Annotated in this window: 209 protein-coding genes, 1 pseudogene and 4 riboswitches (1 of these 214 running past the window's edge); of the genes and pseudogenes, 169 read left to right on the forward strand and 41 right to left on the reverse strand. The window is 40.6% G+C overall.

Annotated features, from left to right (window positions below; translation table 11 throughout):
- Positions 1 to 402 carry the 3' portion of an IclR family transcriptional regulator gene (locus QNH43_RS11890; RefSeq protein ID WP_283917988.1) on the forward strand. 354 nt of this gene lie to the left of the window's left edge, so the window shows 402 of its 756 coding nt (coding positions 355-756); its start codon lies beyond the left edge, outside the window; it ends in the stop codon at positions 400 to 402.
- Between the two features lie 224 nt (positions 403 to 626).
- On the opposite strand, the gene QNH43_RS11895 is transcribed toward QNH43_RS11890, so the two are convergent.
- Entirely contained in the window at positions 627 to 1,649 is a 1,023-nt protein-coding gene (locus tag QNH43_RS11895; RefSeq protein WP_283917989.1) for an NAD(P)H-dependent amine dehydrogenase family protein, read from the reverse strand.
- A 706-nt stretch (positions 1,650 to 2,355) separates the two neighbouring features.
- Between QNH43_RS11895 and QNH43_RS11900 the strand changes: the two genes are divergently transcribed.
- The 6 genes from QNH43_RS11900 to QNH43_RS11925 all read left to right on the forward strand — a co-directional run bounded on the left by QNH43_RS11900 (position 2,356) and on the right by QNH43_RS11925 (position 7,608).
- The gene (locus QNH43_RS11900; protein WP_283917990.1) at positions 2,356 to 3,636 is read left to right on the forward strand and encodes an MFS transporter; all 1,281 of its coding nucleotides are present in this window, start codon (positions 2,356 to 2,358) and stop codon (positions 3,634 to 3,636) included.
- 368 nt (positions 3,637 to 4,004) lie between these two features.
- Positions 4,005 to 4,793: an SDR family NAD(P)-dependent oxidoreductase gene (locus QNH43_RS11905; RefSeq protein ID WP_283917991.1), complete on the forward strand. Its 789-nt coding sequence runs from the start codon at positions 4,005 to 4,007 to the stop codon at positions 4,791 to 4,793.
- Between the two features lie 246 nt (positions 4,794 to 5,039).
- Positions 5,040 to 5,834, forward strand: a complete 795-nt coding sequence (locus QNH43_RS11910) for an alpha/beta fold hydrolase (protein WP_283917992.1) — start codon at positions 5,040 to 5,042, stop codon at positions 5,832 to 5,834.
- An 85-nt stretch (positions 5,835 to 5,919) separates the two neighbouring features.
- Positions 5,920 to 6,168 carry a ferredoxin gene (locus QNH43_RS11915; protein ID WP_133345650.1) on the forward strand — a complete coding sequence of 83 codons (249 nt, stop codon included), beginning with the start codon at positions 5,920 to 5,922 and terminating at the stop codon, positions 6,166 to 6,168.
- Positions 6,169 to 6,401: 233 nt separating this feature from the next.
- Positions 6,402 to 7,394, forward strand: a complete 993-nt coding sequence (locus QNH43_RS11920; protein WP_283917993.1) for an NAD(P)/FAD-dependent oxidoreductase — start codon at positions 6,402 to 6,404, stop codon at positions 7,392 to 7,394.
- A gap of 34 nt (positions 7,395 to 7,428) precedes the next feature.
- Positions 7,429 to 7,608, forward strand: a complete 180-nt coding sequence (locus QNH43_RS11925; RefSeq protein ID WP_283917994.1) for a hypothetical protein — start codon at positions 7,429 to 7,431, stop codon at positions 7,606 to 7,608.
- Positions 7,609 to 8,040: 432 nt separating this feature from the next.
- Here QNH43_RS11925 and iadA read toward each other — a convergent pair whose 3' ends face one another.
- Both iadA and QNH43_RS11935 read right to left on the reverse strand, forming a co-directional pair.
- A complete protein-coding gene (iadA, locus tag QNH43_RS11930; protein ID WP_283917995.1) occupies positions 8,041 to 9,213 on the reverse strand; it encodes a beta-aspartyl-peptidase in 1,173 nt (390 codons plus the stop codon).
- A gap of 36 nt (positions 9,214 to 9,249) precedes the next feature.
- A complete protein-coding gene (locus QNH43_RS11935) occupies positions 9,250 to 10,671 on the reverse strand; it encodes a YfcC family protein (protein ID WP_283917996.1) in 1,422 nt (473 codons plus the stop codon).
- Positions 10,672 to 10,960: 289 nt separating this feature from the next.
- Here QNH43_RS11935 and QNH43_RS11940 point away from each other — a divergent pair, with 289 nt between their 5' ends.
- The 8 genes from QNH43_RS11940 (at position 10,961) to QNH43_RS11975 (ending at position 21,825) form a co-directional block, all read left to right on the forward strand.
- Positions 10,961 to 13,012: a sigma-54 interaction domain-containing protein gene (locus QNH43_RS11940; RefSeq protein WP_283917997.1), complete on the forward strand. Its 2,052-nt coding sequence runs from the start codon at positions 10,961 to 10,963 to the stop codon at positions 13,010 to 13,012.
- Entirely contained in the window at positions 12,999 to 13,220 is a 222-nt protein-coding gene (locus tag QNH43_RS11945; RefSeq protein WP_283917998.1) for a hypothetical protein, read from the forward strand. The genes QNH43_RS11940 and QNH43_RS11945 overlap by 14 nt, the downstream gene beginning before the upstream one ends.
- A gap of 74 nt (positions 13,221 to 13,294) precedes the next feature.
- Positions 13,295 to 13,459, forward strand: a complete 165-nt coding sequence (locus tag QNH43_RS11950; RefSeq protein WP_434060170.1) for an NlpC/P60 family protein — start codon at positions 13,295 to 13,297, stop codon at positions 13,457 to 13,459.
- Positions 13,460 to 13,476: 17 nt separating this feature from the next.
- Positions 13,477 to 14,049 (forward strand): hypothetical protein, encoded by a 573-nt coding sequence (locus tag QNH43_RS11955; protein ID WP_283917999.1) that lies wholly within the window; start codon positions 13,477 to 13,479, stop codon positions 14,047 to 14,049.
- A 353-nt stretch (positions 14,050 to 14,402) separates the two neighbouring features.
- On the forward strand, positions 14,403 to 14,600 hold the full coding sequence (locus tag QNH43_RS11960) for an IDEAL domain-containing protein (protein WP_061466470.1): 198 nt from the start codon (positions 14,403 to 14,405) through the stop codon (positions 14,598 to 14,600).
- A gap of 476 nt (positions 14,601 to 15,076) precedes the next feature.
- A complete protein-coding gene (locus QNH43_RS11965) occupies positions 15,077 to 15,538 on the forward strand; it encodes a DUF3574 domain-containing protein (protein ID WP_283918000.1) in 462 nt (153 codons plus the stop codon).
- A 644-nt stretch (positions 15,539 to 16,182) separates the two neighbouring features.
- On the forward strand, positions 16,183 to 20,262 hold the full coding sequence (locus QNH43_RS11970; RefSeq protein ID WP_283918001.1) for a S8 family serine peptidase: 4,080 nt from the start codon (positions 16,183 to 16,185) through the stop codon (positions 20,260 to 20,262).
- Positions 20,263 to 20,577: 315 nt separating this feature from the next.
- On the forward strand, positions 20,578 to 21,825 hold the full coding sequence (locus QNH43_RS11975) for a helix-turn-helix domain-containing protein (RefSeq protein WP_283918002.1): 1,248 nt from the start codon (positions 20,578 to 20,580) through the stop codon (positions 21,823 to 21,825).
- A 726-nt stretch (positions 21,826 to 22,551) separates the two neighbouring features.
- On the opposite strand, the gene QNH43_RS11980 is transcribed toward QNH43_RS11975, so the two are convergent.
- Complete coding sequence (locus QNH43_RS11980; protein WP_283918003.1) at positions 22,552 to 22,791, reverse strand: hypothetical protein; 240 nt, start codon at positions 22,789 to 22,791, stop codon at positions 22,552 to 22,554.
- Positions 22,792 to 23,000: 209 nt separating this feature from the next.
- Here QNH43_RS11980 and QNH43_RS11985 point away from each other — a divergent pair, with 209 nt between their 5' ends.
- From QNH43_RS11985 to QNH43_RS12020, 8 genes are all read left to right on the forward strand, one after another.
- Complete coding sequence (locus QNH43_RS11985; RefSeq protein WP_283918004.1) at positions 23,001 to 23,534, forward strand: hypothetical protein; 534 nt, start codon at positions 23,001 to 23,003, stop codon at positions 23,532 to 23,534.
- 258 nt (positions 23,535 to 23,792) lie between these two features.
- Positions 23,793 to 24,710: a DoxX-like family protein gene (locus QNH43_RS11990; RefSeq protein WP_283918005.1), complete on the forward strand. Its 918-nt coding sequence runs from the start codon at positions 23,793 to 23,795 to the stop codon at positions 24,708 to 24,710.
- Positions 24,707 to 25,318 (forward strand): DUF4166 domain-containing protein, encoded by a 612-nt coding sequence (locus QNH43_RS11995; RefSeq protein WP_283918006.1) that lies wholly within the window; start codon positions 24,707 to 24,709, stop codon positions 25,316 to 25,318. The genes QNH43_RS11990 and QNH43_RS11995 overlap by 4 nt, the downstream gene beginning before the upstream one ends.
- Positions 25,287 to 26,840 (forward strand): YndJ family protein, encoded by a 1,554-nt coding sequence (locus QNH43_RS12000; protein ID WP_283918007.1) that lies wholly within the window; start codon positions 25,287 to 25,289, stop codon positions 26,838 to 26,840. The genes QNH43_RS11995 and QNH43_RS12000 overlap by 32 nt, the downstream gene beginning before the upstream one ends.
- Positions 26,841 to 27,623: 783 nt before the next feature.
- Positions 27,624 to 28,883 carry a group II intron reverse transcriptase/maturase gene (gene ltrA, locus QNH43_RS12005; RefSeq protein ID WP_283918008.1) on the forward strand — a complete coding sequence of 420 codons (1,260 nt, stop codon included), beginning with the start codon at positions 27,624 to 27,626 and terminating at the stop codon, positions 28,881 to 28,883.
- Between the two features lie 146 nt (positions 28,884 to 29,029).
- Positions 29,030 to 29,269, forward strand: coding sequence for a hypothetical protein (locus tag QNH43_RS12010; protein ID WP_283918009.1), 240 nt, complete (start codon positions 29,030 to 29,032; stop codon positions 29,267 to 29,269).
- A 232-nt stretch (positions 29,270 to 29,501) separates the two neighbouring features.
- Complete coding sequence (locus tag QNH43_RS12015) at positions 29,502 to 30,704, forward strand: IS110 family RNA-guided transposase (RefSeq protein ID WP_283914941.1); 1,203 nt, start codon at positions 29,502 to 29,504, stop codon at positions 30,702 to 30,704.
- A 550-nt stretch (positions 30,705 to 31,254) separates the two neighbouring features.
- Positions 31,255 to 31,761 (forward strand): hypothetical protein, encoded by a 507-nt coding sequence (locus QNH43_RS12020; RefSeq protein WP_283918010.1) that lies wholly within the window; start codon positions 31,255 to 31,257, stop codon positions 31,759 to 31,761.
- Between the two features lie 585 nt (positions 31,762 to 32,346).
- On the opposite strand, the gene QNH43_RS12025 is transcribed toward QNH43_RS12020, so the two are convergent.
- The 3 genes from QNH43_RS12025 to QNH43_RS12035 all read right to left on the reverse strand — a co-directional run bounded on the left by QNH43_RS12025 (position 32,347) and on the right by QNH43_RS12035 (position 35,815).
- Complete coding sequence (locus QNH43_RS12025; RefSeq protein ID WP_283915879.1) at positions 32,347 to 33,621, reverse strand: IS110 family RNA-guided transposase; 1,275 nt, start codon at positions 33,619 to 33,621, stop codon at positions 32,347 to 32,349.
- 616 nt (positions 33,622 to 34,237) lie between these two features.
- Positions 34,238 to 35,365, reverse strand: coding sequence for an IS110 family RNA-guided transposase (locus tag QNH43_RS12030; RefSeq protein ID WP_089364306.1), 1,128 nt, complete (start codon positions 35,363 to 35,365; stop codon positions 34,238 to 34,240).
- A gap of 222 nt (positions 35,366 to 35,587) precedes the next feature.
- Entirely contained in the window at positions 35,588 to 35,815 is a 228-nt protein-coding gene (locus QNH43_RS12035; protein WP_076371552.1) for a hypothetical protein, read from the reverse strand.
- Between the two features lie 501 nt (positions 35,816 to 36,316).
- Here QNH43_RS12035 and QNH43_RS12040 point away from each other — a divergent pair.
- Both QNH43_RS12040 and QNH43_RS12045 read left to right on the forward strand, forming a co-directional pair.
- Positions 36,317 to 37,477, forward strand: a complete 1,161-nt coding sequence (locus tag QNH43_RS12040) for a CapA family protein (protein ID WP_283918011.1) — start codon at positions 36,317 to 36,319, stop codon at positions 37,475 to 37,477.
- A 201-nt stretch (positions 37,478 to 37,678) separates the two neighbouring features.
- Positions 37,679 to 37,942, forward strand: a complete 264-nt coding sequence (locus QNH43_RS12045; protein WP_283918012.1) for a hypothetical protein — start codon at positions 37,679 to 37,681, stop codon at positions 37,940 to 37,942.
- 556 nt (positions 37,943 to 38,498) lie between these two features.
- Here QNH43_RS12045 and QNH43_RS12050 read toward each other — a convergent pair.
- Positions 38,499 to 38,666 (reverse strand): hypothetical protein, encoded by a 168-nt coding sequence (locus tag QNH43_RS12050; RefSeq protein WP_283918013.1) that lies wholly within the window; start codon positions 38,664 to 38,666, stop codon positions 38,499 to 38,501.
- A 45-nt stretch (positions 38,667 to 38,711) separates the two neighbouring features.
- Between QNH43_RS12050 and QNH43_RS27635 the strand changes: the two are divergent.
- A pseudogene (locus tag QNH43_RS27635) lies at positions 38,712 to 38,822 on the forward strand (recombinase family protein); the annotation flags it as partial.
- Between the two features lie 244 nt (positions 38,823 to 39,066).
- Here the strand turns inward: QNH43_RS27635 and QNH43_RS12055 are convergent.
- Positions 39,067 to 39,978 carry a LysR family transcriptional regulator gene (locus tag QNH43_RS12055; protein WP_076371538.1) on the reverse strand — a complete coding sequence of 304 codons (912 nt, stop codon included), beginning with the start codon at positions 39,976 to 39,978 and terminating at the stop codon, positions 39,067 to 39,069.
- Between the two features lie 683 nt (positions 39,979 to 40,661).
- Here QNH43_RS12055 and ggt point away from each other — a divergent pair.
- A complete protein-coding gene (ggt, locus tag QNH43_RS12060) occupies positions 40,662 to 42,737 on the forward strand; it encodes a gamma-glutamyltransferase (protein WP_283918014.1) in 2,076 nt (691 codons plus the stop codon).
- Between the two features lie 140 nt (positions 42,738 to 42,877).
- On the opposite strand, the gene QNH43_RS12065 is transcribed toward ggt, so the two are convergent.
- Positions 42,878 to 43,780: a LysR family transcriptional regulator gene (locus QNH43_RS12065; protein WP_283918015.1), complete on the reverse strand. Its 903-nt coding sequence runs from the start codon at positions 43,778 to 43,780 to the stop codon at positions 42,878 to 42,880.
- Positions 43,781 to 43,903: 123 nt separating this feature from the next.
- Between QNH43_RS12065 and hutG the strand changes: the two genes are divergently transcribed.
- The 4 genes from hutG to QNH43_RS12085 all read left to right on the forward strand — a co-directional run bounded on the left by hutG (position 43,904) and on the right by QNH43_RS12085 (position 48,192).
- On the forward strand, positions 43,904 to 44,860 hold the full coding sequence (gene hutG / locus QNH43_RS12070) for a formimidoylglutamase (protein ID WP_283918016.1): 957 nt from the start codon (positions 43,904 to 43,906) through the stop codon (positions 44,858 to 44,860).
- Positions 44,861 to 45,431: 571 nt separating this feature from the next.
- Positions 45,432 to 45,587: a hypothetical protein gene (locus tag QNH43_RS12075; RefSeq protein WP_153246094.1), complete on the forward strand. Its 156-nt coding sequence runs from the start codon at positions 45,432 to 45,434 to the stop codon at positions 45,585 to 45,587.
- Between the two features lie 60 nt (positions 45,588 to 45,647).
- Positions 45,648 to 46,319, forward strand: coding sequence for an SOS response-associated peptidase (locus QNH43_RS12080; protein ID WP_283918017.1), 672 nt, complete (start codon positions 45,648 to 45,650; stop codon positions 46,317 to 46,319).
- Positions 46,320 to 46,578: 259 nt separating this feature from the next.
- Positions 46,579 to 46,686: riboswitch (SAM riboswitch) on the forward strand.
- Between the two features lie 189 nt (positions 46,687 to 46,875).
- Positions 46,876 to 48,192 (forward strand): Na+/H+ antiporter NhaC family protein, encoded by a 1,317-nt coding sequence (locus QNH43_RS12085; RefSeq protein WP_283918018.1) that lies wholly within the window; start codon positions 46,876 to 46,878, stop codon positions 48,190 to 48,192.
- 220 nt (positions 48,193 to 48,412) lie between these two features.
- On the opposite strand, the gene QNH43_RS12090 is transcribed toward QNH43_RS12085, so the two are convergent.
- Entirely contained in the window at positions 48,413 to 48,958 is a 546-nt protein-coding gene (locus tag QNH43_RS12090) for a chromate transporter (RefSeq protein ID WP_283918019.1), read from the reverse strand.
- A 47-nt stretch (positions 48,959 to 49,005) separates the two neighbouring features.
- Positions 49,006 to 49,635, reverse strand: coding sequence for a chromate transporter (locus QNH43_RS12095; RefSeq protein WP_283918020.1), 630 nt, complete (start codon positions 49,633 to 49,635; stop codon positions 49,006 to 49,008).
- A 254-nt stretch (positions 49,636 to 49,889) separates the two neighbouring features.
- On the opposite strand from QNH43_RS12095, the gene QNH43_RS12100 reads away from it, so the two are divergent.
- The 9 genes from QNH43_RS12100 to QNH43_RS12140 all read left to right on the forward strand — a co-directional run bounded on the left by QNH43_RS12100 (position 49,890) and on the right by QNH43_RS12140 (position 60,907).
- Positions 49,890 to 50,768 carry a LysR family transcriptional regulator gene (locus QNH43_RS12100; RefSeq protein ID WP_283918021.1) on the forward strand — a complete coding sequence of 293 codons (879 nt, stop codon included), beginning with the start codon at positions 49,890 to 49,892 and terminating at the stop codon, positions 50,766 to 50,768.
- A 388-nt stretch (positions 50,769 to 51,156) separates the two neighbouring features.
- Entirely contained in the window at positions 51,157 to 53,148 is a 1,992-nt protein-coding gene (locus tag QNH43_RS12105) for an alkyl/aryl-sulfatase (RefSeq protein ID WP_283918022.1), read from the forward strand.
- 294 nt (positions 53,149 to 53,442) lie between these two features.
- Entirely contained in the window at positions 53,443 to 53,967 is a 525-nt protein-coding gene (locus tag QNH43_RS12110) for an MFS transporter (RefSeq protein ID WP_283918023.1), read from the forward strand.
- Entirely contained in the window at positions 53,934 to 54,680 is a 747-nt protein-coding gene (locus QNH43_RS12115) for an MFS transporter (protein ID WP_283918024.1), read from the forward strand. The genes QNH43_RS12110 and QNH43_RS12115 overlap by 34 nt, the downstream gene beginning before the upstream one ends.
- Before the next feature lie 117 nt (positions 54,681 to 54,797).
- Positions 54,798 to 55,703 carry a LysR family transcriptional regulator gene (locus QNH43_RS12120; RefSeq protein WP_076371510.1) on the forward strand — a complete coding sequence of 302 codons (906 nt, stop codon included), beginning with the start codon at positions 54,798 to 54,800 and terminating at the stop codon, positions 55,701 to 55,703.
- Positions 55,704 to 55,872: 169 nt separating this feature from the next.
- The gene (locus tag QNH43_RS12125) at positions 55,873 to 57,045 is read left to right on the forward strand and encodes an acyl-CoA dehydrogenase family protein (RefSeq protein ID WP_283918025.1); all 1,173 of its coding nucleotides are present in this window, start codon (positions 55,873 to 55,875) and stop codon (positions 57,043 to 57,045) included.
- Positions 57,046 to 57,072: 27 nt separating this feature from the next.
- Positions 57,073 to 58,647, forward strand: coding sequence for a class I adenylate-forming enzyme family protein (locus tag QNH43_RS12130; RefSeq protein WP_283918026.1), 1,575 nt, complete (start codon positions 57,073 to 57,075; stop codon positions 58,645 to 58,647).
- A gap of 429 nt (positions 58,648 to 59,076) precedes the next feature.
- On the forward strand, positions 59,077 to 60,504 hold the full coding sequence (locus QNH43_RS12135) for an alanine/glycine:cation symporter family protein (RefSeq protein ID WP_283918027.1): 1,428 nt from the start codon (positions 59,077 to 59,079) through the stop codon (positions 60,502 to 60,504).
- Between the two features lie 184 nt (positions 60,505 to 60,688).
- Complete coding sequence (locus QNH43_RS12140) at positions 60,689 to 60,907, forward strand: YozQ family protein (RefSeq protein ID WP_283918028.1); 219 nt, start codon at positions 60,689 to 60,691, stop codon at positions 60,905 to 60,907.
- Positions 60,908 to 61,025: 118 nt separating this feature from the next.
- On the opposite strand, the gene QNH43_RS12145 is transcribed toward QNH43_RS12140, so the two are convergent.
- From QNH43_RS12145 to QNH43_RS12165, 5 genes are all read right to left on the reverse strand, one after another.
- The gene (locus QNH43_RS12145; RefSeq protein ID WP_283918029.1) at positions 61,026 to 61,871 is read right to left on the reverse strand and encodes an energy-coupling factor ABC transporter ATP-binding protein; all 846 of its coding nucleotides are present in this window, start codon (positions 61,869 to 61,871) and stop codon (positions 61,026 to 61,028) included.
- A gap of 18 nt (positions 61,872 to 61,889) precedes the next feature.
- On the reverse strand, positions 61,890 to 62,666 hold the full coding sequence (gene cbiQ, locus QNH43_RS12150; protein ID WP_283918030.1) for a cobalt ECF transporter T component CbiQ: 777 nt from the start codon (positions 62,664 to 62,666) through the stop codon (positions 61,890 to 61,892).
- Positions 62,653 to 62,964, reverse strand: a complete 312-nt coding sequence (locus tag QNH43_RS12155; protein WP_076371496.1) for an energy-coupling factor ABC transporter substrate-binding protein — start codon at positions 62,962 to 62,964, stop codon at positions 62,653 to 62,655. Before QNH43_RS12155 ends, cbiQ begins: the two co-directional genes overlap by 14 nt.
- A 1-nt stretch (position 62,965) precedes the next feature.
- Positions 62,966 to 63,709: an energy-coupling factor ABC transporter permease gene (locus QNH43_RS12160; protein WP_283918031.1), complete on the reverse strand. Its 744-nt coding sequence runs from the start codon at positions 63,707 to 63,709 to the stop codon at positions 62,966 to 62,968.
- A gap of 20 nt (positions 63,710 to 63,729) precedes the next feature.
- A complete protein-coding gene (locus QNH43_RS12165; RefSeq protein ID WP_179086154.1) occupies positions 63,730 to 63,900 on the reverse strand; it encodes a hypothetical protein in 171 nt (56 codons plus the stop codon).
- A riboswitch (cobalamin riboswitch) is annotated at positions 63,884 to 64,079 on the reverse strand. Its footprint overlaps the gene before it by 17 nt.
- A gap of 201 nt (positions 64,080 to 64,280) precedes the next feature.
- Positions 64,281 to 64,471: riboswitch (cobalamin riboswitch) on the forward strand.
- A gap of 149 nt (positions 64,472 to 64,620) precedes the next feature.
- On the opposite strand from QNH43_RS12165, the gene QNH43_RS12170 reads away from it, so the two are divergent.
- The 17 genes from QNH43_RS12170 to QNH43_RS12250 all read left to right on the forward strand — a co-directional run bounded on the left by QNH43_RS12170 (position 64,621) and on the right by QNH43_RS12250 (position 79,690).
- Entirely contained in the window at positions 64,621 to 64,989 is a 369-nt protein-coding gene (locus tag QNH43_RS12170; protein ID WP_283918032.1) for a (2Fe-2S) ferredoxin domain-containing protein, read from the forward strand.
- 14 nt (positions 64,990 to 65,003) lie between these two features.
- Complete coding sequence (gene cobJ / locus QNH43_RS12175; protein WP_283918033.1) at positions 65,004 to 66,659, forward strand: precorrin-3B C(17)-methyltransferase; 1,656 nt, start codon at positions 65,004 to 65,006, stop codon at positions 66,657 to 66,659.
- An 18-nt stretch (positions 66,660 to 66,677) separates the two neighbouring features.
- Positions 66,678 to 67,586 (forward strand): sirohydrochlorin chelatase, encoded by a 909-nt coding sequence (locus QNH43_RS12180; protein ID WP_283918034.1) that lies wholly within the window; start codon positions 66,678 to 66,680, stop codon positions 67,584 to 67,586.
- Positions 67,583 to 68,353, forward strand: a complete 771-nt coding sequence (gene cobK, locus QNH43_RS12185) for a precorrin-6A reductase (RefSeq protein ID WP_283918035.1) — start codon at positions 67,583 to 67,585, stop codon at positions 68,351 to 68,353. The genes QNH43_RS12180 and cobK overlap by 4 nt, the downstream gene beginning before the upstream one ends.
- A 12-nt stretch (positions 68,354 to 68,365) precedes the next feature.
- Positions 68,366 to 69,013, forward strand: coding sequence for a precorrin-8X methylmutase (locus QNH43_RS12190; protein WP_034312499.1), 648 nt, complete (start codon positions 68,366 to 68,368; stop codon positions 69,011 to 69,013).
- Between the two features lie 5 nt (positions 69,014 to 69,018).
- Positions 69,019 to 70,152, forward strand: a complete 1,134-nt coding sequence (locus QNH43_RS12195) for a cobalt-precorrin-5B (C(1))-methyltransferase (protein ID WP_283918036.1) — start codon at positions 69,019 to 69,021, stop codon at positions 70,150 to 70,152.
- The gene (gene cbiE / locus QNH43_RS12200; protein WP_434060196.1) at positions 70,127 to 71,329 is read left to right on the forward strand and encodes a precorrin-6y C5,15-methyltransferase (decarboxylating) subunit CbiE; all 1,203 of its coding nucleotides are present in this window, start codon (positions 70,127 to 70,129) and stop codon (positions 71,327 to 71,329) included. The genes QNH43_RS12195 and cbiE overlap by 26 nt, the downstream gene beginning before the upstream one ends.
- Positions 71,322 to 72,029, forward strand: a complete 708-nt coding sequence (cobI, locus tag QNH43_RS12205) for a precorrin-2 C(20)-methyltransferase (RefSeq protein WP_098371853.1) — start codon at positions 71,322 to 71,324, stop codon at positions 72,027 to 72,029. Before cbiE ends, cobI begins: the two co-directional genes overlap by 8 nt.
- The gene (cobM, locus tag QNH43_RS12210) at positions 72,026 to 72,802 is read left to right on the forward strand and encodes a precorrin-4 C(11)-methyltransferase (RefSeq protein WP_076371480.1); all 777 of its coding nucleotides are present in this window, start codon (positions 72,026 to 72,028) and stop codon (positions 72,800 to 72,802) included. The genes cobI and cobM overlap by 4 nt, the downstream gene beginning before the upstream one ends.
- The gene (locus tag QNH43_RS12215; protein WP_283918037.1) at positions 72,799 to 73,923 is read left to right on the forward strand and encodes a cobalt-precorrin 5A hydrolase; all 1,125 of its coding nucleotides are present in this window, start codon (positions 72,799 to 72,801) and stop codon (positions 73,921 to 73,923) included. Before cobM ends, QNH43_RS12215 begins: the two co-directional genes overlap by 4 nt.
- Before the next feature lie 16 nt (positions 73,924 to 73,939).
- Positions 73,940 to 75,334 carry a cobyrinic acid a,c-diamide synthase CobB gene (locus QNH43_RS12220; protein ID WP_283918038.1) on the forward strand — a complete coding sequence of 465 codons (1,395 nt, stop codon included), beginning with the start codon at positions 73,940 to 73,942 and terminating at the stop codon, positions 75,332 to 75,334.
- A gap of 35 nt (positions 75,335 to 75,369) precedes the next feature.
- Complete coding sequence (gene cobA, locus QNH43_RS12225; RefSeq protein ID WP_076371474.1) at positions 75,370 to 76,179, forward strand: uroporphyrinogen-III C-methyltransferase; 810 nt, start codon at positions 75,370 to 75,372, stop codon at positions 76,177 to 76,179.
- On the forward strand, positions 76,158 to 76,721 hold the full coding sequence (locus QNH43_RS12230; protein ID WP_076371472.1) for a nitroreductase family protein: 564 nt from the start codon (positions 76,158 to 76,160) through the stop codon (positions 76,719 to 76,721). The genes cobA and QNH43_RS12230 overlap by 22 nt, the downstream gene beginning before the upstream one ends.
- A 14-nt stretch (positions 76,722 to 76,735) precedes the next feature.
- Positions 76,736 to 77,272, forward strand: a complete 537-nt coding sequence (locus QNH43_RS12235) for a cob(I)yrinic acid a,c-diamide adenosyltransferase (RefSeq protein WP_283918039.1) — start codon at positions 76,736 to 76,738, stop codon at positions 77,270 to 77,272.
- 13 nt (positions 77,273 to 77,285) lie between these two features.
- Complete coding sequence (locus tag QNH43_RS12240; RefSeq protein WP_283918040.1) at positions 77,286 to 78,803, forward strand: cobyric acid synthase; 1,518 nt, start codon at positions 77,286 to 77,288, stop codon at positions 78,801 to 78,803.
- A 149-nt stretch (positions 78,804 to 78,952) separates the two neighbouring features.
- Entirely contained in the window at positions 78,953 to 79,225 is a 273-nt protein-coding gene (locus tag QNH43_RS12245; RefSeq protein ID WP_076371466.1) for an HU family DNA-binding protein, read from the forward strand.
- Positions 79,226 to 79,528: 303 nt separating this feature from the next.
- A complete protein-coding gene (locus QNH43_RS12250) occupies positions 79,529 to 79,690 on the forward strand; it encodes a hypothetical protein (protein WP_283918041.1) in 162 nt (53 codons plus the stop codon).
- On the opposite strand, the gene QNH43_RS12255 is transcribed toward QNH43_RS12250, so the two are convergent.
- Positions 79,687 to 80,649, reverse strand: a complete 963-nt coding sequence (locus QNH43_RS12255; protein ID WP_283918042.1) for a protein kinase domain-containing protein — start codon at positions 80,647 to 80,649, stop codon at positions 79,687 to 79,689. The genes QNH43_RS12250 and QNH43_RS12255 overlap by 4 nt on opposite strands.
- A 77-nt stretch (positions 80,650 to 80,726) precedes the next feature.
- On the opposite strand from QNH43_RS12255, the gene QNH43_RS12260 reads away from it, so the two are divergent.
- The 27 genes from QNH43_RS12260 to QNH43_RS12390 all read left to right on the forward strand — a co-directional run bounded on the left by QNH43_RS12260 (position 80,727) and on the right by QNH43_RS12390 (position 106,902).
- A complete protein-coding gene (locus QNH43_RS12260) occupies positions 80,727 to 81,194 on the forward strand; it encodes a flavin reductase family protein (protein ID WP_283918043.1) in 468 nt (155 codons plus the stop codon).
- An 11-nt stretch (positions 81,195 to 81,205) separates the two neighbouring features.
- On the forward strand, positions 81,206 to 82,687 hold the full coding sequence (locus QNH43_RS12265) for a 4-hydroxyphenylacetate 3-hydroxylase family protein (protein WP_283918044.1): 1,482 nt from the start codon (positions 81,206 to 81,208) through the stop codon (positions 82,685 to 82,687).
- 32 nt (positions 82,688 to 82,719) lie between these two features.
- Complete coding sequence (locus QNH43_RS12270; protein WP_283918045.1) at positions 82,720 to 83,469, forward strand: IclR family transcriptional regulator; 750 nt, start codon at positions 82,720 to 82,722, stop codon at positions 83,467 to 83,469.
- A gap of 44 nt (positions 83,470 to 83,513) precedes the next feature.
- The gene (locus QNH43_RS12275) at positions 83,514 to 84,074 is read left to right on the forward strand and encodes a 3-hydroxyanthranilate 3,4-dioxygenase (protein WP_283918046.1); all 561 of its coding nucleotides are present in this window, start codon (positions 83,514 to 83,516) and stop codon (positions 84,072 to 84,074) included.
- Positions 84,059 to 85,105: an amidohydrolase family protein gene (locus tag QNH43_RS12280; protein WP_283918047.1), complete on the forward strand. Its 1,047-nt coding sequence runs from the start codon at positions 84,059 to 84,061 to the stop codon at positions 85,103 to 85,105. Before QNH43_RS12275 ends, QNH43_RS12280 begins: the two co-directional genes overlap by 16 nt.
- Complete coding sequence (locus QNH43_RS12285) at positions 85,068 to 85,529, forward strand: RidA family protein (RefSeq protein WP_283918048.1); 462 nt, start codon at positions 85,068 to 85,070, stop codon at positions 85,527 to 85,529. The genes QNH43_RS12280 and QNH43_RS12285 overlap by 38 nt, the downstream gene beginning before the upstream one ends.
- A 47-nt stretch (positions 85,530 to 85,576) precedes the next feature.
- A complete protein-coding gene (locus tag QNH43_RS12290) occupies positions 85,577 to 87,052 on the forward strand; it encodes an aldehyde dehydrogenase (RefSeq protein ID WP_283918049.1) in 1,476 nt (491 codons plus the stop codon).
- A 246-nt stretch (positions 87,053 to 87,298) separates the two neighbouring features.
- Entirely contained in the window at positions 87,299 to 88,081 is a 783-nt protein-coding gene (locus tag QNH43_RS12295; protein ID WP_283918050.1) for a 2-keto-4-pentenoate hydratase, read from the forward strand.
- A 16-nt stretch (positions 88,082 to 88,097) separates the two neighbouring features.
- Complete coding sequence (locus QNH43_RS12300) at positions 88,098 to 88,979, forward strand: acetaldehyde dehydrogenase (acetylating) (protein WP_283918051.1); 882 nt, start codon at positions 88,098 to 88,100, stop codon at positions 88,977 to 88,979.
- A 34-nt stretch (positions 88,980 to 89,013) separates the two neighbouring features.
- Positions 89,014 to 90,033 (forward strand): 4-hydroxy-2-oxovalerate aldolase, encoded by a 1,020-nt coding sequence (gene dmpG, locus QNH43_RS12305; RefSeq protein WP_283918052.1) that lies wholly within the window; start codon positions 89,014 to 89,016, stop codon positions 90,031 to 90,033.
- Positions 90,030 to 90,803 (forward strand): 2-keto-4-pentenoate hydratase, encoded by a 774-nt coding sequence (locus QNH43_RS12310; protein WP_283918053.1) that lies wholly within the window; start codon positions 90,030 to 90,032, stop codon positions 90,801 to 90,803. Before dmpG ends, QNH43_RS12310 begins: the two co-directional genes overlap by 4 nt.
- 25 nt (positions 90,804 to 90,828) lie before the next feature.
- Positions 90,829 to 92,190 carry an MFS transporter gene (locus tag QNH43_RS12315; protein ID WP_283918054.1) on the forward strand — a complete coding sequence of 454 codons (1,362 nt, stop codon included), beginning with the start codon at positions 90,829 to 90,831 and terminating at the stop codon, positions 92,188 to 92,190.
- Positions 92,191 to 92,603: 413 nt separating this feature from the next.
- Positions 92,604 to 93,032: a MaoC/PaaZ C-terminal domain-containing protein gene (locus QNH43_RS12320; protein WP_283918055.1), complete on the forward strand. Its 429-nt coding sequence runs from the start codon at positions 92,604 to 92,606 to the stop codon at positions 93,030 to 93,032.
- Positions 93,033 to 93,037: 5 nt separating this feature from the next.
- Positions 93,038 to 94,360 carry a sigma-54 interaction domain-containing protein gene (locus QNH43_RS12325; protein WP_283918056.1) on the forward strand — a complete coding sequence of 441 codons (1,323 nt, stop codon included), beginning with the start codon at positions 93,038 to 93,040 and terminating at the stop codon, positions 94,358 to 94,360.
- A 270-nt stretch (positions 94,361 to 94,630) separates the two neighbouring features.
- Positions 94,631 to 95,785 carry an acyl-CoA dehydrogenase family protein gene (locus tag QNH43_RS12330; RefSeq protein WP_283918057.1) on the forward strand — a complete coding sequence of 385 codons (1,155 nt, stop codon included), beginning with the start codon at positions 94,631 to 94,633 and terminating at the stop codon, positions 95,783 to 95,785.
- A gap of 158 nt (positions 95,786 to 95,943) precedes the next feature.
- Positions 95,944 to 96,744, forward strand: a complete 801-nt coding sequence (gene menB / locus QNH43_RS12335; protein ID WP_283918058.1) for a 1,4-dihydroxy-2-naphthoyl-CoA synthase — start codon at positions 95,944 to 95,946, stop codon at positions 96,742 to 96,744.
- 18 nt (positions 96,745 to 96,762) lie between these two features.
- On the forward strand, positions 96,763 to 98,400 hold the full coding sequence (locus QNH43_RS12340) for an AMP-binding protein (RefSeq protein ID WP_283918059.1): 1,638 nt from the start codon (positions 96,763 to 96,765) through the stop codon (positions 98,398 to 98,400).
- Between the two features lie 53 nt (positions 98,401 to 98,453).
- Positions 98,454 to 99,200 (forward strand): SDR family NAD(P)-dependent oxidoreductase, encoded by a 747-nt coding sequence (locus QNH43_RS12345; RefSeq protein ID WP_283918060.1) that lies wholly within the window; start codon positions 98,454 to 98,456, stop codon positions 99,198 to 99,200.
- Positions 99,201 to 99,324: 124 nt separating this feature from the next.
- A riboswitch (TPP riboswitch) is annotated at positions 99,325 to 99,453 on the forward strand.
- Positions 99,454 to 99,587: 134 nt separating this feature from the next.
- Entirely contained in the window at positions 99,588 to 100,271 is a 684-nt protein-coding gene (tenA, locus tag QNH43_RS12350; RefSeq protein ID WP_283918061.1) for a thiaminase II, read from the forward strand.
- Between the two features lie 14 nt (positions 100,272 to 100,285).
- Complete coding sequence (locus tag QNH43_RS12355) at positions 100,286 to 100,870, forward strand: ECF transporter S component (RefSeq protein WP_283918062.1); 585 nt, start codon at positions 100,286 to 100,288, stop codon at positions 100,868 to 100,870.
- A gap of 10 nt (positions 100,871 to 100,880) precedes the next feature.
- Positions 100,881 to 102,344: an ABC transporter ATP-binding protein gene (locus QNH43_RS12360; protein WP_283918063.1), complete on the forward strand. Its 1,464-nt coding sequence runs from the start codon at positions 100,881 to 100,883 to the stop codon at positions 102,342 to 102,344.
- Positions 102,345 to 103,121, forward strand: a complete 777-nt coding sequence (locus QNH43_RS12365; RefSeq protein ID WP_283918064.1) for an energy-coupling factor transporter transmembrane component T family protein — start codon at positions 102,345 to 102,347, stop codon at positions 103,119 to 103,121.
- A gap of 40 nt (positions 103,122 to 103,161) precedes the next feature.
- Positions 103,162 to 103,773: a thiazole tautomerase TenI gene (tenI, locus tag QNH43_RS12370; protein WP_076371430.1), complete on the forward strand. Its 612-nt coding sequence runs from the start codon at positions 103,162 to 103,164 to the stop codon at positions 103,771 to 103,773.
- A 1-nt stretch (position 103,774) separates the two neighbouring features.
- Positions 103,775 to 104,899: a glycine oxidase ThiO gene (thiO, locus tag QNH43_RS12375; protein WP_283918065.1), complete on the forward strand. Its 1,125-nt coding sequence runs from the start codon at positions 103,775 to 103,777 to the stop codon at positions 104,897 to 104,899.
- Positions 104,900 to 104,913: 14 nt separating this feature from the next.
- Positions 104,914 to 105,117, forward strand: a complete 204-nt coding sequence (thiS, locus tag QNH43_RS12380) for a sulfur carrier protein ThiS (RefSeq protein ID WP_076371426.1) — start codon at positions 104,914 to 104,916, stop codon at positions 105,115 to 105,117.
- Position 105,118: 1 nt separating this feature from the next.
- Positions 105,119 to 105,886: a thiazole synthase gene (locus QNH43_RS12385; RefSeq protein ID WP_283918066.1), complete on the forward strand. Its 768-nt coding sequence runs from the start codon at positions 105,119 to 105,121 to the stop codon at positions 105,884 to 105,886.
- Complete coding sequence (locus QNH43_RS12390; RefSeq protein WP_283918067.1) at positions 105,883 to 106,902, forward strand: thiazole biosynthesis adenylyltransferase ThiF; 1,020 nt, start codon at positions 105,883 to 105,885, stop codon at positions 106,900 to 106,902. Before QNH43_RS12385 ends, QNH43_RS12390 begins: the two co-directional genes overlap by 4 nt.
- 171 nt (positions 106,903 to 107,073) lie before the next feature.
- Here QNH43_RS12390 and QNH43_RS12395 read toward each other — a convergent pair whose 3' ends face one another.
- Complete coding sequence (locus QNH43_RS12395) at positions 107,074 to 107,217, reverse strand: small acid-soluble spore protein P (RefSeq protein ID WP_083450736.1); 144 nt, start codon at positions 107,215 to 107,217, stop codon at positions 107,074 to 107,076.
- 113 nt (positions 107,218 to 107,330) lie between these two features.
- Here QNH43_RS12395 and QNH43_RS12400 point away from each other — a divergent pair, with 113 nt between their 5' ends.
- Positions 107,331 to 107,594, forward strand: coding sequence for a hypothetical protein (locus QNH43_RS12400; protein WP_063593346.1), 264 nt, complete (start codon positions 107,331 to 107,333; stop codon positions 107,592 to 107,594).
- Positions 107,595 to 107,735: 141 nt separating this feature from the next.
- Here the strand turns inward: QNH43_RS12400 and sspO are convergent, their stop codons facing one another.
- Positions 107,736 to 107,888 carry a small acid-soluble spore protein SspO gene (gene sspO / locus QNH43_RS12405; RefSeq protein ID WP_034312428.1) on the reverse strand — a complete coding sequence of 51 codons (153 nt, stop codon included), beginning with the start codon at positions 107,886 to 107,888 and terminating at the stop codon, positions 107,736 to 107,738.
- Between the two features lie 385 nt (positions 107,889 to 108,273).
- On the opposite strand from sspO, the gene acnA reads away from it, so the two are divergent.
- From acnA to QNH43_RS12440, 7 genes are all read left to right on the forward strand, one after another.
- Positions 108,274 to 110,985 (forward strand): aconitate hydratase AcnA, encoded by a 2,712-nt coding sequence (gene acnA, locus QNH43_RS12410; protein ID WP_283918068.1) that lies wholly within the window; start codon positions 108,274 to 108,276, stop codon positions 110,983 to 110,985.
- 206 nt (positions 110,986 to 111,191) lie between these two features.
- Positions 111,192 to 111,725, forward strand: a complete 534-nt coding sequence (locus QNH43_RS12415) for a TlpA disulfide reductase family protein (protein WP_076371418.1) — start codon at positions 111,192 to 111,194, stop codon at positions 111,723 to 111,725.
- Between the two features lie 417 nt (positions 111,726 to 112,142).
- Positions 112,143 to 112,271 (forward strand): FbpB family small basic protein, encoded by a 129-nt coding sequence (locus QNH43_RS12420; protein ID WP_072272906.1) that lies wholly within the window; start codon positions 112,143 to 112,145, stop codon positions 112,269 to 112,271.
- 140 nt (positions 112,272 to 112,411) lie between these two features.
- Positions 112,412 to 112,555, forward strand: coding sequence for an acid-soluble spore protein N (locus tag QNH43_RS12425; RefSeq protein ID WP_057275900.1), 144 nt, complete (start codon positions 112,412 to 112,414; stop codon positions 112,553 to 112,555).
- 63 nt (positions 112,556 to 112,618) lie between these two features.
- Entirely contained in the window at positions 112,619 to 112,864 is a 246-nt protein-coding gene (gene tlp, locus QNH43_RS12430; protein WP_076371414.1) for a small acid-soluble spore protein Tlp, read from the forward strand.
- Positions 112,865 to 113,022: 158 nt separating this feature from the next.
- Positions 113,023 to 113,454 (forward strand): acyl-CoA thioesterase, encoded by a 432-nt coding sequence (locus tag QNH43_RS12435; RefSeq protein WP_283918069.1) that lies wholly within the window; start codon positions 113,023 to 113,025, stop codon positions 113,452 to 113,454.
- A 25-nt stretch (positions 113,455 to 113,479) separates the two neighbouring features.
- On the forward strand, positions 113,480 to 113,773 hold the full coding sequence (locus QNH43_RS12440; RefSeq protein WP_283918070.1) for a hypothetical protein: 294 nt from the start codon (positions 113,480 to 113,482) through the stop codon (positions 113,771 to 113,773).
- A 38-nt stretch (positions 113,774 to 113,811) separates the two neighbouring features.
- Here the strand turns inward: QNH43_RS12440 and QNH43_RS12445 are convergent, their stop codons facing one another.
- Positions 113,812 to 114,108, reverse strand: coding sequence for a HesB/YadR/YfhF family protein (locus QNH43_RS12445; RefSeq protein WP_283918071.1), 297 nt, complete (start codon positions 114,106 to 114,108; stop codon positions 113,812 to 113,814).
- Between the two features lie 90 nt (positions 114,109 to 114,198).
- Here QNH43_RS12445 and QNH43_RS12450 point away from each other — a divergent pair, with 90 nt between their 5' ends.
- Positions 114,199 to 114,684, forward strand: coding sequence for an NUDIX hydrolase (locus QNH43_RS12450; protein ID WP_283918072.1), 486 nt, complete (start codon positions 114,199 to 114,201; stop codon positions 114,682 to 114,684).
- Between the two features lie 373 nt (positions 114,685 to 115,057).
- Here QNH43_RS12450 and QNH43_RS12455 read toward each other — a convergent pair whose 3' ends face one another.
- Positions 115,058 to 115,201, reverse strand: a complete 144-nt coding sequence (locus tag QNH43_RS12455; RefSeq protein ID WP_098371894.1) for a YycC family protein — start codon at positions 115,199 to 115,201, stop codon at positions 115,058 to 115,060.
- A gap of 551 nt (positions 115,202 to 115,752) precedes the next feature.
- Positions 115,753 to 116,340, reverse strand: a complete 588-nt coding sequence (gene plsY, locus QNH43_RS12460; RefSeq protein ID WP_283918073.1) for a glycerol-3-phosphate 1-O-acyltransferase PlsY — start codon at positions 116,338 to 116,340, stop codon at positions 115,753 to 115,755.
- A gap of 492 nt (positions 116,341 to 116,832) precedes the next feature.
- Here plsY and QNH43_RS12465 point away from each other — a divergent pair, with 492 nt between their 5' ends.
- The 24 genes from QNH43_RS12465 (at position 116,833) to QNH43_RS12580 (ending at position 146,712) form a co-directional block, all read left to right on the forward strand.
- On the forward strand, positions 116,833 to 117,243 hold the full coding sequence (locus tag QNH43_RS12465) for a CoA-binding protein (RefSeq protein WP_076371402.1): 411 nt from the start codon (positions 116,833 to 116,835) through the stop codon (positions 117,241 to 117,243).
- A 384-nt stretch (positions 117,244 to 117,627) separates the two neighbouring features.
- The gene (gene parE, locus QNH43_RS12470) at positions 117,628 to 119,613 is read left to right on the forward strand and encodes a DNA topoisomerase IV subunit B (RefSeq protein ID WP_283918074.1); all 1,986 of its coding nucleotides are present in this window, start codon (positions 117,628 to 117,630) and stop codon (positions 119,611 to 119,613) included.
- Positions 119,603 to 122,047, forward strand: a complete 2,445-nt coding sequence (gene parC / locus QNH43_RS12475) for a DNA topoisomerase IV subunit A (RefSeq protein WP_283918075.1) — start codon at positions 119,603 to 119,605, stop codon at positions 122,045 to 122,047. Before parE ends, parC begins: the two co-directional genes overlap by 11 nt.
- A gap of 338 nt (positions 122,048 to 122,385) precedes the next feature.
- Positions 122,386 to 123,987 (forward strand): long-chain-fatty-acid--CoA ligase, encoded by a 1,602-nt coding sequence (locus QNH43_RS12480; protein ID WP_283918076.1) that lies wholly within the window; start codon positions 122,386 to 122,388, stop codon positions 123,985 to 123,987.
- 38 nt (positions 123,988 to 124,025) lie between these two features.
- Entirely contained in the window at positions 124,026 to 125,177 is a 1,152-nt protein-coding gene (locus QNH43_RS12485) for an acyl-CoA dehydrogenase family protein (RefSeq protein WP_283918077.1), read from the forward strand.
- Between the two features lie 26 nt (positions 125,178 to 125,203).
- Positions 125,204 to 126,379: an acyl-CoA dehydrogenase family protein gene (locus QNH43_RS12490; RefSeq protein WP_283918078.1), complete on the forward strand. Its 1,176-nt coding sequence runs from the start codon at positions 125,204 to 125,206 to the stop codon at positions 126,377 to 126,379.
- Positions 126,380 to 126,399: 20 nt separating this feature from the next.
- Entirely contained in the window at positions 126,400 to 127,164 is a 765-nt protein-coding gene (locus tag QNH43_RS12495) for an SDR family oxidoreductase (protein WP_283918079.1), read from the forward strand.
- A gap of 18 nt (positions 127,165 to 127,182) precedes the next feature.
- Positions 127,183 to 127,635: a MaoC family dehydratase N-terminal domain-containing protein gene (locus QNH43_RS12500; protein WP_283918080.1), complete on the forward strand. Its 453-nt coding sequence runs from the start codon at positions 127,183 to 127,185 to the stop codon at positions 127,633 to 127,635.
- Positions 127,632 to 128,033: a MaoC/PaaZ C-terminal domain-containing protein gene (locus QNH43_RS12505; protein ID WP_283918081.1), complete on the forward strand. Its 402-nt coding sequence runs from the start codon at positions 127,632 to 127,634 to the stop codon at positions 128,031 to 128,033. The genes QNH43_RS12500 and QNH43_RS12505 overlap by 4 nt, the downstream gene beginning before the upstream one ends.
- A 138-nt stretch (positions 128,034 to 128,171) precedes the next feature.
- Entirely contained in the window at positions 128,172 to 129,860 is a 1,689-nt protein-coding gene (locus QNH43_RS12510) for a sigma-54 interaction domain-containing protein (protein WP_283918345.1), read from the forward strand.
- 825 nt (positions 129,861 to 130,685) lie between these two features.
- The gene (locus QNH43_RS12515) at positions 130,686 to 131,549 is read left to right on the forward strand and encodes a branched-chain amino acid ABC transporter permease (protein ID WP_076371380.1); all 864 of its coding nucleotides are present in this window, start codon (positions 130,686 to 130,688) and stop codon (positions 131,547 to 131,549) included.
- A 1-nt stretch (position 131,550) separates the two neighbouring features.
- Positions 131,551 to 132,546 (forward strand): branched-chain amino acid ABC transporter permease, encoded by a 996-nt coding sequence (locus QNH43_RS12520; protein ID WP_434060171.1) that lies wholly within the window; start codon positions 131,551 to 131,553, stop codon positions 132,544 to 132,546.
- Positions 132,543 to 133,313: an ABC transporter ATP-binding protein gene (locus QNH43_RS12525; RefSeq protein ID WP_434060172.1), complete on the forward strand. Its 771-nt coding sequence runs from the start codon at positions 132,543 to 132,545 to the stop codon at positions 133,311 to 133,313. Before QNH43_RS12520 ends, QNH43_RS12525 begins: the two co-directional genes overlap by 4 nt.
- Entirely contained in the window at positions 133,306 to 134,013 is a 708-nt protein-coding gene (locus tag QNH43_RS12530) for an ABC transporter ATP-binding protein (protein WP_283918083.1), read from the forward strand. The genes QNH43_RS12525 and QNH43_RS12530 overlap by 8 nt, the downstream gene beginning before the upstream one ends.
- Before the next feature lie 22 nt (positions 134,014 to 134,035).
- Positions 134,036 to 135,217, forward strand: a complete 1,182-nt coding sequence (locus QNH43_RS12535) for an ABC transporter substrate-binding protein (RefSeq protein WP_283918084.1) — start codon at positions 134,036 to 134,038, stop codon at positions 135,215 to 135,217.
- Positions 135,218 to 135,570: 353 nt separating this feature from the next.
- Entirely contained in the window at positions 135,571 to 136,479 is a 909-nt protein-coding gene (murQ, locus tag QNH43_RS12540; RefSeq protein ID WP_283918347.1) for an N-acetylmuramic acid 6-phosphate etherase, read from the forward strand.
- An 11-nt stretch (positions 136,480 to 136,490) separates the two neighbouring features.
- Positions 136,491 to 137,348: a MurR/RpiR family transcriptional regulator gene (locus QNH43_RS12545; protein WP_076371370.1), complete on the forward strand. Its 858-nt coding sequence runs from the start codon at positions 136,491 to 136,493 to the stop codon at positions 137,346 to 137,348.
- A gap of 32 nt (positions 137,349 to 137,380) precedes the next feature.
- Positions 137,381 to 138,751: a PTS transporter subunit EIIC gene (locus QNH43_RS12550; RefSeq protein ID WP_283918085.1), complete on the forward strand. Its 1,371-nt coding sequence runs from the start codon at positions 137,381 to 137,383 to the stop codon at positions 138,749 to 138,751.
- On the forward strand, positions 138,748 to 139,758 hold the full coding sequence (locus QNH43_RS12555; RefSeq protein ID WP_283918086.1) for a MupG family TIM beta-alpha barrel fold protein: 1,011 nt from the start codon (positions 138,748 to 138,750) through the stop codon (positions 139,756 to 139,758). Before QNH43_RS12550 ends, QNH43_RS12555 begins: the two co-directional genes overlap by 4 nt.
- 203 nt (positions 139,759 to 139,961) lie before the next feature.
- Positions 139,962 to 141,902 (forward strand): glycoside hydrolase family 3 protein, encoded by a 1,941-nt coding sequence (locus tag QNH43_RS12560; RefSeq protein ID WP_283918087.1) that lies wholly within the window; start codon positions 139,962 to 139,964, stop codon positions 141,900 to 141,902.
- Positions 141,903 to 141,915: 13 nt separating this feature from the next.
- Complete coding sequence (locus tag QNH43_RS12565) at positions 141,916 to 143,154, forward strand: exo-beta-N-acetylmuramidase NamZ family protein (protein WP_283918088.1); 1,239 nt, start codon at positions 141,916 to 141,918, stop codon at positions 143,152 to 143,154.
- 190 nt (positions 143,155 to 143,344) lie between these two features.
- On the forward strand, positions 143,345 to 144,820 hold the full coding sequence (gene nagE / locus QNH43_RS12570) for an N-acetylglucosamine-specific PTS transporter subunit IIBC (protein ID WP_283918089.1): 1,476 nt from the start codon (positions 143,345 to 143,347) through the stop codon (positions 144,818 to 144,820).
- A gap of 359 nt (positions 144,821 to 145,179) precedes the next feature.
- Positions 145,180 to 145,608 carry a DUF1801 domain-containing protein gene (locus QNH43_RS12575; protein WP_283918090.1) on the forward strand — a complete coding sequence of 143 codons (429 nt, stop codon included), beginning with the start codon at positions 145,180 to 145,182 and terminating at the stop codon, positions 145,606 to 145,608.
- A gap of 60 nt (positions 145,609 to 145,668) precedes the next feature.
- On the forward strand, positions 145,669 to 146,712 hold the full coding sequence (locus tag QNH43_RS12580; protein WP_283918091.1) for an oxidoreductase: 1,044 nt from the start codon (positions 145,669 to 145,671) through the stop codon (positions 146,710 to 146,712).
- Between the two features lie 479 nt (positions 146,713 to 147,191).
- Here QNH43_RS12580 and QNH43_RS12585 read toward each other — a convergent pair whose 3' ends face one another.
- Entirely contained in the window at positions 147,192 to 148,379 is a 1,188-nt protein-coding gene (locus tag QNH43_RS12585; protein WP_076371358.1) for an MFS transporter, read from the reverse strand.
- A gap of 121 nt (positions 148,380 to 148,500) precedes the next feature.
- Here QNH43_RS12585 and QNH43_RS12590 point away from each other — a divergent pair, with 121 nt between their 5' ends.
- The 8 genes from QNH43_RS12590 (at position 148,501) to QNH43_RS12625 (ending at position 157,860) form a co-directional block, all read left to right on the forward strand.
- The gene (locus QNH43_RS12590; protein WP_283918092.1) at positions 148,501 to 148,947 is read left to right on the forward strand and encodes a MarR family winged helix-turn-helix transcriptional regulator; all 447 of its coding nucleotides are present in this window, start codon (positions 148,501 to 148,503) and stop codon (positions 148,945 to 148,947) included.
- 306 nt (positions 148,948 to 149,253) lie between these two features.
- The gene (locus QNH43_RS12595; RefSeq protein ID WP_283918093.1) at positions 149,254 to 150,843 is read left to right on the forward strand and encodes a long-chain-fatty-acid--CoA ligase; all 1,590 of its coding nucleotides are present in this window, start codon (positions 149,254 to 149,256) and stop codon (positions 150,841 to 150,843) included.
- A 947-nt stretch (positions 150,844 to 151,790) separates the two neighbouring features.
- A complete protein-coding gene (locus tag QNH43_RS12600; protein ID WP_283918094.1) occupies positions 151,791 to 152,894 on the forward strand; it encodes an amidohydrolase/deacetylase family metallohydrolase in 1,104 nt (367 codons plus the stop codon).
- Complete coding sequence (locus QNH43_RS12605; RefSeq protein ID WP_283918095.1) at positions 152,872 to 153,981, forward strand: DgaE family pyridoxal phosphate-dependent ammonia lyase; 1,110 nt, start codon at positions 152,872 to 152,874, stop codon at positions 153,979 to 153,981. Before QNH43_RS12600 ends, QNH43_RS12605 begins: the two co-directional genes overlap by 23 nt.
- Positions 153,978 to 154,733 carry a 2-dehydro-3-deoxy-phosphogluconate aldolase gene (gene dagF, locus QNH43_RS12610; RefSeq protein ID WP_283918096.1) on the forward strand — a complete coding sequence of 252 codons (756 nt, stop codon included), beginning with the start codon at positions 153,978 to 153,980 and terminating at the stop codon, positions 154,731 to 154,733. Before QNH43_RS12605 ends, dagF begins: the two co-directional genes overlap by 4 nt.
- Positions 154,726 to 155,739: a sugar kinase gene (locus tag QNH43_RS12615; protein ID WP_283918097.1), complete on the forward strand. Its 1,014-nt coding sequence runs from the start codon at positions 154,726 to 154,728 to the stop codon at positions 155,737 to 155,739. Before dagF ends, QNH43_RS12615 begins: the two co-directional genes overlap by 8 nt.
- Positions 155,740 to 155,756: 17 nt before the next feature.
- A complete protein-coding gene (locus tag QNH43_RS12620) occupies positions 155,757 to 156,479 on the forward strand; it encodes a GntR family transcriptional regulator (RefSeq protein ID WP_283918098.1) in 723 nt (240 codons plus the stop codon).
- Between the two features lie 55 nt (positions 156,480 to 156,534).
- Positions 156,535 to 157,860 carry a GntT/GntP/DsdX family permease gene (locus QNH43_RS12625; protein WP_283918099.1) on the forward strand — a complete coding sequence of 442 codons (1,326 nt, stop codon included), beginning with the start codon at positions 156,535 to 156,537 and terminating at the stop codon, positions 157,858 to 157,860.
- A gap of 193 nt (positions 157,861 to 158,053) precedes the next feature.
- On the opposite strand, the gene yppF is transcribed toward QNH43_RS12625, so the two are convergent.
- From yppF to QNH43_RS12640, 3 genes are all read right to left on the reverse strand, one after another.
- Positions 158,054 to 158,236 (reverse strand): YppF family protein, encoded by a 183-nt coding sequence (yppF, locus tag QNH43_RS12630; protein ID WP_076371344.1) that lies wholly within the window; start codon positions 158,234 to 158,236, stop codon positions 158,054 to 158,056.
- 266 nt (positions 158,237 to 158,502) lie between these two features.
- Positions 158,503 to 159,792, reverse strand: a complete 1,290-nt coding sequence (locus QNH43_RS12635; protein WP_283918100.1) for an MFS transporter — start codon at positions 159,790 to 159,792, stop codon at positions 158,503 to 158,505.
- 872 nt (positions 159,793 to 160,664) lie between these two features.
- Positions 160,665 to 160,847: a hypothetical protein gene (locus QNH43_RS12640; protein ID WP_283918101.1), complete on the reverse strand. Its 183-nt coding sequence runs from the start codon at positions 160,845 to 160,847 to the stop codon at positions 160,665 to 160,667.
- A 359-nt stretch (positions 160,848 to 161,206) separates the two neighbouring features.
- Between QNH43_RS12640 and QNH43_RS12645 the strand changes: the two genes are divergently transcribed.
- The 18 genes from QNH43_RS12645 to QNH43_RS12730 all read left to right on the forward strand — a co-directional run bounded on the left by QNH43_RS12645 (position 161,207) and on the right by QNH43_RS12730 (position 180,314).
- The gene (locus QNH43_RS12645; protein WP_076371338.1) at positions 161,207 to 162,022 is read left to right on the forward strand and encodes an IclR family transcriptional regulator; all 816 of its coding nucleotides are present in this window, start codon (positions 161,207 to 161,209) and stop codon (positions 162,020 to 162,022) included.
- A 268-nt stretch (positions 162,023 to 162,290) separates the two neighbouring features.
- Positions 162,291 to 162,824 carry a cupin domain-containing protein gene (locus tag QNH43_RS12650; RefSeq protein ID WP_076371336.1) on the forward strand — a complete coding sequence of 178 codons (534 nt, stop codon included), beginning with the start codon at positions 162,291 to 162,293 and terminating at the stop codon, positions 162,822 to 162,824.
- 123 nt (positions 162,825 to 162,947) lie between these two features.
- Positions 162,948 to 163,886 carry a VOC family protein gene (locus QNH43_RS12655; protein ID WP_076371334.1) on the forward strand — a complete coding sequence of 313 codons (939 nt, stop codon included), beginning with the start codon at positions 162,948 to 162,950 and terminating at the stop codon, positions 163,884 to 163,886.
- Positions 163,887 to 163,987: 101 nt separating this feature from the next.
- The gene (locus tag QNH43_RS12660) at positions 163,988 to 164,779 is read left to right on the forward strand and encodes an SDR family oxidoreductase (protein WP_283918102.1); all 792 of its coding nucleotides are present in this window, start codon (positions 163,988 to 163,990) and stop codon (positions 164,777 to 164,779) included.
- Between the two features lie 25 nt (positions 164,780 to 164,804).
- Entirely contained in the window at positions 164,805 to 166,493 is a 1,689-nt protein-coding gene (locus QNH43_RS12665) for a thiamine pyrophosphate-binding protein (protein WP_283918103.1), read from the forward strand.
- Positions 166,494 to 166,506: 13 nt separating this feature from the next.
- Complete coding sequence (locus tag QNH43_RS12670) at positions 166,507 to 167,952, forward strand: aldehyde dehydrogenase family protein (RefSeq protein WP_283918104.1); 1,446 nt, start codon at positions 166,507 to 166,509, stop codon at positions 167,950 to 167,952.
- Positions 167,953 to 167,968: 16 nt separating this feature from the next.
- Positions 167,969 to 168,754, forward strand: a complete 786-nt coding sequence (nadX, locus tag QNH43_RS12675) for an aspartate dehydrogenase (protein WP_283918105.1) — start codon at positions 167,969 to 167,971, stop codon at positions 168,752 to 168,754.
- Between the two features lie 38 nt (positions 168,755 to 168,792).
- Positions 168,793 to 170,094 (forward strand): aromatic ring-hydroxylating oxygenase subunit alpha, encoded by a 1,302-nt coding sequence (locus QNH43_RS12680; protein WP_283918106.1) that lies wholly within the window; start codon positions 168,793 to 168,795, stop codon positions 170,092 to 170,094.
- A 21-nt stretch (positions 170,095 to 170,115) separates the two neighbouring features.
- Complete coding sequence (locus QNH43_RS12685; RefSeq protein ID WP_076371322.1) at positions 170,116 to 170,625, forward strand: aromatic-ring-hydroxylating dioxygenase subunit beta; 510 nt, start codon at positions 170,116 to 170,118, stop codon at positions 170,623 to 170,625.
- 42 nt (positions 170,626 to 170,667) lie between these two features.
- Positions 170,668 to 171,456: an SDR family NAD(P)-dependent oxidoreductase gene (locus QNH43_RS12690; protein ID WP_241588720.1), complete on the forward strand. Its 789-nt coding sequence runs from the start codon at positions 170,668 to 170,670 to the stop codon at positions 171,454 to 171,456.
- Between the two features lie 40 nt (positions 171,457 to 171,496).
- Positions 171,497 to 172,456, forward strand: coding sequence for a VOC family protein (locus QNH43_RS12695; RefSeq protein ID WP_283918107.1), 960 nt, complete (start codon positions 171,497 to 171,499; stop codon positions 172,454 to 172,456).
- 412 nt (positions 172,457 to 172,868) lie between these two features.
- The gene (locus QNH43_RS12700) at positions 172,869 to 173,318 is read left to right on the forward strand and encodes an SRPBCC family protein (RefSeq protein WP_283918108.1); all 450 of its coding nucleotides are present in this window, start codon (positions 172,869 to 172,871) and stop codon (positions 173,316 to 173,318) included.
- 51 nt (positions 173,319 to 173,369) lie between these two features.
- Positions 173,370 to 174,251 (forward strand): FAD binding domain-containing protein, encoded by an 882-nt coding sequence (locus tag QNH43_RS12705; protein WP_283918348.1) that lies wholly within the window; start codon positions 173,370 to 173,372, stop codon positions 174,249 to 174,251.
- On the forward strand, positions 174,251 to 174,727 hold the full coding sequence (locus tag QNH43_RS12710) for a (2Fe-2S)-binding protein (RefSeq protein WP_283918349.1): 477 nt from the start codon (positions 174,251 to 174,253) through the stop codon (positions 174,725 to 174,727). The genes QNH43_RS12705 and QNH43_RS12710 overlap by 1 nt, the downstream gene beginning before the upstream one ends.
- A 13-nt stretch (positions 174,728 to 174,740) precedes the next feature.
- Positions 174,741 to 177,119 carry a xanthine dehydrogenase family protein molybdopterin-binding subunit gene (locus tag QNH43_RS12715; protein WP_283918109.1) on the forward strand — a complete coding sequence of 793 codons (2,379 nt, stop codon included), beginning with the start codon at positions 174,741 to 174,743 and terminating at the stop codon, positions 177,117 to 177,119.
- Positions 177,120 to 177,266: 147 nt separating this feature from the next.
- A complete protein-coding gene (locus QNH43_RS12720) occupies positions 177,267 to 178,541 on the forward strand; it encodes an MFS transporter (RefSeq protein ID WP_283918110.1) in 1,275 nt (424 codons plus the stop codon).
- 122 nt (positions 178,542 to 178,663) lie between these two features.
- Positions 178,664 to 179,713: an XdhC family protein gene (locus tag QNH43_RS12725; RefSeq protein WP_283918111.1), complete on the forward strand. Its 1,050-nt coding sequence runs from the start codon at positions 178,664 to 178,666 to the stop codon at positions 179,711 to 179,713.
- Positions 179,706 to 180,314 (forward strand): nucleotidyltransferase family protein, encoded by a 609-nt coding sequence (locus QNH43_RS12730; protein WP_283918112.1) that lies wholly within the window; start codon positions 179,706 to 179,708, stop codon positions 180,312 to 180,314. The genes QNH43_RS12725 and QNH43_RS12730 overlap by 8 nt, the downstream gene beginning before the upstream one ends.
- Before the next feature lie 217 nt (positions 180,315 to 180,531).
- Here the strand turns inward: QNH43_RS12730 and QNH43_RS12735 are convergent, their stop codons facing one another.
- Positions 180,532 to 181,245 (reverse strand): GntR family transcriptional regulator, encoded by a 714-nt coding sequence (locus QNH43_RS12735; protein ID WP_283918113.1) that lies wholly within the window; start codon positions 181,243 to 181,245, stop codon positions 180,532 to 180,534.
- 340 nt (positions 181,246 to 181,585) lie between these two features.
- Here QNH43_RS12735 and QNH43_RS12740 point away from each other — a divergent pair, with 340 nt between their 5' ends.
- Positions 181,586 to 182,578, forward strand: coding sequence for a D-cysteate sulfo-lyase (locus QNH43_RS12740; RefSeq protein ID WP_283918114.1), 993 nt, complete (start codon positions 181,586 to 181,588; stop codon positions 182,576 to 182,578).
- Between the two features lie 186 nt (positions 182,579 to 182,764).
- On the opposite strand, the gene QNH43_RS12745 is transcribed toward QNH43_RS12740, so the two are convergent.
- The 5 genes from QNH43_RS12745 to QNH43_RS12765 all read right to left on the reverse strand — a co-directional run bounded on the left by QNH43_RS12745 (position 182,765) and on the right by QNH43_RS12765 (position 190,251).
- On the reverse strand, positions 182,765 to 184,396 hold the full coding sequence (locus QNH43_RS12745; protein ID WP_283918115.1) for an amidohydrolase: 1,632 nt from the start codon (positions 184,394 to 184,396) through the stop codon (positions 182,765 to 182,767).
- A gap of 43 nt (positions 184,397 to 184,439) precedes the next feature.
- Positions 184,440 to 185,783: an APC family permease gene (locus tag QNH43_RS12750; RefSeq protein WP_283918116.1), complete on the reverse strand. Its 1,344-nt coding sequence runs from the start codon at positions 185,781 to 185,783 to the stop codon at positions 184,440 to 184,442.
- Positions 185,784 to 185,870: 87 nt separating this feature from the next.
- The gene (locus tag QNH43_RS12755; protein WP_283918350.1) at positions 185,871 to 187,481 is read right to left on the reverse strand and encodes an amidohydrolase; all 1,611 of its coding nucleotides are present in this window, start codon (positions 187,479 to 187,481) and stop codon (positions 185,871 to 185,873) included.
- A gap of 32 nt (positions 187,482 to 187,513) precedes the next feature.
- The gene (locus tag QNH43_RS12760; protein ID WP_283918117.1) at positions 187,514 to 188,857 is read right to left on the reverse strand and encodes an APC family permease; all 1,344 of its coding nucleotides are present in this window, start codon (positions 188,855 to 188,857) and stop codon (positions 187,514 to 187,516) included.
- A 512-nt stretch (positions 188,858 to 189,369) separates the two neighbouring features.
- Positions 189,370 to 190,251 (reverse strand): MerR family transcriptional regulator, encoded by an 882-nt coding sequence (locus tag QNH43_RS12765; RefSeq protein ID WP_283918118.1) that lies wholly within the window; start codon positions 190,249 to 190,251, stop codon positions 189,370 to 189,372.
- A 340-nt stretch (positions 190,252 to 190,591) separates the two neighbouring features.
- Here QNH43_RS12765 and QNH43_RS12770 point away from each other — a divergent pair, with 340 nt between their 5' ends.
- Both QNH43_RS12770 and sigH read left to right on the forward strand, forming a co-directional pair.
- The gene (locus QNH43_RS12770) at positions 190,592 to 191,095 is read left to right on the forward strand and encodes a DinB family protein (RefSeq protein WP_283918119.1); all 504 of its coding nucleotides are present in this window, start codon (positions 190,592 to 190,594) and stop codon (positions 191,093 to 191,095) included.
- A 470-nt stretch (positions 191,096 to 191,565) separates the two neighbouring features.
- Complete coding sequence (sigH, locus tag QNH43_RS12775; protein WP_283918120.1) at positions 191,566 to 192,216, forward strand: RNA polymerase sporulation sigma factor SigH; 651 nt, start codon at positions 191,566 to 191,568, stop codon at positions 192,214 to 192,216.
- A 234-nt stretch (positions 192,217 to 192,450) separates the two neighbouring features.
- On the opposite strand, the gene QNH43_RS12780 is transcribed toward sigH, so the two are convergent.
- Both QNH43_RS12780 and QNH43_RS12785 read right to left on the reverse strand, forming a co-directional pair.
- Complete coding sequence (locus tag QNH43_RS12780) at positions 192,451 to 192,765, reverse strand: iron-sulfur cluster biosynthesis family protein (RefSeq protein WP_283918121.1); 315 nt, start codon at positions 192,763 to 192,765, stop codon at positions 192,451 to 192,453.
- Positions 192,766 to 193,056: 291 nt separating this feature from the next.
- The gene (locus QNH43_RS12785) at positions 193,057 to 193,965 is read right to left on the reverse strand and encodes a LysR family transcriptional regulator (RefSeq protein ID WP_283918122.1); all 909 of its coding nucleotides are present in this window, start codon (positions 193,963 to 193,965) and stop codon (positions 193,057 to 193,059) included.
- A gap of 335 nt (positions 193,966 to 194,300) precedes the next feature.
- Here QNH43_RS12785 and QNH43_RS12790 point away from each other — a divergent pair, with 335 nt between their 5' ends.
- Positions 194,301 to 196,115, forward strand: a complete 1,815-nt coding sequence (locus QNH43_RS12790) for an assimilatory sulfite reductase (NADPH) flavoprotein subunit (RefSeq protein ID WP_283918123.1) — start codon at positions 194,301 to 194,303, stop codon at positions 196,113 to 196,115.
- 27 nt (positions 196,116 to 196,142) lie between these two features.
- Positions 196,143 to 197,873: an assimilatory sulfite reductase (NADPH) hemoprotein subunit gene (gene cysI, locus QNH43_RS12795; RefSeq protein ID WP_283918124.1), complete on the forward strand. Its 1,731-nt coding sequence runs from the start codon at positions 196,143 to 196,145 to the stop codon at positions 197,871 to 197,873.
- Between the two features lie 131 nt (positions 197,874 to 198,004).
- On the opposite strand, the gene QNH43_RS12800 is transcribed toward cysI, so the two are convergent.
- The 4 genes from QNH43_RS12800 to QNH43_RS12815 are packed head-to-tail and all read right to left on the reverse strand — an operon-like array spanning position 198,005 to position 202,311.
- On the reverse strand, positions 198,005 to 198,556 hold the full coding sequence (locus QNH43_RS12800; protein WP_283918125.1) for a Rid family hydrolase: 552 nt from the start codon (positions 198,554 to 198,556) through the stop codon (positions 198,005 to 198,007).
- Between the two features lie 36 nt (positions 198,557 to 198,592).
- A complete protein-coding gene (locus QNH43_RS12805; protein WP_283918126.1) occupies positions 198,593 to 199,678 on the reverse strand; it encodes a Ger(x)C family spore germination protein in 1,086 nt (361 codons plus the stop codon).
- Positions 199,675 to 200,766: a GerAB/ArcD/ProY family transporter gene (locus QNH43_RS12810; protein WP_283918127.1), complete on the reverse strand. Its 1,092-nt coding sequence runs from the start codon at positions 200,764 to 200,766 to the stop codon at positions 199,675 to 199,677. The genes QNH43_RS12805 and QNH43_RS12810 overlap by 4 nt, the downstream gene beginning before the upstream one ends.
- Positions 200,767 to 200,784: 18 nt before the next feature.
- Positions 200,785 to 202,311 (reverse strand): spore germination protein, encoded by a 1,527-nt coding sequence (locus QNH43_RS12815; RefSeq protein WP_283918128.1) that lies wholly within the window; start codon positions 202,309 to 202,311, stop codon positions 200,785 to 200,787.
- A 211-nt stretch (positions 202,312 to 202,522) separates the two neighbouring features.
- Between QNH43_RS12815 and QNH43_RS12820 the strand changes: the two genes are divergently transcribed.
- From QNH43_RS12820 to QNH43_RS12830, 3 genes are read left to right on the forward strand one after another with little or no spacing between them, the layout of a single operon-like run.
- Entirely contained in the window at positions 202,523 to 203,953 is a 1,431-nt protein-coding gene (locus tag QNH43_RS12820) for a spore germination protein (protein ID WP_283918129.1), read from the forward strand.
- Entirely contained in the window at positions 203,950 to 205,044 is a 1,095-nt protein-coding gene (locus QNH43_RS12825; protein WP_283918130.1) for a GerAB/ArcD/ProY family transporter, read from the forward strand. Before QNH43_RS12820 ends, QNH43_RS12825 begins: the two co-directional genes overlap by 4 nt.
- Entirely contained in the window at positions 205,041 to 206,153 is a 1,113-nt protein-coding gene (locus QNH43_RS12830) for a Ger(x)C family spore germination protein (protein ID WP_283918131.1), read from the forward strand. Before QNH43_RS12825 ends, QNH43_RS12830 begins: the two co-directional genes overlap by 4 nt.
- Before the next feature lie 96 nt (positions 206,154 to 206,249).
- On the opposite strand, the gene QNH43_RS12835 is transcribed toward QNH43_RS12830, so the two are convergent.
- Positions 206,250 to 207,698, reverse strand: a complete 1,449-nt coding sequence (locus QNH43_RS12835) for a flavin monoamine oxidase family protein (RefSeq protein WP_283918351.1) — start codon at positions 207,696 to 207,698, stop codon at positions 206,250 to 206,252.
- An 882-nt stretch (positions 207,699 to 208,580) separates the two neighbouring features.
- Here QNH43_RS12835 and QNH43_RS12840 point away from each other — a divergent pair.
- Positions 208,581 to 210,278, forward strand: a complete 1,698-nt coding sequence (locus QNH43_RS12840) for a sigma-54 interaction domain-containing protein (protein ID WP_283918132.1) — start codon at positions 208,581 to 208,583, stop codon at positions 210,276 to 210,278.
- 766 nt (positions 210,279 to 211,044) lie between these two features.
- On the opposite strand, the gene QNH43_RS12845 is transcribed toward QNH43_RS12840, so the two are convergent.
- Positions 211,045 to 212,439 carry an amino acid permease gene (locus QNH43_RS12845; protein WP_283918133.1) on the reverse strand — a complete coding sequence of 465 codons (1,395 nt, stop codon included), beginning with the start codon at positions 212,437 to 212,439 and terminating at the stop codon, positions 211,045 to 211,047.
- A gap of 794 nt (positions 212,440 to 213,233) precedes the next feature.
- Between QNH43_RS12845 and pruA the strand changes: the two genes are divergently transcribed.
- The 17 genes from pruA (at position 213,234) to QNH43_RS12930 (ending at position 230,640) form a co-directional block, all read left to right on the forward strand.
- Positions 213,234 to 214,802 (forward strand): L-glutamate gamma-semialdehyde dehydrogenase, encoded by a 1,569-nt coding sequence (gene pruA, locus QNH43_RS12850; RefSeq protein ID WP_283918134.1) that lies wholly within the window; start codon positions 213,234 to 213,236, stop codon positions 214,800 to 214,802.
- A gap of 72 nt (positions 214,803 to 214,874) precedes the next feature.
- On the forward strand, positions 214,875 to 215,789 hold the full coding sequence (locus QNH43_RS12855) for a proline dehydrogenase family protein (protein WP_076371258.1): 915 nt from the start codon (positions 214,875 to 214,877) through the stop codon (positions 215,787 to 215,789).
- 476 nt (positions 215,790 to 216,265) lie between these two features.
- Positions 216,266 to 216,772, forward strand: a complete 507-nt coding sequence (locus QNH43_RS12860) for an acyl-CoA thioesterase (protein ID WP_076371256.1) — start codon at positions 216,266 to 216,268, stop codon at positions 216,770 to 216,772.
- 158 nt (positions 216,773 to 216,930) lie between these two features.
- Positions 216,931 to 217,188 carry a hypothetical protein gene (locus QNH43_RS12865; RefSeq protein WP_283918135.1) on the forward strand — a complete coding sequence of 86 codons (258 nt, stop codon included), beginning with the start codon at positions 216,931 to 216,933 and terminating at the stop codon, positions 217,186 to 217,188.
- A 28-nt stretch (positions 217,189 to 217,216) separates the two neighbouring features.
- Entirely contained in the window at positions 217,217 to 217,381 is a 165-nt protein-coding gene (locus QNH43_RS12870; RefSeq protein ID WP_283918136.1) for a hypothetical protein, read from the forward strand.
- Between the two features lie 110 nt (positions 217,382 to 217,491).
- The gene (locus QNH43_RS12875) at positions 217,492 to 217,746 is read left to right on the forward strand and encodes a biotin/lipoyl-containing protein (RefSeq protein ID WP_076371251.1); all 255 of its coding nucleotides are present in this window, start codon (positions 217,492 to 217,494) and stop codon (positions 217,744 to 217,746) included.
- A 1,001-nt stretch (positions 217,747 to 218,747) separates the two neighbouring features.
- Positions 218,748 to 220,109, forward strand: coding sequence for a cytochrome ubiquinol oxidase subunit I (locus tag QNH43_RS12880; protein WP_283918137.1), 1,362 nt, complete (start codon positions 218,748 to 218,750; stop codon positions 220,107 to 220,109).
- Positions 220,110 to 220,124: 15 nt separating this feature from the next.
- On the forward strand, positions 220,125 to 221,171 hold the full coding sequence (locus QNH43_RS12885) for a cytochrome d ubiquinol oxidase subunit II (RefSeq protein WP_283918138.1): 1,047 nt from the start codon (positions 220,125 to 220,127) through the stop codon (positions 221,169 to 221,171).
- Positions 221,172 to 221,199: 28 nt separating this feature from the next.
- Complete coding sequence (locus tag QNH43_RS12890) at positions 221,200 to 221,955, forward strand: YybI family spore inner coat protein (RefSeq protein ID WP_283918139.1); 756 nt, start codon at positions 221,200 to 221,202, stop codon at positions 221,953 to 221,955.
- 223 nt (positions 221,956 to 222,178) lie between these two features.
- Positions 222,179 to 222,790 (forward strand): TetR/AcrR family transcriptional regulator, encoded by a 612-nt coding sequence (locus QNH43_RS12895; RefSeq protein ID WP_283918352.1) that lies wholly within the window; start codon positions 222,179 to 222,181, stop codon positions 222,788 to 222,790.
- A gap of 60 nt (positions 222,791 to 222,850) precedes the next feature.
- Complete coding sequence (locus tag QNH43_RS12900) at positions 222,851 to 223,993, forward strand: acyl-CoA dehydrogenase (protein WP_076371241.1); 1,143 nt, start codon at positions 222,851 to 222,853, stop codon at positions 223,991 to 223,993.
- A gap of 124 nt (positions 223,994 to 224,117) precedes the next feature.
- Positions 224,118 to 225,755, forward strand: coding sequence for an AMP-binding protein (locus QNH43_RS12905; RefSeq protein WP_283918353.1), 1,638 nt, complete (start codon positions 224,118 to 224,120; stop codon positions 225,753 to 225,755).
- 12 nt (positions 225,756 to 225,767) lie between these two features.
- A complete protein-coding gene (locus QNH43_RS12910) occupies positions 225,768 to 227,117 on the forward strand; it encodes an acetyl-CoA carboxylase biotin carboxylase subunit (RefSeq protein ID WP_283918140.1) in 1,350 nt (449 codons plus the stop codon).
- A 38-nt stretch (positions 227,118 to 227,155) separates the two neighbouring features.
- Positions 227,156 to 227,368, forward strand: a complete 213-nt coding sequence (locus QNH43_RS12915; protein ID WP_076371237.1) for an acetyl-CoA carboxylase biotin carboxyl carrier protein subunit — start codon at positions 227,156 to 227,158, stop codon at positions 227,366 to 227,368.
- A gap of 17 nt (positions 227,369 to 227,385) precedes the next feature.
- Positions 227,386 to 228,285, forward strand: a complete 900-nt coding sequence (locus tag QNH43_RS12920; RefSeq protein WP_076371235.1) for a hydroxymethylglutaryl-CoA lyase — start codon at positions 227,386 to 227,388, stop codon at positions 228,283 to 228,285.
- Between the two features lie 19 nt (positions 228,286 to 228,304).
- Positions 228,305 to 229,087 carry an enoyl-CoA hydratase gene (locus QNH43_RS12925; protein WP_283918141.1) on the forward strand — a complete coding sequence of 261 codons (783 nt, stop codon included), beginning with the start codon at positions 228,305 to 228,307 and terminating at the stop codon, positions 229,085 to 229,087.
- Between the two features lie 23 nt (positions 229,088 to 229,110).
- On the forward strand, positions 229,111 to 230,640 hold the full coding sequence (locus QNH43_RS12930; RefSeq protein WP_283918142.1) for an acyl-CoA carboxylase subunit beta: 1,530 nt from the start codon (positions 229,111 to 229,113) through the stop codon (positions 230,638 to 230,640).
- Positions 230,641 to 230,686: the final 46 nt, after the last annotated feature.

Genomic DNA, 230,686 nt, shown 5'->3' on the forward strand with positions numbered 1-230,686 from the left:
CATCCTGTTCGCCTATATACATCTATTGGAAGACGTTCGCCATTGTACGCTGGCGATTCTCGAATCATCTTAGCATATTTGCCAGAAGAAGAGCGGGAAAATTATTTGGGAGGCGTTCAATTAAACCAAATCGCCATTGGAACGATAACGGATAAAACTAAACTCCGTCATGCTTTGGATGAAGCGAGATTGGATGGTTACACGATAACTTCATCTGAACTTGAGGATTATACAAAAGCGGTGAGTGCACCGATACTCAATGGTAAAGGTCAAATAGTAGCCGGTATTAGTGTGGCTGGGATTGAAGCAAGATTTCAGGAAGATCGCTTGCCTGAATTGATTGACAAAGTAACGAAAGCCGCCAAGGCCATTTCCGTGAAACTGGGTTCTCAAACACATTAATGAAAATGGAAAAATCATGTCATTTTCGGAATATATTTTCCTGAAATAAGATAATGTACAGAAGATAGTGGATTCTATATGTAGGAAACAGAACCGCCGCATATGGTGGTTTTTTGGCATGTTGGCATGCAATGCAATACTATCTGGCCAGGACGAAAAGGTGAACCATATGGGGTTCACCTTTTCTAATAAAGTAAGACTTACGCAAGATTTTTGGTTAGCCATTAAATATGCACAAAGTCAGATTGATTTATATTTCTCGGCACCCCGATGTCAGCCATTGTAAGTAAACCTGGTTTACGGAGGGCATCAATTTGCTTAGCGGTATTGATAATCATCGCAGCGGTTGCGGTATCTCCAAAAATTCCGTTGGGAACAATCAACCTTTGGGTTTCGTTCCCATCAATAACGATTTCATCTTCTTGTTTAATACCTGCAGACATCGTTAAATCCAAGGAAATTTCCTTTCCGTCCACGGTCTTGCCCGTTGAGATTTGATGAAGCCCATTAACATCCCCTGGTTTTATGGTAGTTAGCGGAACGGTCATATTTTCGCTTGCAATCGTTGGTTCAATGGTATTGATAACACTTGAAAGTTCCCAATTCAGCCCATAAGCGATTAACCTAACAGACTCCTCAAGTCCTACATGCCCAATTTTATTCCGTTCAGCTAAAAATTCAAACTCTTCTCTGGTCATCCCGATTCCGACCTTTTTTTGTAAGGGGAGGCGCCTTTTCGAAACATCAACTTTGCGATTGACCCTGATTTGGTTAACCGTGGTCAATACTGTTGTAAAAGAAATGGCCATAGTATCCATGATGTAACCTGGATTGATTCCGGTCCCAATGACACTAAGGCCTTTTGCTTTGGCATAATCATCTATTTCCTTTGAAAGTAAAGGGTAGCGATGCCAAGGGAAGGAAAGCTGTTCACAGGTGGAAACCACTGAAAAGCCGTGATCTAGAAGCTCCTTGATCTGGGGCCAAACTTGTTGTGCGTTGGAACCGGTTGCATGTAGGGCGATAGGGTGGTCAGCTTCATTATTTACTTCCTGTATATGGGAGACTACATACTTGTTCGTTACCTTTTCATTTATTAGTAAGCCAATATCCTTTCCTGCCTTTTCGGGATCAATATCGACAACACCGATAATCGATTGAGGATTCGTTTGATAAGCACTGCGTAGAATTTCAATTCCGATGGGACCCAGCCCGAATACTGCGAATTCAGAAATTTGCATAGTCATTCATCTCTCATCCTTTCAAATAACTTATAACAAAATGCTAACATCGAGTGATAAATAATAAAAATAGTTAATTTTTATATATGTATAAAGAATCGTTATAAAAGGATATACGGCAATGAATGAGGTGATATTGTGGAGAATCATACTTCAATTTTGAGGATACCCATTGCAGGGGTTGTGAAATTGCGGTTGACGAATCATATGCTTTATTCACCTCGAGCGGCAGCAGCATATGCTGTGGTGTTGGACAGGAATCCAAGGTTACCCCTTTGGAGAAAAAGCCATACTGTTCCCGGTTAAAACCTTTTGCTTAAACGGACAACTAGGTAGATCTTCAGTCCGTAGCATCCCAGGATTTTGGGCATGATGAACATTTTCTCGCTTCGGTTAATGAAGTTTTAAAAAAATTTTTTTGAGTTGCTTACCTAAGGATCGGTTAAGTTGTTGTTTCGATGAAAACAACACCTCATTTAGTTTTTGTATATAAAACTACTTTTTTCTGCAGAAAAATATTAATCTGAATATTATTGACTATTATGAAAATTCAATATAACATTAAATCGGTAACATTGTTTTTTATATAAAACAATAGTTGCTGTTATTTTTTGAAAGGGGGAGTTGATGAAGGTTGATAGGATGATAGACATTTTCTTTATCGAAATCATGAAAGCGCATTCAAAAGAGCCTATTATTAGGGGGAAATAACATGTTACAAGGTCAAAAAAGATGGTTGTACATTGCGATTCCTATTTTTTTCTTCTGGTTTTTCGGCCAGATTGATAAAGTAGGTATCTCTGTTATCCAAACCGATCCCGGATTCTTAAGTGATCTTGGTTTAATTGGCCCGGATAAAAATGCGAAAATTGGCTTGATCTCCTTTATATTCATGATTTCATACTCCTGTTCGAACATTTTTTGGGGAGTTATTATCGACAAGTTAGGGGCAAGGAAAACAGCAGTTTTAGGTTTACTGGTATGGACAGCGACAATGGTCATGGGAGGGCTGTCCACTTCATACGAAATGTTCTTAATTAGTAGGGTCATCCTCGGAATTGGGGAAGGTATGATGATCCCGATATCGGGTAAATTCATCTCGAATTGGTTTAATAAACGAGAGCTTGGAAGGGCACAGTCATTCTGGATTACTGGAAACTACCTTGGCCCGGCAATTGGTACCGTTATGCTCATTCTAATTATTTCAACGTTTCATTGGCAGGCCGCGTTCTTTGCTCTCGCCGCCTTTAACTTGTTTATAAATATTCCAATGTTCCTGTTTTTGACTCGTAATACGCCAGAAGAACATCCACGCATGAGTAAAGAAGAAGTCTCCTATATTCGCCAAAAAGACGAAGCGGATGTTGTTCAGTCGAAGCAATTCTTCGCAAAGGATTATCGTTATTGGATTGTTTGGTTCGGCAATTTGATGTCGTCCTTTCTTTTCTTTGGAATCAGTATTTGGCTGCCTACATATCTTGTTGAGGCCAAAGGCTTTGAAAGGGAAGCAATGACTGGCATTACTTCATTATCGTGGCTATTCGCGCTTGGATTTGTCCTGGCTGGCGGATTTCTGGCGGACAAAACGAAGCGCCCGAGTTTGCTTGCGACGATTCTGTTCATACTGACAGCTGTATTTTTGACAATCGCTGTCATTGCACCAAATCCTATTTTTGCCGGCGTTTCCATGGGGCTCGCAATGGGAACTCAGGGTGGAATGTTCCATCTAACCAATTTCTTCATCATCAAATTTTCAACACCTGAAACAGCGGGCCGCGCAGCCGGTTTAATGGGGTTCACAAATATTATGGGTGGATTTTCAAGCTATATTATGGGGTGGAGCCGCGATTTGTCCGGCGGTGATTTTGGTCCCTCCATTGCCATGCTGATCGTAGCAGCCACTCTCGGGTTTGTGGCGTACTTGTTTATGATTAAACAAGAAGTTACCGAATATCACCTAAGTAATGCTACAGGAAACAAACTAACTTTATAAAGAGCAAAATGTTAATATAATACTTTTTTTTAGTAGGTTTCTCAGTAAGAAGGGGAGCTAGATTCTTACTGAGAAACCACAAAAAAATCTTGAATGCTCATTGACGAGTACATAGGAATAGGAATAACCACGGATTGATAGAGAACAAGCAACATTTTCCCGAACGATGGCTTCAGTTTTTTTACAGCTTACATTGACAATAAAGCGATTACATTTTAGAATTGTTTATATATAAAAACGATGTTTTGTATATAAAACAGAATATAGTCATTATGAAAAATATGTACTTGCTTACATGACCGTATGCTTGAATGGATCTTAGGATAACCGTTCATCACGGTTGAAAGATAACAGAAGGGGTGGAGACAATGGGCATGGCCTTAAAAGATAAAGTCGTATTGATTACAGGGGGAGCTTCTGGAATAGGGGAAGCTGTCACACGCCGTTTTCTACAAGAAGGAGCAAAAGTGAGCATTATCGGCCGCTCCATAGACACGTTAGCGAAAATGAAAGAAGAATTTGGTGAAAATATCCTTACTTATCAGGGAGATGTAAGCAAATACGAAGACAATGAGCAAGCGGTCCAAGCTACTGTTGAGCAATTCGGAAAGTTAGATGTTTTCGTTGCGAATGCAGGCGTGTTCGATGGATTTGCCAAATTTGCCGATGTGACTCCTGAGGCGCTTTCCGAAGCGTATGATTTCCTTCTTGACATTAACGTAAAAGGCTCTTTTTTCGGGGCTAAAGCCGCTCTTGAAGAACTGAAAAAAACAAATGGTAATATTATTTTTACCGTATCCGGTGCAAGTTTTTATCCAGATGGCGGCGGTGTTTGGTACACAGCGAGCAAACACGCCCAAATTGGATTGATGCGCCAGCTTGCGTTCGAACTATCTCCTTCCATCCGGGTAAATGCGGTAGCCCCAGGGGGGACATTGACAGCACTCACGGTGATTCCACCGCTGCGCCCATTTGTGAAAATCGTCGATAATGATACGAAAGCAAGCAGCATTAAAAAACGGAATATTCTTCAACTTGCCCAGATGCCGGAAGATCACGTAGCGGCGTATGTACTGTTAGCTTCTGACGAATCACGCGCGATCACCGGTGAAATCATTTCCAGCGACGGCGGATTGTCAGTTCGAGGACTTGGCTAAGCTGGCACAATTTTTGAATACTGTTTAAGTTAAGTTGTAAGACGGGAACGGATGTCGATTTTCCTGCTTATCTTCAGGAAGGGAAGCACTTTCTTAATCAAGTCAAAACGAAAGCTTTTTTCAGGCGAAATATTAATTTAGTAAATCATTTGCTAGTTTAAGAAAATATATTTCAAGACATTACAGCTTTCCTGAACTGTATTGTTCAAAGTTATGCCAAAAACAAATAAGGGGGGGACTGATATTATGCCATACGTAAAAGTAGAAGATTTAAGTATACATTATGAAATAGAAGGTAATGGAGAACCTTTAGTTTTATTACATGGTATGAGCAATAATTCACAGTCATGGAAGGAACAGATCCAGGGATTAAAGGAGCATTATACAGTAATTGCATGGGATGCCCCGGGTTATGGGGAAAGTTCAGATCCAGCAGAAGAATTTAGAAATTTTAAAGAGTTTGCGCGTATTCTGAATGGCATGATGGATCAGCTAAAGTTGGAAAAAATCCATCTGCTCGGCCATTCAATGGGAGCGGCAATTGCGATAGAGTACTGTTGCCTGTACCCTGATAAGATTAATAAATTAATATTGGCCGATTCGACAAGAGGGGCTGCTGCTCTAACCCCGGAAGAGAACGAGACGAAATTGAAAAATCGATTATTTTCAATTGGAAACCTTTCTACTGAGGAGATAGCGGAAAAGAGGATACAAGCACTACTTTCCCCCCATGCTTCAGAAAAAGTCCATAAACGAGTAAAAGAGATTATGACACAGATAAGACCAGCAGGATATCGTTCGGTAGCATATTCACTTTATCATCTAAATCAAATGGAATCGTTATCTCATATAGATGTTCCTGTTCTTGTAATTTGTGGCGAGTTGGATACTGTAACTCCTATAAAGGAGTCGGAAGCAATTCATGAAGAGTTAATAAACTCCCGTCTAGTGATAATTCCAGAAGGCGGTCATCTTTGTTATCAGGAAAATCCTAGAAAGTTTAATTCGAGCATTTTGGAATTTTTGAACGATATCGAGTAAGGAAAAACGAATTCAATTGCTTAAGGCTTCTATAAATGCCTTAGTAAAAACAGGGTTTAGATTATAGAGAGGAAGAGATAGAAAAATGGCTAATTATACAATCGTGGATAAAGAAACTTGTATTGCTTGCGGAGCTTGTGGTGCTTCAGCTCCGGATATTTATGATTACGATGAAGAAGGTATTGCGTTTGTCATATTGGATAATAATGTTGGGGCAGCGATCATACCTGAAGAACTCGAGGAAGATATGATAGATGCTTCAGAAGGATGTCCAACCGATTCTATAAAAGTGGCTCAAGTATCCTTTGATGGTAACCCTAATAAATTTGAATAATATTTATAGATAAAATCAATGAGCGCGTTTGTATAGATTTATAGATTTTAAAACTAGGGAAATTGACGTCACTAGTTTGTCTTATGGAAAGGTGGATAGTTATCCGATCTTATCCATCATTAGGAGGGGAAAAGGAAGAATTACTTGTGGAAACATGACAAGTCAATCCCTTACCACCTGTAGATCACGTTCAGTATGAACAACCAACCTAGAAAAATCAAGGAGTGATTACATTGACAGAAGATAAGAAGGTCTATGACATAACAATTATTGGCGGCGGCCCAGTTGGCTTGTTTACAGCGTTCTATGGCGGAATGAGGCAAGCAAAGGTAAAAATCCTTGAAAGTCTTCCTCAATTGGGAGGACAGCTTTCGGCTCTTTATCCCGAAAAATTCATTTATGATATAGCTGGATTTCCAAAAGTAAGGGCGCAGGAATTGATAGAGAATTTAAAAGAACAAATGAAAGTATTCGAACCAACCATTTGTCTTGAAGAAGCGGTTGAACAGATGGAAAAGCAAGCAGACGGAACATTTAAGATCACCACAAACCTCGATACTCATTTTTCTAAATCAGTTATCATTACTGCTGGAAATGGAGCCTTTCAACCCCGTAAACTGGAATTGGAAGATTCGGCACAGTTCGAAAATAAGAATTTGCATTATTTCGTGAATGATATGAACCGATTTAAAGGAAGAAAAGTGGCGATTCTAGGCGGTGGGGATTCTGCTGTTGATTGGGCCCTTATGTTAGAGCCGATTGCAAAAAAGGTAACATTGATACACAGAAGGGATAAATTCCGTGCCCATGAACATAGTGTAGAAAAATTAGTGAATTCCTCTGTTGAGGTCAAAACACCTTATATTCCCTCCGAATTGGTTGGAGCAGATCAAATTACTCAAATTGTTTTAGAACATACAAAGACTCAACAAAAAGAAGTGGTTGACGTAGATGACTTAATTATTAATTACGGCTTTGTCTCTTCTCTTGGAGCGATTAAAGAATGGGGTCTAAACATCAATAAAAATGCAATTATCGTTAATTCCAAACAAGAAACGAACATTTCAGGCATTTACGCGGCCGGGGATATTTGTACGTATGATGGAAAGGTTAAATTAATTGCTTCCGGATTTGGAGAGGGTCCTACGGCAGTTAATAATGCCAAAGCCTATATTGATCCCATGGCGAAAGTTCAGCCGTTGCATAGTACTTCCTTATTTGGTTGATATATTTGCCAACAAGACTTTTCTGAAGAAATGAATGAAAAAGCACGTAGCGAGACTCCAAAATAAAAAGGGATGGATAGGGGTCTCGATAGTCCTGATTTTAATGGAGATGAAACTTAAAGCAGATATCGAGGCTTTACAGGTTTTGTTGCCTAATGAACTAACAGGTTTGATAGTTCAGCAAAGGAGACAGGATAAGATGACTGAAAAATGAAAGTCGAATTCCTTCACGGTGAGGAATTCGACTTTTTAGTTAGTTTAAGTAACGCCCCTATAGCGATTCTTCACAATATGAATCTATGTAAGTTAAAGATTGAAATGAGCGTGCTTGTTTATGGTGAATAATAGTTTGCTTTTTAACAAAATCCCCGGTTATTCTGCCACGACATGTGGCCTGTTCGGCTTTACCTTTGGTGAAATAAGATCCCATTGCCCCTATGATGGCAAGAATAATTGATTGCTGAATCGATCGGAACAACAAAATGTTCAAAATGGCAAGTAGTATGCTTTTTACCATTGCAATGGATATGATTAAACTAGAATGGACTTCTGGGAAATACCGACCAATTAAAGTTAGGTGATACCTAATACGAAATCTTAAACAATACGGTTCGTAATTTTTCGATAACGGGTATCTAATCTAAACTCATTCAAATGTTCCTTTTATCAACGGAACACCCTTTTCTACCATAACTTGTCCTCTTGCCATTACAGTGCTAATTGCCAAAGTTTCCTTTTGCAATAGTACGATATCTGCATCCTTCCCGGTTTGGATACTGCCCTTGTTTGATAGTTTCAGCACTTGTGCGGGATTCGTGGTGATGACCTTCAGTGCCGTTTCAAGGGGGATTCCTTCTTCTAAAACAGAATCACGCACTTCCTGATATAGCGAAGATACTTTTCCCACTTGAAGGCCTGCATACTCCCCATGTGTGTTGAAAAACGGAAGGCTGGCCTGTCCGTCAGAAGAGAAGGTTATGTGTCCGACTGGTATCCCTTCTTCAAGCATCATCCGCAAGGCAATGCTGCACTTCACTTCGCCATCATCCAGAAACTGAGGGATGGTGCTTGTTGTAAAGTCTACGTAACCGCCGCGCTTAGCGTAATCAATCCCCGCCTTGAATAATTCTTCATTTCGGTTGATATGTGTCGGATGGAGCTGCCGAATCGGAATGTTGGTTTTATCAGCAATAGCATGTAACAACGAGAGCTCGCCACCCCCATCTCCTACATGAACTTCTAAAATACCTGCTTTTCCTGACAGAATACCGCCGTTGCGTGCCGCTGCGGCGATTTTGGTCAATTCTTCAAAAGTGGGTTCAGATGATCTATGGTCGGAGATGGCAATCTCCCCGACACCGATGATTTTGTCGATGAAAATTAGGTCATCTTCGATTTTTCCTGTCAATGTTTTTACTGGCACTTGGTAGGAACCTGTATGAATGAAGCAGGAAATACCCTCTTCTTCAAGCGCCCGGGCCTTGGCAAGCAGGCTTTCCATTCTACGCGTAGTTCCGTCCGTACCGAGCAAGCCGACCAGGGTTGTAATACCGGAAGTCGTAATATCCGTAAGCATCAGCTCGGGGGTGCGGGTTTTGAATCCGCCCTCACCGCCTCCGCCAATAATATGAACATGTGAATCTATGAAACCTGGAACAACTAGAAGGTTGGTCGCATCAATGATATGAATAGGAGCAAAGTTGTCAGGAATCTCGATTCTGTCATCGATGAATGCAATTTTATCATTTGTGATCAAAACGTCTTTCCGTCCTAAGTAATTGGGTGAGTATATCTCGCCATTTTTGATTAAAGTAAGCAATGCGTTTCTCCTCCTGTAATTAATTCGTGATTTTTATCAGAATGGACCATATCCGATGAAGTGAGCCATGATTACGGCTATTAATCCGATGAGATATTGAATGAGTACCAGGGGCAGGATCCACTTCGCCCATTTTGTCCAAGGTATGCCTGCAATTGCCAAGCCCGCCATCAAGGTGGTTGCGGTCGGGAAAATCATATTTCCAATTCCGTCCGCAAAAGAGAAAGACAACACCGCAGTTTGACGTGTAATATCCAATAAGTCTGCGAGAGGGACCATAATTGGCATAGTCAACATCGCATGACCGGTGCCGGAAGCTAGTATAAAATGAATGAGAGTTTGGAAGCTGTACATGCCGGCAACGCTTAAATAGGCCGGAATATGCTGAATAGCTTCAGATATTTGATGGAGCATGGGGTCAACGATATGTCCCTCATTCAATACAACAAGAATGGCGCGTGATACGCCAATAATCAAAGCACCGCCCAGCAAGGCTGCAGATCCATTGGTAAAGGAGCTGACGATGTGATCCGCAGACAATTTTCCGATGATTCCAATGACAATTGTCAATATAATGAATAAGGCAGCGATTTCTGTCATGTACCATTGGAACTTGATGACCCCAAACGCCAAGACGACATAGTTAATTAAGAAACTGCCTAAGATGAACTTATGTCTCGCCGTTAACTTCACGCTTGATTGCAGCAGTTTTTTCGATTCTTCTTTTGTATATTTTCCATAGATTCCGATGGAAGGATTTTTCTTTACCTTCATTGCGTAACGATGGATATAAAAAACTGAAACAAGGTAGACGATAATAAATAAAATAAGGCGCAACCCTATTCCTGAGAACATCGGCAATTCTGCAATTCCTTGCGCAAGCCCTACTGTGAATGGATTCATGATGGCAGTCGTGAACCCGGACAATGCCCCAACAATGACGATGGCGGTTCCTGTAATTGTATCGAATCCTAGAGCCAATGCCAGCGGAATGATAAGAGGAAGATATGCTAGTGTTTCTTCCGCCATTCCCATTAAGGAACCGCCTACAGCAAAAAACAACATCACGACAGGAATTAATAGCTTTTCACGTGTCGCCAACTTCCTAGCCATTGTGGCGATAAGCACATCAACCGTCCCTGTTGCTCTTAAAACACCGAAAAACCCTCCAATAATCAACAAGAAAAAGATGATATTACCAGCTTCAACCATTCCTGTGTGAATAGCTTTTATCATATCGAACAATTCCACTGGTGCAGATTCTATCCATTTAAAAGAAGTGGCGTCAACAGTTGTCCGTCCATCTGCTTCGATCCGGGTATATTCCCCGGCCGGCAAAATGTAAGTAAATAGGGTTGCTATTGCGAGAATGCAGAGCAGCAATACAAAAACATTGATTTTTCTCTCTTTTTCCCCCGCTGTTTCCAGCAAAACAGCTTTCTCTTCTAATCGGCTCATAAGTGTCTCTCCTTTGTATTTAAAATGAATGCATGGAACTAATATGCTTACAACATATTGCCGGCCTATCGCCTATCTTCCGTTTTTCTAGTATTCTGCTGTTTCCCTCCTTTTCAAAACCTTTGACACGTCAACGGATGTCAATGTCAATGCAATAGATATGCAAAATCTGTGCCAATATGGAGTGATTGATTTTTAAGAAAACTTAAAGGTTGGATTGAAGTTTTAGGTCTTTATTGGTTCTTTTTGGTGATATAATAGTACCAATTAAAGACAGGCAGGTGTTTTTATGTCAAAATCCTCACTTACACTTATAGCGGGAAGCTCAAAAACAAAGGAAGCCTTACAGGAGCAACTGGAACAATTGCTTGGAGACTACGTGTATGTCAAAAGCCATTCTACCGATGAGGGAATACCTCGTTCTCTGGGAGATGGAATTATCTTGTATTCATCAGATGCCGCTTATGATAAGAAAGAGGGAATGTATAGTGTAAATCCTGAGAGAATAATAGTTGGAAAGAGAACGGTTAATCATGAATACATTGTCAAGCTATTAAGAATACCAGCGGGTTCGGCCGTTCTTTTAGTGAATGATGATGACGATGCAACTATAAACCTTATTGAATCCTTATATCAGCTTGGTGTCGATCATGTTCAATTTATCCCTTTCAAGAAGGGGATGTTATATTATGAGAATGTCCAAATAGCCGTTTCACCAGGAGAAACTCACCTATGTCCCTCTTACATAAAAGAAGTAATCGATATAGGCGTGCGCCTTTTCGATATAACAACAATTTTGGAAGTTGTAGAATGCTGTGGTTTACACAAGGATATATCCTCGAAGATTTCAGAAAGGTATATTAGCAATATCATCGAATTACAACGTAAGCTGTTATATGCAGAGCGTGATGCCAAGCAGATGAGCGATCATATCCAAAATGTGTTGGGGACTGTGGATGACGGCATATTGGTCGTTAACGAGGAAGGGCTGATAACGGTATTCAATAACCAGCTTGAAGCATTATTCCATCTTGATGCAAAAGATGTGGTCAATCAGTATCTGGAGCATGTATTGAATCGCCGGGATATTATCGATTTCATCATGGGAAGTAATGATGAAAGCAAGTTCTTCAACATAGACGGAGTGGATGTCGTGATTTTTCGATTGCAAATGATGAAAGAAAATACAATCGTCGCAACTTTCAAAAGCGTACATCAAGCCTTCGAAATAGAAAAGGCTGCTCAAAGAGAAATGCGAAATCAAGGCTTTTATTCAAAATACCGCTTTGAAGATATTATCGGTGAGAATGAAGTAATGAAAGAGCGTAAGCAGATTGCGAAGAAACTTGCCCTGTCTGAGCATCCAATTTTGATTCAGGGAGAGACAGGAACAGGAAAAGAGCTGTTTGCTCATGCGATTCATGAGCATTCATTGCGAAAAAACGGGCCGTTTCTAGCGGTCAACTGCAGTGCTTTAACAGAAACTTTACTTGAAAGTGAATTGTTTGGTTACGAAGAAGGGGCATTTACAGGGGCACAAAGGGGAGGCAGGAAAGGACTGTTTGAAATGGCGGATAACGGGACTATCTTTTTGGATGAAATTGGTGACATAAGTCTCACTGTTCAATCCCATCTGCTTCGCGTTCTTCAGGAGGGTGAAATCCGCAGAATTGGCGGCAAGAGAATCATTCCCATTAATGTTAGGGTGATTACCGCGACGAATAAAAACCTTCATGATAAGATGCGGGACGGTTCATTCAGAACAGACTTGTTTTACCGTCTGAATGTACTCAATCTTTACATACCGTCACTTAAAGAGAGAAGAGCGGATATTCCACTTTTGATAAAGCATCTCATCACAAAAAGCGGGAAGTGGGTAAAAGTAGAGCAAGACGTTCTGGAGTATTTCATGCAATACGAATGGCCCGGCAACATAAGGGAACTTAAAAGCACGATTGATTATATGCTGACGGTTTGTGAGGGGAATGTCGTGACGAAGAGTGACCTTCCGTTCATGCACGGGCATGCGGAAGACGGTGTTACGGCAGATTATCCCGTCTGTGAAAGTATGCTGGAAATTCAGGAGCGCACTTTCATCTTGGAAGTAATCAAGCGATGCAACGATAAAGGAAAAGCGGCAAGCAGAGAACTGATTTCTGGTCAGAGTCAAGAATCGGGCTTTGTCTTGTCCCCTCAGCAAATCCGCCGCCGCTTGGATATTTTGGAAATCGAAGGATTTGTCGTCAAAGGAAGAGGAAGGGCCGGCACCAAGATCACCGCTGAGGGAATGGAGTATTTATATTTTCTTAAGTCAAAGCATGCTATGCATGGATATAATTAGTCACTATGCGGACCATGTCATGCAATATTACAACAGTGAAAATGGCAGCGTTGTTGTCATGGGGGACGGTTCGCAACCTTTTGATGTAGAGGAAGTCCGTAACATCATGAAACAGTACCTCAGCCGACCCTATGTATGGGGAGGCAGGACACCAGCAGCAGGAGGATTTGACTGCAGTGGCTGCTGGAATGTGCTTTTGCACAGGTAGGCATGGATATGTACGGGACAGCTCAATCGCAGTACAACAAACAAAGCCGGTGTCTGAAGACCAAATAAAACTGGGTGACCTCGTATTTTTCTCCACCTATAAGCCAGGGGGCTTCGCACGTTGGCATGTATGTGGGGAACGGTCAATTTATCAATGCCAATAGCAGTGGTGGTACTTCTTATTCGTCCGTTGAAGAATGGAAAAACTTATATCCCTTCCTAGGTTTTAGACGGATCTAGAAATGAGGGTGCAGGGCATGGAGCCAACCCAAAAGAAAAATCTATTATGCTTAATGATGGTATTGGTCGCTGCTGCTTTGGTTATTATGTACATTTTTAGTTTGCGGTCACAGCTGCAAGAAGTTAGAGCCAACCAGGGGAACTATGAAGAACAGATTCAATCCCTATTCTCTATTCAAAACACGGATGCCTTAAAGATGAATCGTGAGTTTCTCGAAAGCTTTTCCACCTATCAAACCACTGCCGTACGATATAAAAAGGTTGAACCATTCATGACTGATCAAGGGTTCAAAGCGACCCACCCTTCCGGAACAGAACTTCCGGATTCGGAAGAATCTGTGAAGTCGTCCATGATGGGCCTGAGGCCATTTGAATATCAGACCTCTAAAACGGAAGCTGAATTTTTAAATGAATCTAAACTTACGACTGAATTTGATCATGTGGCTGCAACCGACATGGTTATCGTTAAAACCTCGCTTATTTTTGTGAAAGAGCAAGGCTGGAAGGTTGATGAATGTGAGAAAATCTATACTCAAAAATATATTTTATTAATTTATATGTATAAAAGAATAATAGCTTGGGAATCATAAAGATAAAGAAGTTTGATAAAGGGGTAAGTGTTAAGAGAAAGCAAATTAACGTTTCCTGATCGGTTTGAACTAAACTCTTATCTTACCTATTTGATCCATCAATTTTATGATAATGATCTTAATCAGTCTAAAGCTAGAATGGTATAGATTAACGATTAAATAAACTGAAAGAATAATTATTTGAGATGAATTAAAAAATTCTTGTTTAGAGGCCATAACTGAAGGTTTTAATAAGTTTACGCTTTAAGATGTGATTTCATTGGCTAAAAATACCATGAAACTACTGAATAAAATATTTGAATAGTCTGAAAACTTTTGGTATAATAGAAAAAAGGTCAAGGAGTTGGTTTCCTATGGAAAGGAATTTGGTTAATACACCACCACAACCTGAAGTAAACGTCATGGATTCTGAATTTGCTGAAATGGTGTTAAACAAAGCCCTTCGTAATTTCAGAAAAGAGCAAATCCGAAAAGAGATTGACCAGTCTTTACAGGATCAAAACAAAGAAGAATTCCTACGATTAACTGAGGAATTAAAAAACATTTCTTAAAGCGTTGTATTATATATCGAGATGATTTTGAAATGAACTTAACATAATCGTAATTTTAAGAAGGACGCCAAAACGCCAATCCCATATCTATCAAGGGATTGGCGTTTATTTGATTTTTATCGATTAAGCACAATTTTAAACATTGTTGATTTATCAACATTTTGGGCTTCTGAAGAAGCCTAGCTGCTGTATAAAATAGGGTTTTATGCAATCTCTTCTTTCACTAAAGTGCCCGATTACGGAATAAGGATAACATATTTCTTTGTCTACCTATTTTACATAATGTGATGTTTTAGGTACTGAAAAAGGATTTTCAATCGAAGATCCTTTTATGTTGGTTATTGAATTAATGCACTCGTTAGTCACTCACTATAGAAAATGTAAGTAAATATTTCCCATAATTCTGATTATTTCATGTATAATGAACATAGAAAATTCACCATTGTTTTGTCAGCAATACTGTTGAATATGAAGGAGTGGCAATATTGGAAAGGAAAAAAATCTTCTATTGGATAATCCCGATTTTGTTAATTGTCTTTATAGGTAATGCTGTGTACGCTGCAGAACAACAAGAAACTAAAGATAAACAATCTTCTGCATTAAAGGGGCAATTCTACCTTGAAGACGTAGTGAAAATTTATGTACCATCTACATATAATGTTGATCAACCAATTGATAATACTCCATATGTTAACAAGTCGTTGGAGGAATTCTCGAAAATGTTTGGAGGAGCAACAGCCGTCGATGGAACAGGATCATGGCTATCTGATGATAATCAGCTGATTAAAGAGAAAGTAACGATTGTCTATAGCTTTGCAGAAGATTTGGACAAGAAAAAAATTAATAAAGTAGTTAACTATGCTAAATCTCTAAAGGAAGAGATGAAACAATCATCAGTGTCTCTTGAAGTGAATGGGAAGATGTACTTTATTGAATAAATGATGTAAAAAGCCTAGAGATAAAATCTCTAGGCTTCGTCTCTTTGCTTCCTGCGTGCCCAGCAAGCCGTTAATAGCTAGTTGGCGAAAGTCCAACCCAGTAAGTGCCAAGACGCTCGGTAGCTGAAACGCAGCTGGTGAAGAAATCCTAAGGTTGAAGCCCTGTGACAAAGTAACTCTCTTTAAGGGGGGAATACTAGCTAATACAAAGTTATGTGCTTATTCAAGAAAAGGGAGTTGCGTTGGCAGCTCTTAAGGAGCTAACGGGGCAGGTTTGATGAAGAAGATGCTAACGTGGTTTGGCTTTCCTAAATCCTTTGCATCATATTCTGCCGTTCCCGATAGAATTCGATGATGTTTCTCCCTAGCATCGTGAACTCCTCTTTTTAACTCTCTCAATGGAATCTTATTTGATAATGAAAACCCCAATTTATAAAAATGTATTTAAGTCTTTTTTACTAAAATTCGCATGGAGAATGCATTTTTTAGAACATTCAAAAGAAAGATAGGTAGAAAGAAATGTGAAATAACCCCAATAGCAATCCAATAGAAAGGCAATTAATATTATTATATGAATCTTTTGAATTTTTAGAAAGGGGTATTTTTTTCGTGAATCTTCTATTAACTAAGAAAGTAGGGAACTTATGAAAATTCATTCATTCATTAAACGAACAGCGGCGATTACGCTGTCAGCTGGCTTGCTGCTATCATCAGCAAACACGCCTTTCATTCCTTATGCAAATGCAGCGAACATAAAGGCAGAAGATGTCTTGGCTTCGTTGACAAGTGAACAACGAAAAGCGTTAAATAAACTTGAAATGACAGATAATGTCGGATTGCAGGGATTTAAAATGGAAGAGTTAAAAAAGGATAAAGAAATCTCGGTCATCGTCCAGTTTAAATCAAAGCCGGGAAAAGTTGCAGTCTTGGATGCGAATGTAAAAGGAAAGGAGCTTTCTAAAAAACAAGCGGATGATCAAGTAGAAAAGGAACATGCTCAGTTTAATAAAGACATTCAATCGATTCTTCCATCTACTAATCTTAGAAGTAAGAAAACAGGCCATAAAATCACTTCTACCTTTAAAACTGTTTATAACGGGGTAGCTATGAAGCTGCCAGCTAATCAGGTAGAGCAGCTTTTACAATCCGAAGTCGTAAAAGCAGTATATAAAGATGTAGAATTTAAGGTCGATCCGATCGCCATGGGAGAGCAATCAGCCCCTGGTACATCCGTTGAAAGTATTCCATATTTAAAAATTGATCAGTTGCACAATGAAGGTATTACAGGAAAAGGAATCAAAGTTGGGGTTCTTGATACAGGGATTGACTACAACCACCCTGATTTGAAGGATGCCTATAAGGGCGGTTACGATTTAGTTGATCAAGATAATGATCCAATGGAGGCAACGTACAAGGAATGGCAAGCGTCGGGGCAACCAGAATTTAGCTGGTCCGGTTCTTCGTATTATACTTCCCATGGAACACATGTCGCAGGTACCATTGCTGGACAAGGAACGAATGCAGAGGTTTCCGTGAAAGGTGTGGCTCCTGATGTGGATTTATATGCGTATCGTGTTCTTGGACCATATGGCTCAGGATCATCCGAAGGGGTCATTGCAGGTATAGAAAAAGCTGTAAACGATGGCATGGATGTTATCAACCTTTCCCTCGGATCGGACATCAATGATCCTTATGATCCAACCAGTACTGCCATTAACTATGCTGTCCTTAATGATGTAACAGCAGTTGTAGCAGCTGGAAATGCAGGGTCAGATGATTATACATTAGGTTCACCTGGCTCAGCAGCACTTGCTTTGACAGTCGGGGCGAGTGATGTGCCGATGGCGGTTTCTACTTTCAATGGAAAAATCGGAAATAAAGGTTCGATCGAACTTGTTAGTTTGGCACGCCACTATTCAGACCAATTTAAGGAATGGGAAGGAAAATCCTATGAGGTAGTGAATGTCGGTTTAGGAAAGGGCTCTGATTATTCCGGCAAGGATGTAAAAGGGAAAATTGCACTTGTGGAACGCGGAGAATTCGCCTTAGCGGAAAAGGTCAGCAATGCGAAACAAAATGGAGCAGCCGCCGTTCTTCTTTATAACAATGTGGAAGGGCAGATTAATGCAAATCTTGGTGAGTCCGTTGACTTTGTGCCGTCATTTTCTTTAACAAACGAAGCGGGAGAAAGCATTAAAGCACAGATACAAGCAGGTGAAGCGAATTTTACGTTCTCCAAATACGCGGATAAACAGACAGAAGGTGACCACTTAGCGGACTTTAGCTCAAGAGGCCCGGCAAGAGAAACATACGATATGAAGCCAGAAGTGACAGCACCGGGAGTAAGTGTTCTCTCAACAATCCCTTCTTATATGGTGGACGCTGAACATCAAGAAAACTATCAATATGCATATTCAAGATATTCCGGAACATCTATGGCTACTCCTCATACAGCGGGGATTGCAGCACTCATGCTTCAAGCGAATCCGCAATTAGAGCCGGAAGATATTAAAGCCGTTCTAATGAATACGGCAGATCCTCTCAACGGAGACTACAGTGTATTTGAAGTTGGAGCAGGAAGAGTTGATCCATACCAAGCTGTGTATAGTGGAACAAGCTTCAAAATTAACGATAAAACATTTGTGCCAGGTGCTGAGGAATTAATCAAGGTAAAAGAATTGACGGGCGGACTCAGCTTTGATGTTCACTATGCAGATAAAAAGCTAAATCTAAAAAAATCAATCACTATTGAAAATAATGATAAAGTAAACAAGACATTCAGTGTCACTGTAACTGAAACGAATGGTTCAAATAGTTTGAAGGAAAACGGAGTGGAGCTGGATATTCCAAGCAAAATTTCCGTAAATAGTGAAGACTTCAAAAAAGTAACGGCACGTTTGCTTATTCCTAAGAAAGCAAAGGATGGAATGTACGAAGGCAATATTACATTAACAAACAATACGAATTCATCAGAGCAGTATCGTATTCCTTTCAGCTTCCGAACAATGAAAGATGGGTTTAATAAGGTTGGACTACTAAATCCTGCCTATTCCCCAAGTTATTTAAACCAAGTAGGATGGGATCCTATGCGTACTCCATTTGTATTTGCTGATTTTAACCTTCGTGCACCAATGGAAAAAATGGATGTCGTTCTTCAAGATGGCAAAACAGGAAAGGACCTCGGGTTGGTCGGAACAATAAATTTAGAAAACGCTTATGACAATGTAGATTATGGATTAAATGCATTTAATGGAACTTATTATGAGTTTACAGGAAACTCAAAACAGCCCATTTCGGAAGAAGGAAGTTATGTGCAACCGGGACATTACAAGTTGAAATTCATTGGTACAGGTACTTCCGGTAAGGTTACAACTGAAACGCAGCATTTGTTCATCGATCTCGATGCACCGAGCTTCAAAAGTTCACTTGATGGAAAATCTCCATTTATTGAATATAAGCCAGGTCAAGAAACATATCCATTCGAAATTCAAATCACAGATCCAACCGTTGACGAACTAAAGAAATTGGGCGTAAATATCAATCAATCATCGAACTCAATGGTGTTTTACTGGGGTCAATCGGGTTTCCCATCTACGCCAATTCCAATGGATAAAGAAGGAAAGTTTGTTGAAGAAATCGCCATGGATAAATCCATTCCAGCACTTCAATTCCGCATGAATGGACATGATATGGCAGGAAACAAACCAGCTACAAAGCAATATTACTTTGTAAAAGAAGGTACACCTGTCGCGTATGCTATTGGAGAAAAATATGAGGTGAAAACAGGCGATACGGTAAAAGCAACGCTATCATTAGATAACCTTAACGCAGTGTCAAAGGCGGAATGGAATTTCAATGGTGATGGAGGCCATGACGGTGGTTTAGTTAGTATAGAGTTAGTTGATGCCAAGCTTCACAGTGAGTTTTCGGACAAAGCCTCTTTAACGATTAAAGACAATATCGTTACTGTCCAATTTAATGAAGAAAGTAAAGCATTAGAACATGCAAAAGTAGTTGAGGTTACCTTAAAGGTGCAGGATGATCAATATACCCTTGGAGCAGCCATTAATCCGATTGTGAGCGTAACTGATGCTAATAATCAGACAAGCAGTGTGTTAAACTCTGATTTAAGTTGGAAGGTTAACCCTCAATTCTCAATGGCTAGAGGTTATGTCACTCCGCAAGGATTTAAAAATGAAGATGGTACTGTTACAGAGAAAAGGGATTGGAGCAAGGTTGGCGGTACAGTGAAAATCTTTGATTCACAAGGAAATGAGTTCGATGCGACATCAACGGTAGAAGAAAATGGACAATATGTATTCAACAAGCTGCCGTTAAGCACAAATGCCTTCACGATTGAAATGAAAGTCCCAGGCCACTTTGTCACGAAAGAAAAACTAAATTCTGGTATAGGTTTTGAGCACGATGGTGAGTTATACGGTCAAAATCGCTGGATACCTGCCCTTGATATTACAGCAGGTGATGTTAACCAGGACAATGTCATTGATGTTCTAGATGCGATCGAAATTCAAAATGCTTGGAAAACAAAGAAGCGTGCAGCCGATATCACCTTTGATGGAATGGTTGATGCCAAAGATATGAAATATGTTCAAACAAACTATCTCAAGCAAAATGAGCATGTTGAGGATGCCCCAAAACCAAAGAAGAAGTATAAAGGTAAGACATTAGAATCAATTTTAGTTGAGTTGGGAATACAGCCATAAATATTAAAAAACACGATGAAAGCTTAATTTCATCGTGTTTTAACTTTTAAAGAAAGAGATACAATTTTTCTGAAAATATTTTTAAAGAAAGAGAGTATTCCAATAAGGTTGCGTTATTTGGATTTTCTTCAGAATAAAATATTAGATTGAGAATTCGTAAAAAAGGGATACAAGAGTGAATATTGAAAAAGCTAATAAATAGAGGGAGGGTATTAAAGTAGTCTTGCGCTTTTCTTAATTTTACTAGAATATATAGATTATATATTCATTTTTTTCTATATATACTAGATAAAATTACAACCTAGAGGTGAAGCTATGATTGAGGGGAAACTTATCAAGTTTTATCGTGAAAAAGCGGGGTTGACTCAGGGGCAGCTTTGTGAAGGAATTTGTTCGGTTACACATCTTAGTAAGATAGAACGAGAGATAACAGAATACTCAGGGGAAATTACTCACTTATTATCACAAAGATTGAATATTTGTCTTGATGATGAATTTGTGCGGTATCATAATCTTCAACAGAAACTAAAGTTATGGCACAACACGTTCGTTATGCAACAAAGCAAAGAATCAGAAATTTTAAAAGATGAAATCGAAAAAGAAACACTGATTCAATTGCCAGATTTTCAAGTTTTCTATCAATTACTCTCTGCAAGGTATTATTTATCTAATTATCAATTAGAAACAGCATTATTAATTATTCAAAACCTGCAAAAAAATGAATCATCTTTTTCTCCGCAAGACCGCAATATGTTAAAACATGTTCTAGGTATGTATTATTTTTACAACGGACAGTATCGAGATTGTATTCAAATTTTAACATCAATTGATCAAAGTCAATATAATCAATTTGAATATTATTACCATTTGGCACTAGCCTATCATCTTATTCATTCTAATATAATATCGTATTATTATGCAGAGAAAGTTCTTGACTATTTTCAAAAAACGTTAAATGTCATCCGAATAATTGATACAGAGACGATCATGTTATTACAATTAAATGCAAAGGAGCTTCATGATTTTGAAGAGACGAAAGAACGTTACGAACAATTAATACGTACCTGTGATACCATTAATGAAATAGACCGTAAATCAAAGCTCCTTAATAATCTTGCATTTGAACTTTACAGAAGAAAAAAATACAAAGAAGCATCCGAACTGTACAAAGAAGCCATGAAACTAATGGATGAAAAGGTTCCTCATTATTTAACTGCATTAGATGGTTATATTAATACTTGTTATAAAGGAAAACTACTTTCTTTCGAGATTTTACTGGAATTAGCACATAAAGGCCTAAGAATAGCAAAATCTACAAAATCGTATAACTGGATTTTTTTTGAATTACACCTTTATCAGCTTAATCATGAAGAAGACGATTACTATCATTTTATTGAGACTACAGCCCTTCCTTTTTTCAAAAATATGGGTTTCACCATGTTTATTGAACACTACGAAAAAAAACTCTTCCACTTCTATAACCGAATTGGTGCCGTTCAAAAAGCATTGGACCTTGCCACCTCTTACATACAAGGCAGAAAGAGCTACTATGATCATGAATAAGTCTTAATAATAAAAGATAATCTATGCAGATGTTAATGCTGCATAGATTGGATTGAAGCTGATAGTCAGCGTGAAAAAATAGTCAATCAAAGAAGAATAAAAATAGGAAAAGTAATTAAAAGTTTACTTGAAAACCCACCTATCCAATCCAAAATTTTTTCGAAATTTGAAAAAGAAGAAATTCAGTCTCTATGAACGAAAACATTACTGGATAAAGATGCAGAAGTCTACAAAATAACTATAACAGGTGAAGAAACACTTGAGCTTTGGTTTGATAAAGCCACTGATGTGTTAGTATGAGAGATACAGATTATTGATGGTAAAACTTACGAAGAAGGGAAAACTAATTTAACTAAAAACAATAGATAAGAAATCTAATTTGGAACTGTTTAAAATCGAAGCGCCTAAAGAGGCAAATATAATTGATCATACAAAAAAGTAAGCTAGGAAAAATCCTAGCTTACTTTTTAATTTATTTTACTGCAAATGTTAGATAATGCTTTCTTATTATGCTTTTCTACCTATAACGAGACATTCTGGGATTATCATAAGTTAAAAGTAATCGGAACTCCAAATTTTAAAATACTATGATGGGCAAAGATATAATGCTATTGGTGAATTAAATAGTTTAGAAAATTACACATGCCATCCAACCGATTGTTTTAACAGATAGCTTTTACATTTCTGAGGATTACCAGAAAGTGATTGGACTTCTTATTCTACGATTTAGTGTTGCATGATTGGTTCTCTTAGTAGTTTCTCAGCTTCAATAATACGCGAACCCTTGTCATAGAGGTAGACAAGTGAGATACCCCTTCTTAATGCTGTTTGTTCCATTAATCTAATTTCATGATACATAGCATCAGACAAGATTCCTTTTTCTATGTTCTTATTTATTTCAAAATAAAACCCCGCCAACAATTCTAACGGTAATTTATCGTAAAGGGAACTTTTTTCTTTCTCCATAAAGTACCTCCTCATTCAACTTACAAAGAATTAACATACATTGAAAGATTTTTTTTGTAATAAAGACATAATGATGGAGCTTGAGAAAAGCTTTCAAGCTAGGAAAACCCTGAATATGACTGATTTGGCCGAATACAGGGTTTTGTATTTGAAAAAAGTAGCAACGAACCACTTAACATTGATTTTTCTTCTATGTACTGTTCCCGGTATTGGCCCCACCAACGCCAGATACTATGACGGCCACGCATGCCATCCAACCTATTATCATCATAAAAGAAAGCGCTTACATTGTCAAGGGTTATATTGGGAAATATACTGAAGGCATAAATGATTTTTGGATGTACAGAGAAAGAAATAACAGTGTAATCGATAGTATTGTTATACATGATAATTTGATTCAATACATTATGGACTCATTGGAATGGATTCCAAGTAAAAACCCATCATTGCAAGGAACTCCAAGTGGCAGGGGTATTAACTATCATGGAGAAACCCTTTTTGATATTCACTCTTCTGAAACTTTAATAAGTATTTTTTCGTCATGGAAGAGTCTAATTAAAAATGCACCTGATAAATTTGAACTCACTGGAGAATTCGTTTACAGCGAAGCTGACAATCAGGAGGGGGACTATAAAAAATCAGTCTTCAACCGAGATGAAGTAATTACACAATTTGAAAAAATAATTTTAATGTCAGAAGCTTTAGCTAAAGGTGAATTTTATCTGTACCATTTTGGAATATGATTGGTATAAAAAACTATTCAACTAACAGGTGCTTTACTGTAATGCAGAGGTTGCTACGGCAGCCTTTTTCTAATGGAACTAAAGGGGCAGGATAGTTGAAGAGTGCTGTTTGACCTTTGTTCTACAATTGGGCCAGATAATTGCGCAATAAAATAAGTTATTAGAGTGTCTTTAAACTCTATCATTCTTACAGCGATTTCATAAATTCTAACTTTGTGTATTGAAACTTATGTTACTTTATTAATGGAGGTGACATTTATGAAAAACAAACCAATCTATGTGGAAATTCCAATTCAGGCAACTATAGACGAAGTATGGAGTATGACCCAAAAGCCTGAACTACATGAACAATGGGATTTGCGTTTTTCTTCTATTACCTATTTACCGAAAAAATCAGAAGATGATCCGCAATCCTTTTTATATGAAACGAAATTGGGACGTTGTGTTAAAGTCGCTGGCTGGGGTAAAAGTATCGGTACGCATAATAAGAAGGATGGTTCAAAAACATCTTCTCTTCACTTTGGTACCGATCAAAAAATTTCGCCAATTTGTGAAGGGAAAGGATATTGGCAATATATAACGACAGATAACGGAACCACATTTCTTACCCAATATGATTATGATGTACGTTATGGTTTATTTGGACGGCTTTTAGACCTCTTTTTTCGGCCAATCATGGGGTGGGCAACAGCTCTAAGTTTTGATGTGCTAAAACGCTGGATTGAAAAGGGGGAATCGCCACGATCACAGTATATACGTTTCATTATTAACGCTATAGTAACAATGCTCTTTTTCTTTGTTTGGTTTTATCACGGGCTAATACCGAAGATGATTGCCAAACATCCTGAGGAAGTATCGATGCTATCTAGTTTAACTTCCTTGGAGAGGACTGCTGCAGTAAAGGGTGTAGGAATAATAGGCGTTCTCGAGATTTTATTTGCAGTGGTTTGGCTTCTTTATCGTAAAAAAAGACATTTACTTATTCTGCAGATTATTGTTTTTCCAGTATTAACTATCAGTGCCTTAATCGCTAGTCCTTCATTCTCATCGCATCCGTTTAACCCTATTACATTTAATGCTAGTCTGTGGGTCCTTTCCATTATTAGCTTCTTACTAGCATCTGATTTGCCATCGGCAACAAGTTGCAAGCGTACGAGAAAGGATGAATCATATTGACAATCTACCAAGACCTCTTAGGTGAGGATTTTCGAAGACTTCATCCCAAGCTACAAGAGCGTTATGCCCTACCAATTGGTAAACCGTTTAATGGGGTCGGAACGATGTCAAAGATTGAAACGGGGGCTTGCTGGCTAAAACCCTTTTTAAAATTAGCAACACGCTGGAAATTTCTTTTTCCCGAAAACGGGAAGGATGTGCCGTTTTCAATCAAAAATACCTGTAGATCAATGCCGACAGGTGAGGCAGAAATACATTGGGAGCGTACTTTTTATTTTGAAGGGATTACTCGGCATTTTAATGCGTTTATGACGGTTGATACGAAACGTAGAGTTGTGAAGGATTATTTAGGGGAGCCGAGCTTATTTTATTCGGATTTAAAATTTGCGGTGACATCTGAAGGGCGCATTCACATTCGCTCTGGTCCTCAACGTATCGTTATAGGTAACCTAGAGTTTCCAATTCTTCGGTTATTAGAAGGAGTTGTGACCGTTGAGGAAGGGTACGATGATGCCCGAGAAGTATTTACGATTCAAGTCGATATACGAAACCGAATCCTAGGAAGGTTGATGGCTTATGAAGGCGAATTTAAGGTGCAGACTCTTTAGTTCAATCACCATTGCAGGTGTGTTCTTTTTCATAGCAAGCAGCATTTTGACATCTGAACCCTATTTGTTAATGCTGACAGCTGCACAGTTGATTTTTGTGCCACTTATGCTCCAGCTACTATTTGAAATAAAGAGGAAACATATTATTTTCAATTGGATTGCTATGCTCTCCATCTTTTTATTGCAAGTTGTCCCATCAAGTACAGGACAGATGGTACTCGCTTTTATTTATGTGATTTTAACCTTTTTTGTGGCGTGTTATGGGCTAAAGCGATTTTTACAGCGTGGTTTTACAAACTGGGCAGAAATATCAATTGATATCGGGATGATGTATTTATTTGTAGGCGGACTATGGTTCTTCGCTTATATTACGGGAATTGATACTGGTTTTAGTCCACTAATCACTTGGTTAACAGCTATTCATTTTCATTACTCTGCCTTTTTATTGCCCATATCTCTAGGGTTTTTTGGACGCTTACAAGTTTCAATATGGTATCGACTAATTGTGCCAATTATTTTAGCAGGTCCCATGCTCGTCGCCATTGGCATTTCATTTTCGCCGTTACTAGAATTCATCTCTGTGTTACTGTACATATTTGCCATTTACACCTTAATCGTACTGGCATACCTAACACGTTTCCTTTCACACTTGCAGACGATATTGATAAGACTATCATTCAGTGCACTAGGCATCACAATATTATTTTCATTGCTTTATGCGACAAATAATTCGTTTGGGCTTTGGTTTGTTAGTATTGATTTTATGCTAAAATTTCATGGCTTATTTAACTGTTTAATTTTTGGCATGTTAGGCGTACTCGGTTGGGTACTTGTGCCTCCTAAAACGAAGCAAGATGTCTGGAATTTCCCAGTGAGCCAAATTCGAGGTACGTTAAAAGGAGCAGGCAAGCAACATCCAGGACTAGTGGATGAACTAAGTGATTTTGTTGATATTAAAACTTTACCAAAAACAATCGTCCATTTTTATGAGAATACAGATCAGTATCGGTTATTTGCTTCTGTAAAATGGGCAACTTGGTTTAAACCGTTTGCGGTGTGCTATAAATTGATAAGTACAAAACTACAGCAATTGAACTTGCCCATCTCAAGTAAACGTACTGAAATGACATATAAAATACGTACTGTTGATCAAACGCTTGATGGGAGGAAAAATCCACGCGCATGGATTCGCCAGGTGAAGGAAAATACCGTATTTGTGGCCATTTATTCTCAGCATGAAACGGAGGGCAGGACGTATATGAATATAGCACTACCTCTTCCCTATTCGTCAATGATTGGTATTTTACAGCTTGACGCTATCGATGGCACTCTTATTCTTTCGAGCGAGGGAGAAAGTGACTCTGGTATTTATTTAGCAGCAGGCAAAACGCTGTTCAAGCTTCCATTATCCGAGCACTTTTTTATTAATGAAACAATTGCAGGATTACTCACAGCACATCACAAAATGCGAATCTTTGGCATTCATTTCTTACATATTGATTACACCATTAATCAAAAATGATGGTGTAGGTTATTGAAGGGTATTAATGCTTATTTGGAGGGATTTAAGGAAGGGAAATTCATAATTAGATAAATTGGAGGATAATAGTTTTTTCTAATTATTTATACAAGAATTGATACGACAATAATAGTGATTCCATTTAAGGGAGCGTTTCTTTAATAGGAATCGTATTTCTTAATGAACTAGCGGGTGCGTTATCTGAAGGTCGGGGCTGTCTTTAAGGCAGCTTTTTCGTGCGCCCGGCATGGGTGCAATCTATAGGGTGAAAGTCCCGAACCATGAAGGCAGTAGTAGTGGTTAGCTTAATGCAAGGGTGTCCACGGTGACGTGGAATCTGAAGGAAGCAAGCGGCAAACCTCCGGTCTGAGGAACACGAACTTCATATTAGGCTAGGTATCATTGGATGAGTTTGCGAAACAAAACAAAGTCCTTACTGCCGAAGGTGGTACAGAGTAAATGAAGCAGATAGATGGAGGGAAAGATTGCACTCTTACCCGGGGAGGTCTGATGACAGCCAAGTACACTTGGTAACCTGTCCAGTGATGGACAGCTGAATCATCAGAAGTCAGCAGAGGTCATAGTACTTGTCTACTCGAGAAGATAAGGAAGGACCGAACAGATTAAGGAGGATGAATACTGGGCGTTCGTTATCTGCGAAGAAGCAAACAATTCCTAACGGAACTTATTTGAGGGAAGAAGTGGTGAATACACGGGGAACTTCAAAAGGGCGGAGCAGATAAAGGCACAAATAGACCATTTATCCACGTAGAAAGGATATCAACGATGTTAATGGAACAGATACTAGAGAGGGAAAACTTAATACAGGCATTGAAGCGTGTAGAAAGAAATAAGGGAAGCCATGGTGTAGATGGAATGCCGGTTCAAAACCTGAGACCGCACCTCGCAACCGAATGGTACAACATGAAAACTGCCCTTTTACAGGGTACCTATCAACCGCAGCCCGTCCGTCGTATCGAAATCCCGAAACCAAACGGCGGAGTTCGGCTATTGGGTATTCCAACCGTTCTAGACCGTTTCATTCAACAAGCCATTGCCCAAATATTGACCAAGATATATGACTCAACCTTTTCGGAGAATAGCTATGGGTTTCGCCCTAACAAACAAGGGCACCAGGCGGTTCGAAAGGCAAAGTCCTATATAACCGAAGGTTATACATGGGTAGTGGATATGGACTTGGAGAAGTTCTTCGATAAAGTGAATCATGACAAGCTCATGGGAATGTTAGAGCGGAAAATTGAAGATAAACGAGTTCTCAAACTGATTCGTAAATTCCTTCAAGCAGGCATTATGATAGGCGGACTTTTTCATAAAAGTGAGGAGGGAACTCCGCAAGGAGGTCCGTTAAGTCCTATATTATCTAATATCATGTTAGACGATTTAGATAAAGAACTAGAGAAACGTAATCTTCGATTCGTAAGGTATGCGGATGACAGTACTATCTTTGTGAAGACACGAAAAGCCGCTAAACGTGCAATGGGAAATATCTCAAACTTCATTGAAAATAATCTGAAGCTAAAGGTCAACTACGAGAAGTCGAAGTATGATCGCCCTTGGAACAGAACGTTTCTCGGTTTTAGTTTCACGAAGTCAAAGAACCCGAAGGTTCTACTGGCTAAACAAACGGTGAAGAGAGTAAAGAAACGAATCAGGGAAATGACCTCGAGGAAATCACCGATACCCATGAAACTCCGAATAAATAAGTTAAAGCAATACCTTAGAGGTTGGATGGGGTATTTCGCCCTCATTGATACTCCGAACGTATTGAAGAATTTAGATTCATGGATTCGAAGAAGACTCAGGATGTGCCTATGGAAACAATGGAAATTACCAAGAACGAGGGTGAGGAAACTCAAAGGATTAGGCGTCCCACTTGGAAAAGCATATGAATGGGGAAATAGCAGAAAGGGTTATTGGCGCATAGCGCATAGTCCTATTCTAGACAAAATCCTTAATAATGTTTATTGGCTCCACCAAGGGTTAGTAAATCTATATGAACGATATACAAAACTAAGTCAGACTTAAACTGAACCGCCGTATACCGAACGGTACGTACGGTGGTGTGAGAGGTCGGAGGCTAGGCGCCTCCTCCTACTCGATTAATGCAACTATAGGGGCAGAATAGTTAAATAAGATATTAAAAAAATTATTTAATAACCTAGGGAGAATTTATGAAAATAATGACTATTGGCATAATATTGGTTGTTGTTGGATGTAGTATTTTAGGGTGGCTAATTAAAGAAGCCTACAAAAATAATAAGGATGAAAGTACAAAAAATAAGATTCTCTATTTATTTTGGGTAATATTAGGTGTCTTACTAGATACAAGTGGATTAATCATTATCTATGGTCTTATTTTATTAGGAGTTCTTTTAATAGTCTATCAACTAACGGGTGCGTTCGTATTATAAGGTTAGCCAGTTTTTACTGGTTGACCTTTTTTAAATAGAATCTATTATATCAGTAGCCAGGGTAGGACGTACGGGTGCGTGGGACTTGATCCCGTGAACTAAACTGTCCGGCCCCCTACTTGTAGAAACATGTTTGAGGCTGGTTGGGACGTAGATCTCGTATAACAAGCGAAGCTATGACACTGCATGGAGGACTAGGGGTACTGGTTAGTAAGTAGAGGAGGAAAAAACAATGAATCCAGTTGTTGGTCTGGATGTGGCAAAAGGAGAGAGCCAAGTACAGGCATTTTTAGACCAATCTAAACCGTATGGGAAGAGCTTTTCAATGAAGCATACCAAGGAGGAATTGGATCAATTTTTAGACTTTCTAAAAGAAGTTGAAGAGGTGGCAGGGCAGATGCCTATGGTCATTTTAGAATCTACAGGGCATTACCATTCTCCCGTTATTCAATACTTGGAGGAACAAGGGATTCTATATATCTTACTAAATCCGATTATTTCTTATCAGGCAAAGAAGTCCAGTTTACGGAAGGTAAAAACAGACGCTATCGATGCGTACCAGTTGTGTGTGCTGTATTACAAGGAGGATTTTGAACCTCATAAAATTAGAGGAATTCAGCTTTTAGACCTTCGTAATTTGTCCAGACAACAGGAAATCGTAACGAATATGTATGTGGAGGCTAAACTTCAGTTTCACACCATTTTAGATCAAGTGTTTCCTGAATACCGGAAGGTTTTTGGGGATCTATATTCGAAGGTTTCTTTATTGATGTTAAAGGAATATCCTACTTCAGAGGCGGTATTAACGGCCGGAGAAAGTAGACTAGCAGAGAGTGTAATAGAGTTCTGTCCTAGCAGATCGGGTGAATGGGCGTGGGAAAAAGCAAAAAAAATAATGAATTCCGCATCTCGAAATCCATTTCAAAAAAACGTGTATGAAAGTCACGTAATCAATCTTCGTATGTATATTGAGTTGCTTTTTCATTACCAGGGACACCTTTCTGATTTGGAAGATCGTATAGTGGCCCTGGCAAATGAAATGGAAGAATATAAGATCATCCAATCGATTCCCGGTATCGGAGAAAAAATCGCAGCCACGATTATCTCAGAAATTGGTGAAATCGATCGGTTTAATCATCCGAAAAAACTGGTTGCCTTCGCTGGAGTGGATCCAAGTGTTCACTCATCGGGTAAGTTTACGGCAACCATTAATCGTATTACCAAAAGGGGTTCGAGCAGACTACGTCACTCTCTGTATCTTGCCGTACTATGCGGCATAAGAAGTTCAAGGAACAAAAAGCTTAAAGCCTTCTATGATAAGAAAAAATCAGAAGGAAAACCTGCCAAAGTGTCAATCGTTGCCTGTATAAATAAGTTACTTCATTGGATTTATGCTATATTAAGCAGAAAAGAAACGTTCCTAGATTTAGCCTAATTAACGGTTTTGTGAAACAGAGAAAAATCCTTCCAAAAGGGTTTTGGAGGGCTATTTGGCATGGCCAAAAATAGTATATCATAAGGGAAATGAAAATATTAGAGAAAGATATTGACATCCTATTAGCTGGTTTAGTTCATTAAGGATAACCAAAACTAATCAAACTATATTATAAAAACTGGATACTAATCACAAGAAAAGAATAAGGGCTGTTAGGTATTTTTTTATCAAACTTATTTTCAAAGCTACACAGGCGGCTATTTCTAACGAACATTAAAGAACCGTCAATAGACCTGTTTTTTTGTGCGAAAGAAGGATAGTCACCAAGTTTCGACGAATATATCAATATACTTTTTGGAGGTGTTGATATGGCGATTTGTTGTGGAGAGTGTCACGTTGAATTAAAGAGTGATGATTATGTCACATTAGATGAATTTAGCACGATGAGGCACACATATTGCGGTTATGATCTTATTGCCGATCTGATCAAAGACATTGGGACTTACCGAAATATCAAAACAAAGTATTGGTTTTCCCGTGAGCGCACTAAATGAAAATCGGGGAAATCTTGGAGTTAATTAAAACTGATACACCAGCGAATATTGACAAAAAGGCTGATGTTCATCTTTCAGAAAAATTACTAAGAAAAGCATTGAAAAAAGCTGGTTATGAGTATAGAAATTCAGGAGAAAAAGGCTGGTATTTCGTTGGTGAAGGTGACGAGGAAACGGTACAAGAGCAGCTTATTTATGACTTTGCAACAGCAGGAAAAGCAAAGGCGAACGTTTCAACTAATGTAAATAAAGAACCTATTAACGATACCAACCAACGTTCTAACGTTGGCATAAAACGTGGTAAAGAACAGGTCAAACAAGCGAACGAACAATCAGCACCAACCATAGAACGAACCAACATTATAAGAAAACGTTCTTCATTCGATATGGATGTTGAACTTATGAAGGAACTAAAAATACAAGCAATCATTCATGATAGGACGGTTTATGAACTAGTTGAAAGTGCCGTAAGGCACTATTTAGCTGAATTAAAGGGAAAATGATATGGCTGTGAAATAAAGTCACGATGTTTATAATAAAGTTACACCGTATTACCCCTTTGGATAATATCCTCTAAAGGGGTGTTTTTATGTCTAAAAGATAAAGTACATCTGAAATTTAAAAATGGATCAAGGGTAATAGAGTTGTTCCGTTAAAGGGCGCGATTCTTTAATAAGAATTACTTTTCTTAATGAACTCCCTCAGTTTAATAGATAATGCTCACGAATACTCGCTTATTCGCAGGATTTCAAACCACATGGTATAGGTTGCTTCAGATGAACGAAAGAGATAGGACCGTTTTGATAAGATGAGGGCAGATTGAAATAGGGGATCTGTTGAAAATCCCATATTATTACATATACTGCACGTATTCTCCACGCTGCCCCTGGAGGCTTTCCCTCCCATGTCTCAACGGGTCATAATCCTATGCCCTTTCATTCCTTCGTCATGCCTATCCAAGGGGTGAAGGCCGGTTTTGCTAACAGAACGGGTCATTGCCCTTTTGTTCATTACATCCAGTACTTCGTGCTTTCTTTGAAATCCTACGGATAAGCCAACTTTCGTTATATAACAATGTGAATGTAAATTTACGCTGCTAGTTGTTCAATTGAGAAGATCATTTCCGGTTTATAGGCAGAGCCATTACGAGCTATCCCTACTAGGACACGGGCGAGTTTTCCACAAAGTTTCATGATGGATTTCATTTTCTTAATCTTCTTCACTTTAACATTATTCGAGTGTAGGGCTTTAAACTCAGGGTTATTCATCACCAGACTCATGGTCGCAAGGAAGATGTAACGCCGCAGGCGTGATCTTCCACGTTTGGAAAGAACAATTTGGCCTTTCCACTTCCCAGAGCTTGCTTCAGCGAGATGCAATCCTGCATGACGAAGGAGCGCATTCCCGTGAGCGAACCCACTCAAATCTCCAGCTTCTCCTAAGATTCCCGCTAGTGAAATCTCGCTGATTCCTTTAATGGCAAGTATTTGCTTAACGAATGGAATCTGTTCCAAGACGTTTGTGACTTCTTGCGTCACTCTTTCGAGTTGGGATGAAGCGAGATCATATTCCTCTAATAACTGTCCCAAATGAAGTTTATACGCATCAAGGGCTTGTTTCGTACCAATTGAACGCTTGGCCAATACAAGCAGGGAACGGGCTTTTTTATGCCCGGAATGTCGCTTCATACATGATTTCCATCCGGTTACGATATCTTGAGGCTGTAAGGAACATAATTCAGCTGGGGTAGGAAAGAGGCGTAGGGTTGCGATTGCCCCTTTACATGATACGTCTTTAAACACTTGCCGGAGCTCGGGAAAGACAACATCCACCCAGCGATTAATTTGGTTGATGGAGCTAACAAGACGCTTAACGATCACATCTCGGTTAGCCATAAGGACACGAAGTTTTTCAAATGATTCTGAAGTGGAACGAACGAAGGCATAGTAGCCATTCTTCACCATATCAGCGATGACAAGGGCATCTTTTTTATCACTTTTGGATTGCGTATTATCACGATTTTCTTTGTTTCTTTTGACATGGTGAGGATTGACGGTGACGACATCCATGTTTTGTTTGACTAGCCACTTTGAAAGGTTTATCCAATAATGGCCGGTAGGTTCCATTCCGACTATCGTTGTGTCTAGATTTTTCATTTGTTTTAGTTCCTGGATCCAGTTTAGTAAGCTAGTAAAACCCTCCTCGTTATTTTCAAAAGAAAGGGGTTTCCCGACCACAATGCCCCGAAAGTTTACAGCACGGGCCACGTGTACGTGTTGGGCAATATCCACACCAACAACTAGATGTTGATCCGTAATTCTCTCAATTAGTTGATTTTGTTTGTTTTGCATTTTAAAATTCATAGTAGGGCTTCCTCCTTAAGATTTTGAGTTAGATTGGTCTCTATACTCGTATCTTACTGAGGGGCTCTATTTTTTTCAAACCTGATATTTAACGATCTACAGGAATGCTAACGGGTGCTTTACTTCAATGAGGGAGGTTGGTGAAGCAACCCTTTTGTTATGCAACTGATATGAACGAAACTGTCAACCCACCACACCCAAATGTTTTTAAATGGTGTTTCATGCAGCTATGAATAGAGTTATTCCTTGTTCAACTTATAAACCAAATATCCTTTCGGATTTAGCTTGTCAAGGGCGCACTTTCCCTTGATAAGCTAAATCGAAATGGATACAATTCTAAAAGTTGAACAAGGATAACCTTAAAAACTTGGCACGAAGGCAAAAACGTTGACGGTGGTATACAAACTGATATGCGTGGGTTGGTTACCACATTTCACTCCATCCGTCACGGAGCTGCCTCGGACTAACGGCGCACGTTCAGTCCCTAGACCTAGTGCATAGTTGCACATGAGGGTTCTCCTTCCGGGGGGGTGCCTTCGAGCCAAATCTTCAATTCTAAATCACAAAATTATGATTCGATAAAATCATTTATTACATAATCTTACTTTCGATCTACTTAAGCAACATTCGATACACTTACTTGCTTATCCTCAATGGCACAACCGATAGCCCAAATAAAACCAAGTAATTCTCTGGCTACTGCAACAACAGCTACTTTTCCACCTTTTCCTTTAGCAGAGATGCGATGATATTTCATATGAAGACGGTGTTGAGCTTTCCAAGCAATACGTTTTGCCTCTGGATCTTGACCTTCTTGACGTTTAAGCAATTCACCTTTAAGAGATGGTCGATGGCGATAAGACCAACAAACTTCTACTATGGAACGACGAATTTGGGAGTTTCCGGTTTTCGTAATGGAACCTTGCCAACGACTAGACCCACTCGAGTATTCCTTTGGAACAAGTCCAGCATAGGACATCAGTTGTCTTGGGTTTGAAAAGCGAGAAAACTGTCCAATTTCAGCTACCAAAGTAACAGCTGTGACTTCTGCGACTCCTCTTAATGTTTGAAGAGCTTGAATTACCGGAGCATGTTCACATTGAATAGCTTCTTCATGGATCTGAGCTTCGATACGTTTCATACGATCTTCAACTTCATTGATTGCATGAAGATATTCTTGAAAAACAATACGTTGAGAAGCTCTTTCAAATGTTAATCGTTTTAACCATTCACGATGTTTTACGGACCAATTTCTAACTCCTTGCGGAGGACGTATTCCATGGCGAAGTAAGAAGTGAACAAGTCTCTGGCGAGAACTTTGTAAATCCTCACGAGCATCATGACGAGCACGAATTAAGTCTCTCAATGCTTCATGATCTTCATCTGGAACCCATACAGAAGTAAGCTCTCCAGCGCGAAGTAGCTGAGCTAATCTAATAGAATCTCTTTTATCTGTTTTCACACGATCGCCCGATCGCTTTGGAATAAGGGAGGGTGCGACAACCATACAATCAATGTCCATAGATAGAAGAAATCGATAAATTCCATACCCAGAAGATCCTGCTTCATAACATACTAATAGGCTTTCAGGCTTCCCTAACTTTTTCATCAATTTGCGAATATCCTCTGGTTTATTTTGAATAGTTCCATGAAATCTAGGTTCACCACGACCAGAATCAGCAATCGCAACAGCAATTGAATCTTTAGATACGTCTAAACCAACAAATTTTTGAACATCCTTCATAATATCGGCTCCTTTTCGTGTGTAGCTCTACACTTGGTTTTTTATTTTTGGTAGTAACATTATGACCAAGTGCAATCTACGTTAAGCGATGGGAGCCGTTTTCGTTCATTATGACTAACGGTGCAGTTTAGTTTAATAAGGATTCTTTTAATATGGTGAATTTTTTATCTAAAAAGGAAAGAAGCTTACTAATCTAAAAGACGATAATAACACTATTCCAATTTAAAAATAGCCTTCGTGTATATATTTAAAGTTCAATGTTCCTATAACTTCAAAATCATCTTGATGAATTTTCATTAATATTTCTTCAACACCATTTTGTTCATAACCTCTTCTAAATTGTACATTCCACCATTCTTCTTTGGAATTAGATATAACTACACCTATCTGTCCGATTAGTTCTTTTGAGGTAAATCTACAACTTTTCACTACAACTATACTATTTATCATATCTTACTTCCCTCCAATGATATTTCACAGTCCAATAGAAATGATTTAACACTTTTTCTAAATCATTCGTACCTTTTATAATAATATTTTTATAATATTCTTTATACTATGTGAAATCAATTTTTTTAACAAAGCAGATAAGAGAAAACTTCCCATGGAGTATGTTATTGAAAATGGTTGATATCAACGGTCAGGGGTGCTGAGGCAGCCTTTTTCTTATGTTTCTTTGAAATAAAGTTTGATCAAATTGCTACTTATAACCTTGATCAACCAACAAAAAGAAAATGCGTGTTTTGAAGTGACAGACAAGTGCTTTCAGATACTGTAGGCATATCAGAGATAGCAAGCACATCTGACATAGTAACCCATGATATGTCTAACTTTTTCCTATTTCGGACTCTGTTTCAAACAAATGATGTGTTCATTTTAAATATCAAAAAGATATTTTTGTTGTTATTTCCTAAAAACACCCTACTATAATAGTAGGAGGTAGCATTTGCCATGAAAAGAATACTAGTGTTTCTAGCTACATTTATGTGTTTGTTATGGATTCTTGCACCATTTGTAAAAGGTCAATTTCAAGAGGAACCAAAAGTCTCGGAAACAAAGGCAGAAAGTAAAAAAAATCTTAAACCCGAGAACGCTTCATCTCACACTCATACACCTGTTCCGAAACAAAAAGTAACTGCAGCAACCATAGGCGCAGTGGGAGATATTTTAATTCACGATAGGGTGTATATACCCGCTCGCAAGTCAAACGGTTCGTATGACTTTAATCCGATGTTCCGATTTGTGAAGCCTTATCTGGGGAAAACGGATATTACGGTGGCTAATCAGGAAACGATGATTGGCGGGAAAGAAATAGGGCTTTCCTCATATCCTTCCTTTAATTCACCAGTAGAGGTGGGAGATGCTCTAAAGGCAAACGGGGTTGATCTTGTGACAATCGCCAATAACCATACGCTTGACCGAGGAGAAAAGGCGATTTTGAATGCGCTTGATCACTGGAACAGTATTGGGATGCCTTATACAGGAGCTTATAAATCTCCTGAAGACCAGAAGATCATTCGGATATTAAAAAGAAACGATATTACCTTTTCGTTTCTCAGCTATACGTATGGAACGAACGGGATTCCTGTTCCTGAGGGGAAGCCGCATCTTGTGAATTTAATTGATACCACGAGAATCCAGACGGAAGTTAAAGAAGCAGAGAAAGTTTCAGATGTCGTTGTGGTCAGTCTGCATTTCGGCAAAGAGTATGAACGGTTGCCTAATGATGAACAAAAGCTGCTTGCTCAAACGACAGCTAATGCAGGTGCTGATATTATTATTGGTCACCACCCACATGTTTTGCAGCCTGTTTCATGGCTTACAAAACCAAATGGCGAACGGGCATTTGTTGCTTATTCGCTTGGGAATTTCTTATCCGGCCAGCAGGGAGATTACAAAGACATCGGCGGTATTATGCAAATTGGCGTAAAGAAAATCCAAACCGGGGATGATGTGAAAATCGAACTGCAAAATCCCAAATTCCTGCCAACCTGGGTCAACCGGCCATATGAGATCATTCCAATGAAAGCCTTGAGTGATCAGTCTGACAAATATAACGAAATCCAAACACATATGAATCAATTCATGCCTGAACTGTCATTTGATTTTTAAGGAAGGTACAGTCTTTGGCATTGGAAAAAACTAATTGTTTTACATAATGAAAAAGCCACCGGCTTTGTAGCCGGTGGACCGCATATTCCTCCTAATAAGGTAAACACTATTCACCATGTTCCAGCTAAACGGCTTGAACCAACAGACGAACACGAAACTAAAACTATTAATAAACTATAAAAATAGTAGGATGTGTAAAATATGATTGAATATAAAGGTGGTAAAGAATATTGGAACGGAAGTGAGTGTGATTATAATTTTGTATCTCGTACATTAGCAGATAGTTACCCTCAAGATTATGAGCGATATATAAATGAATCAATGGAATTCATAAAAAAACATACAGTTCTACTCTGCTCGACTTGCCATTATAAGTGGGTACATAATGAAACTCATATATCTACCGCACAATGTCCTTCCTGTAAATCATTGGAGTTAAAAATTATAAGCCTTAATAAGAGTTGAATACGTACGTTTGTAATCGTGCAAGAGTCACAAATCAAGCTGTCATTTTGGCAGCTTGATTTGTTTCACTAACGGGGCAGGTTAGTGAAATAAGGTATAATGGAATAATAAGGTAATATATCTTCATTAATTTAAGGGAAGGATGATAAAAATTTGAGAAAAATAGTATTAATTTTATTCACATCAATCTTCGGGAAAATCGTTTTGACCATTCCACAAGATTAACGAATTATCCAGAATATAGATTTGGTATTAGTGAAATATAAACCAAGTGACAAACAAATTATTCTTTAAGAGAGATAATAAAATGAAAACATTAGTTCTTATTTTTCACCCAGACTTAACTGCTTCCCGTGCAATAGACCTTTGACGGTAGAAATGGAGAAGCAAGCCAATGTTACTGTTCACCGTGTTTATGAGGCTTACACAGATGAGAAGATTAATGTCGTAGCCTAGCGGAGTTTATTAGAGCAACACAATCGTAACATTTTGCAATTTCCTTTCTACTGGTAAAGTGCACCCCCATTGTTAAAAAATGGCAGGGATAAGTCGTTACCTACTGCTGGGCTTTTGGAAGTAATGGAGACAAGCTGCATGGAAAAGCATTGCTTATTGCCGTTACAACTGGTGTAGCTAAAGAAGGATATTCACCAGAAGGGGATGTTAAATACACCATCTCAGAGTTGCTGTGACTTCTCCAAGCATCCAATAACTTGATTGGCACATGCTATTTGACACCTTATGTACTATACGGTATGGCTCAGACGAGGTACAAATCCTTTCCTGGATGGCGGAAGTGGAGAGGGACCGTATACGAAAACGGCAGCGTGAAGGAATTGATGTGGCTTTGCAAAATGGTGTGCCCTTCGGTCGGCCGAAGCTGCTGGATTTATGGAAATCTCTGCTAGTATGGAGAGTTTGCTCATTTAAGGTTTTAATAAGTTAAGGAAGCTTCCCGCCCATCTCAAATAAGAAGTTTAAGAGTTGGAATTATCCAATATTAAAAGCCCCGTTTCTCAGTGCCACAAGAGAAATGGGGCTTTTTTAATACCGATTAGCAAGTTTCTTATTCTAATCGACCTTTTTTCACCCTGGGTCGCTTCCGGTTTTTTGAAACAAGATACTCATATATCGCTAAAAGCATGATCATTTTTTAACGTATTCAAAATATACTTAGTCAGATTTGATGCATCCGTGTTTTTCCAAACAGCCGATATGGAACTTGATAATTCCGAGTTATCGATGTTCAAGGCTTTGACTTGGCGTTTTCCCAACAAACTCACCATATCTTCCGGCATGAGGGCTACGCCTAAGTTATTGGATATTAGATTGGCGATCGTCAGTAATTCAGAGCCTTTACATAACTCTTTAGGTGAAAATCCAGCAGTCAGACAAGCCTTTTCCAAAAGGAATTGAAGGGAGTGTGCCTGGACGGCATCATAATGGATAAAAGGTTCGTCTTTTGCTTCGTATAAATGTATAGCATCTTTTTGGGCTAGCGGATGATCAATGGAGACGACTAATTGTAAAGGGAACCTCATGAATTCAATCATGCTTAATCCTTCATTGGCAATGATGTTACTGTGAATGGGCGTCCGGATGAAACCGATGTGATAATTTTGTTGGTTTAAGAGTTTCACTGCCCTTGAAGATGTTGTTTCATGCACGTAAAATTCTGTCTCCGGGTATTCCCCCACTATCTTTTTCAATAACTTCGGGATATATATACTGGCTGCAGAAGGGACGGTAGCAATCTTCAGTTTAGGCTTGGGGATGGCTTTATTTTCAACTATGTAATTCACTGTTTTCTCAATATCTTCAAAGGAAGGAGCTAGTTTTTTATAGATGTATTCTCCTTCGTCCGTCAATGTAATTTTTCTTGTCGTTCGATTCAATAGTTTAAAGCCTAATTGTTTTTCGAGGGATAAAATCTGTTGGCTAAGCCCGGGCTGGGAAATATGCAGGGTTTTGGAAGCCTCACTGAAACTAAGATGGTTAGAAACCTCTATGAAATAGCGGAGGGATAGGAAATTCAAACAATCACCCACTTCAGTTGGATTTGAAAATACAAGGCTAAAACCGGCTGGTAAAAGAAAGGGTGGACTTTTAATTCCCTCTCTAACAAAAGCTGGAAATAACGATTAAAGGATGGAAATGCTAGCATGTTGATTTTATAACATAGTCTTATAAGTTTATAACAATAATATATTTCTAAATTGGAAGAGTCAATATTATCCTTAAAGAAAGGAAGAAAAGGTAATAAAAGATAAAATATCCCTATTAAATAGCTGATTTTTCTTGTTTTTAATAGGTGTTATTACACATTTATGCTTGTTGTTTTGATTTATATAAAACTTTTTTATGTATTACTAGTGCCTTTGGAGGGTGTTCCTAATTCTGTTAAAAAAGGGAAAGTGAGGTGGTAGGCAGAATAATAACATTATAATTTTTTGCAGTTGATGAAAACACATGAGGTGGAGTTTTTTCAACAAATTCATAAGTGTTTTTAATTGATTATGATTTTGAGGTTAACCGGTATTATCTCGGCAATCGGGGGGGATTTTTGATGTGAAATATCAAAGAGAGCAGGGAATGTGCTGACTGCTATTATAGCGATCGACCAGCATATTCCCACTTGCAAAAGTAGAGTCATTTGCTCGTATATCCAATTGGCTTATGGTAAAACCCAATTTGTTTTATTTTGAAAGGAGACTAATTCATGAAATTTTTAAAAAGTTTTATTTTAGTTACTTTCAGTTTCTTTTGTATGATCACACCAGCTTTTGCAAGTGTCCCTGGAGTGGATGGGTCAATGGGAAAGGGTTTTACAAATGGAATCGTATCAGTTTCCCACCCGTTAGCAGCCGAAGCGGGCATAAAGATATTAAAACAAGGTGGAAACGCAGTCGATGCAGCAGCAGCCATTCAATTATCGTTAAATGTTGTTGAACCAATGATGTCTGGAATCGGCGGCGGTGGTTTTATCATGATTTATAATAAAAAGGAAAATAAAATGACGATGATTGAAAATCGCGAAATGGCGCCGCAAAATGTTACGCCTGAACTTTTTTTAGATGAAAAGGGAAAACCTATTCCTTTTAGTAAGCGGCACACATCTGGTAAGGCGGTTGCAGTTCCTGGGACTCTGATGGGGGTGGAGACTTCTCTTGAGAAATATGGAACATTGAAATTATCACAAGTCATAGGCCCGGCCATTAAACAAGCTGAAGAAGGGGTAAAAGTCAATTGGGCAACAGCACAATATATCGATGAAAATGTAACGAAGCTTAAAAATAACCAAGCGGCTGCAAAAGTTTTCGTACCAGACGGAAAGCCGTTGGAAGAGGGAGACACTCTCGTTCAGCCAGATCTGGCAAAGACTCTTAAGTTAATAAAAAAACAAGGTTCTAACGTTTTTTATAAAGGTGAAATCGGGGAAGCGCTTACCAAAGAAGTTCAAAAGCGTGAAGGAACGATGACAACTGAGGATTTGCAAAACTATGAGGTGAAAGAAAGAGAGCCGATTAAGTCGGAATATAGGGGATTTGAAGTGGTGGGGGCAGCTTCACCAAGCTCAGGCAGTTTGACCGTTCTACAAATCCTGGAGCTTATGGAAGGATTCGATGTACAAAAGATGGGGGCCAACTCACCTGAGTATCTTCATCATCTAACCGAAGCCATGCATCTAGCTTTTGCCGATCGCGCTGCCTATATGGCGGATGAAGATTTTTATGATGTGCCAACAGAAGGACTATTAGATGAAGATTATATTAAAGAAAGAAGAAAACTCATCAATCCAAATAGATCAACAGCTGATGTCAAGGCAGGCGATCCGTGGAAGTATGAGGGCAAAGAACCCACTGCAATGAAGATGGTTAAAGAAGAGAAAACCCCAATCGGACAAACGACTCACTTTTCTGTAATGGATAAATGGGGAAATATGGTTGCTTATACGACTACAATCGAGCAAGTATTCGGATCTGGTATCATGGTACCGGATTATGGGTTCATGCTGAATAATGAAATGACGGATTTTGATGCCACACCGGGTGGAGTTAACCAGGTGGAACCAGGAAAAAGACCAAGAAGCAGTATGTCCCCGACTTTCGTATTAAAAGATGGAAACCCCTTCATGGCCATTGGTTCACCAGGAGGAGCGACGATAATCGCATCGGTATCTGAAACGATCATGAACGTGCTTGATCATAAAATGCTCATTCAAGATGCCATATATGCGCCACGTATTTATTCTGCTGGCTATCCGACAGTTAGATGGGAACCGGGGATTGAACAAAATACAAGGCTGGAGTTAATGGCAAAAGGCCATGTTTATGAAGAAAAACCGCAACATATCGGAAATGTGCAAGCTGTTATTTATGATTATGAAAAAGGGAAAATGTATGGAGGAGCCGATAATACGAGAGAAGGAACTGTTCAAGGTGTGTATAATGTTTCCCATAAATCGAAAAAGCCAAAAGAAATAAAAGAAGAAAAAAAGGGCCCGTTTACCTTAAAAGTGAATGGAGCCGTTTATCCTTATACAGCTGATCAAATGAAACTGATAGATGAAAAACCCTATATCCAATCAGACAAATTGTTACTTGGTTTGGGTGTAATCCAAACAGGGGATTTAGAAATATTTAAACCAGATAAAAAATCGTATCTACCTGTGTTAGGGGTAGCGAAATCATTAGGATATAAAGCAAAATGGAACGAAAAAGACAAAGAGGCACTATTGGAAAAAGATCCGGCGGATATTGAAGATCCAGACGATGATGGCAGTGTCACGAATTAATTTTCCCCTGACGGACTGAAATTCCTCCAGCAAGCTGGTAATAAGGAAATCGAGGAAAAGGCCAGAGCTATTAAATCAAAGTTCCCCTTGTGCAATTGTGCATAAGGGGAATGTTTTTTTGTCCTTACCGCTGGCTTTTTTTAGTCACCGTTCCTATCATCACTCTTAAAAAAGCTATGTATGTCCTCGATTAACCTACATACCGCAGGAGACAGATATCGATCTTTCAAATAGGCCAGGTAAACAGTCCTTTCCAAATAATTCGAATCGATGGCGCGAATTGCAGTATTGGGGGTTGCAGCGGATCTTATATAGTTTTCCGGTAAAATTGTCACCCCAAGCCCTGCTTCCACCAAACTGCAAGCCGTTTCAAGCCTTTCTATTTCGTATAGGATATTAGGAATTGCATTTTCATCCTTAAATGCTCTTAAGATATCATCTCTTGTTTGAAATCCAGTTGTACTGATGATCAATTCTTTCTTTGCAATGTCTTGGAAAGTGATGGACTCTTTTTCGTTTAACTCGTCATCTTTATGGATCAAAAGCATGAATCTTTCATTATAAAGAGGAGTGGACTGAATTTCATTGGTGTTGATGGGCTGGTTCGTGATGGTGAAATGAACATCATACCGATTTAACGAATCGAAAACCTTCTCTTCCCCTAATATTTCCCTGACTTTTATATGAATATTAGGATAATTGATTTTAAAATTCCTGATTATCTTCGGGAACCAAAATTTGAATGATTCTATGGAACCTATTGATACTGTTCCGCTTCCAACATCCTTCATTTCCTTAAGCTCCACTTGCATATTATCGAATCTTCTTAACAGATCAACAGATCTCGTATAAAAAATCCCTCCTGCTTCCGTAAGCTCAAGCCCCCTTGTATTGCGTTCCAAAAGCTGAAAACCAACTTCATTTTCTAATTTCATTATGGCATTACTTAGGGAGGGTTGTGAGATATGCAGCATTTTTGCCGCTTTTGAGAAATTCTTTTCCCGGACTATGGTAGTGAAATATCGAAGTTGACGAAGATCCATATATTCCCCTTTCTATAGCTTTAAACTATAGATATATTGAATTTTTGTATTGGTAATTATATATTATCTCATTTATAATTTTAAAAAAAGATATTTCGGAATTTTTTAAATAAAGGAGAAACTATGTATACAAAACCGACTATAAAATATTGGAATGGAAGAATTGATTCCCAATCTGACATGGACAGCTTCAGATACCACCAAAGAGTACGTTTGGCACCGATTTCGGAATTAGCCATCTCTTCCAATGCATCAAGGACCTTTGGATTGATTGGCTTCAAATGTGATGAAGGCGTCAAAAGGAATAAAGGCAGGATTGGTGCTGCAGAGGGTCCAGATCATATTAGGCAGTCATTGGCAAAATTACCCTGTCATTTACCTTCCCAAACCGAGCTGGTGGATGCTGGTGATGTAATATGTGAAGGTACAGAGATGGAGGACGCCCAATCCCAACTGGGGTCAGCTGTTACCAGGATATTGGAGAGTGAAGCGATCCCTATCATACTTGGGGGAGGGCACGAAACCCTGTATGGCCATTATCTTGGGATTAGGAAATCCATTGGACCAAAAGCTAGATTGGGAATCATTAATATTGACGCTCACTTTGATATGAGGCCTTATGAAAAAGAAAGTTCATCAGGAACGATGTTTAAGCAGATTTTGGACGAAGATCAAAGTTGTGGCTATTTATGTATCGGAATTCAGAAGCAGGGGAATACGAAGGCACTGTTTGAAACGGCCGAGAGAAGTAAGGTCGGCTACATATTGGAAGAAGATTTGTCATTGAACGAAATGGATGAAACTAAGCGGCGGATAAATGAATTCGCCAAGGAAAATGACTACATTATTCTTACGTTATGTACGGACGTTATTGATTCAGCCTACGCACCTGGGGTAAGTGCTCCATCGCCGTTTGGACTGAATCCGAAATTGGTCCGTGCCATTATCCGGCATATCCTATCGAATGAAAAGATCCTCTCCTTTGATATCTCGGAAGTGAATCCTTCGTTGGACGAAAATAATAAAACCGTTACATTGGCAGCACATTTAATAAATGAGGTTTTACTGCATTTTAAATAATGAATGGACATGAAAGGGGGCAACTCCAATTTGATCCTTTTAGAAAGCGTTCCTTTTCCTACCTGCTGTTGGGGCTTTCCTCAATGCCATCTCTAAACAATTATCAGTATTGAAGCGAAAAACCTTTGACAGCGCCTGACTGTCCATGAATCATTCATGGACAGTCTTTTTTAGGCCGCCAATACAAGGATTTATGGTTCCGGACATTGTTCGACTAACCCTTTAAAGTATGGCTCTTTTCGTAAAGATTTGTTTTTAAAACGAAACGATTTAAGGTTGATTGGAGCGCAAGTGCGAGACTCCTGCGGGAGCAGCGGGACAGGTGAGACCCCACAGGCGTTTACGCCGAGGAGGCTCACCGCCCGCCCCGCGGAAAGCGAGCATCTGGAGAGGAAATCAACCACACCGCTTTACTTGGTAAATAGCAACAAAGTATGCGAAAACAGCCTAAAGTATAAAGGAACCTCCATACTGCCTCTTGATTAACCATGACTCTGCAAGAGTTCAATACTGATACTTGTGGTTTTTTGGTTTATAATAACAAGCATCTAGCCTTTTGAGGGGGGATTCCATGAATGAATATAAAGTAACGGTAAGGAATGGCAGTACCTTAATTTTGTCGGAAATCATTAAAGCTGAAGATGAAAGAGAAGTCCTTGGCACCCTTTTGATTTCCAGTGAATTATTTAATCAGCCATTTACCGACATCAGGATTTTAGAACGCTGATTTGTGCCTACCCGTTCCATTTGATACACTGTAATAAATCTTAATACGGTAGGCGATATTATGTGTGGACGTTTCACCCTTTTCACTGACATTGAAGATATAAAAGATCGGTTTGATATTCAGGGATCATTTGATGAGGAATACCAATTCAGCTACAATATTGCTCCCTCCCACTCCGTGCTATCCGTCATTAATGACGGGACAAGGAACCGACTTGGATATCTTCGGTGGGGACTTATTCCTTTCTGGGCAAAAGACGAGAAAGTGGGCTATAAAATGATCAATGCCAGAGCGGAAACCATTGCAGAGAAAACAAGCTTCAAGAATGCGTATAAGAAGAAGAGATGCTTGATAATCGCCGACTCATTTTATGAATGGAAGAAGACACCAGAAAGAAAAATACCGATGCGAATAAAACTGAAGAATCATGCTCCATTTGGAATGGCCGGTATATGGGAATCCTGGAAATCTCCTGAAGGCCTCAGCATCTACTCGTGCTCCGTTATAACAACCGTTCCTAATGAGCTGATGAAAAGCATTCATGATCGTATGCCTGTCATCCTTAAACCAGAAGATGAAAAAGATTGGCTGAATCCTTCCATTAATGATCCTGCATATCTGCAGCAGTATTTAAAGTCATTCGATTCGGAAAAAATGGAAGCTTTTGAGGTATCGACTGATGTGAACTCGACTAAAAAAAATTCACCTAACCTAATACAACAAATTTGCTGAGAGGTCATTAGACCTCTTTTTATATTAATTCCGTCCCGATTAACTGCACATGTCAAGATTTCTAAATAATCATTAAGAAGTGCATGTGAAATACTTTAAAACTAAACCTTGCGAAAATAGACAAAATGCTGTACTCTTATATTTGCTTTTCAAAACGACTTCGATGTCACTTCACAAACTCAGACGGTTTCAGCACGTCTCCAGCCTGGTACTTTTCTGGCAGGCATCGTAATATTTGATAAATTATATAAATTTGATCTTCTTATCAAGAGAGACGGAGGGACTGGCCCGAAGATGTCTCGGCAGCGGACTTAATAGGAGTGCTGTGCCAAATCCAGCAGGCTGATTTTCGCCTGAAAGATAAGGAGGGTGTTTTTTATAAATTAAAAGACCTCTTCTTGCCGTTTAATAGAAGGGGTCTTTTTTATGCCGACAGTTTTTTAGCTATAGCTCCATGACTGGAGAATCAAGTTCAAATTGGTGTTAATTGCGAAAACTGTTAAAAGAATAAAAGCTATGACACATGTCATGGTAAAAATAAAAAGAGGTGTACATCATGAGTGCAAACAATAAAGGGAATCCATGGGCATTGATTCCATTTGTCGTATTTTTAATTTTATTTATAGGGTCCGGAATCGTCACTAAAGATTTTTATTCATTTCCGGTGATTGTAGCCATTTCTATTGCATCAGCAGCTGCATTGGCAATGAACCGGAAAGAAAGTTTCAATCAAAAGGTTGATATTTTCTGTAAAGGTGCCGGTGACGCCAATATTATGTTAATGGTTATCATTTTCCTTTTAGCCGGCGCTTTTGCCGAAGTTGCAAATGGCATGGGGGCAGTTGAATCAACAGTGAATCTTGCTTTAGCCGTTTTTCCGCAAAATCTTTTAATGGTAGGCATATTCATTATCGCTTGTTTTATTTCTCTATCTATGGGGACGAGCATGGGAACGATTGTAGCCCTAGCACCTATCGGGGTGGGAATTAGCGAGCAAACCGATATTTCGCTTGCCTTTTCAATGGCGGCCGTTATTGGTGGTGCGATGTTTGGGGATAACCTATCATTCATTTCAGATACGACAATCGCTGCAGTTCGAACACAGGGAACGAAAATGAAGGATAAGTTTAAAGTGAATTTTTTCATCGTTTTACCTGCTGCCATCATCACATGTGCTATCCTAGGAATATTAACGATGGGTGAACAAGCCGACATCACCCAAAATCCTTATAATTGGGTGAAGATTCTTCCATACCTTTGCGTATTGATCACTGCATTGGCGGGAGTCAACGTGTTCCTGGTCCTTTCCATCGGAATCGTATTTGCCGGAATCATCGGCTTGGCGGATGGAAGTTATCAACCTTTGGGTGTCATTCAAAAAGTTGGTGAAGGAATGGCTGGAATGTATGAAATATCCTTCCTTGCCATTTTAATTGCAGGTATGGTTGCTGTAATCAAACATAATGGCGGCATCGATTATCTACTCCACCTCGTGACCCGAAATAGCAAATCAAAAAAAGGGGCGGAATTAAGCATTGCCGGGCTTGTTGGCTTGACGAACCTTTCAACGGCAAATAACACGATTTCGATTATCATTGCTGGGCCACTTGCCAAAAATATCGCTGAAAAGTATGGGATAGATCCGCGTAAATCGGCGAGCTTACTTGACGTTTTTGCCTGTTGTATCCAAGGGTTGATTCCATATGGGGCACAACTGCTTGTTGCAGCGGGGGTAGCAAAGATCTCTCCGATAAGCATCTTGCCGTATTCATATTACCCGATACTAATTGGATTTTGTGGAGTCGTGGCCATCTTGATTGGTTATCCACGGTTTCAGTCAGGAGAAGATGTAGCGAAGAAACGTACTTCTTAAAATGAGAATAGGAAATGAAAAACACCCTGGATCATTGGATACAGGGTGTTTTCTTTATGGGTGAAATCTTCGCACCTTATGTCAGTATCAGTGTTCAAAAAGTAATCAAGGCAGTTTTCAATTCATCTGTTTGGTATTTCTTATGGTAAACAATTTTCAATAACCAAAATAACGGCTTCATTCCGGTCCATATTGATAATGGTTTTTCGTGCGGCATTTGTCATGAATAGAGGACAACCCCAACTAAACCAGAAAGAATAATTACATAGACTGGGTGCCAGCGTAATTTCATCAGGGCAAATAACGATAATCCAAAAACGAGTAATAAGCTTATCGTTTGCCATGAAAAGTTCGGGGCTATCATATGATTGGAAAGTGCTAAACTGATTGCTGCAAAGAGGATTAGACTAGTGACAATGGGTCTTAATCCATAAAACATGGATTGAATAACGGGATAATGATTCAATTTGCTGAAGAAGGTGGCTATAACGGTCACGAATATAATAGCAGGTAGCAAGATTCCGAGAGCGGATGATATGGCTCCAGCTAATCCAGCAGTCGAATAGCCAACGAGAATGGCACTATTGGCTGTGACAGGTCCTGGGGACATCCCGGAAATGGCGATTATATCGGTAAATTGTTGCGTCGTCATCCATCCATGCTGTGAGACTTCCGATTCTATTACGGGAATCATGGCGTATCCGCCTCCGAACGATACAAAGCCGATAATAAAGAAGGTGCTGAACAACTCCCACAATACCATCATTCTATCACACGCTTTCTTGAAAATTAGTTAGACCCTTTTTGATTTACCTATATGCCAGCACCCATGAAAGGTTCGAAATCATTTTCTACTTTTGTCATATCTTTTCTGTCCAACTTGACATCGTATCCTAATTTACTCTTAATGGAGATTGTCACGATACCCACTACAGCTCCTGCTACTATAACTATCACAGGGTGAAGAATGAAGAGGACTGGAATTCCTGCTAATAAAATACAGAAAGTTGATTTGTCTACAACAGCCGTTTTTCCTATCTTGATAGCCGCATAGGCGATGATGGCTACTATGGAAGCTCTGATCGATATGAATGCGGATTCTATCTTCGGATTATCCTGAATGAAAAAATACAAAATGCCTAGGAGCAGAACAATTAAAAAGGTAGGTAATGAAACACCGATCATGGCTGCCATTGCCCCCCTCATTCCGGCAATTCGATGGCCGATAAAGGTGGCGGAGTTTATGGCGACAGCTCCCGGTACGGACTGAGATAGCGCAAAAACATCCGTAACTTCTTCGCTTTTCATCCATTTCCTCTTTTCGACCACTTCTTTTTCAATTAAAGGGATCATCGCAAACCCGCCTCCGAATGTGACAGGTGCTATTTTAAAAAAGGTCCAAAATAAATGGAATAGAGTTTTCCATTGTCCTTTCATTGACATCAGTCACTTCCTTTGCCGCTAAGTTTAAATCTTATTACTAACATATCAAAGAAAAAGGAATGGGTAAATTGCAACAAAATCATCGGGTATAACAAAACGTTATACCCAGAAGATTTATCAGTTTTATAAAGAATGTCGCCAATAATTTAATAGCCTCGCTTATTCAGGGATATGGCACTCTTTTTTCATTTCACCATTTACCTTTATGATGCTATCATTTTAATTAACTATCTAAAAACATGGAGGTCGTTTTCTTGAAATTAGAAAATCTAAAAATGTTTTGTTTAGTGGTGGATGAAGGAAGCATAAGCCAGGCAGCGAGGTTAAGTTTCCTATCTCAACCAGCTGTAACAAGACAAATCCATCAACTGGAAAATTATTATAACACTTTGTTATTTGACCGTGAGGAAGGAAGGCTGAAAGTTACAGAGGCAGGAAAGTTGTTATACCCTTTTGCAAAAGCTATTGTAAATGACTTCAACCATTCAAAAGAAGTGATTCAGCAATCAACTGGCAAGTACAATGCAAACCTAATAGTAGGGGCATCCTTGACTATCGGTGAGTATTTGTTACCGAGCTTGCTTGGGAGATTCAAAAAACAACAGCCTGATATAAAAGTGACATTGACGATAAAAAATACCCCCCGGGTTCTTGAGGATCTTTCAAACGATGTCATTGATTTGGCCTTGGTGGAAGGACTTGTGGAAAACGGCGATTTTATTGTAGACAAGTTCGCAGAGGACGAATTGATATTGGTATGTCCGTCCGATCACCCATGGAAAGACAGAAAAGAAATCCAGCTTGAGGAATTGGGGAATGAAAGGATGATATGGCGTGAATCCATTTCAGGAACACGGCTTATAGTAGAAAACATGTTAAGGGAGCATGGGGTTTTAGAAAAAATAGATAGCTACATGGAGATTGGCAGCACACAAGCGATAAAAAGTGCGGTTGAAGCTGGACTTGGAATCAGCATTTTGCCAAGGTTGACAGTGGCCAGGGAATTGGAGCAAGGCTTTTTGCGGGAAGTGGATATTTCCAGGATAGATATAACAAGAAATCTATGGCTAGTCAGGAAAAACAAGCGTTTTAATAAAATTGGGGTGTCTAAATTTGTTAATTTCCTTCAATAAGAAAGGAAAATAACTTTGGTTTACATTACAATTGGCAGCGGTTTCAGTTTCCTGGTTTAAGGTGTGGCCCCAGCCCACTTACTTTGCAAAAGTCATGGCAAATTGAATATACCGCATATTATTCATAAAAGCTCTTCTCTATCGGGAGGGGCATTTTTTATTTGGATGTTCAGTTTACTGTTAGACGAACGAATGTTTGTAAATAAGCGGTTTATATATAAATAAAATTGAAGTTACTATTAGAAATAGGAAATATACTTAATGGCTAATTAATTATAAAATAAATTCATATTATTCTAAAAATTTATATAAAAAGAGAAAGTTTACTTCTTCGACAAACGGAATATAGACATGATATCTGCTTATTCAATCGAGAAAGGGGTATGAGATGTCCAAAGTATCTATTATGAAAGGAATTGTTTCCGTTCCCATTGTTTTTGCTATACTCGCAGAATCTTCTATTACAAATGCATCATCTGAAGAGCCAATGCCAGCAACATATGCAACTATTTCAGCAAATAAAGCTTTTTATGAACAGTTGAATTTTAAAGACAAGGAAGATTTCAAGGATGCACATAAAGGATTCATTGCACCCTTGAACATGAATCCAATAGAGAATTCAAAAGGTGACGTAGTATGGGATAGTAATCGATATTCATTCATCAAAGAAGATCAGCCGGCAAGTAATACTGTAAATCCTAGCTTGTGGAGGCAGGCACAATTACAAAATATAACAGGCTTATTTAAAGTGGTAGATGGCGTTTATCAAGTTCGGGGCCAGGATTTATCAGTACTTACCATTGTGGAAGGAAAAACTGGAGTAATAGTTTTGGATACACTTTCTACAATTGAAACGGCCAAAGCAGCGATGGAGCTTTATTTTGAACATCGACCCAAAAAACCGGTAAGTGCCATTGTTATTAGTCATAGTCATGCGGATCACTTTGGTGGTATAAAGGGCATTGCTCAGTACGCTGAAAATCCAGCTAAGGTGCCCATTATTGTTCCCGAAGATTTTAACGATGAAGCGCTAAGTGAAAATATTCTTTTAGGTAATATAATGTCCCGCCGTGCAGGTTATATGTTTGGAAATCTTTTACCCGCAAATGATAGAGGGTTTGTTACTTCTGGTATTGGCCCGGGATTAAGTAACGGAACTTTTAGCTATTTACCTCCAACAATGGAAGTAAAGGATGATATTCAAACGGTGGAAATAGACGGAATAGCATTTAAGTTTTTATTGACGCCGGATTCAGAAGCTCCATCAGAGATGCATTATTATATCAAAGATTACAAAACTTTAGTGGTAGCCGAAAACACCGGACACACGTTACATAACATTTATACATTAAGGGGAGCTAAAACCAGGGATACCTTGAAATGGGTGAAAGCACTTGATGAAACAGTCGATCTGTTTGGAAATGAAGATATAGATGCTATGGTTACCGCCCATACATGGCCCGTATGGGGAAAAGACCATGTTCTGGAGCAGTTGGAAAGTCAGCGTGATTTGTATAAATATATTCATGACCAAACCATACGATTAGCTAATTTAGGACTCACACCTGATGAAATCGCGGAAAAGTTAAAGCTTCCTGAAAAGTTGGATAAAGTTTGGGCCAATCGGGGGTATTACGGAACATTGAAACACAACGTAAAAGCGGTGTACAACTTTTATTTAGGATATTTCAACGCTAATCCATCCGATTTGGATACTTTACCACAAGAGGAATCGGGCGCTAAATATGTGGAGTATATGGGTGGGGAAAAAAAGGTCATTAAACGGGCAAAACTTGATTATAAAAAAGGGGAATATCGCTGGGTGGCTCAAGTCTTAAAGCATGTTGTCATGGCTAACCCCAAAAATACAGAAGCAAAAAATTTACTGGCTAATGCTTATGAACAATTAGGATACACAGCTGAATCTGCTGTGTGGCGTAATTTCTATCTTACCGGCGCAGATGAGTTAAGGAATGGTGTGGCAGACTCCAAGGGAACTGGCGGAATGATGAGTCTTGATACGCTGCTCAATATGCCAATGGATGATTTCCTGAAATTCTTGTCCATTAAATTAAACGGAACAAAAGCGGAAAATAGAAATATGACATTCAATATTACATTTAAGGATTCGAAAACCAATTACATGATTGATCTAGAGAATTCAGTATTGAATTTCAAGAAAGGGAAAATGGCGTCCAACCCTGATGCAGCATTAACAATGGATAGACTAACCTTTTATCAAATTGCTCTAGGACGTTTAGATTTATCCAAGATGGAAGCAGCCGGTAACGTTTCCATTTCCGGTGATAAAGAGCAGTTTGTAGATTTCTTGTCTTTGCTGGATCAATTTCAACCAAAGGTTAATATCGTTACTCCGTGATAATCACCTACTTTATATTCTGTAAACGGGATGAATCGGTGACCAATGTTTGCACCCACGAGTCAAATTTTTAGTCTCGTGGGTTTGAATGTATCAAATAATCTTGTAGGCATCCAGTCGTTTTAATAAATTCATTCATTGTTTTTAATGAATGAAACGCTCCTAAAAGTCACAGAACAAAAATCAATCAGTGAAAAGTGAATTTTCAAGCTTTGGCATTTTGAAAGGGATTGTAAGCGCTTCCCTTAAATGATTCAAAAGTTTTGTGAAATATAAAAAATGGAGTGATGAGGAATGCAGCTGTATGCAAGTAAGAAACGAAAATTAATGATTAGCGGCCTTTTATTTGTTGGAATGATTTTAAGCTTTTTTGATCGCGTTGCCATAAATGTCGGAATTATTCCCATTGCAGATGAGTTTCATCTCAATACGTCCCAGACAGGTTTTTTAATTAGTATATTTTTTGTTAGTTACTCGCTCATGCAACCGCTTGGCGGATGGATGACCGATAAATATGGAGCCAGGGTCATGGTTACTGTTTCTTTGTTTAGTTGGTCTTTGTTCACTGTTATGTCTGGGTTTGCTTGGTCATTTATGTCTTTATTATTCATTCGTTTTCTGTTCGGTTTAGGGGAGGGGCCTTTCTATCCTGCCAGTATGTCCACTATAAGAGATAACTTCCCGGAAGAAGAACGGGGCCGGGCAAATTCATTTTTCCTGTCTGCCCAGAATATTGGCGGGATATTAGGTACCGCTCTTGCCGCTTCGATGGTTGTAGCTTTCGGGTGGCGGGGCATGTTACCATTGCCGGGATTCTAGGGATATTAATTTCTTTCGGTATTTGGTTCATTCTAAAGCCTCAAGGAACTCAAGAGGTTAAAAAAGACAATCCGAAACAAAAAAAGGTAGCTCTGAAACTATTATTTAAAATCGAAAATATTTGGAAACTCATAACTTTCAAGTTTATCTCAAATATTATCAACTATGGCCTGATCACTTGGATGCCTATATATTTGGTTAAGGAAAAAGGGGTTGATTTAATAGCCGCCGGGGGTTTATTGGCAATCCCTTATGTTTTTGGTTTCTTGATGTTTAATGTAAGCGGATGGCTTCTGGATAAGCATATGGCTAACCGGGAGAAGTATCTTGCTGCTGCAGGAGCTTTATTATCCGCAATTTTTCTCTTTTTAATGTCTAATGCCACGTCCATAGCACTTTTCATCACTTATCTCACTCTCAACTCCATAGCACTGTCTTTCTTTGGGACCGTTCTATATACGATTATCATAAAATACTCACCAAAGGAACTTACGGGCTCTGCCTCCGGACTCGTAACTTTTGCTGGTCAAATTGCAGGTGCGGTTTCTCCTTTAGCCCTCGGTTTGATTATCAGTTTGTTTAATGACTCCTATGACGCAGCTTTCCTGTTTTTGGTGATAATGGCGTTGTTGGGTACGGTTGTTGCCGTTTCTATTAAAAATAATCGGGCACGACCGGCTAAAGAATACGAAAAAACAACTACCATTGTATAAAACTGGCACTCTGCTTTTGAGGAGACAGTTCGGGGAGCCTGATTCTTCATCTCTAAAATTGAAAGGGCTTTCTGTTCGAGGTATGATATTGGTAATAGGCTAGAAGGAGAATGAACCATGAATATAGAACAATTGGAATATATCATAAAGGTGGCCGAGGTAAACTCGATTTCCACGGCTTCTGAGAGCCTCCATATCTCTCAATCCGGAATCAGCATGGCCATTACCAGTCTGGAGAAGGAATTAGGTATAAAAATATTCAAACGGTCACGGTTAGGAACCATACCTACAGAAGACGGAAAGGAAATCATCCAGAAGGCTCTTGAAGTATTAAGCAAATTGGAAGAAATAAGAGACAGTGCGCAAATACATTCAGATACGATGGAAAAAGAGTTACGCCTATCATCTACACAAGGTTTATTTCTTACGGTTTTGCCTAAATCATTGGCATTATTTAAGAAGAAGTATCCCGAGGTGAAAATTGTGATTGAAGAAAAAGGGGGACAAGAGATAACCGAAGAAGTACTGAATGCTAAGATAGACATCGGGCTCTTGAATATTCCAAAGGTTAAACCAAAAGAAAATGAATTGGAATTTCAACCTTTAATGGAAGCAAAAGTGATTGTGTCGGTCAGTAAGAATTCCCCTTTAGCCAACCGTAAAAGCATAACCCCACAAGAGCTAATGGACCAAAATCTGGTCGTTTACAATGGACCAAGGATGAAGGCGTTCATCAAAGGTTTTTTTGATCATTACGGTGAGATGAATATTTTGTTTTTCACAAATAATACAGAAATCATCAAAAAAACCGTCGCTGAGGGATTAGCCATTGCCTTTTCCTATGATATTGGAATGAACAGCGACCCCTATTTCCTAAGCGGGGAACTTGTGGCCATTCCTTTGGTTGAGCTAGAAAATAATACAATGGAATTCGGTTATGTTCGCTCCAAGAAGCAGCATTTTTCAAAAGCTGCCAGAGAGTTTATAAAATGTCTCGAATTCTATACTGCTCTTAAATATTAGTTTCCTATGCTGAAGGGAACTAATATTTTTTTGTATTTACATCAATTTTTCTTATGTTTATATCATATTTCATTATTTTACTTAAATATTATTTACCTTTAAAATTAATTTTATAACATTTTAAATATTTGAATAGTTTGACAAAACCGAGAAATGAAAGGGGAAACTTATGGTAACAACGCAGGAAGAGAAATTAGAGGTACTTCAAACAAAGTTGCAGGCTTTCATTCAAGATGAATTGCTTCCATATGAACAGGAGCATGGATTGAACTCTGAAGAGGATATACCGATGGAAGCCATAAAATGGGCAAGAAAACGATCCAGGGAATTGGGTTTTTACGGAATTAACCTCCCTGAAAAGTATGGTGGACAAGATGTTAGCTTAAAAGGATTATGCATGTTCAAGGAAGAATTGGCCCGTTCCGGAGCGGTGTTATGGGGGCAGGTTATCGGCGAGATTGGCGGGCCGCTAAGAATTGGTCAAATGTTGGAAAGCTTTACACCGGAGCAAATAGAAAAATATGTGATGCCCGTCGTGAAGGGGGAAGCGAGCTGCTGTTTTGCCCTAACAGAACCAAATGCCGGATCGGACGCCTTTGCTATCGAAACAACTGCCGTTAAAGACGGAAATGATTATATATTGAATGGAAAAAAACATTTTATCAGTGCTGCACCCTATGCTGATTTCGCCATTGTCATGGCGAAAGAATTTCAGGAAGGAGGAAAAGGTAGAATCACTGCTTTCCTAGTAGATAAAAGAACACCCAAACATTCGGGGTTTGAACTAGGAGACATTCAAGTTCCCTTATCAGGAGAGCGCATACATGCTGAATTAAATTTCAATCAATGTCGAGTGCCTGCCGCCAATATAATCGGAGAACCAGGAAAAGGGTTGCTGCTCGGATTGAAGAGAATAAACACAAATCGCGCTTCCCATGCGGCCGGCTTTATCGGAATGGCTCAGCACCTTCTCAATTTATCTATTGAGCATGCTAAAACGCGAGTCCAACACGGCCGGCCCATTGGTGACTTCCAGGCAATTCAGCATATGCTTGCAGAAATGGCGACGGAAATCTATGCAGCAAAGTGCATGGTCTATGATGTGGTTGAAAAAATTGATCAAGGAAAAGAGGATCGGGCCGGCACGTCCATGGCAAAACTGTTTGCTTCAGAAGTAAATAGCCGTGTGGCTGACAAGGCCATCCAAATCTTTGGCTCCAAAGGCTTGGTAAAAGGTCATCCTGTAGAAAAAATGTACAGGAGTGCACGGATGTATCGGATTCTGAGTGGAACCTCGGAAATTCAAAAAAATACAATTGCCAAAGCATTATTAAAAGGGTAAAACCTTTTTCGAAGGAGGAAAAAATGCATGCTGCATAAGTTGACATTTCAGTCACTGTTGAATAAAGGAATGAAACGGTTCGGCGAACTGCCCGCAATTACCTTGTTGCCAAACGGGGAAACGATAACCTACGACGAGTTATGGAAGAAAACAAACCTTATCTCTTCTTATTTACTTCGCTTAGGTGCAGGAAGGGGTGTCCGCATAGCGACCATCATTCCAAACAGTTTGGAAAGTGTGATGTTTGGTTTGGCCATCCAGCAATGTGGGGCTACCTTAGTGCCATTAAGTGAAAAACTGGGGAAACGAGAAATACAATTCATCCTAAAGGAAGCAAAACCAGAAGTGGTCATAATAGCTACAAAGACACACTTTGACAGCTTCATTGAGTATTTGGAAGAAATGAAGAAGGAAGATGTCCATGTCATTGGGCTTCCTGGCTTTAATACTAATTATCCAGAGGAGTTTGAACGGTTTCAATGGCCCGGTGAAATAAATAATTTAGACTTGCCTTTAGCTGAAGCGGAAGACATTGCCCTTCTGTCATATACAGGCGGGACAACGGGGACACCGAAAGGCGTCATGCATTCCCAGAAGGGACTCGGCGCCGCCATACTTTCTGCCGCTATCGAAGACCCACTTGACGACCGAGACCGAGTATTGCTAAGTACGCCTATTGTGCATTCGGCCGGTTCATTACTTTGGAGATCCCTTGTTTCGGGCGTCCATGTCTATGTGATGGCATCATTCGACGCTGCAGAATTCATACGGGCGATAAAGGATCATGAAATTACGACGACATTCATGGTACCGACCATGTTATACAGACTACTCGATCAGACAAAGAAGATGGAATATGATATGAGCTCCATGCGCAATATTTTCTACGGCGCGTCACCAATTTCACAAAAGCGCCTTAAAGAAGCTTTTGAAGTATTCGGGCCCATTATGCGCCAGCAATACGGCATGACAGAATGTAATATTGTCATTACAAGACTATCGAAAAGCGCTCATGTATGGGCTTATCATAACAATTCGGAAATTTTGAGAAGCTGTGGAAAACCGTGCATTCTTACCGAAATTCGACTGATTGATGATGAAGGAAATGATGTAAAACCTTCCGAGCTTGGTGAAATTATCGTAAAATCGCCAGCGATGATGGCAGGCTATTATCAAAGACCTGATCTTACCGAGGAATACATCCGTGATGGCTGGTTCTACACTGGTGATATTGGTAAATGGGATGAAAGCGGTTACCTTTATATTGTGGATCGAAAGAAAGATATGATCATTTCAGGCGGGATGAACGTATATTCTTCAGAAGTTGAGCGGGTGGTGAACCTGCACCCTTCTGTTGCATTAAGTGCTTGCATAGGTGTTCCCCATCCAGATTGGGGAGAAGTAGTGTGTGTCGTTGCATCACTGCAAGAAGGGTTGAACTGTACTAGTGAGGAATTAATTGATTTCTGCAAACAAAGAACCTCAAAGTATATGGTTCCTAAAGTTGTCTATTTTCTAGATAAGTTTCCATTAACGCCGATTGGAAAAATTGATAAGAAAGAATTAAGAAAGCTGTTTGCACAAGGTATTTTAACCATCTAGGAGAGACATAAGGATATGATAAAAGACCTAATTTCAACATTGTGACCTACAGAAATCCAGAATATAAGATAAGAGAGGGCAGATGATTGCTAAATAAGCCTCGCACGTTAATCTGTGAGGCTTTTCTATATCTCGGTTGTTTTGAGTAGGAATTTTATTAACGTTACAATGAATTTAAATGAAGTGAGGATGAAAGATTATTATCTAAAGAAAATGATATTGAAATATTATATATTTCAATAGATTACACCAATTCATGAATGAAAAAAATAGAGTGTTAGGATATAATATATTATTGTATTGGAGATTCATTACGGAATTTCCTTTTTTTATGGCTTCATTTTGTTTATCTCCCCAATGAACAGGGAAATAAATTATAGCTGTATATGTTTTTATAATAATAATTAGAGTAAGTAGAGGGGTTTTTTAATGGAGATCTTAGAAAATTTTATTAGTGAGACAAATGATGTGTTATGGTCTTCCATATTGATCATCATGTTGATTGGATTGGGACTTTATTTTTCCGTTCGCACGAAGTTTGTTCAATTCAGGATGGTAGGGGAAATGTTCCGGCTATTGGGCGAAGGGGCCACTGCGGAAAAAAAAGGTGTGACATCCTTTCAGGCATTTTGTATTAGTACGGCTTCCCGGGTAGGAACGGGTAACCTTGCGGGTGTTGCCATAGCGATCACGATGGGCGGCCCTGGAGCCGTTTTCTGGATGTGGTTAATAGCACTGATCGGATCTGCTTCGGCTTTCATTGAAAGTACACTTGCTCAAATCTATAAGGTCAAGGATGGGGATGCATTCCGCGGCGGTCCTGCGTATTATATGGAAAAAGCATTGAATGCCCGCTGGATGGGCATTACTTTCGCTGTGTTGATTTCGCTTACATTTGGACTGGCATTCAACTCGGTACAAGCCAATACGATTACAAGCGCATTCAACGAATCGTTTGGGATCGAAAAGTGGGTTACGGCAATCATCTTGGCTATTGTCACGGCTGTCATCATTTTTGGCGGGATCAAAATGGTTGCAAAGGTCTCTGAAGTCATCGTTCCGATCATGGCAGGAGCCTATGTGATAGTGGCGTTGATTATCATCATCATGAATATCACCGAGTTACCTGGTGTTTTTGTCCTGATCTTTGAAAGTGCATTTAATGGCATAAAAGAAGTGGCTGGCGGAGTACTGGGAGCTGCCATGATGCAGGGAATCAAGCGCGGCCTATTTTCAAATGAAGCCGGGATGGGTAGTGCACCAAATGCTGGTGCGACGGCAGATGTCAGTCATCCCGTCAAGCAAGGGCTCATTCAGTCACTAGGTGTTTTTGTCGATACGCTCATCATTTGCAGTTCGACTGCCTTCATCATTTTGTTTTCAGGTCTTTATACATCGAAGGAAACGGATGGAATCGTCCTTACCCAAAATGCCCTTGGAACGGCATTGGGATCTTGGGCGGGTATTTTCCTTGCCATCATTGTATTGTTATTCGCCTTTAGCTCCATTGTGGGCAACTATTATTATGGAGAGTCGAACATTGGCTTCATCAATGAAAATAAGGTTTGGTTAAACATCTATCGTATTGCAGTCGTAGGGATGGTGATATTCGGTTCACTTGCCTCATTGGATTTTGTTTGGGGACTGGCTGACTTGCTGATGGCCCTTATGGCCATTATCAACCTGATCGCGATAGCATTACTAGGGAAGATTGCATTTGCTGCACTGGCGGATTATCAAAAGCAAAAGAAAAGTGGGAAAAATCCTGTCTTCCATGTGAACAATATTAAAGGTTTGAAGAATGTGGAATGTTGGGGTGACCCGTCCGATAATGTGGATGTGAGGAAGGAAGCCTAAGTTCTAAATAAGCTTGCATGTAGGGTCCTTGAAAGGGGATTTTACTTGTAAGCTTTTTTTGTGCCTTTTCCCTCCTTTTTTTATCATTATTGAATATTGCTTCAGTTTTTACACAAAATACCTTTGTCTTTAATACTGTTGTCAATGGATGATTGGACAATTTAAAAAACTAGGAGTGGAAAAAATGGATAGCAAGCAATCAAAAAATGAATCTTCAGAAATTGCCGGAAGAACATATGATGTCAGTGATTATAAACGGGAAGATGATTTATCTTCTGGACTGGCTACAACCCACGAACAAGTCTCGGATACTTATGCGGAAGGCGAAATAAAAGCAGTCGTTGATGATGTAAACGGAAGAGATATTGAACTTGCAAAAGAAAGAACTGAGGAAGAAAAGTAATAAATAATAAGATTTTTGTTTTTAGGAACAAGAATTATCGTCTGCCATTTAAAAAATATATCAGTTTTTTGATCCCCTAGCTTTTGGAAAGATGAAACAATAGCTAGGGGATGCTTAATTAAAAAATCCTTTCAGTCTCCAACATTTGAAGCAATTCGTCCTTCGTTCTTGGGTAAAGGTCCCGTACTAAAGGTTCCCTTGATTGAAGGAGGGCTTGAAACATTTCAAAAACCCACGGCTTCTCCAGATGTGCCTGCAGCAAAACGTCTTCATCATGGAAAACGGAGACGGGATCTCCTTGGTATATGACCTTACCAGCGTTCATGACAACGACTTCATCAGCCCATTGATAAGCTAAATTAACATCATGAGTTGATAGGATGATCGTTTTGTCATGGTGGTGGATACTGTCCAGCAGAGCCATGATCTGTCTTGAGAAATAAGGATCCAATCCAGCGGTAGGCTCATCCAAGAGCCAGACATCGGGTTCCATGGCGAGTACCCCAGCAATGGCGACTCGTTTTTTTTGCCCTAGGCTCAAAAAATGGGTGGGCCTGTCTTTCAGTTCGGTTACTTCCGTTTCAGCCATCGCCCAATTTACTTTCTCCTGGACGGCATTTCTATCCCATCCTAAATTCATCGGTCCAAACGATATATCCTGTTGTACATTAGCGGAAAAGAGCTGCGAGTCGGGATCTTGAAAGACGATCCCGACTTGATTTCGTAATGATAATAATGCTTTACGGTTATATTTCATTTTCTTGCCCTTAAATCTGATTTTTCCTGCCGTAGGTTGTAAAAGACCATTTAAATGGAGGAATAAAGTCGATTTTCCGGCACCATTATTGCCTAATAATGCTATCTTTTTACCATGTTGGATCGTTAGCGAAAGATCGTTTAAAGCGAACGTTCCATCCGCGAATTGATGGGTGAGGCCTTCTATATGAAAAATATGCTCGTCCATTCTTGGGTTGCCTCCAATTTAGAAAAATCCATTAATAAAGATTAAGCTTCCTAGTATTACAATCGCGAAAAGCCAATTGCGTGAGGAATATGTGTAAGTATCCTCGATATAGGAAAGGTTCTCCTGATAGCCTCTTGCGTTCATGGCCATCGTCAAATGTCCAGAGCGCTGCAATACTCCTAAAAATAATGATGAGATTAGTAATCCGAGAGATCGAATGCCTTTCCTTAACGAGCCATACCCCAGCCGTGACGCTTGTGATTGGTGAATGGCCAAAGCTGTTTCTAAAAAAATAAAAATGAAGCGATAGGTCAATTCTATTAAATCGACCAATAAGGAAGGCACTTTAAGTTTTCGCATCACGGATAGGATGACGGTAATGGGTGTAGTCAAGGTAAGGAAATATAAACAGCTGATGCTGCCTAATACGACAGTGATCAAATCGATCACTGTACCTACGCTGTCATCGCTGATGAATATTTGCCAGTTCCCGACCTTCCAGGACCACCATATATTCGAAATCGAAGTATATTTGCTTGTAAAAGAAAAAAGGATGGTAATTGTACCTGATAGTATAAAGAATCCTGGTAATAGAAGTAATTTAAAATAATAAGAAAGCGGGATTTTTGCCGCAAAAATGATTAAAGCGCTCATCACCATAAAAGTGATGAGCGAAACGGTCATATCCCTTACCGTTAACGAAAATAGCAAAAGGGAGAGTGCAAAAACCATCTTTTCCAACGGATGTACATCCTTTAGCCCATTGAAATAGGCATATTTATCAATGAGTAACATGCTTCGATTTCTCGGGAATTTCTTGTTTGGTTTGCTTATTCCTTTGTCTCGTTACACCTATGAAATAACCAATGAAACCAGCTCCGATTGCAGCTTGCAGCGCAAATAATAAGCTTTCGGTTTCTGCACCTGGCGGCTCCCAAATACTGTTGAACCATGGCTTGTATTCCGGCTGGATTTTGGTGATGGCTTCCTCAGCTTCGCCATCGGCACCGCCAAATTCCGTTCCTTGTTGGGTGATTAACGGTATGGTAGCAAGAATGACGACCAGGAAAAGCAGCAGTAAACTTTTTTTCATGTTAACGGGCCTCCTTAGATAAAACTCGCAGCAACTTCAATTCGCCTAGATTGTATTTTTTCAAGAAATTCATCACGACGACTGTCAATAACCCCTCACTGATTGCCAAGGGGATTTGGGTCAGGGCAAAAATCCCGGCAAATTTACTGAAAGAGGCCATGAATCCCCCTACCTCGGATGGAAAAGCAAGAGCAAGTTGAACGGAAGTTACCACATAGGTTCCCAAATCTCCAAAAGCAGCAGCCAAGAATACGGCAAGTGAAAAAGACCAACCCAATTTAGTTGCGCCCTTGAAGACGAAGTAAGCAAGGAACGGTCCGCAAACGGCCATGGAAAATGCATTGGCCCCTAATGTCGTCAATCCTCCATGAGCCAGTAAAACGGCTTGGAATAACAGAACGATGGAGCCAACGACACTCATGGCCAACGGTCCGAATAATATGGAACCCAACCCAACTCCTGTAGGGTGTGAAGAACTTCCCGTGACGGAAGGAATCTTTAAGGCCGATAATATAAATACAAATGCGCCCGAAAGGCCGAGAATCATTTTTGTTTCTGGGTTTTCCCTTACTTTGGACCTAATGGACCGGTAACCCAAGATTAAAAATGGAAGCGTAACTGCCCACCAGAATATAGCCCATTCAATGGGTAAAAAGCCCTCCATGATATGCATGGCCATTGCCCGTTTTGGGACAAAAAGCAGTAAAATGACAAAATAAATGGTTTTCCAATTGGTTCTTTTCATTCTTTCTCCTTTCAACACTTTTAATTTTTCTGATCAATCTTGAGAAGAAAGGCGCGCCCAACATAAAAAGCACTTCTCTCAAAGGAAAGAAGTGCGTAATGAACAGGAATTTTGCAGCATAAACCAACCATGGGCCTTTCTGCCTGATCCGCACACCCATCCTCGTAGGTTGAAACAGTTTCACGCTTCATGGCAGGTCTCCTGGCTTTGGTTCATCATCCCATTACATCCTTCCCATCTCAATTGACAGTGGATTAAAGTTAAAGTAATAGGACTTCCCTTTACAGTGGCGGGACCGCTCCGGATTTTCACCGGCTTCCCTTTTAAGCTGAATTCCGAAAAATTCAACACCATAAAACTTATGTAATTATTTTGAAAAATCTCGTATAGTATACCATAAAGAAAAAATTCCAGCTACACACTATTTTTTTTTATGACTAAGTTTGTTGCAAGGAAAGGCTTGTGGGCAGGATATACACTATTAAACTTTTCTAAACAGTCGGAATAAACTATTGAATTTTGATAAAGTTGTTATATGATAGATAAAGTTAGTTAGGAATGTTATTAAAACCAAATATTTCATTTTAAAAGTGCTCTTGTGTGAATAAGCAAGGGATAATAGGGAAATCGGTGAAAATCCGATGCAGCCCCCGCTACTGTAAACGCTGATGAAATTGTCGATAGCCACTGGCATTGTTGCCGGGAAGGGACAAAGTAAAATGAAGCGTAAGCCAGGAAACCTGCTTTTAAAATTGCATGATACTTTTCGGAGGGAAAGGTAGAAGGACTATGACGATTTTGGGAGAATGGGCATTTTTGCCTGGGGCTCCTCATTCATATAGTTTTTTAAACCTTGACTCTTATGTTAAGGTTTTTTATTTTGCCTTTTCCCTGAACGCAGGAGGAAGAAGATGACTACTTGGAACTTAAAGGGTACAAATACACATCTGTTGATTTGTAATGGGAGCAGCTGCATGAAAAAGGGCGGGGAAGAAGTAACCCAAGCGATTCGCGATGAAATTACTTCCAAAGGACTGGATTTGAAAATCCATACAACAAGGACACGCTGTAATGGAAGATGCAAGGATGCCTGCGTTGTGATTGCCTATCCTCAAGGAAACTGGTATCGAGTGGAAACGCCTGATTTCGGTCGGGAAATTGTCAGCCATATTGATGATGGGGAGTTTGTTCCACAAATGATCTACCAATTCAATGATGGGGAAATGACACCTAATCCAGATTTTCCTGCTCATACGGGTATTTCAAAGAACAAAGCGTAAAAGGAGATGTCTTAATGAGTACAAACGGTAAATTATTCGTCGTGGGCTTTGGCCCAGGGAATTTTGAACACATTACCAAACGTGCTGTCGAAGCCCTTCAGGAAAGTGACTACATCATTGGTTATAAAACTTATGTTGAGCTCATTCAGGGACTGCTTACAGATCAAACGATTATTAGTACGGGGATGACTGAAGAGGTATCACGTGCACAGGAAGCAGTGAAACAAGCGGAGCTGGGAAAGAAAGTGGCAGTAATTTCCAGTGGGGATGCCGGAGTTTACGGGATGGCTGGGTTGGTTTATGAAGTATTGATTGAAAAAGGCTGGAAAGAAGAAACTGGAGTGGGCATCGAAGTCATTCCGGGCATTTCTGCAATCAACTCTTGTGCATCTTTACTTGGGGCACCAGTCATGCACGATTCATGTACGATCAGCCTCAGTGATCATTTAACTCCTTGGGAACTGATCGCTAAAAGGGTTGAAGCAGCTGCAATGGCAGACTTTGTCATTGCCCTGTATAATCCGCGCAGCGGCAGGCGGACCAGGCAAATTGTTGAAACACAGAAAATTCTCCTTCGCTACCGTTCGCCCGATACACCTGTCGGGTTGGTGAAAAGTGCATATCGCGATAGGCAGGATATTGTCATAACCAATTTGAAAGATATGTTGAATCACGATATTGGAATGTTGACCACCGTCATTATTGGTAATTCATCCACCTTTTTATATGATGACAAAATCATCACACCAAGAGGCTATCAGAGGAAATATACTTTGAATTCGGAAAAGCAACCATTGAAGCCGCATCAGCGCCTGCAAAAAGAAGCGGAACCGTGGGCATTAGATCAAGAAGCGGATTCCGTGCAAGAAGCCTTCACCGAATCCGCTGGAGGAGTCGGATTACTTACAAAAGCACCAGGAAAGAAGCCAGATTCCTTTGAAATGGCAATGGAAGCACTGTCAAGAGTCAAGGGTCAAACCGTTCAGCAATCCATTGAGCCAATCGTTCAGCAAAAAATGGAGTCGGTATTCGAACTTGCAGTTAGTCCAGGTGTGGCGAATAAACAATTCACTCCCAAACAAATGATGACTCTTGCGGAAGTTGTCGGGGAAAAGGGCACGATGGAATACACGCCAAATCATAAAATCGTATTAAAGATTCCGACAACGAATCCGGAAGTGATTACGGGGAAATTGCAATCAGCAAACTTTCTATTATCGCCGATTGGAGATGTACTGACATTAAAAGCCTGTGATTTCTGTGATGGTGAAAAAACGGAATCCATTCCTTATGCGGATGAAATACATCGGGTGCTTGGCGGAATGAAAATGCCCAAGGAACTTAATATCGGTTTTAATGGGTGCGGGATGGCTTGTTATAGTGCTGTGATGGATGATATCGGGATTGTCTTCCGAAAAGGGAAGTTCGACTTATTTCTTGGAGCTAAACCGGTTGGAAGAACAGCCCATCCAGGTCAGCCGGTTGCGGAAGGCATTGAACCGGAACAGCTTGTTGAACTGATTACGGACATTGTCGCGGAGTATAAGCAAAATGCCCATCCAAATGAGCGGCTTTTTAAATACTTCAAACGTTCAAAAAAGATACAGAATTTTTCTTATCGGGACATCGCTCCCAAAATAAACATAGAGCCTGCGCCTTGTGAAGACTAATCAAGAGGGGGAAAGTAAATGAAAGCAGTTTTGTTCGTAGGACACGGAAGCCGCTTGGCTTCGGGAAATGAAGAAGTCCTTCATTTTATTGAAAATATGATTCCGGCATTGGATGAGCGTTTCCTTGTAGAAACGTGCTTCTTGGAATTTGCGGCACCGAATATATCCAAAGGCATTGATAATTGTGTAAAACGAGGGGCTACTGAAGTTATCGTCATACCGATCATTTTGTTGCATGCAGGACATTCGAAATTACATATCCCAGCTGAAATAGAGGATGGGAAAACCAAGTATCCGGAAGTGAAATTCACATATGGCCAAACAATCGGGGTCCACCATGATGTATTGACAATCCTGACAGACCGGCTTGAGGAAGCGGGATTCGATACAACCTCTGAACAGGCTGAGACAGCAATATTGCTAATTGGCCGAGGTGGCAGTGATGCTGATGCAAATAGTGATATATATAAAATTTCACGATTATTATGGGAAAAATTAAACGTTAAATGGGTCGAAACAGCTTTCATGGGTGTAACGGACCCGCACGTTGACGAAGGTATTGAACGATGCATCCGCTTAGGGGCAAAAAAAGTAGTGATGCTGCCATATTTCCTCTTCACAGGGGTGTTGATGGAAAGAATGGAGGATATGCTAAAAGGCTTTCAAGAGCTATATCAAGATCAAGAATTCATTTTGGCGAAGTATTTTGGATATCATCCAACATTACAGAATATTCTGCAAGAACGAGTAATTGAAGCTAGTGAAGGCAGATCAAGCGGGGCACGTGATTTGGAAAACTATCGTAAACATGTCGAGGAACATGGACATGCCCACCATCATCACCATCACGACCACGATCACGATCACCATCATGATCACGACCACGATCACGATCACGATGGGCAAGTGGTGGGGACGTCCAAATGATTTTGTTTTTGGCGGGTACAAGTGATGCAAGGGAATTAGCGATTGAGATTCAGCAGGTGGGATTCAAGGTTTTGGCAACTGTTGTAACCGGGTCGGCAGCTAAAAGTTTGCAAGATGCAGGCATATCCACCCGGATTGGCCGATTAACTGCAGAGGATATGACATCTTTAATCTCTGAAAAAGGTTTTCGGGCTGTAGTTGATGCAAGTCACCCATTTGCCGAAGAAGCATCCAAGAACGCCCTTAACGGAGCAAAGGCAGCAAATGTCCCTTATATTCGTTATGAGCGTGAAAGTCAACGGTTTCAGAATGATAAGTTGATAGTTGTCCGTGATTATGAGGAAGCTGCCAAGCTCGCCGCTGCGAAACGGGGAGTCATCATGCTCACGACCGGAAGTAAAACCCTGGCCGTGTTCGCAAAAGAATTGGTAGGGCTAGAGAATACAAGAGTCATAGCGAGAATGCTGCCACGCATGGACAATATGGAGAAATGTGCGCAGCTGGGCATTGAACAAAAAAATATCGTTGCGATTCAAGGGCCATTTTCCAAAGAATTAAATAAAGCTCTATATGAACAGTATGGGGTCACATTGATGATTACGAAAGAAAGTGGCAAGGTCGGTGCGGTTGATGAGAAATTGGAAGCGGCGTTGGAATGTGGAATAGAGACGATCATGATATCGCGACCGGATGTTGACTATCAAAATGTTCATTCCAGTTTTGATCATGTCATCGACGAGTTGAATAAACAACTAATTGAAAAATAGGAGGAATACAAGATGGACTTTAAAACGGATTTTAAACCACTAACGGTAGACCCAGACAAAATATATGATTATAGCTTCTCAATCATAGCTGAAGAAATGGGCAATCATGATTTTTCTGAAGATGAATGGAAAATCGTCCGCCGGGTCATTCATGCTTCAGCGGATTTTGAATTGGGAAGAAGTGTCATCATCCACCCAAATGCCATTCAAGCTGGTGTGGAAGCCATTCGCAAAGGTAGACATGTCATTGCGGATGTGCAAATGATCGAGAGCGGTACAGGCAAAAAAAGATTTCAAAAACACGGCGGGGACGTTCATTGCTATATTTCAGATCCGGATGTAATGGTCGAAGCAAAACGTTTGAATACGACAAGGGCGATCATTTCGATGCAAAAAGCCGTTAAGGAAAATGAAGGGGGCATTTATGCCATTGGCAATGCACCTACAGCTTTACTTGAGCTCATTCGCCTTATTAAAGAAGGGATTGCAAAACCGGACTTAATCATTGGAATGCCTGTTGGGTTTGTTTCTGCAGCAGAATCTAAAGAGGAACTCGCTAAGATCACGGAGGTTCCATTCATTACGAATATTGGCCGAAAAGGCGGAAGTACTGTCACTGTTGCAGCATTGAACGCAATTTCCCTTTTAGCTGATAGTTAAAAATCATGGAAAAGAAAGTAAAAAAAGACCCCTCGCAAATGCGTCATGGGTATACGACAGGGGCATGTTCGACTGCCGTGACTAAAGCGGCATTGACTGCATTGATCACGGGGGATGCACTTGAGGAAGCGACGATTTCCTTGCCCATCGGGCGAGATGCCACTTTCACTATTGAGAAATATGATATATCGGAAAATGCTGTTAGTGCCGAAACGATCAAAGATGCCGGAGATGATCCCGATGCCACCCATCTGGCACATATTATCGCAACTGTCAGCTGGTCTGATGCACCTGGGATTATCCTGGATGGAGGGATAGGTGTGGGTCGTGTGACCAAACCCGGGCTTCCTGTCCCTGTAGGAGAAGCGGCCATTAATCCTGTACCGCGAAAAATGATTTTAACCACTGTGAAACAAACATTGGAAGAATTTAAGATCAATAGAGGAGTGAAAGTCGTCATCTCCGTGCCTGCAGGTGAAGAAATAGCGAAAAAAACATTAAATGGCCGCTTGGGGATTGTGGGGGGCATTTCCATTTTAGGAACAAGGGGCACCGTCGTCCCTTTTTCCAGTTCAGCCTATATGGCAAGCATCGTCCAGGCTATCAGTGTCGCCAAAGCGAGTGGGTGCGAGCATCTTGTCTTAACCACTGGCGGGCGCAGTGAAAAGTATGCGATGGGCCTTCTCCAGGATTTACCTGAGGAAGCCTTTATTGAAATGGGTGACTTTGTGGGCTTCTCACTTAAGCAATGTAAGAGGCAGGGAATTAAAAAGGTATCATTGGTCGGTATGATGGGTAAATTTTCCAAAGTGGCCCAAGGTGTGATGATGGTGCATTCAAAAAGTGCCCCGGTCGACTTCGGTTTTCTATCGGAAATAGCCAAGGGCGTCGGAGCTGATGATGATCTTGTTCTTGAAATCAAGAATGCAAACACAGCGTCACAAGTCGGGGACATGATGTCAGCGATAAATAATTTTGATTTTTTTAATAAACTATGTGAATCCTGCTGTAACTCTGCCATTAAGCAAGTGAAGGGCGGAATTGAAATGGAAACGGCGATTTATTCGTTGAAAGGACAATTACTGGGAAGGGCTGTTGGAATTGAGTCAATCGATGAAGTTAATCGGGATAGGGGATAACGGTCAGGAAAGCTTACTGCCCCAATATGCCCAATGGATAGAAGAAAGTGAAGTGCTGGTCGGAGGTGAACGGGTCTTATCGTTTTTTCCGAACTACTCTGGCAAGAAGATTGTCATAAAGGGCGGTTTGAACAAGGTGGTGGAACAACTGCAGGATGAAACTCGTCCAACAGTTGTCTTAGCTTCCGGTGACCCATTGTTTTATGGAATGGGAGGCTATCTTTCCAGCAAAATCAACATAGAGGTTTACCCATATTTCAGTTCAATTCAGCTTGCCTTTGCAAAAATGGGTGAAAGCTGGCAAGATGCCTTCCTAGTTAGTGTTCATGGACGCAGTATGAAAGGTCTGGCCCAAAGGATAGATGGGAAAGCGAAAGTAGCTTTGCTTACTGACATCGAAAATAGTCCAAATCAACTTGCTAAATATCTCATTTCATTCGGAATGACTGAATACCGGGCATTTGTGGCTGAAAATCTTCAAGGAGAAACCGAAGACTCTGGCTGGTATGAACTTGAAGAAATGATGGAGCGGGAATTCTCCCCGTTGAATGTCGTCATTTTGAAAAGAAAATCAGAAGGTCCAAGCTGGTCCTTGGGGATAGAAGATGAAGAGTTTTCGCAGCGTAAGCCCGACAAAGGACTCATAACCAAAAAGGAAATTCGGGTATTAAGCCTGCATGCGCTGAATCTCAGGAAAAACAGCATCGTTTGGGATGTTGGGACGTGTACGGGCTCAATGGCAATTGAAGCGGCCAAGCTTGCATCCGAAGGCCAAATTTTCGCAATTGAAAAAAATGAGCCTGATTTAGAAAACTGTTATCAAAACCAGCGTAAATTCCGTACAGATATAACGGCAATTCATGGTAAAGCTCCGCAGGGGCTGGAAACTTTTCCGGATCCTGATGCGATTTTCATTGGCGGGACTGGCGGCGAAATGGCAGATCTCATCAATACATGCTGCAAACGGCTTAAAGAAGGCGGCAGGATCGTTCTGAATGCAGCGACGATTGAGAATCTTTACAGGGCTAATGAAGCATTTGCTGAAGCTGGTTTTCACACTTCCATCATGCACGCCCAAATCTCCAGAAGTAAGCCAATATTGGGAATGAACAGATTTGTTCCGCTTAATCCGGTTTATATCATTACTGCACAACGAAAGGAAGACATGAATGAGTAATCTTGGTACATTATATGGCCTTGGCGTGGGCCCGGGCGATCCAGAACTTATTACAGTAAAGGCATTTCGCGTGATCCAGGAATCTCCGGTCATTGCGTATCCAAAAAAAAGAAAAGGGAGTAAAAGCTACGCCCATCGCATTGTTGAAGTTTACATTCGTCCTGAAGAGAAGGATATGCTGGGACTGGTATTTCCGATGACGAAAGATCAAGCGATTTTGGATCGGGAATGGAACGGAACGGTTGAAAAAGTTTGGCAAAAATTAAATGAAGGTAAAGATGTTGCTTTCGTTACGGAAGGCGATCCGCTTTTATATAGTACGTTCATACATATGATGAAATTGATGCAGGAGCTGCATCCCGAAGTCGAAATCAAGACAGTCCCGGGCATTTCTTCTTTTAATGGGTCAGCGTCAAGGCTGGGCATCGCTTTGGCTGATGGTGATGATCATGTTGCGATAGTTCCTGCAAGGGATGACTATGAAGCGATGAAGAAGGCGATCGAAGATCATGATGCCGTGGTGTTCATCAAAGTGGCAAAGGTCATCGATTTAATGATCACCGTTTTAAAAGATTTGGACTTGCTTGAAAAGGCCTCGGTCGTAACCAAAGTCACTTCCGATGAAGAAGTGATTTGGAAAGTGAGTGAATTGGAAGGACTTGAACTGGAATACTTAACATTGATGGTGGTGAGAAAATGAAGATATATATTGTAGGTGCTGGCCCAGGTGACCCGGATTTGATTACTGTAAAAGGATTGAACATTCTCCAAACGGCTGATGTGATTTTATATACGGATTCATTAGTTAATGAAGAATTGATTGCTAAGGCAAAACCCGATGCCGAGGTGCTAAAAACGGCTGGTATGCATTTGGAGGAAATTGTTGGCATCATGGTTGAGCGTGTTAAAGAAGGAAAGATGGTTGCTAGAATCCATACAGGGGATCCTGCCATGTACGGTGCAATCATGGAACAAATTGTCCTTTTGAAGAAAGAGGGTATTGGTTATGAAGTGATCCCTGGGGTAAGTTCGGTATTCGCCTCGGCAGCGGCAATAGGTGCAGAGTTGACTATTCCTGATTTAACTCAGACACTCATATTGACGAGGGCTGAAGGGCGTACGCCTGTTCCGGAATTTGAGAAGTTACGTGATTTGGCAAGCCACCACTGTACGATTGCCCTTTTCTTGAGTGCGACCTTGACTAAAAAAATCGTTAAAGAACTCCAGGAAGCCGGTTGGAAGGATGATACTCCGATAGCAGTCATTCAACGGGCAACATGGCCGGACCAAAAAATCGTCCGTACCACGTTAGTGAACTTAGATGATGATATGCGTAGAAATGGTATCCGCAAGCATGCGATGATTTTGGCTGGATGGGCGTTGGACCCTACCATCCATGATAAGGATGAATACCGTTCCAAATTATATGATGCGAGTTTTACCCACGGTTTCAGAAAAGGTGTTAAGCCATGATCATTGAATTGAAAGAAGCGGAACTTGCTCCCATTAAACGGTCTCATACTTATGCGATCGTGGCGATTACAAAGCATGGTGTCGAGCTGGCACGAAAATTACATACCGTTTTTTCGAATTCCGATCTATATTACATGAGCAAGTTTGAAAAAGGGGACGAAGAGCATAAACAGATCCAGCTTTTTTCTGGCAGTGTCCGTATGCTATTACCCGCTTTATTCAAGGAATATAAAGGAATCATATTAATTATTTCACTCGGTGCGGTAGTCAGGATGATTGCACCAATTTTGAAGGATAAGAAAACGGATCCGGGTGTCGTTGTCATTGATGATAAAGGGGAAAATGTCATCAGTGTACTGTCAGGGCATCTGGGAGGAGCAAATGAACTGACTAAGGAAGTTGCTGCAGCCCTTGACGCAAGAGCCATAATCACCACGGCATCGGATGTTCAAAAAACGATTCCTGTCGACTTATTCGGACAGCGCTTCGGCTGGATTTGGGATTCTGCAGAAAAATTGACGCCAGTGAGTGCGTCTGTTGTAAATGAAGAGCATGTTGCCGTTGTACAGGAATCAGGTGAACGGAATTGGTGGACTTATGAAACGGCATTACCCGAACGCATAATCGTATACCCATCCATTGAAGAAGCGCTTCAAGCAAAGCCGCAAGCAGCGCTGGTCGTAACTCACCGTATTCTTAGCCAGTCGGAAAAGAGGATCCTTGAAAATGGGATCGTATATCGGCCAAAAGTCATTTCTCTAGGTATCGGGTGCAATAGGGGAACAGCTGCAGCTGAAATTGAACAGGTGATTGCAGAAACACTAGCGGAATTATCGTTTTCCTTAAAAAGCGTTAAAGCGATCTGTACAATTTCCTTAAAGAAAGACGAAATCGGCTTGATTGAAGTGGTTGAAAAATACGGTTGGGAATTCGTGCATTATGAACCGGAAGAGCTTAATCAAGCCAAAATCGAAGCGCCATCGGAAACAGTATTTAAATACACGGGTGCATATGGTGTGAGTGAACCGGCTGTGAGGATTTATACTAAAGCTGAACAATTGGAGCTGGTTAAGAAAAAATCGGGTAACGTAACCATTTCAGTTGGGATCATACCTTTTTAAGGAGGGAGAAGCAAATATGTACGATAGAAGATTGGTAATTGCGGGTACCGGAAGCGGTGTCGGTAAAACGACATTGACCATCGGAATCATGGCAGCCCTCCAGAAGAAAGGCTATACTGTCCAAGGGTTCAAATGTGGTCCTGACTATATTGACCCTACTTATCATACAGCGGTTACAGGACGGATTTCACGCAATCTTGACAGTTGGATGTTCGATCATGACACTGTCCGAGAAATTCTTACCAAAGCAGGTACCGGAGCAGATATATCGATCATCGAAGGAGTCATGGGCTTCTTCGATGGCAAAAGTCCTTTATCCAATACAGGATCGACGGCTGAAATCAGCATCATCACGCAAAGCCCTGTCCTGTTGGTAGTCAACTGTGCCAGCATGGCACGGAGTGCAGCTGCAATCGTAAAAGGATTTCAGGCCTTTTCGACCGGTCCGGACATCATTGGTGTAATTGCCAATCAAGTGGGAAGTACGGGGCATTACAATATTGTCAAATCAGCCATTGAGCAAGAATGCGATGTACCGGTGCTGGGTTATATGAAGCGGGAAATGGATATTGATATTCCAAGCCGTCATTTGGGTTTAATTCCTGCTATTGAACGGGGGGAGCTAAATCCGTTTTTCGATAAGCTTGCACAATTAGTCATGGAAACGATCGATATCGATCAGTTGTACCGTTTATCCAAGACAAGCTCAGTTTCCAGTGGAAACTCAAATATATTTCAACCCCAAAATGAAAAGGAAGTGTGCATTGCCGTCGCAAAAGATGCAGCCTTCAATTTTTATTATCAGGAAAACCTTGAGTTGCTTGAAGCATTTGGGGCGAACATCAAGTATTTTTCTCCATTAAAAGGGGATGAAGTTCCATTGGAAGCTGATGGTTTATACCTTGGAGGCGGTTTTCCAGAGGAATTTGCAGCTGAACTTTCCGGTAACTTGGGTGCTATTGAATCCATCAGAAGCTCCATTGAAAAAGGGATGCCGACTCTAGCGGAATGTGGCGGTTTCATGTTTTTGAGCAAATCGATTGAAACAACTTCCAAAGAAACGCATCAGATGGCAGGTATTATACCGGGCAGGATTAAAATGCAAAAAAAACTTGCAGCACTTGGTTATCGAGAAATTACAGGAACTCCAGGCAATTTTTTGATCAATGAAATGGAGAGGGCAAAAGGACATGAATTCCACTACTCGACATTCGAAGCGGATGATGATCTTACACATGCTTATGAAGCCAAAGGCAGATTCGGTTCGAAACAAGAGGGGTGTGTATTGGGTAACCTTGTTGCTGGATATACTCACTTTCATTTTGCTTCCAATCCAACACTTGCAAAGAACTGGATTGATGCTTGCTTAAAACAAAAAAACAGATCTATCCATGAAACTATCAACAAGTAAAAGATATTTTTTGAAGATTAAGAGGAGGCGCGAGCATGAAACCGGGAAAAGTTCATTTGGTCGGTGCGGGTCCCGGAGATCCGAAACTGATTACGGTATATGGACTGGAATGTATCCAAAAGGCGGATGTCATTGCATATGACAGGCTTGTCAATCCAGAATTATTAACTTATGCAAAAGAAGATGCAGAACTGGTGTATTGCGGGAAATCACCAGGGAAACATCATCTCATTCAAAATGAAATACATGAACTTTTAGTGGAAAAGGCCTTACAGGGGAAAAACGTCACCCGTCTGAAGGGTGGAGATCCGTTTGTCTTTGGGCGGGGAGGTGAGGAAGCGGAGATACTGGCTGCTAACGGGATTGAATATGATATCGTCCCAGGAATCACGGCGGGAATCGCAGCACCGGCTTATGCGGGCATCCCGGTGACCCACCGTGATCATGCCTCAAGTTATGCCATTGTGACAGGCCATGGCCGTGATTACAAGGGGCAGGATAACTTGAATTGGCAGGCTTTGGCTCAGGGGATCGATACCATCGCCTTTTATATGGGAATAGGTAATATGCCGTTTATCTGTGAAAAATTGATGGAGCATGGCAGGGACGGCAAAACGCCAGTGGCTGTCATTGAATGGGGCACGACAGAAAAACAAAGGACGATTACCGGTACTTTGAGTTCGATTTCTTTGAAGGCTATAAAAGAAGAAATTCAAAATCCATCAATCTTTCTAGTAGGGGATGTCGTCCAATTAAGAGATAAAATCCAATGGTTTGAAAGAGTGATTGAATCAGAGTCCATTATTGAAGGGATTGAGTCGGAATGTCCATCATTCAAGAATTGAAGGAACGCCGGGCAATAAGGAATTACGAAGAAAAAGAAGTGGAAGACCAAAAAATCAGGCAGCTTTTGGAAGCGGCTACCTATGCCCCTAACGACCGATTGCGTGAACCTTGGAGTTTTTATGTAATCAAGGGAGAGGCGAAGCACCGTTATGAAAGATTGGCAGAAAGGTATTTACATGAACGCTTCCCGACCAAACCGAAATTGATTGAAAGTTCACTGGAAGTTGTAAAGACGACACCGCTTATCATCGTCGTGACTTCCGATATTTTGCCCGATGATCCGGATTCATCCGAAGACAATGTATTCGCTTCTTGTTGTGCCGTCCATTCGATGTGGCTTGCCGCAAAAGAACTTGGTCTCGGATTCGTTTGGCGCACTAGAGGAGTTGGTCTTGTCAGGGATGAACGCCTGCACGAATTTATCGGTTCACCGGAAAACAAAAAAGTGATCGGCACCATTTTTGTCGGATACCCTAAAGGCGATCAACCGGTTCCTGCTACTAAAAGGACTTCATACATAGATAAAACAGTTTGGCTATGAAGGTAGGTGAGTGAGTGGCACGCAGAGGATTAATGCTTATTTATACAGGAAACGGGAAAGGGAAGACGACTGCCTCATTAGGGGTGACTTTAAGGGCAATCGGCAGAGGGATGAAAGTCAAATACCTTCAGTTCATAAAATCCCCAGAGCGTACATATGGGGAAGCATTGGCTTTAAAAAAATTAGGAGTTGAAATGGAACAGCTAGGTATTGGTTTTACATGGACCAAAACTCCAGAAGAGCATCGCAGGGCATTATCGTTAGCTTGGGAAAAGGCGAGACTGGCCCTTAGTGACCCCGGGATTGATTTACTTGTTTTGGATGAGTTGAACAATGCATTGGCGATTTCCAAATTCCCGATTGAAGATGTCTTGCCATTGACTGAAGTCATCGATGCGATTCGAAATCGTCCAGCTCATATGCATGTAGTCATTACCGGCAGGGATGCCAAGCCAGAGCTTATGGAAATGGCCGATTTGGTTTCATCGATTGAGGCGACCAAGCATTATTATGACCAGGGCATCGGCGCTGTCAAAGGATTAGAGTTTTAAGGGGGTGAACGTAATGAAGGCACGATCCATCATGATACAAGGGACGTCATCTGATGTAGGGAAAAGTTTGATTTGTACGGCATTTTGCCGGGTATTTTCCAATAAAGGGTTACGTGTCGTCCCATTCAAATCACAAAACATGGCTTTGAATTCTTATGTAACCTTGGATGGCGGGGAAATCGGACGCGCTCAGGGAGTACAGGCGGAAGCAGCACGGATCACGGCAACGACTGATATGAATCCGATATTACTGAAACCGAAGCAGGATATGGTTTCGGAAGTCATCGTGCACGGAAAGCATTTTCTTGATATGAATGCAAAAAGCTATCGGTCCCAATTTGTCCAGGAAGCCATGCCGATCATCCGTAAATCGGTCGAAAAACTTCAAGAAGACTATGACATCATCGTACTCGAAGGGGCAGGAAGTCCGGCTGAAATTAACCTTAAGGACCGGGATATCGCGAATATGCGAATGGCGAAACTCACGGATGCGGCAGTCATTTTGGTGGCCGATATTGATCGTGGTGGAGTATTTGCGTCCATCATCGGCACACTTGCTTTATTGGATCAAGATGAACGAGAAAGTGTAAAGGGGATCATCATCAATAAATTTCGTGGCATGCGTGAATTGTTGGACGATGGCATTGAATGGGTGGAAAAGGAAACCGGGATTCCGGTTCTAGGGGTGCTGCCCTATCTAGACGTGAATATTGAAGCGGAAGATTCACTTGCTCTCTCCTCCTTACGTTTTAAAAAACCTAAAAAGTCCGAGTTTCCGATCGATGTAGCCGTCTTGAGATTTCCGCGGATCTCCAATTTTACAGATGTGGATCCTTTTTTTGATGAACCCGGAGTGGGTGTCCGCCTAGTAAGCAGTGTCCATGAGTTAGGTAATCCCGATCTGCTTATTTTGCCTGGTACAAAAAACACGATGGAAGATTTAGAATGGTTGAATCGTATGGGGTTGGATCGGGCCATCAATGAACTGCGGAAACAAGGAACGATGATCTTTGGCATATGCGGCGGTTTTCAAATGCTAGGGACTAAACTTTTCGATCCTGATGCGGTCGAAGGTGACGGTGAGAACGCGGAAGGGCTCTCGCTTCTTCCGGTGGAAACCGTTTTTCAAGCAGAAAAGAAAACGGTACAAATGGAAGGTGTCCTTTCTGCCGGTATAATGGAAGGTCAAATGAATCTTAACGGTTTCGAAATACATTTAGGCAGAACGACATTGAAGTCGCAAGTAAGGCCCTTTCTTTTATTGAAGGATGGAAGAGAGGATGGAGCCATTTCCAATGACAACAAGGTAATGGGAACATATCTTCATGGGATATTCCATAATCGCCTGTTCACTAGATTGCTTGTTAACCAAATTCGACGGAACAAGGGGTTGGAAGAAGTGAAGGAAAACGTCCAAAGCGACTCGGAGCGAAGGGAGGAAGCGTACAATCTCTTGGCTTCCCATTTGGAGGAAAACATTGATATGGATACCATCTATCAATGGCTGCAGCTGGAAACTTCAGAAAGTTAATGTTAATCAAAGCCCTTTTAACTTCCAAAAAGATCAATTTGGAGCTGCAATTCCTTTTATTTAGCCATAATAAGTGACAGAGGCATACAAGATATGTTATGTTGTCTTCTCTACATACTTTATACAAAATAAAAGGATGAGGTGTTCATATGAATAAAACAGAATTAGTGAGCAGTGTTGCAGCCCAAGCTGAACTGACAAAAGACGAAGCAAAAAAAGTAGTGGATGCATTGTTTGAAACAATCACGGCTACACTTGCTAAAGAAGAAAAAATCCAATTAGTTGGTTTTGGTACATTTGAAGTGCGTGACCGTGCTGCCCGTACAGGAAGAAACCCGCAAACTGGCGAAGAAATACAAATTGCAGCTAGTAAAGTACCGGCTTTTAAAGCAGGTAAGGAATTAAAAGACGCTGTAAAATAAAAGAGTAACGAAAAAACCTGGCGATGCGATATCCGCCAGGTTTTTTTGTATACTGTCTGATTTTGATTTGCGCTTCGAAGATCAGTAAATGACAGTCATCTTTATATATTCGGTGCCATTTTCAAACGGAGGCGTATAGGGCGTTCTCATGACCAACAATGGAAGAAGCCCACTCCATGAAGCGGTAATGGAACGTAACACAAATGAAAAAAAATTATAGTACTTATTAGTAAGGTTTATACTGTGTCTATGTTAGGCTAAGTAATAACAAGTTTTAAAACCAAAATAAAAGAGGTGAAAGATATGCTGAAGAAAATAATGAAAAAAATCAAACAGCTTTCCCAAGGAAGCAGTGAGCGAAGACATGGTCATTATCGCCGAGGCAGCAGCAGCCGAGGGTATAAAAGGTATCCCATGAGTGGAAGTGACCGCTACAAGAGAAAGGGGCGTGGCAGCAGCAGCTAATTCAATTTCTTTGACTGCAATGCAGCCTGCAGGTCCATTGAGATTTCCTTGATATCTGAATAAGGTTCTTGGATGCTTAATAACCTTTTCAGTATATGCACGGTTTCTTTTTCTAACGAAAGCTCTTCTGTCCAAGGAAGAGCCTTTTTACTTTTGGAAGCGTACGTCGTATAAAGTACATATAGAAGTATTTCCCCCAAGTCGTAAAAATCCTGCCTTTTCTGCTGTAAAATGGATTCTTGTGCCAGATCTGCCGAGTTGATCATTTTAGACAAACCAAAGTCTATCAAAATGGGCTGATGGTTCTTAAGTAAAATATTTGGTATACGTAAATCTTGATGGCAAATGTCATGGCCATGTAGATAAGATACTAAACCGACCAGCTCATCCAGAAAAAATAGAGACTCTTTCTCATTGAACGTTAATTGATTCAAGAAAATATGGTCTTCCAGATTATCCGCTTCAATGAAATCCATCACAAAATAAACATTTCCGTCATGTGAAAAATTCTCGTGAAATTTGGGGATGTTTTTGTGATTTAACATTCGTAATATGGTCATTTCATTTTCAAACTGTTTCAGCTCTTTTTTGCTGCGGCGTTTGCTTTTCCGGAGCTGCTTGATCACTATATTCTCATTCTTTTTCAAATCATTGCAAAGGTAAACAAGACCATAGCTTCCTGTACCGATTACAGCTTTCACCTCGTAACGGTCATTCAAAACCACTCCCTTTTTTAAAGGAATATCCACAAAAAATTGGTAGATCTTTCTTAAGGAACGCAAAATTGAAACTTCCCTCACCACTTTCATATATTCGAGTCGAAAAAGACCATTATTCATTAAGGTGGAAATATGAATGATCATGGATAGTTTAACACTGATTTTTGGTAATGCGGTAATGAAAGTCTTTTTACGATAATTCTTAAAACGAGCTATTAAAAAAATTTCCTTAAATTTCATAATATGAAATTATATGATTTTTAAAATTATTAAGTTTACTATAATGAATTCATAATAAAAGAATAGGAGGTGATAAGATGGATGGGCGCGAGTTGAGAAATTGCTTTGGTAAATTCCCAACCGGAGTCACGATAGTGAGCTGGTTTGATGGGAAAGTTCAAAAGGGCATCACTGTGAATTCATTTACCTCTGTTTCCTTGGATCCCCCGCTCGCTTTAGTATCGATTCATAAAGAAGCAAAAGCCTGCACTGGCATGAAAGGTAAATCTTTTACCATTAATATTTTGTCGGATGAACAAGAATCCATTGCATGGCAATTTGCGGGCAATAAACAGGAAACTCTTGAAATTGACTGGGAGAACAAGGGGATTTCGCCAAAAATAAATGGAAGTGTCGCCTGGATGGAATGCAAACCATGGAAAGAGTATGATGCTGGTGATCATGTATTGTTCATCGGTGAGGTCCAGGAGATACATTTCGAAGATTTGGAAGCGCTTACTTTTTATCGGGGGAAAATGGGGTCTGCTAAACAACTTGTAAAATAAGGGGGAATATTATGGCTATTAAAACCGGCGAAGAATATATTAATAGAATTAAATCAAGGAAGCCAGAAGTCTGGCTTGGTGGAAGAGTGGTTGAAGACATTTATAATGAGCCAATTTTTAAGCAGCCGATACAAGAAATTGCGAAGTTGTATGACATTCAACATGATCCGGAATATCTAGACGAAATCACCCACATTTGCAAAGAAACCGGGGAACGTGTGAACAATGCTTTCTTATTCCCTAAGACATCGGAGGATTTGCAAAAAAGAAGTAAATTATTTGAAGTGTATGCAAGGATGACATATGGACTTATGGGGAGAACGCCGGACTTTTTAAATGTCGTGGTCACTTCCATGGCACATAACTCCTGGTTTCTTGATGAATACAACAAAGACTGGTCAAAGAACATCAAGGATTATTATGCCTATATTCGTGATAACGATTTATTCTTGACGCATGCGATCATTAATCCTCAAAATGATCGAAGCAAGCAATCTCATGAACAAAAAGAAACATATACCCACTTAGGGACCGTTGAGGAAAGAGAAGAAGGAATACTTGTACGCGGTGCAAAGATGTTAGCAACCCTCGCACCGATTACAGATGAGGTGATTATCTATTCTTTCCCAGGATTCACACCAGGAGATGAACGTCATGCGGTAGCATTTGCACTGCCGATCGATACGCCTGGACTGCGCATAATCTGCCGGGAACCAATGCAGGACGGTACACGCTCGATGTTTGACCATCCACTGGCCTCCCGATATGAGGAAATGGATGCCCTGCTTGTATTCAATGATGTACTGGTTCCTTGGAATCGCGTCTTCCTATACAACAATGTTGAGGCGGCAAACCGCTTGTATCCAATGACGGGAATTGCTGAACAGCCTGCTCACCAATCAGGCGTGCGTGGATATATTAAACTGGCATTTGCCGTTGAGGTTGCTTGTAAAGTGGCAGACTCTATCGGAGTTGATGGATTCCTGCATGTACAGCGTGATTTGGGTGAACTTGTTCAATCCGTCGAAGTCATCCGTTCACTGCTTCGGGTAGCGGAATATGAGTACACGATTAATGACTACGGTGAGGCCCGGCCAAATCCGGATGCATTGGAAACGATTCGCGGCTTCCTCCCGGAGATGTATCCCCGTGCCATCGAAGTTATCCAGACCATTGGAGCTGGCGGGCTATTGATGTCTCCGACAGGGGCCGACTTTGATAATCCCGAATTGCGCAGTGATATCGATAAATATTATGGAGGACGTAGCGGGGTATCGGCGGAAGAGCGTGTTCGGGTGTTTAAACTGGCTTGGGATTTATGCGGGGAAGCATTTGGACAGCGCCTCCTTCAATACGAACGCTATTACACGGGTGATCCAGTTCGGAAAAGAGCGATTTTTTATAATAAATATAAGAAAAACAAGAACTTTGCCATGGTCGATGAAGTGCTTAACAAACCGATGCAAGTAGCCATCGATGCGGTTAACCAGTAATTTTAATAGTTGAATGGGGAGGGGGGGCCGTCATGATTTCGTCCGTTGAGAAGCTAATAAAGATACTTGATTTATTCACAAATGAAGAACCCTCACTTGGAAATAAGGAAATAGCTGAAAAATTGAATATGAGTCCAAGCTCATCTCATCATTTAGTGAAAACGATGTGCAAGGATGGGATGCTGATCCAAGGCAAAGATCGAAAGTACCGGCTTGGATGGAAGTTGCTTGAGTGGAGCAGTAGAGTCATGTATCAGCAGGATATTCATTTTGAAGCAGGTCCAATTATAAGTAATCTTGTCCTGCAATTTAGAGGTAATTCTCACATCGGTATGTTTCACGAAGGCGAAGTCAGGTTTGTGATGAAAATGTCGTCCCCTCATGCCGAGCATATGACCACATATATAGGAGCAAGAAAACCGGCTCATTGTACGAGCGCTGGGAAGGTATTGCTTGCCTTTAACCCATCCTTTATTCAGCCCACGCTTGCAAAAGGGCTATTGAAGCACTCAACCAACACGATTACTTGCATCACCCAATTGAATGAAGAGTTAAAGGAAGTCCGCAAACAAGGATTTGCAATTAGTGATGATGAAAATGATTATGGTTTATATGGCGTTGCAGCACCCATTAAATCCTATAATGGCCAAGTCATTGCGGCGCTTAACCTTGTCGGGGATCGGGATTATATGATTGGGAAAGAAAAGACGAGAATTATTCAGTCGGTGATTCGTTCAGCACAAATGATTTCAAAACAAGTTGGTTATATGTCGCTAGTGTAAATTTTTGGACTATTATGAAAATTTAAATGGGAGGTAGTTTATTTATGAAAGGACATGCTCAATCTTCAAAATTAAAGGCTAGATCATTAAATCTCATGAAAGTTATTGAAGACAATAAAAATTTATTGAAACCGCCGGTTAATAACAAAGTGCTTTGGGAAGATTCCGAATTCATCGTCATGCTTCTGGGTGGTCCGAATTATCGGCGCGATTTTCATGTAGACCCTTCAGACGAGCTATTTTATCAGATAAAAGGATCCTGCTATGTAGAATGCATCAATCAAAGCGGCGAGCGTGAAGTAGTGGAGGTGAAAGAAGGGGAAATGTTCATGCTGCCAGCTGACGTACCACATTCCCCTCACCGTGTACCGGATACTTATGGCATTGTCGTAGAGCGTAAGCGTGCTAAAGATGAGCTAGAAGATTTTGTTTGGTTCTGCGGGAATTGTAATCATGAGATGCTCAAAGCTACGATCCAATTGACGAATATTGAGGTCCAGGTGAAAGAGGCGATTGAGGCTTTCAACGGAAGTGAGGAACTTCGCACCTGTAGTGAATGCGGTCATGTCATGTCAGAAAACGTTGAGGCTTGGAAATGCGAATAGATTTCCATACCCATATTCTTCCGTTGGACCTGCCCGACTTAAGCGGTAAATTTGGTCAGGGACGCTGGCCAGTGCTAGAGCGGAAATGTTCTTGCGGGGCAGATATCATGGTAAGCGGAAAGCTGTTCAGGAAAGTGACTGACCAGGTATGGGACCCTGAAAAACGCATTCAGGATATGGATGCGGAAGGAGTCGATATGCAGGTGCTCTCACCTGTGCCAGTGACATTTTCATACTGGGCGCCAATTGACCAGGCGCTATACATGTCCCAGTTCCAGAATGATTTCATCGCCGAGACTGTGAACAGGCATCCAGACAGGTTCATCGGTCTCGGAACTGTACCGCTTCAGGATTTGAAAGTGTCAATTGGGGAAATGGAACGCTGTAAATTTGAGCTGGGCATGGCGGGAATCGAAATCGGTACTAACGTAAATGGAGAAAACCTGGATTCCCCTGTTTTATTGGAATTCTTCCAAATGGCTGAAAAGTGGAATGTCCCACTGTTTATCCACCCATGGGAGACAATGGCAAAAGACCGAACGGAACGGCATAACCTCATGTATACAGTGGCGATGCCGAGTGAAACGGCATTGGCGGCAGCAAGCATTTTATGGAGTGGCGTCATGGAAAAGTTCCCGGATCTGAAAATCTGTTTTGCACATGGCGGGGGCTCATTTCCATATATTTTACCGCGGATCGATCAGGGATGGGAAGTATGGCCTGATTTAAGAAAAACATCAATGCCGCCAAGTTACTATGCGCAAAAGTTTTATTTCGATTCACTGAACTATGATACCCGTAATATTCAGTATCTGATTGACCGTTTTGGATATAAGAAAGTGCTGATGGGTTCCGACTATCCATTTTTATTGAGAGAAAAGCCCCCAGGTCAAGTAATTGATGACACTCTAAATCTATCAGATGAAGTGAAAGCGAATCTTCTAGGGAGAAATGCATTGAGGTTTTTAAATTTGGAATCACGAGGGGAGAAGCATGGAAAAACAGATAAAAGCACCAGAACAAGTCCTTGAAGAACTTGGAATCATGCTTGAGCCGCCAAGGGAAGCGGTCGGCAACTACGTAAGCCACGTCCGGGTGGGAAATTTGATTTTCACATCCGGACAAGGTGTTGATGAATATCACGGCAAGCTTGGCAAAGAGCTGGAGGAAGAGGAAGGGTATCAGGCAGCGAGGCAGTCAATGATTAATCTTCTGAGGGTACTGAAGGAAGAGCTTGGAGAACTATCCAGAGTGAAAAAGGTAATCAAAATTCTCGGAATGGTTAATTCAACAGAAAACTTCACTGGACAGCCCAAAGTATTGAATGGCGCATCAGACCTGCTTGTGGCCGTCTTTGGAGAGAGGGGTAGACATGCTCGGTCAGCAGTGGGAATGGCCCAGCTTCCGAATAACACTGCAATTGAAATTGAAATGGTTGTGGAAATACAAGATTGAGGAACTTGAAATAAGCGGGTGTCTCAATAAAGGGAGAGGGATGTTTCATGCAAGCAGAAAAAGATAGTATAAATACAACTAAATCAATAGATTGCCGGCACTTTATTAACGGGGAATTCCTGAAACCAGATCAATCCAAGACTTTTGACAATATCAATCCCGCAACGGAAAAAATGCTTGGATGGGTTGCAGAAGGAGGAAAAGAGGAGGTGAATCAGGCTGTTTCTGCAGCAAGACATGCTCTTAAAGGTCCTTGGAAATCTTTTACCGATAATGAGCGCTCTGCGGTTCTAAGGAGAATCGGCGATATCATTTTGGAAAAGAAAGAAGAACTGACAATGTTGGAAACCCTTGATACAGGGAAACCATATAGCCTTGCACTGGAAATGGACATCAAGCGTTCAGCTCACAATTTCCACTTTTTTGCGGACTATATCACTACACTTGGTAATGAATCCTTCAATCAGGACAACATTGCACTTCATTATTCCATTAGGCGGCCCGTCGGGGTGGTAGGGATGATCAATCCTTGGAATTTACCCTTGCTATTGCTGACATGGAAATTGGCACCATGCCTGGCAGCTGGCAATACAGCGGTTATGAAACCGGCTGAACTGACACCGATGACAGCGACAAAGTTAATGGAAATATGTAAGGAAGCGGGAGTTCCCGATGGAGTTGTCAACCTTGTGCATGGATATGGTGTAAATTCAGCTGGAGCTGCTCTAAGTGAGCATCCGGACGTCGATGCGATAACATTCACAGGGGAAACAAAAACGGGAACGGCGATCATGAAAGCTGCTGCGCCCACGTTGAAAAAAATCTCCTTTGAACTGGGCGGGAAAAATCCCAATATTGTGTTTGCAGACTCGAATCTTGATGAAGTAATCGAAACGACATTGAAATCAAGTTTCATGAACCAAGGTGAAGTTTGTTTATGTGGATCACGAATCTATGTTCAGCAAGGATTGTATGACGAATTCCTTGAAAAGATGGTCGCGCGAACAAAAAAATTAAAAGTCGGGGATCCGTTTGATTCCGAAACGGATGTAGGAGCTGTAATAGGAAAAGAACATTATAAAAAAGTGATGAGTTACATTGACCTGGCGAAAGAAGAAGGAGCGAAAATATTAACTGGAGGAAGAAGAGCCGGACAGTTTGATAAAGGTTTTTTCATTGAACCGACAATTATTGCCGGAGTTACGCGTGAATCCCGTTGTGTAAGGGAAGAAATTTTTGGTCCTGTGGTAACGGTCATGCCTTTCGAAACGGAAGAAGAAGTACTGGAGTTCGCTAATGATACTCATTACGGACTGGGGGCAACGATCTGGACCAACGATTTAAGGAGGGCGCATCGTGTCGCTTCTAAAATAGAGGCGGGCATTATCTGGGTGAATACCTGGTATTTGCGTGATTTGCGCACACCTTTTGGGGGCATGAAGCACAGTGGCATCGGCCGTGAAGGTGGATCGCATAGCTTCGAATTTTACAGTGAATTGTCTAACGTCACGATTAAATTATAAAGCTCTTTTCGTAAAGATTGTTGTTTTTAAAACGAAACGATTTAAGGTTGATTGGAGCGGAAGTGCGAGACTCCTGCGGGAGCGGCGGGACAGGTGAGACCCCACAGGCGTTCACGCCTCCAGATGCTCACCGCCCGCCCCGCGGAAAGCGAGCATCTGGAGGGGAAATCGACCACACCGCTTTACTTGGTAGATAGCAACAAAGTATGCGAAAACAGCCAATTATAAAGAAGGAGGGAAGCATTCATGAACGTTAGTTTAACAGAATGGTCTGCCAGGTTTTTGAAAGCGGAAAAAACAGGAATTGCAGTTTCGGCCCCCACCAGTGAAATTCCGGATTTGGACGTGGAGGATGCCTACCAAATCCAGCTTGAAACCATACGAAGGAAAATCCAGTCCGGTCTGGAAGTATCAGGTAAGAAAATAGGCTTGACTTCAAAGGCTATGCAGGAGGTTCTGGGAGTGAATGAACCAGATTATGGACATTTACTTGATGGGATGAAAATAGAAAATAATGGATGTGTTTCGAGTCTGCGGTTGATCCAACCGAAAGTGGAGGCAGAAGTAGCTTTTATTTTAAAGAAAGATCTCCATGGTCCCAATATTACGGTTGAAAATGTAATCGAAGCGACTGATTATGTGGTTGCTTCGATCGAAGTGGTTGATAGCCGGGTGATGGACTGGAAGATTAAACTTCCGGACACTGTGGCGGATAATGCATCATCGGGGCTATATATTCTGGGAGATCGCAAAATTCAATTAAGCGATATCAACCTCCCTACCATTCGAATGAGCCTTTATAAAAATGGCGAATTCATAAACCAAGGAACAGGTGAAGCAGTACTTGGAAATCCAGCAACGTGCGTAGCCTGGCTGGCAAATAAACTGCATGGGTTTAAAGGTTCATTGAAAGCGGGCGAAGTAATTTTGTCCGGTGCGTTATCCGCAGCAATCGAAGCGAAACCAGGTGACCGTTTTTCTGCTGACTTTGGAGAAAAACTTGGAAAGGTTTCGGTTAATTTTGAGTGAAAGGAGCCCAGCGGCCTTGAAAAAACTAAAAGTAGGCATTATTGGATCAGGGAATATCGGCACGGACCTAATGATGAAAATTCATCGGTCGGATGTTCTGGAAATGTCGGTTATGATTGGTATCGACACGGAATCAGAGGGTTTGAAGAAGGCAAGGATGCACGGACATCATGTCATTGAAAATGGCATGGATGGTTTTTTGGAAAGTCCGGAGCTTGCAGACATTTTATTCGATGCCACATCTGCGAAGGCGCATGTTTTTCACTGCAAAGCCTTGAAAAAGATGAACAAAAAGCTGATAGACTTGACTCCTGCCGCAATCGGACCGTTTATCGTTCCTTCCGTGAATTTAAAAGAAAATTTGAATGAGGCGGTCGTTAACATGATTACATGCGGCGGTCAGGCGACAATCCCCATCGTTCATGCGATCAGTCAAGTGGTCCTGGTCGAATATGCCGAGATAATAGCGACAATTTCCAGCAGGAGTGCCGGTCCGGGAACCCGTGCCAATATTGATGAATTCACCCAAACGACGGCAAGGGCCTTGGAACAGGTGGGTGGAGCGAAAAAAGGAAAAGCTATCATTCTGCTAAATCCGGCCGAACCGCCACTCATCATGAGGGATACCATTCATTGTCTGCTTCAATCGGAATCCTTTGATGTGGAAGAAATAACAACATCCATAACTAAGATGGCGGAAAAAGTCTCTGAATATGTTCCAGGATATCGCCTGAAGACAGAGCCGATATTTGATGGGAAACAAATAACGGTCCTACTTGAAGTGAAAGGGTTAGGGGATTTTCTTCCCGTATATGCAGGCAATTTGGATATAATGACTGCTTCAGCTGTAAAAGTAGGGGAAGAGATCGCTAAAAGCCAATTCGAACAATTTGTTTGAAAAAGGTAATCGGAACTGTAAAGGTGGGGTTCATTTGCGTAAAGATGTATTGGTGACTGAAGTTGCATTGCGGGATGGGAGCCATGTAGTGGCACATCAATTCACCATCGATCAAGTAAAGAACATGACTGGGAAACTTAGTGCTGCAGGTGTCCCTTATATTGAAGTGTCGCATGGAGATGGCCTAGGAGGATCATCCTTACAATATGGTTTTTCAAAAGTGAATGATATTGAATTGGTGGAAGCCGCTGTTGAATCAGCAGGCCAATCGGTTATTTCAGTACTTTTAATCCCTGGAATAGGGACAATCGATCAATTAAGGGAAGCTGCTCAAGTTGGGGCGAAAATGGCGCGGATTGCAACCCACGTAACGGAAGCGGATGTCTCAAAGCAACATCTGGAAGCTGCGAAACATCTCGGTATGGAAGCAATCGGTTTTTTAATGATGTCTCACATGGCATCACCGGAAAAACTTCTTGAACAAGCCATTTTAATGGAATCCTATGGAGCGGATGCTGTGTATGTTGTTGATTCAGCAGGATCTTTTTTGCCCCAAGATGTGAAGACGCGGATCAGGTTATTAAGATCGAAGCTGAATATCGATATCGGTTTCCATGCCCATAATAACTTATCGCTCGCTGTGGCAAATTCGCTAGTGGCAATTGAAGAAGGGGCGAATAGGATCGATGGCAGCATCCGCTGTCTCGGTGCAGGGGCTGGTAATACCCAGACGGAAGTGCTTGTTGCCGTTCTGGATAGGATGGGTATCCGTACCGAAATTGACTTATATAAAATGCTCGATCTTTCGGAGGAAGTTGGAAATACAATCATGCCCAAGCCCCAGGAAATAACAGACTCGAGTTTAATCATGGGTTATAGTGGCGTGTACTCCAGCTTTTTATTGCATGCAAATAAAGCGGCGAAAAAGTATGGAGTTGATGCCCGGGATATTTTGCTGGAGCTTGGCCGACAAAATGTGGTTGGGGGTCAGGAAGATACCATAATAGAAGTAGCTGAGCAAATGGCGTTGCAGAAAGGAGGGACTTTAAGATGAAACTAGATCAACTAGCAAAACGGGTAGCCGAATCGCAAAAAAGCGGAAGTGAAATGGATAAGCTTACATTATCCAATCCTGAACTAACAGTAAAGCAAGCATATGAAATTCAGAAGTTGAGCATAAATGAGACGATCAATGGTGATAACAGATTCATCGGGTGGAAGATGGGCTTGACGAGCAAAGCCAAACAACAGCAAGTAGGGGTAAAGGAAGCAATCTATGGCAGATTGACATCTGCAATGGAACTAACTAAACCAGTATTAAAAGTTGGGGAACTCATTCATCCGAGAGTGGAACCCGAATTTGCCTTTTTGTTCAAGGACGAACTGAAAGGTGCAAATATAACCGCGAAAGATGTCTGGCCGGCTGTAGAATGTGTATTTCTTGCACTAGAAGTTATTGACAGCCGTTATAAAAATTTTTCTTTTACACTTACCGATGTAGTAGCGGATAACGCATCCTCAGCCAAAATCCTGCTTAGCAATCAAGCTTATTCTCCGTACCACACGGACTGGGCTCAAGCAGAAGTTACGCTTTATCAAAATGGTGAAATGCAAAAGAGGGGTCTTGGAGAAGCTGTACTCGATCATCCGATTCACTCGATTGTGGAACTTGTAAAAATGATCAGCCGTGAAGGGCTTTCCATTCAGGCTGGAATGATTGTATTGGTAGGCGGAATTACAGATGCCGTTTCCATACAGGCAAACGATGAAATAATAGCGGATTACGGTGAACTAGGGAAACTGACATTACATGTTATATCGTGAAATATGGCAAAGGGGAGGGAATTAATTGCGTGAAGTTAATGCTTCGGAAGTGGTAGGTAATAGTAGATTTGGCCGTTTTCATTTAATGGTCTTTATGTGGTGTTTGTTCGCAATTACCTTCGATGGATTTGATATAGCCATGTACGGAGTTGGTTTACCTTTGATGATGGAGGAATGGAACTTGACGCCCGTCGAAGCTGGCGGAATAGCAAGTTATTCATTGTTCGGAATGATGGTGGGAGCCCTCATATTTGCACCCCTGGCGGATAAACTAGGGAGAAAAAAAGTGCTTGCCATTTGTATATGTTTATTCAGTGTCTTTACATTACTTTCAAGTTTTGCCCCGAATCCTGCCTTTTTCTCGGTTATACGATTTATAGCAGCCTCGGGAATGGGAGGATTAATGCCAAATGTCATCTCCTTAATGGCGGAATATTCTCCCAAAAAGAATAAGGTGTTCATTGTAACCACTATGTACTGTGGTTATTCTATCGGAAGCATACTCGCTTCTTTAATTGGAATGTATGTGATGGAACAAATGAGTTGGAGGGTTTTGTATTGGATCGGGGCCCTTCCTTTACTGGCACTGCCATTCTTCATGAAGCAATTTCCTGAATCGCTTTCCTATTATGTTATTCGGAAACAAGGAGCAAAGCTCGCTGGAATCCTGAATCGCATTGATCCAGGAGGCGACTATAAAGAATCGGACGATTATGAGTTTGCCAAAGTCCAAGAAAGGGCAAAGGGCTTTCCAGTCAAGAAACTCTTTGAAAATAAGCGTACGCTTAGCACATTTGCGTTTTGGGTAGCTGCCTTTAATTGTTTACTTATGGTATACGGACTCAATACATGGTTACCCAAAATCATGCAGCAGTCAGGATACGGCCTTTCATCCAGTTTATCTTTCAATCTTATATCGGGAATAGGACAAATTGGCGGATCGATAATTGGGGGGTACTTAGTTGGGAAAATAGGCCATAGAAGAGTACTTGTTTCCCTCTGTGCCATAGGTACGGTCTGTTTTGTAGTATTAGGATTGACCTCAAATGTAGTAGCATTATATATTCTGATCGCTATTGGAGGAGCCTGTACAGTTGGCACGATGAATTTGGCCAATACGTATATATCCGAGTATTATCCGCGTGAGATAAGGACCACGGGTATAGGTTGGGCCTTGGCTTTTGGTAGAATTGGAGCGATTGTTGCCCCTACATTAATAGGATTATTGCTGGCTGCAAATTATTCGCCACAAAATGCATTCATGGCCTTCACAGTCCCGAGCATAATGGCTGCCCTGGCGTTACTTGTTGTAAAAGAGAAGCATGGCAACTATGATAAACTGCTGATCGAGGAAAATATAAAACTAAAAACAACATCGAATGTATAATAGTATTCTTGATTGCCTATATGTCAGTGGACAGCATGCAGACTGTTCCTTGACATATAGGCAATTTTTGGGAGTAAAAGAATTCACGAGTGAATCGGCCAAACTCACGAGTAAACCGGGTAAACTCGCGAGTAAACTATCTAAACTCACGAGTAAAACCGTCAAATTCACGAGTAAACTATCTAAACTCACGAGTTAGCCACCCAAATTCACGAAGTAAACCGGCTGAACTTAAGGTAAACCAATCAAATTCATGTCCAAATTCATGAGTAAATCGGGCAAACTCACTGGTAAACCATCCAAATTCGCGAGTAAAACTACAAACGAACTCCCATTTTATAGTATTTGATTGGAAAGTTATGTATAGTAAGTATTATATTTAAATTGAATATTCTGAAAAAGGGAGCGGTGTTATGAGTTTAACAATCAATGATTTGTTCATCGGCCAGGTTGCTAGTATGCAGCGTACATTTAATGAATCTGACGTAAAATTATGTAATGAATTAACAAAAGACTACAGTCCGATTTATCAAGTGAATAAAGAAGCATGGAAAAGTAATTTCAGCAAGCCGGTAGTACCTGGTTTGTTAACGGAAGGTCTTATCACTCAAGTGATCAGTGAAAAACTCCCTGGTAGTGCCTGTATACTTTTACAAAAGGAATTGGTCTTTTATCATCCAGTACATATAGGCGATATGATTTCAGCCGAACTGGAGGTCATTGATATTAATTTGAATAGAGATTGGGTTACGCTAAAGGTGACTTGCTTTAATCAGGCAGGAATTGAAGTCATTAAGGGTCAAGTTGTGATCTTTGTTTTAAGTAATCAAGGTATTGGGTGATGTGAATGGAAAATGTTAAAAACGTAATAAGGAATTGGGGATCGATTGAAGTTGATGAAAATGGAAGAATTATAGGTGCCACTGCTGATTTTTATGAATATTTCATGATTATGCCGACTGATTTGATAGGAAAGTCCATTACGAGAGTCATTCACACTTCTTCCAACTTTTCTTTGAAAGGTCTTGCCCACAAACATGTGTTTTCTGGTGTGATCAGCGGACACTCTTGTTTTATAAGGGTATTTCGACGAGGTTCTGATACCATTTATACCATAATCATCCGCCAAGACGAACTGGAATACAGTGACTTGGTGTATTTTGCCAACTCTTTGGATAAGAATAAAGCCAAGAAAAATTCCGTGGTTCAAAGTCGATATAGCTTCGAAGAGATTGTTGGAAAGAGTAAGGAGATAGAGAGGGTAAAAGAGCTGGCTGCCAGAATAGCTACAAGCAGTTCTACAGTACTGCTTACAGGGGAAACGGGAACGGGAAAGGAACTTTTTGCCCAAGCGATCCATAGTTTGAGTACAAGAAAAGCACAGCCCTTCGTACCGGTAAATTGTGCAGCGATTCCAGATGAATTATTTGAATCGGAGATTTTTGGTTATGAAGCAGGAGCATTTAGCGGGGCGAAAAAAGAAGGTAAACCTGGAAAAATAGAATTAGCCCAAAATGGTACGTTGTTTTTAGATGAGATTTCTGAATTGCCTTATCAGGCTCAAGGAAAGCTTTTACGGGTTTTACAGGAAAGGGAAGTGGAAAGACTAGGCGGAACGGGGACTAAAAATGTTGATATACGTATTATCGCGGCGACGAACAGAGATTTAAGAACCCTTATTCAAGAAGGGAAATTCCGCCAAGATTTATATTATCGACTTTATGTTTTTGAATTGAAAATTCCTTCTTTAAAGGAGCGGCACGAAGATATTCTTCCTCTGGCATATCATTTCATCGAGTATTTCAATAACAAGTTGGGGTCCAATGTGAAAGAAATTGATCCTAAACTCCAAGATTGGCTTATCCAATATGATTGGCCTGGTAACATCCGTGAAATCAAAGCGATAATCGAACGCGGAATGAATATCGTAGATGGAGCGACTCTAACTCTGGATTCTTTATATTTTACTCCTAATTTCAAATTGGAGGTTCCCTCATCCATGGATAATTCCATGTCCGGTACGTTGGATGAAATTGTAAGTTATGCTGAAAAATCCGCCATTCAGCGAGCATTAAAAGATTCGGAAGGTGATCGTTCTTTAGCAGCTCAAAAGCTGAAAATTCATGTTGCTAGTTTATATAGGAAAATTGCCAAATACAAATTGAAATAACAGTATCATCCAATGAAATGTAATCAGGGTAACCATTAGGCACACTTATTAAGTGTGTATTTTTTTTGTGAAGTTTCGCAAATTTGATTTGCAGAAATGAGAAAAAATGCAAAGATGCGAAAGGTTTTGGAAACTATAGCCAAAATTGTAGCGAATTCAAGTTGGCACACAACTTGCAATAATAGTTTGACATGTAAGAGGTTTCATGTTTCGTAGAATGTTCTAATATGGGTGTCAGATAAATTAGTAATTAATCAAGGGGGTAATGATGTGCTGAATTTTTCTTTTACGGAAGAGCAAGATTATTTTCGTAAAATATTGAAAGAATTTGCGAAGGAAGAGCTGCTTCCACATTATACAAAATGGGATCGCGAAGAGATTACTCCAAAACATTTGTGGAAAAATCTGGGTGATCTTGGCGTGAATGGCCTTCGGATTCCAGTGGAATATGGCGGAAGCGGTGCGGATTGTGTGACAACGGGGATAGCTGCTGAGGAGATAGGTCGTGGTGATTTCAATCTTACTTACGCGGTGATGTTAAATGCATTAATCGGTGAAATTATCAATAATCACGCTAGCGAGGAACTGAAAAAGGAGTGGCTTCCCAAAATTTCAAGTGGTGAAAAAATTGTTGGCATTGCCATTACGGAGCCATCCGCGGGTACGGATGCGGGTGGAATTAAAACAACAGCTGTACATAAAGGAAATAAGTATGTGCTTAATGGAGAAAAGTCTGGAATTAGTGTAGCTATGTGTGGAGATGCCTTTGTTTTATTTGCAAAGACGGAACCTGAATGGGGAAATCGAGGGATAAGTGCTTTCATGGTTCCTGCCGATATTCCGGGTGTTGAATGTAGAGGGTACACGGACATGGGGAATATCCCCATTGGAAGAGGTTCGATATATTTAACCGATGTCGAGGTTCCGGAAGAGTATATGATCGGTCTTCAAAATAAAGGGTTTTCCCAAGTGATGAATGGGTTCGATTTAAGTCGGCTGTTAATAGGGCTGCAATGTGTGGGCACCGCTTCACAAAGTATCGATGAAACCATCGAATATGTGAAAATCAGACATTCTTTTGGTAAACCGTTGGCGACATATCAAGGGGTCTCTTTCCCCATTGTGACCCACTATACCCAATTAGAACTGGTGAAGTGGCAAGCCTACCGAGGACTTTGGCTGCGTGACCAAGGGCTGAATCATAGTAAAGAATCGGCTTCCGTTAAGTGGCTAGGTCCTAAATATAGTGTAGAAGCTATCCATGAATGTTTACTGTTGAATGGTCATTATGCTTATACGAAGGAAATGCCTCTTGAGCAACGCTTGCGTGATGTGATTGGGTTGGAAATTGGTGATGGCACTGCACAAGCCAATATGATGGTCATTGCAAAGGACATTATAGGAAAGGAGTTCCGTTCTCATTAATCCAATGGATTAGTATTTTTACATTCTGTTGAAACGGAAACTATTACGTAGAAATCGAAATTATTTACAGTCGTATTGGGTACCGATTAAGTTCGTGATTAACGGTGAATTGATGTGATGCAAGGCAAATCACTAAGATAATGAAGGGAATGAAAACGATGGAATTAACAGATGTAATCTATGAAAAAAATGATGGAATTGCAAAGATAACAATGAACAGACCTAAAGTATACAATGCTTTTCGTGCCAGAACCATTCAGGAATTAATTTGGGCTTTCCGGGACGCTTGGGATGATAATCGTGTTGGTATAGTGATTCTGACTGGAGCTGGTGAGAAGGCATTTTGTGTAGGTGGAGATCAAAAAGAAAAGGGAGAAGAAGGAGGATATAATCATTCGGGTGGTTTAGGTGGTGGAATGGGACTGGAAATCGAAACGCTGCACCAAACGATCCGCAACATTCCTAAGCCGGTCATTGCAGCGGTCAATGGATTTGCCATCGGAGGCGGGCATGTCCTGCATGTCATTTGTGACCTAACCATTGCATCTGACACGGCAAAATTTGGCCAGAGTGGGCCAAAGGTCGGTAGTTATGATGCAGGTTTTGGTTCAGCTTATTTAGCACGAATTGTCGGAGAAAAGAAAGCTAGGGAAATCTGGTATTTATGTGAACAATATTCTGCACAGGAAGCAAAAGAAATGGGACTTGTGAACAAAATCGTCGCCCCGGAACAACTGCACGAGGCAGCAGAAGAATGGGCAAGAAAGATCCTTGATAAGAGTCCTACTGCGTTAAAAATGCTCAAATATTCCTTTAATGCAGATAGTGCCAACATTCAAGGGATTTCTCAACTATCGATGGGCAGTTTAGCGATGTTTTACAATACAAAGGAATCGGAAGAAGGAAAAAACGCCTTCCTAGAAAAGAGGCCAGTAGATTTTAAAAAATTCAGAGGTTGATGAGGGGGATGAAAACTGGTGAAATTGGAGACGATTTTGACTCAGGAATATGTGGGGGAATTTCAAGGCGTTTGGCCAAACCGAACCATCTTGGATTATTTGAATGATGCTATAGTAAAGCATCCAGATAAGATGGCGATTATCGATAAAAAAAGTAGGTTTACTTACAAGCAGCTTGGTAAGTTGGTCGATCGGATCGCTTTGGGTCTCTTGCATATAGGATTGGGTAAGGGGGATGTTGTCTCTTTTCAACTGCCTAACTGGAATGAATTTATAATCTTGCACTATGCTGTTACAAGAATCGGTGCCATTAGCAATCCATTGTTACCGATTTATCGAGATAGGGAAATTGGTTATATGGTTGGGATGGCAGAATCTAAAATGATTGTTGTACCAGAGTATTTCCGTGGGTTTTATTACCCTGACATGATTGAAAGACTAAGTCATCAATGGCCATCAATGAAACATATATACGTGATGGGTGACAGTGCGCCGAATGGGATGAAACTGTTCTCCTCTTTAATTGAGGAACCTTGGGAAGACCGGATGGATTCATCCATTTTGGATGAAATCACACATGACCCCAATGATGTGACTGAAATTATCTTTACCTCGGGAACCACAGGGAATCCAAAAGGAGTTATGCATACACATAATACTCTTTGTATATCAACGAATTATTGGATTGACCACTTACATTTAACATCCGATGATGTTCTTTTCATGGCGTCAACGTTCGCCCATCAAACAGGTTTTGGTTATGGAGTTAGGCTCCCTACACATATTGGAGGAACGGGAGTCTATCAAGACATTTGGAATCCGAGAGAATTTATTGAATGGGTTGAGAGGGAAAAGATAACGTTTACGGCCGGAGCCACTCCTTTTCTGCAAGATACGGTTCAAATGGAGGGGATAGAAAGATATGACCTTAATTCGCTGCGAGTCTTCGTGGCTTTAGGTGCCCCGATTCCCAGGCATTTAGTAAAGGAAGCCATGGAAAAAGTACCGTTCAAGATATTGTCAGGATGGGGGCAAACAGAAGATGGCTTGGTAACCTTGACGAGACTTGAAGATCCAGAAGAAAAACTGACGAATACGGACGGAATTCCGTTTCCGGGAATGGAGCTAAAGGTCGTCGATTTTGAAGGGGAGACCTGTGCCCCGAATACAGAAGGCTCTTTATTAGTAAGGGGTCCGGCTCTGTTTGTAGGATATTTTAAACGGATTGATGACACTTTAGCTGAGTATAGTGACGGATGGTTCATTACCGGTGATCGAGCATTCATGGATGAAGACGGATATATCCGGATTTCTGGAAGAAACAAAGACATAATCATTCGTGGCGGTGAAAACATTCCAGTCTCTTATGTAGAAAATGTATTGTATGAACATCCGGATATTTCTAGCGCTCAGGTTATTGCAGTTCCAGATTCCCGTCTTCAGGAAAAAGCATGTGCTTGTATCAGCATGAAGGCGGGGAAGAACCCGATCACGATGGATTCTATGCAGCAATTTCTCTCGGAAAAGGGTTTGGCCAAACAATATTGGCCTGAATTTATTGAAATAATGGATGACTTTCCCCGTACGGCAAGCGGGAAAATCCAGAAATTCCGGCTCCGGGAAATGATAAATGAAAAGATAATCGACAATATATAAGCAGTTTAAATAAATCCTTATTGACTAAATGGTGAAAGTGGAGGGGGAATATGATGAATAAAAGAATCGCATTTATTACCGGTGCCGGAAGCGGAATTGGCAGAGAGATTGCAAAAAAATTGGCTTCTCGCAATTTTAACATCATCGTGGCTGATATAAATCATGAAAATGCTGAGGAAACGGTTTCTTTAATCGGAAATTCGGGTTTTGAAGCCAGAGCGGTCCATTGTGATGTAACGAAATTAGAAAGTGTTAAAAAAGCCGTTGAAGAATCCGTGAACCATTATCATAGAATAGATATATTGGTTAATAATGCAGGCTGGGATAAGGTGGAACCTTTTTTAAAAAGTGATCCTAGCACTTGGAAAAGGATTATCGATATTAATTTACTTGGGCAGATCCATACTTGCAAGGAAATTTTACCTCTCATGATTGAAAATGGTTACGGAAAGGTAGTAAATATTGCATCTGATGCCGCTAGAGTAGGATCAAGTGGAGAGGCAGTTTATTCTGCTGCAAAGGGAGGGGTGATTGCTTTCACAAAAACGATAGCAAGAGAAATGGCACGTTACAAACTCAACATCAATTGTATTGCGCCAGGTCCTGCTGATACACCCCTATTTCAAGAAATAGGGTCTTATAATGAAGGTATAGCAGGCGCCTTGGAAAAAGCGATTCCATTTCGCCGGCTAGCTCAACCAGAGGACATTGCCAGTGCTGTTGCCTATTTCGTTTCGGAAGATGCAGGGTATATTACGGGGCAAACTCTTTCCGTAAATGGTGGATTAACAATGGTTTAATCAATCAGGTTAGGTGGTTATGCTAGAGTGAAAGGCAATGATTAGGTTGAAAACTTTTTCTAATACGTTTGACAATTGGATTTATCGTGTTAATATAAAGGCAAATGAAAATTAAATATACAATTTGTACCACTAGGGGTGCTTTATAGGTAAAAGTTGATTTTACCGCAGAAGCTGAGATTAAAGTATGACTTTAAGACCCTTAGAACCTGATCTGGTTTATACCAGCGTAGGGAAGTGGGGTCTGGAACAATATGATTCTATATTTTTTCAAGTACAACCACTTTCTTTGCGCTTAAGAAAGTGGTTTTTTGTTTGCAAAAAAAGGGGTGTTAAAAGTTTTTTTCCGTAAGATTCATTGAAAAATACAATTTGGAGGTAATGGACATGAAGTTTTCAGAGGAAATTCGTCGGGAAGTTGATCACATTTGGGAAGCTAGTTTTAATCACCCGTTTGTTGCAGGAATTGGAGATGGCACATTGCCATTGGAGTGTTTTCGTTTTTATGTCATGCAAGATGCCTATTATTTATCTCATTTTGCCAGGGTTCAAGCTTTAGGAGCAGTCAAAGCTACAGATTTACATACAACAAGCAGGCTTGCCGGCCATGCACAAGGAACATATGAAGCGGAGTTGAGGCTTCATGAGAATTTTTCTGAGAGATTGGGCATCACAAAAGAAGAAAGGGAAGCTTTCAAACCTGCCCCGACTGCTTATGCTTATACTTCCCATATGTATCGTGCTGCTTATTCGGGACATTTAGGTGATGTTATTGCAGCTATCTTGCCATGTTACTGGCTTTATTATGAAATAGGTGAAAAGCTGCAAGGTTGCACACCCGAAGAGCCGATTTATCAAGAATGGATAGCGGCTTACGGAGGAGAGTGGTTCCGCACTTTGGTGGAAGAACAAATTGCGAGGCTTGATGAGATTGCTGAAAAAGTGACGGACGAAGATAAGGAGAGAATGAAAGAGCATTTTATCCTTAGCAGCCAATATGAATACTCATTTTGGGAAATGGCTTATCGTTTAGAGACATGGCCTGTGCATCAGGAAACACTGGAAGTATAAAGGAGAATGAAATAATGAAAAAAGGATTGAAATTAACTGATATATTAGTCACGATCGTGATTGCGGTAGCATTTGGAGTCGTTTATATCCTTTGGGGTTCGATTTACTATTCCGTTAAACCATTAGGATTACATCTGGATCAACTTATTTATGGAATGTGGTTTATAGCTGGCCCCGTCGCCTTTTTAATTTTACGGAAACCGGGTGTGGCCCTTTTGGCGGAGATAGCTGCAGCTTCAGGGGAATTCTTTCTAGGTTCTCCTTGGGGCCTGACCGTACTGCTATATGGGGTGGTCCAAGGTTTGTTCGCGGAACTGGTGTTCATGGCGTTCAAATATAAAAAATTCAATATGTCGGTGGCCGTATTAGCTGCGGCAGCTTCCTGCCTTGCATCTGTACTAATGGATTTTGCATACGGGGAAATAGGTGCGCTTTCTACTTGGAATCTATCTTTATTCATGATAGCGAGGTTTGTGGGTTCCATTTTCTTTGCAGGTGTGACTGCCTATTATCTAGTTAAAGTCCTGGAAGCAACAGGAGTAACCAATCTTGTTCGTCCGGTATCCAATAAAGATTATGCAGAACTGGATCAAAAGTAGGTTGAGGGCCATGGAACCAATCATTTCTGTTGAGAAGTTAAGAATGAAATATCCCGGTGATGAATCTTTGATTTTCAAGGACCTATCCTTATCGTTTGATAAAGGGGAAAAGGTACTATTGTTGGGACCATCAGGATGTGGTAAGTCCACTCTTTTGCAAGTGTTAGGCGGATTGATTCCGAATTCCATCGAAGTACCGATGAAAGCGGAGAAATTGAAATGCCCTTCTTCATGGGGATATGTTTTTCAAGACCCTGATAGTCAGTTTTGCATGCCATTTGCCGATGAGGAAATCGCCTTCGTCCTTGAGAATCTTTCCGTCCCTAAAGATGAAATGAAAGGGAAAATCCAAAATCATCTCCGTAAAGTAGGATTGAACCTAGGCCATACAAGTATCGGAACATTATCAGGCGGGATGAAACAACGTCTGGCAATCGCTTCAGTATTGGCCCTTGAACCAGAAGTGATATTTTTGGATGAACCGACCGCCATGCTTGATCCGGAAGGAACAAAAGAAATCTGGGACTTGTTGAAGGAAGTTGGACGAGACAAAACGGTTATAATCGTCGAGCATAAAATTGACCATGTTTTAGAATTCATTGATCGAATCGTGCTTTTTAATGATGATGGTCAAATCATGGCTGATGGTCCAAGGGACACCATTCTTTCACAATATAAAAATGAAATGAAAGAATATGGAATATGGTTTCCAGGTGTTTGGGATGAATATGTACAGAAGCATGCACCCATTCGTGAACATCAATTTACAGAAGGTTCACCCTTTATGCATGTGCAAGGGTTTAGCGGTTTTCGGAATAAAGAGGAAAAAATCAAGGTTGAAGAGCTGAAGGTTCATTCAGGGGAATGGATTGTAATCAGGGGAGAAAATGGTGCGGGCAAGAGTACTCTTTTGCATGCACTGATGCAGTTCATAAAAACGAATGGTAAGTATGAATTAATGGGGACCCCCATTAAAAGGGTGAAAAACCCAACGGAGGATATGACGTTTGTCTTTCAAAATCCTGAGTTTCAGTTCGTTGCAAATACTGTATATGAAGAGATTGCCTATTCATTGCGAATTGACAAAAGGCCGCAGCAAGAAATAGATGAGAGAGTCCGCTCATTGCTTAAAGTGTTCCGCCTTGAGGCACATCGGGATAAACATCCGTTTCAATTATCAATGGGTCAAAAGCGTCGCTTAAGCGTAGCTGCTTCAATCGTAATAGACAAAAAAATCATTCTCCTTGATGAGCCGACCTTTGGCCAAGATTCGAAAAATACCTTTGCATTACTGGAATGGTTTGAGGAATATCGAAGGCGCGGAATAACAGTGATCATGGTAACTCATGACGATCATATTTCAAAAAACTTTGCAACCAGGATCTGGACGGTTAAGGACGGAAACGTAATAAGTGATGAAAATATTGCGCAATCAGGATTAGTGGAGACCAAAGTTAAAAGGAGTGTCATGTAAATGAATGATACAAATGCAGAAACATGGCTCCATGGAATTAATCCAAGCCTTAAACTTGGTGTACTGATCGTGTTATGCATCGTGGCGTTATTCATTCATGACCTGAATTATATGATGAATATCACCATTGGCGTATTACTTTTATTTTTATTTTTTACCGGGCATTCGATAAAACGCATCTTACTTATGTCGATTCCCTTTTGTTTCATTTTTATATCCACCTCTTCCGCAATGATATTATTCGGGCAAGGTAAGACGCTCTGGTTTGAGTGGGGCCTGATATCGGTAACGGAAGAAAGTTTCATGAGGGGATTACTGGTAGGCTTTCGAGCCTTGTTCTTTGCGGCCCTTGGTTTAACTTTTTCCTTAACGACGAGACCAGTGAACTTGTTTTATTCGTTAATGCAGCAAGTTAAGCTTAAACCGAAATATGCCTATAGTTTCATGGCGGCATTAAGGCTGATTCCCATCATGATGGAGGAGTTCCAAACGATACGAAACGCGATGAAGGTACGCGGTTTCGAAAGGGGAAAAGGGATAAGATCGGTATATTTTAAAATGAAAGCCTATTCCATCCCGTTGTTATCCGGAAGCATCAGACGTGCTCACCGAATCGCGGTTGCGATGGAGGCAAAGCGATTTACAGACACTCGGGATCGAACATACTATTATGAATTTGGGTTTTCAAAAAAGGATCATGGTTTCATTTTGTATTTTATCATCCTGCTGTTGGCCGGCTTTTATCTATCGATTCAATTCCCGTTAGTATCTATTTGATTTTATGAGATTGTAATTTTACTAGTTAGGGGTTCTTAGTATGAATGCACATGAATTGCATATTATTTCTACTGGGAAACAGTCAATTGAAAAGTTTGTTGAGATCGCTTCAAACATTCAGGAACATGTTGATTTCTTTTATCTAAGGGAAAAGCAAATGAGTGCATCGGAACTCTATCGAGCAGTGACCCTATTACATGATAATAAGATTCCGCTTTCTAAGATCGTCATTAATGACCGGGTGGATGTAGCCTGGGTACACAAAGTATTTGGTGTGCAATTGGCATTTCATAGTTTAGATGCGGGAGTCGTAAAAGGAGCATTTCCAGGGATGAATGTTGGCTGTTCGATCCATTCCATGGATGAAGCGAAAGCTGCATTCAGCAAAGGAGCCAATTACGCGATTTATGGACATGTTTTTGAAACCGATTCAAAAATCGGACTTCCTCCTAAGGGAGTTAAGGAGCTTCATGAAATCACAAGAAATGTCAATCTTCCGATAATTGCGATAGGCGGAATAACACCATTCAATTGCCAAGTCGTGCTGGATGCGGGGGCACGCGGAATTGCCGTCATGTCAGGTGTGCTTGAATCTGAAAATCCGATTAAAGCCGTTAAAGAATATTCGAAGTCTTTGGGAAAGGAGACATAAGATGAATTCCATATATGATGCAATCATTGTTGGGGGAGGAGTAATAGGTGGATCCATCGCTTTTCAATTAGCCAAACGAGGTAAAAAGGTCCTCTTATTGGAAAAAGATCGACTCGCCAGTAAAGCATCCAGTGCTGCAGCCGGGATGTTAGGGGCACAATCCGAGTTGGATGCTGATAACCCGCTTTTTACATTGGCAAGCCAAAGCAGGGGGATGTTTCCTGCACTGGCGGAAGAATTAAAAGACATAAGTGGAGTAGACATCGAATTTGTGAACAAGGGCATGTTTAAGGTGGCGCTAACGAATGATCAGGTAGCCGAGTTGAAGAACATGATCAATGTCCAGCAAGAAGCGGGACTTGAGGCTGAATGGCTATCGACTGCCGAAATAAGAAAAACGGAACCGCTTCTATCGGATGAGATTAAGGGGGCCATGTTCATTCCGAAGGATGGACAAGTTTCAGCCACTAGGCTGTCGCTCGCATTTACTGAATCTGCAGCTGCCCTTGGTGTAGACATAAAGGAGTTTGTTCATGTCTCTGATTTAGTTACGGAAAACGGATGTGTGACGGGAGTGGTCACGAACATAGGTGGATTTTCAAGTGAAAATGTCATCGTGGCAGGTGGGGCTTGGAGTGCTTTCCTCCTTGAAAAAACAGGGATGAGACTCGACAGTTATCCAGTAAAGGGTGAGTGCTTTTCCGTCCTGACCGATCGTCCATTGCTTGAAAAGACAATCTTCTCACATGGCTGTTATCTTGTGCCCAAAGTTGGTGGAAGAATCATTGTCGGGGCAACGGTTAAAGCGAACACTTTCGATCAAAAGGTAAGTCTTGACGGGATTTCTGCGTTAATAGAAAAGGCAACGCAATTGCTTCCGGCGATTAAAGGAACCGAATTGGAAAAGACATGGGCAGGGATACGCCCCCAAACTGGGGACGGCTTGCCGTACTTTGGTGAACATCCAGCATGCAAAGGACTTTTCATTGCAACGGGGCACTACAGGAATGGCATCCTGCTTTCTCCAATTACAGGTGTACTTATAGCTGATCTTTTAGAAAGGAAGATAAATGCCGAATGGTCCGCTTTTCGACTGGATCGTTCGATACAGACTCTTTTTTCTTAATGGAGGTGGATGAATTGGAATTGATTATTAACGGGGAAAAAATACGGATTCCTGCTGATGAATCAACAGTTACAGGGCTTTTGCAACACTTTGATTTACATCAAAAAGTGGTGATCGTTGAATTGAATGATGAAATATTAGCAAAAGAAAGTCTAAGTGAAACACTTTTGTCAAATGGAGACAAGGTAGAGATTGTACATTTTGTAGGAGGCGGATGATATGTTAAAGATAGGTTCTTATGAATTTTCTTCAAGATTGTTATTAGGTACGGGAAAGTATCCAAACTTCGATGTTCAAAAGCAATCAGTGGAGGTTTCGGAGACGGAAATATTAACATTTGCGGTCCGGAGAATGAATATTTTTGAAGCCAGTCAGCCCAATTTTTTAGAAAAGCTTGATTTGAAAAAATACACACTCCTTCCCAATACAGCAGGAGCTAAAACTGCTAAAGAAGCAGTGCGCATAGCCCATCTTGCAAAGGCATCTGGCTTATGTGACATGATTAAGGTAGAAGTCATTGGCTGTCAAAAAACACTGCTGCCTGATCCGATTGAAACCTTGAAAGCTGCTGAAGAATTAGTGAAACTGGGATTCACCGTATTACCCTATACTTCTGATGACGTGTTGCTCGCCAAGCGCCTGGAAGAAGTGGGATGCCATGCTATTATGCCTGGCGCTTCACCAATTGGCTCTGGTCAGGGCATTTTAAATCCGCTGAACTTACGATTCATCATGGAACAATCTGAGGTTCCTGTAATTGTCGATGCAGGGATTGGAACGCCTTCCGATGCGGCAATCGCCATGGAATTAGGGGCGGATGGCGTATTGCTTAACACTGCTGTTTCCGGCGCAAAAGACCCCGTAAAAATGGCGAAAGCAATGAAACTTGCCATTGAGGCAGGTCGATTAGGGTATGAAGCAGGAAGAATCGCAAAAAATGATTACGCGATAGCAAGCAGCCCAGTTGAAGGGTTGAGCATTGGATGAATGAACGTTATTCACGTCAAGAACTTTTTGGACCTATAGGGGAAGAAGGGCAATTGAAAATTCGCAAAAAACACGTTTTGGTGATTGGAGCGGGTGCTCTCGGTACGGGGAGTGCAGAAGGTCTTGTACGGGCAGGAATTGGGAAACTCACCATTGTGGACAGAGATTATGTAGAGTGGAGCAACCTTCAAAGACAACAGCTTTATTGTGAAGATGATGCACAAAAAAGAATACCGAAAGCAGTGGCAGCAAAGAATCGTTTGAATGCGCTAAATTCGGACGTTATCGTAAAATCGCATGTGATGGATGTTTCGGTTGATGAATTGGCGAAGCTTGTTGAAGGTGTGGATTTAATATTGGATGCCACAGATAATTTCGATACGAGGATGCTTATAAACGATACTGCGCAAAAATATCATAAACCTTGGATTTACGGTGCCTGTGTAGGGAGTTATGGGATAAGTTACACGATGATCCCAGAGGCGACACCATGTTTGAATTGTTTGCTGGAAACGGTTCCAATCGGAGGACTGACATGTGATACGGCTGGAATCATCAGCCCTGCTGTTCAAACGGTCGTTGCCCATCAACTGACGGAAGCATTGAAAATCCTTGTGGAAGATTTTGAATCACTAAGAAACAAAATCGTTTCATTTGATCTTTGGAAAAATGAACATTCATCCATAAATGTAGCGCAATTAAAAAAAGATTCTTGTTTGTCATGCGGGTCAAATCGAACATATCCCCATCTCTCCTATTCAAATCGAACGAAAACGGCCGTTTTATGCGGAAGGGATTCTGTCCAGATTCGGCCGGCGATGAATCTTGAAAGAGACTTAGCGGAAATCGAAAAAAATCTTCTCGCACAAGGCGGTAAGATCGTCAGGAATCCTTATTTACTTTCATTTACGATCGGAACCCATCGGTTGGTCGTTTTTACAGATGGGCGGGCGTTGATTCATGGAACAAAAGATATTGCTGAAGCAAAAACGTTATATCATCGTTATATTGGCTGAACTGTAATAATGGAATGACTAAGACCTAAAACGTTAATATCAGTTGTCTATATAATAGGAAGGAATCGAAAATCATTTTTGTGATTTATGTGTTCACAAATAATAAAACGAAAGCGGTGTCTGCCTTTTCCGGGCGGCACCGCTTTGTGTTGGAACGCTTATTTAAGCAGCCTACATATCATGACTGCTATTATGCTTCTGACGGGAGTGCTGTCTGTTTTTTACCTTATGAGAACCGCTTAACGGTGCAGGTTGACCTGGGTTATTTCCTTTAGGTGCATTTTTTCGAATATCTTTACCATCGTTTTTGTTCATGTGCGATCCCTCCTATCTCTTAAGATAATCAGTCCGTGAAATTTTATTCACATACATATATTTGCAATCCTCGTACATGCTATGGATGGACACTAATTAAGGAGCTGAACCAAATGCAGGATAAACAAGATAAGCGAAGGACTTTCCAGGAAGCCCAGCAAAGTTATCAACAAGTATTTGATGTTTACTCATCCATTGAGAAGAACGCACCGAATTACGGAACGGAATTGAAACATGTGAAGCAGGAAGTGAACGAGGCCTATCAGCAAATACAATCTGCTTTAGTCACCGCTTCCGAACATCAGAAAGAACAATTGAAAAAATTCGAACAGGATATTCAAGCAATCGTCAATGAGGTCAATTCAGAGGACTATTGAGTGGCAGGTTCCATCATCGTGAGTATTTCGCGTTTCACTTATGCGTTTCCTGATTTTAGAATGGAATAGGCTTTTTGAAAAATGCAGTACATCTGCCATTTCAAAAAGCCTATCCTATTTAAAGCCTAGAAATGAGGGAAATCATTGGTTTTTCTTTCTTTTTTTATTATTTTGCCTTTGCATTTCCGATAATGGCGGTTCATTTCCCAGTTCATCATTGTATCCTGCTCCATTACCTTGCGCTTTTGCAGCATTCATACCTGGTATAACATGATTTGCCTTTTGTTTTGTCATTTCGACACCTCCACCCATAGAATGTGATAATGTTGAATGATTATGTATGAAGTGCTAATATGTTTTGCTGGTATAATTTATCAGGCTACAAATTGGGGTATTTTCATTAAAATGCATATGGGCAAGGCTTCCTAAATGCACTTTAATATGTGGGGAATTTTTTTCTATAAGTGAAACTTATCAAAAACAATAACTTTCTTGTTATTTACTTATACTCATTTCTATATTAGTATTAAGTTGAAGGAAGAGTTAGGGTGGGAGAAGAGAGAGAAAATTCGACAAACTAACTTTTTTACTTATATTTATAGTAAACATGGTTTCAGTGAACCAGGTTTTACTTTTATGTGCAGAATAAGTTCTGACAGTTTAATAGGGGGTAATATTCATGACGAAAAATGACGTATACCAAGCGCGTAAGTCCTTTGAGATTGATGGGCAACGCTACAACTACTACAGCTTAGACGCTATTGAAAAAGCAGGGGACGGCAAAGTATCACGCCTTCCATATTCCATTAAAGTATTACTTGAAGCGGTACTTCGCCAAGTGGACGGAAGAGTAATCACGAAAGAACACGTTGCGAACCTTGCTAAATGGGGAACAAGCGAGCAACAAGATATAGATGTTCCGTTCAAGCCATCACGTGTAATCCTACAAGATTTCACTGGTGTACCAGTTGTTGTTGACTTAGCTTCTTTACGTAATGCTTTCGCAGCACTTGGTGGAGACCCTGACAAAATCAACCCGGAAATCCCGGTTGACCTTGTAATTGACCACTCTGTACAAGTTGATAAAGCAGGTACAATGGATTCCCTTGATGCCAATATGGATCTTGAATTCGAACGTAATGCAGAGCGTTACCAGTTCCTAAGCTGGGCTCAAAAATCATTCAACAACTATCGTGCAGTTCCACCGGCAACTGGTATCGTTCACCAAGTTAACCTTGAGTACCTTGCAAACGTGGTTCATGCTGTTGAAACTCCAAACGGCGACTTTGAAGTATTCCCTGATTCTGTTTTCGGTACAGATTCACATACTACAATGATCAACGGTATTGGTGTTCTTGGTTGGGGAGTCGGCGGTATCGAAGCAGAAGCAGGCATGCTTGGACAGCCTTCTTACTTCCCAGTTCCAAAAGTGGTTGGTGTAAAACTGACTGGCGAACTTCCTAAAGGTACGACGGCTACTGACCTTGCATTGAAAGTAACACAAGTTCTTCGTGCACACGGCGTAGTTGGTAAATTCGTTGAGTTCTACGGCCCAGGAGTAGGATACCTTCCACTTGCTGACCGTGCAACAATCGCTAACATGGCTCCAGAATACGGTGCTACAGTTGGTTTCTTCCCTGTTGATGCAGAAGCGATCGATTACATGCGCTTAACAGGCCGTGATGAAAAACAAATTAAAGTGGTTGAATCATACTGCAAAGAAAATGGATTGTTCTACTCTCCTGAAAACGAAGATCCAGCATACAATGATGTTGTGGAAATCGACCTTTCAGCAATTGAACCAAACCTTTCAGGCCCTAAACGCCCGCAAGATTTGATTCCACTTTCTCAAATGAAAAAATCTTTCCATGACGCTATCAATGCACCTATGGGTAACCAAGGTTTTGGCATGGACAATTCTGAATTGGATAAAGAAGTAACTGTTAAATTTGCCGATGGTAAAGAAACGGTAATGAAAACAGGTGCGATTGCAATTGCTGCAATCACAAGCTGTACGAACACTTCTAACCCATATGTAATGCTTGGAGCGGGTCTTATTGCTAAAAAAGCAGTTGAAAAAGGCTTGTCTGTTCCAGATTATGTAAAAACATCATTGGCACCAGGTTCTAAAGTTGTTACTGGTTACCTTCGTGATGCTGGTCTTCAACCTTACCTTGACCAATTAGGATTTAACGTAGTTGGTTACGGTTGTACTACATGTATCGGTAACTCAGGTCCATTGGCTGACGAAATCGAAGCAGCTGTTGCTGAAGCAGATCTTCTGGTAACATCAGTACTTTCAGGTAACCGTAACTTTGAAGGGCGTATTCACCCACTTGTGAAAGCAAACTATCTAGCTTCGCCTACTTTGGTTGTAGCTTATGCTCTTGCTGGAACTGTGGACTTTGATCTAAACAACGATTCACTTGGTAAAGACAAAGATGGTAACGATGTATACCTTGCTGACATCTGGCCTTCACAAGAAGAAGTTAACGCTGCTGTTAAAGCAACAGTTACACCTGAGTTATTCCGTAAAGAATACGAAACTGTATTCAACGATAACAAACGTTGGAACGAAATCCAAACAAGCAACGAAGCGATTTATGCTTTCGATTCTAAATCAACATATATTCAAAATCCTCCATTCTTTGAAGGATTATCACCAGAGCCTGGTTCAGTTAACCCACTTTCCGGTTTGCGTGTAGTTGGTAAATTCGGTGACTCAGTTACAACTGACCACATTTCTCCTGCAGGTGCAATCGGTAAAGATACACCAGCTGGTATCTACCTTCGTGAAAACGGTGTTAAACCGCGTGACTTTAACTCTTACGGTTCTCGTCGTGGTAACCATGAAGCGATGATGCGCGGAACGTTCGCAAACATCCGTATCCGTAACCAAGTTGCTCCAGGTACAGAAGGTGGTTACACAACTTACTGGCCAACAGGCGATGTAATGGCTATCTATGATGCTTGTATGAAATACAAAGCTGATGGAACAGGTCTTGCAGTCATCGCTGGTAAAGACTATGGTATGGGAAGCTCTCGTGACTGGGCTGCGAAAGGTACTAACCTTCTTGGCATCAAAACAGTCATCGCTGAAAGCTTTGAACGTATTCACCGTTCTAACCTTGCATTGATGGGTGTTCTTCCACTTCAATTCAAAGAAGGCGAAAACGCTGAAACGCTTGGATTGACTGGTAAAGAAGCGATCGCTGTTAAAATCGATGAAACAGTTAAACCTCGTGATATCGTAACAGTTACAGCTACTGATGAAGCTGGAAACGTAAAAGAATTTGATGTGCTTGTTCGTTTCGATTCCGAAATCGAAATCGACTACTACCGTCACGGTGGTATCCTTCAAATGGTATTACGTAATAAATTAAAAGGCTAATTTCAGCTTTTAGGAAGCGGTAAACCTACTTTTTAGGTTTACCGCTTTTTTTGTGTCAAGTTTTTGAAACAAAGCGATATCATGATATGATTTGAAGGAATTAGACTTTTCCGGATGTCCTTTTATTGTTAAGATGGAATAGGGAAGTTGTTCTATTTCTGGAAATGGACTAATATTTTTATTGTAATGGGACTAGGAGGACGAGTATGCTTAAAAAAATTATTGCTTCGGTGGCCTTACTGTCACTTATTACGGTAGCGATCGTGCAGGCAATGGATAATGAACCGAAGGGAAATGAGGAAAAAGATGCTTTGGGCGGATTGAAAATTGGAGCTAAAGCACCGAATTTCTCCCTGAACACTTTGGATGGGAAACAAGTTGAATTATCTGATTATAAGGGTAAAAAGGTAATGTTGAATTTTTGGGCAACTTGGTGTCCACCTTGCAAGAAGGAAATGCCGGATATGGAGGAATATGCACAGCAAGCTGGTGATGATGTCGTCGTTCTAGCCGTCAATATTGACCCCGAAAACGATGTACAAGCATTTGTAGAGGAAAATGGAATTACTTTTACAATTCCGCTGGATAGTCAAAGTGCCAAGAATCCAGTGAATGAGCGTTACAAGATTCTTAGCATACCAACAACTTACTTCATCGACAAAGAAGGCATTATCAGGAATAAGGTAATTTCAGCCATGCAACTTAAAGATATGGAACGAAATATAAATAGTATGCAGTAGGGGAAGCTTTATGAAGTACCATCATTATTGAAGAAATTAGCGTCACTAGGCAGACGGTCGGCGGTAAGGGAGCGTATATTCTTAAAAACAACGGAACGTTTTTTCAGAACAAAAAGGTTGGTCAATTGGCTTTTCACCGAAATTTGACTACAATAAAACGGAACCTTTATGAGGTTCCGTTTTATTGTGTGTTAACAAAGTTGTCAAATTTTGATCGAAAAATCAAAAAAATTAAAAAATTATGGTTAATGTTTGTGAAAAAAGGGTTAAAGTATATAGAGTGGGGAAATGGAACTTTATTTATCGGATTAAAAATCTGATAATTATGACAATTTTTAGGGATCAAAACCATAAAGTCATAATTTTACGTTAATTTGGCAATACTGAATAGTATATTAAAATAAGTAGGTGAAAAACATGAAAAAAAGAAAAAGGACATTTGAAGAATTAATTAAAGAAAACAAAAGGGAATTATTGATGGACGTTAAACAAATGGAAAGACTTGAGGAACGTCTTGAAAAAAAACATATGCAAAAGGCTGAATAACTTTTGCAAAAGATATATTAAAAAGAGCCAGTGCCATGAAGGTCCCTTCAAAGTGCTGGCTCTTTTTTCATGGCTTTTTCAAAAACTGGCATTCATGAAATTCCTCTTTTTTATCCATGATAAGAGAAGGAGGCGATAGAATGGGTAATCCAAAAAAAGATTCCAAACACTTTAGACCGAGCCATCTAGGGACACAACCAATAGCAGCAGGTGGGAATAACGGAAAGAAAATGCAGGACAAATCCGGGAAACATCCTCAGGTCATTCAAACTAAAGGCGAGTAATCAAGGCTTAATAAAGTAATCGTAATAATATTATGTAAATAAAAAAACATGAGGTGAAAATGAATGGGCTCTTATAAACACAATCAGGATAACCGTTTGGATAATGTTGAAAAAATTCAGGATGCAATTCAAAATACAGAAGAAAACATAAACGCTGCAAATGAAACGTTATCATTCTCTTCAGGGGAGGAAAAACAGGCAATTGAGGCCAAAAATGACCGAAGAAGAAAGAGCATTGAAGGAATGAAGGAAGAAATGCAAGATGAGCAGGAAGCACGGGAAAGCGGTTATAGTAACGATAATATGTAAACAACTAAGTAAAGGGGAGAAAGAGGCGCAAAATCTTTCTCCTCTTTAATTTTTAGTTTTTCATTTGCCGGAAACAGTCTCAAGACAGCTTAAATGAAATTTGCACATTTGTTATGGTAGAATGTTTATTGCAATTGAAATGAAAGTGGGGAAACAAAATGTTCATAGCTGAAAACGAAATTGAAGTGCGGTATGCAGAAACAGATCAAATGGGTGTTGTTTACCATGCGAATTATTTGATATGGATGGAACTGGGCAGGACAAAATTGATAAATGATTTAGGATTTCATTATGCTGATTTGGAAGCGGATGGCATCCTCTCACCTGTTATGGATATTCAGGCTTCGTATAAAACCCCTGTTAGATATGGTGATAAGGTAAAAGTTAAAACCTGGATTGATAAGTATGACGGGTTACGGGTCATTTATGGGTATGAGATCGTTAATGGGAAAAATGAAGTGGCGGCTACAGGTCATTCTTCCCACGTGTGCGTTAAAAAGGAGAGCTTCCGCCCGATATCCATTAAACGCATGTATCCTGAATGGCATGAGGCCTATGAGAAAAATAAAAAGCAGGATGAATTGGTTTAATTATATTTATTGAGGTGATCAAGAAATGGCTTTTGGGATTAAACGGGGAGACCTAGTAGCCTGGAAGCAGAAAATCGATCAAGGCCAAATAGCTTTTTTAACTCATTATTGGCTGGATGACCGATTTCCTGGTTGCAAGACGGTTACAAAAGTGGGATGCAATGATTTACTGCGTTTATCGGAGTGGGGTAAGAAATACGGGCTTAAAAAAGAGTGGATTCACCACAGGAAGGATGGATATTCTCATTTCGATCTTTTAGGGGACAAGCAAGCGGAAATTTTAAGGGCGGAACATATAAAAGAGCGCCTGCTCGATTGAATAAGAAAAAAACAGCAGTTAACACCGCTGCTTTATTTTCAAGCACTTTTTTCATAGTGGAATTCTGGTTCAGTCAGTTTTTCATTAAAATTAATAAGTAAATCGTGACCATCAAAGTACCATAAATCTTTTTCTTCTACATAAAAGTTAATCTCATTTATAGTTGTTACTGCTGCTGCATTTTCAGGTTCTTCTTGCATGATACCTAATGAAAAGCCGCTTTGGACGGTACTATGCCCGCCATATCTTACATAAAAGCGCAAATGAGAGCCTTCTTGAAGCCCCAGCTCATCAATATACCACTTAGCTGCTTGATCGGAAATGGTCAGTTTCATACTAATTCTCCTTCCTAGAGGTTCGTTATTTAAGTATAAAGTAATTATGAAGTAGATGCGAATAATGTGCGTTTAAGAAAGGATATAACCATGGATATTATCTATAATATATGTTTTATAACTCGAAAAAGATTCAATGAAGTCGAAGTGTTGATGCTATTTCGCCAAAAAAATCCGAATAGGCATAAATGGAATGGTATAGGCGGAAAAATAGAACAAGGTGAAACCATCGATGAATCGATGGAGCGCGAAATTTTTGAAGAAACTGGTTTGAAGGTAAAGGGGTTGGCCTTTCGAGGAATTGTGACATGGAATCAAACAGGTGGAATGTATGTTTACCGGGCTGAAGAAGCAGGGGGAGGGCTTACTGCCTGTAATGAAGGGGAACTTGCCTGGAAGCCATTTAAATGGGTTATGGAGGCAAATGAAGTTGTGTCCAACATAAAGTATTATCTAAAGGATATATTACTGGATGAACCACCAATGGAATTTGCCTGTATCTATGATAATGAACAATTAATATCAGTCAAAAAGAAGCCTATGCCTGATTTGGCAAAAGAATTGACTTTTAATTGAAAACCGCAGATGTGCGGTTTTTTTTGCTTATATTGGTATTTTTAAGCAAGGTTCTGAAATTATTTATTGTGATAATTTATGCAATAACACAGCTGTTAAAAGGGGGTACGGAAATGGCGTTTCTTTCATTATTGGCTCAAAAGGATATGAATGATGATCGAAAGGCAGCTCAACCAGTTAAGTGAAGGGGTTGTTTACATTATATACAAGGCATGTAATACCCTGCTTTAAACAGGCTGAAGGAGAAAGGGTATATAAATACTTACTGGACCGTAAAGGAAATATTATTATGCGACGAAATGGAGTGCCCTAATCCGTAAGGTCATTTCGCACATATATGTTTATACACAAAAATAGCTGCAGATTCCTGCAGCTATTTAGTATTTTCTTTTGCTTCAGCCTCGGCAAGCTTTCTCAGCAAGACGGGTGTAGGCATATGCATGATTTGCTCTAAAGGCAAGTTTAGTGACTTGGATAACTTTAGTGCGGTTTCCGGTGATATTTGCAATGGCTTCATGGCACTTTCTCCTAACAATAGTTAATGGTTAGTTCCAGTGTAGCTTCTGTTCTACAATTATTCAATCCTTACTTGACCATTTATCCAGTAAACGAAATCCATACTGTTCTTTTGGTAGGAAGTTAATGTAGAGGTATTTTAGGTCCTTTTACCTTGTCAAAAGAATTGAATGTAGTCCAAATGATTCATTTGTATCGCAGGTAAACCGATTCACTTTCAATGAAATGGATATAGCTGAAATGCAATCGTGCAAACAACAAATGAATATATGAAAGATGTTGTTATTCTGTCCTAAGGGTCAAGGAAATGGTTCAAGCAGGAGAGAAAGAATTGGAGTTAACAGAAATTCTTTTATGAAATAATCGGGGTTATCAAAGGGAATATATCCGATTCTGCAGAAATGGAAATTCAGGGATTAGTGTCAATCATCCAGGAAATCGGAAACCATACTGAAAAGGTTTCAAAGCATGGCCGGTATCCTACGGCTAATGAATTGTAGAATGGAAAATAGGCCCATGCATACGGGCCTATTTTCACTTGGATATGCGTTCTTACAACCACTTTACCTTCGGTTCAGTTTTATCTTTAATCCGCTTGATGTTTGCGCGATGCCGGTAAAAAATGAAGATCGTTATTATACTGATTACAATAATGAGCGCCGGATCATCATTATGAAAAACTAAACTGTAGATGAGAGCAAGTAGACAAGCAATCATGGATGAAAGCGAGACATATTTGGATATGTATAAGGATATAAAGAAAATGATGACGGCAAAGACAAAAAACCATGGTTCATAAGCAAGAATGACACCAGCAGAAGTTGCCACCGCTTTTCCGCCCCGAAAATTTGCAAAAATGGGAAACATATGACCGATGACCGCAATAACTCCGGCTAGCAATAAATGCATTTCCACTCCTAGCATATACGGCAGGAAAGTTGCTAGGGTACCCTTAAGTATATCCATGATAGTAACGGTTAGCCCTGCCTTGACACCAAGTGTCCTGAAGGTATTTGTCCCGCCCAGATTTTTACTGCCATGCTCCCGGATGTCGATTTTGTAAAATGTTTTACCAATTATTAAACCGGAAGGAATCGAGCCGATCAGGTATGCAGCCAGTATAGTGATAAATGTAAGCATTCTATTACCCTTTCTTTTAAGAAAAATCTTCTTTTTTTATCACGTTTAAGGGGCGATTGTTCCCTTTTTCAAAAATAAACGTGTAGAAATAGCTAAAAACAGCCTTAAAATACCTGTTAAGCTTCTCTTATTGTAACATTTTCGTGACAAAATGGTACGGCTGTCCAAAAAAAATCCACTAAAAAAATGAATTTTCCTTGATGAACTTACATCTTTTGATATACGTTAAGTTTCATGAAGGGTGAAAGGTTTAGCCTTCCTTATTTTCGTCAATATAAAAGAAGGATGCCTCCTTGTATAAATTGTTACAATACGTGGTAGTCTGTATGAACATAAGAAAGTTAAGTAAGTTCATGCCTTTTCGAAACTTTTTCTTTCTTGTATAATGGTTTTTCACAATAATGGTAATAAACAGCTTTTGTCTGTAAATACCTTTGTTAGGTATACACTTTAGTCAAATATTACATTTTATTATAAAGGGGATTGAAAAGAATGATAGAAAATCCAAGCAGGGAAGAAATGGGAAAGATGTTGAAAAAATCGAAGCGCATCGCTGTCGTTGGTTTATCTAATAACCCTGAGCGTACTTCTTATATGGTATCGAAGGCCATGCAGGATAGCGGATATGAAATCATCCCGGTAAACCCTGCCATATCCGAAGTGCTAGGTGTCAAGGCAGTTAAAGCCCTGAAAGATATTGAAGGGCACGTCGATATCGTCAATGTTTTCCGCCGTTCAGAGTTCCTTCCGGAGATAGCCAAGGAATTTGCAGAAATCGATGCAGATATCTTTTGGGCGCAGCTAGGGGTGGAAAATGAAGAAGCCTATAATTTTTTAAAAGAAAAAGGATATACTGTCATCATGAATCGATGCATAAAAGTCGAACACGCCCTTACCAAGTAAATTGAAGAGCGGATCTTCCGTTCTTTTTTTTAGGCATCGCTGCATCTAAACCGGGGAAAAACTAAAAGGCAGCCATAGCGGGCATTGAGCGGCAGAAAAGAAAGGCCATTAAAGCTTAATTTGATTAAAAAAATAAAAGTATATTTGCCAAATGAAAATTTACCGCTACAATTAGAATGGTAGCTATGATACGTTTTGTTCCACACAAATGTGCAAACGCTAATAAAAAGGACAAAAAAATAGAACACTTGTTCTTTGTTCGGGAAAGTATTATACTTTTTATATGATATTAACGTATTAATGGATTTGTTTAAGCTAGTGAGTCATTTCATTGCAGTATGATTTGGCCCGGAAATTGTGTTTAGTAAGGAAAGGGGAATTTCTGTGGCAAAGAAAGTAAAAACAATCGAGTACAATGATGATGCAATTCAGGTACTGGAAGGACTCGAAGCGGTCAGAAAACGTCCCGGTATGTATATCGGCAGTACTGATGCACGCGGACTTCATCATTTAGTGTATGAGATTGTAGATAACTCCGTAGATGAGGCTTTAGCTGGATATGGAGACCAAATTAGTGTGAAAATACATAAAGATAACAGTGTGAGTGTGTCTGATAAAGGGCGCGGAATGCCTATTGGCATGCATAAATTAGGTAAACCGACGCCTGAAGTCATTTTGACGATTCTTCATGCTGGAGGTAAATTTGGACAAGGCGGATATAAAACGAGTGGAGGCCTTCATGGAGTAGGTGCTTCGGTCGTTAACGCGTTGTCTGAATGGCTTGTCGTGACGATCAAACGGGACGGGTTCATTTACGAACAACGTTTTTTCAATGGCGGAAAGCCAGAAACCACACTGGAGAAAATCGGTAAAACCAATCAAGCTGGGACCAAAATCCACTTCAAGCCCGATCCAAAAATATTTTCGGTGACGACTTTTAATTATGATATCCTATGTGAGCGTCTTCGCGAATCGGCTTTTCTTTTAAAAGGCATGAAGATAGAATTGACGGATGAGCGTAACGGCCATAATGAAATTTTTCACTATGAAAATGGAATTGAAGCGTTTGTTGATTATTTAAATGAAGAAAAAGAGACCCTTCATAGCGTAGTCAGCTTGGAAGGGGAACAAAATGGGATAGAAGTCGAACTCGCCTTTCAATTTAACGATGGTTATTCAGAAAATATTTTAAGCTTTGTAAATAACGTTCGTACAAAAGACGGAGGCACCCATGAGATTGGTGCAAAAACGGCCATGACAAGGGCATTTAATGATTATGCCAGAAAAATGGGGCTATTAAAGGAAAAAGATAAAAACCTCGAAGGTACCGATATACGTGAAGGCTTGTCTTCAATCATTTCAGTACGTATCCCTGAAGAACTTCTTCAATTCGAAGGACAAACCAAGAGCAAGCTAGGAACCAGCGAAGCCCGTTCTGCAGTTGATTCCATCGTATCAGAGCACTTAGCCTACTTTTTTGAAGAAGATCCGACCACGAGTACCCTATTGGTTAAAAAAGCGATTAAAGCGTTCCAAGCAAGGGAAGCGGCACGAAAAGCTCGTGAAGACGCAAGAAGCGGGAAGAAACGGAAAAAATCCGATGCCATCCTTTCTGGGAAATTAACACCAGCCCAATCGAAAAATCCCGAACGGAATGAATTGTATCTTGTGGAAGGAGACTCTGCTGGGGGATCCGCTAAACAAGGGCGGGATCGCCGTTTCCAAGCAGTACTGCCATTACGGGGTAAAGTTATCAATACGGAAAAGGCAAAACTGGCGGATATTTTTAAAAACGAGGAAATAAATACGATCATCCATGCCATCGGCGGAGGTGTCGGGGCGGAGTTCAACACGCCGGACACTAACTATGATAAAGTGATCATCATGACTGATGCCGATACGGATGGGGCACATATCCAAGTGCTGCTGCTGACTTTCTTTTATCGCTATATGAAGCCGTTAATAGAGTCAGGAAAGGTTTATATTGCCTTGCCCCCTTTATATAAAGTGAGCAAAGGGACCGGGAAGAAAGAAGTCATTGAATATGCCTGGAGTGACGAAGAACTTCAGGGAGCGATAGACAAGGTGGGGAAAGGCTATATGATTCAGCGCTATAAAGGGCTGGGTGAGATGAATGCCGACCAATTATGGGATACGACCATGAACCCGGAAACAAGGACATTGATACGTGTGAAGATCGATGATGGTGCCCGTGCAGAAAGACGTGTGACAACGTTGATGGGAGACAAGGTTGAACCGCGTCGTAAGTGGATTGAAGCCAATGTCGCTTTTGGTCTCGAAGAGGAATCGAATATTTTGGATAATGAAAATATGTCGATTGAAGAGGAGGTCATTAACGATGGTATTTGAAGAAACGTTTAGAGATTTGCCGCTTGAAGAGGTAATTGGTGACCGCTTCGGGCGTTATAGTAAATATATTATCCAAGATCGGGCACTTCCAGATGCTAGGGACGGTTTAAAACCGGTGCAGCGCAGGATATTGTATGCGATGCATGTCGAAGGAAATACTCAGGAAAAAGGATTTAGGAAATCCGCAAAAACTGTCGGTAATGTAATTGGTAACTATCACCCTCACGGAGATTCATCCGTTTATGAGGCAATGGTTCGGATGAGCCAAGACTGGAAGCTGCGGAAGGTCATGGTCCAAATGCACGGAAACAATGGCAGTATCGATGGTGATCCGCCTGCTGCGATGCGGTATACGGAAGCAAGGCTTTCATCGATCGCCTCCGAGATGCTCCGGGATATTGAAAAAAGGACGGTCGATTTCGTACCGAACTTTGATGATACTTCAGAAGAGCCCATTGTATTGCCTGCAATGTTCCCAAACCTGCTTGTAAACGGCTCTACAGGAATTTCAGCCGGCTATGCCACTGAAATCCCGCCACATCAACTTGGTGAGGTCATTGATGCTGCCATTATGCGAATCGATAAGCCGGAAGCGACAGTCGCTGATTTAATGACGGTCATTAAAGGGCCGGATTTTCCTACTGGCGGTATCATTCAAGGAATTGAAGGCATTCGTAAGGCCTATGAAACAGGTAAAGGAAAAATAATCATTCGCGGGTTGGCGGATGTGGAAACGATTCGGGGCGGCAAACAGCAAATCGTCATCACTGAAATCCCATATGAAGTCAATAAAGCAAACCTTGTTAAGAAAATGGATGAGTTCCGTCTAGACCGGAAAGTGGAAGGCATCGCCGAAGTAAGGGATGAAACCGACCGTACAGGACTGCGGATTGTCATTGAACTGAAAAAAGAAGCAGATGCAAATGGAGTCCTGCATTATTTATACAAAAATTCCGATCTCCAAATCGCATACAATTTCAATATGGTTGCGATATATAAAAAACGGCCAACATTGATGAGCCTGCCTAAAATGCTCGATGCATATATCGAACACCGTAAAGAGGTAATCGTGAACCGTTCACGTTATGAGTTGCAAAAGGCACATGACAGGGCACATATCGTTGATGGTTTAGTGAAGGCTTTATCCATATTAGATGAAGTCATCGCTGTCATCCGGGCATCTAAAGACAAACGGAATGCTAAAGATAACCTCATTGCTAAATTCGCTTTTACAGAAGCGCAAGCTGAAGCCATTGTCTCCTTGCAGTTATATAGGCTGACAAATACGGATATTACAGCACTTGAAGCAGAGGCAACGGAATTGAAGAACAAAATTGAGGAATTGACAAAGATTCTTGGCAGTGAAAAAGTTCTTCTTCAAGTAATAAAAAAAGAACTTCGATTCATTAAAAAGGGCTTTGATGACGGACGGCGTTCCAAAATCGAAAAAGAAATTGAAGAAATCAAAATCAATCTTGAAGTCTTGATAGCGAGTGAAGACGTGATGGTTACCGTGACGAAAGAAGGCTATGTCAAACGGACATCGTTACGATCTTATGCAGCATCAGGAGGTCTTGATTTTGGCATGAAGGATTCCGATCGCCTGCTCCAGAGGCTGGAGATGAATACAACAGATGTCCTATTGCTGTTCACATCCAAAGGGAACTACCTCTATTGTCCAGTTCATCAGCTTCCTGATATTCGCTGGAAGGAAACCGGACAGCATATCGCGAACATCATTCCAATCGACAGGGAAGAACAAATCATAAAAGCGATTCCTATAAAAGATTTTACCATGCCGGAATTCTTAGTGTTCATCACGAAAAATGGTATGGTGAAAAAGACAGAATTAGCTTCCTATAAAGCCCAGCGTCATTCAAAACCTCTGGTTGGTGTCAATTTAAAAGGTGACGATGAACTGGTTGATGTCCACCATACCGATGGACAGGCTGACCTTTTCCTAGTCACTCATAACGGATACGGTTTATGGTTTGATGAAGAAGAAGTAAGTGTTGTCGGTGTTCGGGCAGCAGGAGTCAAAGGGATTAATTTGAAAGAAGATGACTATGTCATTGGCGGAAAGGTTTTGGCCAAGGATAGTAAAGAATCGATCTTTATCGTTACACAGCGCGGGGCCATAAAGAAAATGAAATTAACCGAGTTTGAAAAAACGAGCAGGGCAAAACGCGGTGTCGTGGTCTTGAGGGAATTGAAATCGAATCCTCATAGGGTCATTGGTTTCGATATTATTAACAAAACAGACAGTCTATTCATTCTTTCTGAAAAGGGAACGATTGAAACGATTCATGCCGCTTCATTAAAAAATCATGATCGATATACGAATGGCTCATTTGTTTTTGATGAAACGGTTAGCGGAAAAGCGAAAGAATTATGGAAAATATCATTGGAAGATGACTCCGCCATAGAGCAGTGAATCATTTTTTTTGAACGGGATGCTGATCTTATCAGCATCCCGTTCATTTTTCTATAAATGACTAGTTATATCCTTCCGGAAAATAATCCCCTACTTGCCCCGCACTACAAGTTGAGTCCTTTTACGAAGGTAATGACTCAATTCAAAAATGACTTATTAAGTCAAATTTAAATCCTAGTATTATGAACCTAATATTATTAAGAGGACAGCTAATAATTCAATTTTGAATTTTACCATTAATTGAATCTATGTATCCTAACGATTTATTTTTGGCACACTCCTTGCATATTGTTTAGTATGACTTCTTTATTTTTTTGAATGAAGAAAGGGGAGAACCAATGGATAGACCCTGGAAAAAGCATATCCCGCAAGGAAATCCAATTGAGATTGATATTCCTGAAATGTCTTTGACAGAACTATTTTATCAATCAGTCGAACAATATTCGAATAAAACAGCGGTTACGTTCATGGAGCAAAGGTATACATATTCAGAGTTGGGGATGTTAGTGAAAAGATGTGCATGCGTGCTTGCTGATGAAGGTATTGGAAAGGGAGATCGTGTAGCTCTTATGCTTCCCAATTGTCCACAATATCCAATTGGTTTTTTTGGAACCCTTTTGAATGGAGCCATTGTTGTCCAAATCAATCCAATGTATAAAGCGAACGAATTAATACATGTCCTGAAAGACTCAGGTGCAAGGCACATCATTGTGCTCGACGATTTATTGCCAATAGTTGAAGCAGTTATAGCTGAAACCGATGTTGAAAAGGTGTTGAGCGTGTCGCTGGAAACCGGCAATTGTGAAATGACAAAAAAACTACTATCTGTAAATGAGGCGGATTTCACTGTGGAGATTGAACCTGCCGAAGATGTCGCCGTTCTCCAATATACAGGAGGAACGACAGGGCGTTCTAAAGGGGCGATGCTAACCCATCGTAATATTGTTGCCAATACGCTGCAAAGTGCAGCCACTTCAAGAATCAATACTCAAAAGGGGAAGGAAAAGGTACTTGGCGTTTCCCCATTATTTCATGTTTACGGCATGACTTCCGGGATGAACCTGACGTTTTATAATGGCGGGGAATTAATTCTTGTATCCCGGTTTCAGGTGCCGGAGATCGTCGAAATTATCAATAATCTTAAACCGACTATTTTTCCAGGGGTACCGACGATGTATATTGCTTTATTACAATATTACCAGTCTCATCCATTTGATTTGGATACATTGAAATCTTGCGTTTCGGGTTCGTCACCATTGCCATTGAATGTACTGTCAAGATTCAACGAATTGAGTGGAACAAAGATTGCAGAGGGTTATGGACTGTCCGAGGCGTCACCAGTCACGCACCGGAATCCAGTTAGTGGCCTGCAAAAACCCGGAAGTATCGGGATTCCTATACAAAATACCGATGCCGCGATCATTGACAGTATTACAGGAGAGCCAGCCCTTTTGGTTGATACACCAGGTGAATTGGTCATAAAGGGTCCACAGGTAATGAAAGGCTATTGGGGCATGCCTGAAGAGACGCGGCAGACGATTCAAAACGGATGGCTGCATACCGGTGATATTGCCAAGATGGATGAAGATGGCTTCTTTTACATTGTGGGACGGAAGAAAGAGATGATCATCGCAGGCGGTTTCAATATTTATCCAATTGAAATTGAAGATATACTATACAGCCATCCTAAGGTACTGGAAGCTGCCGTCTTTGGCGTTCCCGATCAATATCGCGGTGAAACGGCACATGCTGCGGTAGTTCTAAAACCAAATGAAAGAATAACTGAAAACGAATTGAAGGATTATTGCCGAAAGCAGCTCGCTGCCTTTAAAGTCCCAAAAGCAATCACATTTGAAAGTGAACTTCCGAAGACGGCGGTCGGTAAAATCTTAAAACGTAAACTTCAAGAAAAACATATCGCTTATTCGGATAAAAGATGAAAGCGTTAACACTAATTCGCAGATAAAGGGGAATGCAAATGGACTTTCGCTTAGATGAAGACATCTTGCTATTAAAAGAAAATATACGCCAGTTTATCGAAGAGCAAATCGATCCATTTTCCATGCAGATAGAGGATGAAGATCATATCCCGGAATCCATAATAAATTTATCGAAGGAAATCGGGCTATTCGGACTTAGTATCCCGGAAAGGTATGGCGGGCTCGGTATCGGGATGGTGGGAAAATGTGCTTTATATGAGGAAATCGGCAAAACCCATAATGGATATACCACTCTGATTGGGGCCCACACCGGTATAGGGACGGTAGGGATAGTTGAAATGGGCAATGAAATGCAAAAGGAAAAGTATCTACCAGATATGGCAAGCGGTAATAGAATTGGCGCTTTTGCTTTAACTGAGCCTGCAGCTGGGTCCCATGCAACGAATCTCAAAATGACGGCAGTCAAAAATGGCGATAAATATATTCTAAATGGGACCAAGCATTATATAACGAATGCAGATGTAGCAGATATTTTTACAGTTATGGCCGTAACGGACAAAGATAAAGGGGCGAAAGGAATCACCTCATTCATAGTAGAAAAGGATTTTCCGGGTTTTAGAGTTGGTAGCCTGGAAAGGAAGATGGGTCTTCGAGGCTCACATTCGGCCGAATTGGTTTTTGAAGATTGCGAGGTTCCTGCCGAAAATGTACTGGGAGACGTTGGCCAAGGGTATGTAAATGCATTGAAGATTCTTGCAAATGGCCGCGCAGGCCTTGCTGCCCGTAATTTGGGGTCCTGTCAATACCTGCTCGACCTATCTACTAAATATGCCATAGAACGTGAACAATTCCATGTCCCGATCATTGATCATCAGGCCGTATCCCATATGATTGCCGAGATGGCAATGGAAATAGAAGCACTTCGCTCATTCACATACCGGGTTGCATGGATGGTCGATCGGAAAGAAAAAATCATTAAAGAAGCGGCAATGCTTAAGTTGTATGGTTCGGAAGTATATAATCGTGTCGCCGATAAGGCCGTTCAGATTCATGGCGGAATGGGATACATGAAGGATTATCCGGTTGAACGTTTCTATCGGGATGCACGAATCACCAGAATATATGAAGGCACGTCCGAAATCCAAAAAAATATCATTACCGGACAATTGAAGAGAAAATATCAAAACTAGTCTAATTGGAAAGCGGAGGGGTTAAGATGGATTTACGACTATCGGATGAACAAAAAATGGTACAAAAAACAATACGCAAGTTCGTGGAAAATGAATTGATTCCCTTGGAAAATGAAGTGCTTCGCAATGAAATGGCAGGAAAACCTAGTTTACCAGAGGGGACATTGAAAGAATTACAGGAAAAAGCAAAAAAGGCTGGTTTTTGGGGCATCAATACCCCGGAGGAATATGGCGGGGCAGACCTAGGACAGCTTATGATGGCAATTGTCTTGATGGAAGTATCAAAAACGTTTGTACCATTCAGCTTTGGAGGCTCGGCTGATAACATACTTTATTATGCAAATGAAGAACAGAAACAGAAATATCTTATCCCTACGATTAACGGTGAGAAAAAGTCCTGTTTTGCCATGACGGAGCCGGGGGCTGGGTCCGATACGCGAAATATTAAAATGACGGCAGTAAAAGAAGGGAACGAATGGGTGCTTAACGGTGAAAAAACTTTCATTACCGGAGGAAATGATGCCGATTTCGTCATGGTCATTGCTGTAACCGACAAAGAACGTCATCAAGCAACCGGAACGGAAGGGGTAACCTGTTTCATTGTTGACCGTGATATGGGATGGAGATCAGAGTATATCAATACAATGGGAGAATGGGGACCGGCCGGTTTAGTTTTTGATAATGTCAGGGTACCCGAAGAAAACATCTTAGGGGAAGTGCATGGAGGTTATAAACTAGGCCTGGAATGGATTGGGTTTGCAAGATGGATCGTGGGCGCACGCGCTGTCGGTTCTGCAGAAAGATTGCTGCAAATGGCTATCGATTACGCGAAAGAACGAGTCACATTCGGTAAACCGATCGCGGAGCGCCAGGCCATTCAATGGCAGATAGCTGATTCGGCCGTAGAGATCGATGCTGCAAGATGGCTTGTATTGAATGCGGCTTTTACACTTGATAACGGAGAAGACAATCGCCATTTAGCTTCAATGGCTAAACTTTATGGTGCCAATATGGGGAATCGGGTCGTTGATCGCGTATTGCAGATACACGGAGGCATGGGCTATACGAAGGAGCTTCCCATCGAGCGTTGGTACCGCGAGGCTAGGCTTTGGAGGATTTATGACGGTACGGATGAAATACAGCGTATGATCATTTCCCGAAATTTGATTAAGGGGCATGTTAAGTTAGGACAATTCTTATAATAGATTAGGAGGAAACGATTATGACAGGGAGATTTTTAGGGAAATCGGCTTTAGTTACAGGTGGAAGCAGGGGGATTGGCCGGGCGATCGTCGAACTATTTGCCAGTGAAGGCGCAAACGTGGCGATTATTGATATCAACGAAGAGGTTTTGACATCCACAGGAAATGAATTAAGGGATAAGGGTTATACCATTTTTACCAAAGTGGCCAATGTGGTCAATTCTGAAGAGGTGGAAGCATCCATAAAAGAAATAACCGATACATTCGGATCGCTTGATATTCTCGTGAATAATGCTGGGGTCATCCGGGATAATCTACTTTTCAAAATGACCGATTCAGATTGGCAGACGGTAATGGATGTGCATTTAAAAGGTACTTTCAATGCAGTGCGTGCCGCCCAGAAGCATATGGTTGCGAATAAATACGGAAGAATCATCAATATATCTTCCACTTCGGCCTTAGGGAACCGTGGTCAGGCTAATTATTCAGCTGCTAAAGCCGGGCTTCAGGGGTTAACAAAAACACTGGCGATTGAGCTTGGCAAATACGGGATAACGGCTAATTCGGTCGCACCAGGTTTTATCGAAACCGAAATGACGAAAGAAACAGCCAGACGGGTGGGTGTGAGTTTTGAGCAATTCATCCAGGATAGGGCAAACAGTATTCCGGTTGCAAGAAGCGGTTTGCCAAGTGATATCGCGCATGCTGTTGCATTCTTTGCCGATGAAGCCTCTTCATTCATTAGTGGACAGGTTTTATATGTTGCGGGCGGTCCAAAAAATTAAGGGAAAAGGCGGGATGTTATGTTCAACGAAAGTATTGGAAAACGATCCACCCCCGTTAAAAATATAGTTGAACGGGGAGCCGTTAAGAAATTCGCATTATCGATTGGTGATCCCCACCCGATTTTCATTGATGAAGAAATTGGCAGGCAATCAAGGTACGGAACGAATATAGCTCCCCCAACTTTCCCAAGGGTGTTTGATTTTGGGACGATCGAAAGTTTAAATCTCCCGAATAAAGGATTGATTCATGGTGAGCAGATATATCGCTATAACAGGCCGCTGATGGTAGGGGAAGAAATCACCTGTTATACGGAAGTGAAAGACTATTATGAGAAAAAAGGGAAACAAGGGGAAATGGGATTTCTAGCCTTTAAAAACTATGGGACGGATGCAAATGGGGAAATTGTCTTCACTGCTGAACAGCTTGTCATTTTAAATGAAACGATTAGAAGGATGGTGATGAGTAAGTGACGACATTAACCGAACTTCATATTGGTGACTCGTTACATTCAATCGAGCTTCCGCCTGTAACGCGATTGGACCTCATTAAATATGCCGGCGCATCAGGTGATTTCAATCCCATTCATACGATTGATGAGGAAGCAAAAAATGCTGGTCTTCCCGGTATCATCGCACATGGAATGTGGACGATGGGAAACCTCGCAAAGCTTTTCAGTAATCTTTATGAAACTGGATTTATCGAAGAATACAAGATTCGCTTCAAAGGAATGGTTTTCTTGAATGATGTCATAACTCTTCATGCGGATCTAAAAGAAAAAAATGGGAATAGATATTTTTTCAATGTAGCGGCCACTAACCAGTCAAGTAAGGAAGCGATCAGTGGAGAAGTTATTTTTAAGACTTACTGAGGGCAAGTAGTGATGAAAATTATTTCATCACTACTTTTTTTAGGAGCGAAATTCGACAATTTTAAAGGAGTTTCGAAATTTATCCAGAATTGTACTTAAAAAGAATTCTTTTTGCGGCGGTGAATAGTATTGAATCAAGTGAAACAGGATTCTCAGATTAATTTGCTCAAAGAGTGGACCTTTCCTGCACTAGTCGTGGATTCTGCAAATCGGATAAAGGATTGGGGCACATATTTTAATCAATCGTTAAGTCAGAATGGTAATAATACACTAACTGAACAATTTGATGAGTGGCAATTTCTCGATAATAAAAGGCTTGCAGCTGCGAAGTTGCATGATAAACGGTATTTATTTTTATTAATGAAACAAATGGATACTGACAATTTTCTATATATAGGCAGTGAAACAGAATTTTTGGACGATTTATTGATTGATGCTCATGAAACGGATAAATTGAATCGCGCACTGGATGCCATTATCGAAAATTCCTATGATGGGATATACATCACCGATCAAGATGGGGTCACGCTTTATACCAATTCGGCCATTGAACGGATCACTGGCATACCAAAAGAGTATTATATCGGCAAATCGGTGGACCAATTAATTAAACGCGGCATCTTGAATGCTTCGGTGACGCATAAGGTAGTGAAACTGAGACGGACGGTATCGGTCGTACAGGATAATTTTGCGGGAAAGGAAACATTGATTACAGGAAGTCCCGTTTTTAATGCCGAAGGGGAGATAGAGCAAGTCGTTACGAATATAAGGGATTTATCTGATTTAAATGAACTGATGCATGAGTTGACGAAAGTTAATGAGCTGAATAATCAATATAAGCAGGAAATTGAAAAACTGCGGAAGATAACAAGCAAGGATGGAGTCGTATTTGTCAGTGATAAAATGAAAATGATCTATGAGATTGCTGAAAGAATATCGGATATTGATGCGACCGTACTCATTCTGGGGGAAACGGGTGTTGGAAAGGATGTCCTTGCCCGTAATATTTATAATCGGAGCATCCGATCTAAAAAAGGGGATTTCATCAAAATAAATTGTGGGGCAATTCCCGCTGATTTATTGGAATCCGAGCTATTTGGATATGAAGGAGGGGCATTTACCGGGGCCAATCAAAAAGGCAAACCAGGGATGTTTGAGCTGGCAGAGAGTGGGATCTTATTCTTGGATGAAGTCGGTGAGCTTCCCTTGCAACTTCAAGTGAAGCTGCTTCGGGCCCTTCAGGAAAGGGAGATTCAAAGAATCGGAGGTACAAAGCCAAAGAAAATCGATGTTCGGATAATAGCAGCCACGAACCGAAATTTATCGGAGATGGTCAAATCGGGTGATTTTCGCGAAGACCTATTTTACAGGCTGAATGTCATTCCGATTACGATTCCTCCTCTAAGGGAAAGAAGAGAGGATATCTTGGCATTGACTGACTTATTTTTAACAAAGGCAAACGAACAATATAAATTCTCAAAAGAAATAGATTCGCGGTTGAAGGAATATTTTTATCAACATGATTGGCCAGGAAATGTCCGTGAATTGATTAATATAGTGGAGAGGCTCGTTGTGCTGACGGATAATCAAATATTATCGATTAACGACCTTCCGGAAGAATATCAGCCGGAAAACCGGAATCAGCAGAACCTCAATGCTGCCCTAACTTTAAAAGAAGCGGTGGAAAGGGCCGAAAAGGAAATCTTGACGAAAGCGGCTCAAACCTACCAAACTACATATGAAATCGCGGAAGCCCTTGATTCCAGTCAGGCTACAATAGTGAGGAAACTTAAAAAATACCGATTAAAGGTCAGTGGAAAAGAATAGGTAAGCATGAACAGAACAGCACCTCCATTGTTGAACATTATTCAACGATGGAGGTGCTGTTTTTTTGACTGAAATTTCTAATGATATTTACACTTTTTGGGGGATAACGGGCTTTATTACCTGTTATTGCAGGAAATGATTGCTGTTGTGAAGGTATTTTTGGAGCCTTTTCATATTATGTCTTTATTCATTGATTCAGAAATGATTTTTTTCAGTCAATAGTGAATGAAGGACATCCCATATGGAATCGATACTTTTGATTTTTACAATTCAATAATGAATTCATTGACTGGTGAATAGCCTTATTGACGGTGATTTAATGTTTGGCACGGCACTTGCATTTATTAACAGAATAACAGGTATAACAGGAATAACAGGTAACAGGAAATTAATCTATGGAATGATCCTCCTATAGAAGGTGCGGGGTGAAAGGGGTGAACGAACCATACGATTACCATGGGTAAGCCTTTATTAAAGAGAAGATGGAATCATTTGCTATCCCTAATAACAGCATTTGCTTGTCAGCATACCACTTAATCCTTGAATAGAGTCAATATGAAACTATGCTGATTTTTGCTGATATCCAATTGAATTAAGTGGTCATAAGAAATGAAAGCGCTAACAACTAATCCGGTTTTTTTTCGCTGCACCCTAAGCTATATCTGATGGTGGAGAGTATAGGGAAATAAAGCTTGAAGTTGAGCCTGTGGGGAAATAAGTGAAAGTGTTTCTCGTCGCAGATGTGTGCTTTCAAAATATGGACAGGATTGTGGGCCAGGGAATGAGCAGCAAAGTGAAGTTCAATAATTTTCAAGGAGGAAGTAAATGGAAATTTTGATCCAGCAGCTTTTTAATGGTTTGACGATTGGCAGCGTATATAGTCTTGTTGCCCTGGGGTTGACGCTAGTATATGGAATTTTGCATATCCCGAACTTTGCCCACGGTGCCCTATATATGTTGGGTGGATATATCACATTGTCAATGATGACATTATACGGGGTCAATTACTGGATTGCCATGTTCGTATCCATTATCGTTGTTGGTTTGTTGGGAGTCCTTTTGGAACGTTTCGTGTTCCGCCTGTTAAGGGAGGCACCTCCATTGCACGATAAGATTGCAGCAATCGGGATTCTCCTTTTTCTTGAAGCTTTTGCCCAATTTGTCTGGGGTGCCGACTTCCATACAATGACCTCTCCATACGGCCAAGTGGTCAATATCATGGGCCTGACATTCACACTTCAGCGATTATTGATCATCGTGTCAGCTATCGCGGTGATGGTTTTACTTTACCTTTTCCTTAAGAAAACTTATGCCGGTTCAACGATAATAGCGATGTCCCAAAGCCGTGAAGGGGCGTCATTGGTGGGAATCAACATTAATAAAGTCGCGATGCTTACCTTCATGATATCGGGTGGATTGGCAGCGATAGCTTCATCCCTTGCATCACCGATTAACCTTGTTTTTCCAGGCATGGGGCATTTAGTCATCCTAAAAGCATTCGTCATTATCATCTTGGGAGGGATGGGGAGCATCCCGGGGGCAATCGTAGGCGGATATATCCTAGGTTTCAGTGAGAGCTTGGGCGCAACATATATTTCAAATGATTATAAAGACATCATTGCATTCATTCTTTTAGTCGTAATATTAACCGTGAAACCAACAGGTCTTTTTGCCAAGGGGGAGAGGTAGCGTGAAGATATTAACGAAAAGAAATGGGATTATCGCACTTATCATCTTTGCTTTTTCATTCCCCTTTATCGCGCAAAACGACTATTATCTCCATATGCTGACACTTTCGTTCATCTGGGCGATAGCTGTTTATGGAATCAATTTATTATCAGGCTATACTGGATATCTCTCGCTTGCACATGCTGGATTTTTTGCGATTGGAGCATATTCACTAGGCCTGCTGACGGTAAAAGCGGGAATGAACTTTTGGCTGGCACTTATAGCGGCATGTTTGATCACATGTACAATTGGGTTTTTGATCGGTTTGATCGCGCTGAGGACAAAGGAACACTTTTTCGCGATTTATACACTATGTGTGGGTTACATCATATATCTGGTCATCGATAAATGGGAGGGACTTACAGAGGGGGTTAGGGGATTGATAGGTATCCCTGCTCCTGGGAATATAGGGCCGATCACATTCGATACTGCAGCATCCCAATATTATCTAGTCCTCATTTTCCTGCTTGCAGTGATCTTAATCGTGTATCGAATTATACGCTCGTTGACCGGCAGGACGTATATGGCCATCAGGAACAGCGAAGACCTTGCACAAACGATTGGTATATCCACAATGAAGAATAAGTTAACCGCATTTGTCCTATCCACATTCTTTGCAGGATTGGCAGGCGCCTTGTATGCTTCATTCATTCGTTTCATTGGACCTGATATCGGATCAACTGCCATAATGTTCGATCTATTGATGTATTTATTGGTTGGTGGAATCGGGACACTTTCAGGTCCGTTGGTAGGAACATTATTGTTAGTAATCCTTTCGCAGAATTTGCAATTCCTTCAAGAATATCGAATGTTGATATTCGGGCCATTGCTTACGGTGATCATTATCTTTTATCCGCGCGGAATCGCAGGGGCCTTCTTTGATTGGCAAAGAAAGCGAAAAGATAATGAGCTGTCCGGGGTGAGGAGCGAAATGCACATAAAAGCTGAGGAGGGATGAATTTGCTAATCGAAACGAAGAATTTGACAAAGCGGTTTGGAGGATTGGCGGCTGTCAATAATGTGGATTTTACGATTGAAAAGGGTAGAATCAATGCAATAATCGGACCAAATGGTGCAGGAAAATCAACTTTTTTCAACTTGATCAGCGGCTTTCATCGACCAACTTCTGGGACGGTCCTTTTTAAAGGGATTGATATCACCAAACTTCCTGCCAATGAAATAGCGGGGCTCGGAATTTCAAGAACCTTTCAAACGACAAGCCTTTTTGATCAATCGACCGTATTGGATAATGTCATTGTCGGGCATAGACTGCGAACCAAATCCAATCTGGTGGATGCCATTCTAAGAACAAAACGATTAAAACGGGAGGAAGCGGCGTGCAAGGATAAGGCGATGGAGGTACTTGATATTGTTGGATTGACGGAATCGGCTGACAGAATGGTCTCCAGCATCTCCCAGGAAGAAAAGAAACGGACAGCCATTGCCCTTGCCCTTGCGACGGAACCGGAAATTATCTTTCTTGATGAACCTGCTGCGGGAATCAACCCGGATGAAACGGACGGCTTGACAGAACTGATTAAAAAATTGAATCGATCGGGACTGACCGTTTGTTTAATCGAGCACAAAATGCATATGATCATGAACTTGGCAGATCACATCATGGTCCTTAATTACGGGGAAAAAATCGCCGAGGGCACACCTAAGGAAATCCGCGGAAATGAAGCGGTGATTAAAGCCTATTTGGGAGGTAGTGCCAGTGCTTAAGTTAACCGATGTCGCCGTGAATTATGGGAGTTTCACTGCGATAAAACATGTGAATATCGAAGTTGCCAAGGGAGAGATCGTTGTCTTGTTAGGAGCGAATGGGGCAGGAAAAAGCACGACTTTTCGTTCCATAAGCGGAATCAGTAAGCTGTCCAAGGGGGAAATTCATTTTTTGGGCATGCCGATAGGGGGCCGTGCCCCGGATAAGAATGTTCGGGAAGGAATCGTCCAGTGTGCCGAAGGGCGTAAACTGTTTCCACAGATGACCGTCTCGGAAAATCTGAGGATGGGTGCTTATGTGCATCGAAAGAAGAAAGCGGAGATCAAGGATTCCTTGGAATACGTCTATCACTTATTCCCGATTTTAAAAGAAAAGCATCATGATGAAGCGGGAAGCCTGAGCGGAGGCCAACAGCAAATGCTCGCAATTGGAAGAGCTTTGATGTCAAAACCGAAATTGTTGATGCTTGATGAGCCTTCGGTGGGACTCGCTCCGCTTATTGTCGAACAAATGTTTCAGGTCATTGAAGAAATAAACTGCGAAGGAATCACGGTCCTCCTAGCTGAACAAAACGCGAATGCTGCTCTCGGCATTGCAGATAAAGGATATGTTTTTGAAAATGGGGAAATTGTCGTTCAAGGGACAGCAAGTGAGTTATTAGCCAATGATGAAGTAAGGAAAGCGTATATTGGGGCCTGAAAAAATCGAATGGGGGATTTTTATGAAAAAACTGAAAGTATTATTTATCTTTCTCCTGCTAATGATCACTGCGTTGACCGGGTGCAATAAAGGGGATAGCCCTGTGTCTAGCAGTGGCAGTAAAGGAAAAAGTGAAAATGTCGTTAACATCGGTTTTAGCGGTCCTTTAAGCGGGGCAGCAGCCTTATATGGGAAACGGACATTGAATGGTGTCGAAATGGCCGTCAATGAAATTAACGATGCTGGCGGGTTTGAAGTAGATGGTAAGAAATACACGCTGAATTTAGTATCGTTGGATGATAAATACTTACCTAATGAAACAGGGTCGAATGCTAAACGATTAATTCAGGAATATGATACGCCGGTCATTTTCACGCCTCATAGCGGAGGTGTGCTGGCACTTCAGGTTTTTAATGAACAAGAGGAATTCATCATTGGTGCATATACAAGTGAGCCGGCAGTGACGGAGAGCGGAAATTCTTTAACCGTTCGGATTCCACCGAATTACGAAGGATATATCGAACCTTTCACAACATATGCAATGGAACATTTCGGCAAGAAGATTGCGGCTTTGCCAACATCTTCGCAATACGGGAAAGACTGGACGGAAGCCGTGCTCCCGCATTGGGAAAAGCAAGGCGGAAAAGTCGTTTATAATTCCTCGATTGATTTCGCCAAAGAAACTGATTTTTTTACGATTGTCACCAATGCCTTGAAAAAAGATCCTGATGTGCTATTTATCGGTGGTGCTTCGGAACCTACGGCAAAAGTAGCGAAGCAAGCTCGGGAGCTAGGATTTAAGGGCGGTTTCATCATCATGGATCAAGCAAAGCTGGATCAAATGAAGCCGATTGCAGGTTCATATGAAACATTGGAAGGCTCGATTGGCGTTCTGCCGCTGATGGATTCAGATGAAGAAGCAGTGCCTGCTTTCGTTGAGAAATATCAAAAGAATTATAAGGAAGATCCAAGCTCCGAAGTAGGATTGAATTATATCGCCATGTATGCGTTTGTGGAGGCGATGAAATCTGCAGGCAGCGTTGATGATGCCAAGGCCATCCGTAAACATATGCAAGATGGACTTTCAAATATAGGGCCAGATCAAAAAATATACGATATTCCCTCGATTGATGAAAATGGAGGATTTGCATCAACTATTGTCGTCGGTGCAGTAGAAAACGGGAAGGTAGTCCCTGTCCGATAACTGTGTAAAGGGATGCAGGTGTTCCGGATAGTATACTAGTTAAGCTTTTTGTTAATTCGTGTATCGTTCCTGATAATAGGGACGGTACACGTTTTTTTATTGTTGAAAAAATCTACATCCAAAAATAGTAGGCTCCTAAAGCGGCCATAGATTCATATTTTATTTAATAAGGAGTTCGCCGGCATTGGGGTTTGAGGAAAGAAAAATGCTAATTAACAAATTTTACAAAAATATCTTGTATCCGAGTAATGAAAACGCTATCATTGAATATAATATGAAATATAATTTCATTTTTTTCTATTAAAAAATGAAATTATATTTAAGTGATTGATAATAGGGGGAAATAATTGTCTATGGAGGAACATTTGCGTTCATTAACGACTGAATTACGGAATGAAAAGACGATGAATATCGACAGTGCAAATACGATCGAAATCATTTCTGCAATCAATAAGGAAGATTTTAAAGTGGCAGCAGCGGTTCAGGCGGTATTGCCAAAGATTGAAACGGTGGTTGAATGGGCTTGCGAATCGTTAAAAAAAGGAGGGAGACTCATATACATCGGGGCAGGAACGAGCGGGAGACTCGGTGTTCTGGATGCCGTGGAATGTCCCCCGACTTTCAGCACACCGCCTGATAGGGTGCTGGGAATAATCGCAGGAGGGGAAAAGGCGTTTGTTCGGGCTGTTGAAGGAGCAGAGGATAAAGAAGAGTTTGGGGAATGTGATCTGATTGACGTGGAACTTACAGCAAATGATACGGTTATTGGCATCGCGGCAAGCGGCCGTACCCCTTATGTGAGGGGCGCTTTACGTTATGCAAGAAAAGTTGGGGCTAAAGCGGTGGCATTATCATGCAATGAAAACGCGAGCATCACCGAAGCAGCTGATATAGGGATCGAAGTGGTGGTCGGACCGGAAGTGTTAACAGGATCCACGAGAATGAAAGCGGCAACCGCACATAAAATGGTACTCAATATGATCTCAACTGCAACCATGATCCGGTTGGGAAAAGTCTATGAAAATCTGATGGTCGACGTTAATGTCAGTAATCAAAAATTGAAGGAGCGCGCAATAAGCATCATAGAAACTGTAACGAATGCTGATTATGATCAAGCTTTGAATACGCTTGAAAAGGCAAGCAATCAAGTTAAACCAGCGATTGTCATGATAAAAACGGCAACAGATTATGAAAAAGCGATGGAGTTGCTGGAGAATGCGGATGGAGATGTCAGAAAAGCCATCTCGATCTATGAAGATTAAGGAGGGAAGCAATGGCTACAGGAGGATTATCCATCATACAGACAATGTTGAGCAAGCTGCCGCAATCTGAACAAAAACTAGCAGAATATATTCTACAGAATCCTCATGAAGTTGTGAACAGCACTGTACAGGAATTAAGTACGTCCGCCCAAACAAGCGGGGCTGCCGTTATTAGGTTGTGTAAATCGCTTGGAATAAAAGGGTTTCAAGATTTGAAAATAAGGATCGCTGGAGATTTGATGAAGACCGTTGAACAGGGTTACCGGGATATCGAGCCTTCCGAATCACTGTATCGGATTGTGGAGAAAACAACGAGTAATTCGATTCAGACCATTAGGGACACATCTGAAATAATCGATCACGATAATCTCAAACAGGCGATCAAACTGATGCTGAATGCTAAAACCGTCCACTTTTGCGGAGTGGGTGCTTCGAATATAGTTGCTGCTGACGCCCAGCAAAAATTACTTCGCGTCAATAAAGGGGCAACGGCTTTTACAGATATGCATCTAGTTGCAACCCTGATAGCAAATGCTGATGAAAATGACATCGTTTTTGCCATTTCATTTTCAGGGGAAACACCTGAAGTTGTCAATATATTGAAGCTGGCAAAAGAACGTGGGGTCAAGACAATCGGGCTGACTCATTATGGCCAAACAACGGTATCATCCTTGTGTGACGCCACACTGTATACATCCCATTCGAATGAGGCACCGTTTCGAAGTGCAGCAACATCCTCACGATTGGCGCAATTATATATGATCGACATTTTGTTTTTGGGGATGGCTTCAGAACAATATGAAGAGACTGTCCAATATATTGATAACACCAGGTCTGCCATTAAATCGATGACAAAGCGATATAAATGATTGATACGAGATTTGACAAAGGGGGCTTTTGAATGGGTAAGGGGGATAAGTACGCCAGTTTAGCAGAAGAGTTATTGGGGAAATTAGGCGGGGCTTCTAATGTTGCCGATGCTGCACATTGTATGACCAGACTCAGGGTACTGCCAATCGATCGTTCGAAAGTAAATATGGAAGATATAAAAAATATGGAAGGCGTTTTTGGCGTCATTGAAGAGGAAACGATACAAATCGTCCTCGGGCCAGGCGTGGTGAACAAGGTTCATACAGAATTTGAAAAGCTTCTGGAGGCATCTTCTGGCGATTTGAACTTAAAGGAAGTAGCCTCGAAGAATAAATCAGAGATTGATAGGAAAAACGCAAAACCGTTTAAACTTTTTTTACGCAGGATTGCAAGTATTTTCATCCCTTTAATTCCCGCCTTGGTGGCATCAGGTTTGATTACCGGTATTACAAAAGCAATCGTTCAAGCGGGCTGGCTTGCAGCAGAATCGCAATTAGCCATCATTTTAACCGTTATCGGATCGGGGCTGTTTGCCTACTTGGGGATTTTGGTTGGGACCAATGCAGCAAAAGAATACGGTGGATCGCCTGCACTTGGTGCATTAGCAGGTATCTTGGTCATAAACCCGGCCGTCGGCGACATTTCATTGTTCGGTGAAAATTTGCTCCCTGGCCGCGGTGGGTTGATAGGAGTCCTCTTTGCAGCTATTTTCATAGCCTTGGTGGAAAAACAGGTCAGGAAATTCATTCCTCAATCACTGGATATCATTTTGACGCCAACCATCGCTTTACTCATTACTGGGATTGTCACTTACATTGTATTTATGCCGGTAGGAGGGTTTTTATCGGATGCCATTACGACTGGGTTATTGAATGTTTTGGATTTCGGCGGTGTCGTAGCTGGATTCGTGCTTGGTGCGGCCTTCCTCCCTCTTGTCATTACTGGTTTACATCAAGGATTAACGCCTGTCCATCTGGAATTGATCAATTCGATTGGTGATGATCCACTGCTTCCCATTTTGGCGATGGGTGGAGCGGGCCAAGTTGGAGCGGCATTTGCCATCTATATGAAAACGAAGAAAGCAAGTTTGAAGCGAGCTATCGGAGGAGGCCTTCCTTCCGGGATGCTAGGTATTGGTGAACCCCTTATATTTGGAGTGACCCTGCCATTGGGCAGGCCTTTCTTAACTGCTTGTTTAGGAGCAGGAGTAGGTGGAGCATTCCAGGCTCAATTCGGAATCGCAACGTCGTCCATCGGTGTGTCCGGACTGCCGCTTACCTTTTTAGTTCATCCAAACCAAATCGGACTGTTTCTCGCTGGGTTGTTCATTTCCTATATAGCAGGATTTATTTTTACGTATTTGTTTGGATTCAAAGATGAAATGGCAGTTGAATTCAAGTGATCGGAATCTCTTTTTATCTACAAGACCCGCATGCAGAAACACAAATCATCCATGCTACTAACCTGGGAGTGAAGAGAGCATTTACCTCGCTTCATATTCCTGAAGAAAAGGGTGATCTCGTGAAGAGGATGATCACGCTTTTAAAGCTTTCAGAGGCCTATGGATTGGAAATCCATGCAGATGTCTCATTAAAAACGCTTGATCATTTGGGGATTAGCAAATTTACGGATTTATGGCCATTAGGTATTAAAGGTATTCGCCTTGATGATGGGTTTAATAAAGAAACGGTCATATCTTTATCTAAGGTGTTTTCACTCTCACTAAATGCAAGTACGTTGAGTGAAGAAGAACTTTTAGCCGTGCTTGGGGGCGGTGTGGAAACGGAAAGTCTGATAGCTTGGCACAACTTTTATCCAAGGCCTGAAACGGGCCTTGAGGAAGGGTTCTTTCATGAACAAAATCGAATGTTCAAGAAATACGGCATACCGATCTTTGCTTTCATCCCGGGTGCAGGAAGTAAACGCGGTCCTCTTCATGAGGGTCTTCCAACACTCGAAAAACACAGGTTGGTGAATCCTTACGCTGCCGGTATTGAGATGATTCAGCATGTGGAAGGAGTTTACGTTGGGGATCAAGGAACGGAGAATAATCTGCTTGAGAAACTAACCGCCTATAAAAATCTAAATATTCTAACTGTTAGAGTGGAATCCCGAATTTTGCAAAGCGGTCAGTATAAATTGAGGCCAGATGTTTCTCAAGATGTTTTCCGACTGCAGAATACCCGGGTCACAGCAAATGTTGAGCCAAGTAATACAGTCGCACGCAGCCTTGGGTCCATAACGATGGACAATGATGCTTACGGAAGATATCGGGGAGAGGTCCAAATTTGCAAGAGGGACCTAGGGGCAAATCACCGAGTTAATGTGATAGGTCGAGTTATAGAAGAAGATATTCCCTTGCTGTCCCTTCTAAAGCCTGGTCAAATGGTAAACCTTATAATTGAGTGACCAATTGAATCGATTATATAGGGGGGTAAATGGATATATTTCATAAAGGCTTGTTAAAAGAGGCGGCTGCTGGGTTTCCAATGCTGCCTTGATTTCTTTATAGGATCTATATAGTTCATTTCCATTCATTTTTACCCCTTCTTGAAAGTGGATATGGAATTGTTGCTAACGGAACTAAAAAGTATACAAGGGAGGAAGCCTAAATGATAAAAAGGATATGTGCCCCTGCTGGAATCGCATTATTCTTTGTTCTATCCATTTTGGGAGGGAATGCGACAGCAAAGGGATCAGAGAATGAAAAATCTGAATCTGATATACAGGAAATCGTAGAAAACATGACAATCGATGAAAAAGTCGGTCAAATGCTAATGCCGGATTTTCGTAATTGGCAAAAACAAGGAGAAGTGAAGGCGACCGGGTTTATTGAAATGAACTCAGAAGTTGAAAGCATCATCAAAAAATATCATCTGGGAGGTGTGATTCTGTTTGCTGAGAATGTAGTCGATACCGAACAAACGGTTCGGCTAACAGATGGTTTGCAGAAGGCAAGCCAGGACCTGCCGCTGTTCATAACGATCGATCAGGAAGGAGGTATCGTAACTCGCCTTCAAACTGGAACGAACCTTCCTGGTAATATGGCACTTGGTGCAGCCAGAAATGAGAGGTACGCTTTTCAATCTGGAGAAATCATTGGCAAGGAACTGTCGTCACTTGGCATAAATGTCAATTTCGGGCCGTCTGTCGATGTCAATAATAATCCCGGAAATCCTGTTATTGGCGTTCGTTCCTTCAGTTCTGATCCGGAACTTGTATCAAAGCTTGGCATTCAGATGATAAAAGGATTGCAAAATCAGAACATGATAGCGACGACCAAGCATTTCCCCGGCCATGGAGATACAGCAGTCGATAGTCATTATGGTCTCCCCCTTGTTTCTCATGATAAAGAACGTTTGCGTTCCATCGAGTTGGTTCCTTTCCAAAGGGCAATCGATGCTGGAGTTGATATGATGATGACAGCACACGTTCAATTTCCTGCATTCGATGACACTAAGTATATCAGTAAAAAAGACGGTCAAGAAATTATGGTTCCTGCAACGTTGTCACAAAAGGTCATCACGGGTCTATTACGTGAAGAAATGGGCTTTGACGGTGTTGTGGTTACAGATGCTTTGAATATGAATGCCATCGCGGACAACTTCGGACAGGAAGAAGCTGTGGTCCTTGCCCTGAAATCTGGCGTTGATATTGCACTGATGCCTGCTCAGGTTAATTCGCTTCAAATGGAAAAGAATTTAACCTCTGTATTCAATGCAGTGAAAGCAGCAGTGGAAAGTGGGGAAATTCCCCTAGGTCAAGTCAATCAATCTGTAACGAGGATACTTGAACTGAAAGTGAAGAAAGGGATATTAAACCCTGATGATGCTCCGATCGATAAAAAAATCGAAACCGCGCTTAAAGTGGTCGGAAATGAAGAGCATTTGAAAAAAGAAAGGAAAATAGCGGAAGATGCCATCACTCTATTGAAAAATGAAGACAAAACATTGCCTTTCAAACCCAAGAAAAATGATGAAGTTTTAATTCTTGCTCCTTTTGATGACCAAGTTGAGTCCATGTCCAGGAGCATCAGCGAATTAGCTGATAAAAAGAAAATCAAGAAAGTCCAAATAACGGGTATGAGTTTTTCAGGAAAGTCATTTTCAAATCAAGTGGCCAGACTCATTGATGAATCGGACTTTGTAATAACCGGTTCCTATATTGTCAAAAACGATCCGGCTGTCAATGACGGAGTGATAGATGATAGCATTCAAGATTCGTCGAAGTGGGCAACAGCCTTCCCTAGGGCGGTCATGAATCATGCTAAGAAGAAAGATAAAGAATTTGTTTTAATGAGTTTAAGAAACCCGTATGACGTTGCAAACTTTGAGGAAGCGAAAGCGGTTCTTGCTGTTTACGGATTCAAAGGGTATTCGAATGGGCGTTATAGACAGCCAAATATCCCGGCAGGCATCTCGACCATTTTTGGTGAATCAAAACCTAAAGGCACGTTGCCAGTCGATATACCATCAGTAACCAAGCCCGATCAAAGCCTTTATAAATTTGGATATGGATTAGATATTAAATCTGGAAGACCCATTAAAAAATAGGGAGGGAAGCAATTTGAAAAGAATGATAACCCTATTTATCATTTGCCTGTTGACTTTCGGCATCGTTTCTTCAAAAAGTGTAACCGCTGTTAAAGAGAAGAAAAAACAAAAGGTCAGTCCCGGTATTGAAGTTCTTTTAAAAGAAGAAAAGAACGTGTTAAGCGGAAAGAAAGTCGGATTGATTACGAATCCAACTGGGATCGATTCTAAATTAACCAGCATCGTCGATCTACTTAATGATGATCCGGATATTAATTTGACAGCGTTGTTTGGTCCTGAACATGGAGTGCGTGGAGATGCGCAAGCTGGTGCAAGCGTTGAATATTATATTGATGAAAAAACAGGGTTGCCCGTTTATAGCCTATATGGCAAAACGAAAAAACCGACGCCTGAAATGTTAAAGGATGTTGAGGTCCTTGTTTTTGATATCCAGGATGTCGGAACACGCTATTACACTTATATCTACACGATGGCTTATGCGATGGAAGCAGCCACAGAAAATGATATCCCATTTATCGTGCTGGACCGGCCCAACCCACAAGGCGGGGAGTCGGTAGAAGGGCCAGTACTTGAACCTGAATTCTCATCGTTTGTTGGTTTGTACCCAATACCTCTAAAGCATGGGATGACTGTTGGGGAACTCGCGACTTTGTTCAATAAGGAATTTAAAATTGGTGCAGATCTAAAGGTCATCAAAATGAAAGGCTGGAAGCGAGATATGGATTATGACGAAACTGGTCTCCCTTTTGTCTTGCCGTCACCGAATATGCCGACAGTTTCCACTACGTTCGTATATCCGGCTACAGGCTTGATCGAGGGAACGAATGTCTCGGAAGGCAGAGGAACGACTAAACCATTCGAGTTGATTGGTGCTCCTTATATAAACAGTGAAGAGCTTGCTGGGAAATTAAATGCATTAAGGTTACCTGGCGTAAAATTCAGGGCAGCCTCCTTTACACCTACATTTTCAAAACATGCAGGTAAACTTAGCCATGGAGTGGAAATTTATATAACGGATAGAGAGGAATTCAAAGCTGTCCCTACCGGACTTCACATAATCAAGACCATTCAGGATCTATATCCTGGAGATTTCGAATTCCTTGCAGCCAACAATTTCAATTTATTGATTGGCAATGGATGGGTAATGTCAAGAATTGAAGAAGGTTCATCAATAAATGAAATCATGAAAGAATATCAAGTAAAGCAGGATGCTTTTAAAAAGGTTCGCAAAAATTACTTGCTCTATAAATAAGTGAAAAAAGAAAAGTCCGGTTGGACTTTTCTTTTTTTGATGACCTTTCGAAGGAAGAGAAAATCGCTAAGACTTTATTCCTGAATAAAGCCAAATTTATAAATGAAATGCAGTTCTAAAATGGAAGGAACCGTTGTCTAATAGAATATGGGGTTTGCCCTAAATCAGTACTTGTCAGGAGGAAAGCGGGATGAAAAAATATCTTCAAAAAATTGGGCGTTCCTTGATGCTGCCTGTAGCCGTATTGCCGGCAGCCGCCATATTAATGGGGATCGGTTATTGGATAGACCCAGCAGGATGGGGAGCGGGAAGTCCGTTAGCGGCTTTCTTAATTAAAGCGGGTTCTTCGATCATTGATAATATGGCTATCTTATTTGCTGTTGGAGTGGCGTTGGGGATGTCGAAAGGGAAAGATGGAGCCGCAGCTTTGAGCGGTCTGGTAGCCTATCTAGTCGTAACGACATTGCTTTCCACGGACTCGGTAGCGATGCTGCAAGGAATTGATGCAAAAGATGTAAATCCAGCATTTGTGAAAATAGAAAATGCATTTGTCGGAATCCTCTCGGGCCTTATAGCCGCAGCAATGTATAATCGGTTCAGTAAGGTCGAGCTGCCGGATGCACTCGCTTTCTTTAGCGGTAAACGCCTTGTCCCGATCCTTACTGCGGTTGTCATGTTACTCGTTTCTCTTATATTATTCTTCGTATGGCCACTCATCTACTCCTGGTTAGTTATATTTGGGGAAGGAATAAGTGAATTAGGTGCAGCTGGAGCAGGACTCTATGGATTTTTCAATCGGCTTTTGATACCAACAGGTTTACATCATGCGTTAAACTCCGTATTCTGGTTCGATGTAATAGGACTTAACGATATCGGTAAATTCTGGGCTGGAACAGGAATAAAAGGAACCACGGGCATGTATCAAGCCGGATTCTTTCCCGTCATGATGTTCGGTTTACCGGCTGCTGCTCTTGCCATGTACCATTCAGCAAAATCACGGAAGAAAAAACAAGTGGCCTCATTAATGCTCGCAGCCGGTTTCGCTTCATTTTTCACAGGCGTTACTGAACCGTTGGAATTTGCTTTCATGTTTGTTGCACCAGCCCTATTTGTTGTGCATGCCTTATTAACAGGGATATCGTTAGCTATTGCTGCGACTTTCCAATGGACAGCAGGGTTCGGTTTTAGTGCTGGATTCATTGACTTTGTTTTAAGTTCAAGATTGCCATTGGCAAATGAACCTTATATGCTGCTTCTTCAAGGACTGGCTTTTGCTGTCATTTACTATTTCTTATTCCGATTCTTGATAAAAAGGTTCAATTTAATGACTCCAGGCAGAGAAGATGATACAGAAGATGAGCTTGACGGTGGAGGAGTGATTGCGGAAGCAGACAGCAGTCACGGCAGGAATGATGAGAGTAAATTCTTTGGAATGGCTTCCGCTATTTATGAAGGTTTAGGCGGAGACGCTAACGTAATATCTGTAGATAACTGCGTTACCCGATTAAGGGTTGAGGTGGAGAATATGGGAGCTGTCGATCAGAATAAAATCAAATCAGCAGGGGTTGCTGGAATCAATATCGTGGGTCCACAAAGCATTCAAGTAATCGTTGGGACACAAGTACAATTCATAGCTGATGAAATTGAAAAGATCCGGCGGCAATAGCTGATACACTAAAAGTCTACGATCAGGATTATATTTTCTGATCGTAGAGATTTTTATGATAAAGTACTGGTTTTAAACGCGCAAAAGATATATCTTTAGTAACTCTGCTCTTAAAATAGAATAAAACGAATCGATGTTCTATAATATATAAGGGTATTGAATGAAGGATTTGCCATGAAGCTTGGAGAACTATTAATGAAGCTCGTCCGCCAATCATTTGAATAATTAGGATATCAGCGGTAATGAAGGCTGTATACATACACGTCAATCTATAAAATACGATCATATAGTGTACCAAGTTTTGAGCAAGGGATATCTTTTGCATTTTTTAAAACTTTTAGAATGGGGAGGTTCCGGTCTTGTATAAACAAAAAACCAAAGAAACTGACAGTAGTGTCATTGAGTTCATTGAGAACGTCGATAATCCAAAAAAGCGTGAAGATGCATATGAATTGTTGGATGTTTTCACCACAACGACAGGTTATGAGGCAAAGATGTGGGGACCGAGCATCATTGGGTTCGGTATCTACCATTATAAATATGAATCAGGTCACGAAGGAGATGCCCCCCTGGTAGGCTTTTCCCCTCGAAAAGCAAAAATCAGTTTATATTTTTCTCCAGGGGATAAAAAAAGGGAAGAATTATTACAGGCATTTGGAAAACACACTTCCGGAAAAGGGTGTGTGTACATCAATAAAGTGGCAGATATCGATATTAATGTATTGAAAGAATTGATTAATCAGTCTGTCAAGTTTTTGAGAGATAAGTACCCGGACAATGAAATATAATAGAATGTATGATCAATTTATAATTGTTTAAGAGGAACAAGAAAGCGAGTGGGAACGAAAATGAGAAAAATTAAAGTGGGCATAGTTGGGTACGGATTGTCAGGAGCAACATTTCACGCTCCATTACTAAGTGTTTTAGGGGAGTTTCAAATCACGAAAGTTGTCAGCTCCAAGAAGGAAAAAGTCCAAAAAGATCTGAAAGATGTGGAAGTGGTAAGCAGCTTAGAGGAAATTCTTGAAGACGCGTCCATTGATTTGGCTGTTATTACGACACCGAGTGGTTTGCATTATGAAATGGCCAAGCAATGCTTGTTAGCCGGGAAGCATGTCATCCTTGAAAAGCCGATGGTGGTGGAAGCATGGGAGGCAGAGGAGCTAATTAAGATTGCCGAGGAAAAGAATCTGCTATTAAGTGTCTATCATAACCGGAGATGGGATAATGACTTTTTGACCGTGAAAAAACTTATGGATGATGGAGTGCTTGGGGAAATCAATACATACCAAGTCCATTATGATCGATACAGGCCTGTGGTCAGGGATAGATGGAGGGAAAAACCAGGCCCGGGATCAGGCATGCTTTATGATTTAGGATCACATCTCATCGATCAAGCACTGCATTTGTTTGGATTGCCGCAATTCGTTTGGGCAGATGTATTTTCCCAAAAAGAAAATGCAGAAACGGATGATTATTTCCATGTGATATTAGGATATGAAAAGCTGAGAGTCATCTTGCATTCAGGCTCCATCGTTCCGAATAATGGACCGCGGTATCAGGTGCATGGAAGTAAAGGATCATTTATAAAGTACGGTCTTGATTGCCAAGAGGCTGCCCTAAGTGAAGGGAAAAAACCGATGGATGACTCTTGGGGTGCAGATGATCCCGAATTCTATGGTAAGCTGGTTACGGTTGAAGGAGAAAATGAGATACATGAAACCATTGAAACACTGCATGGTTCTTATTTAACGTATTATCAGGCAGTTGCCGATAGTATATTGAGCGGGAAAAAAGCTCCAGTCACTGCCCAAGAAGGGTTATCGGTCATTAAAATCATTGATGCGGCTTTTGAAAGCAGTAAAGGTAAGAAAGCCATTTATATTAAATGAAATTCAATTTCCCCTTATAACAATATGAATTGTTAAGCGGCCTTATTTTCAGAAATAAGGCCGCTTTTTATTTTGGTCAAATGCATGATTTTCCGGTTTATTTTGTAAATCAAAACTCCTGAATTCGATTGTTCCGCAAGAATTAGAGCTGTTTCCGCATGAAATTGGAGTGAATACTCGAGAGATTGGGGTTTACTCGTGAATTCGTGCCATTTACTCGTGAATTTGGAGCAAATACTCGTGAAATTCATACATTTACTCGTGAATTATCCCCTTTTACTCGTGAATTCAAATGTTACACAAGAATTAGAGCTGTTTACGCACGAAATTGGAGTGAATACTCGAGAGATTGAAGTATTTGAACTGGTGGATATACTGTTTTGGAGGATTTAAATTGATAAAATCATAATGAAAACCCCCGAATGGCGGCTGCTACTCGGGGGGCGTTAAGGTATAAAACTTGAAATGCCTTTTTAGCTCTAGGATAATGCCTTTGCATGAAGAGATCGCTTTTGCCAAGCCATGGTAATCAGCAAAGTAATGAATAAGAGGATAAGGCCCAACATGAACGGATAGGTAATGTGGACATCATACATCATTCCGGCAAGAGTAGGTCCGAGCACATTTCCGATGCTCATATATGCATTATTCATACCCATTGCAAAGCCCTGCTCATTTCCTGCCATCTTGGAAATCAGTGTGTTAAGAACTGGACGTAAGATGGAGGTGGAAAGGAAGATGACCAGTGAAATTAAAAAGAAAATCAGGTAACTTGAAGCAAATAGTGATAGCAGGAAACCGATGGCTGCAACACTGATAAAGATATTCAGCACATTCACTTCCCCGAAACGGTGTACAATCCGGTCGACGACAAACAGCTGTACAATTACACTGACGATACCGGTGGCTGTAACCATGACGGCGATGTCCTTAGGGCTTGAATTGAATTGATTATCAAGATAAAGACCAATGACAGATTCATATGCCATTAAGCCAAAGCTCATTACTAGAGTAATGATGAGTGGGATGAAATAGGGCATTTTCACGGATAGGGCAATCTTCCGAACCATCGTTTCGGTTTTTGCATCCATGGGTTGAGTAACCTGTGCCGTTTCGCTTTCTTTTAAAACAAAAATTGAAAATACCACAGCTGATAGGGATACCAACGCAGAAATCAAAAAGGGAAACTTCAAGCCAAAGTCAGCTAAAAAACCTCCAATTCCTGGACCGACTACAATTCCCAGTGACATGGCGGCAGATACTAAACTATTTCCTTTAGCGCGTTGATCAAATGTGGTGATATCGGCTACATAAGCAAAAATTGCGGGTATAAGCAAAGCTGCCCCGATCCCGCCAATGATGCGTGAAGCATATAATAACCAAATGGAATTGACTGCATAAAAAATAAACATGGATAATGTCAAACCGACCAATCCATAAATAATCATTTTTCTGCGCCCAAATTGGTCAGTCCATTTTCCGGCAATTGGTGAAAAGATAAGTTGTGCACCTGCGAAAATGGCAATCATTAGGCCAGCGGCGGTTCCTCCTTGATTAATGGAGGCAAGGTATGCTGGTAAAATGGGAATGATGATACCGAAACTTCCTATTGCTATAAACATATTGATCATGAGGATAATGATCTTTTTGCGTTGTTCTGCTGACATGGACAGCCTCTCTCTCTCTTTAAAAATCAATAACCAATTTAATTCGCATGGTTAATTTTTTGATACGTTAATTATGTTATAGTTTTAGATAGATAGTGTCAATAAGAAAGGATTGTCAAACATGCATTCAAGTGAATTGTATAATTTACATCTAGAAATCAAGGAATTAAGCAGCCTCTCACAGGAATTGGTGGAACCGTTATTGGTTAAATATGATTTAACTTCTGTACAGTACCGCGCATTGCAATTAATTGTCTTGACTGAATCCATAGCAGTTAAAGATGTTTCGAATCATTTAAAAATCAAACCTGCAGCAGGAACTGCACTAATTGACCGGCTTGAACGGAAGAAGTTGATTGAGAGGGTACACAGTGAGGATGATCGGCGGTTCGTTTTTATCCAATCCACCGAAAGTGGAAGGAAAACCTATCATTCCATAAATAAGGGTTTTGCCCAAATCTTTCGTGACTTTTACGGAGTCCTAAATGAAGAGGAAACGCAACGGCTCAAACAAATCGTCGGTAAACTTACCGAACATGCATCTTCTTGCATAGAGAATAAAATATAGTCTTCCTGACGTGTATAGTTTCCATTATAATAGAAAGAAGAGGGACATAATATTTTCTAAAGCAGTGAATCCCACTGTTTTTAGGGAGTTAATTATCAGAATAATTAAAAAATTTTATCCAAGTCAGTCCCCTGAGTATAACGTTATTCAATGATTCTTAAGAAATCCATTAAAGAAGATATGACTTTTGGAAAATGAATATGTATAAAAAATGGTAAGAAATTTTTTTCTCAATAACTCATCATGACGAACCAGGCAGAGGAAGTGTGCTGTAAGCAGAGAATCTCAAAAGAAGGAGATGGTAAAATGTTTTCCCCATTAACCCCAATGGATTGGAAGCGCAGGGCCGTAAAATATTATCCTCATAAAGTGGCAGTCATCGATGAAGAGAAAGAGTTTACATACAAGGAATTCGGGCAGCGGACAGATCAACTTTCCAAAGCACTGTATTCTTCGGGAATTGAAAAAGGCGACCATATTGCAGTAATGTTGCCAAATACGCATTATATGTTGGAATGTTTTTATGGCATTTGTCAAATGGGAGCGGTTATGGTTCCTTTGAATTATAGACTTGCTGCAGAGGATTTGGAATATATCATCAAGCATAGCGATTCAAAAATGTTGATTGTCGATGAAGAGTTCACCGCTCCGATCGAAAAGATCATTACTAGACTTTCCTTGGAAAAAATCATTATCGTCCATGTTGAAGGACATGAAACCACTTTACCTGGAATAGACTATGAAAATTTCATTTTGCATGCAATTGATGAAGCACTGCCAGAGGTTACAATCGATGAAAATCAACTTTTGACTATAAATTATACGAGTGGAACGACTTCAAAACCAAAAGGGGTAATGTTAACCCATCGCGGGAATTACATGAACGCCGCTAATTTCATTTATCACCTTGGAGTGAATCATGACGATGTATACTTACATACCCTGCCAATGTTTCACGCTAATGGCTGGGGAGGTGTATGGTCGGTAACGGCTACTGGCGGGACTCATGTATGTTTAAGGAAAGTCGATCCCCCTCTTATCCTCCAATTATTCGCCCATCATAATATTACATTATTATGTGGGGCACCTACTGTCGTCAATATGCTAGTGAATGATCCTAAAGCAAAAGAAACAAATATCAAAGTGCGCCCAAGGATGGCAACAGCAGGTGCACCTCCCGCAGCAGCGCTTATACAAAAGGCACAAGAAATCCTTGGCTTGAATATGATTCACGTATATGGATTAACAGAAACTTCCCCTTTCATCCTTTATAACGAGTGGAAGAATGAGTTTGAAGCTAAATCGGCGGACGAACAGGCAATAATAAAGGCAAGACAAGGAATTGAATTGGTTTTCAATGGGGAAACGATGGTAGTCAATCAAGATGGGAAAGAAGTCGCTTGGGATGGAAAAGAACTGGGGGAAATCATTACTCGCGGCAATGTTGTAATGGAAGGATATTATAAGGATCCGGAAAAGACGGCCGAAGCAATTAGGGATGGCTGGTTTCATACAGGAGATCTGGCAGTGACCTATCCTGATGGATATATTGAAATACAGGACAGGGCTAAGGATTTAATCATTTCCGGGGGAGAAAATATTTCTTCAACAGAGGTGGAAGGGGTATTGTATAAACATCCAGATGTTTTGGAGGCGGCGGTCATTGCCATCCCAGACGAAAAGTGGGGAGAAACGCCCAAGGCAATCATTGTGCTGCACCCCAATGCGGAAGTGACGGAAAATGAGATCATAACCTTTTGCCGCTCTAAAATGGCTCACTTTAAAGCACCCACAACAGTTGAATTCGTAGAGTCTTTACCGAAAACGGCAACAGGTAAGCTACAAAAATACCGTTTGAGGGAAATCCATTGGAAAGGAACGAAAAAGGTAAATTAAAGGCTTTCATTATAGGAACGGGACAATAGTAAAGGGTGTCATAATAAATTGATACAAAATTAAGTACGGCAAATAACAAGACCAAGAATGCTTTTAAAATAGCATTCTTGGTCTTTATTATTTTGGAAAGCACCATTTCCTCCGTATTACGTGGGAACCAGGTAGAGTAATTAACGAAGGCTTCCCAATGTAAGGTTTGACTTAGTGCAATAAGTATCCGTTATTTTAGGGTAAACTTGTTTTTTACCATTAGCATCGACTGATAGATGATAGGCGTGTTTTACCGGAAAAATAAACTGCCATTAAACTATAGGACTGCAAGCAAGTGTGATGCCAGTGCAGTATATGGGGAGTCAAATATGTAAACTAAGGAAAAAATTTTAAAACAGGTTAAAAGCATTATTTCTGGATAATTAGAGTAGAGGCTTACATCAATCGTTATTTTTTTAGGCTCTTTTCGTAATGATTGTTGTTTTTAAAACGAAACGATTTAAGGTTGATTGGAGCGCAAGTGCGAGACTCCTGCGGGAGCAGCGGGACAGGTGAGACCCCACAGGTGTTTACGCCGAGGAGGCTCACCGCCCGCCCCGCGGAAAGCGAGCATCTGGAGGGGAAATCAACCACACCGCTTTACTTGGTAAATAGCAACAAAGTATGCGAAAACAGCCTTTTTTTAACAATTCGTAAAGAATAGCACGGTAAATTTTAAAAAAACGAAATGAGATCACACTATAAGGAAGAAACTAATGAGCACATAGAAAAATAAGTGATAATCCATTAAAAATTCTGTAAATTTAAATCAAACATTATAACGTTATATTGATTAGTTCGACAAAATATGATAATCTATTTTTGTAAAGAGAAATGAAATGAATTCTTACACAATTCAGTGTAACCGTATACAAAGTACTTGCAATCGATAGGATGTACCGAAAAGGATGAGGGAAATGACAGATACGTTAGTTCTGAAGAATGTAAAGATGTTAGAGGGAAATGCAGCGGATATCATACTGGAAAATGGAATGATTAAAGAAATCGCACTTCCCGGAACTGCAACAGGGGATAAGATAATAGATTATGATCAAAAAGTTTTTGTTTCCAGCGGGTGGATTGATATGCATGTACATGCTTTCCCGGAATTCGATCCTTATGGTGATGAGGTTGATGAGATTGGATATAAAACTGGTGTAACAACGGTCATTGATGCGGGAAGCACGGGGGCAGATAGGATAGCTGATCTCGTTAACAGCTGTGAAAATTCCAAAACGAATGTTTTCGCCTTTCTGAATATTTCACGGATTGGCTTGAAAAGGATTGATGAGTTATCGGATATTTCATGGCTGGACGAAGAGGAATTAAGGAAGGCAATTTCCAAGTACGGGGATTTTGTCGTTGGGCTTAAAGCGAGAATAAGTAAAAGCGTGGTTGGCCCAAATGGTGTCGAGCCATTAAAAATCGCTAGGAAGTTCTCGGCTGAAAGTGGTTTGCCATTAATGGTCCATATCGGTTCAGGGCCGCCTGATATTAAAGAAGTCCTTGAATTACTTGAGGAAAAGGACATTATTACACATTTTTTAAATGGTAAAGCGAATAATTTATTTGATGAAAGAGAAGAGCCGCTTCCTGAGTTAAGTAAGGCAATTGAACGTGGTGTCCATTTGGATGTAGGTCATGGAACGGCAAGCTTTTCATTTAAAACTGCAGAAATGGCGAAAAAGCGGGGAATACGCTTTAATACGATCAGTACGGATATATATCGGAAAAACAGAGAGAATGGGCCAGTTTTTAATATGGCTAATGTGCTTACAAAATTTTTGTATCTGGGTTATCCATTAAAGGAAGTAATAGGTGCCGTTACGATCAATGCAGCAGCTTGGTTGCATAAACCCGAGCTTGGCAGGATTTCAGCAGGGGATACTGCGAACTTGACCTTATTCTCGATCAAGAATGAGCCGACCCTTTTAATCGATTCCGAAGGAGAAAAAAGGATGGCAGAAAAAAGAGTTGTCGTAAAAGGAGTGGTTATAAATGGAGAATTCATTGAATGCTAAATACGGTTTGAAAAGAGTCATAAATGCAAGCGGAAGAATGAGCATACTGGGGGTTTCTGCCCCAACTGACACAGTGATGGACGTGATGAAAAAAGGTGGGCAAAATTATGTTGAGATTTCTGATTTAGTCGATAAGTCAGGCCAGCATATAGCGAATTTGCTTCATTCCGAAGCAGCTGTCGTCGTAAACTCAGCATCGAGTGGAATTGTGCTTTCCGTAGCTGCGATCGTTACAGAAGGAAATAGAAGGAAAAGCGAAAGGCTTCATCAAGATCTCATACAAAAAAATGAAATCATCATGCTTAAAGGCCATAACGTTCAGTATGGTGCACCGGTTGAAACCATGATTTACCTAGGTGGCGGAAAATTGGTTGAAGTTGGGTATGCAAACGAAGGGAAGGCAGAACATATTGCGGATGCCATAAATGAAAATACTTCTGCCATTTTATACGTGAAATCGCATCATGCCGTTCAGAAAAATATGATATCGGTCGAAGAAGCATGGGAAGTGGCCAAAACGAATAATATCCCTCTGATTGTCGATGCAGCAGCGGAGGAGGATTTGGGAAAATATGTTCAATTCTCCGACTTGGCCATTTATAGTGGATCAAAAGCCATTGAAGGACCCACATCCGGTATCGTTGCTGGCAGAAAAAAATATATCGAATGGGTAAAGGTTCAATTGCACTGTATCGGAAGGAGCATGAAGGTTGGAAAGGAAACCACCTTTGGGCTGCTTCAGGCATTGGATGAGTATTTCGACAAGACGGATAATAGCGAAAAAGAAAAAGCTAGTTTACAAGTTCTCACATCACTTGAATCCATTGAGGGGGTAAAAGTAACGATAGTTCAGGATGAAGCCGGCCGTGCCATATATAGAGCACGTATTTCCATTGATCCTTTAATAACGGAAACAACGGCGAAGGAAGTGAACGAGCAGCTCAGAAATGGGGATATCGCCATTTACACACGTGATTATGGGATACGGCAGGGCTTTTTCGATATAGATCCGCGTCCATTGCAAGGTGATGATATACATGTCATTGAAGCACAATTAAGCACCATATTAGGAGGAAAACAAGGATGACAAACATAAACAAACGGTTATTGAATGATCGTGTAGCCTTAAATGTACTTGCAAATAGTGTAGAAAATGCAGTGGAAGTCTTTGAAGCAGCGGAAGGCCATGTATTGGTTGGTGTACTCTCAAAGGATTATCCAACTGTGGAAGATGGTGTTACAGCAATGAAAGAATATGGGAAAGCCATTGATGAGGCCGTCTCAATAGGATTGGGCGCGGGCGATAATAGACAGGCAGCGGTTGTCGCAGAAATAGCAAAATACTATCCAGGCAGTCATATTAACCAGGTTTTTCCTGCTGTTGGTGCTACGAGGGCCAATTTAGGCGATAAGGACAGTTGGATAAATTCACTTGTTTCTCCAACTGGGAAAGTGGGTTATGTGAATATCTCCACTGGTCCAGAAAGTGCAGGTGCAAGTGAAACTGCCATTGTGCCTATCAAAGCCGCCATTGCGCTGGTTCGCGATATGGGAGGAAATGCTCTGAAATACTTCCCGATGAAAGGCCTGAAGCATGAAGATGAATATCGTGCTGTGGCAAAAGCTTGTGGTGAAGAGGGATTTGCATTGGAACCAACAGGTGGAATCGATTTAAATAATTTCGAGACTATACTAGAAATCGCGTTAGAAGCAAAAGTGCCTAAAGTCATTCCCCACGTATATTCTTCCATCATCGATGAAGAGACTGGAAAAACGAATGGGGAGGATGTACGGAAATTATTGGCCATAACAAAAAAATTGGTTGAAAAATATGCCTAAAAGGATTGTGGCATTCGGGGAAGTAATGATGCGTTTGCAGGTACCGGGGCATGAATTGCTATCACAGGCCAACACTCTGCAATACTCCTTTTCAGGCACGGGGGTAAACGTTGCTTCTGCGATGACAAAGCTCGGACATGATGGGTATCTTGTGACAAAGTTACCGGATAATCCCCTTGGGGATTCCGCGATTTCATCTTTGCAGCGCTTAGGAATCGGAAGGAACTTCATCTCTAGAGGCGGCAAATACTTGGGGATGTACTTTTTGGAAAATGGTTTTGGACAGCGGGCGAGCCGTGTCACATATTCCAATCGACTGGAAAGCAGTTTTAATACAGCCTCCTTATCCGATTATGACATGGATATGATTTCGGAAAGTACGGATATCATCCATTTTTGCGGAATCACGCTTGCAATGGCGGAAAATGTACGGGAAAGTATGAAGGTGCTGGCTAGAAAAGTTAAAGAAAAAGGCGGTACAGTCTGTTTCGATTGCAACTACCGCCCCTCTTTATGGGAGGGAGGTTATGCTGACGCAAAGCCTCATTATGAAGAAATGCTTGCTTTGGCTGATATCGTCATGATGAATGAGAAAGACGCCCTATATATTTTAGGAATGAAGTCTGAAGGTTCCACAAGGGAAGAACAGCTAATCGAGTTGATCCCTGAGGTGGCAAAGAAATTCAATATTCAGTCGATAGCAGGGACACACCGTTCAATCAACAGTGATAATAGCCATACATTGAGGGGGTATATATACAAGGAAGAAACATTTTACTTTTCCGATATCCTATCATTTTCCGTATATGATAGAATAGGTTCAGGCGATGCTTACACCAGCGGAATCTTACATGGCGAATTACGAGGGTATTCCCCTGAAAGGACAGTTCGGTTTGCGGCTGTTTCAGGAATGCTGGCATGTACTGTCGTTGGGGATACTCCTTTGGCAACCGAAAAGGAGATAATCTCGGCAATGGAAGGTAAAATGGAAGATATTAAGAGATAAAAGGCAGGAGATTAGGAATGAATGTGAACAGAAAAAATGGACCGATGTATTTACAGATAAAAGAAATATTAAAGGATCGTATTTTACATGGGGTTTATGCCATCGACACAAACATTCCCTCCGAGCCTCTTTTGGAAGAAGAATTTAACGTAAGTAAGGTCACTGTCCGTAATGCAATCAAAGAACTCGTGCAAGAGGGGTATGTTGAAAAGAAAAGCGGCAAAGGCACTAAGGTCATAGCTAATGGTTCGATTGTCAAACTTTCCAAAGGAAAGCGTTTCACAGAGCTGTTGGTGGAGGAAGGGCACTCCATTTTAAAAAAGGTGTTAAACATAAGTCATGTTGACCTTTCTTCGGACACTAAGCTGCATTCTTTATTTGGTGACCATTGCATAAGTATCGAACGGATATATATATTGGACAATGAACCTTATATTTACTTTACACATTATGTTTCAATCGATATGAACGAAGAAGATATGAAAGAGGTCCAGATCAATTCTTTGTACCGCTTTTTGGAAGATCAAAACGTCAAACTTGAAACATTCAGAGATGAGTTTGCCGTTGCTATCGCTCCGGATCACATTTGCGAAACACTGAAAATCGAAAACAAGAGTCCTGTATTAAAAAGGATTCGGATTTCCAGTGATGGGGACGGAAATGTTATGGAATACAGTGAAGGGTATTACAACACGGCTAAACAGAACTACATTGTGACATATAATGAGCCGGTACAATAATCCAATTATTGTATCAGGCTGAATGTAAGCGATTTCAATAGGGTGGGGAGAACATATGGATCTATATTTATTAGGAATCACGCTGATAGCTATCGTAATTGTTATTTTGGGGGTATCATGGTGGAAATGGCATGCATTCATTAGCTTGACTGTAGCCAGTTTATTTTTAGCGGTTTTTTCTGGACTGCCGATGGACAAGATTGTAGGAGCATATGAAACGGGCGTCGGAGCGGTCCTTGGTCACCTTATTGGAATATTGGCTTTAGGGACCATCTTAGGAAAGATGATGTCCGACTCTGGAGCCGGTATGCAGGTTTCTGACTTTTTCATTAATAAATTCGGCGTGAAGAACCTGCCTTGGGCCATGCTTTTATCTGGTTTCATCATAGGCATTCCGGTATTTTTCGAGGTTGGTTTAGTAATATTGCTGCCTTTGGTCATTTCCATTCGGAAATCAACCAAAGTGAACATCTTGTTAATTGGTATTCCAGTACTTGCTGGTTTATCGATCGTACATGGGCTGGTACCTCCGCATCCGGGAGCCATGACAGCTATTGGAATCTATAATGCAAACATGGGACACGTACTTCTGTACTCATTGATCATCGCATTCCCGACTGCTGTAATCGCCGGACCTCTATTCGCAAAATGGGTTCAAAAACGGGTTATTCCTGTTGGTGAACCGGAATTGATCCGGGTGGTAACAAAGTCAAGTGGTTTACCAGGGACTGGGGTTTCGTTCTTCATCATCCTCTTGCCTGTATTGTTGATGGTTTTAACTGTCTTGGCTCCTTATTTGCCGCTACCGGGTTCCGTTGAAAAATTCTTATTGTTTATCGGCAGTCCGGTGATTGCCTTATTAATCTCCTGTTTTGCTGCTTACTACTTCTTGGGCTACAGACAGGGAATGGACAAATCACTAATTAAAAAGTTGACGGAAGAATGCCTATTGCCATTAGCCTCGATAATCCTTATTATCGGTGCTGGCGGAGGATTCAAGCAAATTTTAATTGATAGTGGCGTAGGGACTGCGATCGCTTCCATGTCTGAAGAAATTTCTTTATCCCCGATCGTTCTTGCATTCCTTGTGGCTGGATTGATTCGGATTGCCACAGGTTCTGCAACCGTCGCTTTGACCACGGCAGCTGGGATCGTTTCACCGGTCGTTGCCAATATGACGGGTGTTAATCTAGAATTGCTCGTAATTGCCACGGGAGCAGGCTCACTTATGTTCTCCCATGTTAATGACGCAGGTTTCTGGTTGGTAAAAGAATATATGGGACTAACCGTTAAAGAAACTTTCAAAACATGGACAGTCATGGAAACATTACTTTCCTTCGTGGCATTCGGTTTGGTTTTAATTTTCGATATATTCATTTAATTAAAGAAAATTTCTAAATGTCTGAATAAGTAACATTTACCTCCGTGAACTGTCTTGGGGTGACAGATCACGGAGGCTTTTATTTAGTCATGGAACATGACCGGTTTTACTCTTAACGATAGGTCATTGCGGAAACCAGAAACAAAATTCATTCACAATCGGAAGTAGTTAGACTATTGACAAGGGTGCAGTTTCATCCTGGAGACGTTTGTTTGGCTCCTCGAAGATATAAGTCCTGACAGAGACTTCTATATTGGAAGATTGACAGCTTCCCGTTTACATATTCATTCTGAATATAATCCAATAATTCATTGGCATGGTTAGGCTTTTGACGTTTTTCCTGAATATAATGGAGAATTAAAACTTCTATATTCACACACTCACCTTACTTGACAAGTATTTTTTTCCATTAACAATATAACATGGGCATTCAAAAAAATATCATTTTTTGAATATTTTAACTATCGACATATTTATACAAATAAAGGGATGATTTGGAATGGCGGTGGGAAATTTTATCGGGAAATGCAAAAAAAGGGTGATATGGTACCGACTTACTTTTAAGTCGGTACAAGGAAAAACCCCTGATAATTCAGGGGGTGGATTGTTAATTTAGGTGATAAGACTGATTTTACAAGGACTTCATGCTTGTATCTTTTGTACATGTATAGGTGATAAGCGCAGTTCTGCGGATTCTCTCTTAATGGAGAATAAATAAGCTCCCAAACCTAAGATGGCTGTAAAAATCAGCATGGCGATTGATGAACTGAAGTCCCCGCCAGACAAGTCACGAAGCCATCCCATGATATAGCTCGAAAAGCCGCCCATGATATTCGTGAAGCCAATTAGACCAGCGGCCCGTCCTGCCGTTTCAGGTGTTGAGTATTTTACCATGAGCATATTGCTTAGATGGAACACACCGCCTTGACATCCCATTGCCAGTCCCATACAAAGTCCGGCCAAAATAGGGTTGGGAATGAAAACAGCTACAGTCAAAAAGACAGCCGTCAATGAAAATAGAATCGTGGCCATCAAACTTGGACGTCTGGTTTTGTCTGCCAGAAAACCGCATGCCAAGACAAAGCCTAAAGCGAATAGCCAGGAAAGTGAAGTTATGCTCGACATTCCTTCCTTTTCGAATCCTTTTGCTTCAATTAGATATGTAGGAAGCCAAATGCTGATTCCGAAAAATAAGAAGGAGCATACGAGCATGCCGAACCAAACGATCCAGAAACGATAATCTTGGGCGAAACTTTTGTTCTCGGAGGGGGCGGTTTCTTTAATTTCATCATCCGTTTGGCGAATGAAAGCTAATTCCTCCTTACTTATACGGGGGTGCTCTTCTGGTGTATTTCTTGTCATAAAGATGAACATCGGGATATTTATAAATAAGTTGAAAGCTGCAAGCATAAAGAAAGCTGCTTGCCAGTGGAGTAAAGATATTAAGAGCACCAAAACCACGGCTCCCATTGCCGGTCCTAAATAGTTTCCGGTAAGCCAAGATGCCTGGGCCCTCCCCAATTCGCGTTTATTAAACCAGTTAGAAATGAGTTTTCCGGAAACCGGAATCATCATCCCTTCACCAAAACCAAGAATGACCCTGCTTATTAAAAATATTTCATATGAATTTGCCAGGCCTGACATAATCATCGTGAGTGTCCAAACGAATAAACCGGCGATGGCTGTTTTTCGGGCACCTAATTTATCAATGATGAAGCCCCAAAAAAGATTTGACACTCCATAGGCAATGGTGAATACAAAAGATAGAAGACCGATCTTTGCATTTTTGTCATCGCCTGTTATACCGAGTGCATGCAAGAATTCAGGATCTGTTTGAATGATGGAAATGCCAACCTTATCAATTTGTCCGAAAAACCAAAAGAAAAAAATTGGAACGGCAATATAAAACCATCTTTTTTGCCCTTTTAACATAATACCATCTCCTTGTCGCTTTTTAGCATTCCTTAAAACACTTACCATTGAGCATAAGTGAATTACGGTTTTCCCTTTATAAAGGTACTAGTTTTGATTTTTCATTTAAGAGCTTTCCCGCCTTCCTTTATAATTTTGATAGATAAAAAGTCACGGAAATGTTTTGTAAGGAAAACAAAGTTTTACTTTCTTAACGATAAATTAAAAAAAAATGATTGTCAATTTAATATTTAGACAATTTTTTATCTTTGGAATAAACAAACTTATAAGCGCTTTCACTTAAAACGAACTCTGTTTCATCCCATTGAGTAAATGGACACTATCAAGCAAGGACTTAAAAAAGGAAGTATTTAAAATCTTTTGTGTCAAAAAAACTAATTAATATCAAATTATTAAAAATTCTGACTTGTTGATATTGAATTTAAAATCAGGAAAATCTATAATTCATTTATATTGTTTTGTATATGAAATACTTAATATGGAAAAAATCATGATTTTGCAGAAAGTATCGATGTATTAAAATTCTATATTTGTTTCCACTTGTAAAATTGGTTATATTTGGTTTTATCGAGCTTTTCTATCGATACGTCAATTAAGCTAGGCCTTCCAAATAGTTTTATATATGTAAATATGCTTTAATTGACACATATACACTATTCAATTTAAACATGAAGAGTAAAGGGTAGAAGGGAAGCCAATTAGAAGAATGCCCGATTCATTATCTGAAAAAAGGGGAGTAAAAGCGCTTGTTATCCTGCATTGTTTGAGAAACAAGGAGATACCAGCTCGGTCATTCGATGGTCGGCTATCGCTCTCGATTTTACTAGCCGATTTCCTGAAGTGGTGAAGGCGTTGATCATATCTGATACAACTCATGAGGCAGCTGTTGCTAGTATGGAAGAAAGTAAACGGAAATTACTGAATGGATTATAATCCATCGAAACGTAGATGAGCATGCAAAGCAGAGGCAGTTCACTACGGCGCCCATGTTTTTGTCTAGTTAGGAAGTGAAAGCATCTGACTTCTGCAATTGCTTCCGTCAGGATACCGGTCATTTTCTTTCTCCTTTTCAAATTTGAACCAAGTGGACATCCTATCTTCAATATTTGTTCCGCCTTTGGTCTTGAGTGGTGAACTGATACTGAGTACGTTGATTCCGAGTTTTTCATTGTTCGGAAGTTCGGCCATTTATGTTATCAGCAGGATCCAGGTGTGTTCAATCATCATGGTGCGGATTTTACAGACAAAGGTATGCAACCATTGAAGTATGCATCAAAAATCATTCACCAAATGAACTTCCAGAAAAAAATGTACATATACTGCAAGTTCTTCTTTCTAGGTATGAAGAAAGCTTTAATGAATGTGAATATTCTGGAGAAAATGAGATTTATTCACAACAGGGGGGAATACTGGAATGGCAAGCGAAGAAAAAGAGAAAGAGAAATATAGTGCTAATTCATTGGTTAGAGGGTTGGAAATCATTAAGCTCTTTAATGAAGTACAGCCGAGTTTGTCTCTTTCAGAAATTGCAAAACAACTGGGAGTAAGCAGAACGGTACCATATCGTTTATTATTCACATTACAAAATATCGGTTATTTGTCTCAGGATGAACATACCAAACGTTATAGTTTAACGCCAAAGGTTCTTGAATTGGGATTCAGCTATTTGAATAGCTTGAAATTCCAGGAAATTGTCCAACCATATATGGAGAACCTGCGTGATGAAATCGGAGCCTCCTGCCATCTATCCATTTTGGATGGACAGGAAGTCGTTTATGTTGGAAGTGCCCCAATCAGAGGTGTATCCGCTGTCAATGTGAACATAGGTTTGCGGCTGCCGGCACATGCATTGGCCAATGGAAAATTACTTTTGGCATATCAACCGAAGGAAATGCTAATGCAAATGTTCAAAATCTCAAACCTGACTCCTTATACAGACAAAACACTCACCGCGCCGGGTGAATTTCAAAAACAGCTGGATTCGATACGGCAGAATGGTTATTCGATGACAAGCGGGGAATTCCACCCTGGCATCCGTTCTGTTGCCGCTCCGATTTTTGACAGGACTGGGAAAGTATTGGCCGCCTTGAATGTCGTGGCAACTGAGTCAGCTTACCAGGAGGATTTCATCGATAAAATTGCCTTGCCGAAACTTTTGGAAGTTTCTCGGCAGTTATCCGTTTATATGGGATATAGTGGGGTTAAGCCGTATCAACACGAGGATGTTTGAACATACTTGAGTCCCAATCTATTAATAAGTTAATAACCTCTTTCGAAAGTGTGGATCTCCCAATAGGGTATCCACACTTTTTTGTGTTTAAGGAAAGACGTTTATCCCAAAGGGCTGAGCGTTCGGATTATAAAAATAGTTTTAAATATTCTAAAAATTAATTGACAATGAAGCGGTTTCATTTTAGACTTAATTCATAGACAAAACAATGTTTTGCTTATGAAACATGATGCGATTTAGAAACAACCAATAAGGGAGGAATTTTAAAATGACAAAAGAAGCTTTTTCAGTAAAGGATTTTGAAAAAAAATATGTTGCCCGATTGAAAGACCGTTCGCTTGATTGGGATGTCTTGAAGTTCCAAGAAGAAATCGATCCCGCATATAAACGCGCACAAATGAGATATATCGGACGTGGTGCCACTGCCAATAACGATACGAATGTAATTAAAGGTGAACATTTCACATTAAGTACAATGGTGCTTCCTCCGGGATGTATCGGTCCTTTGCACCTTCACGACGATGTTGAAGAAGTGTTTTTCATTCTTGAGGGTGAGGTCACGGCATTAATTCAAGAGGACAGCTACAGTGAAGTGCATGAAATTAAATTAAGTGCGAGAGACTGCATCAGCAGCCCACCGGGGGTTTATCGGGGAATTAGGAATGACGGGGATGTAGAAGCGCGCATGCTCGTGATGTTAGGGGCAGTTAAGCCTAACTTACCGACATATCCTGAAGGCAGTGAACTGGAAGAATTGCGTAAACAACGCTCTAAAGAAAGAGAAGCCATCATTAAAGACTGATCATTTAGCCGAAAAGGGCACCTGCATTATGAAAATTAATGAGGCGCCCTTTTCGATTAGATTGTTAAATATGGCCCATGCAAATTATCTAAAGGGCAATCTAAATTATGGGAGGTATAAAAAATGCTTGGGATTACTCATTTACGACATATAAGCATGATAACTCCGAATTTCGACGATCAAGCAGAGTTTTATGAAAAGGTTTGGGGTCTGGATAGGGTGGATGTTCCGGAAGAGGAGAATACGGTTTATTTCCGCGGGGCCGGACCGGAACATCATATTCTAAGCCTTCACAAGGGAGAAAAACGAGGATTGCACCATATAGCCTTTGGCATGGTCGATAAAAATGCGGTGGACCGTGCAGCGGGGATATTACAATCGAAGGGCGTTCGAATTATTGAACAGCCTGGATATTTGGATGAAGCAGGTGCCGGTTATGGCCTGCGGTTTATTGATCCGGAAAACCGCGTGATTGAGCTTTCGGCTTGGGTGGAAGTGCAAACGTCTATTTGGAGCAAGAAAAATGTTGATCCAGTGAAATTGAATCATGTTGTAATGAACACGAAGAACTTAGATATGATCGTTGAGTTTTATACGGATGTACTTGGTTTCAAAGTTACTGATTGGAGTGAGCACCAAATGTCATTCCTACGGTGCAACAGGAAACATCACTCCATTGCCTTCAATCAAGATGAGCATGCTTCAGTTAATCATATCGCATACGAAGTCGATTCCGTGGATGAACTGATGCGGGGAATAAGCAATGTGCGAAAAGCGGGCTTGTCAGAACTTTGGGGACCTGGACGTCATGGGCCTGGAGACAATATTTTCTGTTATTTTCAAGACCCAGGCGGTTTTGTTATGGAGTATACATGTTACCTGGAAACGATCGAAGATGAATCGGAGTGGAGAGCACGTGTATGGAAACGGGTTCCGCATTTAATGGATCAGTGGGGGATTGCAGGGCCGCCGAAACCTGAAGCCCGCAAAGCAATGGGAGGAGATCCTGATCCGGGCTGGGTTGATTCTCAGATAGATGATTCAGTCATGGCGGAAAAATGAGGAGGATATTGCTTTCCTCCCATTATTCTTGCACATAGTTAGCTACTTGTATATTAAAGGACAGTGTTTAAGGAAAATGGCTTTGAAAAGGAGTGACGAGAGTGGACTTAGGATTGCAAGGAAAAGTGGCTGTCATTATGGGCGGCACGTCGGGCGTGGGATTAAAAACAGCAGAAATGTTTCTGGCTGAAGGAGCAAAAGTGGCTATATGCGGCAGAAGTGCAGAGCGTATGGAAAGTGCACAAACTCAATTGCTCGCATTTGGTGAAAAGGCAGATATTTTTGCATCAACATGTGATGTCACCTCAAAATCGGATGTGGATTCTTTCATTAATAGTACCGCTGAGAGTTTTGGCGGAATCGATATATTGGTGAATGCAGCCGGTCAAAGCGTGATGGGTCACTTTTTTGACATAACGGATGAGCAGTGGGAAGAACAGATTCAGTTAAAATTTTTTGCCATCATATATGCCGTTCGTGCTACGCATCCTCATTTAGTGAAAAGGGGAGGCGGGCGTATTATTAATATTAATGCAACGCTTGCTAAAGAACCTGAACGTCATATGGTAGCGACTGCAGCAGCAAGGGCTGGTCTCCTTAATTTAAGCAAAACCTTGTCCCAGGAATTGGCCTTTGACAATATATTGGTTAATTCAGTGAGTCTTGGATTGATCCGGACGGACCAATGGGAGCGAAGAAGATTGAAAAATGCGCCTGATATGGACCCGGAAGAGTATTACGGAGACCTTGCGAAAAAACGGAATATCCCTCTTGGTCGTGTAGGGGAAGCGGAAGAAGTGGCCAGTGTCATCGTTTTCCTTGCTTCAGACAAAGCAAGTTATGTAGCGGGTTCGACGATTGAGACTGCAGGAGCGATCGGAAAGGCACTATAAATACTAAAAAAGGTAGGATAATGCGATGAAAATACAAGAAGAAATAGAGTTTACGACCGCCGATGCCATCGTAAAGGAGCTGGTTCTAGCAGGTGTGGAAGCTGCTTTCGGGATTGTCAGCATTCACAATATGCCCATCTATGATGCAATTCTTAGAGAAGGGAGCATCAAACTCATTTGTTCACGCGGCGAGAGCGGTGCAGTCAACATGGCTGATGGATATGCCCGCGCAACTGGGAAATTGGGTGTAGTGATTACGAGTACCGGTACAGGGGCAGGAAATGCTGCTGGTTCACTGGTGGAAGCATGGGCAGCAGGTGTCCCCCTTCTTCATCTTACTGGTGAGGTGGCTTCTTCTTATCTTGGTACAGGCAAAGGATACATACATGAGTGTAAAGATCAGCTTTCAATGATGAGCGGAGCTTGTAAAAATGCAGTGAGGCTTAGAAACCCTGACCAATCTGCAGCAGTAGTAAGGAAGGCGATCCAAGAAGCGTTAACTGCACCAACGGGTCCGGTTACATTGGAAATCCCCATTGACTTTCAATCGGCGATCATAGAAGATCTTTCACTCGAAGGGCTAAGGGCTTCAACATCTGAAACAAATTCATTGCCATTTATTCCTGAACAAGCCTTGCAAAAAATGGTAGGTGCACGCCGTCCTGTAATATGGGCTGGTGGTGGAGTCATCAGTGCCAATGCTTCACAAGAGCTGCAAAAATTAGCCGAACTCCTTGGTGCAGCGGTTATAACCAGTCAGTCAGGAAAAGGCTCGATTCCAGAAAACCATGAACAATGCATCGGACATTTTGCGGCATATGAAACGACAAAAGAGTTTTTAAGAAATGCAGATTTATTGATTAGCGTCGGTGTAAGGTTTAGGGGGAATGAAACATCCAACTGGAAAGTGCCGGTCCCACAAGAACATATAGCGATCGATGCGGATTGGCAGGCCATTAACCGTAACTATAAAGCCACGTTAGGATTGGTTGGTGATGCAAAAGATATGTTAGCTGCCATCATTCAAAAGCTCGAAGAACAATCAGTTCAGGCTGAGCCTTCTTATTTAAAAGAAGTTCTTTCGCTTAGAAATGAAGTTCGCGCTCAACTCAGGGAAACGCTTGGGCCTTTTGAGCAATTTGCAGATGGCATGAGGGAGATATTACCAGACGATACCATTTTAGTTCGTGATGTAACCGTACAGGCAAACGTTTGGGGCAGCCGCTTATTTGAAATCTATGAACCGAGAACATCCATTCATGCATCAGGCGGCGGAATTGGTCAGGGTCTTCCTACAGCGATCGGTGCCCAAATGGGGTGTCCGGATAAAACCGTCGTACTTATGGCTGGAGACGGTGGGTTTATGGTGAATGTCGGGGAAATGGTCACGGCATCCGAAGAAAACTTACCAGTTATCATTATATTGTTCGATGATTCAGGCTATGGGGTTCTTCGCAACATTCAATCAGCTGCATATGGTCGGCAGGTAGCCGTGGATTTATTGAGTCCTGATTTTGTGAAATTGGCTGAGTCCATGCATTTTGATGCTGTCCGTATTGGGTCTGGAGATGAATTCATATCCGAACTGGAAAAGGCAAAGAAAAGACGTAAACCTTCAATGATCGTTGTTGATATGGAAGCTGTAGGGCCTATGGCCAAGCCATTTGGAGGACCGCCAGGAGCTGCGGAAGCGTTCAAGCCCAAAAAACTATAAGGAGGATTGAAAAATGATTTCGACATACCCATTTGTTTCAGGAAAATACCTAGTTAATGGAGAATGGAAAGAACCGGCGGATAAAGTCGATGTAGTAAATCCGGCATATACATCGGAAGTAGTTGGCCAGGTGGCTAAATGCTCTGAAGAAATCGTGAATGACGCGATTGAAGCGGCAGAAAATGCTTTTGAAACGTGGTCTCGCTCTGATATTGGGGAACGGGCTAACCGGATGAACACTGCGGCAGAAGAACTTTCAAAAGTAATCGAGGAAAATGTTACAGTTTTTGTACGTGAAAATGGCAAAACACTTGTTGAAGCTAAAAAGGATTTACTGCGCTGTGTGGAAGTCATGAAGGGCTGTGCAGCAGAATTACTTGATTGGTGGAAGCCTGAAGTGCTCCCTGGAAATCAAAAAGTCCAGATCCGAAGAAGGGCAAGAGGTGTCACGGCAATTATCACACCGTGGAACTCACCAATGATATTAACCTTTAAAAGGGTCATACCTGCTGTTTTGGCAGGCAATGCCGTTGTCGTAAAACCTGCAACGAATTGCCCGTTAACGATAATGACCTGTTTAAAAGTAGTTGCTGAACATTTTCCTCCAGGAGTCATCAATATAATCTCCGGATCAGGAAAAGCAATCGGCGACAAACTATGTTCCGATTCACGCGTACGGACATTGGCGTTTGTCGGAAGTACGGAAACCGGAAAAGATATCATGCAGAAATCAGCTGGAAATCTGCAAAAAGTATATATGGAACTTGGCGGAAATGACCCTGCCATCATTTTGGAAGATGCCAATATGGATGAAGCCGCTATCAAACGTTTGAGGATGGGGATTTTACGGGCGGCGGGTCAGGTCTGTTCTGCAGTAAAAAGAGTGTACGTCCAAGAATCACGTTATGATGAGGTTGTGGAAAAGCTGACCAAAGAGTTTAGCCGGATGGTAATTGGTGATGGAATTCAGCCTGACGTGACTATGGGTCCATTGAATAATAAAGCACAATATGACTTTGTGAATGGCTTGATCGAACGTACCGCTAAATCAGGAGGAAATATAATCACGACTGGCATTCAGCTGAATCCTGAGACTTGGGATAAAGGTTATTATATGCTTCCTTCCATTATTACTGGTGTCGATCAGCAGAGCGAATTGGTTCGGGTAGAACAATTTGGACCCATCATTCCAATTTTACCTTTCAATGATATTGATGAAGCTGTAAAATTAGCGAATGATAGTGAGTTTGCGCTGCGTGCATCTGTTTGGACCGAGAATGAAGATATCGCTGTCGAAATGGCTGATCGCCTCGAAGCTGGTGCGGTTTTCCATAATAATCATACCGTTTTCAGCGACTTGGCTCTGGATTTCCCTGGCTTAAAAGAAAGTGGTGTTTCGCGGGAAACAAGACATTGCGGTTTGGAATTCTTTGCGGACTCGTACGGGTTTGCTGATTGAGGAAGGATGAAACTACATGAAATTAGGTTTAATCGGGTGCGGTAATATCGGGAAATTTCTGCTTCAGGCCATTAATAACGACGGGCTACTTCCAGGTGGGAAAATCGTTGCGATTTATGCCCGCCGTGAAGAAATCGGGGCACAACTAGCTGAAGAATTCGGGACACAGCCATTTAGGGATGTCGATGAACTCCTTAAATCCGATGTAGATTTAGTCATAGAGGCTGCAACGATTGAAGCAGCTGAAGAGTATGCATTGAAAGTGCTTAAAAGCGGGAAGGATCTCTTGCTGAGCAGTATTGGCGTGATGGCGAATCCTGCCTTTGAAGAACAATCAAATCAGATTTGTAAAATGAATAACGTGAATATTCTCCTTCCGTCTGGTGCGATTGGAGGTCTCGATGTACTAAAGTCTGCAAAAGCGGTGAATGGCCTTGAATCTGTTTGCATCACCACTAGAAAACCGCCAAACGCATTGCCTGCAGGTTCTACAGTGACTGAAGAAACGGTATTATTTGAAGGATCTGCTGCAGAAGCGATCAAACAGTTTCCGAGAAACATTAATGTTGCGATTGTGCTGTCCATGGCTGGTCTTGGATCTGAGAAGACGAAAGTGAAAATCATTGCCGATCCAAATGTGTTAAAAAACAATCACCTGATAGAAGCGTCAGGTTCGTTCGGGAAACTGAAACTGGAAGTGGAAAATGATCCGATGCCAAATAATCCGAAAACGAGTTATCTAGCGGCATTAAGTGTTTTGGCTACTCTGCAAAATAAGGAAAAGAGCGTTCAAATTGGGTAAAGACTTATGATTTAAAGCTTGGAAGGGAGAGAAAAAGTATGCTTAAAACTGATAAATCCTTAGATGAAATGTCGAAACAGCAAGTTATTAACTATCTGACCGAAACGGTTAAACCAGAGGAAGGCGCTATACCTGCATACCTCCTTGGAGACCCAAAGGTTTATGATATAGAACATGAAAAAGTGTTTTTGAAAACATGGGTTTTTATAGGTCATGATTCTGAAGTACCCAACAAAGGAGACTTCATGACCCGTGAACTGGCTGGCTACTCGCTCATCATCACTCGTGATGCAGAAGGGGAAATCAGGGCGTTTTATAATATGTGCACACATCGCGGAATGAAACTATGCCGTGCAGATAAAGGGAACAAGTCATTATTTACGTGTCCCTACCATGGGTTTAATTTCAAAAACACTGGTGAGCTTGTAGGGGTGCCATTACAAAAGGACATATATGGGGGCAATCTTGACCGGGCGGAAATGGGCCTTCACAAAGTGAAGCTTGAATCCTATAAAGGTCTTTTATTTGGAACTTGGAATGAAGATGCAGAGCCGCTTGAAGAGTTTCTTGGAGACATTAAATGGTATTTGGATATACTCGTAGGTCGTGCAGAAATGGAAGTAATCGGGGTCCCGCAAAGATTCGTTGTCAATTCAAACTGGAAGGTTGGTTCCGATAACTTTGTTGGTGATTCCTATCATACGATGGTCACACACGGATCCATTGCCAAACTGGGCATGGTGCCCAATGCTACCTATTCAAAGCGTGGTTTTCAAATCCATACGGATAACGGGCATGGACTGAACTTAGGGACACCTAACCCAGACTTCGCTTTCCCGGAAGAATTGAAAGATGAATTTAAAACTAATTTGTCTGAAGAACAATATGGAGTGTTATCAAACTTGAAGAATATGATTGGGAACGTTTTCCCCAACTTATCATTTTTAATATCCCATACAAAAATCAAAGACCAATTCATATCCAACACTTCAATTAGGATGTGGCGGCCAATCGGTCACAATAAAATGGAAGTGATCGCTTGGATGCTCGTGGAAAAGAACGCTTCCCAAGATTGGAAAGATAGATCAAGAGATTCATTTATATTGACCTTTAGCCCATCAGGTATTTTCGAACAGGATGATACGGAAGTGTTTACGGATATTACTGAAGCAGCCCAAGGCCCAATGCCTTTCCTAAAGAATTTAACCTACAATTATACAATGGGGCTTCATCGTGAACCAGTTGATTTTATAGGACCTGGTGTTGCTTATGATGATAAATTCACTGAAGCGAGCCAAAGGAATTTTTACAAGTACTGGCTTGAATTAATGACGAAATGATAAGCGGGAGGGGGAACGGAAATGAATGTGGAGAAAATGTTGCTCAAATGTGAATTTGAACAGTGGCTGTATGATGAAGCTCAACTATTGGATGATATTGAATTTGATGATTGGTTCGATTTAATGCACTCCAGCTTGCGTTATCAAATGCCTGTACGTGTAAATAAAGAAGGTGTGGAACGCCCGGATTATTCAACGGAAATGTTTACATTTAATGATGATATTGAGCTGCTTAAACTGCGCGTGGATCGTTTGAAAACGGATTATGCTTGGGCGGAAATACCGCCGTCAAGAACACGGCGTTTTGTCTCTAATGTACGTGTTAAAGACTATGTTGAAGGTGAAAAGGCAGTCGTCAAGAGCTATCTGCTTATCTATCGAAGCCGCAGCACGGATATTCAACATGATTTGATTTCGGGGGAACGAAATGATGAATTCATTTTCGAAGAAGGTAAGTGGAAACTTTCCAAAAGGATATTCATTGTTGATCAATCAACGATAAATACCAGAAATCTTGCTATCTTCGTATAATATTGACTTGGATAAAAAGAGATAACGAGGAGGCTGGTTCCAATGGCAATGGCGTTAAAGGATAAAGTAGTGTTGATTACCGGGGGCAATTCAGGTATCGGAGAGGCTGTCACTAGACGTTTTATACAAGAAGGGGCAAAAGTCAGCATCATCGGACGCTCGATCGAAACGCTAAAGAAAATGAAAGAGGAATTTGGTGAAGAGATTCTCATTAACCAAGGCGATGTAAGCAAATATGAAGACAATGAGAGGGCTGTACAGGCCACAGTCGAGCAATTTGGAAAGCTGGACGTTTTCGTTGCTAATGCAGGTGTCTTTGATGGATTTGCTAAATTCGCCGACGTAACTCCCGATGCACTTTCCGAAGCATATGATTTTCTGATCGATATTAACGTTAAAGGATCTTTCTTCGGTGCTAAAGCCGCTCTTGAAGAATTGCAAAAATCGAATGGCAATATTATTTTCACCGTATCCGGTGCCAGTTTTTATCCGGATGGCGGCGGGGTGTGGTACACGGCAAGCAAGCATGCCCAAATAGGGCTGATGCGCCAACTTGCCTTTGAACTCGCTCCTAACATCAGGGTGAATGCTGTAGCGCCTGGTGGCACTCTGACAGCATTATCGGTCATCCCTCCCCTACGTCCATTCGTTAAAATAGTCGATAATGAAACGAAGGCTAACAGCATTAAAAAAAGAAACCCTCTTCAGCTTGCACAGATGCCCGAAGATCATGTAGCTGCATATGTCCTGTTAGCATCGGACGCAGCGCGTGCAATTACCGGCGAAGTCATCTCCAGTGATGGAGGGTTGTCAGTTCGCGGTCTGGGTTGAGTTCATTACAAAATAAACTATGGGAAGAAGGTTTATAAGGATGGCTGAATCACTATTGGGCAATAGGAATATTAATCAACTCGCATTTGTTGTAAAAGATATTGAGGCTGCAAATATAGATTTCACAAGACTGCTGGGGATAAAGAAGGCAGAACCATTTCTAACCGGTGACAGTTCTGTTTCGAAAGTCACTTTTAGAGGTGTACCAACGGAATCACAATCCAAACTGGCTTTTCTGAATACACCAACCGTCCAATTTGAACTAATAGAACCCGATAAAAATCCAGGAACGATGCGTGAGTTCCTGGATGAAGTAGGTGAAGGGATCCACCATATAGCTTTTGATGTAGACTCTATCCAAAAGAGGCTGCCAATCATGGAGAATAGCGGATATCCAGCTTTGCAAACGGGTGAATTCACTTCAAGTGACGGCCGATATGTATATGTGGATACACTGGATGATCACAAAACATTAGTTGAACTGCTTGAAAGTGCAGAGCCAAGAAAAACGGCATGGGAGAAACCGGAAGATGCAAGCGTTCAGCCGCTATTAGGGACTAACAAAGTGGAACAGCTTGCCTTAGTTGTAAACGACCTGGATGCGGCTGCAGATGCATATTGTAAGTTGTTGGGGATAGAAAAACCTCCCATCATTCATTCTGGTTCAACCGATATTACAAACGTGATCTACAAAGGGAAGCCCACTGAAGGAAAATCAAAATATATGTTCATCGATACCCCGTTGATTCAAATTGAATTGATCGAACCGGGAGAATCACCTAGTACGTGGAAAGATCATCTTGAAACATATGGTGAGGGCGTTCACCATATCTCTTTTGTCGTTAAAGACATGGAGGATAAAATGAAGATGTTAGAAGAAATGGGCTATCCGGTCATACAGACAGGTAACTTTTTTAACGGAAAAGGCCGATATGCCTATATGGATACAACATCGACCTATAAAGTAATTATTGAATTGTTAGAACGTTTTGATGAGTAAACAAGTAATTATGGAACATCAAGAGGTTTCCGGATACAAATGTCAGAGTGCTTGGAACTTACATATTTAGGAATAATGAACTCCAGTGGTCATTAATCGAAAACCTAGCCATTTTCCCTCCTAATAAACTGATTAACTTACTGGACTAGTGAAACCGTAAAAAGCATATACAAGGCAATGGGCAGGAAGGGGACTTCAACCATGGCCTTGTACGGTTGGCATAATAGTGACAAATTTAACAAAAAAACAGGAAAAAATAATTGACAAATAATTCGGAATATAAATATTATTAAAGGTAGTTATTGGCTTGGGAATTTTTTAAGCTAAGGTGTATACATGTATGCAGGTGAAAATGTCATTTTTTCTAGGGAGCAAGAGGTTAAAAAAAATTGTAAAATTGGGGGCTGGAAAAATGGAGATATCCGGAAAAATAAAATTTGATTATAGCGCAGAAGTGATTTGGGAAGCCATGCATAATCCGGAATTGCTCAAGAATGCCATTCCAGGATGTCAAGACCTTTCATTGGTTGCAGCTGGCGAATATGATGTTGAACTTAAGCTTGGTGTTGCAGCTGTAAAAGGTGACTACACGGGAAAGGTGAAATTGAAGGATTTGGAAGTGCCTTATCAGTATATTTTAAATGCTGAAGGCAGCGGGAAGCCAGGTTTTGTTTCTGCTGAAATGGACTGTAAAATCATTCCTGATGGTGATGGTTGTCAATTGATTTGGGAATGCAACGCAGATATTGGTGGAATGATCGCTAGTGTGGGAAGCAGGGTTATTGGTGGTATTGCAAAATTCATGGCAGGTAAATTCTTTAAAGATATGGAGAGACAGTTAAAAACTCATCAAAGAATTTAATGCCGGTCATTCAAACCATTTAAACGGTGTATCTCGAATGGAGGGGTTCCTATCAAACCAGCTAAGTTTAATTACCTTCGGCCTTCGAGTTTGGAAGAAGCTGTGCACTATTTATCAGAATACGGGGAAGATGCGAAGATTTTATCCGGCGGACAAAGTTTGATCCCATTATTGAATATGAGACTTTCAACGCCAAAGTACCTTATTGATATAGGCAGGGCTGAGGGGTTGAGCTATATACAAGAAGAAGGTGAATCACTGGTCATCGGTGCTTTGACGAAACACAGGGAAATAGAAAAATCAGAGTTGGTTAAGAAGAAGTGTCCATTGTTATCGGAAGCGATACGGTGGGTAGGCCATGAACAAATACGCAATCGGGGAACTGTTGGTGGCAGTATCGCCCATGGTGATCCATCTGCGGAGCTACCATGCGTTTTAACCGCTTTAAGAGGAGAAGTAGTCATCGCCGATGTAAACGGCGAAGAAATAGTAAGCCCTGAAGAGTTCTTCCTTACCTATATGCTTACATCCTTACAGCCGGATCAATTGGTTAAAGAGATTCGGTTCCCGATATTAAAGCCGACTAGTGGATCGGCATTTGTTGAAGTGGCCAGAAGGCATGGGGATTTTGGTTTGGTCGAGGTGGCTGCAGTAGTTGATCTAAGTGAAAATGGAAGTTTTTCTGAGGTTAAATTAGCCATAGGTGGCGTGAATTCCGTTCCTACAGCTTTAGGGGATGTGGAAAGGCTTTTGGTTGGAAAGGAACCGACTGAGGAGATTTATAAGGATGCGAGTGTTTTAACAATGGAGATGATCGAACCTGAATCCGATCTCCATGGTACAGCTGAATATAGAAGGGAACTATCTGGTACGATGGTCATCCGGGCCTTAAAGCAAGCGACCATTCGTGCACAAGGGGGCAGGGTGATGTGATGGATGGAGTGAAGATAAATCTAAAAGTAAACGGACTAGCTATATCGAGGGAAGTAGACTCTAGATTGCTATTATCGGATTTTATCAGGGAGAGCCTGTTCCTTACTGGAACACATATTGGCTGTGAACATGGAGTTTGCGGAGCTTGTACAATCCATGTTAACGGTGATCCAGTCCGCTCATGTTTAATGCTTGCAGTCCAAGCGGATGGATGTGAAGTCAAGACGGTGGAGTCACTTATCCAGGAGAATGGGAAGCTTAATCACCTACAGCAAGCATTTTCGGATAATCATGCCCTGCAATGCGGGTTTTGTACACCGGGCTTTTTGATGACTGTTTCAAGGCTCCTAGAAGATAATTTGAATCCAGGTGAAGAAGAAATAAGAAAATGCATTTCAGGAAATTTATGTCGATGCACCGGTTACTCCAACATTATTAAAGCTGTGAAGCAGGCTGCGCAAACTGTGTCCAATTAAGGAGGGAGCAGGCATGACAAAATACGTTGGCCAAAGTGTTAAGCGGAGGGAAGATTATCGTTTGGTTACAGGTACAGGGCAATTCGTTGGAGATATCCGAATGACAAATATGGTTGAAGCGGTCTTTGTCCGAAGCACACATGCACATGCCGCAATCAAAGGGATTGATATCTCCGAAGCCCAGGCATTGGAAGGGGTGCATGCCATTCTCACAGCAATGGATATAGATGGAATCATAAAGCCTCTTGTCCAATTTGAATCACATTGTGCTTTGCCTCCCAATCTAGAGGAAGCGATCAATCCCACTATCCATTATTGTTATGAAGATGTCCTGGCAAAGAGTAAGGTGATGTATGTAGGGCAACCCATTGCAGTTGTCGTTGCAGATAACAGGTATGTGGCCGAAGATGCAGCAGATTTAATAAAAGTGGAATATGAAACGTTACCGGTGGTTGTCGATCCATTCAAGTCATTGGAAAAAGGCGCACCATTGATTCAAGAGCATTTACAGAATAACGTCCAGTCAGACTTCCATCTTACGACTGGAAATGCTGTACAGTCGCTTAATGATGCAGATCATATTCTCAAGGCAAGAATCCAAACGCCTAGAGTTTCTTCCAACCCGCTCGAAACGAGGGGGGTCGTTTCCACCTATGAAAACCGTACAGATCAATTTCATGTTTATTCTTCCACTCAACTTCCTTTTGAGGTTAGAACATATATTGCTAGATCATTGGATTTGGTTGAACAGCAAATCAGGGTGACCGCACCTGACGTAGGTGGTGGTTTCGGCCCAAAAGGTGGGGTTCACCCAGAAGAAATCCTAGTTCCATATCTTTCGAAGTTATTGAAGAGACCTGTCAAGTGGATTGAAGACCGTCTAGAACATATGACAAGTTCCCGCCATTCACGGGATCAAATCCATGATGTTGAGGTTGCTTATAACTTGGATGGAACTATTTTGGGAATTAAAGATCACTTCATTATAGATAGTGGTGCTGTAAATTATTTTGGATTAACATGTGCCTACAATAGTGCCTACCATTTAAGGGGAGCATACAAGATTCCAAACTATGATGTTACTTGCCAGATTGTCTTAACGAATAAAACACCGAATGTTCCATTCCGGGGGGCAGGAAGACCAGAGGTCGTTTTCGTAATGGATCGAATTATCGATATGGTCGCTAGAAGGTTGAAAAAAGATCCAGTGGAAGTAATGCGAAAGAACATGATTCAAGCGGAGGATATGCCTTATGACCAAGGGATATTGGTTAAAGATGGTGCAAAGCTGATTTACGATAGCGGGGACTATCCGGCCGCATTGGATCAAGGTTTGAAAATGGTTGATTACGAAGGATTTAGAGAGCGGCAAAAAGAGTTGAAGAAGCAAGGAAAGCTAGTCGGTGTCGGCATTTCCACTTATGTAGAAGGAACCGGTGCTGGTCCATTCGAAAGCGCCTATGTCACGATTGATGGTAGCGGTCAGGTCGTGGCATACCTTGGATCATCTCCGCAGGGGCAGGGTCACGAAACGGTATTCTCCCAAATTTGTGCGGATGAATTAATGCTTAGCCCAAATGAAATTACCATAAGGGTCGGGGATACAATGAACTTGGCCTTTGGGGCCGGAACATATGCAAGCCGGAGTGCAGTGAATGCTGGTTCGGCCATTCAAATTGCTTCAGCGAAATTAAGGGGAAAAGTATTGGCCGTCGCAGCTGCCATGCTTGAAGTTGAATCCTCTGATTTACAAATCGAAAATGGCAAAGCCTTTGTTAAGAACAACCCTGAAAAATGTGTGACCTATAAGGAAATTGCTAAAGCGGCACGTCCAGGAAACAGATGCAAGGTGCCTGTTGGAATGGAGCCAGGCCTGCAAGTCACACATTACTTCGTTCCGCCCACTGTTACCTTTTCATCGTCCGTCCACATAGCCTTGGTGGAAGTGGATAAGGAAACAGGTTTTGTCGAGTTGAAAGGTTATAGTGTGGTTCATGACGCAGGAAAGGTCATCAATCCAATGATCGTGGATGGTCAAGTGCAGGGTGGCATAGCCCAGGGAGTTGGTGCAGCTCTATATGAAGAAGTCGTTTACGATGAGAAAGGCCAACTTTTGACCGGATCTTATATGGATTATTTATTGCCGACTTCCATGGAAATCCCGACTGTAGAAAAGTCCCATCAAGAATTTCTCTCTACCAGAAATCCACTTGGCATCAAGGGAGTAGGTGAAGGTGGAGCCATTTCCCCGCCTGCAGCCATTGCGAATGCGGTTGTTGATGCGCTCGATCCTTTAGAAATCACGATCAATCAATTACCCATTAGCCCAAGCAGACTCCGTAATTGGATTAAGGAAGCGGAAAGGAAAAAGTTCAAAATCGAAATAAGTTAATAAATTCGTTTTTAGCAGTTCAGAATTCATTGTTGATGGATTATACCCTATACCATGACAGAACGACAGACGAGCATGAAAATGGAAGGTGTAAATAGGGGATTACACTAGTTACGAAAATTTTCATGATAATAGGGGCTGATTTGTTTGAATAATTTAAATCCACAACTGCATGATCCATCGGGCAAAATGACGAATACCCGTTGGTTCTTCACGGCTTTTCCTTTGCTCGTTCTTTTCACTGTTTCCATGATGGATAAGGCAAATATTAATATTTTGCTTGCCAACAAGCCTTTTCTAACTGATTTGGGCATTGATGGTAATTTAGTGAAAGGAACACTTAGCAGCATATTTTTAGTGACTTATGCTTTTGGTCAATTGGCTTGGGGCTTCATCGTTGATAAGATAGGTGCACTGCGCAGCGGTTTCATCGGCATCGCTCTGTGGGCATTTGCGATGGTTTTAGGTGGAATGGCCGATTCCATCAGTGCGATTTTATGGTCCAGGGCCATATTGGGAATCGGTGAAGGAGTCCTGTATCCAATGGCATTGAAATTGACCTCAAGCTGGTTCCCGCAGAATGAGCAAGCAAAGGCACAGACAACTTGGTATAACGGAAATGCGATAGGACCGGTTCTTGGGCTTCCGCTAATAGCAATCATAGCCTCCACATACGGCTGGCGGGAAAGCTACTTCATCCTTGCGGCATTATCTGTCGTTTGTTTGATTTTATTCTTGATCATGACAAGAGATAATCCGGCTAAGCATTATGCGGTTAATTCAATGGAATTAAACTATATTCAAAGTAATCAAAAAGTGGGGGGAATTCCAACAGCAAGTAAAGATAACGTTAAAGCGGTTCTTGCGAGTCCGATGTTCTGGATATTAACGATTGTTTATTCTTGCATTTCCATTGCCTATTATGGGATTTCGACCTTTTTACCAAGTTATTTGACAGAAGAAAAAGGGATTGCTTTTGTAAATTCCGCTGTAATAAATGCCGGTGGATTCGCATTAGCGATTGTTGTACAAGTGGTGGCTGGGTTTCTTTCCGATCGATTCATGAAGAGGGCGATTTTTGTAGGCGGTGCAAGTGGGCTTATCATCATTTTCATGCTTTTCTCCCTTTTCACTGCTAACAGCACAGTTGCTGCCGTCTTGAGCATTTTATTGATTGGTCTTTTGTTTATGCCAGCTGCGCTTACCATGACCATGCTTCACCGTGTCGCATCACCCGGGGTAATGGGGAGCATCAGTGGGGTTTTCGGCTGTGTATCTTATTTAATTGCAGCTCTTGGACCCATGGTTGTCGGTTTATTCAGTCAAATGAGCGGTTCATATAATGGCGGGTTTATTGCCCTTTTATGTTTTGTTGCCCTCTCCCTTTTCTTAAGTGTTTTCTTAGTCAGAAAAGGATATTAGTGCTCTGATTTAAATCATTGAAAATGAATAAAGGGAAGAGAGACAAATACGGCATTTTCCGTTTGTCTCCCTTTTTCTGCTTCCAAATATGTGAATATCAGATTTAGAGGAGGGGGTTAAGGATGTCAAGGTTACAAGAATTAAAAGACGTGTTGGAAAATATAAGTTTCGCATGGGAGCGGCACGAAAAAGCAGCAATGGTCATGCAGATAGGTGTCAAGGGTTCCGCATATAGACTTCCAGGTGCAAAAATGATGATGGCATCGGACGGCCGTATGTTTGGCACGATAAGTGGCGGATGTCTGGAAAGCGATTTATATGGCTGGGCGGAAAAAGCTTTGGAAACTAACACTTGCGTTACACACCAATATGACTTGAGCGAGAATGAAATTTGGGGGTTGGGAATAGGTTGCAAAGGTAAATTGGATATATTTATCCTCCCTATTGAGCCAGATGACGAATTCTGGATGATGACAAATCAGATTGTCCAGAAAGGTCAGAAATTCACCATGATATTGGATGTATCCTCCGGTAAAGGTTTAATCGTCGATAAATATGGTAACCTCATTGGAAATCATGGAAGTGTGCCATCTGAAGTCGTTGAAAAAGCAAGGATGGTAATGGATACACAAACTCGGGCAGAATTGGTGAATCTGGAGGGGAAACGATATCTAATCGATGCTATTAAGCCCAGTGAACAATTGATTATTGCCGGTGCTGGCATGGATGCTGTTCCAGTTGTCGAATTGGCAGCAAAAGCTGGGTTTTCCGTAACGGTTTTGGATTCACGGAAGAATTTCAATAATGATCGCTTGTTTCCATTGGCTTCTAATTTGCAAAAATGCCCTGATGAAATAGAACCTTCTGAATTTACTGGATCATGGTGGGTAGTCATGAATCATAGCCAGTCATTAGATGAGAAAACCCTACAAGTGGCTTTGAAAAGTGACCCACGATATATTGGGGTGCTTGGCCCAATCTCCCGTACAACGGAAATGCTTAATACAATTGGAGAAGGCTTCAACAGCGGTCCAATCCACTCACCAATTGGTTTGGATATCGGTGCTGAAACGATGGAAGAAGTTGCACTAAGTATTGTGTCGGAATTGATGTCTATTAGAAATGGAAGATTTCCTGCACCTTTGCATGGTAAAGTGAAGATTCATGCCTGAAATAGGAGCGATCATACTTGCGGCAGGCATGTCGATCCGAATGGGTGAACCAAAACTGTTACTTCATTTGCGGGGCCAACCTCTATTTCGTCATGCCATTGATTCAATCCTTGGAAGCACCATGCAGCCCATCCATTTGGTTGCCGGAAAATATATAGAAGAAATCCGTCAACATAGTGAAGACTATCCAGAATTGAAGATTATTCATAATCCGAATTATGCAGATGGAATGTCCACATCTCTAAAACTTGGAGTTCAATCCATCAAAGAACATGTGGATGCAGTCATGATCTTCCTTGCGGATCAGCCCCTTATTTCCCGTGACATCATACAATCTTTAATAGATAAATATATCGAGTGTAAAGATGAAGGAGTGCGGATCGTTCGACCAAAATATAAAGGGGAGGTAGGGCATCCGATACTAGTGGATGCAGTATTACTCAATGAATTCCATTCAATAAATGGTGATCAAGGTGGTAAAAGCATCATCAAAAAATATGATGCGGTGACAGAGACCGTTTCTTTTGACAATTCGATGTGGGGATTTGACATTGACACGCCTGAAGATTTCCAAAAAGTGAAATTGCATTTGGATTCATGATGCAAAACAGTTGATATGAAATAAATGATCCTGAATGGAATACTAAGTTCTGCCGAATAAATTATTGGAAGGTTTGAAAAAGCAGCAGAACGGCCGGAAAAAGAGAGGGAAGGCCGATATAATCCCCGAATCGTTCGAATGCTGCCTTGAAGAGTTATATATTAAAAGGGTTCCTACAATTGCGGACTGAATACTCGCAATAAGGCACCCTTTAATTTTATTCGGAAACACGTTTTATGTAATCAAGGTAATAATCATAGTTTTTTTGGATATGGATCGTATTGACCTTTATTGCTTTTTCTACATCTTTGTCACGAATGGCCTGGATTAGCTGTAAGTGCTCGTTGTTTCGTTCCTCATACCAAGATTTATCAACCATTGTAACATCCTCATTACGGGCCGATAAAAAGGAAATTCGAAAAGAAAGCCATAATGAATCCGTAGTCTTTTGGAGAAAGGTATTTCTCGAGTAGGAATATAATAAGCGGTGAAATTCAATGTTTGCACGGCTTGCCGCTATTCGGTCATTACTATTAATTGCCTGTTGCAGTTTATCCGTTGCCCATTCCAGTTTTTTTAATTCCTCTTCCGTAATTCCTTCACAAGCTTTTTGTATCGAATAGTTTTCGAGCATTTTCCTGATTTCCAATTCCTGCTGTAAAAGTTCAATATCCACATTGGATATGACCATCCCTATACCAGGTTTCACCTGAAGCAAATTTTCCTGTTCCAATTTCCTCAAAGCTTCCCGAACCGGTGTACGGCTACAATTGAATTGTTGAGCGATATCATCTTCCGTTAAACGGTCTCCAGGCAAAAAAATCCCTTCAATGATCGCATTTTTTATAACAAAAAATATAGCTTCCCTTAAGGGCTTAGAAGAATAATGTTCTATTTGTTCTGTAATATATTGATAGTGATTGGTTTCCATGGTGCTCCTTTCTACAATCCAATTATATACAAGTATATTTATTTTATCTTAAAAAACGATTGAAGTCATTGCAATGCTTCAAACTTTTAAATATTTATACAATTCAATGGGGAGGGTACATTGCTGTTTTGGCAAAACAAATGATTTAGAGTTTTAGTTCATATAAAAATGTGGAAACAATTATTTCTTTTTTACTGATAACATGAAGAAGTGAGATTCATGTTGCTGGAATACATAAAGATGCTATGATTGAAACCGAAGCTTATTTTAAACAAAAGAGAACATCAGATTGATATTTTCTTTATTTTAATATACATAGATGATACAGGAGGAGTTATAAATGAATTTAGCACAATTTCCTAGAAAGCGATATACACCGACATATACACCGATTGAAAGATTAGATCATTTTTCTGAAGTTCTTGGGGGCCCATCCATTTATATTAAACGAGATGATATGCTTGGTTTGACTGCTGGGGGAAATAAAACAAGGAAACTGGAATTCCTTGTTGCAGATGCATTGGAAAAAGGCGCGGATACGTTGATTACATGTGGAGGCATTCAATCCAATCATTGCCGCTTGACACTAGCTGCCGCCGTTAAAGAGAAAATGAAGTGCATTCTTGTGTTGGAAGAAGGTCTTGAAAATGCTGAACCAGATTTTAACGGTAACTATTTTCTCTATCATTTATTGGGCGCTGAACAAATAAAAGTAGTGCCTAATGGAGCGGACTTAATGCAGGAAATGCAGAAAATAGCTAAAGGGGTAAAAGAGACTGGACATAGCCCGTACATCATTCCGGTTGGGGGATCCAATGTCATTGGTGCAACGGGATATGTTGCATGTGCACAGGAGATCTTGGCACAGTCCTTCGACCAAGGGATTGATTTGAAAGCAGTTGTTTGTGTAAGCGGAAGCGGAGGAATGCATGCTGGTTTGGCGGCCGGATTTCATGGAAACCAAAGTGGAATATCGGTAATCGGAATAAATGTAAGCAGAGGAAAAGCTGAACAAGAAGAGAAAGTTTATCAGCTAGTTAACGAAACTTTAGCACACATCGACATTCCAAATTCAATTCCTCGTGAGGCTGTTACGTGCTTCGATGAGTATGTCGGTCCGGGTTATGCTTTGCCTACACCTGAAATGGTGGAAGCGGTCAAGCTAATGGCAAGAACGGAAGGGATTTTGCTGGATCCGGTATATACGGGTAAAGCGGCAGCGGGACTCATCGATTTAATACAAAAAGGCACCTTTAAGCCTGAGGATAACATTCTATTTGTTCACTCTGGCGGTGCTTCATCGCTATACGCGAATACATTTCTCTTTAATTGAGATGTGCTTATAAAAAAAGTTTAAGTGGAAGCGAGTGTATTTTAAAGAAGCAACAAGTAATGATGCAGCGATGGATGGATATAGCACATGATAGAACCGGTTTCCCAATGTGCTAGCGTAATAGACTATTGTCCATGGACAACAGAGAGGATTCTACAGTTGTAGAATCCTCTTTTAATAATTATGTTACTTTTCGATTAAAGCCGTCGTACGATCATAAACTACTTTTCCATCCATGATCGTTAACTGTACCTTTGTATCTGGTATTTCTTCCACGTGTACTTCAAAGAGATTTCGTTTTAATACTATGATGTCTGCAAGCTTATCTACTTCCAATGTCCCTAATTCCTGCTCTCTAAATGCACCGTAAGCGGGTCCAGCCGTATAAGCTTTCAATGCTTCGGCAAGTGTTATGCGCTCATGTGGATGCCATACCGTTTTTCCGCTGCTATCGATTCTCGTTACAGCACGATAGATTTGTAGGAGCGGATTAAGGATATCAATCGGGAAGTCCGTTCCAAATGCCAATCTCGCTCCCGCTTCTTTCAATGTATTAATCGAGAAAACATGTTTTTCCCGTTCATTACCAATTCGCTCGGTGTAAACACCTCTTTCGGACATCGCAAAGTGATCCGGCTGCATTGAGGCAGTAACGCCTAGCTCTTTGAAACGATGAACATCATCCGGGTGGATCACTTCAATGTGCTCAACAGAATGACGTGAATCTCGTTTACCGTGTGTTTTTTGGGCTTCCTCATAGGCATCTAAAGCAAGGCGGACCGCTCCGTCGCCAATGGCATGAAAACGGATGCTAAAGCCTTCTTTATCTGCATCAACGACCCATTTTTTGATCGTTTCAGGAGGGAACGAAGATTCACCGCGAGTTTTCGGTTGATCAGCATAAGGTTCAAGTAAGTAAGCGGTACGGGCCGTAATGACGCCATCGATGAATTGTTTAAGTCCTGACACACGAAGTTTATCCGATTGATACGTATCCCTTAATTGTTTGACACGTTCAAGATTGTCATTTAAAGCTGGCCATAAATGAATACGGGCTGTTAATTCTCCATTGTCTTCAAATTCCTTGAAAACATCATAATCATTAAGCATTTCCAATGCTTCAATCGCGAATAAGTCGTGGACGGAAGTTACTCCTAAACTAGCCGCATGAGCGAGGAAATTCGTGAAAAGATCTCTCTTTTGTTCTTTTGTAAAATCATAGGCATGAAGGATAACCGCGTCCATTGCTTTTTCGTATAAAAGACCATTAGGTTCTCCAGTTTCGTCTTTTCCGATAATTCCATACGAAGGGTTTTCGGTATGACGGGTAATATTAGCGATTTCAAGTGCCTTTGAATTTACCCATACGTAATGACCTTCGGCGTGAAACATAAGCACCGGACGATCAGGGAGAATACGATCCAATGAATGCCGATTCGGTAATTGCTGCGTATCCCAATATCCTGCATCCCATGAAGCGCCGATTATCCATGGATCTTCCGAGCGAGATGCGGCAAATTTACGAATCATTTCCAACGCTTCTTCTTCTGAACGTGCTGAAAATAAATTGGCACTATTCATCGAAACGGCTCCATCCATCATGTGAAGATGGAAATCATGAAAACCCGGAATAATTAATTGGTCATTAAATTGATAGATTTTCGTATTCGCGCCTGAATAAGGTTTAATCTCATCCTCAGAACCAATCGCAATGATTTTGTTGTCCGTAATCGCAATTGACGCGGGCTCCGGTTGATCAGAAAGACCTGTAAATACAGCCTTACTTGAAATAATTATATCAGCTAGTTGTTGATTCATTGTCTAACATTCCTTTCAATCCTATAGAGTAGCTTCCAAATTATTAAGCTTGTTCAATGGCAAGCTCAGGAGGCGGTTGTTTAAACATTTTCGTGAGGTTTAGAAGGTACACAAATCCGATCGCAAACCAAGTTCCTCCTAGTATTAACGAATAGATATCTAACTTTATCCAAAAGAAACCTGTCAAAGAAGCACCAATTAACGGAATGATAAGGTAACGAATTGTCCCCATTAAGGAACGCTGTTTTTTTCGGAAATAATAGTGAGCGATAACAGAAAGATTAACGAAAGTAAAAGCGAATAATGCACCAAAATTTATAAGTGATACGGCAGTCGTAAGCCTTAAGAATAGTGCGCTTAAAGCAACGCCTCCTATAATTATAATGTTGAAGACAGGTGTACTATATTTAGGAGAAAGATATCCGAATATTTTGGCAGGAAGTACACGTTCACGTCCCATCGCATATAAAATACGTGAAGCACTTGTTCCTGACGCAATAGCTGATGAAAAACTTGACATGATTCCTTCAGCAAGCATATAACTAATCAAAAAGTTACCCCCGATATACATTGCAATTTCCATATAGGCAGATTCCGGGTCTTTAAATGATTGGTAGTCTGGCCAGACAAGCTGTAAAAAGTAAGAACCGATAAAATAATATAATCCACCAATGATCGTTACAAGATAAATAGCCCTAGGTATGGATTTTCGAGGATTTTTCGTTTCTTCAGAAAGAGTTGTCACTGCATCGAATCCTAAAAAGGAAAAACATAAAATAGGGATAATGGACATGAAGCCCTGCATATTTATATTTGAATCGATAAACGGTAGTATCGAAAAAAGGGTACCTGCTCCTTGACCATTTAAAAGACCCTTTATTGAAAAAATGGTGAACAACGCAAGTGTTCCGAATTGCAAGAATAGAAGCCCCATATTAAGTTTAGCAGCTATCTTAATACCAAGAATATTTATAATCGTAACCGTGACGATAAAGAGAATAATCCAAATATACATAGGAATCAAAGGGAAATAGGCCTTCATTGCAATTCCTAACAATAGGGCACTAATCATTGGACTGAACATATAATCCAGTATGATGGTCCAACCTACGAGAAAACCAATGTGAGGACTTAGGGATTTTTGGGTAAACGTATAGGCAGCACCGGCATTTGGAAAGGCTTTTACCATTTGCGCATAGCTGTAAGCCGTAAATAACATAACGATTAAGGCAACGATATAAGCAGTTGTAATCATCCCGTCCGTGCTTTGAACAGCTACTCCATATGTTGAAAACAAAGTAGTTGGAGCCATAAAGGCCAAGCCAAAAAACACAACATATTTTAATGGAAGTGAACGTTTAAGAGTTGGTGTGTTTGAATGATTCATATATCAGTCCTCCGTATTCAAATGGCTGCATCGATATAAGTGAACACTACATGATAATGACGCTCTTTGACGAGCCGCTTAATTTAATTATTGCCCCAGGTTATCATAAACTACTTTTCCATCCATAATCGTTAACAGTACCTTTGTATCTGGTATTTCTTCCACAGGGACTTCAAAGAGATTTCGTTCCAAGACTACAATATCTGCAAGCTTATCTACTTCCAATGTCCCTAATTCCTGCTCTCTAAATGCACCGTAAGCAGGTCCGGCCGTATAAGCTTTCAATGCTTCGGCAAGTGTTATGCGCTCATGTGGATGCCATATCGTATTTCCGCTGCTATCGAATCTCGTTACTGCACGATAGATTTGTAGAAGCGGATTAAGGTTATCAATCGGGAAGTCCGTTCCAAATGCCAAATTCGCTCCGGATTTTTGCAATGTATTTATCGGAAAAACATGTGTTTCCCGTTCAGTACCTATTCGCTCAGTGTAAACACCTCTTTCTGACATCGCTAAGTGATCTGGCTGCATCGAAGCAGTTACACCAAGCTCTTTGAAACGAAGAATATCATCTGGATGAATCACTTCAATGTGTTCGACGGCATGTCGTGAATCTCGTCTATCATTTGCCCTTTGCGCTTCCTCATAGGCATCTAAAGCTAGTCGAATTGCTCCATCTCCAATCGCATGAAAACGAATGCTGAAGCCCTCTTTATCTGCATCAACGACCCATTTTTTGATCGTTTCAGGCGGGAAAGATGTCTCACCGCGTGTTTCTGGTTGATCCGCATAAGGCTCGAGTAAATAAGCTGTCCGAGCGGTAATGACGCCATCGATGAATTGTTTCAGTCCTGACACACGGAGTTTATCCGATTGATACTTCTCTCGCAATTGTTTGGAGTGCTCAAGATTGCCATTTAAAGCAGGCCATAAATGAATACGGGTTGTTAAATTACCTTTGTCTTCAAATTCTTTGAAAACATCAAGAGATTCTATATTTTTTAAACCATGTAAATCATGGGCAGCGGTTACCCCTAAGCTTGCTGTGTGTGCCAAGAAATTAGAGAAGATTTCATTCTTGTGTGCATTTGAAAAATTAAATGCATGACGGACAACCCCATCCATTGCTTTTTCATATAAAATACCATTGGGTTCTCCACTTTCATCTCTTCCTATAATGCCATAAGAAGGATTTTCCGAATGACGAGTGATATTTGCAATCTCCAATGCTTTCGTATTCACCCATGCATAATGGCCTTCAGCATGAAACATGAGTGCTGGCCGTTTAGAGAGAATGCGATCCAATGAATGGCGAGTCGGTAGTTGCTGTGCATCCCAAAAGCCTTCATCCCATGTAAATCCGATTACCCATTGATTTTCTGGTTTTGCTTCGGCGAATTCGTGAATCATATCCAGCGCATCATCTTCTGAACGAGCTGCGAACAGATTGACACTATTGAGGGCAACGGCACCATTCATAATATGAAGATGGAAATCATGGAATCCCGGCATTATTAATCGGTCTTTAAACTGATAGATTTTCGTGTGCTCACCTGCGCAGTGTTTAATTTCTTCATCAGAACCAATCGCAACAATTTTGTTGTCCTTAATCGCGATGGAAGCGGGTTCAGGTTGGTCGGAAAGACTTGTAAATACAGTATTGCTTGAAATAATTAAGTCAGCTAGTTGTTGACTCATCATCAATCATTCCCTTCTTTCATGGCCTATTATCAAGCTTCCTCAAAGGAGAGCTCAGGAGGCGGTTGTCTAAACATTTTCGTTAAGTTTAATAGATAAATAAATCCGATAAGTAGCCAAATTCCACCTAGTAGTAGTGAATGTTTATCTAATTGTATAAAAAATAATCCAATCAGTGCTGCACCAATAAGCGGGATAATCAAATATTGAATCGTTCCTTTAAAAGACCTCTGTTTCTTTTGAAAAAAATAGTAAGAAACAACCGAAAGATTCACAAAGAAAAAGGCAAATAACGCTCCAAAACTAATAAGCGATACCGCTGTCGTTAGATCTAAGAAAAGAGCACTTAACGCAACCGCACCAATGAGTAAAATATTGAACACCGGTGTCCGGTATTTTGGGGATAGATAGCCGAAGAATTTTTTCGGCAATACATTTTCCCTTCCCATTGCATACAAAATACGAGAGGCGCTCGTTCCCGAAGCAACGGCCGAAGCAGTGGTGGATGTTAGCCCCACTGCTACAAAGAAGCTCACAAAAATGTTTCCGCCGATATACATCGCGATCTCTAAATAGGCGGATTCAGGGTTATTGAAAGAATGAAAATCCGGAAAAATCAGTTGTGCAAAATAAGAACCTGTGATAAATAAAAATCCGCCAATTATCGTTATGAAATAGATCGCTTTTGGCAACGTTCTCGTAGGATCCTTAGTCTCTTCTGACAATGTAGTTACTGCATCGAAGCCTAAAAAGCTAAAACATAGAATAGGGATAACAGATAGTAGAGTAGGTACGCTAACTTCAGAATCATAAAAGGGAACGGTTGAAAATAATGTCCCTGTTCCTTTTCCTGCAAGAAGCCCTATAATGGACAAAATAAAAAATAGGCCAAACAATAAAAATTGAAAGAAAAGCATATACGTACTAAGTTTCGCTGCTAATTTAATGCCAAGGATGTTGACAACAGTAATATTCATAATAAATATAATGATCCAAACAAACATTGGAATGGATGGAAAATAAGCTTTCAATGAAATTCCTACGATTAGGGAGCTGATCATCGGGCTAAATATATAATCAATGATGAGTGTCCAACCAACGATAAACCCAATATGTGGACTTATTGATTTTTGCGTAAACGTATAGGCTGCTCCTGAATTTGGAAACGCTTTCACTAATTGGGCATAGCTATAAGCTGTAAATAACATGACAACTAAAGCAATAGCATAAGCCGTTGGCATCATCCCGTTAGTGCTGTTTACAGCTACCCCATATGTTGAGAAAAACGTTTTTGGAGCCATGAAAGCCAATCCGAAAAAGACGACATGCTTTAAAGTAAGAGTACGTTTGAGAGTTGGTGAATTCGTATTTTCCATTAATCAATCCTCCTTGTGATTTTTTCACTAACGATCGGTAGTTACATTTCATTAAAGTGCACTTCGTTAATAACTGGATTATTCGGAATATTTAATTTAAAAATTCTGTATATATCCAGGCAATGAAAAGTCATCATTTTTGTTTTAAAGGATAATCAACATAAAAAGTGTTTACTTGTGAACTGAAAAAACATTATGACTGAATGCTTTTAACCGTTTTCATAATTCCTCTTTTTTTGCCTGTCCTCTAATCGGCCGCAGAGAGGAGTTGGTAAAGAAGAGTAGGAAAATGCAAGGAACTGCTTCGTAACGGCCTTGTCTTTTTTGATTTCACATTTTTAATTAAAGGCATCACTCCTTAGAACATAATGATTTTTCAAAATAATGCTTTGCTGTTTTCATTTAGGATAGCATCACTCCATTCAGTATGTGTAAATCCATTATAAAGTCTCGTCTAACACCAGAGTAAACAGTTACGATACAAAAAAACAGCCTTTGAAATGATAATGCTTTCATTTCGAAGGCTGTTTACTAGTTACTTTCTCTTCAATCGGAATTTGTATTTCATAATAAGCTTCATCATATTGATCGGTCAGAGAAACGTCGACCTGCATAATTCGAAAGGCGTCACCGGTAATAACATAGCCATGAGTATCGCAATAATGGAGTAGCTTTTTTAGCTGGGGTAGCATTTTTTCCCTTGTGAGTCCTCCATAATAGGAACATAAAAATAGCCCTTTTTCAATTTTTTGGGTTGGTTGCCCTGACTCTTCATCCTGAACTAGAATGAATAACTGAGATTGATAGTCACTTAGGTTAGAGGAAAAGTCAGATGATTGACGAATTTTATCAAAATACTCTTTCTTGATAAAATCTCCAAATTTATTGCTGGCCAATGCAGGAATGATTCCACCAATCCTGTTTTCGAGCTCCAAGTATCCAAAATAAAGATTTTCTGTATCCGCCCAACTTACCGATCTGCCTAGCTGGATGTATTCCCGTTCTTCAAATTGTTTTATCACGATATCCGAATTCCTGTAACTGTTTGTGAAATGTTCAATATTGTATAATCGGGTCATCAATATATTATGGATATCTTGCAATTTCTTAATTTCTTCCTGAATATTCACCATTGATTTTTGAAGTGATTCAACCGACTTTTTGACATTGCGATTCGTAAGAAATTGCTTGATTTCCCCTAAGGAAAACCCGATGCTCCTTAAATCTTTTATCGTTCCGAGAACTTCATACTGGGAAATGGAGTAGTAACGATAGCCAGTTTCGGGATCAATATGATAAGGCTTTAGCAATCCAATTTTATCGTAATGACGCAATGTATCTACGGTTACACCTCGCAACTTCGCCATTTCTCCTATACTAAGCTTATTTTGCATGGCTTTTTCTCCTAACCAATAATGAATTTATCTATATTAATAACATGATTATCCTTTATTATAAAGTAGTGATTCTTGTTATGTATAGCTAGTGTAGGATGATTTGAAGAGCATTTCACTTCCGGTTTAGGTCGAATACTGGACGGAAAGTTAAGTATGCCATTTTATGTACATGGGTTTTCCATTTCAACTCTTGAAGAATACCAACCGGATGGAAAAAATCCACTCTCAGATTTCAACTGAAGTTCCATTGCATGTTCATTAAGGAATTTGTAATGAGGGAACGTATGTTTTATAATGTACTTTAAGTAGTTATCTATCGAAATAGGGGAGGTATTATATGTATATTTCAATTTCGGATTTTATTAAAGAATGGAATAAAGAAGCCATACTGACTCAAAATGTTTTGGATGGTTTGACTGATGAATCCTTAGATCAACAAGTTTATCCTGAAGGTCGCACTTTAGGAAGAATTGCATGGCATTTCACCACGAACATTCCAGATTATCTAGCTCATTTCGGGTTAAAGATAGAACGGATAGAAAGTTCGGAAAACGTTCCATCTTCAGCCCGGGAAATTGCCATCACTTTTAAAAATGTAAGTTCTCACGCAGCCAAAATTATTGAACAGCAATGGACAGACGAATCCCTGGAACAAATACAAGAAGCGTTTGGAAGACAGGAAACAAATGCTTCCATCCTTATGGGGCTAATCAAGCATATTGTTCATCATCGCGGACAAGTTACGGTACTAATGCGTCAAGCAGGAATAAAACCTTCTGGGGTTTATGGACCGCCAAAAGAAGATTGGATTCATCTAGGTGTGGAAAATCCACCGCTTTAATAACTTAAGAATGCTTAAGTTAGGATTTTCAACATTCGGGGCCATTGGCGAAATTAAATTCCAGTTCTCCATTTTATAACTGATAATATGTTTTAGCATCCTTTGAAGGGTGCTTTTTTATTTTGCAAAGAAGAGTTTAAATGGCATCCTTATTTTTCAAACTAAAGTTAATGAAGTAAAAGGTGCCATAGATTCCGTATTTCCTTTTTGATTAGACTATATTAAAGCATTAGTGCAGAATAGTTCTTTAATATTATTATTTATCATTAAATGACGAGATATTTACCAAATCAATTAAAGTAAAGCTGACTGAAAGTGTCTAGTTATAAATATCAGTATTTTGTTGAAAAATGTCGTTATTTGCGAATATCATTATCGTCATTTCTGAGATATTATTATATTGAATTAACACATTGAAGTGATCATGCAACCATATGTCGGGGCTCAATTAAGTGAGTGGGGGAAAATAAATGAGTGTAATCATCGAGAAGAAACGAATGGAAAACTATACTCATATGGAAGATGTAATGTTGGTTGGGAAAATCCATAATGGTGATGAAGATGCACTGGACTTTTTAATCAAAAAATACAGATGTGTCGTTCAAGCAAATGCTTTGAAGTATTTTTTAACGGGTGGAGATAAGGAAGACGTCTTTCAGGAAGGGATGATTGGACTATATAAGGCCATTCGAGACTACAAAAATTGCAAAAAGTCGTCTTTCAGATCATTTGCGGAACTTTGCATTACAAGACAAATCATAACGGCTGTTAAAGCGGCTATTCGCCAAAAGCATTCTCCCTTAAATAATTATGTTTCATTGTATATGCCTATCTATCAAGGGGAGTCTGAACAGGGCCTAATTGATCTAATTCCTGAACAGAGACAAAATGACCCAGTCACGATTTTAATAAAATCAGAAGAAATTTGCGATATTGAGCTAATTTTAACCGAAGTCCTTAGTGAGTTGGAAAGCAGTGTTGTGGACTTGTACCTGGAAGGAAAAACTTATTTTGAAATAGCAAAAGAACTGAATGTTCAAAAAAAGACGATCGATAATGCACTTCAGCGTGTAAAAAGGAAACTGGAGCGGCACTTCGAGTCCAGGAGGGTGGAAGAATAATAACAATTATTCTTTAAACTTGCGGTCATTATTATTTGAAAAATAACATCGAAACGATTTAGTTTAATAAAAATTAGAATAGATAAAAATACTAGTTAATAATGGAGCTATTCGTGCAGTGCTATCCTAAAGGAAAATAAAATCCCTCTAGGTAAATCGCCGATGATAAATTCTCTGAGTATAAACACAAAAAGCCCAACTGGAACACATGGGCTTTTTATTATGTTCATTTTTTTAATTCACTCTATTCAATTGGAGATTATATCTCAATGTTTCATCTTTTGAATATAATTTGTATCCAAGTCCATCACTGTAATTAAGAAAGACTTTATCGGGAAGATGCTTTTTAGACTCACTTGAAATTAATACGGGGACCCCATCGATTATGAACCTCTCATCATCTTCGTTCTTATTATCAATTTTCAATTCATGTTCCACATAAATCGAACAGCTCCCAACATAAATGGCTTCGATGCGAACACCTTCATTCTCTTTATAATTCACTTTTAATAGTTGTTCAATCGCTGCTTCTTTAATCTCAATATTCATAAAACCCGCTCCCATACACTAATTGATATTATTTTTTATCTAATCAAGGAAAACAAAAATCAATATATGAAGAATCCTCTATTTATTCATATACCCAATTGTTTATAAGTTAATGTGAATAAGATTGACAGGTTTGGATTTACTCAGACTTCTTAATTAAGTATATTAAAGCCGATGTTTAAACAGTCCAGTCCCGGATCATCCGGCTTATGATTGTTTAATAATATCACCAATAAGTTCCTAACATCATGTGTCTGTAACTTCATTATTGGAATATATAATGTCCAATGATCATCCTATCGGCTTTGCTTTCATAGGCCATTTTTTGTTTAATTCAGTTATGAAAGTTTTGACATTCTTTTTATCTTCCATGATTGGGGAATAGACGTACGAAAGTGTCCTGTTAAATGATTCATTTTTTACCTGAATAATAGAAAGGATTTTATTTTGTACATCCCTTTCAATTACACTTCGGGAAAGCAGTGCCAGCCCCAAGCCATTTTTTATAAGTGTTTCTTTAATTCCTTGATTACTGCTTATCGTGAGTATCGATTTAATTTTCAATCCATTTGAACGTATGACGTGATTAAGGTATTCGCGTGTCCCTGATCCAACTTCCCTTGTTACCCATGCCTGGTCATGTAAAGCAGTAATCTCGACTTCTTCTTTATTAGCGAGTTCATGATTGTTAGAAGACACAATGAATAGCTCATCTTGCATGAATGGGTGAACAGAAAGCTCTTTTTCATTAGTTTGACCTTCGATTAAACCAATATCCACTTTGTATAGCCGAACGGCTTGAACGATTTCTTCCGTGTTTCCGATTACGACTTGAAGTTCAAGTTCAGGATAGTCCTCTTGAAGGTCGATGAGTAAAGAAGGAAGGATATACTCTCCTATTGTAAAACTTGCTCCTATCTTCAATTCGCCCTTGATGGACCTATCGTGTTCCTGAATGTCTTGTCTGGTCTGTTCATAGATTGTGATCATTTGCTTGGCCCGGTCGTAAAGAATTTCTCCCGTTAGGGTGACTTTTAGGAATTTAGGAGAACGGAGAAATAATTTGGTTTGGAACTCTTCTTCCAATTTTTTTATATGCAAACTAACACTTGGTTGCGACATAAGAAGCATTTCTGCTGTTTTAGTAAAATTTTTGACTTCCACAAGGGTCACAAATGTTTTTAGAGCATCATAGTACATAGAAATTTCTCCTTATTATTAATATTCTTAATAGTTACAATAAATTATATATATTTTACTAATGATGCGCCTTCCAGTAAAGTTTTAATGAGAAACTTATTTTAGGAAGAGTATAAGCTGGGGAAGGTTAATGTCCTTTATAACCTAATTTTTTATTTGTAGCGTGCTATGAACCTATATGACTGTATTTTCATTTTTTTTGTAGTTAAAACCGACTTCGTCTATAGGAGTAAACGAGTTAATTATTTTATGGATGGAAATAAAAATGTTTAACCCACTCGTTATACCTAAGAATCAACTAAGATAAGTTAATATCCCTTTGTGAGGTGGAAATCGTGCAACTTCAGGTAAGTAACAGTCCCTTTAAACATGAGCAGGCAGAGCTCCTTAACAGCCTCCTGCCCAGCTTGACAGAAACACAAAAAGTTTGGTTGAGCGGTTATCTGACTGCATCATTGTCAGTTTCGAATATGAGTTCAGCCGACGCTCCGGTATTGGAAGCTCAAAGCAGCGGAAAGACAGTATCAAAAGAGGTGACCATTCTCTATGGTTCACAGTCGGGCAATGCTCAAGGGCTGGCAGAAAATGCGGCGAGTAAGCTTGAGGGTAATGGCTTTCAGGTTACCATTTCATCCATGAGTGACTTTAAATTCAACAATTTGAAAAAAGTCCAAAATCTCCTCATTTCCGTTAGCACCCATGGAGAAGGTGATCCGCCGGATAATACATTGTCTTTCCATGAGTACCTTCATGGCAGGAGGGCACCAAGCCTCGAAGGTGTCCGCTTTTCAGTATTGGCGCTTGGGGACAGCTCATATGAGTTTTTCTGTGAAACGGGAAAACAATTCGATAAACGCTTGGAGGAACTAGGCGGGACACGGTTATTTCCGCGAATGGACTGCGACCTTGATTATGATGAGCCTGCTTCTGAATGGCTGGAAGGAGTCATTTCTAGTTTAAATGAAGGGCAAGGCAGTTCTGTTGCTGCAGTTCCCGCAACGATGGCTTCAGTAGGTGAACAAACGTATTCGAGAACAAATCCGTTTAAAGCGGAAGTGCTTGAAAATATAAATTTGAACGGTCGTGGCTCCAATAAAGAGACACATCATCTCGAGTTATCTCTTGAGGGCTCTGGTCTTACATTCGAACCTGGAGACAGCCTTGGTATGTATCCGAAAAATGATTCGGATTTAGTGGATATGCTTCTTACCGAACTCAATTGGGACCCAGAAGAAACCGTGAAGGTCAATAAGCAGGGAGAAGTTCGTAAGTTCAGGGAATCGCTCATCTCCGATTTTGAAATTACGGTTTTGACAAAATCCCTCATTGAACAAGCGGCCCAGCTTTCAGATAATGAGGATTTAAAGGAGCTTTTAGCGCCTGGTAACGAAGAAAGATTAAAAGAATATCGTGAAGGCCGTGATTTGCTTGATTTTGTCCGTGATTTTGGCTCATGGGGTGAATCGGCGCAAGAATTCGTATCAATTCTCCGGAAAATTCCAGCCCGCCTATACTCAATTGCGAGTAGCTTATCCGCATATCCGGATGAAGTGCATTTGACAATCGGAGCTGTCCGGTATGAAAGTCACGGAAGAGAAAGAAAAGGTGTCTGCTCCATTTTATGTGCGGACCGGTTACAGCCTGGGGACATGCTGCCTATTTACATTCAGCATAACCAGAATTTCAAGCAGCCGAATAACCCCGACACTCCAATAATCATGATTGGACCGGGAACGGGCATAGCTCCGTTCAGATCTTTTATCCAAGATCGCGAAGAATCGGAAGCGAAAGGGAAAACGTGGCTCTTTTTCGGCGATCAGCATTTCGTGACGGATTTCCTTTATCAGACTGAATGGCAAAAGTGGTTGGAAACAGGCGTACTTACGAAAATGGACGTTGCCTTTTCACGTGATACTGATGAAAAAGTGTATGTTCAAAACCGGATGCGCGAGCACAGCGGGGAATTATACGAATGGCTTCAAGAAGGGGCAGCTGTATACATTTGCGGTGACGAGAAAAACATGGCACATGACGTCCATAATACGCTTATTGAGATCATAGAAAAAGAAGGCAATATGAGCCATGCTGATGCGCAAGCTTATCTTGAAGAATTGCAACAAAATAAACGCTATCAACGTGATGTGTACTGAAAATTTGGAGGAAAAGGAGATAACAACATGGTGAACCCACTATTGAAAGCACTATTGAAAGCACCAGAAGGCCCGCCTAGTGATGTTGAGCAAATTAAAGACAAAAGCGATTATTTGCGAGGTACACTTGGAAAAGTGATGCAGGATCGGATTAGTGCCGGCATTCCGGATGATGACAATCGACTAATGAAACATCACGGCAGTTATTTGCAGGATGACCGGGATCTACGCAATGAGCGTCAGAAACAAAAACTGGAGCCTGCCTATCAGTTTATGTTGCGTGTCCGCATGCCCGGCGGGGTGGCACAGCCTTCTCAATGGCTTGTTATGGATGACCTTGCCCAAAAATACGGTAACGGGACCTTGAAATTGACCACAAGGCAAACATTTCAAATGCATGGTATTTTAAAATGGAATATGAAAAAAACCATTCAGGAAATCCATGCTTCCATGCTGGATACAATCGCTGCATGCGGAGATGTAAACCGGAACGTAATGTGCAATTCAATTCCATTTCAATCCGAAATCCATTCCGAAGTATATGAATGGTCGAAAAAATTGAGTGATTATCTATTGCCACGTACAAGGGCGTACCATGAAATCTGGCTGGATGAAGAAAAAGTGGTCGGTACTCCTGAATTGGAGGAAGTCGAGCCAATGTATGGAAAGCATTATTTGCCAAGGAAGTTTAAAATAGGCATTGCGGTCCCTCCATCGAATGACATTGATGTTTACTCCCAGGATCTTGGCTTCATAGCAATTGTTGAAAATGGAAAACTCATTGGTTTTAATGTGGCGATCGGCGGCGGTATGGGAATGACCCACGGTGACAAGGCGACATATCCCCAACTAGCCAAAATAATCGGCTTTTGCACCCCTGATCAAATATTGGATGTGGCTGAAAAAATCATTACGATTCAGCGTGATTATGGAAACCGGTCCGTACGGAAAAATGCACGGTTCAAGTATACGGTTGACAGGCTTGGGCTCGAAACGGTAAAGGCTGAATTGGAAAACCGTCTAGAATGGAAGCTGGATGAAGCGAGAACTTATCATTTTGATAATAATGGTGACCGTTATGGATGGGTAAAAGGCATGCAAGGAAAATGGCATTTTACACTTTTTGTCGAGGGTGGCCGAATTGCCGATTCCAATGATTACAAGCTGATGACCGGGTTGCGTGAAATTGCAAAGATCCATACGGGTGATTTCCGTTTGACGGCCAATCAAAACCTGATCATTGCAGATGTGTCAAGCCAGAAAAAGAAAAAGATCATCGAATTGCTTGAATCATACGGTTTGACGGATGGTACACATCATTCGGCGCTCAGACGCAGCTCGATTGCATGCGTGGCGCTTCCAACATGCGGGTTGGCAATGGCCGAAGCAGAGCGTTATTTACCGGTTCTGCTTGATAAAATCGAGACCATTGTTGATGAAAATGGCCTAAGGAACGAAGAAATCACGATTCGCATGACCGGTTGCCCGAATGGCTGTGCCCGGCATGCACTCGGGGAAATAGGTTTTATCGGTAAGGCACCTGGCAAATATAATATGTATCTCGGTGCTGCCTTCGACGGAAGCCGATTAAGCAAAATGTATCGTGAAAACATCGGTGAAGAAGAGATATTGAAAGAGCTGCGTGCACTTCTTTCCCGATATGCAAAAGAACGTCAGCAAGGAGAGCATTTCGGAGACTTTGTCATCAATGCGGGCATTGTTAAAGAAGTGACGGATGGAATGAATTTTCATGATTGATTAAATGCAGTGAGAGACAGGTCTAATTTCCTGTCTCTTTTTGTATTCAATAGTTTTCCGGAGTGCAATGATAAGAATGATAACTAGGCCTGGTACACCGGTATTGAAACATGACCATTCACTTTCATCGTCTATTTTTTTGACTTGCTGTTATTTTTATAGGCTACCTCTGCTTCAATCTCAATAAGATAATCCGGCGAAACCAGACTTTGCACCCCTACTGTAGAACGAGCGGTTTTTACTGGATTATCCTTTGTATTAAAGAACAAAGCATAGGCATCAAACCAACCTTGATAATCTGGTTTATCTCCTTTGTTTGGATCTGGTGCGACATATACACGCAAATAGGTTACATCAGCGAGGGATAGTCCTTTAGTTTTCAAATCTGCTTTTAAATTTTCTAAGATTCCGATTGCCTGCCTTTCTGTATTGCCATATCTCTCATAAGTGGTTTTTCCATCCTTGTTTAAAAGAGGGGCGACTGTTCCGCTAAACAATAACCGGTTATAACTTTGAGGTATGGCAACTGAACTGGAAATCGCAGAAGATGTGGAGCCAAAGAAGGTCACTTTATCTGAGTTCAATTCATTTATATCGTTACCTGCGAAAGCAAAAGAGATTCCTGTGATTAAACTCATACCTATTACTGAAGTAGTAATGACTGATTTCATGTTTTTTTTCATAAAGCCAGCTCCTTATCGAAAAGAATTCCTAAAAATTTATTCTGAGACCCCGGTTTGGATGATGTTAACTTTTGTTTCTACATGAATGTCCATCACCGGATAAATCTTTTTCCAAAGTTCATAGGTCATTTTTTTATTTTTGGCGTGATATTTTTCCTTCAATCCAAGCGGGTCAAGGGATTTTTTTTGAAAATCTTTAATAAGAAGGTTTGCTTGCTTGGTTAAATCAGCTTCCATTTCCTTTTCAATTTTTTTTATCATCTTTCTATTGGTAAGGTTGTCACTGCGCATGGTTTCCTTGATTTGTCCTTTAATTTTGATCTTAATCGTGATCGAAGGATTTTTATCCGTACCGGATACCTTATAACTTGAACCGCTTCGGATACTTTCCACTACGACAGCGCTTCTTTTCTTGTCTTTTAGTCTGAATTTGTATATTCCCCGCCTATGATGTTGAACTAATGTCTTGAAAATGAACATATCATCCGTTCGAACTTTACTGACCATCTTATTTTCATGAAACAGGGCCACTCCAGAAACAGCCACTTCATCATGAATTAATTTAAATAAAGGAAGATACGAATCTCCGCCAGTTTCTAGTGAGTTTCCTAAAAAAAGATGGAGGTTTGTATCCGGCCCGTTCCCTGTTTCAATTTGTTGATTGATCAAATCCGATAAAAAGATTCCAATATTCACATTCGTATTTGGTGGTTTCGTATTTATGACATTCTTGACCTTTCCTTCGACGATAGCCAATATGACTCTGTTTCCAAGTTGTGGTTCACGGTAGAGATAATCGGTAAGTTCTGTCATTCCCATTTCACGAACCATTTTCTCGCTGAATAAAATGATGCGAGTTTGTCCAAGAAATACCGGCTTATCCGCTTTTTTGGAAACGACAGCCTGGACATCACTCGTTGTCGTCGATGCTCCAGTTAAAATTTGATATTTACCCATCTTGTCCTGTTGGAAGATAGGGATGACGAACATTCCTTCGACATTATCATTTTTCAGTATATCGTAGCCGATGGCCTGGGACATATTGACTTCGTCAACCACCCTTGGCTCGGCGCAGCTCCAAAGGAGGGGAAAAGCCAAAATAACAGGAAATAATTTTTTCATGAGCGTTCCCTCATTTTCTTTAAATAGATGATGACCAAAAGAAGAGGCAAGTATAAAACAAGGAAGAGCACGCCATATGGATTGATTATTTTATTCAGTATATATAGGGAATCGACATCAAAAACAAATATATTGATAAACAGGATAATAATTGACATCCCCCATAATGGATACTTTTGCTGAACGTTGAATAAGCGCTTGAAACCTCGGCTTGCTGCCCACAAGGATATGGTCATGTTGGGTATGATGACGATGGCCCACCAAGATACATCAATATATTCAAATCGCTGGATAAAGGGCAATTCGACAATGCTGGTCAATGACAGCGTCGGCCATATAGTCAGCTGCAACTGTTTTTGTGAATAAAAAATAAGTGAAACGAAATAAACGAATAAGGCTATTAGGGTTGTTGTTAAGGCCCCTCCATGAGCATATTTTTGTGAAGTTTTAGCATCTTTGATGAAAGGATAAAACATCAAGATCATTTCAAAGCCAAGCATCATTAATGAAGTACTTCTAGTTCCTTTCCATATATCCGATAGTGTGTGGTGGAAAACAGGAAGCAAATTGGTGAATTCAGAGTATTTCATGGCATAGAATAGGACAAATAAAAGCCAGTATGTCAAAATGGAGCATAAAAAGGTAATACCCGTAATTGTACGGAATCCTCCCGTATTAATATAATAAATCAGGATCAGGAAAACTAAAGCAAAAGCCCAAGATGCTACCTCTTCAAACATCCATACATGTATGACATTTATATAGCTGATCATTACTGTCATCCCAAGAATCAAAAAGTAAAGAATGAATAATAGACTGAAGAAATTCCCGATCCATTTCCCGAATGCATGATTATTTACCGAAATGATATCACCAGGAACGATACTGAAGATTTTATATATGACCCAAATCAATATATGAACGATCAGGCCGGCTAATAGTATCGAAATCCAGCCGTCCGTTCCGGTTATCTTCGCTAAAACCCTTTGAAAACTTAAAACGCCTACTCCCGTTTGCATGGAATGCACTAAAAAAAACACATAGAACGGTGATACCTTATATTTTTCATTAACACCGGCTTGGTTCATATAGGCCCCTCATTTAAATCATTCATTAAAATCATTTTTTTTAATTCTTGCTTTTTTTGGCTGTGGCTGTCTGGATATATCATCAGGACGTAAATTTACAGGTCGCGACTTGAAAATATTAAAGGGAAGACGAACAAAGCTGTCTTTCCAATCTTGCATACGAAATGGATATATCGGTTCAAGGTATGGATGCCCCATCGACGTTAATTTGATGAGGTGGGTCATCAAAAACACGGCTGCAATGGTAATGCCGAGCAGTCCCCAAATCTGGGCTCCCACTAAAAAGGGGAACCGCAGCAGCCGTATGGCATTACCCATTTTGTAAATGGGAGTAACAAATGATGCCAATGCCGAGAGGGCAACGATGATCAATAAGATATTACTGGTCAAACCAGCAACAACGGCTGCTTGACCGATTACGATACCGCCGACGATACCTAATGTCTGGCCTACCTTCGTTGGCAGCCTGGCAGCCGCTTCCCGTAATAGCTCAATGGAGATCTCCAAGAATAATGCTTCAATCAAAGGCTGAAAAGGGATTAAGTTCCTTGAAGTGACGATTGTTTCCAAAAGATCTTTTGGAATCAGTTCATAGTGATAAGTAAGAACGGCTACATAAATGGGAGTGGCAAATATCGAAAAAGCGACCGCGAATATCCTTAATAAACGGAAAGCAGATGCCGGAATCCAAGGCATATTATAATCTTCCATGGTGATAAAGTATTCCAACAAAATGGTTGGAGTAATGAGTACTGAGGACGACCTATCGATCAACAAGGCCACTTTACCTTCAGCCAGTGCACTTGCGATGCGATCAGGCCTTTCCGTATTTAGAAAAAGGGGAAATAAGGTAGATGAATTATCATATAGTATTTGCGCGAGATGGGACCCATCCAAGATTTCATCAAATTCTACGTCATTGATCCTTTGGAGAACATTATCGACGTTTTCCTGATCAACGATCCCTTCAATCGATAATACTGCCACTTTCGTTTTAGACAAGGATCCCACAGTCATTTCACTTACTTGCAATCCGGGGATAGGCAGCCTTTTTCTAACTAGATTCAGATTGATATCAATATCCTCGACAAACGCTTCTTGAGCACTTATGATCCCAAATTCGAGTTCAGGTTTTTCAACTTGTCTTCCTTGTTGGGCCGCAACATTGATTAATAGGCATTCATCAAGATTTCCATCTAAACGAAGTGCAATTTCGCCTCTCATGATCCTTTCTTCGATTACAATCTTGGTACTGGTAATCAGTGTGTTTTCAATAGGGACGTTTTCCTTAATTTGCTCCAAATTTATCGTTTCCAGCGTCGGTATGACAGAAAGAACACTTTCGTGAAGTTCCTTTGCATCGATTAAAGGGCGATAAAAGGATACCCAGTACCCTATGCCATTATAGGTTCCTTGATGGTTTATGAAATCAGTGGATGAAGAAAGGGTATTGAATAGGTCCCTTACTTCCGAAACTTTATTTAATTCATCATTTTTATCGTTTGGTTGATTGGGTTTTTTTTTGAACTTTCCGCGGTTAAACAAATGTTGTCACCTCTAATCTAAAGCTGGTTATCCTAGCTTTTGCAATTTAATTACAAATTAACCATTTACAATGTTATTGGTCCCCGTTAAAGGAAATGGGGATACATTGAAAAGTTGTTGGTTATAAAAACTGTCACCATTTCCTTTTCGAATAAAATAATTGAAGAAAGTGGAAACTAAAATAAAACCCATTCAACCAAAGGAGTTCACCATGAAAAGTACACCCTTGCATATTAAATTGGATCAAAAGCAGGAAAAATTGAAATCTGAATTGGATATGCAGGATGATGTAGTTTTTAAACAGGTTTTCATTCCCGGTTATGAGGTTTCAGGATTATTCGTATTTGTCAATGGAACGATGGACTATCCAGCATTCAATGAAATAGTCCTGGATTTATCGGCTGCGCAGGTTGAATCAAGGCACCTGGTTTCCATCGAGAAGCTGGTCATTTCCAAAATCTGTTCAGTCAGGGAACAGGATGTGGAAACCTATGAAAAAGCCAAAGAGCATATTTTTGACGGGAAAACACTTTTATTTATAGATGGAATGGCAAATGGCTATGTCTTGAATCTGAAAAAGGAGAAAATTCGTACACTGAGTGAACCTTCGACAGAGAGGGTTGTGCGTGGACCGAAGCTTGGGTTTATCGAAAGTCTCCAGGAAAATGTCGGCTTGATAAGGCAATATTCCAATCACCCCAACCTAATCGTCAAACAACAGAAGTTAGGGACGCTTGAAAAGCGGGAAGTTGCGTTGATCTATTATGAAGGAAAAGCAAGCGATTCTTTGCTAAAAGAAGTGAATAAACGGATAAATAGAGTAAAAGCTACCGATCTCCAAGACTCGGGGATGCTTGAAGAATTAATTGAAGATACATCGATTAGCCCTTTCCCACAGATCCAGAATACGGAGCGTCCGGATAAAGTATTGGCGGCATTGCAGGAAGGAAGGGTGGTCATCATGGTTGACGGCTCGCCATTTGCATTGATGGCACCTACGACGATGACGATGCTTCTGCAGTCACCTGATGATTATTATGAAAGGTGGGTAGCGGGTTCTTTTCTACGTGTTCTTCGTTACTTTTCTTTATTTATTACCGTTTTTCTTTCAGGAATTTATATCTCCTTGGTTTCGTTCAACCCTGGATTGCTGCCGACGGAACTAGCGATGACCATAGCCGGTACAAGGGAGAACGTGCCATTTCCGCCTTTTGTAGAGGCAATCATCATGGAATTGACGATTGAACTGCTTCGTGAAGCAGGCATTCGGCTCCCGGCGCCCATTGGGCAAACGGTTGGATTGGTCGGTGGCGTCATTATTGGCCAAGCAGCCGTTCAAGCGAATATTGTAAGTTCCCTGATGGTCATAATCGTTGCAATCACGACGATTACATCTTTTACGGTACCACAATATAGCTTTGGACTGGCATTCAGGGCATTGAGGTTCGGGGCGATGATTTTTTCCGCCGTTCTAGGCCTATATGGAACCACTTTATACTTTATCATCGTTATCAGTCATTTGTCGAAATTGACTAGCTTTCAAGAACCTTATTTTCAACCGATGGATTTTATCGGTAAAAAAACTTGGAAGGACGCGTTCCTCCGGTTACCGAAGCGGAAAAAAGGGGGAGAATTTTCTTGAGCCAAGCAGACGGCAAAATTCTTAGAGGGGAATTGGCCTCGATCATTTCATGCGCCATGTTAGGAGTTGGGATGCTTACGCTTCCAAGGACGATAACGGAAAAAGTTAATTCACCCGATGGATGGATCGTCTTGATTTTTAATGGGACCGCTATTGCCCTTTTCATATGCTTATTGGTTGTACTGCTAAAAAAACATAAGGTGGCTAACTATTACACATACATGGAGGAGGCCTATGGAAAGTGGCTCGCCAAACTTATTGGGTTGATCGTGGTGGTGTACTTTATAGGCGTGGCCAGCTTTGAAGTGCTTGCAATGAGTGAAATGGTCCGATTTTATTTGCTGGAGGAAACCCCGGTTGAAATATTGATACTCACATTGATTTTAGCGAGTGTGCATCTATTGACAGGCAAAATTAAAGCCATTGCAAAGGTGTGCGTATTCTTTCTACCTCTGACAATTGTCATCGTCTTGCTCATTTATATGTTCAGTATTAAAGTAGTCGAAATAAAAAATCTCCAGCCTGTACTTGGAAAAGGATTTCTCCCTGTCATGAAAGGAATGGGCTCCGGAACTTTGTCTTTTTTTGGAATTGAACTTTTCATCTTTTTGTTCGGCGTCGTTAAAAATCAAAGCAAGATAAAAAGTGGCGCTTTAATCGGTTTTTTCATACCGATGATATTATATGTAATTACATATGTTCTGGTAGTCGCTACACTGACTGTTCCTGAAGTCAAAGCTGTTACATGGCCAACCATTTCTTTTATTCAATCGTATGAAGTAAAAGGGATATTTATAGAGCGTTTAGAGCTGTTTCTATTAATCACCTGGATTCTTCAGTTCTTTTGTACACATGCAATTTACTATTACTTCGCAGCAGAAGGACTGACGAAAATTTTCAACAATTCGTATTCAACGAACCTTATTGTTTTGGTTCCGCTCATTTTTTTCCTGGCCAAAGTCCCTAAAAATACAATCGAGATTTTTAAATTGAGCGATTTGCTGGGTTATGTTTTTCCCTTTATATTGATTGGCTTGCCAATTATTACATTTGCAATCGTTCAAGTGAAAAGGAGCAGAAGAAGCGGATGAAAAGATTATGGTTGATCTTGTTTATTCCATTGCTTGCTGGCTGTTGGGACAGTCAAAATATTGAAGAATTATCCCTTGTGGTGGGAATGGGAATCGATAATAGTAAAAAGAAGGACGAAATTATGTTAACCGAGCAAATTCTGGTACCTCCAGGAAGTAGTGTTCAGGAGAATCAAGCTCAACTAAAATATAAGAATGTTACCGTCAGTGCCAAAACGCTCCATGAAGCAATTAGGGATTCTTTGCTCATAACCAATACGGTTTTAACCAATCATCAGCGTATCATGCTCATTAATGAAGATGTATTAAAGAAAATCCCGATGGAAGCGATCATTAATCAGGCAATTCGCGATAATAACACAAGGAGAAGTTGTCTTGTTTATTTAACAAAGAGACCGACAAAGGACATTTTGGGATTGGCCGACGATGGGGAGATCCCTTCGAATGTAATTTATGAATTGAAAGATAATGAGAACAGAACGAATAAAATCCTTCAGCCTTTAACGATGGGCAAAGCTTCCTCAAGTTTGCAATCAGATGGAAGCTTTGCCATTCAGGCCGTTGATATTAGAAGAGGGAAATTAATTTTGGAGGGTGCAGGGGTGATCAACAATTCAAAGTTGGTCGGGGTCATGAATGATGAAGATATAGCTGCTTTAAATTGGTTGAACGGAAATGTGAAAGGCGGAATAATCGAAGCTGTCCAACACGGCAAGCCTTTAAGTGTTGAAGTGATAAAAAGGACAAAGAGGAAGGTCACGACGGAATTGAACGGGGATCATTTAACGATAAATGTTAAGGTCGGGTACACAGCTAGACTTTCGGAAGATTGGTATAGTAAGGAAAATTCATTTGAAGAAGCCTATCTAAAAGAGATTGAGCGTATTGCCGAGGATGAAGTGAAGAAGGACGTCAAGAAAATCGTATACAAATTACAGCATGAATATAAAACAGGGGTAGCAGGATTTTATCGTTATGCGGAAAATCAGCATCCAAAGTTTTGGGAGAAAAATAAGCAGAAATGGGACGAAGTTTTCAGTAAAGCCGATATTAATTATGAAGTGGACATAAGGATCATAGACTTCGGTGCAAAAGGAGGGGTGAAGTGAATGGGCATACGAAGAAAAACCTTCCAAATGGGAAGGTTTTTTTGTCAAGTGCTCTTTAGTTGATATAGTACTTAATAACCAAAAGAAAATGTCCATTCAAGGCTCTCTGAATGTTCTAGGCAGATTCGTCACTTCATGTGCAACCCTGATGCCGGATTGAATGGCTCCTTCAATCCATGCTGGAACTGTTGATGTATGCTCACCAGCGAAGTGGACCCTTCCTTCAGGCGTCGGGATGTATGGAAACAAGTCCGTTTCCTGACCAGGTTTAAACATGGAGAAAGCGCCGTATGAATACTGATTCAATGTCCAGCTATAAGAAGCCCCTGATAAAAAATGATCATATACTTGTTTTCCATGGACCTGGGCCAAATTTTTCAATGCGTGTTGTATACGGGCTTTTTCAGGAAGTATATCCCACAAAGTGGCATCATCTTCCCATGTATAACTTGCCAAGATGAGACCGGATTCACTCTGGTTGCTCGTTTGGCTGGGATAATAAGAAAATCTTATCGGTAAATCGGTCGTCAATTTACCACCGAAGATTCCTTCTTTTTCCCAAAACCTATGTGTAAACTGAAGTCCGATTTTCGTGGACGCAGCATAATGGAGTTCCCTTATTGCCTTCCACTTATTATGGGAAAAGGAATTCCGGGGTTCAATATCCATAAATTGCAGCAATTGAAGTGGGATAGTCACGATGGCAAGGTCACCTGTAACGGTTAAGGGGTTTTGGCTTTGAGTATGTTTAGAGTGGATGGTGACTTGATTATCATGTTGGATGATCTTTGTCACTTCATATCTGAAATTTAGATTATCCTTCAATTCCGGTAAAAAAGCATAAGGAAGCCGGTCGTTTCCTCCTTCGATTGCAAAAAATTCAATGTCTGGATTAAAGAGTGGCATAAGCTCCCGAAGTATGGCAGGAAAAGAAAGTTCCGGGAATCCTTCTAAACCCATTAGGACTTTGATGCTTTCAATCGCCCCTGTTGAAAGGCTCATTCCTACTGGATTGTACTGCAAAAAGAAGCTCATGGAGTATTTATCAAACTCTTTGATGACAATTTCCCAATTTCTACGTGGGTTTTGAATGATGAAGTCAGTCACAGGCTTAATTGCCATGTTAAGTAATTCTTCAGCTGTTTTACCTCTTTCATGGGGAGCTACAGGGTACCTGAGTATATCCGGGTTCCGTTCATATATGGCGGCGGTCGTCTTGATTCCGTTGGCATAAATGGGATCATTGGGAGTCGCATTAATAAAGGTGTTGACTCGTAAACCATACTTCTTGATGTATTCAGCAACTAAGTAATGATAATTCGGAATGCGCATGGCACCGGCTTCAAGGTAGGAACCTTCTGAAAATGGCTCACGTATGGTCAAAACACGCCCTCCGACCCTCCCGGTTGCCTCCAATATCGTAACTTCGTGCCCCGCTTGTTTTAAAAGGGATGCTGCAACCAGCCCAGACATGCCGGCACCAATGATAATGATTCTTTTGGGAATCTGGGATGGTCCCAGGCCATTTCTGATAACAGCCAGCATTTGATCGGGGGATAGCGGATCTTTGAAAAAGGACAAAGTGTTTTTCTCCTCTCTTGTTACACTTCCTATTTGGGATTTAAGCTATCTTATTCCTATTGGGTCACCATTTATGAAGGATCTTCAATAATTTGTCATGATTGATTATTGCTATCATATTCCTCTAGGTTTATCCTTTATGTTATTAGATAATTTAAGGTGCAGAAGATGGATAAGCTGATTTATTGTTAAAAGGTGATGCCATTTTTTTCGGAAGCTAACGATCTTAAGTCTACGATTTATGATAGAGCCGAATTTAATTTAGACAGTTAGAGAAGCTGTGTTCAGCTTTTTTGAACAATGGGATGAAATGACGAAGAATGCTATTCGCAACCTTATTTCGGTAAAAACGCACAAATCTATATATCATTAAAAGTTGATCAAGCAATAAAAAAGTGGATATTAAATAACCGAGGCAATTATCGTTCTTTGTCTATTGAAGCCAAACGCTAATTAAGCATAACAATTGGAGTCAGTATAGTTTCATATTTTTAGTGAGTGCACATAAATCAGTGTTAATTAAGATTAAGTTACAAAAAGGTTTTAGGCTCCTGACCTATGTATTTTATTTATACTTGGTGGGGGATAACACTATATTATCATTCATAAAAGTGCTAATTCGTGAGCATATAATAAAAAAACTCTATTTTATGATAGAGTTTTTTTATTATAGTATTCCGTATTTCTTTTACAGAAAATCAATCGATAGAAACATAGAGTGAAGTTTATATTATAATAATGTTATTAGTTTTTATTTAAACATATTTGTTTTATGATTGTTTTAGAAGATGATACTGTATAAATTCTTATACTTTCTCATAAAATATATAATAAAAGGGGTTTATTATGTATAAAATGGAAGAAATTAACCTAGACAACTCCTTCACTATAGTGAAACCCTATACATCTTTAATTGATATAAAGAATAACTTTTTAAAGTATGATTTTGTAATCATTTCTGCGAAAGAATACTACATTGTTTCAAAGAATGAATGCAATTTCTTGGCATTAATGGATGATTCACTGTCTGTAATCGAGTGGATTGAAAAGGTAAAATGGACTCCCTCTACCATTTCCAAAATAGAAGAACTTTTTATGTTACAAATTGATTGGAGCAGACCGGTCCTAATTCAAGATCCAGAAAAAGAAGGAATTATTGGAATCATAACTGCAAACCAATGGGTTCAACTGCTGGAAATGAAAAATGAGGAGCTATCCGCATACTTTTCTACATTGGCGGAAACCATTAATGACGCAGTCACGGCTGTGGATCAAGAGGGGAAAGTTATCTGCTGGAATACCGTTGCTGAGGGAACATACAGCATTAAACGTGAAAATATCCTTGGTCAAAAGATTGGAGAGCATTTTCAATCAGAGTCTATTATATTACATCGTATTTTAAATGAGGGACGTCCCGTTCGTGGGGCTTATCATCGCCCTAATAATGATAATCACGTATTAGTAAATGCCTCACCCGTTATAAAGGATAATACAGTTATTGGAGGCATTGCAACAGAACATGATATTACTCAAATTGTTCGTTTAAACGAGGAACTTGATTCTTCGTTACCGTTACTTATCCATCAGGACAACCCTTTTTCATCTATTATAGGAGTTAATGTGGAAATTCAAAAAGCAGTGAAGGTAGCCCAAAAAGTTGCCTACGCGGACATTCCGGTTCTGTTAACCGGAGAACCAGGTTCAGGAAAAGAGATGTTAGCACAAGCTATTCATTACGGCGGTTCAAAGCGTACAGGTCCTTTTGTATCTATTAATTGTTCAGCCATTCCTTCCACTCTTTTAGAGATTGAATTATTTGGATATCAAAAAGGTGCTTCTACAGCAGATAAGAAGACTGGAAAAAACGGAAAAATTGAACAATCACATAATGGAACATTATTTATTGAAGAAATTGATAAAATGCCATTAGACATTCAAGAAAAATTTCTACACTACTTGGAACTTGGATCATTTTATCGTGTAGGTACAACGGAATTATTGACGACACATACACGTGTAATTGCTTCTACATCTCAGGCATTAGAAGCAATGGTAAAGGAAGGGAAATTCAACGAAAATCTTTATTATCGCTTAACTGTAATTAACATTGATATTCCTCCTTTACGTGAAAGACCGGAAGATATTGTCAAATTAGTTGAACAGTTTGTGCAAGAGTTCAGTTCTAAGTATAAGAAACCAGTTCCGAAAATTGGATCGGAAGTTATAACTATATTAGTTAACTATGAATGGCCAGGAAATGTCCGCGAGCTTCGGAATGTTGTGGAACGTGTTATCCTTCTGAATGATGAAAATATTATTAAAAGCAATCATCTTCAAAAAAACATAACTAGTAGTTATTATGTTCATAATGGCCATATCTCAGGCCCACAAGAAACGTCATTTCAGGAAGATGAAAAAGAAGAGTTATTCATGATTCAAGAAGCCTTAAGCAAGACATATGGAAACAAAAGTGCGGCTGCCAAATTACTCGGTATGTCCAGAGGAACACTCTACAATAAGATTAAAGAATACAAATTAAACTGATTTATTTTGCATTTTATTATTTCCCAGTTACGCACTCAAATGAAAATTTTGCTATCGCAGATTACAAAAAAACGAGAGCCAGTTTCTGAAAAGACTGCTTTGATATTATCCCCTTAAGGTAGACAGTGTAAAAGGACCACAAACAATCGTGGATATTACGCTGCTGCCTGGAGGGGATTTTATTATGGCTAAAAAAGGGCAAAAGTTCGAGAAATATTCAAAGGAGAAGAAAATGAAAGCTAAAGATGTATTTGAATGGGGAAGGCAGCGATGAAATGATTACGATGAACGTAAGCCTTCGTAGTAGGTAATCAGCTCAAACTAGTATCTTTAGACGTTAAGATGGTTTATCCCCCAAAAAGGGATGTATACAGAACCATTCTCCATTCGGATCAAGGCTTCTAATACACAGTTTATGCATACAATGTACGACTTAAATTACTTGGTATTAAATGAAACGAACAGGATAATGTCTGAGTGGAATCGTTCTTCCCCATTATATATCAGAGATGTTGAATCAAAATCATTTTAAAACTGTTTAAAGGTGAAGAAATTCTATGATTAAGACAGCAAACGATTCCAAAAATGACTCAGCCACCGAACTCCGATTGAATATCGAATCTCGATGGCTGTAGTCGTTTTATGACTGTCTACTTGACAGGTGAAATCAAATAATCTGAGTTGGGATTTTTTAATGCGCCAGCCGTGCCTAAGTTCTATTGGAAAAGAGTCCATTGTTTATGACATCTTACCTTTTGTTCTGTAATTAAGAGGCATTTTTTTCTTTGTTCATTGATAATAAATCCGATGATTTATTTTTCTTTAAGACAAAGAAAGAACCGACAATCAGAATAGTGAGAAGTAGTGTTAAAAAGAATTGTAAACGTAAGGAATCAATAAATGTCATCGAGATGAAAATACTGGTGATCGTAATAATCGTTGCATATGTTAAATAAGGAAATAACCACATTCTGATCTTAAGTGCTCCAGGGTTTTCTTTTTCGTATTTTCTTCGCATACGTAATTGAGAGAAGGCAATCACTAGATAAACAAGAAGCGCTACACCTCCGGAAGCATTAACTAAAAACAGAAATACTTTATCTGGAGAGACGTAATTGAACCCAATACTAATATAAGCAATAACGGTACATCCTAAAACCGCATTCATTGGTATCCCCTTCTTATTTACCTTTAAAAACATTCGGGGAGCATCTCCATTTTCCGCCATCGAAAATAACATACGGGAGCTCGTGTAAATACCAGAATTCAAACAAGAAAGTACTGCCGTAAAAAGAAGGAAATTCATGATTTGGGCTGCAGCTGGTATATTTAAAAGTTCAAGGACAGAAACAAAAGGACTTTTCATCAAACTAGTGGAGTCCCATGGAAGAATTGTTACGATTATTAAAATTGAACCTAGGTAAAATGTTAAGATACGATAGATAACGGTATTTGTAGCAACCCTCATGGCTTTTTCAGGATGTGAGGTTTCCCCTGCTGCAGTCGCCACGATTTCACTCCCCATAAAAGAGAACATAACAAGGGCAACTCCTATAAAGACAGAACTTATTCCAGATGGCAGGAATCCACCTCTATGTAGAAGGTTTGAAGTGCCAGGTGATTCGATACCTGGTATGAAACCGAATATAATGGCCCCTCCAAGAATTAAAAAGAGAACAATACTGACAACTTTGATCATGGATAGCCAATACTCAAACTCACCAAATGATTTAACAGAATAGATGTTAGTTAGGGTTAATAAAAAAGTAAGCATTAAGCTGACTGACCAAGAAGGCAAAGAAGGAAACCAATATTGAATAATTGTCGCACCTGCTATTGCTTCAACTGCAATGGCAATTACCCAGAAAAACCAGTATAACCAGCCAATTGTGTACCCGGCCCATGGGCCGATCGCCTCTCGGGCGTAAGTGGAAAAAGAGCCGCTTGATGGATTTGCCGTTGACATTTCCCCAAGCATCCGCATCACCAAAATTACCAGTAATCCTGCTATTGCATATGAGAAAATAGAACCTGGCCCAGCCGTATTAATTAACGGGCCACTTCCAACAAATAATCCAGCACCGATGATTCCTCCTAGGGAAATCATGGTAATATGCCGAATTTTCAACTCTTTTTTCAATTTAGGTTGTTGATGATTCATATCCTACATCCTCTCTATAACGTAAAAACCAAAAAAGTTAAGGGGATTCAGATCTTTCAAAATAGCAGAAAGTGAAAACCCTTAAAACAAGAAATAAATCTTTAACAAATCTTCCTCTTTTATTTCTTCTGCTTATTAGCATTAAAAATTCCATTTGCATATAGACTCCAATTAAAAGATGAAAAAATATTAAGAATTATATGATAATACACTTTGTTCATATTTGTCTATTTATTTCCGGATACGGAACATAAAGTATACAGTTGTGTAAACTTTAAAGTTATTTAAAAAACATAATCACGGGTTAATTAAAAAGCGATCTCGTTCCGTTGTTATGATTGAAGGCATTCTTACAGCCATTTACATACTTTGTGGTTTAGGAACTATGCATTTGAATAAAAAGAAGCCGGTTACTAAGGCTGAATTCTCCCCAAGATAAATAAATTCTCCCATATACTGTTTAGAATATTCCGATTGAACAAAAGTGTTTAATTTTGATTTATTTACACAATTTTGTTAAAAGTGGTATACAAAAGTGTGTAAATGGAATTATAATATGTTCATATTAAGTTTTTGAATATTTTTTGTATTATAAATTTTCGATTAATAAAGGAGGCGAAATTAGATTAGTAAACTTTTTTATAACATCCATTAAATCTAAACGAAGAATTAGTATTTCAGTTAAATTAGAGGCAGCTGCTATCATTTGAAAATTAGTCATTACTTTTAATTAACTTAAGTTGAAGGGCAATTACATTGATTATACAAATCTATTTTTTAAGGGAGAGAATAATATGATTACAACAAACAATACGGACATTAAAACATATAAGCACGAACCATTTACAGATTTTACACTTGGGGAAAATAAAAGTGAATTTAGAAAAGCTTTGGAAGTTGTACAATCAGAGTTAGGAAAAAATTATCCACTTGTCATAGGAGAAGAATTCATTACAACAAATGAACAAATTGTATCGATAAATCCAGCAAAAAAGGAAGAAGTAATCGGTCGAGTTTCTAAAGCCAATAAAGAATTAGCTGAGAAAGCAATGCAAGCAGCATTGTCTACATTCACGACATGGAAAAAAGAAAAACCAGAAGAACGAGCTAACATTTTATTTCGTGCTGCGGATATCATTCGTCGTCGCAAACATGAATTTTCAGGCTATCTTGTTAAAGAAGCTGGAAAGCCATGGAAAGAGGCTGATGCAGATACGGCAGAAGCAATTGATTTCCTTGAATTCTATGCCCGTCAAATGATGCAATTAAAAGACGGAGTACCTGTAAAAAGTCGAGAGGGAGAGGCAAACAAGTTCAATTATATTCCACTTGGTGTAGGTGTCATTATTTCTCCATTCAACTTTCCATTAGCTATTATGGCCGGAACTGCAGCTGCAGCGATTGTTGCTGGAAACACGATTCTTCTGAAACCATCAAATAACACACCAGTGATTGCAGCGAAATTCGTTGAAGTTATGAAAGAAGCAGGTCTTCCTCATGGTGTACTTAACTATGTCCCAGGAGGCGGTGCGGAAATAGGCGATTATCTAGTTGATCACCCTAAAACTCGCTTTGTTTCCTTCACGGGTTCCCGTGAAGTAGGCTGCCGCATTTATGAACGCGCGGCAAAAGTGCATCCGGGTCAAATTTGGTTAAAGCGTGTGATTGCCGAAATGGGCGGAAAAGATACTGTAGTCGTAGATAAAGACGCGGATTTGGATGTAGCTGCCTCCTCGATTGTTTACTCTGCTTTTGGATTCTCGGGACAAAAGTGTTCGGCTAGTTCACGTGCAGTGGTACATCAGGATGTTTATGATGAAGTCCTTGAAAAAGCAGTGGCATTAACCCAGACTTTAATGATTGGCTGCCCTGAAGATGTAAATACCTATATGGGACCCGTTATCAGCCAGGCTTCTTACGATAAAATCATGAAATATATTGAAATAGGTAAGGAAGAAGGCAAGTTGATGACTGGTGGAGAAGGGGACGACTCCAAAGGGTACCTTATTGAACCGACCATCTTTGCGGATATTGATGAAAATGCACGTCTGATGCAGGAAGAAATTTTTGGACCTGTTGTAGCCTTTTGTAAAGCGCGCGATTTCGATCATATGATGGAAATAGCGAACAATACAGACTACGGCTTAACGGGTGCGTTACTTTCTAACACTCCTGTTCATATTGAACGAGCAAAAGAAGAATTCCACGTAGGTAATCTATACTTTAATCGCGGTTGTACAGGAGCAATCGTTGGGTATCATCCGTTTGGTGGGTTCAACATGTCTGGAACGGATTCGAAGGCAGGTGGACCTGATTATTTGATTCTACACATGCAAGCGAAAACAACTAGCGAAACACTTTAATAAGAGCTGGGGCAATTAAAAAGGTTGCCCCATTTAATATAACGAGGACATGCATTTTAGGGGGATATATTCATGCTGGCAGATGTTTCAAAAAATATTTTTCTTCACGCTTCCAACAACAAAGCGTTAAATAAAGCTGCGAAAAAATGGGGCCTTCGATTTGGGGCTTCCCAAGTTGTGGCAGGAGATACTATCAAAAGTGCGATTAAGAAAGTTCAAGAATTAAATGAAAAAGGCTTGGTTTGTACACTGGATCATTTAGGGGAATTTGTTTCAAGTAGAATAGAGGCGATAGAGGCAACGGAATATAACGTAAGAACGTTGGAAGCAATGGGAAGTGCAGGAGTAAATAGTAATCTATCTGTAAAAATGACCCAACTTGGTTTGGACATTGATCGGAATTTTTGTGTTCAAAATATGTGTCTAATTCTTGAGACAGCCAAGAAATACAATAATTTTGTCAGAATCGATATGGAAGATCATGCACATTGCCAAATCACGTTAGATATCCTGAGAGAATTACGCGAAACATATGATAATGTAGGAACAGTAATTCAATCCTATTTATATCGAGCGGAGCAGGACGTAAAAGAATTAAAAGGAATTCCCCTTCGTTTAGTTAAAGGAGCTTATCAAGAATCTCCTTCTGTGGCTTACCAAGAGAAAGAAGAAGTGGATAAAAATTATATGAGAATCATTGAAGAGCATTTGCTGAGTGGTAGCTATACGGCGATTGCTTCCCATGATCATCGTATCATTGCCAGTGTAAAAGAGTTTGTTCAAAAACACAATATTCCACGTAACCAATTTGAGTTTCAGATGTTATATGGATTTAGAACAGACATGCAATTAAGTTTAGCTAAAGAAGGATATACAATGCGTGTGTATATTCCTTTTGGTAACGACTGGTTTGGTTATTTTATGCGTCGCTTGGCAGAAAGACCACAAAATATTGCATTTGCCCTTAAAGGATTCTTTTCTAAATAATTGATGAGTTTATTAAAATGGGTGAAGATATCATAGAAAGTTAATTTACTTGTAGAATTCGTAACTGGGAAACTAAACAGATAGGCACAACCACTCTTTCTAAAATAGAAAAATATAAGCATAAATCTTCTCTCTTTCTCCGATTTAGCATGCATAAGGAAGATTTACGTTGTTGATAATTAAGTCGAATTCATTGATGATGGTTCAGTTTCAACTAGAACCGGAAGTCAAAGAAAGCGCCCAGTGAAGATATAATATGACCCCGTCCTCCCTTGAGGTGAATTCACCAGTATGAAAAGACTTGAGCAGGTGGTGAATGATATTGTAAAGCAAGCTGCGCATTCTTGGAACACTAGGCTACGTACGCCGATAGTGTTTTAAGGATAAAAAGCTCAAAATTGTATCATAATATAACCATATACTAAAAGTTTACATAGGTGATGATTTCAGCTCCCATGTTTTAGGAGGACGGGTTTATAGAAGCAAAATATTGCAGAGAATCAAGGGTGATAAGAACGAGTCGTATATTTCCAAATGATGTGAACAATCATAATACATTATTTGGCGGCAGATTAATGAGTGATGTCGATCAAGTAGCATCGATTTCGGCAGCACGTCATAGTCGAAGTGAATGTGTAACCGCTTCAACAGATTCAGTTGACTTTTTACATCCCATTCGTACAACAGATTCAGTGTGTTTTATATCTTATGTGGCATGGACCGGCACCTCTTCAATGGAGGTTTTTGTGAAAATTATTGCTGAAGATTTAAAAAGCAGTGTTCGTAGAATCGCAGCGACTGCTCTATTAACATTTGTTGCACTTGATGAACATAAACGTCCAACACGTGTTCCAAAGGTTATTCCGGAGACAGAAGAAGAAAAAAAATTACATGAAACGGCATTAGATCGAGCAAGTATGCGGCAGCAGAGAAAACAAAAAAGCAAAGATGTGGCTACGTTTTTAAGTGTAGATTATCCTTAACTTTCATAAAAAAGCTTTGAACCTACGAGGTGCAAAGAAGGTAAGAGGCAATCCTCATCAATATCGATCAAGTTGAAAAGCCGGAAAATAAGCAAAGTGAAGTAGTAGATTTACAAAGTTCAAAACCAGTCTTTTATCCGGCTATCGTTTCCAACATAATGATCAGTTGGGCCTACACCATTTGTATTGAAAAAACAGCTGGAATAGAGATTGAATTAAAGAGTGGACGAGCAATTATTCAAGTGTTGGGTAAAGCAGGAAGTTACCTTACAACATTTATGCAAGAAGCAGGAGCAAGAGCGATTGGAATTTCAGTTGCATATGTTGCGCTATATGACCCAAAAGGGTTTGATATAGATTATTTGCTTGACTGCAGTGATAGTTTTAGCACAGTAAATAATTTGCTACAAACGTAATAACCGATGAAGGATGACTTGGAAAAGAATGTTGGGTTATTCTAATCAAATCACAAGTATGAATGCAGCATGCATTCATGCTTCCATTGTTGTCGAAGTTGCTAATGGACCGCCAACAATGGAAGCAACAACCATTTTAAGAAAAAGGAATGTATTTCAAGTACTGTCTTACTTGCCATTTCTGGTGGGATAATAGCTTCATAACTTTGAATGGTGCAAAACAATGTTTAGCTGCTTACATGGATCAGCGTATATGATATTTGGAATGTCTAATTTATTTCTTTAGAAAGAGAGGTTTTTAAGGTGAAAAGAGTTATAGAAACTGTCTATAGTCCTTGTTGTGGAAAAGTTGAAAACATATTTGTTAGTCAAGGTTCTTATGTATATGAATGGGAAAAACTAATGGTAGTTCATACAACGGACAATAAAAAAGTAGAAATTGAGACGGGTGTAAGTGGTCATATTGTTTCAATTGAAGTAACAAAAAATCAAGATGTAAGTAATGAAACAGTGTTAATTCAGTTACAGGATGATTTATTGATCACAGGAAGTGATTGATAATAAGGTGGGTATTTAAGATTAAGGATCTTGAATATGGATTTTTCTGAATTAGAGTCTTGCGATCATATATATCGAATATTAAGAACATTTTGTATATTTTAACGGAGCAAAGCGGAATAAATGTAAGAGCTTCTAATTAGTGAGTAATCCCTTTTTTTATAATGAAGAAAGCTTATTTAATAAATTTGCTGAGTCCATTCATTTTTTTCATTCATAAGAGTACTAGTTATTGCACATATGTTTAAGGAGCTCTACGATATGGTAGAGTTTTTTTATTATAGAAATCCTTCATTCTGGTGCAAAAACGACTCGCTAGAAACATAAAGCGATTTTTGCAATAAAGCTAATTTTTGTTTTGTTTGCCTTTTTAGGAACATGATTCTTGAAATTGGGAAAGCCAATGCCAGCAGCAAATACACCCATAGACTACTATATTGTAGGGTATGTGTGTATTTTTTTATTGAAGGATATATAAAAATAAATACATAGTTCTATAGACAATTTTGAAGAATTCGCTGAATCCTCGACTAACTCCTAGTGTTATCAATGGTGTTTGTTCGGTGACCCGTTCGATACGCGGAACCATAAATTTACAGGTGGTTCTGGTTAGCCAAAAGGTTTGGAGGGAGGATTCTATGTGAAATCTACTATCTTTTCTGATGTGACGAACGAATGAAAATCGAACAAAAAGAAATCTTTCGACCATCCTTCGTGATGAATGAAACTAATTTAATAAATTTTTATTAATTGCACAACTATAATAAAATTGCCATTCGTACAGGCAGTCTAAGTAAGGTTGAGAAGCGATCAACCATAGTAAATATATCCCAAAAATGACCTCGATAGAATATTTAAATAAAACAATCAACCAAAAACATCATCAAATAAAATACTGTCTTTCTGCAATACCATGAAAACTTAGTTAGTGGAATATTATTAAATATTTTCCTTTACAGAGGAGATACTACCAAGAGACAAAGGTTGGAAAGGAAGACAGTATGGATCATATACAAATGGCCCGTGCGATGTTCGGGACGAATATGGCTGTACATATCATATTTGCAACGATAGGCGTCGGTTTGCCGATGATGATGTTGGCAGCGGAATTGATGTATCAAAGGACAAAGGATTTACAGTATGTTGTCATGGCCAAACGCTGGACCAAAACATTAGGGGTCTTGCTTGGGGTCGGGATTCCGACTGGTACGATTGCGGGTGTGCAACTGTCACTATTATGGCCAGGGTTCATGGAAGTGATTGGGCGTGTCATGGCGCTTCCATTCCAAATTGAGATTTATGCATTCATGGTTGAAGCGCTATTCATGTCAATCTACGTGTATGCTGCTGAAAAAATAAAGCCTTGGGCCCGTATCGTGAGTTTATTCTTTGTTGCATTCGGCGCAATGGCTTCGGCGGTTTTGATTTCTAATGTCCATGCTTTTGAAGGGACACCGGCTGGATTCCGGTTTGAAAATGGGGAAATCGTCGATGTCGATCCTTGGGCGGCATTTTTCAACCCAAGTTTCTTGGTGACGGCAGGTCATACGGCCCTGACTGCTTATACGACAGGTGCTTTTGTCGTAGCGGCCGTTGCAGCTTATAAGATGCTGAAAAATAAATATGGCACTGCTGAATTTAATTTTCACCAAAAAGCACTGAGGCTCAGTATTGTATTGGGTTTGGTTTTTTCTTTTTTGTCGGCATTGAACGGTCATGAGACTACACAGCATTTATATAGGGAGCAGCCGGAAAAACTGGCGGCGGCTGAAGGGTTGTTTGAAACAAAGGACCATGCCGGACTTACCTTGTTTGGTTATACCGATAGGGAAGCACAGGAAGTGAAGTATGGGATTGAATTCCCATGGTTATTAAGCTTTCTATCCGGCAATAGCTTTGATACGGTCGTGACCGGCTTGAACGATTTTCCAGAAGAATATTGGCCGCCGCTTTATGTCCATATCTTATTCAACGCCATGGTCATCATCGGCTCCGGCTTAATCGCCTTAGCACTGTTTGCATTGGTATGGAATAAATGGTTGAAAAAGGAGACTTATCCGAAATGGGTTCTCTGGCTGTTTGTTGCTGCAGGCCCGCTTTCGGTGATTTCGATTGAATGCGGTTGGATTTTTGCTTGTACAGGCAGACAGCCATGGACGATATACAGGATGCTGACTACGGAGGATTCAGTCACTTCGTACGAAAACCTTGGATTTTTATTCACGATGTTCATTATTGTATATATCATTTTATGCGTTTCTGTCGTATTTACACTTTTGTATTATTTCAAACGTCATTCGGTAATGGATGATATATATAAGGCTGAACAGAAAGATGTAAGGCACTTCGATTCGAATTCATAAAAGGGGGGAAGGCGGTTGAGTGATGCTCTTCTTGCGATAACATTGGTCTGGGGCTTTATTTTTCTTTATGCCATCATGGCCTCCATGGACTTTGGCGCTGGCTTCTGGGCGATGACTTACATTAAAAAGGAAGAAACGAATGCTACGAAGATTGCAAATAGCTATTTATCACCGACTTGGGAAGTGACCAATACATTTGTGGTTGGTCTTGTCATTGCGATTTACAGTTTGTTTCCAGGTGCGGTTTTCCCGATTGGAGTAGCCTTGATCGTTCCTGCGAGCCTGATATTGGTCCTGTTATGTATTAGGAGCGCTTTCTTGGTTTTTTCGCATAGCGTGGACAAATATGAAAAAGCGTTAACATATATCTCAGGATTGACGGGATTGATCATACCCGGGCTATTAATCAGTGTCTTGCCCATCACCCACCTTGGATTTGTCGAAGGCCTGAGAGGAAATGAAGAATTGAATCTATCTAAACTTTTCACGAGTCCGAATGAGTATGCATTTGTGGGGTTTGGAATCATGAGTACGCTTTTTTTATCATCTTTGCTACTGTCTGATTACTCAAAACAGGCTGATGAAATGAAAGCATACAAAATATATCGCAGGGATGCGATGATAACGGGACCGCTAATGGTGGTCATGGCTCTGTTGGTTATGCTCACGTTAAAAAACGAAGCGAATTGGATTTACCAAGGAATGATGAAAAACTCGGCATTGTTATTCGTCTCGCTAGTTTTTTTCATCATTAGCGGGATAGCACTGTACTTACCCTATTTTTCTAAGCAGGAGGTTAAAGGAATGCCTCGGGTCGCTGTAATAGCGATCATCATTCAGTATTTAATCGGCAGTTATGTTTATGGAATCGCACATTTACCTTATATCATATATCCAAATGTCACGATTCTTTCAGGATTTACCGATCCAACTTCTTTCCGGGCCGTTTTTGCCACGTATATCGTGGGCTTTGCGATATTAGTGCCAGGGTTCTATTATTTCTGGTCCATCTTCATGAAAGATCAGCGTCGAAAGTTCAAACGGCGGCAAATGTCAAATTAGTTCATCTTGGAAAAGAGAGGTTATCACTATGAAAAAGTTAGATCTGCTAAAATATGCGGTTTTAGTCATCTCACTCTTTTTGAGCTATCAAGCGGTTGAAGCGCATGATAAAAATTTTCAGGTCGATGGCACTTATATTTCAACAAAAAGAGATGTAACAGGTGACCAGAAAATAGACATCATCCAAGTTCAGGGGCTGCCATATGAGGAAGGAAGCAAGTTTCTGAAGAAAATCGAATTAAGTGTGGAAAGCAATCGCCGTACAATCTCCGTCCCGCTTAAAGCTGGATATAATCCAGATCTCAAGGTTGCAGACTTAAATAATGATGGGGTCCAGGATGTATTGGTCACGGTTTTGATGGAAGGTAGAGAGCGGTTGATAACCAGTTACGCCTATACGTTCAAGGATGGAAAAGTGAAGGAACTGGAAATCCCTCCATCCGTTCCCGTAATGGCCCAATTTCTTGACGGATACAAAGCGGAAATCATTATTGAAGGTCAAAAGCCTGTGGTGATAGATGTCAGTTCCAGAAAACAAGCTTATGATGAAATGGGCATTTATCTAAATGGAAAGCTAAATGAACCGACAGAGCTTTTGGTTGATCCATATTCTTCACTGGACTTAAAGAACGTTTTTGGAAAAGGGAAAGCGCTTGTTGGAGTCCAAAATGTAAAAGGTTCCGATGAACGTGATTCGATAATGGAAATCAAATCAGTATGGAGGTATAACAATGGATGGCAGCTTGTAAAAGCACAAGTTAAACCGGTCAAGGGAAAAAAGTGAATGGAAATAAGGGTTAGTATCGAATGTGTCATATTCAAGCATAAAGTAGGTTGACAGCTCTTGGTATTAAGGGCTGTTTTTTGTTTATAATTAAAAATTGACAATTTTTAAATATTTGGTAAAATCTAAATAAATCCAGTTTTTACATAATAAATCTCTTTATTCTGGATGAAATGTAAGCGGATACAAGGGGGGGTGCAGTCTTACGGAGTTAAAAGAAAAAATAATTGAAACATCGTTGGCGCTCTTCGATCAGCATGGTTTTCATGGTGTCTCCGTTAACGAAATCGTTAAGGCATGCGGAACTAGCAAGGGGGGGTTTTATCACCATTTCTCTTCCAAAGATGAACTCCTATTTGTCATTCATGATTACTTTATTTCATATGTTTTAATAAAAGCACAGGAAGCCATTTCAGAAAGTACCCATCCAACAGAAAAAATGCAAAAGATCATTCAATCATTCGTTAAAGTTTTTGACCTCTATAAACCACATATCTCAGTTTTCTATCAAGAAAGCATTTATTTAAAACCACCTTATGTTGAAGCAATCAAAAAAAAGCGTCAAATGTATAAAGAAATCATTTTTTCCGTCATCAAAGAAGGCATTGACAAGGGAGTATTCCGCAGCGAATTGCCAGTGGAAATTACCGGAATGTCAATTCTTGGCATGGTGAACTGGTCCTACAAATGGTACAAAAGGGACGGTGGAAAAACGATTGATGAAATCGGTGATATTTACGTTGATTTAATTCTGAATGCCCTATTGACAGAGAAACAAAAAGATACGGAAATCACCCAGCCATTTTTACTGAAGAACAAAGTTGTTGCGGATTAAACAATTAACTTGATTTGTACAGACCAACTAGTCGGTCTCAATTGAAAGGGGAATGAAAATATGGATTTTTCACTTACAAAAGAACAGCAGATGATTAAGGAAATGGTTAAGGAATTTGCCGAAAAGGAAATTAAACCCATAGCGATAGAGTTGGATGCAAAGTCCATGTTTGCGGAGGATGCATTCAAAAAAATGGGGAAACTCGGGTTGCTTGGAATTCCATTTCCTGAAGAATATGGCGGTTCGGGCGGAGATACGATTTCATATGCCATTGCAGTTGAAGAGGTTGGCAAGGCGTGCGGGGGAACCGGCTTAAGTTATGCTGCAGCCGTTTCGCTCGGAGCAAGTCCAATTTACTATTTTGGAACCGAAGAACAGAAGCAAAAATATCTGGTTCCAATCACGACCGGAGAAACTCTGGCAGCTTTCGGGTTGACAGAGCCTAATGCGGGTTCCGATGCTGGCGGCACTAGAACCACTGCCGTGTTGGAAGGTGATGAGTATGTGATCAATGGTGAGAAAACTTGGATTACAAATGCCAGCTATTCAAGAACCGTAACCGTCACTGCTGTATCGGGCAAAGATTCCAAGGGCAAGAATATCATCTCGGCATTCATCGTGCCAACCGATACCCAAGGGCTTACGATTAATAGCAATTATGAAAAAATGGGAGTTAGGGCTTCCAATACTTGTGAAATCATTCTGGATAACGTCCGGGTACCAAAGGAAAATATATTGGGAGATCCAGACAAAGGGTTCAAACAATTCTTATTCACACTGGATGGGGGAAGGATTTCCATTGCGGCTTTGGCCGTCGGTATCGCTCAGGCTGCCTTTGATAAAGCTTTAGCTTTTTCAAAAGAGCGCATTCAATTCGGTAAATCGATATCGAATTTCCAGGCCATTCAATTCAAGCTGGCAGACATGGCGATGGAAATTGAATTGGCGAGGAATATGGTATATAAGGCTGCATGGTTAAAAGACAATAAAAAACCTTTTGCGAAGGAAGCGGCATACGCCAAGCTTTTTGCAAGTGAAACCGCTTTCCGGGCCAGCAATCAAGCGATTCAAATACATGGCGGATCTGGTTACATGCGCGAATATGAAGTGGAGCGCTATTTAAGAGATGCTAAGTTATTGGAGATTGGTGAAGGCACATCCGAAATTCAAAGACTCGTTATCGCCAGACAATTAGGCTGTTAATCTTTATGGAACGTAAAATGAACGATGATGCTTTGGTTCATTTTGGTGAAAAGCAGATGTTATCTATACAGCAAAACGCGTCCATTCTTACTTTTATTTGATTAGGAGGAGTTTGATGTCTGATTTGCTAGATATTACGATCGGGAAATTGCTTGAAAGGACAGCTGAACAATATGGTGATAATGAAGCGGTTGTGTACCATGAACTGGGCCTCCGCCATTCCTATCGCGAATTTGAAAAGATTTGCCGAAAGGCGGCCAGGGGGTTCATGTCACTCGATATAAGAAAAGGGGAACATATCGCCATTTGGGCGTCCAATAAACCGGAATGGCTTATATCCCAATTTTCCACCGCGAAAATGGGCGGGGTGCTGGTTACGGTCAACACTAATTACCGCACAAGTGAATTGGAATACTTGCTCAAGCAATCCGATGCGACGACGATCATCCTGATGGAACAATATAAGGATCATTCATATATAGATACGCTGTACGAAATCGTTCCTGAATTGAAAAATGCAGGACCAGGAAAATTACAATCTGAGAAACTGCCAAAATTGAAAAATATCATCGTTTTAGGTAAAACGCGTTATCCCGGAACGTTTTCGTGGGATGATGTCATTAGCGGGAGCGAGTCCATTTCGGAGGAGTCACTGGACATGAGGATGGAGGAATTGGCTCCAGATGATGTGATTAATATGCAATATACATCAGGGACGACAGGATTTCCAAAAGGAGTGATGCTGACGCATTCTAACTTGGTCAACAACGGATTGAATGTCGCGGAATGCATGAAACTTACCGAAGTTGACCGGCTTTGCATCCCGGTTCCGTTTTTTCATTGTTTCGGCTGTTCCCTTGGTACGATGGCATCTGTTTCTGTAGGGGCAGCAATGGTGCCGATTGTGGAATTTAATCCACGCGTCGTCCTTCAGACCGTTGAAGCCGAAAAATGTACGGCACTTCATGGTGTTCCGACGATGTTCATCGCTCAACTTAATCTCGATGATTTTGACCAGTATGATTTACGTTCGTTGCGGACTGGAATCATGGCAGGCTCCACATGTCCGATCGAGGTCATGAAAAGCGTGGTGAATAAGATGGGAATCTCGGAAATCACGATTACTTATGGTCAAACGGAATCGTCTCCAGGAATTACGATGACAAGAACGGACGATCCGATCGAACTTCGTGTTTCCTCAGTGGGAAGGGCTTTGCCGAAAGTGGAAGTGAAAATTGTCGATCCGGCTACAGGGGAAGAAGTCCCGCGGGGTATACAGGGTGAACTCTGTTCCAGGGGATATCATGTAATGAAAGGATATTATAATAACCCTGAAGCTACTGAGCAGGCGATTGACCGGGAAGGCTGGCTTCATACGGGAGATTTGGCAGTGATGGATGAAAGGGGTTATTGCAAGATTACAGGGCGGCTGAAAGATATGATCATTCGCGGAGGGGAAAATATTTATCCCCGGGAGATCGAAGAATTCCTCTATCAACATCCTGCAATTGTCGATGTCCAGGTACTCGGCGTTCCAGATCGGAAGTATGGGGAAGAGGTAGCGGCATGGATCATTCTGAAAGCGGGTGAAACCCTTACGGAGAAAGAATTGATAGAGTATTGCAAAGGGAAAATATCTTTTCATAAAATTCCCCGTTACATTCAATTTACCGATGCTTATCCCATGACTGCATCCGGGAAAATCCAAAAGTATAAGCTTCGGCAACAAACTCTTGATTTACTATCGGAACGCACTAAATAAGGAGGGAATCGAATGATTCGAAAAATTCTTATCGCAAACAGGGGAGAAATAGCATCACGCATTATTCGTACATGCAGGAAGTTGGGAATACTTACTGTCGCTGTCCATTCGGAAGCAGATGCGGATTCGCCATTTGTGGGATTGGCGGATGAGGCATATTTATTGGGTGGCCCGAGAGTACAGGAAAGCTATTTAAACGTCAATAAGATTTTGGAAATAGCCAAGAAAACGGGAGTGGAAGCCATTCATCCAGGATACGGATTTCTTAGTGAAAATGCAGATTTCGCCCGTTCATGCGAAGAAGCCGGCTTGATATTCATTGGTCCAAAACCAGAAATCATCCAGCAGATGGGCAATAAAGTCGAGGCCCGGAAAAAGATGGAACAAGCGGGACTTCCATTGGTGCCTGGATTTTCACGTCCGTTAATTGATAGTGCAGAAGCGGCAGCCGTTGCCGAAAAGATCGGCTATCCAGTCATGTTAAAAGCAGCAGCAGGCGGCGGGGGAATCGGCATGCAGGCCGTTGCTAATGAAGATGAACTGACCAAGGCCTTCGAAGGGAATCAAAAACGTGCCCAATTGTTTTTTGGCAATGGAGATATGTTCATAGAAAAATTGATAGAGAAGCCTCGGCATATCGAAATTCAGGTATTGGCGGATTCCTTTGGGAATGCTGTTTACTTATGGGAAAGGGAATGCTCCGTTCAAAGGCGCCACCAGAAGGTCGTGGAAGAGGCTCCCTCTTCTTTCCTTGATGAAGAAACAAGAAACAGGATGGGAATGGCTGCTGTGAAAGCGGTAAAATCCATCGGTTATAGCAATGCGGGAACTCTCGAATTTTTAGTTGATGGTGATAAAAACTTTTATTTCCTGGAAATGAATACACGTCTTCAGGTTGAGCATCCTGTCACCGAAGAAATTACGGGGCTGGATTTAGTCGAACAGCAAATTAAAATTGCATCGGGCAACAAATTGGAATTCACTCAAAATGAGATTAAACAGGATGGACACTCCATTGAAGTGCGTATATACGCTGAAGACCCGAAAACGTTTTATCCAGCACCGGGGAGAATCACCAGCATGGAACTTCCGGAAGGTGAAGGAATCCGTCATGAATTGGCGGTTCATGGAACTTCCGTCGTATCCCATTTTTATGATCCGATGATCGCCAAATTGGTAGTGAGCGGCGATTCAAGGGATAAAGCGATCAAGAGATTAAGGGAAGCGCTGGCAAACTATAAAATAGAAGGAATAAAAACAAACCTTCCTTTGCTTATGGAAATAATTTCTCATGAAGCTTTTTCCCAAGGAGATACAACTACGGATTTCATTGCGAAATATATTAAAAAATTGACTGTATAACCCATATTTTAAAACAAAATGATCAGGAGGAATGTAAGATGGCAGAATTAAAGGCAAGCATGGCAGGAAGCGTTTGGAAAATCGTAGCGAATGAGGGTCAAAGTGTAACAGACGGTCAGGACATCATTATCTTGGAATCGATGAAAATGGAAATCCCCATTGCAGCCGAAGAAGCTGGCACCATCAAAGAACTTAAAGTGAATGAGGGGGATTTCGTAAATGAGGGCGACATTTTGGCCGTCATTGAATAAAAGGACGGAGGGGTAAGATGAATTGGCCTGAAAAAGTGACAATTAAGGAAGTGGGTCCGCGTGACGGGCTGCAAAATGAAAAGGTCATGATACCTGCACAAAGCAAAATGGATTGGATCGATCAGCTCTCTGATACGGGATTATCTTATATAGAAGTGACTTCTTTTGTCCATCCAAAGTGGATTCCCCAATTAAGTGATGCCGCCCTTGTGGCTAAGGGAATAAAGCGCAAACCCGGTATCACTTATGCGGCCCTTGTACCCAATCAAAGGGGACTGGAGTCGGCTCTTGAAGCAAATATCGATGAAATTTCCGTGTTCATGTCATCCAGTGAAACGCATAATCTTAAAAATATTAATAAATCGATCTCCGATACCTTTCCAATAATGAAGGATGTCATCGGGACAGCAGCAAATAGCGGGAAAACGGTCAGGGGCTATATTTCAACCGTTTTCGGCTGTCCTTATGAAGGGGAGATTTCGTCCGAACAGGTTTTCCGTGTTTGTGATCAACTGTTTGAGTATGGAATCGATGAGGTCTCATTGGGTGATACCATTGGGGTCGCATCTCCAAGACAAGTTGCCTTGTTCCTTGAACAGGCAGTAAAAAGATATGATACAAGCCGGATTGCCCTCCATTTTCATGATACAAGGGGTATGGCACTCGCAAATGTCCTTGAATCACTGAATTATGGTGTTGACACATTCGACTCTTCGCTCGGAGGTTTAGGAGGATGCCCGTATGCACCAGGTGCGAGCGGAAATGTGGCAACGGATGACCTGATCCATATGCTACATAAAATGGGAATTAAAACGGGAATCAATCCAGAAAAACTAATGAAGGCTGCGGCCATGATGCAAAGCTTTTTGGAGAAACCATTGCCTAGCCATCAGATGGCTGTTTATAACGCACAATAAGAGAAATTGAGGTGAATGTATGACTTCATTAGTTGAGATCAGTCATGAAGAAAAGGGAATTGCCCTCGTGACTTTGAACCGGCCGGATGCTGCTAATGCTTTATCCACAGAATTGCTTCATTGCTTAGTCGAAGGGCTGTATGAATTGAAAAAAGATTCCAATTTACGAACGGTCATTATAACGGGAGCAGGTGATAAGGCGTTTTGTGCAGGTGCAGACCTTAAGGAACGAGCAGGTATGAATGATGATAAAGTCAGGGAGACAGTCAAGTTGATTGGAGACACGATTACGGCTGTCGAAAATCTTCCAGTGCCAGTCATTGCCGCGATTAACGGTTCGGCTTTTGGCGGTGGGCTGGAGTTGGCACTCGCTTGTGACATACGTATCGCATCGGAAACGGCTAAGGTTGGACTGACAGAAACGTCATTAGGCATCATCCCAGGCGCCGGCGGTACACAAAGACTGCCGCGGATAGTCGGAATGCCGACAGCGAAAGAACTGATTTATACGGCAAGGAGATTGGATGCAAAAACGGCACATGCCTTGAAAATCATCAGTCATGTATATTCACCCCAGCATTTACTTGAGGAAGCGAAAAAATTGGCTGGGGAAATTGCGGTCAATGCCCCATTAGCACTCAGGGCTGCAAAAGCGGCGATCAATCAAGGGGCTGAGACTAATTTGAAAACAGGATTGCAAATTGAAAAAGACTGCTATCAGACAACTTTAAAAACCCGTGACCGACTGGAGGGTCTGTCAGCATTCAAGGAAAAACGCAAACCGGTTTTTAAGGGCCAATGATTTCAATTGAAGGAGGAACAGGGATGGTAACGACGGATAAACTAACCGAAACGGTTGAAACGATTAAAAAAGGCGGTTTAGAAAAATATCATCAAAAAAACGCTGAAAAAGGAAAGCTTTTCGTGCGTGAACGGCTAGAGCTGCTTTTCGATGAAGGGGTTGAAATAGAGGACGCTTTCTTTGCTAATTGTGCCAGTGATGGATTACCTGCTGATGGTGTAGTTACAGGCATCGGGAAAATCAATGGTCAGAGGGTCTGTGTCATGGCCAATGATTCGACTGTAAAAGCTGGTTCCTGGGGAGCAAGGACCGTCGAGAAAATCATTCGCATTCAGGAAACAGCTGAAAAGTTGCAGTTGCCCCTTCTTTATTTAGTCGATTCTGCCGGGGCACGAATTACGGATCAAGTAGAAATGTTTCCAGGACGCCGCGGAGCAGGACGAATCTTTTACAACCAAGTGAAGTTATCAGGAAAAGTACCGCAAATTTGTCTATTGTTCGGTCCGTCTGCCGCAGGCGGGGCATATATCCCAGCTTTTTGCGATATTGTCGTAATGGTTGATGGCAATGCATCCATGTATTTAGGTTCACCGAGAATGGCAGAAATGGTCATTGGCGAAAAGGTAACCGAAGAGGAAATGGGCGGGGCGAAAATGCATTGTTCTGTGTCAGGATGCGGGGATGTGCTTGTCAAGTCGGAGGAAGAATCCATCGCGTTTGCACGCAGATACTTAAGCTATTTTCCAGGAAATTATCAAGAAAGACCTAAAAGCATAAGACCTGAGCTGCCTGCGGATTTCGAAAAAACATTGGAGGAACTGATTCCCAAAAATCAGAATGCACCCTTCAATATGTATGACTTGATCGATAGGGTTATAGACAGGCAATCGTTTTGTGAAATCAAGAAACTATTTGCACCCGAATTAATTACTGGGCTTGCCAGGCTTAATGGACAAACGATAGGGATCATAGCGAATCAGCCGCGTGTCAAGGGCGGCGTCCTGTTCCATGATTCAGCTGATAAGGCAGCCAAGTTCATCAATTTATGTGATGCTTTCCATATACCGCTGTTGTTCCTGGTGGATATTCCAGGATTCATGATTGGGACGAAGGTCGAACAGGCAGGGATCATTCGCCATGGTGCAAAAATGATTTCGGCCATGAGTGAAGCCACCGTTCCCAAGATTTCTGTCATTGTCCGTAAGGCTTATGGTGCAGGACTATACGCGATGGCTGGTCCCGCTTTTGAACCTGACTGCGTTCTTGCCTTACCGACGGCATTGATTGCGGTCATGGGGGCAGAGGCTGCGGTCAACGCAGTCTATGCCAACAAAATAAATGCGATGGAACCAGAAGAGCGCCCAGCATTCATCGAACAGAAGCGCAATGAATATAATGAAGATATCGATATCTACCGCTTAGCCTCCGAAATGATTGTTGATGGAATCATCCAACCAAATGACCTGCGTGATGAATTAAGTGCCAGGTTTGAAGCGTATAGCAGTAAGCAATTGACATTTACCGATCGTAAACATGGAGTCTATCCCGTTTAAAGAATCAATAAACAAGCCTGGTCATCATGACCAGGCTATTTATCAT

Origin of the sequence: Peribacillus simplex, assembly GCF_030123325.1 — a bacterium.
GTDB lineage: Bacteria > Bacillota > Bacilli > Bacillales > DSM-1321 > Peribacillus > Peribacillus simplex_D.

What these genes read in the sequence shown, in the direction of transcription:
- QNH43_RS11895 (WP_283917989.1), bottom strand. Translation starts at nt 1,649, where the DNA reads ATGACTATGCAAATTTCTGAATTCGCAGTATTCGGGCTGGGTCCCATC.
- QNH43_RS11900 (WP_283917990.1), top strand. Translation starts at nt 2,356, where the DNA reads ATGTTACAAGGTCAAAAAAGATGGTTGTACATTGCGATTCCTATTTTT.
- QNH43_RS11905 (WP_283917991.1), top strand. Translation starts at nt 4,005, where the DNA reads ATGGGCATGGCCTTAAAAGATAAAGTCGTATTGATTACAGGGGGAGCT.
- QNH43_RS11910 (WP_283917992.1), top strand. Translation starts at nt 5,040, where the DNA reads ATGCCATACGTAAAAGTAGAAGATTTAAGTATACATTATGAAATAGAA.
- QNH43_RS11915 (WP_133345650.1), top strand. Translation starts at nt 5,920, where the DNA reads ATGGCTAATTATACAATCGTGGATAAAGAAACTTGTATTGCTTGCGGA.
- QNH43_RS11925 (WP_283917994.1), top strand. Translation starts at nt 7,429, where the DNA reads ATGAAAAAGCACGTAGCGAGACTCCAAAATAAAAAGGGATGGATAGGG.
- QNH43_RS11935 (WP_283917996.1), bottom strand. Translation starts at nt 10,671, where the DNA reads ATGAGCCGATTAGAAGAGAAAGCTGTTTTGCTGGAAACAGCGGGGGAA.
- QNH43_RS11940 (WP_283917997.1), top strand. Translation starts at nt 10,961, where the DNA reads ATGTCAAAATCCTCACTTACACTTATAGCGGGAAGCTCAAAAACAAAG.
- QNH43_RS11945 (WP_283917998.1), top strand. Translation starts at nt 12,999, where the DNA reads ATGGATATAATTAGTCACTATGCGGACCATGTCATGCAATATTACAAC.
- QNH43_RS11955 (WP_283917999.1), top strand. Translation starts at nt 13,477, where the DNA reads ATGGAGCCAACCCAAAAGAAAAATCTATTATGCTTAATGATGGTATTG.
- QNH43_RS11960 (WP_061466470.1), top strand. Translation starts at nt 14,403, where the DNA reads ATGGAAAGGAATTTGGTTAATACACCACCACAACCTGAAGTAAACGTC.
- QNH43_RS11970 (WP_283918001.1), top strand. Translation starts at nt 16,183, where the DNA reads ATGAAAATTCATTCATTCATTAAACGAACAGCGGCGATTACGCTGTCA.
- QNH43_RS11975 (WP_283918002.1), top strand. Translation starts at nt 20,578, where the DNA reads ATGATTGAGGGGAAACTTATCAAGTTTTATCGTGAAAAAGCGGGGTTG.
- QNH43_RS11980 (WP_283918003.1), bottom strand. Translation starts at nt 22,791, where the DNA reads ATGGAGAAAGAAAAAAGTTCCCTTTACGATAAATTACCGTTAGAATTG.
- QNH43_RS11990 (WP_283918005.1), top strand. Translation starts at nt 23,793, where the DNA reads ATGAAAAACAAACCAATCTATGTGGAAATTCCAATTCAGGCAACTATA.
- QNH43_RS12000 (WP_283918007.1), top strand. Translation starts at nt 25,287, where the DNA reads ATGAAGGCGAATTTAAGGTGCAGACTCTTTAGTTCAATCACCATTGCA.
- ltrA (WP_283918008.1), top strand. Translation starts at nt 27,624, where the DNA reads ATGTTAATGGAACAGATACTAGAGAGGGAAAACTTAATACAGGCATTG.
- QNH43_RS12010 (WP_283918009.1), top strand. Translation starts at nt 29,030, where the DNA reads ATGAAAATAATGACTATTGGCATAATATTGGTTGTTGTTGGATGTAGT.
- QNH43_RS12015 (WP_283914941.1), top strand. Translation starts at nt 29,502, where the DNA reads ATGAATCCAGTTGTTGGTCTGGATGTGGCAAAAGGAGAGAGCCAAGTA.
- QNH43_RS12020 (WP_283918010.1), top strand. Translation starts at nt 31,255, where the DNA reads ATGAAAATCGGGGAAATCTTGGAGTTAATTAAAACTGATACACCAGCG.
- QNH43_RS12025 (WP_283915879.1), bottom strand. Translation starts at nt 33,621, where the DNA reads ATGAATTTTAAAATGCAAAACAAACAAAATCAACTAATTGAGAGAATT.
- QNH43_RS12030 (WP_089364306.1), bottom strand. Translation starts at nt 35,365, where the DNA reads ATGAAGGATGTTCAAAAATTTGTTGGTTTAGACGTATCTAAAGATTCA.
- QNH43_RS12035 (WP_076371552.1), bottom strand. Translation starts at nt 35,815, where the DNA reads ATGATAAATAGTATAGTTGTAGTGAAAAGTTGTAGATTTACCTCAAAA.
- QNH43_RS12040 (WP_283918011.1), top strand. Translation starts at nt 36,317, where the DNA reads ATGAAAAGAATACTAGTGTTTCTAGCTACATTTATGTGTTTGTTATGG.
- QNH43_RS12045 (WP_283918012.1), top strand. Translation starts at nt 37,679, where the DNA reads ATGATTGAATATAAAGGTGGTAAAGAATATTGGAACGGAAGTGAGTGT.
- ggt (WP_283918014.1), top strand. Translation starts at nt 40,662, where the DNA reads ATGAAATTTTTAAAAAGTTTTATTTTAGTTACTTTCAGTTTCTTTTGT.
- QNH43_RS12065 (WP_283918015.1), bottom strand. Translation starts at nt 43,780, where the DNA reads ATGGATCTTCGTCAACTTCGATATTTCACTACCATAGTCCGGGAAAAG.
- hutG (WP_283918016.1), top strand. Translation starts at nt 43,904, where the DNA reads ATGTATACAAAACCGACTATAAAATATTGGAATGGAAGAATTGATTCC.
- QNH43_RS12075 (WP_153246094.1), top strand. Translation starts at nt 45,432, where the DNA reads ATGAATGAATATAAAGTAACGGTAAGGAATGGCAGTACCTTAATTTTG.
- QNH43_RS12080 (WP_283918017.1), top strand. Translation starts at nt 45,648, where the DNA reads ATGTGTGGACGTTTCACCCTTTTCACTGACATTGAAGATATAAAAGAT.
- QNH43_RS12085 (WP_283918018.1), top strand. Translation starts at nt 46,876, where the DNA reads ATGAGTGCAAACAATAAAGGGAATCCATGGGCATTGATTCCATTTGTC.
- QNH43_RS12090 (WP_283918019.1), bottom strand. Translation starts at nt 48,958, where the DNA reads ATGATGGTATTGTGGGAGTTGTTCAGCACCTTCTTTATTATCGGCTTT.
- QNH43_RS12095 (WP_283918020.1), bottom strand. Translation starts at nt 49,635, where the DNA reads ATGTCAATGAAAGGACAATGGAAAACTCTATTCCATTTATTTTGGACC.
- QNH43_RS12105 (WP_283918022.1), top strand. Translation starts at nt 51,157, where the DNA reads ATGTCCAAAGTATCTATTATGAAAGGAATTGTTTCCGTTCCCATTGTT.
- QNH43_RS12110 (WP_283918023.1), top strand. Translation starts at nt 53,443, where the DNA reads ATGCAGCTGTATGCAAGTAAGAAACGAAAATTAATGATTAGCGGCCTT.
- QNH43_RS12120 (WP_076371510.1), top strand. Translation starts at nt 54,798, where the DNA reads ATGAATATAGAACAATTGGAATATATCATAAAGGTGGCCGAGGTAAAC.
- QNH43_RS12125 (WP_283918025.1), top strand. Translation starts at nt 55,873, where the DNA reads ATGGTAACAACGCAGGAAGAGAAATTAGAGGTACTTCAAACAAAGTTG.
- QNH43_RS12130 (WP_283918026.1), top strand. Translation starts at nt 57,073, where the DNA reads ATGCTGCATAAGTTGACATTTCAGTCACTGTTGAATAAAGGAATGAAA.
- QNH43_RS12135 (WP_283918027.1), top strand. Translation starts at nt 59,077, where the DNA reads ATGGAGATCTTAGAAAATTTTATTAGTGAGACAAATGATGTGTTATGG.
- QNH43_RS12140 (WP_283918028.1), top strand. Translation starts at nt 60,689, where the DNA reads ATGGATAGCAAGCAATCAAAAAATGAATCTTCAGAAATTGCCGGAAGA.
- QNH43_RS12145 (WP_283918029.1), bottom strand. Translation starts at nt 61,871, where the DNA reads ATGGACGAGCATATTTTTCATATAGAAGGCCTCACCCATCAATTCGCG.
- cbiQ (WP_283918030.1), bottom strand. Translation starts at nt 62,666, where the DNA reads ATGTTACTCATTGATAAATATGCCTATTTCAATGGGCTAAAGGATGTA.
- QNH43_RS12155 (WP_076371496.1), bottom strand. Translation starts at nt 62,964, where the DNA reads ATGAAAAAAAGTTTACTGCTGCTTTTCCTGGTCGTCATTCTTGCTACC.
- QNH43_RS12160 (WP_283918031.1), bottom strand. Translation starts at nt 63,709, where the DNA reads ATGAAAAGAACCAATTGGAAAACCATTTATTTTGTCATTTTACTGCTT.
- QNH43_RS12165 (WP_179086154.1), bottom strand. Translation starts at nt 63,900, where the DNA reads ATGAAGCGTGAAACTGTTTCAACCTACGAGGATGGGTGTGCGGATCAG.
- QNH43_RS12170 (WP_283918032.1), top strand. Translation starts at nt 64,621, where the DNA reads ATGACTACTTGGAACTTAAAGGGTACAAATACACATCTGTTGATTTGT.
- cobJ (WP_283918033.1), top strand. Translation starts at nt 65,004, where the DNA reads ATGAGTACAAACGGTAAATTATTCGTCGTGGGCTTTGGCCCAGGGAAT.
- QNH43_RS12180 (WP_283918034.1), top strand. Translation starts at nt 66,678, where the DNA reads ATGAAAGCAGTTTTGTTCGTAGGACACGGAAGCCGCTTGGCTTCGGGA.
- cobK (WP_283918035.1), top strand. Translation starts at nt 67,583, where the DNA reads ATGATTTTGTTTTTGGCGGGTACAAGTGATGCAAGGGAATTAGCGATT.
- QNH43_RS12190 (WP_034312499.1), top strand. Translation starts at nt 68,366, where the DNA reads ATGGACTTTAAAACGGATTTTAAACCACTAACGGTAGACCCAGACAAA.
- QNH43_RS12195 (WP_283918036.1), top strand. Translation starts at nt 69,019, where the DNA reads ATGGAAAAGAAAGTAAAAAAAGACCCCTCGCAAATGCGTCATGGGTAT.
- cbiE (WP_434060196.1), top strand. Translation starts at nt 70,127, where the DNA reads ATGAAGTTAATCGGGATAGGGGATAACGGTCAGGAAAGCTTACTGCCC.
- cobI (WP_098371853.1), top strand. Translation starts at nt 71,322, where the DNA reads ATGAGTAATCTTGGTACATTATATGGCCTTGGCGTGGGCCCGGGCGAT.
- cobM (WP_076371480.1), top strand. Translation starts at nt 72,026, where the DNA reads ATGAAGATATATATTGTAGGTGCTGGCCCAGGTGACCCGGATTTGATT.
- QNH43_RS12215 (WP_283918037.1), top strand. Translation starts at nt 72,799, where the DNA reads ATGATCATTGAATTGAAAGAAGCGGAACTTGCTCCCATTAAACGGTCT.
- QNH43_RS12220 (WP_283918038.1), top strand. Translation starts at nt 73,940, where the DNA reads ATGTACGATAGAAGATTGGTAATTGCGGGTACCGGAAGCGGTGTCGGT.
- cobA (WP_076371474.1), top strand. Translation starts at nt 75,370, where the DNA reads ATGAAACCGGGAAAAGTTCATTTGGTCGGTGCGGGTCCCGGAGATCCG.
- QNH43_RS12230 (WP_076371472.1), top strand. Translation starts at nt 76,158, where the DNA reads ATGTCCATCATTCAAGAATTGAAGGAACGCCGGGCAATAAGGAATTAC.
- QNH43_RS12240 (WP_283918040.1), top strand. Translation starts at nt 77,286, where the DNA reads ATGAAGGCACGATCCATCATGATACAAGGGACGTCATCTGATGTAGGG.
- QNH43_RS12245 (WP_076371466.1), top strand. Translation starts at nt 78,953, where the DNA reads ATGAATAAAACAGAATTAGTGAGCAGTGTTGCAGCCCAAGCTGAACTG.
- QNH43_RS12250 (WP_283918041.1), top strand. Translation starts at nt 79,529, where the DNA reads ATGCTGAAGAAAATAATGAAAAAAATCAAACAGCTTTCCCAAGGAAGC.
- QNH43_RS12255 (WP_283918042.1), bottom strand. Translation starts at nt 80,649, where the DNA reads ATGAAATTTAAGGAAATTTTTTTAATAGCTCGTTTTAAGAATTATCGT.
- QNH43_RS12260 (WP_283918043.1), top strand. Translation starts at nt 80,727, where the DNA reads ATGGATGGGCGCGAGTTGAGAAATTGCTTTGGTAAATTCCCAACCGGA.
- QNH43_RS12265 (WP_283918044.1), top strand. Translation starts at nt 81,206, where the DNA reads ATGGCTATTAAAACCGGCGAAGAATATATTAATAGAATTAAATCAAGG.
- QNH43_RS12270 (WP_283918045.1), top strand. Translation starts at nt 82,720, where the DNA reads ATGATTTCGTCCGTTGAGAAGCTAATAAAGATACTTGATTTATTCACA.
- QNH43_RS12275 (WP_283918046.1), top strand. Translation starts at nt 83,514, where the DNA reads ATGAAAGGACATGCTCAATCTTCAAAATTAAAGGCTAGATCATTAAAT.
- QNH43_RS12285 (WP_283918048.1), top strand. Translation starts at nt 85,068, where the DNA reads ATGGAAAAACAGATAAAAGCACCAGAACAAGTCCTTGAAGAACTTGGA.
- QNH43_RS12290 (WP_283918049.1), top strand. Translation starts at nt 85,577, where the DNA reads ATGCAAGCAGAAAAAGATAGTATAAATACAACTAAATCAATAGATTGC.
- QNH43_RS12295 (WP_283918050.1), top strand. Translation starts at nt 87,299, where the DNA reads ATGAACGTTAGTTTAACAGAATGGTCTGCCAGGTTTTTGAAAGCGGAA.
- QNH43_RS12310 (WP_283918053.1), top strand. Translation starts at nt 90,030, where the DNA reads ATGAAACTAGATCAACTAGCAAAACGGGTAGCCGAATCGCAAAAAAGC.
- QNH43_RS12320 (WP_283918055.1), top strand. Translation starts at nt 92,604, where the DNA reads ATGAGTTTAACAATCAATGATTTGTTCATCGGCCAGGTTGCTAGTATG.
- QNH43_RS12325 (WP_283918056.1), top strand. Translation starts at nt 93,038, where the DNA reads ATGGAAAATGTTAAAAACGTAATAAGGAATTGGGGATCGATTGAAGTT.
- menB (WP_283918058.1), top strand. Translation starts at nt 95,944, where the DNA reads ATGGAATTAACAGATGTAATCTATGAAAAAAATGATGGAATTGCAAAG.
- QNH43_RS12345 (WP_283918060.1), top strand. Translation starts at nt 98,454, where the DNA reads ATGAATAAAAGAATCGCATTTATTACCGGTGCCGGAAGCGGAATTGGC.
- tenA (WP_283918061.1), top strand. Translation starts at nt 99,588, where the DNA reads ATGAAGTTTTCAGAGGAAATTCGTCGGGAAGTTGATCACATTTGGGAA.
- QNH43_RS12355 (WP_283918062.1), top strand. Translation starts at nt 100,286, where the DNA reads ATGAAAAAAGGATTGAAATTAACTGATATATTAGTCACGATCGTGATT.
- QNH43_RS12360 (WP_283918063.1), top strand. Translation starts at nt 100,881, where the DNA reads ATGGAACCAATCATTTCTGTTGAGAAGTTAAGAATGAAATATCCCGGT.
- QNH43_RS12365 (WP_283918064.1), top strand. Translation starts at nt 102,345, where the DNA reads ATGAATGATACAAATGCAGAAACATGGCTCCATGGAATTAATCCAAGC.
- tenI (WP_076371430.1), top strand. Translation starts at nt 103,162, where the DNA reads ATGAATGCACATGAATTGCATATTATTTCTACTGGGAAACAGTCAATT.
- thiO (WP_283918065.1), top strand. Translation starts at nt 103,775, where the DNA reads ATGAATTCCATATATGATGCAATCATTGTTGGGGGAGGAGTAATAGGT.
- QNH43_RS12385 (WP_283918066.1), top strand. Translation starts at nt 105,119, where the DNA reads ATGTTAAAGATAGGTTCTTATGAATTTTCTTCAAGATTGTTATTAGGT.
- QNH43_RS12390 (WP_283918067.1), top strand. Translation starts at nt 105,883, where the DNA reads ATGAATGAACGTTATTCACGTCAAGAACTTTTTGGACCTATAGGGGAA.
- QNH43_RS12395 (WP_083450736.1), bottom strand. Translation starts at nt 107,217, where the DNA reads ATGAACAAAAACGATGGTAAAGATATTCGAAAAAATGCACCTAAAGGA.
- QNH43_RS12400 (WP_063593346.1), top strand. Translation starts at nt 107,331, where the DNA reads ATGCAGGATAAACAAGATAAGCGAAGGACTTTCCAGGAAGCCCAGCAA.
- sspO (WP_034312428.1), bottom strand. Translation starts at nt 107,888, where the DNA reads ATGACAAAACAAAAGGCAAATCATGTTATACCAGGTATGAATGCTGCA.
- acnA (WP_283918068.1), top strand. Translation starts at nt 108,274, where the DNA reads ATGACGAAAAATGACGTATACCAAGCGCGTAAGTCCTTTGAGATTGAT.
- QNH43_RS12415 (WP_076371418.1), top strand. Translation starts at nt 111,192, where the DNA reads ATGCTTAAAAAAATTATTGCTTCGGTGGCCTTACTGTCACTTATTACG.
- QNH43_RS12420 (WP_072272906.1), top strand. Translation starts at nt 112,143, where the DNA reads ATGAAAAAAAGAAAAAGGACATTTGAAGAATTAATTAAAGAAAACAAA.
- QNH43_RS12425 (WP_057275900.1), top strand. Translation starts at nt 112,412, where the DNA reads ATGGGTAATCCAAAAAAAGATTCCAAACACTTTAGACCGAGCCATCTA.
- tlp (WP_076371414.1), top strand. Translation starts at nt 112,619, where the DNA reads ATGGGCTCTTATAAACACAATCAGGATAACCGTTTGGATAATGTTGAA.
- QNH43_RS12435 (WP_283918069.1), top strand. Translation starts at nt 113,023, where the DNA reads ATGTTCATAGCTGAAAACGAAATTGAAGTGCGGTATGCAGAAACAGAT.
- QNH43_RS12440 (WP_283918070.1), top strand. Translation starts at nt 113,480, where the DNA reads ATGGCTTTTGGGATTAAACGGGGAGACCTAGTAGCCTGGAAGCAGAAA.
- QNH43_RS12445 (WP_283918071.1), bottom strand. Translation starts at nt 114,108, where the DNA reads ATGAAACTGACCATTTCCGATCAAGCAGCTAAGTGGTATATTGATGAG.
- QNH43_RS12450 (WP_283918072.1), top strand. Translation starts at nt 114,199, where the DNA reads ATGGATATTATCTATAATATATGTTTTATAACTCGAAAAAGATTCAAT.
- QNH43_RS12455 (WP_098371894.1), bottom strand. Translation starts at nt 115,201, where the DNA reads ATGAAGCCATTGCAAATATCACCGGAAACCGCACTAAAGTTATCCAAG.
- plsY (WP_283918073.1), bottom strand. Translation starts at nt 116,340, where the DNA reads ATGCTTACATTTATCACTATACTGGCTGCATACCTGATCGGCTCGATT.
- QNH43_RS12465 (WP_076371402.1), top strand. Translation starts at nt 116,833, where the DNA reads ATGATAGAAAATCCAAGCAGGGAAGAAATGGGAAAGATGTTGAAAAAA.
- parC (WP_283918075.1), top strand. Translation starts at nt 119,603, where the DNA reads ATGGTATTTGAAGAAACGTTTAGAGATTTGCCGCTTGAAGAGGTAATT.
- QNH43_RS12480 (WP_283918076.1), top strand. Translation starts at nt 122,386, where the DNA reads ATGGATAGACCCTGGAAAAAGCATATCCCGCAAGGAAATCCAATTGAG.
- QNH43_RS12485 (WP_283918077.1), top strand. Translation starts at nt 124,026, where the DNA reads ATGGACTTTCGCTTAGATGAAGACATCTTGCTATTAAAAGAAAATATA.
- QNH43_RS12490 (WP_283918078.1), top strand. Translation starts at nt 125,204, where the DNA reads ATGGATTTACGACTATCGGATGAACAAAAAATGGTACAAAAAACAATA.
- QNH43_RS12495 (WP_283918079.1), top strand. Translation starts at nt 126,400, where the DNA reads ATGACAGGGAGATTTTTAGGGAAATCGGCTTTAGTTACAGGTGGAAGC.
- QNH43_RS12500 (WP_283918080.1), top strand. Translation starts at nt 127,183, where the DNA reads ATGTTCAACGAAAGTATTGGAAAACGATCCACCCCCGTTAAAAATATA.
- QNH43_RS12515 (WP_076371380.1), top strand. Translation starts at nt 130,686, where the DNA reads ATGGAAATTTTGATCCAGCAGCTTTTTAATGGTTTGACGATTGGCAGC.
- QNH43_RS12525 (WP_434060172.1), top strand. Translation starts at nt 132,543, where the DNA reads ATGAATTTGCTAATCGAAACGAAGAATTTGACAAAGCGGTTTGGAGGA.
- QNH43_RS12535 (WP_283918084.1), top strand. Translation starts at nt 134,036, where the DNA reads ATGAAAAAACTGAAAGTATTATTTATCTTTCTCCTGCTAATGATCACT.
- murQ (WP_283918347.1), top strand. Translation starts at nt 135,571, where the DNA reads ATGGAGGAACATTTGCGTTCATTAACGACTGAATTACGGAATGAAAAG.
- QNH43_RS12545 (WP_076371370.1), top strand. Translation starts at nt 136,491, where the DNA reads ATGGCTACAGGAGGATTATCCATCATACAGACAATGTTGAGCAAGCTG.
- QNH43_RS12550 (WP_283918085.1), top strand. Translation starts at nt 137,381, where the DNA reads ATGGGTAAGGGGGATAAGTACGCCAGTTTAGCAGAAGAGTTATTGGGG.
- QNH43_RS12560 (WP_283918087.1), top strand. Translation starts at nt 139,962, where the DNA reads ATGATAAAAAGGATATGTGCCCCTGCTGGAATCGCATTATTCTTTGTT.
- nagE (WP_283918089.1), top strand. Translation starts at nt 143,345, where the DNA reads ATGAAAAAATATCTTCAAAAAATTGGGCGTTCCTTGATGCTGCCTGTA.
- QNH43_RS12580 (WP_283918091.1), top strand. Translation starts at nt 145,669, where the DNA reads ATGAGAAAAATTAAAGTGGGCATAGTTGGGTACGGATTGTCAGGAGCA.
- QNH43_RS12585 (WP_076371358.1), bottom strand. Translation starts at nt 148,379, where the DNA reads ATGTCAGCAGAACAACGCAAAAAGATCATTATCCTCATGATCAATATG.
- QNH43_RS12590 (WP_283918092.1), top strand. Translation starts at nt 148,501, where the DNA reads ATGCATTCAAGTGAATTGTATAATTTACATCTAGAAATCAAGGAATTA.
- QNH43_RS12595 (WP_283918093.1), top strand. Translation starts at nt 149,254, where the DNA reads ATGTTTTCCCCATTAACCCCAATGGATTGGAAGCGCAGGGCCGTAAAA.
- QNH43_RS12600 (WP_283918094.1), top strand. Translation starts at nt 151,791, where the DNA reads ATGACAGATACGTTAGTTCTGAAGAATGTAAAGATGTTAGAGGGAAAT.
- QNH43_RS12605 (WP_283918095.1), top strand. Translation starts at nt 152,872, where the DNA reads ATGGAGAATTCATTGAATGCTAAATACGGTTTGAAAAGAGTCATAAAT.
- dagF (WP_283918096.1), top strand. Translation starts at nt 153,978, where the DNA reads ATGACAAACATAAACAAACGGTTATTGAATGATCGTGTAGCCTTAAAT.
- QNH43_RS12615 (WP_283918097.1), top strand. Translation starts at nt 154,726, where the DNA reads ATGCCTAAAAGGATTGTGGCATTCGGGGAAGTAATGATGCGTTTGCAG.
- QNH43_RS12620 (WP_283918098.1), top strand. Translation starts at nt 155,757, where the DNA reads ATGAATGTGAACAGAAAAAATGGACCGATGTATTTACAGATAAAAGAA.
- QNH43_RS12625 (WP_283918099.1), top strand. Translation starts at nt 156,535, where the DNA reads ATGGATCTATATTTATTAGGAATCACGCTGATAGCTATCGTAATTGTT.
- QNH43_RS12635 (WP_283918100.1), bottom strand. Translation starts at nt 159,792, where the DNA reads ATGTTAAAAGGGCAAAAAAGATGGTTTTATATTGCCGTTCCAATTTTT.
- QNH43_RS12640 (WP_283918101.1), bottom strand. Translation starts at nt 160,847, where the DNA reads ATGACCGGTATCCTGACGGAAGCAATTGCAGAAGTCAGATGCTTTCAC.
- QNH43_RS12645 (WP_076371338.1), top strand. Translation starts at nt 161,207, where the DNA reads ATGGCAAGCGAAGAAAAAGAGAAAGAGAAATATAGTGCTAATTCATTG.
- QNH43_RS12650 (WP_076371336.1), top strand. Translation starts at nt 162,291, where the DNA reads ATGACAAAAGAAGCTTTTTCAGTAAAGGATTTTGAAAAAAAATATGTT.
- QNH43_RS12655 (WP_076371334.1), top strand. Translation starts at nt 162,948, where the DNA reads ATGCTTGGGATTACTCATTTACGACATATAAGCATGATAACTCCGAAT.
- QNH43_RS12665 (WP_283918103.1), top strand. Translation starts at nt 164,805, where the DNA reads ATGAAAATACAAGAAGAAATAGAGTTTACGACCGCCGATGCCATCGTA.
- QNH43_RS12670 (WP_283918104.1), top strand. Translation starts at nt 166,507, where the DNA reads ATGATTTCGACATACCCATTTGTTTCAGGAAAATACCTAGTTAATGGA.
- nadX (WP_283918105.1), top strand. Translation starts at nt 167,969, where the DNA reads ATGAAATTAGGTTTAATCGGGTGCGGTAATATCGGGAAATTTCTGCTT.
- QNH43_RS12680 (WP_283918106.1), top strand. Translation starts at nt 168,793, where the DNA reads ATGCTTAAAACTGATAAATCCTTAGATGAAATGTCGAAACAGCAAGTT.
- QNH43_RS12685 (WP_076371322.1), top strand. Translation starts at nt 170,116, where the DNA reads ATGAATGTGGAGAAAATGTTGCTCAAATGTGAATTTGAACAGTGGCTG.
- QNH43_RS12690 (WP_241588720.1), top strand. Translation starts at nt 170,668, where the DNA reads ATGGCAATGGCGTTAAAGGATAAAGTAGTGTTGATTACCGGGGGCAAT.
- QNH43_RS12695 (WP_283918107.1), top strand. Translation starts at nt 171,497, where the DNA reads ATGGCTGAATCACTATTGGGCAATAGGAATATTAATCAACTCGCATTT.
- QNH43_RS12700 (WP_283918108.1), top strand. Translation starts at nt 172,869, where the DNA reads ATGGAGATATCCGGAAAAATAAAATTTGATTATAGCGCAGAAGTGATT.
- QNH43_RS12710 (WP_283918349.1), top strand. Translation starts at nt 174,251, where the DNA reads ATGGATGGAGTGAAGATAAATCTAAAAGTAAACGGACTAGCTATATCG.
- QNH43_RS12715 (WP_283918109.1), top strand. Translation starts at nt 174,741, where the DNA reads ATGACAAAATACGTTGGCCAAAGTGTTAAGCGGAGGGAAGATTATCGT.
- QNH43_RS12725 (WP_283918111.1), top strand. Translation starts at nt 178,664, where the DNA reads ATGTCAAGGTTACAAGAATTAAAAGACGTGTTGGAAAATATAAGTTTC.
- QNH43_RS12730 (WP_283918112.1), top strand. Translation starts at nt 179,706, where the DNA reads ATGCCTGAAATAGGAGCGATCATACTTGCGGCAGGCATGTCGATCCGA.
- QNH43_RS12735 (WP_283918113.1), bottom strand. Translation starts at nt 181,245, where the DNA reads ATGGAAACCAATCACTATCAATATATTACAGAACAAATAGAACATTAT.
- QNH43_RS12740 (WP_283918114.1), top strand. Translation starts at nt 181,586, where the DNA reads ATGAATTTAGCACAATTTCCTAGAAAGCGATATACACCGACATATACA.
- QNH43_RS12745 (WP_283918115.1), bottom strand. Translation starts at nt 184,396, where the DNA reads ATGAATCAACAACTAGCTGATATAATTATTTCAAGTAAGGCTGTATTT.
- QNH43_RS12750 (WP_283918116.1), bottom strand. Translation starts at nt 185,783, where the DNA reads ATGAATCATTCAAACACACCAACTCTTAAACGTTCACTTCCATTAAAA.
- QNH43_RS12755 (WP_283918350.1), bottom strand. Translation starts at nt 187,481, where the DNA reads ATGAGTCAACAACTAGCTGACTTAATTATTTCAAGCAATACTGTATTT.
- QNH43_RS12760 (WP_283918117.1), bottom strand. Translation starts at nt 188,857, where the DNA reads ATGGAAAATACGAATTCACCAACTCTCAAACGTACTCTTACTTTAAAG.
- QNH43_RS12765 (WP_283918118.1), bottom strand. Translation starts at nt 190,251, where the DNA reads ATGCAAAATAAGCTTAGTATAGGAGAAATGGCGAAGTTGCGAGGTGTA.
- QNH43_RS12770 (WP_283918119.1), top strand. Translation starts at nt 190,592, where the DNA reads ATGTATATTTCAATTTCGGATTTTATTAAAGAATGGAATAAAGAAGCC.
- sigH (WP_283918120.1), top strand. Translation starts at nt 191,566, where the DNA reads ATGAGTGTAATCATCGAGAAGAAACGAATGGAAAACTATACTCATATG.
- QNH43_RS12780 (WP_283918121.1), bottom strand. Translation starts at nt 192,765, where the DNA reads ATGAATATTGAGATTAAAGAAGCAGCGATTGAACAACTATTAAAAGTG.
- QNH43_RS12785 (WP_283918122.1), bottom strand. Translation starts at nt 193,965, where the DNA reads ATGTACTATGATGCTCTAAAAACATTTGTGACCCTTGTGGAAGTCAAA.
- cysI (WP_283918124.1), top strand. Translation starts at nt 196,143, where the DNA reads ATGGTGAACCCACTATTGAAAGCACTATTGAAAGCACCAGAAGGCCCG.
- QNH43_RS12800 (WP_283918125.1), bottom strand. Translation starts at nt 198,556, where the DNA reads ATGAAAAAAAACATGAAATCAGTCATTACTACTTCAGTAATAGGTATG.
- QNH43_RS12805 (WP_283918126.1), bottom strand. Translation starts at nt 199,678, where the DNA reads ATGAAAAAATTATTTCCTGTTATTTTGGCTTTTCCCCTCCTTTGGAGC.
- QNH43_RS12810 (WP_283918127.1), bottom strand. Translation starts at nt 200,766, where the DNA reads ATGAACCAAGCCGGTGTTAATGAAAAATATAAGGTATCACCGTTCTAT.
- QNH43_RS12820 (WP_283918129.1), top strand. Translation starts at nt 202,523, where the DNA reads ATGAAAAGTACACCCTTGCATATTAAATTGGATCAAAAGCAGGAAAAA.
- QNH43_RS12830 (WP_283918131.1), top strand. Translation starts at nt 205,041, where the DNA reads ATGAAAAGATTATGGTTGATCTTGTTTATTCCATTGCTTGCTGGCTGT.
- QNH43_RS12835 (WP_283918351.1), bottom strand. Translation starts at nt 207,698, where the DNA reads ATGCTGGCTGTTATCAGAAATGGCCTGGGACCATCCCAGATTCCCAAA.
- QNH43_RS12840 (WP_283918132.1), top strand. Translation starts at nt 208,581, where the DNA reads ATGTATAAAATGGAAGAAATTAACCTAGACAACTCCTTCACTATAGTG.
- QNH43_RS12845 (WP_283918133.1), bottom strand. Translation starts at nt 212,439, where the DNA reads ATGAATCATCAACAACCTAAATTGAAAAAAGAGTTGAAAATTCGGCAT.
- pruA (WP_283918134.1), top strand. Translation starts at nt 213,234, where the DNA reads ATGATTACAACAAACAATACGGACATTAAAACATATAAGCACGAACCA.
- QNH43_RS12855 (WP_076371258.1), top strand. Translation starts at nt 214,875, where the DNA reads ATGCTGGCAGATGTTTCAAAAAATATTTTTCTTCACGCTTCCAACAAC.
- QNH43_RS12865 (WP_283918135.1), top strand. Translation starts at nt 216,931, where the DNA reads ATGATCAGTTGGGCCTACACCATTTGTATTGAAAAAACAGCTGGAATA.
- QNH43_RS12870 (WP_283918136.1), top strand. Translation starts at nt 217,217, where the DNA reads ATGTTGGGTTATTCTAATCAAATCACAAGTATGAATGCAGCATGCATT.
- QNH43_RS12880 (WP_283918137.1), top strand. Translation starts at nt 218,748, where the DNA reads ATGGATCATATACAAATGGCCCGTGCGATGTTCGGGACGAATATGGCT.
- QNH43_RS12890 (WP_283918139.1), top strand. Translation starts at nt 221,200, where the DNA reads ATGAAAAAGTTAGATCTGCTAAAATATGCGGTTTTAGTCATCTCACTC.
- QNH43_RS12900 (WP_076371241.1), top strand. Translation starts at nt 222,851, where the DNA reads ATGGATTTTTCACTTACAAAAGAACAGCAGATGATTAAGGAAATGGTT.
- QNH43_RS12910 (WP_283918140.1), top strand. Translation starts at nt 225,768, where the DNA reads ATGATTCGAAAAATTCTTATCGCAAACAGGGGAGAAATAGCATCACGC.
- QNH43_RS12915 (WP_076371237.1), top strand. Translation starts at nt 227,156, where the DNA reads ATGGCAGAATTAAAGGCAAGCATGGCAGGAAGCGTTTGGAAAATCGTA.
- QNH43_RS12920 (WP_076371235.1), top strand. Translation starts at nt 227,386, where the DNA reads ATGAATTGGCCTGAAAAAGTGACAATTAAGGAAGTGGGTCCGCGTGAC.
- QNH43_RS12925 (WP_283918141.1), top strand. Translation starts at nt 228,305, where the DNA reads ATGACTTCATTAGTTGAGATCAGTCATGAAGAAAAGGGAATTGCCCTC.
- QNH43_RS12930 (WP_283918142.1), top strand. Translation starts at nt 229,111, where the DNA reads ATGGTAACGACGGATAAACTAACCGAAACGGTTGAAACGATTAAAAAA.